Here is a 178,330-nt window from a genome sequence, read left to right as displayed (position 1 = left end):
AGTAGCACGGGGCCCGAGAAATCCCGTGTGAATCTGGCGGGACCACCCGCTAAGCCTAAATATTCCCTGGTGACCGATAGCGGATAGTACCGTGAGGGAATGGTGAAAAGTACCGCGGGAGCGGAGTGAAATAGTACCTGAAACCGTGTGCCTACAAGCCGTGGGAGCGTCGGGTGAGCACTTGTGCTTGCCTCGTGACTGCGTGCCTTTTGAAGAATGAGCCTGCGAGTTTGCGGTGTGTTGCGAGGTTAACCCGGGTGGGGTAGCCGTAGCGAAAGCGAGTCCGAACAGGGCGTTTGAGTAGCACGCTCAAGACCCGAAGCGGAGTGATCTAGCCATGGGCAGGTTGAAGCGGAGGTAAGACTTCGTGGAGGACCGAACCCACCAGGGTTGAAAACCTGGGGGATGACCTGTGGTTAGGGGTGAAAGGCCAATCAAACTCCGTGATAGCTGGTTCTCCCCGAAATGCATTTAGGTGCAGCGTCGTGTGTTTCTTGCCGGAGGTAGAGCACTGGATAGGCGATGGGCCCTACCGGGTTACTGACCTTAGCCAAACTCCGAATGCCGGTAAGTGAGAGCGCGGCAGTGAGACTGTGGGGGATAAGCTCCATGGTCGAGAGGGAAACAGCCCAGAGCATCGACTAAGGCCCCTAAGCGTACGCTAAGTGGGAAAGGATGTGGAGTCGCAGAGACAACCAGGAGGTTGGCTTAGAAGCAGCCACCCTTGAAAGAGTGCGTAATAGCTCACTGGTCTAGTGATTCCGCGCCGACAATGTAGCGGGGCTCAAGCGTACCGCCGAAGTCGTGTCATTGCAGCTATAGGGCCAACGCCTGCTGTGATGGGTAGGGGAGCGTCGTCTGCCGGGTGAAGCAGCCGTGTAAGCGAGTTGTGGACGGTTGACGAGTGAGAATGCAGGCATGAGTAGCGATACACACGTGGGAAACGTGTGCGCCGATTGACTAAGGGTTCCTGGGTCAAGCTGATCTGCCCAGGGTAAGTCGGGACCTAAGGCGAGGCCGACAGGCGTAGTCGATGGATAACCGGTTGATATTCCGGTACCCGCTGTGAAGCGTCAAACATCGAGCATCGTGATGCTAAGGCCGTGAAGCCGTTCCGGACCCTTCGGGGAATGGAAAGTGGTGGAGCCGCCGGCCCAAGCGGTTAGTAGGTGAGTGATGGGGTGACGCAGGAAGGTAGTCCATCCCGGGCGGTGGTTGTCCCGGGGTAAGGGTGTAGGACGTCAGGTAGGTAAATCCGCCTGGCAATAGTCTGAGACCTGATGCCGAGCCGATTGTGGTGAAGTGGATGATCCTATGCTGTCGAGAAAAGCCTCTAGCGAGTTTCATGGCGGCCCGTACCCTAAACCGACTCAGGTGGTCAGGTAGAGAATACCGAGGCGTTCGGGTGAACTATGGTTAAGGAACTCGGCAAAATGCCCCCGTAACTTCGGGAGAAGGGGGGCCACGTCTGGTGATGATCTTTACGGTCTGAGCTGGGTGTGGCCGCAGAGACCAGCGAGAAGCGACTGTTTACTAAAAACACAGGTCCGTGCGAAGCCGTAAGGCGATGTATACGGACTGACGCCTGCCCGGTGCTGGAACGTTAAGGGGACCGGTTAGCTCCATTTCGGTGGGGCGAAGCTGAGAACTTAAGCGCCAGTAAACGGCGGTGGTAACTATAACCATCCTAAGGTAGCGAAATTCCTTGTCGGGTAAGTTCCGACCTGCACGAATGGCGTAACGACTTCTCGACTGTCTCAACCATAGGCCCGGTGAAATTGCACTACGAGTAAAGATGCTCGTTTCGCGCAGCAGGACGGAAAGACCCCGGGACCTTTACTACAGTTTGATATTGGTGTTCGGTTCGGCTTGTGTAGGATAGCTGGGAGACTGTGAACTCTGGACGCCAGTTCAGGGGGAGTCGTCGTTGAAATACCAGTCTGGTCGTGCTGGATGTCTAACCTGGGTCCGTGATCCGGATCAGGGACAGTGTCTGATGGGTAGTTTAACTGGGGCGGTTGCCTCCTAAAGAGTAACGGAGGCGCCCAAAGGTTCCCTCAGCCTGGTTGGTAATCAGGTGTTGAGTGTAAGTGCACAAGGGAGCTTGACTGTGAGACCGACGGGTCGAGCAGGGACGAAAGTCGGGACTAGTGATCCGGCGGTGGCTTGTGGAAGCGCCGTCGCTCAACGGATAAAAGGTACCCCGGGGATAACAGGCTGATCTTCCCCAAGAGTCCATATCGACGGGATGGTTTGGCACCTCGATGTCGGCTCGTCGCATCCTGGGGCTGGAGTCGGTCCCAAGGGTTGGGCTGTTCGCCCATTAAAGCGGTACGCGAGCTGGGTTTAGAACGTCGTGAGACAGTTCGGTCCCTATCCGCTGTGCGCGTAGGAGTCTTGAGAAGGGCTGTCCCTAGTACGAGAGGACCGGGACGGACGAACCTCTGGTGTGCCAGTTGTTCTGCCAAGGGCATGGCTGGTTGGCTACGTTCGGGAGGGATAACCGCTGAAAGCATCTAAGCGGGAAGCCTGCTTCGAGATGAGGACTCCCACCCCCTTTGAGGGGTTAAGGCTCCCAGTAGACGACTGGGTTGATAGGCCAGATCTGGAAGCACCGTGAGGTGTGGAGGTGACTGGTACTAATAGGCCGAGGGCTTGTCCTCAGTTGCTCGCGTCCACTGTGTTGGTTCTGAAACCACGAACAGCCATGTAGTGCTGGTTGTTGTTTGTTTCATAGTGTTTCGGTGGTCATAGCGTTAGGGAAACGCCCGGTTACATTCCGAACCCGGAAGCTAAGCCTTTCAGCGCCGATGGTACTGCAGGGGGGACCCTGTGGGAGAGTAGGACACCGCCGAACAGTTTTTGTCGGGGAACCCCGCACCTTATGGTGCGGGGTTTTCTGCGTTTAACAAGGTGAAGTGCGTCGTGCCGGGTACTAGCGTGAGCCGCATGACTGCATCGCCCCTTGGGGACTACGTGATCCGTCCGATTCGGGCCGACGAGTGGCCGGCCGTGCGGGAGATGGCGCTGCGGATGTTCCGGGACCCGATCGCGCACCTGGCGTTCCTCGACACCTACGAGCGGGCCGTCGAGCGGCCGGACTCCTTCTGGCAGGAGCGGGCCGCCGGTGCCGCGGAAGGCTCGGAGCGGGTGCGGCAGGTCATCGCCGAAGGGCCCGGCGGGGCGTGGTTGGGGACGGTGACCGTGCTGATCGAGGAAGCCGGGACGACGGACTGGGCCGGGTTCCCCGTGGAGCGCCGGCAGGGGCACGTAGCCGGCGTGTACGTGCGGCCCGAGTGGCGGGGGAGCGGGCTGACCAAGGCACTGTTCGCCGCCGCGCTGGAATGGGCGTGGGGGCGCCGGGTGGAACGGGTACGGCTCATCGTGCACGAGGACAACGGGCGGGCGCGGGGGCTCTACCGGAAGCTGGGCTTCGTGGAGAGCGGGCACACGGTGCCCCTGCCCGCGGCGCCGCAGCAGAAGGAACTGGAGTACGTCCTCGACGCCGGCTGAGGCTGGACCGGAGCTAGACCGGGAGTTCGGCGTGGGGCCAGCGGGCGCGGCCCTGTTCGCGGGAGCGGAGCAGGGCCAGGGTCGGCAGGCCCCGGTCCGCGCCGGCGGCGAGCAGCTCCGGGAGCTGGGGGAGCGGGGCCACGGCCGCGACATCGTCGAGGACGAGCGTGAGTGGTGGGTCGAGCCGACCGGAGGATGACCGTTCGGCCATGCGCCGGCCGTGCTCGACCACGCTGGAGACGAGGGCCGTCAGGAGGGGCATCGCGCCGGGAGCCGTCCTGGGGTCCTCGATGGGCTCACCTACCACGTAGAGCGTTCCCCCTTCGTGGATGAAGGAATCCAGGGCGAGGGCGTCATTTCGGTGGGGGGTGCAGCTCTCGCGGATGTTGAGCGTGGAGAGGGCGGCGAGGGCACGGGTCGTCACCTGGTGGGCCATGTCGCGGCGGTCGGGGTGCGCGGTGAGCGCGGCCTCGAGTTCGCCGGCCGTGCCGGGGGCCGCCTTGGGATGCGTACGGAGAATGCGTACGGCGTCCTGGACCTGCAGGCCCTGGACCCAGCGGTGGACGTGGCGGACGGTGCGGGCGTCCAGCGCGGCGGCGTGGAGATAGCTGCGGAGAAGGGTTTCCGCGGTGTCGGTGACCGCCTGGTCGAGCCGGGCGGTGGGGCGTACCGGGGTGAGGAGGGCGGTGGCCCGGGCGGTCGCCGTCTCCTTCGACTCGCAGCCGGCGGCGGGGGACCAGTGGAGGCGGGACGGGGTGTCGCAGCGGTGGGTGGGGTCGTAGAGGTGGACGGGGCCGAGTTTGGCCCGGGAGTCCTTCGTCTCCTGCCAGAGGGCGGGGTTCGACGTGACGACCAGGGCGGGGCCCTCCGCGTCCGTGAGGGCCTCGGTCGCGGTGATGTGGTGGGTGGGGCGGGAGCCGTAGAGGACCGCGCCCTCGGCGCGGTTCGTTGCCCATCCGGCCGGCCGCTTGCCGCCGGCCGTGGAGGTGACGGGCTCGGCCGGTGCTGGCTCCCGCAGCGGTGGCCTCGGAGTGGGTACCTCGTGGACCGGTGCCGGTGCCGGTGCCGGTGCGGGTGCGGGCACCGGGGCTTCGCGCCGTCGGCGCCGTAGGGCCTTCCAGCGCGCCAGGGTGCCCAGGACGAAGACCGTGAGGACGACCAGGATCATCAGCTGGCCGATGAGCAGGCCCCAGAAGAGGCCGTAGCCGGAGAGCGCGGAGGCGGGGGTGTCGGGCCAGGCACCGGGGAGGTCGTGCGGGTCGGCGACCAGGTGGCGCATGGCCAGCGGGGTGTGGGTGAAGGTGAGGTGCTCGGGCCAGGAGCCGTGGGCGAACAGGGCGGACAGGCCCGTCGCCGTCCACACCAGCACGGTCATGCCGAGGAGGAAGGCGAGGGTACCGAGCAGCAGGCCGTCGGGGATGCCGCCGGTGTGGCCGCCCGTCCGCCGGTCGTCCGGTCTCATCGGTTGGGACCCCTCTCCGCCTACGCCACCGTCGATTCCGACGAGTCGCCGAGGTGCTGTTCCACGAAGGCCGCCGCCCGCTCCTCCGCCTCCAGTTCGGCGGCGCGCAGGGCGTCGTCGGCGAAGTCGGCGGAGGACTGGGTCATCGCGCGGTCGGTGAAGACCAAGGGGCGTTCGGTCTCGGTGACCAGGTGTTTGACGACCTGGACATTGCCGTTGACGTCCCAGACGGCGATGCCGGGGGAGAGAGTCGGGATGATCTCCACGGCCCAGCGGGGGAGGCCCAGGACACGCCCGGTGGCCCGTGCCTCGTCGGCCTTCTGCGCGTAGATCGTCCGCGTCGACGCCATCTTCAGGATCGCGGCCGCTTCCTTCGCCGCCGCGCCGTCGACCACGTCGGAGAGGTGGTGGACGACCGCGACGAAGGACAGGCCGAGGCGGCGGCCGAACTTCAGCAGGCGCTGGAACAACTGGGCCACGAACGGGCTGTTGATGATGTGCCAGGCTTCCTCGACCAGGAAGATGCGCTTCTTGCGGTCCGGACGGATCCAGGTGTGCTCCAGCCACACGCCGACGATCGCCATCAGGATCGGCATGGCGATGGAGTTGCGGTCGATGTGGGACAGGTCGAAGACGATCAGCGGGGCGTCGAGGTCGATGCCGACCGTGGTCGGACCGTCGAACATGCCGCGCAGGTCGCCGTCGACCAGGCGGTCCAGGACGAGGGCGACGTCCAGGCCCCAGGCGCGTACGTCGTCTATGGCGACGTTCATCGCCTCCGCGGACTCCGGCTCGGGGTGGCGCAGCTGCTCCACGATGTCGGAGAGGACCGGCTGGCGCTCGACGATGGTCTCGTTGACGTAGGCGTGGGCGACCTTCAGGGCGAAGCCGGAGCGTTCGTCCAGGCCGTGGCCGAGGGCGACCTCGATGATCGTGCGGAGCAGGGCGAGCTGCCCGGTGGTGGTGATGGCCGGGTCGAGGGGGTTGAGGCGGATGCCGTGGTCGAGGGCGGCCATCGGGTCCAGGCGGATGGGCGTTATGCCCAGTTCCTCGGCGATGAGGTTCCACTCGCCGACGCCGTCCTCGCCCTGGGCGTCCAGGACGACGACCTGGCGGTCCTTGAAGCGGAGCTGGCGCAGGACGTAGGTCTTCTCCAGCGCCGACTTGCCGTTGCCGGACTCGCCGAGGACCAGCCAGTGGGGGGCCGGGAGCTGTTGGCCGTAGAGCTGGAAGGGGTCGTAGATGTAGCCCTTGCCGGAGTAGACCTCGCGGCCGATGATCACGCCGGAGTCGCCCAGGCCGGGGGCGGCCGTGGGGAGGTAGACGGCCTGGGCCTGGCCCGTGGAGGTGCGGACCGGCAGGCGGGTCGTCTCCACCTTCCCGAAGAGGAAGGACGTGAAGGCTTCGGTGAGGATGGTCAGCGGATCCCGCATCAGGCTCAGCCCCTACCTTCGGATGCCGGTGGCGAACGGAAGCGTGTTCACGAAGGCGCGGTGGTGCTCGCGGTCGCACCACTCCAGTTTCAGGTACGACTTCCCGGCCGACGCCCGGATCGTCCGCTTGTCGCGGGCGAGGGCCTCCGGGGTGCGGGAGGAGACCGTGATGTAGCCGACCAGGTTGACGCCGGCGGCGCCGCTGGCGAGGTCCTCGCCGCGCTGGTCGAGGCGGTCGTGGGCGGCCATGTCCCGGGGGTCCACCGTGCGGTTCATCTTGGCGGCGCGGGACTGCTCGGCCACGTCGTTGGTCTTCTCCGTCAGCATCCGCTCGATGGCGACCTCGGTGGGTTCGAGGTCCATGGTGACGGCGACGGTGCGGATGACGTCCGGGGTGTGGACGAGGAGCGGCGCGAGGAAGTTGACGCCGACCGGGGTCATCGGCCACTCCTTCACCCAGGCGGTGGCGTGGCACCAGGGGGCGCGGGTGGCGGACTCGCGGGTCTTGGCCTGGAGGTACGTGGGCTCCATGGCGTCCAGCTCGGCCGGCCAGGCGTTGCGCTTGGTCATCGCCTGGATGTGGTCGATGGGGTGGTCGGGGTCGTACATGGAGTGGATGAGGGAGGCGAGCCGGCCCTGGCCGAGGGGCTGGCGGACGCGGATGTCGGCCTCCTGGAGGCGCGAGCAGATGTCGGTCAGCTCGCGGGCCATGACGACGGCGAGGCCGGCGTCCCGGTCCAGCTTGCGGCCGCCGTGGGGGCGGGAGGCGCGGGCCATGGCGTGGGCCTCGGCGGCCAGTTCGCGGGTGTAGTGCATGCAGGCGACCAGGTAGGCGCGGTGCTGCTCACTGCTGGTCGACACCATGGACTGGAGCTGGTCGTAGGACTGCTGGAGCCAGGGCAGGGCCTTGTCGTCGCCGCGCTGGGCGACGTCCTTGGCGTGCGCGTCCGGGTCGGCGGGGAGGGTGCGGGCGAGCATCTGGATGCGGGTGACGAAGCCGTCGCCGTTGGCCACGTGCTTCAGCAGGGTGCCGAAGCGGTCGACCAGGGCCTCCTGGTCCTCGGAGTCGCGCAGGCCGACGCCGGGGCCCTCGATCTCGATGGCGGCGGTGACCGTCTTGCGGTCGGCATGCAGGAGGACGGCGATCTCGTCCGGGCCGAAGGGCGCGGCGAGCCAGGTGATGCGGCCGATGCCGGGGGGCGGGACGACCTCGACCTCGCGGCCGTCGAGGCGGGTGCCGGCTTCGACGGCGCCGGAGCGGTAGGTGGTGCCGCGGCGCAGGGTGCGCTTGTAGCTGCGGTTGATCTCGAACCACTTGTAGAACGTGCGGTGCTTGTACGGCACGTAGACGGCGGCGAGCGCGAGCATCGGGAAGCCGGCGAGGAGCACGATGCGCAGGGCCAGGACGGGGACGAGGAGGCCGCTCATCATGCCGAGGAACGCGCCGACGACGATGAGCGCGATCTCGCCGGTCTCGCGGTTGCGGCCGACGATCGCGTTCGGCCGGGCGCGGCCGATCAGATACGTACGGCGGGGCGTGACCGGATGGGACACGCGGGACTCGGTCGTCAACGCCCGTCACCTCCTGTGCTTGTGGTGCCGCTGTTGCGGGTGTTGCTGGCGTGGGGCGTGTTCACCGGGCTGCCGGAGCGCGGTGCGGGTGCGGCGGAGGGGACGGTTCCGCCGCCGTTCGAGGAGCGGGAGCTGTGCGCGGCGACGCCGCCGGAGGCGGGGTTGGCGGGGCGGGGGGAGGAGGACCCGCCGCCGGCCTGGCCGCCACCGCCGCCGGCGTCGCTGCGGGTGCTGTGGGTGCGGATGCCCTGGGCGACGAGGTTGGCCGGGGAGCTGATGACGGCGGCGGCCTTGTTCTCGGCGCCCTGCATCAGGCGGTTGTTGCGGGAGCCGGCGATCTCGTCGCCGAAGCCGGGGACGAAGCGGTAGATCATCGCGGAGGCGAAGATGGCCAGCAGGATGATCGCGAGGCCGGAGACGACGGCGGAGAAGGCGTCGGGGCCGTCGTCGGCGGAGAGGGCGCCCGCGAGGCCGAGGACGATGACGATGACCGGCTTGACCAGGATGACGGCGATCATGATGCCGGCCCAGCGGCGGACGTGGCCCCAGAGGTTCTTGTCGACGAGGCCGGCGTAGACGACCGTGCCGAGGAGGGCGCCGACGTAGAGCAGGGCGGCGCGGATGACGAGTTCCAGCCAGAGGACGCCGGCGGCGAGGATCGAGACCAGGGAGACGACGATCAGCATGATCGGGCCGCCGCCGATGTCCTCGCCCTTGTCGAGGGCGGCGGAGAAGTTGCCGAAGAAAGTGTCCGTCTGGTCGCCGGTGGCCTTGGCGAGGACGTCGGTGACGCCGTCGGTGGCGGAGACGACGGTGTAGAGGATCAGCGGGGTGAAGGCGGAGGCGAGGACGGTCAGCCAGAGGAAGCCGACGGCCTCGGAGAGGGCGGTGGCCAGGGGGACGCCGCGGACGGCGCGCTTGGCGACGGCCAGCAGCCACAGCAGGAGGGTCAGGATCGTCGAGGCGGCGAAGACGACGGCGTACTGCTGGAGGAACTTGGGGTTGGTGAAGTCGACGTTCGCGGTGTCCTTGACGGCCTCGCTGAGCTTGTCGACGGTCCAGGACGCGGCGTCGGCGCAGCCTTTGGCGAGGGAGGAGAGGGGGTCGGCGGTGGAGCTGACGTCCAGGGACGGGCCGCCGCCGCTCCCGGTGCCGTTGCCCTCCTGGCAGTACTCGGCGGCCTGACCGCTGATGTTGCTGCAGTCGAAGCCGCTCTCCGACGGTGACGGCGACGCCGACGGGGAGGCGCTGCCGGTGGGGTCGGGGGCGGGCGCGGCGACGGCGCGGGACGCCAGCAGGACGAGGGTGGTCTGGGCGGCCGTCACCACGCCGGCCAGCTTGAGTGCACGACGCGGGTTACCGGGCATACGTGAACCCTCCGTACTCCTCGATGGCCTTGCTGATCTCTTCGGACGTGGCGGCTCTCTGGTCGCCGGGGACCGGTACCGGTCCGTCTTCCTGCGTGTCCTTGACGATCTTCCAGTCGCCGTCGGTCCAGCGCAGGTCGAAGGTCCAGGTCCGGTAGGACGAGGTGACGGGGTCGGTGGTCTTCTCGCCCGCCATGCCGAGCAGGCCGAGGTACCAGACGGAGACCCGGGCGTCGGTGGCGCTGTACTTCTGGACGGTACTGCCCAGGGGGGTCGTGCGGGAGACGAACGTGCTGCCCTTGGGCGGGGCGCCGTCGGCGTCCAGGCCGAGCTTGGCGAGGAAGCCGGCCGAGTAGGCGGCGTCCATGGGGGCGCGCAGGGCGGCTGCGGCGTCCGGGGTGTAGAGGGCGTCGACGATCTCGTGCCGGGTGTCCGCGGTGAACATGCCGGTGGAGCCGAGGGACACCGCGTAGTTCGCCGCCGCGCTCTGGGCGCCCTGTTCGTCGTGGGCGTAGCCGGAGGGGACCGGCTTGGTGCCGGTGGGGGCGGTGGGGGAGGTGCGGGGCTTGTCGGCGGGGGATTCCGCGGTGGAAGCGGAATCGTCTCCTCCACGGTTTGCGAAGGCGATCGCGGCGATCAGGACGACGACCACGCCGACCACCGTGACCAGGCTCCGGGAGGAGGAGCGGCCGGTGCGGCGCGGGGTGCCGTACGGGTTGCCGTCGTCGCCTTCGGGCAGGCGGACGCGGGTGCCGCCGTAACCGCCGGAGCCCTGGTCGTCTCCGAGACTCATGCCGCGTCACGCCCCCTCGACGTCGTGCGAACGTGCGTGCCCCGTGCCGTGTAGTACGACGGTAGCCGTGCTGGTTCCCGCGCGGGCGCGGTGTGGTGACTCGACATCAGGGTGACGCAACCTCAGCCGGGGGGCACGACGGGCGGGTGGGACGGGGTGGAGCGGGTTCCTCGGGCCGGCGGCCGGTCAGACGGCCATGCCGTAGACGATGGTGAACAGCGTGCCGAGCGATCCGATGATGAAGACGCCCGTGAGGCCGGCGATGATCAGGCCCTTGCCCTGTTCGGCGCTGAAGGTGTCGCGCAGGGCGGTGGCGCCGATGCGCTGCTTGGCGGCGCCCCAGATGGCGATGCCGAGGCAGAGCAGGATGGCGACCGCCATGACGACCTGGATCATCGTCTTGGCTTCGTTCCCCAGTGCCCCGAAGGGGCCCCAGTCCGGAGCGATCCCGCCGATGATGGTGTTGATGTCTCCCTTGTCGGCCGCAAAGAGCATGTAAGTCACCGCCCCTGGTGGGTAGTTCCGCATCCTCTGCGGATGTGCAGAGGTCAGGCATCATTGTCGCCGACAATGCCGCTGTCGTATGTCGACTTGGCGTCATTGATTGGCGGGTTTCGTGCGAACAGCTTGCCACCGGTTCACGCCGGGCGCTTCGGCCGGCGTGGGGGACGGGGCGAGTGTTCACATGATCACTCTGTGTATCACGGCAGGTCACGCCGGGCAATCAGGCGGAGGCGGAACCTGTCGTGTGGTTTCGTCGTTAGGCCCTTCTACGGTCCGTCAGGTCTCCGGGACGGGCGGGCCGTCGGGCGGGCGGGTGAGCGGGTTCACTCGTTCTGTGGGCGAAGGCTACCTCTGTTGTGTGAGCGGCTCCGGGGTGGAGGAGGGGCTGTCAAGACGTCAGGTCGGCCGTGTCTGGACGAAAAAGCGCCACTCTTGTCGGAAAAGGCGCTGAACAGGGGCCGCATGGGGGAAGGTTGAGCCGTGCGAAAAGTGTGGGTGATCGGCGGTGCGGCGGTCGGTCTGGGGATGGGCTTCGTCATGCTGCTCGTCGTCGGCGTGTACCTGGTCGCGGGCAACCTCGCGGGCGGTGTCGGCGGTGGGGTGAAGAAACTGGCCAAGGGGGCCGTGCCCGCCGCGTACGAGCCCCTGGTGGCCAAGGCCGGCACCACGTGCGACGCGATCAACCCCGCCCTGCTCGCCGCGCAGCTCTACCAGGAGAGCGGCTTCAACCCCAAGGCGCAGAGCGCGGCGGCGGCGCAGGGGATAGCGCAGTTCATCCCCGGCACCTGGGCGATCCACGGGGTGGACGGCGACGGCGACGGCGACCGGGACGTGTGGGACCCGGCCGACGCGATCCCGTCGGCGGCCGCCTACGACTGCTCCCTGGCGTCGTACGTGAAGAGCGTTCCCGGGAATTTGACCGAAAACATGCTGGCCGCCTACAACGCCGGCCCTGACGCGGTGATCCGGTACCAGGGCGTGCCGCCGTACGCGGAGACACGGAACTACGTCAAGACGATCATGACGCTCGCCGAGAGCTTCGCGGCGCCCGTGTCGCGGGTCGATCCCTCCGAGCAGGCCGCCGGGGCCATCGACTACGCGCAGAAGAAGCTCGGCACGCCCTATCTCTGGGGTGGCAACGGCACCGCTGACCAGGGCGGACGCTTCGACTGCTCGGGTCTGACCAAGGCCGCCTACGCCTCGGTGGGGATCACGCTGCCGCGCGTCGCCAACGACCAGTACAACGCCGGGCCGCACCCGAGCCGGGACGAGCTGCTTCCGGGCGATCTGGTGTTCTTCTCGGACGACCTGACCAATTCGCGTGCCATCCGGCATGTCGGGATCTACGTCGGCGGCGGGCAGATGATCAACGCGCCCTTCACGGGGGCGGTCATCCGGTTCGACCCCATCGACACCCCGGACTACTTCGGGGCCACCCGGGTGACCGAGGATGGCGCGAAAGCGCTCCCCAAGAGGGCCTGAGCGGAGCGTGAATCGCTGCCCTGAGCTGCGGTGATGAGTCTCTCTTCGATAACGTCTGCGTGATCATTCGGTGGAGGGTGGAACGGAACGGCGGGGACCGTGCGTTCCTGTTGGCGTAGGTGTGCGAGCCGGTGGACGCCCAGCGGATTCACCACCACGGGGGTGGCAGGAGCGCGCGCGGGCGCGCCGGAGAAACATGACGAAGGGGCCGCAGCACCATGGCTGGACTCGCCGAATCCGGGTCGAACCCCGACGTCGACCTGCTCTACGACATCAACGGCCTGGCCAAGGCCGCGCCGCACTGGTTCGACCGGGTCATGGAGTTCACCGGTGAGTACGGGCTGCTGCTCGCCATCCTCGGGCTGGTGCTGTGGTGCTGGTGGGGGGTGCGGCGGCGGGGCGGCGAGGACGCGGCCCCGGCCGTCGCCGCGCTGGCCTGGGCGCCGCTCGCGGCGGGCATCGCGGTGCTGGTCAACGTGCCGATCCGGGGCTTCGTGGAGCGTCCCCGGCCCTTCAAGGACCACCAGGGCCTGGAAGTCCTCGTCGACGGCAAGAACGACTTCTCCTTCGTGAGCGATCACGCCACCCTCGTCATGGCGATGGCCGTCGCGCTGTTCGTGGCCCGCCGCAAGTTCGGCCTCGTGGCGATCGTGCTGGCGGTGCTCGGCGGGTTCTGCCGGGTCTACATGGGCGTGCACTACCCGACCGACGTCGTCGGCGGTTTCGCGCTCGGCACCGCGGTGGCGCTGCTGCTGTCGCCGGTGGCCATGGCCCTGCTGACGCCGCTGTGCCGGGCGGTGGAGCGCTCGCCGCGCGTGGGGTGGCTGATCAGCGCCCGGGGGCGAGCGGGGGCCGGGGGGCGGGGCGCCGTGATCCCCGGTGCGCGCACGGAGCGGGAGGCCGCGGGGGCCGGGGAGCGGGATCTCGCGGCCTGACCCCGACGGGGTCCCGGGGGCTGGGTCTTGAGGACTGGGCCCCGGCGGGCTCACAGGATCTGGGGGCCGGTGAACAGGCGGTCCGGGTCGTAGCGCCGCTTGATCCCCGCCAGCCGGGGCGCGGCGTCCCCGTAGTAGGCCGTCCGCCAGTCCGTCAGGTCCGGGTCGGCGTAGTTCTGGTAGGCGGCGCCCGACGCGTACGGGCGCATCGCGCGGTGCGTGCCGGTCAGCCAGGAGCGGGCCGCGCCGCCGCTCTCGCCGGCCGGCCAGGCGGCCAGGTACTGGGCGAGCATCCGGGAGCGCCGGTGCACGAAGGCGGTGGCGTCCGGGTCGACCCGGTTGACGGCCCCGCCGAGCGCGGTGAACGCGACGCTGCCGGTGCCGCCGCGCACCGCCTCCAGCCGCGACAGCAGGGCGCGCAGACCGGCCGCGGGGAGGGCACGGTCGTAGAAGTCGGAGCGGGCGGCGTACGTCTCCCGCTCCAGGGCGCCCTCGGGAGAGCGGCCCGGGAGGGTGCCGGGCAGCCGGCAGCGGGCGTCGTCGGTGTACGAGGCGCAGCCGGCGTACGCGTCCATCGCCTCGCGGTAGGTGTGGCGGTTCAGGGAGACGCCGCTCGCGGAGGCGCCGGCGCGGTCGGCGAGGCGGTCGACGGCGTTCTGGAGGTCGCCGTAGGTGCCGAGGGAGAAGGCGGAGACGGTGACGGTGGGGGTGGCGCCGGCCGCGCCGTCGAGGTGCAGGGAGGACCAGATCTCGTCGGGCTGGCCGGGGCCCCACTCCTGCCAGGCGGCCAGCACGTCGGCCGCCTTCGGCCAGGGCCAGGTCAGGTACGCGGTGACGCCCCGCGGCGCCGGGTGGGTGCGGAAACGCAGCTCGGTGACGACGCCGAAGGTGCCGTTGCCCGCGCCGCGCAGCGCCCAGAAGAGGTCCTGGTGCCGCCCGGCGTCCGCGGTGAGCTGTTCGCCGCCGGCCGTGATGAGGGTGGCCCCGGTGAGGCTGTCGCAGGTCAGGCCGTACGCCCGGGAGACGACGCCGTGACCGCCGCCGAGGGTCAGGCCGGTGATGCCGACGGTGGGGCAGGAGCCGGCCGGGACGGTCACGCCCCGGGTGGCGAGGGTGCGGTAGACGTCGATGAGCCGGGCGCCGGCGCCGATGACGGCCTCGTCGCCCGAGGCGCGGACGGTGTCCAGCCGGGAGACGTCGATGATCAGGCGGCCGTCGCCGGAGGACCAGCCGGCGTAGGAGTGGCCGCCGCCCCGGATCGCCGGGCGGACGCCGTGGGCGCGGGCGTAGGCCAGGGCGGTGCGTATGTCGTCGGTGTGGGCGACGTAGGCGACGGCGGCGGGGCGGAGGGTGTCGAAGCGGGTGTTGTAGAGGCGGGCGGCGGACCGCCAGTCGGAGTCGCCGGGGCGGATCAGGAGGCCGTCGAGGGAGCGGGCGAGGGCGGCCCAGGCGGCGGGGGAGGCGGAGCCGGCGGGGGAGGCGGCGGGGCCGGCCGACGGGCGGCCGGGGTTCTTGTCGCCGCCGGTGCCGGTGCCGGTGCCGGTGCCGGTGTCTGTGCGGGTGCCGGTGCCCGTGTCGCAGGCGGTGGTGCCCGCCGTGAGGGCGGCGGCCGCGGCGCCGCCGAGGAAGGTACGCCGGTCCATGTCGCCTCGGTCTCCTCGCTCCCGTACCCGTGGGGTCCGTGGAACGAGACGGGCGGGCGGGGCCGGAGGTTGCCCGCGGCGGCGTGATCCGGCCGCCTCACGTGCCGGCGTGGGCGCGGGCGTCCGTGCGGGCCAGGCTTCTCGCCCGGCGGGCCGGGCCGCGCCAGCCGCAGGAGCAGCGGGCCGAGCAGAAGGGGCCCTGCTCGACCGTGGTCGTCCGGTGGTCGGTGAGGTCGGTGCGGTCCGGGAGGTTCTGGGGGGCGTCGAGGCCGTCCTGCTGTGCCACGACGACCACGTTACCGGCGTCGCCCGCACGTCGTTAGCCCTGCGTACGGGCGGCCCGAGACGGCGCGACGGACGGGGGTAGACAGGCGATGACCTGGAGGCAGGGACCACACCGGCGGCTGGCCGCGGCGGGCGTCGCGGCCTGCGTCGCACTGGGCGCCGGCGGCTGTTCCGGACCCGCCGGGGCCCGGTCCGGAGACCGCCCCGGCGATCCGGTCCGCACCCTGCGCGGCGCGGCCGACCGGCTGGTCGCGGCGGGCAGCGCCAAGGCGCGCACGTCGATACAGATGGCCAGCGGCGGCACCCGGGTCACCATCCGGGGCAGGGGTGTCTACGACTTCGGCGAGCGGACCGGGCGGCTGAAGGTGACGCTGCCGGACGTGCCGGCGGGCGGCGAGGGCCGTCCGCCCATCACCGAGCTGCTCGTGCCGGGCGCGCTCTACATGAAGAACCGGGGCGCCGGCGTCCCCGCCGACAAATGGGTCCGGGTGGAGACGGCGGGCCTGTCCGACGGCAATCTCGTGACCGGCGGGGCCACCGATCCGCTCGCCGCGGCGGAGGTGCTGCGCGGCACCCGCGAGGCGGAGTACGTCGGGCGGACGGCGGTGGCGGGGACGCCGGTGCGCCACTACCGGGGCACCGCCGACCTGGGCCGGGCCGCCGACCGCTCCACGGGCAGCGCGCGCACGGCACTGCGGGCGGCGGCGAAAGGGTTCGCCACCGCCCGGGTGCCGTTCGACGCCTACCTCGACGACCGAGGCCGCCTGCGCAAGGTCCGGCACCGGTTCGGCTTCGTCAACGCCGAGCGGGCGGGCACCGTCGCGGTGGCCTCGACGACGCTGCTGTACGACTTCGGGGCCGCCGTCGCCGTACGCCTGCCGGACGAGGACGACATCTACACCGGTGAGATCGCCGAGGAGGCCGCTGTCAAGGAGGACTAGCCCGTCCGTGCCATGCGCCGTGCGCGGGGCGCTCCCTACTCTAGGAAGCCGGTGACGGCAGGGACGAGGTGATGCGCGTGGCTCCGGTCGGCGGTACGGCGGTTCAGGACCACGTGGCCCTCGCCGAGATCGAACTGTGCGGCGATCTGATCATCGCGGCCTCCGCGGCGCGGGAGCGGCTCAGCTTGGAGAGCATCGACGAGGTGCTGCGGGTCGCGGAGGAACGGGAGCGTGAGCGGGGCTGACGGCCCGGGACGCGCCCGGGTCAGGTGCGCAGCAGGCGGCCGATCGCCTTCGTGGCCTCCTCCACCTTCGCGTCGATCTCGGAGCCGCCCTTGAGCGCGGCGTCCGCGACGCAGTGCCGCAGGTGCTCCTCCAAAAGCTGGAGGGCGAAGGACTGGAGCGCCTTGGTGGAGGCGGAGACCTGGGTGAGTATGTCGATGCAGTAGACGTCCTCGTCGACCATCCGCTGCAGGCCGCGGATCTGGCCCTCGATCCGGCGGAGCCGCTTGAGGTGCTCGTCCTTGCGGTGGTGGTAGCCGTGCACGCCGCGGTCGTGGTCCGTGATCACCGCGGACCCGTCGGAGGGCGCTCCGGCGCCGGCCTCTGTGGTCGTCATCGCGTCCTCCTGTGAGACGGAACGGTGGGGGAACGGCCGGTGTGAGACAGATCGCCGTCATATACCCCTGGTGGGTATATGGTAACCAATTCGGCTGGGTATAGGGCCCTTGGCCGCCGCGTCACGGGGCGTCCGGAAACATACGCCGGGCCGCCCCCCTGCTCATCACTGTGCCTGATGGGCGACACTGGGGGACGGCCCGTTAGCCGTGGCCGGATGATGCGCCTAGCATCAGCCTGACCGAAACCGATGCATCCCGAGGACCCCACGTGCGCTTTCGTCTGACCCCCAGGGAGACGAGCTTCTACGACATGTTCGCCGCGTCCGCGGACAACATCGTCACGGGCTCGAAACTCCTGATGGAACTGCTCGGGGCGGACGCATCCGCCCGGGCCGAGATCGCAGAGCGTATGCGGGCCGCGGAACACGCCGGTGACGACGCCACGCACGCGATCTTCCACCAGCTGAACTCCTCGTTCATCACGCCCTTCGACCGCGAGGACATCTACACCCTCGCGTCGTCCCTCGACGACATCATGGACTTCATGGAGGAGGCCGTCGACCTCGTCGTCCTCTACAACGTCGAGGAACTGCCCAAGGGCGTCGAGCAGCAGATCGAGGTCCTGGCGCGGGCGGCCGAGCTGACGGCCGAGGCCATGCCGAACCTGCGCACGATGGACAACCTCACCGAGTACTGGATCGAGGTCAACCGGCTGGAGAACCAGGCCGACCAGATCCACCGCAAGCTGCTCGCCCACCTCTTCAACGGCAAGTACGACGCCATCGAGGTCCTCAAGCTCAAACAGATCGTGGATGTGCTGGAAGAGGCCGCCGACGCGTTCGAGCACGTGGCCAACACGGTGGAGACCATCGCGGTCAAGGAGTCCTGAGCCCACGTCATGGACACCTTCGCTCTGATCGTGACCGTCGCGGTCGCGCTCTTCTTCACGTACACCAATGGTTTCCACGACTCGGCCAACGCCATCGCGACCTCGGTGTCGACGCGGGCGCTGACGCCCCGCGCGGCGCTGGCGATGGCCGCCGTGATGAACCTCGCCGGCGCGTTCCTCGGGTCCGGGGTCGCCAAGACGGTCAGCGAGGGGCTGATCGACACGCCCCACGGCTCGACGGGCATGGGCATCCTCTTCGCCGCGCTGATCGGGGCGATCGTCTGGAACCTCGTCACCTGGTACTACGGGCTGCCCTCGTCGTCGTCGCACGCGCTGTTCGGCGGGATGGTCGGCGCGGCGCTGGCCGGCGGGACGAAGGTGTACTGGGACGGGGTGGTCGACAAGATCGTGCTGCCCATGTTCATCTCGCCGGTGGTCGGTCTCGTCGTCGGCTATCTCGTCATGACGGCGATCATGTGGCTGTTCCGCAAGTCCAACCCGCACAAGGCGAAGCGCGGCTTCCGGATCGCGCAGACGGTGTCGGCGGCGGGGATGGCGCTCGGGCACGGGCTCCAGGACGCGCAGAAGACGATGGGCATCGTGGTGATGGCGCTGGTCATCGCCGACGTCGAGGACTACGGCGACGCGATCCCGATCTGGGTGAAGATCGTCTGCGCGCTGATGCTGTCGCTGGGGACGTACGCCGGTGGCTGGCGGATCATGCGGACGCTGGGGCGGAAGATCATCGAGCTGGACCCGCCGCAGGGGTTCGCGGCGGAGACGACCGGGGCGTCGATCATGTTCACCACGGCGTTCCTCTTCCACGCGCCGATCTCGACGACGCATGTGATCACTTCGGCGATCATGGGGGTCGGGGCGACTAAGCGGGTGAACGCCGTGCGGTGGGGGGTCGCGAAGAACATCATCCTGGGGTGGTTCATCACGATGCCGGCGGCGGCGCTGGTGGCCGCCGTGGCCTTCTGGGTGGTGAAGCTGGCGGTGCTGTGAGCCGCGCCGCCTGACGCCGGTGCCCTTCGGGGGTGCCGGCGTTCTGCTTTGTGCGGGGCGGTGCGGGTCGGTTCGCCGGTGGGTGCCGGTGCGTGCCGGTGGGTGCCGGTGCTTGTGCGGTGAGCGGTGAGCGGTGTGGGGGTGAGGGCGGGGCGTCGCGCGGAGCGGCGCCGGGCCGGTGCCGCCGCGCCCACCCGTGCCGCCCCGGGCGGCACGACTGCCCGCGGTTACGCGGCACGTAGGCCCGCGGTTACGCGGAATGAGAAGGGCCCGCCCCCGGGAGCCAGGGGCGGGCCTGTCCTCGTGGTGGCACCGCCATGCAGCACCACGAGGAGTCTTATCCGAAGCGGCCGGAGATGTAGTCCTCGGTGGCCTGGACCGACGGGTTGGAGAAGATCCGCTCCGTCTCGTCGATCTCGATGAGCTTGCCGGGCTGGCCGACGGCCGCCAGGTTGAAGAAGGCCGTGCGGTCCGAGACGCGCGCCGCCTGCTGCATGTTGTGCGTCACGATGACGATCGTGAAGCGTTCCTTCAGCTCGCCGATCAGGTCCTCGATGGCGAGGGTGGAGATCGGGTCCAGGGCGGAGCAGGGCTCGTCCATCAGCAGGACGTTCGGCTCGACCGCGATCGCGCGGGCGATGCACAGGCGCTGCTGCTGGCCGCCGGAGAGGCCGGAGCCCGGCTTGTTCAGGCGGTCCTTGACCTCGTTCCAGAGGTTCGCGCCCTTGAGGGACTTCTCGACCACGTCGTCCATCTCGGACTTCTTGTACCGGCCGTTGAGGCGCAGGCCGGCCGCGACGTTGTCGTAGACGGACATGGTCGGGAACGGGTTCGGGCGCTGGAAGACCATGCCGACCTCGCGCCGCACCGCCACCGGGTCGATCCCGGGGCCGTACAGGTTCTCGTCGTCGAGCATGACCTTGCCGTCGACCCGGCCGCCCGGGGTGACCTCGTGCATGCGGTTGAGCGTGCGCAGGAACGTGGACTTGCCGCAGCCGGAGGGGCCGATGAAGGCCGTCACCGAGCGGGGTTCGACGGTCATCGAGATGTCCTCGATGGCCAGGAAGGAGCCGTAGTAGGCGTTGAGGCCGCTGACATCGATGCGCTTGGCCATGGGAATCACTGCTTCTTTCGGGTCGGGTCGAGGGGCCTTAGCGACCGGTCTTGGGAGCCTTCCAGCGGGCGATGCCGCGGGCCACCAGGTTGAGGATCATGATGAACGCGATGAGCGTCAGGGCCGCCGCCCAGGCACGGTCGTACGCCGCGCCCTGGCCGCCGCTGTTGATGAACTGCAGGTAGATGTACATCGGCAGCGACGCCTGCGGGTCCTTGAACGGGTTCGCGTTGATGAGGTTCGTGACCCAGACCAGCAGCAGCACGGGCGCGGTCTCGCCGGCGATGCGGGCGATGGCCAGCATGATGCCGGTGGTGATGCCGCCGATGGAGGTCGGCAGGACCACCTTGATGATCGTGCGCCACTTCGGGACGCCGAGCGCCAGGGACGCCTCGCGCAGCTCGTTCGGGACGAGCTTGAGCATCTCCTCGGTGGAGCGGACGACGACCGGGATCATCAGGATGGCCAGCGCCATCGACCCGGCGAAGCCGGAGTAGCCCATGTCCAGGATGAGAATCCACAGGCTGAGGATGAACAGACCCGCGACGATCGACGGGATGCCCGTCATCACGTCGACGAAGAAGGTGACGGCCTTCGCGAGCTTGCCCCGGCCGTACTCGACCAGGTAGATCGCGGTCAGCACACCGATCGGCACGGCGATCACGGTGGCGATGCCGACCTGTTCCAGCGTGCCGAGGATGGCGTGGTAGATGCCGCCGCCGGGCTCGGTGTCGCGGACGTAGCCCATCGAGTGGGTGAGGAAGTAGCCGTCGAGGACCTTGACGCCGCGCTTGACGGTCGTCCAGATCAGGGAGGCCAGCGGGATGATCGCCAGCAGGAACGCGACCCAGACCAGGCTGGTCGCGGTGCGGTCCTTGGCCTGGCGGCGGCCCTCGACCTTGGCCGAGATGCCGTAGGAGCCGGCGACGAAGAGGACCGCGGCGATCAGGGCCCACTGGATGGAGCTGTCCAGGCCGGCCGCGAAGCTGATGCCGAGGCCGAGCAGGACCGCGCCGGCGGCGACCGCCCAGGCGAACCACTTCGGCAGGGTCGCGCCGCGCAGCGAACTCGGCGGACGCTGGTCGGTGAGAGACGCGTTGCTCATGCGTTGGCCCCCGAGTACTCCTTGCGGCGGGAGATGATCATGCGCGCCGCGCCGTTGACCAGCAGGGTGATGACGAACAGGACGAGACCGGAGGCGATCAGGGCGTCCCGGCCCATCGGGCTGGCCTCGTTGAACTTGCTGGCGATGTTCTGCGCGAACGTGCCGCCGCCCGCGTCGAGCAGGCTCGCGTTGATGTCGAAGGTCGGCGAGAGGACCATGGCCACGGCCATGGTCTCGCCGAGGGCGCGGCCGAGGCCGAGCATCGAGGCGGAGATGATGCCGGAGCGGCCGAAGGGCAGCACCGACATCCGGATGACCTCCCAGCGCGTGGCGCCGAGGGCGAGGGCGGCCTCCTCGTGCATCCGCGGGACCTGCCGGAAGACCTCACGGCTCACGTTGGTGATGATCGGCAGGATCATGATCGCGAGGAGGATGCCGACGGCCAGCAGCGAGCGGGCCGGGCCGCCGCTCCACTCGAAGACACCGGTCCAGCCGAGGTAGGTGTCGAGCCAGCCGTACAGGCCGTTCAGGTGCGGGACGAGGACCAGGACGCCCCAGAGGCCGTAGACGATGGACGGCACGGCGGCGAGCAGGTCGACGACGAAGGCGATGGTGCCGCCGAGCTTGCGCGGGGCGTAGTGCGTGATGAACAGCGCGATGCCGACCGCGATCGGGACCGCGATGGCCATGGCGATGATCGACGACACGACGGTGCCGAAGGCCAGGACCGCGATGCCGAACTCCGGCGGGACGCCGGCCGGGTTCCACTCGAAGCTGGTGAAGAAGTTGGCCTCGTCCTTGCTGATCGCGATCGAGGCGCGGTAGGTCAGGAACGCCGCGATGGCGCCCATCAGCACCAGGACGAAGATGCCGGAGCCGCGGGAGAGACCGACGAAAATCCGGTCTCCGGGGCGGGTGGCGCCGCGGGCCGCGCGCTTGGCTTCGGCCTCGGTCGGCTGGGGCGTTGGGGGTGAGGTGGGGTTCTGTGTCGATATGTCCATCGGGTTCTCCGGTCTGCGGAGCCGTCGTGGGTACGGCGGCCCGGGCGGAACCGGCCCGGTGGGGGACGGCTCCTGGCGGCGGTGCACCGGACGGTGCGGTCCGGCCCCGGGTGGGGGCCGGACCGCACTCGGGTCAGCTCAGGCCCGAGATGGTCTCGCGGACCTTGGTGATGATCTCGTCGGGCATCGGGGCGTAGCCGGCCTCGGCCAGCAGGCCCTGGCCGTCCTCGGAGGCGATGTAGTTCAGGAACGCCTTGGTGGCGGGCAGGGTCTCGGCCTTGTTGCCCTTGTCGCAGACGATCTCGTACGTCACCAGGGTGATCGGGTACGCGCCCGCGGCGGACGGCGTGTAGTCCAGCTCCAGGGCCAGGTCCTTGCCGGTGCCGACGACCTTGGCGGCGCCGATCGCGGCGGTCGCGTTCTCGACGGTGGCCTTGACCGGCTCGGCGGCCTCGGTCTTGATGTCGACCGTCTTGATGCCCTCGGCGTAGGACAGCTCGAAGTAGGAGATGGCGCCCGAGGTCTGGGTGACCTGCTGCGCGAGGCCGGAGGAGCCCTGCGCGGACTGGCCGCCCTTGGCCTCCCAGGACTTGCCCGGCTCGTAGCTCCAGTCGCCGGGAGCGGCGGCCTTGAGGTACTTGGTGAAGTTGTCCGTGGTGCCGGACTCGTCCGAGCGGTGGAACGCCTGGATCTTCAGGTCGGGGAGCTTGGCGTCGGGGTTGAGCTTGGCGATCGCCTCGTCGTTCCACTTGGTGATCTTGCTGTCGAAGATCTGGGCGAGGGTGGCCGCGTCCAGGGTCAGCGAGTCGACGCCGGGGACGTTGAAGCCGACCGCGATCGGGCCGCCGACCATCGGCAGGTCGATGCCCTGGCCGTTGGAGCAGATCTTCTTGGAGGCGGTGATCTCCTCGGGCTTCAGCGCGGAGTCCGAACCGGCGAAGGCGGTCTGGCCCTGGGTGAACGCGGTCACGCCGGCGCCCGAACCCGTGGGGTTGTAGTTGATCTGCACGCCCGAGCACGCCGCGGCGAACTCCTTCACCCACGCGTCGATCGCGTTCTTCTGGGCGGAGGAGCCGGACGCCTGGAGCTGGCCGGAGGCGTCACCGCAGTCGACGCTGCTGCTGGCCTTCGCGGAGGCGCTGCCGCCGGAGCCGGTGTCGCTCGTGTCGTCGGAGCCGCACGCCGTGAGGGCCAGGGCGCCGGAGACGGCGAGAGCACCGAGAGCGAGGGCCCGCCGGTTCATGCGCTGAAGCTTCACTTGAGGGAGTTCCTTCCGAGAGCCGCCGTCCTGAATTCGGCGGCGTGCGAGGACTGAGCGATACGGACGCGTTTTCGTAGTGCGACCCGTATCGGGTAAGGCCGAAAGTAGGCAGAACAGGTGAAGCCGCCGATGGCCGTACGTGAACGGGGGGTGAACCCCTGGGGACGGTGCGGTGAGGTAACGGAACGCTCACGTCGAGGACACGGGGTGATTCCGGCGGGGTGCCGCGGTACGCCGACTATGGCAGGGAGATACCGGCCGGCAGGGCGTCGATCAGGGTGCGGTCCCTCGGTCGGGTGAGGCGGGCGCGGGCGGCGGCGGGCGTCAGCCACAGGACGCGGTCGACCTCGTCGTTCGGTGCGAACGCGCCGGAGACGGCCTCGGCGGCCCAGTAGCGGACCTCCTTGGGCCGGCCGTCGGCCAGGTAGCGCGCGGTGGGCAGCTCGGGGCCGGGCGCGGCGGTGTGCCCGGTCTCCTCGGCGACCTCGCGCAGCGCGCCGGCGAGGGCGTCCTCGCCGGGCTTCAGCTTGCCCTTGGGGTGCGACCAGTCGTCGTACTTCGGGCGGTGGACCAGGCAGATCTCCAGGGCGCCGGTGGCCGGCGAACGCCGCCACAGGACGCAGCCGGCCGCCAGGACCGGGGTGGTGCCGTCCGGGTCTTCGGGGCTGCTGCTCACTGTCGCCTCGCCTGGGTGCCGGGGGTACGGGGTGCCGGGTGCTAGGGGGTGCCGGCCGCTTCCTTGTGCCAGCAGTGCTGGAACGCGTACCGCGCCGCCTCCACCTCATGCCGCTGGTCGGCGTGGAGCACGCCCAGCGCGTACGCCGTCGCGGGGGCGATCCGCGGGGTGCGGGCCGCCTGCGCGGCGGCCGCGGCGGCCTCGGCGGCGTCGCGGTGCCGGTCGAGGGCCTCGCCGGCGGCGAGCAGGCGTACGCCGACGGGGGCGTCGCCGCACGCGACGACCTCCCGGGCGTAGCGGTGCAGCCGCAGCAGCAGGCGGACCTGGTGCCAGGGGGTGTCCTGCGGGTGCGGGGACGGGTCCGGGGAGAGGCCGTGGACCAGGGCCTCCGCGTTGTACGGGCTGCCCGCGGTGACCAGGGGCAGGGCGGCCACGGCGTCGACGAGACGGTCCCGGGCGGCGGCGGCCAGCGGGCGCAGGTCGGCGCCGGCCGCGCCCGCCGCCAGGGGGACGTCGCTGGCCAGGACGGCGACCTTGTCGGCGACCGCGTGGAAGCGGCTGCTGCCGAGGGCCTGGAGCGCCGTGGAGTGGGCGCGGGTGCGGGCCAGGGTCAGCTGGCGGTCCAGCAGGGCGCCCGCCTTGGCCGCACCCACGGTGAGGGCGCCGCGCTCGGGTCCGGCCTGCTGCGCGGGGATGCCCGCCGGCGTCTCCGGGAAGGGCGCGGAGGCCGGGCCGGACAGCCGGTGCAGGGCCTGGAGCAGGCGCTCCAGGCGGGACGCGTAGGCGTGCTCCAGGGCCAGCGTGCCGGAGAGCCAGGCCAGCTCGGGGCGGATGTCCTCCGCCCAGGCGGCGTCGAGCAGCGTCTGGAAGGTGTGCAGGCTGCCGCTGATGCGGCGGGCGGCGCGGCGCAGGGCGCGCACGGCGTCGGCGGAGCCGTCCGGGGCGGTGGCGCCCGCACCGTTCTCCCGGTGCAGGCGCAGCGCGCGGAGGAACTCCGTGGCCTGGGCGCGCAGGTAACCGGCGAGGGCGTCGGCGTCCACGGGAAACTCCGGGGCGGTGCGGCCGGCCGTGCCGGGCGGGGGCTTCCGGTCGGCCGGGGCGGACGGGTCCGGGCGGAGGGCGGCGGGCGGGGTGCGGTCGGTTCGCATGGAGTGGTCTGTCGGGGCGGGCCGGCCAGGAGCGGGCCGGGCGGGCGGGGTGCGGTCCGGGGCGGAGGGCTGGGCCGGTGCGTTGGTGCGGGGTGGGGGCGCGGGGCGGACGGGGGCGGCGGGGCGGTCCGGTGGTACGGAGAGGGCCGGTGCGGTGGTGTGGTCCGGTGCCGCGGGGCGGTCCGGTGTGGTGGTGCGGACGGGGGCGGCGGGGCGGTCCGGTGCGGTGGTGGGGGCCGGTGGTGCCGGTTCGGGCGGTGGGGTGGGGTGGTCCGGTGTGGTGGTGCGGACGGGGGCGGCGGGGCGGTCCGGTGCGGTGGTGGGGGCCGGTGGTGCCGGTTCGGGCGGTGGGGTGGGGTGGTCCGCCGGACGGGCGGGGGCGCCGTCCTGGCGCGGGCCGGGACGGGCCGGGGGCGCGGTTCCTCGCGCCCCTCTGGCGGCGTAGCCGCCCGGCGGCACCGGGCCGGCCGGGACCGGGTAGGGCGTCGGGTCAAGGTGTCGCTGTGCCACGCCGGCGCCTCCGGGCGTCTATGAGCATCTCCTGGACGTTGCGCAGGGGGTGGCCGTCCGCGTCGGTCGCGTGCCGGGTCCACTCGCCGTCCGGACCGAGGTGCCAGGACGCGGTGGTGTCGGACATGCCGGTTTCCAGCAGACGGCTCAGGGCCGCCCGGTGGGCCGGGTCGGTGACCCGGACGAGCGCCTCGATACGGCGGTCGAGGTTGCGGTGCATCATGTCGGCGCTGCCGATCCAGACCTCCGGCTCACCGCCGTTGCCGAAGGCGAAGACGCGGGAGTGCTCCAGGAACCGGCCGAGGACGGAGCGGACCCGGATGTTCTCCGAGAGACCGTCCACACCGGGGCGCAGGGCGCAGATGCCGCGCACCCACACGTCGACCGGGACGCCCGCCTGCGACGCCCGGTAGCAGGCGTCGACGATCGCCTCGTCCACCATCGAGTTGACCTTGATGCGGACCGAGGCGGGGCGTCCGGCGCGGTGGTGCTGGATCTCCTTGTGGATGCGGGCGACCAGGCCGTCGCGGAGCGACTTGGGGGCGACCAGGAGCCGGCGGTACGTCTCGCGGCGGGAGTAGCCGGAGAGCCGGTTGAACAGGTCGGACAGGTCCGCGCCGACCTGCGGGTCGGCGGTGAGCAGGCCGAGGTCCTCGTAGAGGCGGGCCGTCTTCGGGTGGTAGTTGCCGGTGCCGACGTGGCTGTAGCGGCGGAGGGTCTCGCCCTCCTGCCGTACGACGAGGGAGAGCTTGCAGTGCGTCTTCAGGCCGACCAGGCCGTAGACGACGTGGCAGCCGGACTCCTCCAGCTTGCGCGCCCACTTGATGTTGGCGTGCTCGTCGAAGCGGGCCTTGATCTCGACGAGGACGAGGACCTGCTTGCCGGCCTCGGCGGCGTCGATCAGCGCGTTGACTATGGGGGAGTCCCCGGAGGTGCGGTACAGCGTCTGCTTGATCGCCAGGACGTCCGGGTCCTCCGCGGCCTGCTCCAGGAACGCCTGGACGGACGTGGAGAACGAGTCGTACGGATGGTGCAGGAGGACGTCCCTGCTGCGCAGCGCGGCGAAGATGTCGGGGGCGGAGGCGGACTCGACCTCGGCGAGGTCGCGGTGGGTGCCGGCGATGAACTTCGGGTACTTCAGCTCCGGCCGGTCCAGGCCGTGGATGCGGAAGAGGCCGGTGAGGTCCAGGGGGCCGGGGAGGGGGTAGACCTCCGCCTCGGTGATCTTCAGCTCGCGGACGAGGAGGTCCAGGACCTCGCGGTCGATGCTCTCCTCGACCTCCAGGCGGACCGGGGGGCCGAAGCGGCGCCGCATGAGTTCCTTCTCGAGGGCCTTGAGGAGGTTCTCGGCGTCGTCCTCCTCCACCTCCAGGTCCTCGTTGCGGGTGACGCGGAAGGCGTGGCTCTCCAGGACCTCCATGCCCGGGAAGAGTTCTTCCAGGTGGGCGGCGATGACATCCTCGATGGGGACGTATCGGCCCGGGGACGCCTCCAGGAAGCGGGAGAGCAGCGGGGGGACCTTGACCCGGGCGAAGTGGCGGTGGCCGGTGACCGGGTTGCGGACGACGACCGCGAGGTTGAGGGAGAGGCCCGAGATGTAGGGGAAGGGGTGGGCCGGGTCGACCGCGAGCGGGGTGAGGACCGGGAAGATCTGGTGCCGGAAGAGGGTGAACAGGCGGCCCTGCTCCTTCTCGGCCAGCTCCGACCAGCGGACCAGGTGGATGCCCTCCTCGGCGAGGGCCGGGGCGACGTCCTCGTGGAAGCAGGCGGCGTGCCGGGCCATCAGCTCGCGCGAGCGCGCCCAGATCATCTCCAGCACCTCGCGGGGCTGGAGGCCGGAGGCGGAGCGGGTGGCGACGCCGGTGGTGATGCGGCGCTTCAGGCCGGCGACGCGGACCATGAAGAACTCGTCCAGGTTGCTGGCGAAGATCGCGAGGAAGTTCGCTCGTTCGAGGAGGGGGGTGTTCGGGTCCTCGGCGAGTTCCAGGACGCGTTCGTTGAACGCGAGCCAGCTGCGTTCGCGGTCGAGGAAGCGGCCCTGGGGGAGCGGGACGCGGCCGTCGTTGCGGCTGTCCTGGGTCTCCTCGTAATCGTCGAGGTCGGAGTCGATGTCCGGCTCCAGGTCGGAGACCGTGGCGGCGACCGTGTGCGGGCGGTGCGCGGCGATGGAGCCCACGGAGGGCTGCGTGTGCTGGACCTCTGCCCGGGTGTTCGGCTGGCTCATGAACCCATTCTTCCGCGCCGGGGGCAGGACAGGCGCGTCGGAGGCGTCGGACCTCGCGGGAGGGAGCGCGGGCCTGTGCGGGGGTGGCCCAGGCGCGGGCACGGCGGGCTTCATTCGGCGAGGGTCGCAAGCTCATCTGAATCGGCGGTTACGGGGAGATGGCGTGAGGGATAGCGGGGGGCGGCTCGGGGGTGGTGGGCGGGGCCGCCGGGTTGTTCCGTGCGCCGTGGCTCCGGTGGGTGGGTCGGGGCGGCGGGGGCACGGCGAGCCCGCCGCCGTCGGACGCGCGGGACGCCGCCAGGCGGGGTTTCCCGCGACCCGGTGAGCGGCGGGCTGCGCCGCACCCCCACGACCCGCTCCCGTCGTACGGCGGCTGCGGGCGGGTGGTGGGGCCCGGAGTGTCGTGGTCGGGTGCCGGTCGTACGGCGGCTGCGGGCGGTGGGGCGGGAGTGCGTCCCGTGGCCGGGTGCCGGTGGTGCGGGGGCTGTGGGTTCCGGCGGGTGGGATCGGGGGCTGGGTGTCCGTGAACCGGTCGGGGGCGGTCGTGCGATGAGGGGATGTGAGCGAGACGAGAAGCGACGGGGAGCTGCTGCGGGCCGTCGCGTCCGACGGGGACCGGCGGGCCTTCGAGGAGCTGTACCGGCGGTACGCCCCCTGGCTGACGGCCCGGATGCGGAGCCGCTGCGCCGATCCCGGGATCGTCGACGACGTGGTGCAGGAGACCTTCCTCGCGGTGTGGCGCGGCAGCGCCCGGTACCGGGAGGACGGCGACGTCGCGGGGTGGCTGTGGCGGATCGGGTCGCGGCGGCTGATCGACGTGCTCCGGGGGGACGGGGCGCGGGGACGGCTGCGGCAGGCGCTGGCGCGGCTGCGGCACCGGGACGAGGTGTCGGCGGAGGAGCGGGTGCTCGCCGGCGTCGAGCACGGTGACCTCGCCGGGGCGCTGGTCCGGCTCTCGCCCGAGCTGCGCGCGGTGCTCCAGGCGACGGTCGTCGACGGGCTGACCACCCGCGAGGCGGCCGTCCTGCTCGGCATCCCGCCGGGCACGGTCAAGACGCGGGCGATGCGGGCCCGCAAGCAACTGCGGGAGGCCCTGGCATGACGGGACACGGCGACTGGCACGTTCCGGACGACGATCTGCGGGCGTACGCGCGGGGCACGCTGGCGCCGCCCGCGCTGTGGTCCGCCGACGCCCATCTGGCCGCCTGCGCGCGGTGCCGTGCGGGGCTGGCGGAGGCGGCCGGCCCGGTGGACGTGGACGCCGGGTGGCTGCGGCTCGACGCCGAGCTGGACGCGCCCCGGGCGGGCTGGTGCGAGGGGCTGCTGGTGCGGCTCGGGGTGCCGGACCACGTGGCGCGGCTGCTGACGGCCACGCCCGTGCTGCGCCGCTCCTGGCTGGGCGCGGTGGCGGCGGTGCTGGCGATGTCGGTGGCCGCGGTCCTGACGACCGGGGCGCCGGACGGGTCGCCGACGCTGTTCCTCGCCCTCGCGCCGCTGCTGCCGCTGGCCGGGGTGGCGCTGTCGTACGGGCCCGCGATGGACCCGACGTACGAGATCGCGGTGGTGGCGCCGCTGCACGGGTTCCGGCTGCTGATGATCCGTACGGTCGCCGTGCTGGCCGTCGGGATCGGGCTGAACGGGCTGGCGACGCTCGCCCTGCCGGCGTACGGGCTGCGGGCGCTGGCCTGGCTGCTGCCCGCGCTGGCGCTGACCGGGGCCGGGCTGGCGCTGACGCCCCGGCTGGGCCCGGTGGCGGCCCCCGCGGCGGTGGGCGGCGGGTGGATCGCGCTGCTGCTGGCCGCGGAGGCGGCACGGGAGCCCGGCGGCGGGCCGCTCGCGCCGTTCACCGCGGCCGGGCAGGGCGTGTGCGCGGGCGTCGCCGTGGCCGCCGCGGGGGTGCTGTTCCTCGTACGGGACCGGTTCGACCGGTCGCCGTCCGCTCACTGACCGCGAAGGCGTGCGCCGACCGCGGTCGGCCGCCGTCCGCTCACCGGCCTTCTCCGGCATCCGTTGCCGGCCATCCACGCGTGACAGGGGAGTTCCGTATGACCATCACCGTCTCCGCCTCCGGGCTGAGCCTGCACTACGGGCGCACCCGCGCCCTCGACGAGGTCGGGCTGCGGCTGTCGCCGGGCGTGACCGGGCTGCTCGGGCCCAACGGGGCGGGCAAGACGACGCTGCTGCGGGTGCTGGCCACGGCCGTGCCCGCGGACCGGGGCGCGTTCACCGTGCTCGGGCACGATCCGGGGACCGTCCGGGGGCGGCAGGAGGTGCGGCGGCGGCTCGGGTACCTGCCGCAGACGCCCGGGTTCCACCCGGACTTCACCGCCTTCGCGTTCGTGGACTACGTGGCGGTCCTCAAGGAGCTGACCGACCGGCGCGCCCGCCACCGCGAGGTGCGGCGGGTACTGGAGGAGGTCGGGCTCGGGGACGTGCGCGGCCGGCGGATCAAGAAGCTGTCCGGCGGGATGCGGCAGCGGGTCGCGCTGGCGGCGGCGCTGGTCGGGGACCCCGGGTTCCTGGTGCTGGACGAGCCGACCGTCGGGCTCGACCCCGAGCAGCGGATGCGGTTCCGCGAGCTGATCGCGGGGGCGGGGGAGGGGCGGACCGTGCTGCTGTCCACCCACCAGACCGAGGACGTCGCCATGCTGTGCCGGCGCGTGCTGGTGATGGCCGCGGGGAGCGTCCGGTTCGACGGGACGCCGGCCGAGCTGACCGCGCGGGCGGCGGGCCGGGTGTGGCGCAGCGACCGGCGGGACGCGGGGGCGAAGGCCGGCTGGCGGACCGGAACGGGGGAGTTCCGGCAGGTCGGTGATCCGCCGGAGGGGGCGGAGCTGGTCGAACCGACGCTGGAGGACGGGTACCTGCTCGTGCTCGACGGCGCCGTGGACGCGGAGGTGGCGGCGTGAACACGGTCGTCGTGGAGGAGAGCCCGGTGCCGTCGGCGGCGGCGAAGGGGACGGGCGGGCCGCGGGGGGTGGCCGCGCTGGCCCGGTTCGAGGCACGGCGGCTGCTGACGAGCGCGCCGGTGGTGTTCTCCTTCGCCGTGTACATCCTCTGGACCGTGTGGCGGACCCGGTCGTCGTGGGACGGGTTCCCGGCGCTCCAGGACGCGGACCGGGCCACGCAGGGCGGGCCCCTGCTGGTCGGGTTGGGGGTGCTGCTGGCCGCCGACTTCGCCGCGCTGCGGGACCGCCGGCGCGGGACGCAGGAGTGGTTCGGGACGCTGGTGCTGCCGGCCGGGCGGCGGACGGCGGCACACCTGCTGGCGCTGCTGCCGGTGGTGCTGCTCACCGCGGTGTGCGTGGCCGCTCAGTTCACCTGGGAGGCGCTCAAGCCGGGCGCGGTCGGGCACGGCTCGCCCGCCGAGTTGCTGGTGGGGCCGCTGACCGTGCTGCTGCTCGGGGCGGCCGGCGTGCTGCTGGCCCGGCTGGCGGCCTCGGTGTGGGCGGCGCCGCTGCTGGGCGTCCTCTACCTGTTCTTCCTGGTGCTCGGCACCGGGCCGTCGGGCGACACCGGCGGGACGGCCTGGCTGTACCCGGTCGTCTCCACGTCCGGCAACTCCCCCTTCCCCTCCGACCTGCTGGGCCGGCCGGCCGCCTGGCACGCGCTGTACCTGGCGGGCGTGGCGCTGTGCCTCGCCTTCCTCGCGGTGCTGGTCGCCGCGCGGGGCCGGGGCGTGTCCGCCAGGGCGGGGCTCGCCGTGGCGCTGGCGATGGCGCTGACCGGGGGCGTCGCCCAGTCCCGGGGCGACTCCGCGGAGCTGCTCGCGGCGCGGGAACGGGCCTCGGCCGCGCCCGAGAAGGAACAGCGGTGCGTGACGCGGGACGGGTCGACGTACTGCGCGTTCGACGAGTGGGTGCCGCGGGCCGACGACTGGGCCGGGGTGGTGGGCCGGGTCCGGTCGCTCGCCGGGGACCCGGCGCGGGACCGTCCCCTGCTCGTACGGCAGCGGATCGAGGCCCGCTACGGCCTGGACAGCGACTCCGCGATCCCCGCGTCGACCCGCCGGAACCAGGTGACCGTCGGCACCGCGTGGGGCGGCAATCGGGTGCCGGAGTTCTCCGCCGCCGTCGCCGGGGTGCTGGTCGCCGGCAGCGAGGCCGCGGCGGCGGAGCTGTGCGACGGGCGGATGGTGACCGTCATGTGGCTCGCGGTGGGCTGGGAGGACAACCCGATGGGCACGCTGCGCCGGGTCCGCCTCGACGACAGCGTCGAGGGCGCGGCGGTCGTCCTCGCCCCGACCGACCCGCTCTCCATGACGGCCGGTCAGACCGACGTCGTACGGCGGCTGCTGGAGAAGGACCGGGACGGTGTCGCGGCGAAGGCGCGCGCGCACTGGGGCGAGCTGACCTCCCCCGGTGTGACGACGGCCCGCGCCGCCGAGCTGCTGGGCGTGCCCGGACCGGAGAAGGCGGACTCGTGCGAGGAGTGACGCGGGACCTGGTACGGCCGGTGGCGCGCACGGTGCCCTGGTGGGCGCTGGGCGCGGCCGGGGGTGCGGGGCTGCTGCTGGCCGCGGCGGTGCGGTGGGCGGACGGGCCGCCGCCCTCGACGGCCCTGCTCGCGCTGCGCTGCGCGGCCCTGACCGGCGGGCTGGGGCTGGCGTCCCTCCTGGACGACCCGGCCCGGCACACCACGGCCGCGGTGCCGGTGCCCCGGCCCGTACGGCAGGCGCTGCGGGCGGCCCTGGTGGCGCCGCCGGTCGCGCTGTGGTGGGCGGCGGTACTGCTGCTCGTCCCGGCGGACCTGCGCCCGCCGGCCGCCGACGTCACCCTGGAGGCGGCGGCCGTCTCCCTGCTGGCCTGCGCGGGCGCGGCGGTCGCGCTGCGCCTGACCGAGGGGACCCGGCCGGGCCGGGCGGTGGCCGGCGCCCTGCTGGCCGCCGCGCTGACGGGTCCCCTGCTGCTGCCCGACCGCTGGACCCTCCTGGTCCAGCCCGCGGACCCCCGCTGGGCGGCCTCCCACGACCGCTGGGCCGGCCTCGCGGTGGCGACGGCGGTGGTGTGGGCGCTGTCCGCGCGTGAGCCGTTGCGGCGGGGGCGGCCCTAGCGTCTCCTGGGGCGCGTGAACAGCGGCAGGGCGGGACAGGTGCCGGGGCACTCACCGCGACCACGGTGCCGGGCCGGGCAAGGGTGCGCCTGTACCGGCCGGTTCGGGCCGGGCAAGGGTGCGTCTGTACCGGCCGGGTCGGGCAGGGAGGGGTGCGCCTGTGCGCCGGCCGGGTCGGGCAGGGAGGGGTGCGCCTGTGCGCCGGCCGGGTCGGGCAGGGAGGGGCGCGCCTGTACCGGCCGGGTCGGGCAGGGAGGGGTGCGTCTGTAGCGGCCGGCCCGTTCACCCTGACCACGGCACCGGGCCGGCCCCCGGTGCCCGTACGAGGCAGTCGGGGCCGAGTTCCCCGGGGCTGGTGAAGCCCGACAGGGCGAGGGTCAGTTCGAACTCCGCGAGCAGGGTCCGGACGACGTGCTCCACACCGGGCTCGCCGTCGAGGGCCAGCCCGTACACGTACGGCCGGCCGAGGAGGACCGCGCGGGCGCCGAGCGCCAGGGCCTTGAGGACGTCGTCCCCCGTGCGGACGCCGCTGTCGAACAGCACGTCGAGCCGGTCCCCGGCGGCCCCGACGACCGCGGGCAGGACGTCGAGGGAGCCGACGGCGCCGTTGACCTGGCGCCCGCCGTGGTTGGACACCACGACACCGTCCACGCCGGCGTCCACGGCCCGTCGCGCGTCGTCCGGGTGCTGGATGCCCTTCAGGACGAGGGGGCCCTGCCAGTGCTCCCGCAGGAACGCCAGATCCTCCCAGGTCTTGCCCGGGTCCCCCGACAGGCGGAAGAAGTGCGTGACGGCGGCCTGCGGGTCCTCCTCGACCGGTCTGGCGAGGCCCGCGAGGAACGCCGGGTCCGTGAAGTGGTTCGCCGTCCCCACTCCGTGGAGGAAGGGCATGTACGCCTGGTCCAGGTCGGCCGGCCGCCACCCCAGCAGCCAGGTGTCCAGGGTGACCAGCAGCGCCGTGCAGCCGCACGCCCGGGCGCGCGCCAGGAAGCTCTTCGTGACCTCCCGGTCCTTCGCCCAGTAGAGCTGGAACCAGCGCTCGCCGTCCCCCATCGCCTCCGCGACCTCCTCCATCGGTGTGCTCGACGAGGAGGACAGGACGAAGGGGACCCCCTGGGCCGCGGCGGCCCGGGCGGCGGCCCGCTCCGCCCCGGGGTGCGCCACCGCCAGCGCGCCGACGGGTGCCAGCGCGACCGGGACCGGCAGCCGCCTGCCGAGCACCTCGACCGCCAGGTCCCGGACCCGGACGTCCCGGAGCATCCTGGGCACGATGCGCCACTGGTCGAACGCCTCGCGGTTGGCGCGCGCCGTACGCCCGTCACCCGCGGCGCCCACCACCGTGCCCACCGGCCCGGCGCCGAGCCGCTCCGCGACCAGCTCCTCCAGACGGGTCAGGTCCGTGGGCAGCCGCGGGGGCGCCCCGGCCACGCCCTTGCGGAAGATCTCCCGCTGGTACGCCGTCCAGTCGATGCCGCGTCCCGCTCCACCGCCGCTCATGAGGGAGACCTTCCGCGCGGGCCTCCCACGCGCCGGTTCCGGTGCCGGGTTTAACCCATATGCCCGCACCGGGGCCCGTTCCGGTGCGGGTGCCGGTACACATGCGCGTAACTCCTTCCGTACTCACGGGGTCCTGGACGAGACAGGCGGCGACCTTGGCAAGGAAACGCACAGCGGCCCTCGCGGCCCTCGCGGGCACGGCCCTCCTCATGGTGGCCGCCCCCGCCCCGAGCGCCCCCCGCGCGCAGGCGTCCTCCGGTACGGCCGTCACCGTACGCACCGACAGCGGCCTCGTCCGGGGCCTGCGGACGGACACCCACGCCCTCTTCCGGGGCATCCCGTACGCGGGACCCCCCAAGGGCGTCCACCGCTGGGCCGCGCCGCGCCCCGTCCGGCCCTGGAAGGGCGTACGGGACGCGGTGAAGCCCGGCCCGCTCTGCCCGCAGGTCGCCTCCCCCTACGCGCGGGTGTCGAGCCTGGAGGAGGACTGCCTGGTCGTCGACGTCACCGTGCGGGCCGCGGCGGAACGGCCCGCTCCCGTCCTGGTGTGGGTGCACGGTGACGGCGCGGTGGGCGGGGGCGGCCTCTTCGACGCCCGCCGCCTCGCCGACCGGGGCCTGGTCGTCGTCACCGTCAACTACCGGCTCGGCGTGTTCGGCGGCTTCGGCTATCCGGGACTCGCCGGGTCGGGGACGTTCGCCCTCCAGGACCAGCAGGCGGCGCTGCGCTGGGTCCGGCGCAACGCCGCCGCGTTCGGCGGCGACCCCGGCAACGTCACCGTGGCCGGGTCCTCCTTCGGCGCGGCCGCCATCAGCGGGCACCTCACCTCGCCGGGGGCCCGGGGGCTGTTCCACCGGGCCGTCCTGGCCAGCGGCGAGGGCATGATGGACATGCCCGCCGGCGCGATGGGTGAAGGGGTGCCGGCCTACCCCCACTACACGTGGCGCACGGAGCGGGAGGTACGCGCCACCGGCGTCGAGATGACCTCCTCCCTGGGCTGCGCGCGGCGCGACCCCGAGCGCGCGCTGCGCTGCCTGCGCGCCCTGCCGGTGAAGAAGCTGCTGGCGGTCCCGCACATCATGAACGCCTTCCAGACCTTCGCCCACGGCACCGAGGTGTTGCCGGAACTGCCGGAGAAGGCGCTGAGGGAAGGGCGCTTCCCGCGTATCCCGTTGCTGACGGGGGCCACCAGGGACGAGCACCGGCTGTTCGTCGGGATGGCTCACGACGCGGTCGGCGCCCCCTTCACCGCCGGCCAGTACGAGCGGGCGCTGGCCACGGCGTTCGGTGACCGGGCGGACGAGGTGGCCGCGTACTACCCGGTGGGGGACTTCCCCTCGCCCGCCCTGGCCTGGGCCACCGTGGTGACCGACCGGATGTGGGCCCGGGGCGCCTGGGCCCAGGCCCGCGCCTTCGGGCGGCACGCGCCCACATACGCCTACGAGTTCGCCGACCGGGACGCCCCGATGTACCTGCCCTTCCCCGGGGACTTCGACTTCGGCGCCTATCACGCGGGCGACACCCCGTACGTCTTCGAGGACGCGGACGCCCAGCGGCGCTTCACCCCGGCCCAGTTACGGCTGGCCGGCACGATGACCGACCAGTGGGCCCGCTTCGCCCGCACCGGCACGCCGGACGGGCCGGGACTTCCGCCGTGGCCCCGGTTCGACCCGTCCCGGCCCGTGCCGCACACCCTGTCCCTGGCGCCGGACCGGATCGGACCGGTCGACTACGCCCGCGACCACCGCCTCGCCTTCTGGCACCGGCTCGACCGGCGCACCACCGCACCGCAGGCGGAACCGGGCGAGGGCAAGTAGCCGGACGGCGCTCCGTGCGCCGAAGGATGCAGTCCGATCTCCTCCCCGGCGACGAGGTGGGGGCCGCTCCTGGCTGCCAAGGTGGAGATATCAGGCATTACGGCCTTTTCGAAAGGAGGCCCACCATGACGAACGATCCGTACGGTCTCGACGTCCGTGTGGTCGCCCCGGCGGACGCCACCGGCCGGGACGAGAAGTCCGGCGACCGGGCGGGGCGGGGTCCCGCACCGGCGGTGCGACAGGCGAGCTGGCCGATGACCAGCACCACGTTGCACCCGATGGCCGCGGAGCAGCCAGCGGTCCGGCAGGCGACGTGGCCGATGACCAGCGGAACGATGCACCCGATGGCCTGACGCCACGACGGCGCCCGTCGCCCCGCCGGTCCGGAGGGCGAGCCGGTCCCGCCGGCTCACCCGCGACGGGACCGGGCGGAACCGGGGCCAGGCGGAACCGGGCCGAGCGGAACCCGACCGGACCCGGCGAGAACGGACCGGGCGGGGTGGGGGACAAGACGCGACGGGACGCCCCCGGAGGACACCATGACGACCACCCCCGCCACCGACGACCCGCTGTTCGCGCCCGCGGACTTCGCACTCCTGCGGGCCCCGGTCCTCCCGGTCGACGCCCCGGTGCTCCCGGCCGGTCCTGCGGACGACGCTCTCGGTTCCGCCCTCGGTCCCGCCGCCGACGAGCCGAGCGCTCCCGGCGAACCCGGCCCGCTGCGGCGGGCGGTCCTCGGCCTGACCGCCGATCCCCTGGTCGCCGAGGCCCTCGCCCTGTCCAGCCCTTCGCTGGCCGATCGCCTGGACGGCCTGTCGAGCGGTCGGCCCGCCACCCTGTCCGAGCTGCGCCGTCGCCTGCGGGCAGTGGCGCGCTACCGGGTCCGGATGGCGGGCCGCGCGACCCCGTTCGGCCTGATGGCCGGGGTGGCGCCCGTCCGGTTCGCCGACACCCCCCGCGTACGGTTCGCCGCCGCGCACCGCAAGGCCGTACAGCCCGACGCGGCCTGGGTGGCGGCGCTCGCCGCGCAGTGGGAGCGCAGGCCCGCGATCCTGGCGGGTCTGCGGCTGTCGGCCAACGGCCTCTGCGTGCGGCGCGGTGACCGCTTGGTCCTGCCGTACGTCACCACCGCAGCCCCGGACACGGTGGACGAGCGGCCCGCCGACGAGGTGTCCGTGCGCCGCACCGACGCGGTGCGGGCCGCCCTGGACTGCGCCCGCACGCCCGTCACTCATGCGGAGCTGACGGCCCGGATGCGCGCCCGTCTGCCGGAGCCGCCTCCCGGGGCGGTCGAGGGCGTCATCGCCGAGCTGGTCGCCCGTTCCTTCCTCCTCACCGATCTGCCGCCGGCCCCGGACGCCCCCGACCCGCTGCGCCACCTGACCGACCGGCTCGCCGCCGTACCGGCCGCCGCCGAGGAGACCGCGCGGCTGCGCGAGGTGACCGAGGACCTGGCCGCCTACCGCGCCCGCCCGCCGGGCGGGGGACTGCCCCAGCTCCGGGCGGCGGTACGCCGGATGCGGGCCCTGCGGCCGTGCGAGTGCCCGGTGACGGCGGACCTGGCGCTGGACGCGGACCTCGTGCTGCCCCATGCGGTGGCTCGGGAGGCCGCACGCGCCACCGGCCTGCTGTGGCGGACCGGCCCGCCCGCCGGGGCGCGGCGCCCGCTGGCCGCCTATCACGCGGCCTTCCTGCACCGGTACGGGACGGAACGCGCGGTCCCCCTCCCCGAACTCCTGGACCCGGTCGACGGTCTGGGCCCGCCCGCGTCGCCCGCGCCGCCCGCCGGCGGGGACGGGCGGCGCGACCGGGTCCTCCTCGCGCTCGCCGAGGAGGCCGTCCTCTCGGGCCTCGGCGAGATCGATCTCACCGACGGGGACGTCACCGCGCTGAGGGACGACACCGGGACGCCGCCCCCGTCGGCCGAGGCGGTCTTCCACCTCCTGGCGACCTCACCGGACGCCCTGGCCCGGGGTGACTTCACCCTGGTCATGTCACCCCTGACCGGTGCCTGGCCGGCCGGGGCGCTGTGGGGCCGGTTCGCGTCCCTGCTGCCCGGAGCGGACCAGCGGCTGAGGGACCTGGCGGCCCCCGCCCTCACCGGCGGCCCCGCCGGCGCCGAGGACGCCCCGCTCCCCGTCCAGCTGGTCTTCCGCCCCCGGGACGCCCGGTGCGGCAACGTCATCCGGACCCCCCGGTGGGTCGGCCACGTCCACGCCCCCGGCACCTTCGGCGAGCGGTCGGCCGCCGGCGCGCTGGGCGCGGAGGACCTCGCCGTCGTCGCCGCGCCGGACCGGCTGCGCCTGGTCTCGCCGACCCACGGTGGGCGCGAGGTGGCGGCCAGCGCCTTCCACATGCTGAACACCGGTCCGCACGCGCCCGCGCAGGTACGGCTGCTCCAGCTCCTGACCGCGGACGGGACCCGCCCGGCGTACGGCTGGGACTGGGGCGCGGCGGACGACTGGCCGTACCTGCCGGGCGTACGCCACGGGCGGACCGTACTGAGCCGGGCCCGCTGGCTCGTGCGGGACCCGGGCGTCCTCGACGGCGCGGTGGACACCCGGCACTGGCTGCCCGCCCTGCGTGCCTGGCAGCGGCGGTGGCGGGTGCCCGACCGGGTCGAGGTGGGCACCTTCGACCAGCGCCTCCCCCTCGACCTGGCCCGACCCGCCGACCTCGCGCTGCTCCGCCACGAACTGCGGCGGCACCCCGGCGCGGCGGTCCACGCGGCCGTCGACCCGGACGGTTCGGGTGCCGGCTGGCTGACCGGCCCGACCGGCGGGCACCACACCGCCGAGATCTCCGTACCGCTGCTGCGCCGCAGGGCCCCGGCGTCGTCCGGCCCGCGCGCCACGCCGTCCACCCTGCGTCCGCCGCGGCACCTCCCGGGCGGCGAATGGCTCTTCGCCAAGCTCTACTGTCCCGGCCGGACCCAGGACACCGTCCTCGCCCACCACCTGCCCGGTCTGCTGGAGGGCCTGCCCGCCGACGTCGACCGCTGGTTCTTCGTCCGGTACGCCGATCCCGACCCGCACCTGCGGCTGCGCCTGCACGGAGACCCCCGGACGCTGACCCTCCGGGTGCTCCCCGCGCTGCGCGACCTGGCCGCGGGGCTGGGACGGCTCGGGCTGGCCGGGCGGCTCGTCCTGGACACGTACGAACCCGAGACGGCACGGTACGGCGGCGATCCCGGCGCCCTGGCCGCCGCCGAGCGGGTCTTCCACGCGGACAGCGCCGCCGCCCTCGTCCACCTGCGTCTGCTCGACGCGTCCCCGCCACCGGTCGACCCGCTGCTGCTCGCCGCCGCCGGCCGGGCCCACCTGGCCTTCCACTTCACACTGCCGGACGACCCGGCCGACGGGCCGGCCCGCGCACGCCGGCTGCCGGCGCTCGCACCGCGCGGGGAGCACCACGGCGCGTTCCGCGCGCGCCGCCGGGAGGCCCTGCGGATCATCGACCCGCTCGGCGACTTCGCCGCCCTGCGGGCCGTGCCCGGTACGGCGCCCCTGCTGGCGGCGTGGGCCGGCACCGCCGAGTCCCTCTCCGCCTACGGACGCCACCTGGGTCCCGACGCGGGCCCGGTCCTGGCGTCGTTGCTCCACATGCACCACAACCGTGTCACCGCCGACCCCTCCCGGTCCACCGAGAGCACCGTGCACGCCCTGGCCCGCGGTGCCGTCGAGGCCCACCTCACCCGCCTCCGAGCGACGACCGGACCCTAGAACCCTCCCGCACACGCCCTCGGAAACACCGGCCCTCGTGCCACGCCGCCCCGTCGGCCCCCTCAGGGGCGCGGGGAACCGCGCGGCCGGCCGCCCCCGACCCGCAGCCGCGAACACCACCGCACCCCGACGAACCCCGGCTCCCCGGCCGCCCCCCGGCGGGTCACGTCTCCGTGCGGTACATCAGATCCGTCTCGTACGTCTCGAACCCCAGCCGCTCGTACACCGACACCGCCGCCCCGTTGTCCGCGTCGACATACAGCATCGCCACCGGCACCCCCCGCCCCGCCAGGTGCCGCAGGCCCACCGTGGTGAGGGACCTGCCGAGGCCGCCGCCCTGCGCGTCCGGCCGGACGCCGACGACGTACACCTCGCCGAGCCCCTCCTCCGCGTGCACCTTCGTCCAGTGGAAGCCGACCAGTTCGCCGTCCCGTTCGGCCAGGAAGAACCCGGCCGGGTCGAACCACGGCTCGGCCTTGCGGTCGTCCAGGTCCCGCTGGGTCAGCGAGCCCTGCTCGGGGTGGTGGGCGAAGGCCGCCGCGTTCACCGCGAGCCAGGCCGCGTCGTCCTGGCCGGGGACGAAGGCGCGCACGGTCACCCCGGCCGGCAGCACCGGCTCGGGCAGGTCGAGGCCGGCCAGCGGGCGCCGCATCTGCCGCAGCTCGCGGAAGAGCGTCATGCCGAGGACCTGGGCCAGGTGCCGCGCGGCGGCGTGACCGCCGTGCGCCCACGCCCGCAGCCGCTTGCCGGACGCGGCGAGCAGCGCCGAGCCCAGCGCCCGCCCGTGCCCCTGGCCGCGCCGCGAGGGGTGCACGACCAGCTCGGCGGCCGGCGGCTCCACCGGGTCGGTGCCCTCCAGCTGGGCGTAGCCGACGAGTTCGCCGTCGACCGTGAGCAGCAGGTGGGAGACGCCTTCACGGGCCTGGCCGCGGAGCTGGAGCCGCCCTTGTTCGGACACCGCCTGCTGCCCGTCGGTGCGGGCCGCGTCGGCGAGCAGGGCGAGGACGGCGTCGATCTGCTCGGCGGAGAGGGTCTCGTACGTCTCGATCGAGCGGGGGCGGCCGGGCCGCGCGATGTTGTCGCTGGTCATGTGTACGAGGGTAGAGGGCCGGGGCCGGCCGGCGGCGGCGCGACGGCGACCGGGTGTAAACCAGGATGTAACCCGCAACCCCCTGTCGCGCTACGCGCGTTGACTTTAGGCTGCGCCCACCTGCTCCCGGCGTGTCCGCCGGGGCTCGGAAACCGTCAGCACACCCATCAGGGGGGGCGCATGCCAGCCAACTCGCACGCGACGCACGATCCGCGCCGCAGACGCCGCACCACCCGTCTGCTCGCGGTGACCGTCACAGCGGTCACCGCGGGCGCGCTCGCCGCCGCCGCGCTGCCGGCGAGCGCGGGCGAGAAGGGCCACGGCCATCAGCAGGGCCGCTACCAGGACGTCCAGCTCCTCTCCTTCAACGACCTGCACGGCAATCTGGAGCCGCCGGCCGGCTCCAGCGGCCGGGTCACCGAGACGCACGAGGACGGCACGACGTCGACCGTCGACGCGGGCGGTGTCGAGTACCTCGCCACCCATCTGCGCCAGGCCCGTAAGGGCAACCCGTACTCCATCACCGCCGCCGGCGGGGACATGGTCGGGGCGTCGCCGCTGGTCTCCGGGCTGTTCCACGACGAGCCGACGATCGAGGCGCTGAACAAGCTCGACCTGGACGTCACCTCCGTCGGCAACCACGAGTTCGACGAGGGCGCGGCCGAGCTGGCCCGCCTGCAGAACGGCGGCTGCCACCCCACCGCGGGCTGCTACACCGACAAGGAGTTCAAGGGCGCCGACTTCCCCTACCTGGCCGCCAACGTCCTCGACGAGAAGACCGGCAAGCCGGTCCTCGCCCCCTACTGGGTGTGGAAGAAGAACGGCGTCAAGGTCGGCTTCATCGGCGTGACCCTGGAGGGCACCCCCGGCATCGTCTCCGCCGAGGGAGTCAAGGGCCTCGCCTTCAAGGACGAGGTCGAGACGATCGACAAGTACGCCAAGGTGCTCCAGGAGCAGGGCGTGAAGTCGATCGTCGCGCTGGTCCACGAGGGCGGCTACCCGGCCTCCTCGTCGTACAACTACGACTGCGACTCGCCCGGCGCCGGGGACGGCGTCTCCGGACCGATCGTCGAGATCGCCGAGAACGTCACGCCGCAGGTGGACGCGCTGGTCACCGGCCACACCCACAACGCGTACGTCTGCACCATCGACGACCCGGCGGGCAACCCGCGCATGGTCACCTCGGCGTCCTCCTTCGGCCGCCTCTACACCGACACCACGCTGACCTACGACCGCCGCACCGGTGACATCGCCCGTACGGCGGTGGAGTCGGCCAACCACGTCGTCACCCGGGACGTCGCCAAGGCGCCCGACATGACCGCGCTGATCGGCAAGTGGAACGCGCTGGCCGCGCCCATCGGCAACCGGGCCGTCGGGTACATCTCCGGGGACATCGGCAACACCGGCACCGAGTCCCCGCTCGGCGACCTGATCGCCGACGCGCAGCTCGCCCACGGCAGGGAGCTGGACCCGGAGACCGACGTCGCGCTGATGAACCCGGGCGGCATCCGGGCGCCCCTGGCCTACGCGGCGAGCGGCGCGGAGGGCGACGGGGTGGTGACGTACGCGGAGGGCTTCGCGGTGCAGCCGTTCGCCAACACCGTCAACCTCCAGGACCTGACCGGAGCCCAGCTGATCCAGGTGCTCAAGGAGCAGGTGAGCGGCGCGAACGAGGCGGCGCCGAAGATCCTCCAGGTGTCGGACGGGCTGACGTACACCCTCGACCTGACCAAGACCGGCGCGGACCGGGTGGTGACCGGCTCGATCCGGCTGAACGGCGCGGCGATCGACCCGGCGGCCACCTACCGGGTCGCCTCCAACAGCTTCCTCGCGGGCGGCGGGGACGGCTTCACCACGCTGGGCCAGGGCACGAACGACGTCGTCGGCTCCGACGACCTCACGGCGCTGGAGCGGTACCTGACGGCCACCACCTCCGCGTCGGCGCCGCTCGCGCCTCCGGCGGCGGACCGGATCACGATCGTCCGGTAGCAGGCCCCCGGCCCCACAGCCCGGTACGGACACGCGGTGTCCGTGCCGGGCTTTTCGCTGTGCCGTGCCGCCTAAATTCTGTGTCAGTACCTTCCCGGTTCCCTTTTCCGTCTGAAATCTGATCTCAGCTCCAATTAACCGAGGTCTCAGCGGAAATGGCTTTTTCTGGCTCCGGTGTCCCGTAATGTTTTCCATGTCGACAGCGAACGACACCAAAGCAAACGAAAAAGGAGATCACGATGAGCTTCCACAAGATCGCCCCGGTTCGGCAGTCCCGCAAGGCGGAGCCCAAGAAGGCCGCTCAGAAGACCGCGCCGAAGAAGGCCACCCCGAAGCGCCGTCCGGTCTCCCGCCAGCGCTGAGCCGACCTGGCTGATTCACAGCAGTAAAGCACTCCACATATTCCGCTGAAAGGAAATCCCATGAGCTTTCACAAGGTCGCCCCGGTGAAGAAGACCCACCGCAAGCCCGCCGCCCAGCCCGCCGAGAAGGCCGCCGCGAAGAAGGCCGCGCCGAAGCGCCGTCCGGTCTCGCACAAGGGCTGAGACCGCTCACGAGGCGGGGCCGCCGGAACCCCCGGGTTCCGGGGCCCCGCCTCGGGCATGTCCGCAGAAGGGAACGGATCATGAGGGAAGTCCGCGCGGCGTTCCGCCGCTTCTGGCCGCTGACCCGCGGCGACCGCCGCCGGCTCGCGGTCATCGTGGCCTGCGTGGTGGTCGCCGCGCTCGCCGAGACCGCGTCGATCCTGCTCTTCGCGGAGCTGACGGACCACGCCCTGCGGGCCGGTTCGCTCGCCGCGTTCTGGGGTCCGGCCGGCGCCTGGCTGGGCGTCGCCGTGCTCGGCGCGCTCGTCGGCTACCTCGGCAACTCCCTCGCCACCTGGACCGCCGAGCGCTTCGTGCTGCGCCTGCGCGCGGGCGTCTTCCGGCACGTCCAGACCCTGCCCCCGCACTTCTTCCAGCGGCACCGGCGCGGTGACCTGGTGGAACGCCTCACGGGAGATGTCGAGGCCATCGAGCAGATGGTGGTCTCGGGGGTGGTGGGCACGGTCTCGGCCGCCTTCTCCGCCGTCTTCTACGCCGCCGCGGCGCTGTACCTCCGCTGGGACCTGGCGCTCGTCACCTTCGTCCTGGCGCCCCTCTTCCTCCTCGCCGCCCGCCGCTTCTCCGGGCGGATCAAGGAGGCGTCGACGGACGAGCGGGCCGCGGACGGCGCGATCACCTCCGTGGTGGAGGAGGCCCTCGGCAACGTCGTCCTCACCCAGGCGTACAACCGGCGCGGCGCGGAGGAGGCCCGCCTCGACCGGGAGGCCCGCGCCTGGATGAGGGCGTCCGTACGGGGCGCGCGCCTGAGCGAGCTGTACGAGCAGTTCGTGGAGGTCGTCGAGACGCTGTGCGTGCTGGCCGTCATCGGCCTCGGCGTGTGGGAGATCTCCGCCGGCCGCATGACCCTCGGGCAGCTCCTCGCCTTCGCCGCGTTCATCGGCTACCTCTATCCGCCGGTCCGCAGCCTCGGACAGCTCGGCCTCACCCTGACGGCGGCCACCGCGGGCGCCCGCCGCCTCGGCGAACTCCTCGACGCCCGCCCGGCGGTCACCGACCCGGCCGTCCCCGTCACCCCCGGCCCGGTCCGCGGCTGGGTCGCCTTCCACGACGTCACCTTCCGCTACCCGGAGACGGACCGGCCCGCCCTGGACGGCCTCGCCTTCGCGGCCCGCCCCGGCGAACTGGTCGTCGTCACCGGCCCCAGCGGCGCCGGCAAGTCCACCCTGGCCAAGCTCCTCACCCGCTTCTACGACCCGGCGGCGGGCGCGATCCGCCTCGACGGCGTGCCCCTGCCCGCCCTCGGCCTGGACTTCCTCCGCGACCAGGTCACCCTGCTCCCGCAGGAGACCCTGATCCTGCACGGCACGATCCGCGAGAACATCGCCGCCGGGCGGCCGGGGGCGAGCGGGGCGGAGATCGAGCGGGCCGCCCGCGCGGCGGCGGCCCACGCCTTCGTCACCGCCCTCCCCGACGGCTACGACACCGTGATCGTGCCCGGCACGGCGGCCCTCTCCGGCGGCCAGCTCAAGCGCCTGACCATCGCCCGCGCGATGCTGCGCGCGTCCCCCGTGCTCGTCCTGGACGAACCGACCGCCGGCCTCGACGGCATCGCCGCCCGCCAGGTCGTCCAGCCCCTGCGCCGCCTGATGTCCGGCCGGACGACGCTGATGATCACCCACGACCTGACCCTCGCGCCGGACGCGGACCGCATCCTGGTGCTGGACGGCGGCCGGCTGGTCGAGCAGGGCACCCACCCGGAACTGATCGCCCGCGGCGGCACGTATGCCCGGCTGGCGCTCACCGGCCGTCCCGCACCCGCGCTCCCCGGCTGACGGCGACCCGCAGGACGTCCTCCAGCGACTCCACGGTCCGCGTCAGCGCGAACCGCACGGCGCGCTCGCCGGCCCGCCGGTCCTCCAGCACCGCCCTGGCCCCGCCCAGCACCTGAGCCCCTGACGCGAGTTGAGCCTCCTCGATGTCGTCCGCGATCCGGGAGAGCCGGCTGTACGGGTTGTCGGTGCTCAGGTAGCAGGGGCGGCCCTCGGGGGTGGTCCAGGGGAGGAGACGGTGGGTCATGGGGGCTCCTTGTGCGGGGTACGGCGGTGATTACGTTGCGCCTCTCCACTGTCACTGTGTGTCCGTACGCTGGGGAAGGGGGTCGGGATTGCCTGGCCGGCAGACAACGGGAGGGTGGATGGCCGAGTACCCGGTGGTGGAGGGCGAGTCGAAGAGGGCGGCTCTCGGACGGACGCTGCGGTTCCTCAGGGAGAAGGCGGGCAAGTCCCTCGGGTAGCTCGCCGAGGAGACGTCGTACGACAAGAGCTACCTGTACCGCCTGGAGACCGGGGAGCGGCTCTCCAAACGGGCGGTGATGGAGGACCTCGACCGCTACCACGGCTCCGGCGATCTGCTGGTCGGCCTGTGGAGCGACGCGCGGCGGGAGGTGATCAAGGACAGGTACCGGGGGTTCATGGGGCTGGAGGAGACGGCGCGGGTGATGTGGCTGTTTCAGCTGAGGGTTCCGGGCCTGTTGCAGACCGAGGACTATGCCCGAGCGGTGTTGTCCGGGTTGTCCGGTACCCGGGCAACGTCTGGCAACGGCGCGGAAGTGGAAGAGCAGGTCGCCGCGCGCATGGGGCGGCAGGAACTCCTGTACCGGCAGCCCGCGCCGAGTGTGCGCGTGATCCTTGACGAGGGTGCGGTACGGCGACCGGTTCCCGACGCCAAGGTCTGGGCCGACCAGTTGTCGCACCTGGTGGCGGCTTCGGAGATGCCGTCGGTGGCCCTTCAAGTGCTGCCCTACGCAGCCGGTGTGCACGACCTCATGGACAGCCACCTCTGGATCTTCTGGCAGCGCACCGGTGATCCTGTTGCGTACGTGGAGGGCAACGGCTTCGGCGAGGTGATCGACGATCCGGACAAGGTTCTGGCCTTCCGCTTGTCCTACGATCTCGTCAGAGATGCGGCCCTGACCCCGGCGGAGTCGACGGCGTTCATCAAACGCCTGTTGGAGGAGTGCAGACCATGAACCCCAATGCCGACCTGGTCGATGTCGTCTGGCGCAAGTCGTCCTACAGCGACGGAGGCGGGACGAACTGCGTCGAGGTTGCTGACGGCGTTCCCGGGCTCGTCCCCATCCGGGACAGCAAGGTCGTGGACGGGCCGTCGATCGTGTTCGGGCGGGACGCGTGGGCGGTGTTCGTGGCGAGGTGCGGCTCATGACCGGCGCCCCGGACCTCGGCAACCTGATCTGGCGCAAGTCCAGTTACAGCGACGGCGGTGACAATAACTGCGTAGAGGTGGCCACCGGCGTCTTCGGTGTGGTCCCCGTCCGGGACAGCAAGGTCGGGGACGGGGACGTCGTGCTGGTCGGGCGGGATGCCTGGGGCGCGTTCGTGCGGGGGGTCAGGACGCCGTAGGGGTCCAGCCCGCGAGCCAGTCCGCGACCTCCTGGCCGGCCGCCTGGGCGTCCGTCAGGAAGGGCCGGTCGGCGCTCGCGGAGCCCGCGCCCGCGCCGGTGTTCTTGTACTCGGCGAAGCGGTCGGCCTTCCAGGAGAAGCCGCTCATGTCCGTCCAGGGCGTGGACCTGACCGCCGCGCTGAGGCTGGTGTTGCGGACCGTCGTCTGGGGGTCCAGGCTCGCGTCGCCGCCCGCGTGCCAGGGCCGGCCCAGGTAGAAGCTGCCGTTGGACACGTCCCCGCTGACCGTGGAGTTGGCGATCAGGATGCCCTTGCGGTCGGCGGCCGTGCTGGGGGCCGTGACGTACCCGGCGGAGCTGCCGTCCCAGCGCTTGCGCAGGGTGATGACGGACCGGTCGATCACGGCCGTGGCACGGCCGAAGATGAAGTCGACGTTGCCGAGGACGTAGGAGTCGGACACGTAGACCCGGCCCAGCCTGTCCTTCGCGGCCGTGTCGAGCAGCAGCGTGTCCTGGTCGCCGGTGACGATGACGCCGTCGAGGAAGACCCGGTCCGCGGCGGTGCGCAGGGCGACCGCCTGGTGGCCGGAGAGGGACTGGTGGGCGCCCTCGTCGAAGTCGTTGGTGATCGACAGGTTCCGGGCCTGGAAGTCGTCGGCCTCGACGGCGACCGTGGCGCTGCCGCCGGTGCCGTAGGTGCCGGAGCCGTCGGGCTTCTGCGTACCGGCCGCGTTGTTGTAGACGATCACCGTGTCCTTGCGGCTCGCGCCCGTGCCCTGGATCGTGACGTGCGGCTTGTTCGACGGGACCTTGACCAGCTCGCGGTACGTGCCCGGCTTGACGGCGATGACGACACGGGAGGCGTTGTTCGCGGGGACGGCGTTCACCGCCGCCTGCACGGTCGTGTACTGGCCGCTGCCGTCCTTGGCGACGGTGAGCGTGGTCGCGGCGGTGGACGCGGTGGACGCCGTACCGAGGGAGGAGCGGGGGCCGGCGCCCGCCTTCACGAGCGACGGCACCTTCGCGGCGGCGTCCGGGGAGTAGGCGTAGTACGCCTTCGGGTCGAAGGCGGTGCCGCCGGACTCGTTCCGCCCGGAGGTGCCGGAGAAGACGTTGCCCCGCTGCACGAGCGAGGCCGTGGCGTCCTTGATCACGGGGTTGGCGAAGCCCTGGAAGTAGCTGTTCTCCAGGACCATCGCCGTGCCGCCGCGCGCGTAGGTGCCGTAGGAGGAGGCGATGGAGGTGCCGGGCGCGTCCTCCAGGTAGTTGTTGTAGAGGTGCGCGTGGGCGCAGTTGTCGGCGGACGGGTTGCGCTGCTCGGTCTCGCGTATCCAGTTGTGGTGGAGCGTGATGTCGGTGGTGACGTTCTCGGTCCAGCCGATGCCGAACGCCTTGTTGTTGCTGCTCAGTTCGTTCCAGGACACGGTGACGTCCGTCGAGTCCTTGCGGACGTCGATCAGGCCGTCGGCCATGTTCCGCAGGTCGTTGTGGTCGATCCAGACGTGGTGCGCGCCGTCCATCTGGATCGCGTCGTAGTCGTGGTCCTTGTCGTTCCAGACGCCCTGGTACGTGTCCCGGATCGTGAGGTTCCGGATGATCACGTTGTGGACGCCGGTGCCGAGGAAGAAGCCGCCGCCGACGATCTGCCCGGCCGTCCCGGAGCCGACGATCGTCTTGTCGGAGGCGACCTTGATCTCCTTGCCGACGGGGGACACCGGGATCGCCCCGGCGACGACGATGACGTACGGCTCGGCGGCGGTCGCGTACTTCTCCAGCTCGGCCTGGGTGCGCACGGTGACGGTGGTGCCGCCCCGGCCGCCGTACGTGCCGTTCTGCCCGAGGGAGTTCACGGAGGCGAACCCGTCGGCGGTGTCGGCCGCCCAGGCGGCGGGGGCGGCGGGGGCGGCGGGGGCGGCGGCCCGCGAGGTCTCCGCGGCGGCCGGCCCCGCCCCGCAGGTCAGCGCGGCGGCGGACAGGGCGAGGGGGACGAGACCCGTCAGGACCCTTCGGTACGTGCTGTGGGGCTCACGCATCGGCTGCTTCCGATCAGGTGCGGGTGTGTACATGACACCTGCTGGTCGCAGCCGAGCGGCGGGAGGTTGCCGCCCCCGGCCCCCCTCTCCCCCGGCTCCCCGTACCCCGGGTTCCCGTCCCCTCAGTCCCGGCCCCCGTCGGGAGACTCCGGCGGCGGCACCGGCGCCCCCGGCAGCCGGATCGTCGCGACCGTGCCCGTGCCCGTGCCCTCGGGCGCCGGGGCGAGGGTGACCTCGCCGCCCGCCTGCTGGACCGTGCGGGCCACGATGGACAGGCCGAGGCCCGAGCCGGGGAGCGAACGGGCCGACTCCGAGCGCCAGAACCGGTCGAAGACGTGCGGGAGTTCGGCGGCGGTGATGCCGGGGCCGTGGTCGCGGACGGTCAGGGTGCCGTCGGCCAGCCGGACCTCGACCGTGCCGCCCTCGGGGCTGAACTTCACTGCGTTGTCCAGGATGTTGACCACCGCCCGTTCCAGCGCGGCCGGTTCGGCGCGGACGTACCAGGGCTGGACGTCGGCCGTGATGGTCAGCTCGGGGCCGCGCAGGCGGGCGCGGCGCAGGGCCGACTCGACGGCCTCCTGCCAGGCCACGATCTGGGTGCGGCCGGTGTGGTGGCCGGTGTCGGGGCGGGAGAGTTCCTGGAGGTCGCCGATGAGGGCGGCCAGCTCGGTCATCTGCGCCTTCACCGACGCCAGCAGCGCCTTGCGGTCGGCCTCGGGGAGCGGGCGGCCGGTCTCCTCGCTGCGGGTGAGCAGCTCGATGTTGGTCCGCAGCGAGGTGAGCGGCGTCCGCAGCTCGTGGCCGGCGTCGGCGATGAGCTGCTGCTGCAGCTCGCGGGAGCTGGCCAGGGACGAGGTCATCGAGTTGAAGGAGTGCGAGAGCCGGGCGATCTCGTCCTCGCTGTCGTCGTCCACCGGGATGCGGATGCCCAGGTCCTCGGTGCGGGCGACGTGCTCGACCGCCTCGGTCAGCTTGTCGACCGGGCGCAGGCCCGCGCGGGCCACGGCGAGCCCCGCGGCCCCGGCGCCGATCACGCCGATGCCGGAGACGAGCAGCAGCAGCAGCGCCAGGTCGTTCAGGGTGGACCGGGTGTTCTCCAGCGGTACGGCGGCGATGAGGGCCGCGTCGGCGGGGGTCTGGGTGATCCGGTCGGTCAGCGGCAGGTACACGGTCAGGACGCGCAGCGCCTTGCCGTCCTCGTCGGTGCCGTCGCGCAGGATGCCCTTGCCGGACTGGGCCTGCTCCACCACCTTCTGGTCGGCGTCGGTCACCTTGATCTCGCCGGCCGAGTTGGTGAACAGGCAGACCGTGCCGTCGGCGGTGACGACCTGGGAGTAGGTGGTGGTGCCGAAACCGTTCTGGCGGGGCGTCTGCGTGCAGGTGGACAGCGCCTCCTGGATCTGGCCGCGCTGCTTGGGGTCGGTGAGCACGGTGGCCTTCTTCAGCTCGCTGTCGAGCTGGTCGTACAGCTTCCCCTGCACGATGAACCAGCACGTCACCGAGACGGCCGCCACCGCGAAGGCGACCGCCGCCGCGACCAGCAGGGCGAGCCGCGAGCGCAGCGGCAGGGAGCGGAACCGCTTGATCACTCCGCGCCGCCCTGCCGCAGCACATAGCCGACGCCGCGGACGGTGTGGACCAGGCGGGGCTCGCCGCCCGCCTCGGTCTTGCGGCGCAGGTACATCACGTACACGTCGAGGGAGTTGGACGACGGCTCGAAGTCGAAGCCCCAGACCGCCTTGAGGATCTGCTCCCGGGTGAGGACCTGGCGCGGGTGCGCCATGAACATCTCCAGCAGGGTGAACTCCGTCCGGGTCAGCTCCACGGACCGGCCGGCCCGGGTCACCTCGCGGGTGGAGAGGTCCATGGTGAGGTCGGCGAAGGCGAGGAGGTCGTCGTTCTCCGCGGTGGCCGCCGCCGCGGCCGCGTAGGAGCTGCGGCGCAGCAGGGCCCGCACCCGGGCGAACAGCTCGTCCAGTTCGAAGGGCTTGACCAGGTAGTCGTCGGCGCCCGCGTCGAGCCCGGTGACCCGGTCGCCGACGGTGTCGCGGGCGGTCAGCATCAGGATCGGGGTGGTGTCGCCGGTGGCCCGGATGCGGCGGGCGGCGGTCAGGCCGTCCATCCGGGGCATCTGGATGTCGAGGACCAGCAGGTCGGGCCGGTACGCCGTCGCCTTCTGCAGGGCTTCGGCGCCGTCCACGGCCGTCTCGGTGTCGTACCCCTCGAAGGCGAGGCTGCGCTGGAGTGCTTCGCGGACCGCCGGTTCGTCGTCGACGATCAGGATGCGCTGGGTGTCACGGTCGCCGTCTGCGGGGCTCATGGCTCGGGTTCCTCGGGTGCGGTGGGAGACGGGGGCGGTACGCCTTCAGCCTAAGCCGCGCGGCTCGGGGGCTTCGGTGCGTCAGCCGCGTACGCCGGTGCGGCGGCGGGCCGGCGCGGCCCGGTGCGCGCGGACGGGGTGCGGCGCCACCTCGGGCGCCCGGGGCGCCGGCGGGTGCAGCGCGTACGCCACCTCCAGGGCGAGGGCGATGCCCGCCGGGTCGGCGCCGGGCGTCCGGTGCGGGACCTGCTCGATCATGACGTGGACGCTCCGTCGCCGCTGTCCGCGCCGCCCGCCCGGAGGGTGTCCAGGTCGGCCTTGACGGTGTTGATGGGGATGGCGAAGCCGAGGCCCACGCTGCCCGCGTCGGACGACGAGGAGGAGGAGCCGGAGGCCGAGTACATCGCGGAGTTGATACCGATGATGTTGCCGTTCATGTCGATCAGCGCGCCGCCGGAGTTGCCCGGGTTGAGGGAGGCGTCGGTCTGGATCGCCTTGTACGTCGTGGTGGACGAGCCGGTGTCGCCGTTGAACTCCTGGCCGCCGAACTCGAACGGCCACTGCCCGGTGCCGCCGCCCTGCTGCTGCTGTTGCTGCTGCTGGCCCTCGTCGGTGGAGACGGTCACGTCCCGGTCCAGGGCGGAGACGATGCCGCTGGTCACGGTGCCGGTCAGACCCTCGGGGGAGCCGATCGCCACGACCTCGTCGCCGACCTGCACGCCGTCGGAGTTCCCGAGGGTCGCGGCGGTCAGGCCGGAGGCGTTCCGCAGCTTGATCAGGGCGAGGTCCTTGGAGGCGTCGGTGCCGACGACCTCGGCGGTGTAGGACGTGCCGTCGCTGGTGGAGACCTTGATCGAGGAGGCGCCGGAGACCACGTGGTTGTTGGTGACGATCTCGCCGTCACCGGTGATGATCACGCCGGAGCCGGTGGAGGAGCCGGCGTTGGAGGTGGCGCTGATCTCGACGATGCTCGGGCTGACCGCCTTGGCGACCCCGGAGACCGTGCCCTTCTGGCTGGAGGGCACCACGCTCGCGCTGGTCGAGCTGGAGACGACGGTGTCGCTGCCGGTCAGCTCCTGGATGCCGTAGGCGGTGCCGCCGCCGACCGCCGCCGCGACGATCGCGACCGCCGCGAGCAGCGCGAACGGGCGCCGGGCGCGCTTCCTCGGGGCCGGCGCCGGGTCCATCGGGGCGGTGGGCGGCTGGGCCGGCGGGGGCGGCCACTCGGGGTTCACGGGGGAGGCCGTCCCGTACGCGTCCCCGCCCTGGGGCTCGGCGGTCTGCTGAGCGTAGGCGTGCTGCTGGGCGCCCTCGTAAGGGGTGGCGTACGGGTTCTCGGGGGTCTCGTACTCGCCGCTGCGGCGGATGCTCTCGGTCATGTCCACGAGCATCACCGCCCACCATGAGAGCTTCCTGAGCGCTGACTGAGAAGCCCGGCAGAACCTCGTATGCCCGATATAAAGCCGCGTGGCGGGTGGTTCCGAAGGGCCTTACGCGCAGCCGCAGGACCGGCGGACCACCAGCCGGGACGGGAAGACCTTCAGCCGCTCGCGGCGCGACCCGGCGATCCGGAGCCCGTCGTCGAGGACGAGGTCCACCGCGGCCCGCGCCATCGCCGAGCGGTCCGAGGCGACCGTCGTCAGACCCGGGTCGGCCAGCCCGGCCTCCTTGATGTCGTCGAACCCGGCCACCGCCAGCTCGCCCGGCACGTCCAGGCGCAGCTCGCGGGCGGCGCGCAGCACGCCGATCGCCTGGTCGTCGGTGGAGCAGAAGATCGCGGGCGGGCGGCGCGGCCCGGCGAGGATCTCCAGCGCCACGTCGTACGCGTCGTAGCGGTTGTACGGCGCCTCGAAGAGCCGGCCCTCGGTGGGCAGCCCGGCCTCCGCCATCGCGCGCCGCCAGCCCTCGACGTGGTCGGAGACGGGGTCGCCGACGGACGGGGTCTCGGCGGTGCCGCCCATGCAGGCGACGTAGTCGTAGCCGTGCTCCAGCAGGTGGCGGACGGCGAGCTGGGCACCGCCGAGGTCGTCGGTGACGACGGCCACCTCGTCGATCGCCTCGGGCCGCTCGTGCAGCAGGACCACCCGGGCGTCCCAGGCGTCGATCTCGGCGGCGGCCAGGTCGTTCAGCGCGTGGCTGGCGAGGATCAGGCCCGAGACCCGCATGCCGAGGAACGCCCGCAGATAGTGCACCTCGCGCTCGGCGACGTAGTCCGTGTTCCCGACCAGCACCATCTTCCCGCGCTCGGCGGCGGCCCACTCGACCGCGTGCGCCATCTCCGCGAAGAAGGGCTGGCGGGCGTCCGGGACGATCAGGCCTATGAGGTCGGTGCGGCGCGACGCCATGGCCTGGGCGACCCGGTCGGGCCGGTACCCCAGCTCCTTGATCGCGGCGAGGACGCGCTCGCGCGTGGCCGGGGCGACCGGCCGGGGTCCGTTGTTGATGACATAGCTGACCACGGCAGTGGAGGTCCCTGCCAGCCGCGCCACGTCGTCCCGAGTCACCTTGGCCACGCGCGGAGTCTACGCGGATGGACCAGTCCGGGGGCAGGCCGTGTCAGACCTTGGTCACACCCCCGCCGACCTCGGCGGCGGCCTCCGCCCCGGCCGCGCCGTCCGCCCCGGCCCGCCCGGCCCCGGCGTCCTCCGCCGTGCGGGCCGGCTTCTCCGGCTTCTCGGGCGTCACGAACCGGTAGCCGACGTTGCGCACGGTGCCGATCAGCGACTCGTGCTCGGGGCCGAGCTTGGCCCGCAGCCGCCGTACGTGCACGTCGACCGTGCGGGTGCCGCCGAAGTAGTCGTAGCCCCAGACCTCCTGGAGGAGCTGGGCCCGGGTGAAGACCCGGCCCGGGTGCTGGGCCAGGTACTTCAGCAGCTCGAACTCCTTGAAGGTCAGGTCCAGGACCCGGCCCTTGAGCTTGGCGGAGTACGTCGCCTCGTCGACCGACAGGTCGCCGTTGCGGATCTCCATCGGGGAGTCGTCGGCGACGATCTGCTGGCGGCCCATGGCGAGCCGCAGCCGCGCCTCGACCTCGGCCGGACCGGCGGTGTCGAGGAGGACGTCGTCGATGCCCCAGTCGGCGGTGACGGCGGCGAGGCCGCCCTCGGTGACGACGAGGACCAGCGGACAGCCGGGGCCGGTGGAGCGCAGGAGCTGGCACAGGCTGCGCACCTGCGGCAGGTCACGGCGCCCGTCGATCAGGATCACGTCGGCCCCGGGGGTGTCCACCAGGGCGGGGCCCTCGGCGGGGGCCACGCGCACGTTGTGCAGCAGCAGGCCGAGGGCGGGGAGCACCTCCGTCGACGGCTGGAGGGCGTTGGTCAGGAGCAGCAGAGAACTCATACGTCGGGTTCCTCCTCGGTCCCTGCGAGGACGTTTGCGTTTTTGCTCTGCGATCCCGGGGCTCCGTACACCTGCGGTTTCCCGCCTCGTATACAACGCTTCCGAAAGCACAAAAGGACCCGGGGGCTTCGCTGCCCGAGTCCTCTGCCCAGCACAATAGCCGACATGAACGACGGTCCGGCAGGTCATGTGGCACGTTCCACCTTTCGTCCGTATTCCGAGACGACTCCGGAACGGCCGCTGCGGACGTATCTGCGCACGTCCGACGGGGTGCGCATCGATTCCGTATACGACCCCGCGCGACTTGTATACGAAAGCCGCCGGCCACCTTCCGGTGATCTCGCGTTCGTCGTCGCCCACGGCTTCACGGGCGACGCGGACCGCCCCCACCTGCGCCGGATCGCCGCCGGACTCACCCGGTACGGGGCCGTCGTCACGTTCTCCTTCCGCGGGCACGGGGCGTCCGGCGGCCGGTCCACGGTCGGCGACCGCGAGGTCCTCGACCTGGCGGCGGCGGCCGGCTGGGCCCGGCGGCTCGGGCACACCCGCGTGGTGACCGTCGGCTTCTCCATGGGCGGCTCGGTGGTGCTGCGGCACGCGGCGCTGCACGGCGGCGTCGACGCGGTCGTCTCGGTCAGCTCCCCGGCGCGCTGGTACTACCGGGGGACGGCGCCGATGCGGCGGCTGCACTGGCTGGTGCTGCGGCCCGAGGGCCGGCTGGTCGGCCGCTACGGCTTCCGGACCCGCATCCACCACCGGGACTGGGACCCGGTGCCGCTCGCGCCGGTCGACGCGGTGCCCCGGATCGCCCCGGCGCCGCTGCTCGTCGTGCACGGCGACCGCGACGGCTACTTCCCCCTCGACCACCCCCGGATGCTCGCCGAGGCCGCCGGTGACCACGGCGAACTCTGGCTGGAGCCGGGCATGGGCCACGCCGAGCACGCCACCACCGCCGGCCTCCTGGACCGGATCGGGGACTGGGCCCTCGCGCGGGCGGGCTAGCCTGACGGGGTCCACAGACCGTCGACAGACTGCAGTAAGGACTCGGGACTTCAGATGGCAAAGGTCACGGTGCGCTACTGGGCCGCCGCGAAGGCCGCCGCCGGGACGGCCGAGGAGCCGTACGAGGCGGCCACGCTCGCCGAGGCGCTCGACGCCGTGCGCGCGCGGCACTCCGGCTCCGGCGAACTGGCGCGCGTCCTGCTGCGCTGCTCCTTCCTCGTCGACGGCGACCCGGTGGGCACCCGCGGGCACGAGACGGTACGGCTGGCCGACGGCGGCACGGTCGAGGTGCTCCCGCCGTTCGCAGGAGGGTGACCGATGACGAACCAGCCGTACGACGGACACGAGCCGCGGCAGCAGTGGCGGGGGTACGACGACCCGCAGGAGGCCGAGCAGTACACGCAGCAGTGGCAGGGGCAGACCTGGGAGACGTCCCTGCAGCCGCCGATCACGGCGACGACGGCGCCTCCGGCGGGCTCGGGGGCCTCGGGGGCTCCGGGAACCCCCGCGGCTCCGGTCTCTCCGGCCGAGGAGACGGCGTATCTGCCGCCGCAGCAGTATCAGCAGCAGTACCCGCAGCAGCAGTACCAGCAGCCCCAGCAGCAGTACCAGCAGTCGCAGCGGGCTGAGCAGTACCAGCAACAGGCGCAGCCGTACCAGCAGCAGCCGCAGCCGTACCAGCAGTACCCGTCGGAGCAGTCGGAGCAGCAGCACACGTACCAGGGACAGCGGCCGTACCAGGCCCACCAGCCGTACCAGCAGCAGGCGTACGCGGAGCAGCAGCCGCGGCAGACGTACGCGCAGCCCCAGCAGCCCCGGCAGACCTATGCGCAGCCCCGGCCCGCGGATCGCCCCGAGCCCGAGCCGGAGGCGTCCGCCGCCGGCTACGGCCCCGCGACCGTCGCCGGCAACGCCCGGGTCACCGACGCCCAGCGGGCCCGCGCCGAGGGCCGGTCGCCGATCATCGAGCCCGGCGTGCAGCCGGCCGCGCTGACCGCGCTGCTGGGCCTGCTGCTGGCCGGGGCCGCGACGGTCGGCGGTTACGCGCCGCTCGTGCCGCTGGTGGTGCTCCAGGCGGTCACCGCGGCGGGCTGGTTCCGGCTGAACGGCATGTGGCCGGCCCGGCAGGGCATCGCGCTGGGCTTCCTCGGCGCGCTGGTCGCGGACGCGGCGCTGCTGGTCTCCGACCGTTCCCCGGCGGCGATCCTCGGCACCATCGGCGTCTGGGTCCTGCTCTCCCTCGTGCTGCACCTGCGCTCGCACGCCGATCCGGACGAGCGGATGTACGGCCTGACGGCGACCGTCGTCGCCTCGGCGCTGGCGATCGTCGCGGGTGGCTGGCTCGCGGCCGGCGCGGACGCGGCCACGGTCGGCGCGGTCGCGGTGGCCGTCGCCGCGGTGGTGCGGGCCCTGCCGCTGCCGACGCCGGTGTCGGTGGCCGTCGCGCTGCTCGCCGCGGCCGGGGCGGGCTTCGCGGCCGGCGGGGCGACGGACCTCGGGGCGGCGCCGGGGGCGCTGCTCGGGGCGGGCGCGGCGGTCTGCGCGCTGGTCGGGCACCGGGTGGCGAGCTACGACTACCCGTCCCGCTTCGTGCACTTCACCGCGGGCGTGGCCCTGCCGCTGAGCGCGGCGGCGCCGGTGGTGTGGGCGCTGGGCCGGGCCCTGGGCTGACGGTCCGTTCGACGGACCTGTCACAGCTGACCGGCAGATTCACCGGGGCCCGCCACGGACCGTTACCGTGGCCTCCGTCCGTAATACCGCTGGGGTGGGAAAGAGCATGCGCGCACTGCGAATACTGTTGATCGTCGTCGTGGTCCTGGGCGGGCTGTTCGTGGCCGCGGACCGGCTCGCGGTGAACTTCGCCGAGGGCGAGGTGGCCGACCGGCTGAAGGCCCAGGAGAACCTGGACACCGCTCCGGACGTGTCGATCAACGGCTTCCCCTTCCTCACCCAGGTGGTGGGCGGTGAGCTGGACGACGTCGAGGTCACCATGGACGGCTACGAGGCGACCGCGGGCGGCGACGGCACGGAGACGGTCCGGATCGACGACCTCAGGGCCCACATGAGGGGCGTCGAGTTCTCCGGCGACTACAGCTCCGCCACCGCGGCCACCGCCTCCGGCACCGCGACCGTCTCCTACGCCGAACTGCTGAAGGCGGCCGGCTCGGAGCCCGCGCAGATCGCCCCCGGCGTCACCGCCGGCATCGTCGGCCTCTCCGACGGCGGCAACGGCAAGATCGACGTCGCCCTGGAGGCCACCGTGCTCGGCACCAAGCTGCCCGAGCCGGTGCACGTGCTCAGCTCGGTCACGGTGGAGGACAACAAGGTCGGGGTCTCGGCCGACTCCCTCCCCGTCTTCGGCTCGGTGAAGGTGACCGACGCCCAGATCCGGCAGATCACCGACTTCCAGCAGGCCATCGACGAACTGCCGGGCGGCATCCAGCTGGACAAGGTCGAGGCGGCGAAGGACGGCGTGGAGATCACGGTGACGGGTTCGGACGTCCGGCTGGCCGGGTAGGGCAGAGCCGGGAGCGCACGGCCCCCCGGCGTACCTGTCCGCCAGGCGAGACGCGGCCGTCCGTGAAGTGAGGTTCTCCAGGGCGGACACCCGCCCGCGCAAGGGCTCCGGACACTCCGGAGCCCTTCTTCGTCTCTCATCGTGGACGATCGCGTCTCATCATCCGACACGCCGGTGACACGCCCGCCGAGTGCTCCCTACGATCGGACACCATGAAGCGCCAGGCGGACCTCACGAAGCGGCGGGCAGTGGACCTGTGCCGCGTAGCCGCCATGCTCTGTCGCACCTTCTGAGCGGTCCGGCGTCACCGCCGTCCGCATCCCTCGCCGCCCTGCTCAGGGCATCCGCGCGCCGTCCCGGCACGAGCGCGCCCACCCTCTCACCGCACGCCCCGCCGTAACTGCCCCGGAGGAGAAACCATGAGCCGCAGCGACGTCCTGGTCGACGCCGACTGGCTTCAGGAGCACCTGGACGACCCGACCATCGCGATCGTCGAGGTGGACGAGGACACGTCCGCGTACGACAAGAACCACATCAAGAACGCGATCAAGATCGACTGGACGCAGGACCTCCAGGACCCGGTCCGCCGCGACTTCATCGACCAGGAGGGCTTCGAGAAGCTCCTGTCGGCCAAGGGCATCGGCAACGACACGCTGGTGATCCTCTACGGCGGCAACAACAACTGGTTCGCGTCCTACGCCTACTGGTACTTCAAGCTCTACGGCCACGAGAACGTCAAGCTCCTCGACGGCGGCCGCAAGAAGTGGGAGCTGGACGCCCGCGAGCTGGTCGAGGAGGTCCCGGAGCGGACCGCCACGACGTACAAGGCCAAGCCGCAGAACACCGCGATCCGCGCCTTCCGCGACGACGTCGTCAAGGCGATCGGCGCGCAGAACCTGGTCGACGTCCGCTCCCCCGACGAGTTCTCCGGCAAGCTGCTCGCCCCGGCCCACCTGCCGCAGGAGCAGTCCCAGCGCCCCGGCCACGTGCCGAGCGCCCGCAACATCCCGTGGTCGAAGAACGCCAACGACGACGGCACCTTCAAGTCCGACGACGAGCTGAAGAAGCTCTACGAGGACGAGAACGTCGACCTCGCCAAGGACACCATCGCCTACTGCCGCATCGGTGAGCGCTCCGCCCTCACCTGGTTCGTCCTGCACGAGCTGCTGGGCGTGGAGAACGTCAAGAACTACGACGGCTCCTGGACCGAGTACGGCTCCCTGGTCGGCGTCCCGATCGAGCTCGGCGCGGCCAAGTAAGACTGCCCTCAACCCCCAGGAGTACGACATGTGCGGTGCGAAGGCCGGCGGGCCGGACGCCTCGACGATCAAGCCCGGTGAGACCACCATCCAGGGTCAGGTGACCCGCGACGGCGAGCCGGTGACGGGCTACGTCCGGCTGCTGGACGCCACCGGCGAGTTCACCGCGGAGGTCCCGACCTCCGCGACGGGCCAGTTCCGCTTCTACGCGGCCGAGGGCACCTGGACCGTCCGCGCCCTCGTCCCGGGCGCCACGGCCGACCGTACGGTCGTGGCCCAGCGGGGCGGCCTCGCCGAGGTCGCGATCGCCGTCTGACGGCACCCGGTGACGGCCGGGTGACGGCCGAGGGCCGCGCCCCACGGGTTGGACGCCCGGGGCGCGGCCCTTCGGCGTGTCCGGACCTATCCTGGAGGCATGTACGCACGGCGCCGGCACGTGTACTTCGCCCTGATGGGCCTCTGCGTCGGGCTGTTCGTCCTGGCCTGGGGCGTCGTCCGGCTCTGGTCCGTCCCGGCCGCCGTCGGCATGTGCGTGGCCGCCATGGTCATCCCGCCCGTCGCCGCGATCGTCGCCAACCGGAGGGGCCCGGAGGACCGCTGGTGGGACGACCCCTCGGGGGACCCGAAGTCCGACGAGTGGTGGGACGAGCTGGACGGCAAGCGGCGCCGCTGACCCGGGCTCCCGGCCGGCCCGGGATCTCAGTAGACGAGCGCCTGGGTGTCGTCGGCCAGCGCCTCCTGCACGAAGACCTGCGCGCCCGCGATCCGGACGCCCTCGATGACGTCCTTCTCGGTGATGTCGCGCCGGGCCGCGCACTGGGTGCACAGGGTCAGCCGGCCGCCGCCGAGCAGGGAGTCGATCAGGTCGGGCAGCGGCGCGGCGTGCGGCAGCTCGAACTCGGCGGCCCGGCCCGGCAGGGCGAACCAGGCGGACTCGCCGGTCAGCCACACGGAGACGTCCACCCCGCTGGCCACGGCCACCGCCGCCACCGTGAACGCCTGCGAGCAGCGTTCGGGGGCATCGGCCCCCGCGGTCACCTTGATCACGAGCTTCTTCGCCATGGCCGAATCGTAATCAACGGCCCCGCACCCCAGGGGCTCGGCCATGGGTCTCCCGTGCGCGCATGGGGAACGCGCGCTTCACGCCTCCTGGGGGACATCCCGGAAGCACCGGATGAGATATCCGAAACGGAGTCCGGCGGGCCGGCGGCCCCGCCTACCCGGTACGCGGCACCGAGGAGTCCGTCCGGGACGACGACTTCCCCGCGCGGGCCACGGCGGTGTACGTCACCCGCATGACGTACACCGAGGCCGGGCCCTACGGCGCCGAACAGGTGCGGCACGGCTGCCTCATCGCCGGCGACGTCATCGCCCTCGTCGTGCGGTCCCGCGAGGGGGCCGCGCTCGCCGTGCCCTTCCAGCAGACCCTCGCCCCCCAGAGCGCGCTGCTGACCTGACCCGGCAGGGCGTACCTCACCCGACAGGGCCGGGCCCCGGCCGCGTAAGCTGGGGCCCGGCCCTGTGCACACCACCGCACCCCGCTCAAGGAGCACCCGTGGAGACGTTCTTCGAAGCCCTGCTGGTCCTGGTCTGCGTCGGCGTTCTCGCCTTCGCCGGACTGACCGTGAAGAAGCTGTTCCAGGGCCAGCGCTGACCCCTCACGTCAGGAAGTAAGTTCCGCTCATGATCGAGATCCCGTCCGACCTGCACAAGGACCTCGTCCCGCTCGCCTTCCTGCTCGGCAATTGGGCCGGCGCGGGCGTGCACGACTTCCCCGGCGCGGAGAAGTGCAACTTCGGCCAGGAAGTCAGCTTCACGCACGACGGCCGGGACTTCCTGGAGTACGCCTCCCACACCTGGGTCCTCGACAACGACGGCAACAAGGTCCGCCCGCTGGAGTCCGAGCACGGCTTCTGGCGGATCGACGCGGACCGCAAGGTCGAGGTGACGATGACCCGCGACGACGGCGTCATCGAGATCTGGTACGGCGAGATGGCCGCCCAGAAGCCGCAGATCGACCTGGTCACGGACGCGGTCGCCCGCACGGCCGCCTCCCGCCCGTACACCGGCGGCAAGCGGCTGTACGGCTACGTCAAGAGCGACCTGATGTGGGTCGGCGAGAAGCAGACCCCCGAGGTCGAGCTTCGCCCCTACATGTCCGCGCACCTCAAGAAGGTCGTCACCCCCGAGGACGTCGAGCGCTGGGCCAAGGCCCTCCCCGACGACATGCCGGACGACGGGATCGCCTTCTTCAAGTAGTCCTAGACTCAAGGGTGTGGTGAGCACCGACTGGAAAAGCGACCTGAGGCAGCGCGGCTACCGGCTGACCCCGCAGCGGCAACTGGTCCTGGAGGCCGTCGACACCCTGGAGCACGCGACCCCCGACGACATCCTCGGCGAGGTGCGGAAGACCGCGTCGGGGGTCAACATCTCCACCGTCTACCGGACGCTGGAGCTGCTGGAGGAGCTGGGCCTGGTCAGTCACGCCCACCTCGGGCACGGCGCGCCGACCTACCACCTCGCCGACCGGCACCACCACATCCACCTGGTCTGCCGGGACTGCACCAACGTCATCGAGGCCGATCTGTCGGTGGCCGCCGACTTCACCGCCAAGCTGCGCGAGCAGTTCGGCTTCGACACCGACATGAAGCACTTCGCGATCTTCGGCCGGTGCCGGGACTGCGCCGCGAAGGGCTCAACCGCCGAGTCGTAGGGCTGGTCGTAGGCTTGAACCCATGAAGAGCCCTCTGCTGTCCCTGCCCGGCGCCGTCCCCGCCGAGGGCGTGGACGAAGGCGTCGCCGCCCACTACGGCGACCTGTTCCGCGAGCAGCGTGCCCTCGCCGACGGCACCGGTTTCGTCGACCTCTCCCACCGCGGGGTCGTCACCGTCACCGGTGAGGACCGGCTGAGCTGGCTGCACCTCCTGCTCACCCAGCACGTCAGCGAACTGCCGGCCGGACAGGCCACCGAGGCGCTGATCCTTTCCGCCAACGGACACATCGAGCACGCGCTGTACCTGGTGGACGACGGGGAGACCGTCTGGGCGCACGTCGAGCCCGGCACCCGGGAGGCGCTGGTCGCCTACCTGGAGTCGATGAAGTTCTTCTACCGGGTCGAGGTCACCGACCGCACCGCGGACACCGCGGTGCTGCACCTGCCCGCCGGCTCCATCACCCCGGTCCCCGAGGGCGTCGCCGTACGGGAGACCCCCTACGGGCGTGACCTCTTCCTGCCCCGCGAGGAGCTGGAGGCGTACGCCGCGCAGGCCGGGCCGCCGGCCGGGCTGCTGGCGTACGAGGCGCTCCGGGTCGAGCAGCACCGGCCCCGGCTCGGTTTCGAGACCGACCACCGCACCATCCCGCACGAGCTGGGCTGGATCGGCTCGGCCGTCCACCTCCAGAAGGGCTGCTACCGCGGCCAGGAGACCGTCGCCCGCGTGCAGAACCTGGGCAAGCCCCCGCGCCGGCTGGTCTTCCTGCACCTCGACGGCAGCGAGGTCCACCTGCCCCCGCAGGGGACCGAGCTGCGGGTCGCGGACGAGGGCGCCGAGGGGCGCCGGGTCGGCTTCATCACCACCTCCGTACGCCACCACGAGCTGGGCCCGGTCGCCCTCGCCCTGGTGAAGCGGAACGTGCCCGTGGACGCCCGGCTGCTGGCCGGGGACACGGCCGCCGCCCAGGAGACCGTCGTAGAGCCCTAGGGGGTGTCGTTCGGATCAGGTCGCGGGGAATCGGCTGCGTCTTCCCCGCGTCTGCGGCGTGATCCGAACGACAGGTCCTAGGAGGGGCAGGGGTCAGGAGCCGTCGGAGGTTCAGAGGTCGAGCAGGACCGTGAACGGGCCGTCGTTCGTCAGGGACACCCGCATGTGCGCCCCGAACCGGCCCGTCGTCACGGTCGCGCCCAGCTCGCGCAGCCGGGCGACCACCGCGTCGACCAGCGGTTCGGCGACCTCGCCGGGGGCGGCGGCGTTCCAGGTGGGGCGGCGGCCCTTGCGGGCGTCGCCGTACAGGGTGAACTGGCTGACCACCAGCAGCGGCGCGTCGACGTCGCTGCACGACTTCTCGCCGTGCAGCACCCGCAGCGACCAGAGCTTGCGGGCGAGCTGCGCGGCCTTCTCCTCGGTGTCCTCGTGGGTCACGCCGACCAGGACGCACAGTCCCTCGCCGGTGAAGCCGCCCACCGGCTCGCCGTCCACCACGACACTCGCGCCGTCCGCCCGCTGTACCACCGCTCGCATGCCGCCATGATGCCGTGCGCCCCCCGGGCGCCGGCGGGCGGCCCCGTACGGGTTGCTTTTCGGCCCCGAACCCCCCATCTGGGGCCGATCGGGGGCACTCGGTCACATAGCGGCCGACCGGGGTGGCACGATGCTTCCATTAGCCGGTCGAGGGGACGGTTGAGGCACATGAGCACACCGAGCACCGGGCAGCCGTCGAGGACTGTCTCGTTGACGTACATGGCCGGCAGGGACAGGCTCCGGCCGCCCGTGCAGCGCACGGACAGCCCGGAGCTGCCCGTCGGCCCGCCATCCGGGGGGAGCCCGCAGGGGAGCACACAGGCAAGCACACCGAGCGCCGATCTGGCCGGGCTGAGCCTGCCCGAGCTGCGCGCCCTGCGCCGGGACGCCCAGCGCGAGGAGACCGACCTGAGTTACGTACGACGGCTGCTCCAGGGGCGGATCGACATCCTCCGGGCCGAGCTGGACCGGCGCTCTCCCGCCCCGGCGGCGACCGCCGGGGGGTCCATGGTCGAGCGGCTCCCGGCGATCCTCACGGACGCCCCGGCCCGGCACCGCTCCTCCGCCCGGCATGTGACGCTGGGCACGCCGCGGAGCGAGGAGTACCGGCAGCTGGCCGCCGAGATGCTGGACGAGGTCGAGCTGTCGGACCTCGGGGCCCGTACCGATCCCGAGCTGACCGCGGCGATGGCCCGGCTGGTCCGTTACGAGCAGCAGGTCTCCCGGCGGCGGCAGCGCCTGCAGCGCACGGCGGACGGCTGCGGCGCCGAGATCGCCCGCCGGTACCGTGAAGGGGAAGCACAAGTAGACGACCTGCTGGCGTGACCCGCCGGCCCGGTGATCCCGGGCCGTGCCGGGCCGGCCGTCCGGCGGGTCCCCGTCGGAAGGCCACCGCCGATGACCGCGCCCCAGCCGCCCATGACCCAGCAGTCCGCGTCCGCCGGACCGGTACCGCCCGTCCTCGCCGAGGTCGTGCGGTCCGGGTTCGTCGAGGGGCGGCACCGCGGCAGCCTGGTGGTGCTGGCCGCCGACGGCGGTGTGGAGCTGGCGCTCGGTGACCCGGCCGCGCCCGTCTTCCCGCGCTCGGCCAACAAGCCCATGCAGGCCGCCGGGGTGTTGCGGGCCGGGCTTGACCTGGCGGGGGAGCGGTTGGCGCTGGCCGCCGCGAGCCACTCTGGAGAATCGTTTCACCGTGATCTGGTGCGGACCCTGCTCGCCGAGCGCGGACTGGACGCGGGGCAGCTCCAGTGCCCGCTCGACCTGCCGCTCGACCCCGAGGAGCGGGACGCCTACCTGGCCGCCGGGGCCGTCCCGGACCGCGTGACCATGAACTGCTCCGGGAAGCACACCGCGATGCTGGCCGTCTGCGCCGAGCGCGGCTGGCCCCTGGAGAGCTACCTGGACCCCGGCCACCCGCTCCAGCGGCTCATCCACGAGGTGGTCGAGGAGGCCGCGGGCGAACCGGTCGCCGCCGTCGGCACCGACGGGTGCGGGGCGCCGCTGCTGGCCCTCTCCCTGACCGGGCTGGCCCGCGCCTTCCGCTCCTTCGTGCTCGCCGCGCCGGGCTCGGCCGAGCGCCGGGTCGCCGACGCGATGCGGGCGCACCCCGAGTACGTCGCCGGCACCCGCCGCGCCGACACCTGGCTGATGCGGGAGGTGCCCGGCGCGCTGTCCAAGATGGGCGCCGAGGCCGTGCAGGCGGTGGCCCTGCCCGACGGCCGCGCGCTGGCCTTCAAGATCGAGGACGGGGCGACGCGGGCGCTCGGCCCGGTGCTGGCCCGCGCGCTGCCGCTGCTCGGCGTGACGGGACCCGTGGTGGCGCGGATCGGGCGGTCGCCGCTGCTGGGCGGGGGCCGCGAGGTGGGGGAGATCCGCGCCGCGTTCTGAGCGCACCGGCACAAGGCCGCGCCCGGGGCGGGGCGCGCGGCCTACCGTGAGCGCCATGAGCAGCCGCACCGACATCGACGTACGCCCCGTCACCGAGGACGAACTGCCGGACTGGGAGCGGGCCGTGAACACCGGGTTCCTCCGGTCGCCCGCCGTGGGCGAGGAGTACCTGGCGGCCAGGCGGCACCGGTTCGTCCCCGGGCGGGTGCAGGGCGCCTTCGACGGCGGGCGGTGCGTGGCGACCTTCCGGTCCTTCGCGCAGGAACTCACGGCGGTCGGCGGCGCCTTCGTGGCGGCGGCCGCGATCTCCCACGTCACCGTCACCCCGACCCACCGCCGCCGCGGTCTGCTGACCCGGATGATGGCCCGGGAGCTGACCGCCGCGAGGGAGCGCGGGGACGTGGTGGCCACGCTGATCGCCGCCGAGTACCCGATCTACGGACGGTACGGGTTCGGCCCGGCGACCACGACGGCCGAGTGGACCGTCGACGTGCCGCGGGCCGGTCTCGACCCCCGCCGGGCCGCGCCGGCGGACGGCGGCCGGATCGACCTGGTGGACGGCGCGGACGTCCGCCGGCTCGGCCCCGCCCTGCACGAACGGCTGCGCCGCGACCGGGCGGGCGCGGTCGGCCGGGACGCGTTGTGGTGGCGGACGCACACCGGTGAGCTGCGGTTCGAGGCGTCCTGGACGGAGCCGTTCCACGCCGTGTACCGCTCGGCGGACGGCGAGGTCGAGGGCATGGCCGCCTACCGGGCGGACGACACCTGGGGCGACGCCAAGCAGCCGCTGAACACGGTGAGCGTGGACCGGCTCATCGGCGTGACCCCGGCCGCCGAACGCGCCCTGTGGCACTTCCTGTGCTCGATCGACTGGGCCGTGACGGTCCGGAGCGGCCCGCGCGCCCCCGACGACCTGCTCCCGCACTTCCTGCCCGACCCGCGCGCCGCCAGGATCACCACCCAGGCCGACTGGCTGTGGGTGCGGGTCCTCGACGTCGTGCGGGCGCTGGAGGCGCGGACGTACGGCGGTCGGGGAAGGCTGGTGCTGGAGGTCGTCGACGCGGCGGGGCCGGCCGGCGGGCGGTGGCGGCTGGAGGCGTCGGCCGAGGGGGCGTCCTGCCGGGCGACGGCCGAGGGCGCGGACCTGGTGCTCGGCGCGGGCGAGCTGTCCCGGCTCTGGCTGGGCGACGAGTCGGCGGTGCGGCTGGCGGCGCTGGGCCTGGTCCGGGAAGAACGAGCGGGCGCCGCCCGGCTGGCCGACGCCCTGCTGCGTACGTCCAGGCGCCCTTGGTGCCCGGACATGTTCTGACGGGGTACCGCTCGTGGTCCCCGGCTCCGGTGGGTCCTCCTCGTCTCGTGGGAACGGGTGGGCGTATCCGTGGCGTGCTCCCCGGGTACTGCTTGTGCGGTTGTGTGTGCGGTTGTTGTTCGGTTGTGGTGGTGCCGCCCGTTCTCCGTCCGGACTCCCGGCTCCCCTTCGGAAGGGGGCCCGGACGCGGGCCCGTCGGACGGGTTCAGCCCGACTGGGCGAGCAGCATCACGAGGATCACCGCTCCGATGCCGCTGATCGCGGTGTTCCGCGCCTTGATGCCGATGGACAGCGCCACGAAGGCGATGATGCCCATCGGCCCGTACTTCCACTGGACCAACTGCTCGAACCCGATGGCGAGCGCGGCGATCACTAGGGCGACGAGCGGCATGGTGGTTCCCCCCTTCGGGACGTCCCCCCGCGGGACATGGTCCCAACTGACATCCTGTCGGCCAACCTCTTTGACCTTGAACCAGCTTCAGGAAGTTGGCTGCCAACTCTACTGAAGTAGATGCCACTTGGATGCGTCTCATAACCACCTTCTTCCGAACTGTCTGAACTTGGCGAGAAGTTGTAGTGTTCGGGCGTGGAGCCGGAACACGTCACCGTCAATGGACGGAAGAGGTCCCAGCGGCCGCAGCGGTCCCATCGGGAGGTGGCCGACGAGCTGCGCGCCCGGATCAGGTCCGGCGTCCTGCGGCCGGGCCAGCGGATGCCCACCCAGGCGCAGCTGGCGGACGAGTTCGGGGTGGAGCGCGGTACCGTCCGCCAGGCCCTGCGGGTCCTCCAGTCCGAGCGGCTGCTCACCAACGTCTCCAAGGGCAGCCCCGCGACCGTCGCCCCCGCCCCCGGCACGCCGGGGGCCGGCCCGCCGGCCGGGCCACTGCCCACCACGGCCGCCCTCGCGCCCCGGATCGCCGCCGCCTTCGACAGCGAGCACGTGCGGATCGACGCGCTCTGCCTGACCTCGGTCTCGCTCACCCTCGCCATCGGGGAGCCGCTGCGGGAGATCCACACCGGGCGGCTGAAACCGGCCAAGGTCGACGTCCGGCTCCTGCTGCCCTCCCGGGACATCCGGCTGGCCTTCCCGGTGCCGGTCCAGGGGGCGGCCGCCGACCCGCGCGAGGACCCCGTCCACCAGGACTGGCTGGCCATGCGCAACGCCCAGGGGCAGGTCCTGCGGCACAACCTGCTCTCGCTGCGCTCCGCCTACGGCATCGACGTCAGCGTGAGCTTCCGGGCGCTGCCCTTCACCCCGCCGGTCAAGCTCTACCTGCTCAACGGCGAGGAGGCGCTCTTCGCCTACTACACGGTCGCCCGCCGGCGGCACGAGACCGACGACGGGAGCGTGGAGATGTACGACACCGAGGGCACCCGGTCGGTGCTGTTCGCCTTCGAGCGGGGCGCCGGGCCCCGGGAGACCGGGTTCGTGGACGAGTCCCGGAGGTGGTTCGACGCGCTGTGGGAGACGATCAGCACGGAGCTGGTGCTGACCGGCTGACCGGCCGCCTCACAGGGCGGGCCGGGCGACCAGCAGGGCGAGCACCACCGCCCCGGCCGAACTGACCGAGGGACGGCGGGTCGTGACGCCGAGGGCGAGCAGGAGCAGGCCGACGACGCCGGAGACGCCGTACGTCCAGCCGAGGAGCTGCTCGGCGGTGAGGGCGACGACGGTGCCGACGAGAGTGAGGGCGGGCATGGATTCCTCCTTGGCGGAGCGGAGGCAAAAAGTCCGCCAACTTAGCCAAGTTGGCAGCCAACTGTCCCTAAGTGGTCCCACTTGGCTGCTAGGTATAAACAAGTCCGCAGCAACTCCCCGACAACTCCCTGTAGATGGATCGTAGTTGTATTTTTCGGACGTGACTCAGGAGAACGCGGCAGTGGACGGCAGCAGAAGGCTCTCCCCCCAGGAGATCGCGGACATCCTGCGGGAGCGCATCCGCGCCGGTGACCTCAAGGCGGGCGACCGGCTGCCCACGCAGGCGGAGCTGTCCGAGGAGTTCGGCGTGGAGCGCGGCGCCGTCCGGCAGGCCCTGCGGTCGCTCCAGGAGGACGGCCTGCTCAGCAACGTCTCCAAGGGCAGCCCGCCCCGGATCGCCGCCCCGAGCCCGGCGAGCGGCGTGCCCCAGCCCACGATGGTGGCGCTGGCGCCGCGGCTGACGCTGGCGTTCGACGAGCCCGAGGTGCGGATCGACGTGGTCTGCCACACCTCCGAGACGCTGATGCTCGCCCTCAGCGAGCCGCTCCGCCTGATCCACGAGGGCCGGCTGAGCCCCCGGTCCATCTCCTTCCGCGTCCTGATGCCGTCCCGGGACATCACCCTCGCCTTCCCGGTCCTCGTCGACACCCCCGACGACGGGGGCGCCGACCCCGTGCACGAGCGGTGGGTCCAGATGCGGGACGCCCAGGCCCGCGTCCTCCAGCACAACCTGAACGCCGTGCGGTCCACGCGCCGCGTCGACGTGCGCATAGCCTTCCGGGCGCTGCCCTTCACCCCGCCGATGAAGCTGTACCTGCTCAACGGCGAGGAGGCGCTGATCGGGTACTACCTGCTCACCCGGCGCGAGGAGGAGTGGCAGAGCCGGACGCTGGAGATGTACGACGCCCTCGGCTCCCAGTCCCTGCTGTTCGCGTTCCGGAAGCGGGCGGGGCACCGGGACGCGGCGTTCGTGGCGGAATCCCAGAAGTGGTTCGACGCCCTCTGGGAAACCATCACCACGGACCTGACACTCTCCTAGTGACTTCTGATACGCAGCAGACTGTTCCGGTGACCGCATCGACGGAGTCCTTGCAGAGACTGATCGCCCCGGTCCGGTACGTCCTGTGGGACCTGGACGGGCCGCTCTGCCGGCTGTTCGCCGGGCACCCGGCGGGCGAGATCGCCCGCGGCCTGGTGCGGCAGATCGACGCGCTGGGCCTGGGCGGCTCCCTCACCCCGGCCGAGCGCGAGCGCCGCGACCCGCACGCCCTGCTGCTCCGGGTCGCCGCGCTCCACCCGGACGGCGACCTGGCCGGGGAACTGGAGGAGTGGCTCACCGGGCAGGAACTCGCCGCCGTCCCCGGCGCCCGCCCCACCCCGTACGCCGACCCGCTGATCCGGACGTGGGCCGCCGTCGGCGCGGTCTCCGCCGTGACCACCAACAACGCGGCCCGGGTGGCGGCGGCGTACCTGGATACCCGGGGCCTGGCCGGCTGCTTCTCCGCCGTGTACGGGCGGACCCGGGACCTCGCCCTGATGAAACCCCACCCGCACGCGCTGCTCCGCGCCCTGACCGCGCTGGACGCGGACCCGTCCCGGGCGCTGATGATCGGCGACTCCCCCTCCGACTGCGCGGCGGCCCGCAGCGCCGGCGTCCCCTTCCTGGGCTACGCCCGCAACGCGGAGAAGGCGGCGGCCCTGCTGGCGGCGGGCGCGTCCCCGGCCGCCGTCGTCGACGACCTGTCGCTGGTGCGCACGGCCCTGCTCGCGTCCGGGGCGGGACGGGCCTCCTGATGCGGTAGGGTCCCCGCACGCCTCGCGGCGCGGCCGGACGGGCGGCACCCCGCCCCGCGCCGTCCCGGGCATCGCGCCCGCCTTCGTTCCACCCGTCCCTTCCGCACGGAGCGGCCAGTGGTCGTACCTGTTCCTCCCCCCGACCCGCTGCGTGATCTCGTACGGCTGGCCGTCGCCCGGGGGACCCCCTTCCAGGGACACCACCACCGGAACTACGTCGTCCCCCTGCCGGACGGGCCGGCGAGACTGCTCGGGCGGGTCGCCGGGGAGCCCGTCGTCGTGCGGGTCCGCCGGGCCGGGGCGCTGCCCGCGGTGATCCGGACCTGGCGGGACGAGGCGGCCGTGCTCGACGCCCTCCGGGGGCTGCTGCCCGTCCCCGTGTGTCTGGCCGCCGGGGCGGACTTCGCCGTCCACAGCCACGTCGGGGGCAGCAGCCTCGCCGCCCGCTGCCCGGACGGCAAGCCCGTCGACCGCCCCCTCGTCGAGGCGCTGGCCGGGCTGCTGGCGGCGACGACCCGGGTCCGCCGTGCCGCGCTCCCGCCCCTGCCGCCGGCCTGGCCGCGCAACGGCACGGACGGGCAGGGCTTCCTGCGGACGCTGGCATCCTGCGCCGACGTACAGGTCGGACAGGCCAACGCGGCCGAGTTCGGCGGGCTGTTCGCCGCGCTCGGGGTGCCCGAGGACGCGCTGCGGGGGCTGGCCGAGCGGACGCCCGCGCTGACCCGGCGTCCGTTCGGCCTGCTCCACACCGATCTGCACCGGGCCAATGTCATCGTCTCCGACGGCCCCGACGGGCCCCGGCTGACCTGCGTGGGCTGGGAGCTGGCGACCTGGGGGGACCCGCTGCACGACCTGGCGACGCATCTGGTGCGGATGCGGTACCCGGCCGACCAGTGGCCGGAGGTGACCGAGGCGTGGGGCGCGGCCATGGAGCGGCTGCGGCCCGCCGCGGCGCACGGGCTCGGGCGGGACCTGCGGCACTACCTCGCCTTCGAGCGCGCCCAGTCGGTGTACCCGGACGTCATGCGGGCCGCGCGGTCGCTCCAGGAGTCGTTCACCGAGGAGCGGCTGGCGGCGGCGGAGCGGGCGGTGCGCGGCGCGCTGGAGGCGGGGGCGGGCCCGCTCCGGCTCGGCCGGGTGCCGCGCGGCCCCGAGGTCGAGCGGGCGCTGTACCGGTGGTGGGCGTCCCGGCCGGACACCGCCGTACGGCGCTCCGCGGGCCGCGTCCACCCCTGGCTCCGGGACCGCCGCGTCCCCGAGCGGGACGACTTCCCCGACGCCGCCGTGCGGCAGGCGCTGCTCCTGGAGGGGGCCGCCCCGGCGCACCGGGTGTTCAAGGGGACCGCGCACCTGAACACGGTCGTCCGGGTGCCGGGGGCCGCGGCCCCCGTGGTGGTCCGGCGGAAGCTGCCCGTGGACCGCCGCCGCGAGCGCGGCATCCTCAGTGAGCACCAGGTGCTGCGGGCGATCGAGCGGGCCCGCGCCGGGGTGGCCGCGCCCCGCGTGCTGGCCCTCGGCGAGAGCGGTGCGGGGGACCCCTTCGCCATCCACACCTACGCCGGCCCCCGGGACGCCGACCGGCCCCCCGGCCATCCGGTGGACGGCCTGCTGCCGCACGAGGCGGACGGGCTCGTCGACCAGCTCCGCGCCCTGACCCGCGTCGACTACCGGCAGCTCGACCCGGTGGCCGGACGGAGCGGCTTCCACGCCCGGCTGGTGGAGCAGCTGGGGACGCTCGTCGCCGAACTGCCCGCCGAGTCCCTGAGCCTCGCCCGGCGGCTCGGGCTGCCCGACGCCGACCGGCTGCGGCGCGTCCTGTCCCGGCAGACGGTGGGCGAGCGGCGGCCGGCCCTGCTGCACGGCGACCTGAACCCGTGGAACCTGGTCCGCCGGGACGACGACCTGGCGCTGACCCTCATCGACTGGGAGCTGGCGGTGGTCGGCGACCCGCTGTACGACCTGGTCCGGCACCTGCACCTCACCCCGACCCGCCCGGAGATCCGGACCCGGATGTTCCGCCGCTGGGAGCGGGTCCTGCCGCCGGAGCACACCCGGGGCTGGCGGGAGGACTGGCGGACGTACCGCAGGCTGGAGGCCGTCCGGTCGGCCTACATCGACCTCGACCGGCTGGTGACCGGCGCGAGCCTGGACGCGCCCAACGTCCGCCGCGCGGCCGACTCCTACGCGGTCACCCTGGCCATGGCCGCAGGCGCCCTGGGGCTGCCGGTGCGCCGCCTGGGCACGGGGCTGCGGGGGCGGCTGCGTACGCTCGCCCCATGACCGAGACCGGCCTGCGGGAGCGCAAGAAGCAGCGGATGTACCAGGTGCTGTCGGACACCGCCGTCCGGCTGTTCATGGAGCGGGGCTTCGACGCCGTGTCGGTCGCCGAGGTGGCGGCCGCGGCGGAGGTGTCCAAGCCGACGCTGTTCCGGTACTTCCCGGCCAAGGAGGACCTCGTCCTGCACCGGATCGCGGACCACGAGGACGAGGCGGCGCGGGTGGCGGCCGAGGGCCCGGACCCGCTGACGGCGCTGCGCCGGCACTTCCTGGCCGGGCTGGAGCGGCACGACCCGGTGACCGGCCTCAACGACCACCCCGAGGTGCTCGCCTTCCACCGGCTGCTCTACGGCACCCCCGCCCTCGCCGCCCGGGTGTACGCCTACCAGGAACGCTCCGAGGCCGCGCTCGCCGACGCCCTCGGCGGCGACCTGGACGCCCGGCTGGCGGCCGGCCAGATCATCGCCGTGCAGCGGGTGCTCGCGCTGGAGAACTGGCGGCGGATCGCGGGCGGGGAGCGGGCCGAGGACGTACAGGAGGACGCGGTGGCGGCGGCCGGGCGGGCGTTCGAACAGCTGGCGAGGGGGCTGCCGCGCCTGGCCGGGACCGGGTGGGGCACGGGACCGCGCCCCGGAGCCGAGTGAGGCCGGGGAACGGGCCCGGTGAACGGGGGCGGTGAAGGAAGAGCGGCGAATGAGGCTCGGTTAAAAACGTTACCGAGTTAAGAAATCGGCTACGCTCGGGGGAATGACGTCACCCGAGCCCGCCCTCCTGGCCGCCCTCGACCGGGAGCGCGCCCACCACGAGCACTGCCGTACCGCCCTCGCCGCCATGGTCGACGGCGCCCAGGACCACGTCGTCACCGGCGAGGACGTCTCCGCCTCCGGTGCCGACGCCGAGGTCCTGGGGCACCGGTTGCGCAGCCGCGCCAAGGAACTGCGCGACCTGCCCGAGGGCCCGCTGTTCTTCGGCCGGCTGGACCTCGCCGAGGGACCGCTGCACATCGGCCGGCTGCGGATCTCCGAGCACCCGGCCGCCCCGCCGCTGGTCGTGGACTGGCGGGCCCCCGTCTCCCGCGCCTTCTACCAGGCCACCGCCCGCGATCCACAGGGTGTGGAGATCCGCCGCCGGTTCGGCTGGGCACCCGGCAGCCGGGGCGATTCCGCCGACCTGACCGGCCTGGAGGACGAGCACCTCGCGCGGGGCGAGTCCCGGGTGAGCGAGATCGTCGCCCGGGAGATCGAACGCCCCCGCGTCGGGCCCATGCGGGACATCGCCGCGACCATCCAGCCCGAACAGGACGATCTGGTCCGCGCCGGGCTCGCCGGCTCGGTCTGCGTGCAGGGCGCCCCCGGCACCGGCAAGACCGCCGTCGGCCTGCACCGCGCCGCCTACCTCCTCTACACCCACCCCCGCCGGATGCGCCGCGGCGGCCTGCTGGTCCTCGGCCCCAGCCGCACCTTCCTCGGGTACATCGCGGAGGTGCTGCCCGCCCTCGGCGAGAGCGGCGTACGGCAGTCCACGCTGACCGAGGAGATCGCCCGGCACCCGGTCACCGGCACCGACGACGAGCGGGCCGCCGCCGTCAAGCACGACGTCCGGATGGCCGGGGTGCTCCGCCGGGCGCTGTACGGGCGGATCACCGGCGGGGCGGTCCCGGAGCTGGAGGTGCCGGACGGCGCGTACCGGCGGCGGGTGCCGGCCGGGGAAGTGGCGCGGATCGTCGCGGACGTCCGGGCGGAGGAACCGCCGTACGCCGTCGGGCGGGAGCGGATACGGGCCCGGCTGGTGAGCCTGCTGCGGGAGCAGGCCGAGCGGCGCGGCGAGACCTGCGGCGCGGGGTGGGTGCGGCGGACCGGGCGGAGCCGGCCGGTCACCGCCCTGCTGGACGCCGTGTGGCCGCGGGTGCGGCCCGAGGAGGTGGTCGCGGGGCTGCTGGGCGACGCGGCGGCGCTGGCGGTCGCGGCGGACGGGGTGCTGGACGGCGCGGAGCGGGCCGCGGTGCTGTGGCGGAAGCCGCCCCGGTCGTGGCGGTCGGCCCGCTGGTCCGCCGCCGACCTGGTGCTGCTCGACGAGGTCGCCGGGCTGCTCGACCGGCCCGAGGGGTACGGGCACATCGTCGTCGACGAGGCGCAGGACCTCTCCCCGATGGAGTGCCGGGCGATCGCCCGGCGGGCCGCGTTCGGGTCGCTGACCGTCCTCGGGGACCTGGCCCAGGGCACGACCCCGTGGGCGGCCCGCTCCTGGCGGACGGTCCTCGGGCATCTGGGGCGGCCGGACGCGGCGGTGGCAGAACTGACCCGGGGGCACCGGGTGCCGGGCGCGGTCCTCACCCTGGCCAACCGGCTGCTCGCCCGGCTGGACGCCGACGTCCCGCCGGCCCGTTCGGTGCGCGGCGACGGCGAGGTGACGATGCGTCAGGTGGGCCCGGAGGAGGTGCCGGAGGCGGTGGTGGCCGCCGTACGGGCCGCGCTCGGCCGGGAGGGGTCGGTCGGGGTGATCGCGGCCGGCGCGGACGTGGACCGGGTGCGGGCGGCCCTCGCCGCCGCCGGGATCGCGGCGGCCGGCCCCGGGGAGCCGGCCGCCCGCCCGGCCCTGGTCCCGGCCGACGCGGTCAAGGGACTGGAGTACGACCACGTCGTCACCGTGGAGCCGGCGGCGATCGCCGAGGCCGAGGCGCGGGGCCTCAACCGGCTGTACGTGGTGCTGACCCGGGCGGTGTCCCGGCTGGACGTGGTGCACGCCCGGCCGCTGCCGTTCTGACCGCGGTACCGCGCGGGCTCCGGGCGGCGCGGGCGGCGCGGACGGCTCGGGTGGCCGAGGGGCTCAGGCGGTCCGGGCGAGGAGGCCGCCGGGGGCGAGGGCCAGCTCGGCGAAGCGGTCGCCGATGCGCAGGTGGGTGGCGGCGTCCGGGTGCAGGCCGTCCGGCAGGGGCAGCTCGGCGTGGTCGGCCGGGCCGTACAGTTCCAGGCCGTCCAGGTGGCGCAGGTGCGGGTCGTCGGCCGCGCGCTCACCGACGATGCGGGACAGCTCCGCGCGGATGACCTTCAGCGTCAGCTTCCCGGCGGGGACCTCGGCGGGGTCGCCGGTGGCGCGGAAGCCGAGCCGGCCCTCGGCGAGCGCGGAGAGGTCGAAGGCGGCGGGGCCCGGGGTGTCCTCGTGGAGCGGGCAGTACAGCGGGGAGATCACCAGCAGGGGCGTCTCCGGGTGACCCTCGCGGATCGTGTCGAGGAAGCCGTGCACCGCCGGGCCGAAGGCGCGCAGCCGCATCAGATCGGCGTTGACCAGATTGATGCCGATCTTGACGCTGATCAGGTCGGCGGGGGTGTCGCGCATCGCACGGGCGGTGAACGGGTCGAGCAGGGCGCTGCCGCCCAGGCCCAGGTTGACCAGCTCCACCCCGGCGCGCAGGGCGGCGCGGGCGGGCCAGGTGGCGGTCGGGCTCGCGGCGTCGGAGCCGTGGCTGATCGAACTGCCGTGGTGCAGCCAGACCTCGCGGCCCCGGTCCGGTACGGCCGCCACCGGGGCGTCGGCGCGCAGCGCGACCAGCTCGGTGGTCTCGTTGTGCGGCAGCCAGATCTCGACGTCCTTCTCCCGGCCGGGCAGGCCGGTGAAGCGCAGGGTGACCGGGGTGCCGGGGCGGTGCTCGGTGGTCCCGGTGCCCAGGTCGACGGTGAGGGTGTGGCCGCCGTCGGCGGTGGCCCGGCCGTGCGGCACGCCGTCGACCAGCAGGTCGTAGACGCCGTCCGGGCGGGGCGGGGCGCCGGTGTAGAGGCGCTTGGTGGGCAGGGTGTCCAGTTCGACGGCGGTGGCCCGGGTGCGGAAGGCCAGGCGGACGCCGGACGGCTGGCTCTCGGCCTGGGCGAGCTGCGGGTCGGCGCACTGGGCACGGGCACGGGCGGGCAGCCGGTGCGGCAGCAGGCCGTGCTCGGTGCGCTCGACGTCCAGGGCGCCGCGCAGCAGGTCCGGGGTGGTGAGGGGAACGGTGTGCATGGGCAGGGGCCTGTCGGTGAGGGGGCGGTGTGCGGGGTCAGGGGCCGGTCGGCGTGGGGGCGGAGGGTGTGGGCCAGGTGCGCAGGAGGGTGTCGAGGGCGTCGAGGATGCGGGTCCAGGACTCCTCGGGGCCGGGGGAGCTGTGGCTGAAGCTGCCGCCCAGTTCCATGCTCACGTAGCCGTAGAAGACGCTGCCGAGCAGCCGGACGGCGTGCGTCTGCTCCGGTTCGGGCAGGTCGTAGCCGCGCAGCAGGGCCCGGGTGAGCTGCGCCTGCCGTACGCCCCCGCTGGCGGCGGCGGTCTCCGGGTCGAGCCGGAGCTGGGCGGCGGCGTACCGGCCGGGGTGCTCGTGGGCGTAGTCGCGGTAGACGTCGGCCAGCGCGGTCAGGGCGTCGCGGCCGGCCCGTCCGGCGAGCGCGTCGGCGGCCCGGTCGGCCAGCTCGGCCAGGGCGAGCAGGGCGATGCCGGTCCTCAGCTCCTGGGAGTTGCGCAGGTGCGAGTAGAGGCTCGCGACCTTGACGTCGAACCGCCGGGCCAGCGCCGAGACGGTCACCTGCTCGAAGCCCTCCTCGTCGGCCAGCTCGGCGCCCGCCGCGATCAGCCGCTCCCGGCTCAGTCCCGCTCGTGCCACGTCCTGCACCATCCTTCCTTCTGCCTAACGCAGTATGCATTTGCCTAAAGCCTTTAGGCAACTTACCGTCGACTATATGAAACCAGTGACCGAACCCGAGATCCGCGCCGCGTTCGTCAACCGCACCAAGGGTGAGGCCAAGCGGCTCCACGTCCCGCGCGATCTGGCCGACCGCCCCTGGCCGGACCTGGACTACCTGGGCTGGCGCGACCCCCAGGCCCCCGACCGCGCCTACCTCGTCACCGAGCTGGACGGCCGCCTCGCGGGCGTCGCCCTGCGCAGCCCCGCCGCGCCCTCCGGGCAGGCCCGGCGCAGCATGTGCTCGATGTGCCTGACCACCCACACCGGCGGCGTCTCCCTGATGGTCGCCCCGCTGGCGGGCCGGGCGGGGCAGCAGGGCAACTCGGTCGGCGTCTACCTCTGCAGCGACCTCGCCTGCTCGCTCTACGTACGGGGGCTGCGCAGCGCGGGGCCGGGGGCGCGGCTGCACGAGTCGCTGACGCTGGAGGAGAAGATCGCGCGGACCGTGGGGAACGTGACGGGGTTCGTGGCCAACGTCGCGCGGGACGGCCGGAGGTGACGGCGACGGCGGGTGGCGGCCGGGGGTGGCGGGTGGCGGCCGGCGGGACGGAGGATGCCGCATGACCCTTCAGCTGTCCCTGTGCGCGATCACGCTCGACTGCCCCGACCCGTCGGCGCTGGCCGCCTTCTACCGGCAGGCCACCGGCCTCGAACCCCACCCCGCGTCGAACGCCGACTTCGCGGGCCTGAAGGGGGAGGGCGGTCTGCTCATCGGCTTCCAGCGCGTCGCGCACTACCGCGCCCCGCGCTGGCCCGGACAGGACGTCCCGCAGCAGCTCCACCTCTGCTTCCGCGTCGACGACCTCGCGGCGGCCGAGGCCCGGCTGCGGGACCTGGGCGCCGGCCTCCCGGAACACCAGCCGCACGGCGACCGGGCGCGGGTCCTCACCGACCCGGCCGGACACCCCTTCTGTCTCATCGCGGCACCGGCCGGGGGCGCGGGGGCGGACGCGGGCCCGGACCCGGGCCTGGACATGGCTGGCTAATGGCATTAGCCTTCGGGTTATGGGCATTAGCGGAGCTGTGGAAGAGACCTCGTTCCTGACGACCGAGGGCGGCGGACGGCTGGCGTACGAGGTGGCCGGGGCCGGGCCGCTGGTCGTGCTCGCGCACGGCATGGGTGACAACCGGACGGCGTACCGGGAGACGGCCGCGCGGCTCGTCGCCGCCGGGTACCGGGTCGCCGCGCTCGATCTGCGGGGGCACGGGGAGTCCGACGCCGGCTGGGCGTCGTACACCCGGGCCGACACGGCGGACGACCTCCTCGCCCTGATCCGGCACCTCGGCGGACCGGCCGTGCTCGTCGGGCACTCCTTCGCCGGGGGCGCCGCCACCATCGCCGCGGCCCGGGAGCCCGGCCTGGTCGACGCGGTGGTGGAGATCGCCCCGTTCACCCGCACGCAGAAGCCCGACCCGGGCGCGTTCCTCACCGACGCCCGCTACCGCAAGGGCATGAGCCTGCTGGCGGGCGCCGCCCTGCTGCGCAGCCCGGCGCTGTGGCGGCGGTACCTCGTCCACGCCCATCCCGGTACCCGGCCCGCCGGGTTCGCCGCGCGCCTCGCCGCGCGCCTCGCCGCGCTCGACGCGGATCTGCGCCGGCCCGGCCGGATGGCCGTGTTCAGCCGATTCGGTTCGGCCTCGCCCGGCGAGGCGGACGCCCGGCTCGCCGACGTGCGGTGCCCGGTCCTGGTCATCATGGGCACGCTCGACCCCGACTGGCCCGACCCGCGCGCGGAGGGCGAGGGCATCGTGGCGGCCCTGCCGGCCGGGCTGGGCCGCCTGGAACTGGTCGAGGGCGCGGGCCACTACCCGCACGCCCAGTTCCCCGGCGCGGTCGCCGCGCTCGTCCTGGACTTCCTCGCCGGAGGCCGGCGTGGCTAGGGCGGCGCTCTCGCCGGGCGCGGTCGTCGACCTCGCCCTCGGGATCATCGACGAGGACGGTCCCGAGGGGCTCACCCTCGCCGCGGTGGCCGCGCGGGCGGGCGTGGCCACCCCGTCCCTGTACAAGCACGTGCGCAATCTCGCCGAGCTGCGCGTGTCGGTCTCCGCCCGCGTCCTCGGTGACCTCGCCGACCAGGTCGGGGAGGCGGTCCTCGGCCGCTCCGCCGACGAGGCGGTCCGCGCGCTGATGACGGCCTGGCGGCGCTATGTGCAGCGGTGGCCGCACCGCTACCAGGCCGTCGTGCAGAGCCCGGAGCCGCGGACCGCCGAGGCCGGCGAGCGGCTGGTCGCCGTCGTCACCGCCGCGCTCCGCGCCTACGGCCTGGCCGACTCCGCCGCGGTCCACGCCGTGCGGTGCCTGCGCGCGGCCGTCCACGGCTTCTCCGTCCTGGAGGCCCAGGGCGGCTTCGGCCTCCCCGAGAACGTGGACGAGAGCTACGACCTGCTGATCCGCACGCTGATCGCGGGGCTGCGGGAGCCTCGTGCGTGAGGCCCGCCCGGCGGGTCCCCGGTGAGCGGGAGCCGGGGCGACGGGGGCGGGCGGCCCCGGCCCCGGCTCAGTCGAGTACCGCCGTCGCCTCGATCTCGACCAGGTGCTCCGGGACGTCCAGCGCGGCCACGCCCAGCATCGAGGCCGGCGGCGGCTGGGTGATGCCGAGCCGCGCGGACGCCCGGGCGATGCCCTCCAGCAGCGTGGGCATCATGTCGGGGGTCCAGTCGACGACGTAGCAGGTCAGCCGGGCCACGTCCGCGAAGGAGCCGCCGGCCGCGGCCAGGGCGGTGGCGATGTTGACGTAACACTGCTCGACCTGCGCGGCGAGATCGCCGGCGCCGACCGTGACGCCGTCGGCGTCCCAGCCGACCTGCCCGGCGACGAAGACCAGCTTCGAACCGGACGCGACCGACACCTGCCGGTAGACGTCGACGACGGGCAGTCCGGCGGGGTTCAACAGGGTGACGGCCATGACGAGGCCCTCCTCAATGATTTCCAGTGGTTACTCGGGAACCGTAGGAGAGTGATGGCTGACGTGGAAGAACGCACTTTTCGGTGACCGGGGAACCTGAAGGTGACCACGGGGGGCGAGGGGTGGTGGGGCGAGCGCCGGCACACCTCGTCAGGTGGGGCCAGGCGGACCCGGCGCACCCCGGGCTCTGCGGTCACGAGGCACGCGGGGCGACGCCGTCCGGCTGGCGCCGCATTCCTCGGCGTGCCCGTCACGTGACCGGTCTCCTCCGCGCAGCCGCGGGACACCCGGCTCCTCCTCGCCCTCGTCCTCTTCGGCACCGAGAGCGCGTACGGGCACGGGCCTTCTCCCTCACCGCCGCCAGGAGTGCCTCGTCCCACGCCGCTTCCCCCTGGCCTCGTACCCCTTCTCGGCCTGCTGCGCTGCGGTGTGCCGCGCCCGTCTCCGGCCCGGCCCTGGCGCGCCGCGCCGCCCGGTGGGCCACACCTTCGGCTTCGGACGGCGTGCTGGTCCGGTCCGCTAACGGGCGGGAGGAGGCGTACGACCTCGTCGTCGGCGAGGACGGCGCCTGGTCCCGGGTCCGTCCGGCCGTCTCGCCGGTGACCCCGCATCACACCGGCGTCACCTCGGTCGAGACCCCCCTGGACGACGTCGGACACCCGCCCCCCGGTCTGGCCCGGCTGGTCGGCGACGGCTCCCTGGCGGTGTACGGCGTGAACCGGGCCCTCGTCGCCCAGTGCGACGGCGGGGGCCACGTCACGGTGTACGCCCGGTTCCGCGCGCCCCTGGACGGGTGGTCCGGGGCGGACGGGGACACCGGGGCCGTGCGGGCGGGCCGGCCGGTGACGTTCGACGGCTGGGCCGCCCCCGTCCCCGGCCTCCCGCGCCATGGCACCGCGTTCGCCCGCCGCCCCCTGTACGTCCTGCCCGAGTCCCACACCTGGGACCGCCGCCGGGGTGACGCTGCTGGGCGACGCCGCCCATCTGACGCGCCCCTCGGCGCGGGCGCGAACCTCGCGATGCTGGAGGGCGCCGAACTCGCCGAGACCCTCGCCGCCGGCCCCAGGACGTGGACGGGGCCGTCCGCGCCTTCGAGGAGCGGACGTGGGCGCGGGCCGCGCGGCGGGCGAGGATCACGGCGGCCGGCCTGCACCGCCTGGTGAGCCCCGGCCCCGCCGCGGCCCGCGCCCTCTTCGACGAGGTCCAGCCGTCCTGAGGGGGCGTGCGGGAGCGGGTGCCGTCACTCTTGCAAGCGGTATGCTTGCAATAGTTAGCAGAGTCGTGCATCGTGGAGGCATGGCATCGCTCAACGTCGGCAACCTCGGTGACTACCTGCGCGAGCAGCGGCGCTCCGCGCAGCTGTCGCTGCGGCAGCTCGCCGACGCCGCGGGGGTGTCCAATCCGTATCTGAGCCAGATCGAGCGCGGGCTGCGCAAGCCGAGCGCGGAGGTGCTCCAGCAGGTCGCCAAGGCCCTGCGGATCTCCGCCGAGACGCTGTACGTGCGGGCCGGCATCCTCGACGCCGAGCGCGACCGGGACGCGGTGGAGACGACCGCCGTCCTCCTCGCCGACCCCACGCTCACCGAGCGGCAGAAGCAGGTCCTGCTCCAGATCTACGAGTCCTTCCGCAAGGAGAACGGATTCGGGACGGAGCCGGACGGCGTCCCGGCCACCGCCCGGGAAGGAGCCGGGAGCGACGGGGCCCCCGGCGAGGACACCTCCATACGCGCGGCCGCGGCCGGCGACGGCGACGCCGGTCCGCGCACGACGTAGCCCCCAGCATCCCCCAGCACCCCCCACACCCTCAGCCGAACGTGATCCGGGAGGACCGTCACCATGGCCATCACCGACGACCTGCGCAAGACCCTCAGCGACCCCACGCCGCTCTACTTCGCCGCCGGCACCGCCGACCTCGCCTGGCAGCAGGCCAAGAAGGTCCCCGTCCTGGTGGAGCAGCTCCGCGCCGAGGCCCCGGCCCGTATCGAGGCGGTGCGCAACACCGACCCCAAGGCCGTCCAGGAGAAGGCGACCGCCCGCGTCAAGGAGACGCAGGGGACGCTCCAGACCAAGGTCAACGAGTTCATCGGCTCCTTCGACACCGACCTGAAGAAGCTCGGCGAGACCGCCCAGGACTTCGCGCTGCGCGGGGTCGGCGTCGCCGCCGAGTACGCCGTGAAGGCCAAGGAGGCCTACGAGAAGGTCGCCGAGCACGGCGAGCAGACCGTGCGGACCTGGCGCGGTCAGGCCGCCGACAGCATCGAGGACGTCGCCGAAGGCGTCGAGGAGCTGGCCGTGGCCGTCGAGCCGAAGGCCCAGCCGGTCGAGGTCGAGGACGACAAGCCCGCCGCGGCCGCCCCGAAGAAGGCCCCGGCCGCCCGCAAGGCCCCGGCGAAGAAGTCCACGCCGTCCGCCAAGTGACGAGACGGCGGGGCACGGACACCGGCGGACCGGGCACCCTCGGGGTGCCCGGTCCGTTGTACGGGTACGGTGACGGCGTAGGGACGACCCGAGTCTGGTGGTGGACGTTGTGCTGATGCAGGGGTTCGCGGGCTTCATGTGGCTGCTGAGCATCGCCCTGATCGTGTTCAGTGGCTTCGCGTTGATCGACGCCGCCACGCGCCGCGAGGACGCCTACCGCGCGGCCGACAAGAAGACCAAGCCCTTCTGGCTGATCATCCTGGGGCTCGCCTTCGTGGTGAACCTGATCTTCAACGTCCTGTCGTTCCTGCCGATCATCGGCCTGGTCGCGACCATCGTCTACATGGTCGACGTACGCCCGGCCCTGCGCGGGCTGCCCGGCGGCGGGCGCAACACCCGGCGGGGCTCCAGCAGCGACGGCCCCTACGGGCCGTACAACGGCGGCCGCTGAGCAGACGCCGGGGCGGCGCGGGGCCGCGGGCCCCGCTCAGGCCTCCCGGTCCAGCAGTACCACCGCCACGTCGTCGGCCAGCTCACCCCCGTTGAGCCGGCGGACCTCGTTGACCGTCGCCCGCAGCAGCGCCTCCCCGCTCAGCCCCTCGGCGAACTTGCCGCGCACCAGCTCGACCATCCCGTCCTGCCCCAGCCGTTCCCGGCCCTCGCCGACGTGGCCCTCGATCAGCCCGTCGGTGTAGAGCATCAGGCTCCACGCGGCGCCCAGCTCGACCTGCGTACGCGGCCAGCGGGCGCCCGGCAGCAGCCCGAGCGCCGGGCCGTTGTTGTCGTACGGCAGCAGCCGCGCCGGGGCGCCGGGGCCGGCGATCAGCGGGGCCGGATGACCGGCCAGGCACAGGCCGGCCCGGCGGCCGTCCGGCGCGATGTCCACCGTGCACAGCGTCGCGAAGATCTCGTCGTGCGGGCGCTCGTGCTCCAGCACCTCCTGGAGGGTGCCCAGCAACTCGTCGCCGCAGAGCCCCGCCAGGGTCAGCGCGCGCCAGGCGATCCGCAGCTCCACGCCGAGCGCCGCCTCGTCCGGGCCGTGCCCGCAGACGTCGCCGATCATGGCGTGCACGGTGCCGTCCGGGGTGCGGACCACGTCGTAGAAGTCACCGCCGAGCAGGGCGCGGGAGCGGCCGGGGCGGTAGCGGGCGGCGAACCGCAGCGAGGAGCCCTCCAGCAGCGGCGTCGGCAGCAGGCCGCGCTCCAGCCGGCGGTTCTCCTGGGCGCGCAGCCGGCCCTCGGCCAGGCGCCGCTCGGCCGAGTCGGAGCGCTTGCGCTCGACGGCGTAGCGGATCGCCCGGCTGAGCAGCCGGCCGTCGAGTTCGTCGCGGCAGAGGTAGTCCTGGGCGCCGACCGCCACCGCCTCGGCGCCGCGCTCGGCGTCGTCGGAGGCGGTGAGGGCGAGCACGGCGTGCCGGGGCGCCAGCTCCAGCACGTGCTTGAGGACCGCCAGCTCGTCGCCGTCGCCGTCCGCCTCCCCCGGGCGGCCGGGGGCGGGCAGCGCGAGGTCCAGCAGAATGCAGTGGACGTCGTCGGTCAGCAGCCGCTCGGCCTCGGTCAGGTTGCGGGCGGTGCGGACGCGGATCGGCTTGCCGGAGCGGTCCAGCAGGTCGGGCACGATCGGCGAACCGGCCGGGTCGTCCTCGATCAGCAGCAGCGTCAGGCCGGTCTGCGCGGCGGGGTCGGCCTGGGGCTGCCCGGCGCCGGGTCCCTGGGCGGCGGTGCCGTCGGTGTCCGTGCGCGGTGCGGCCCGTTCGACGGAGGGACCGCCGCCGGGCACGCCGGGCGCGGCCTGCGCCTGACCACTCTCCGCGGCCGGGATCGCTCTCTGCCGCGGTACGGGTACGGACATCGTCTTGGGTTCCTTCCCTCCCCCCGAGGGCACGGCGGGGCGAGGGACCTCGACCCACCGACGGGGACCATAGCGGGTGCCGGGCGGACAGCGGAACGGCGCGCGGCACGCCCGTGGGCCAACGGCCACTGTCATATGCCGCGTTACGTACCGCAGTTGGACAGGGTTCCGGGTCCGGCGGGATGACGAACGTCACGTCGCCGTACGGGCCCGAACGGGGGTGCGCGTGGGGTCGGTCACGTGCCGCGGCCGGCCGGCGCGGGGCCTGACGTCGGCCGCCGGGGGGCGCCGCGGCGGGTCCGGGGGCCGGTACGCGCCACGGCCGGTGGACGCCGGATGCCGGATGCCGGTACGCCCCGCGCGTCCGCCCCTGACGCGAGCACCTCCGAGCCGGTACCACCGGTACCGCGCCGGTACCGCCGGTCGTACCGGTGCCGCCGGCGTCCCGTGAGCCCCCGGCGTCCGGCGTCCGCCCCGGTGGCGGGACCGTCACGCTTCCGGTCGCACCACGCCGAGGATCGGCATCGTCCCTGCGCCCGTGATCGTCACCGAGCGGCCCGGCCGGGGCGCGTGCACGACCTTGCCGTCACCGACGTACATCCCGACGTGGCTGGCGTCCTCGAAGTAGACGACCAGGTCCCCGGGGCGGATGTCCTCGGTGGCGACGTGCCGCAGCCGGCGCCACTGCTCCTGCGAGGTGCGCGGGATGCCGTGCCCGGCCGCCGCCCACGCCCGGGAGGTCAGCCCGGAGCAGTCGAAGGACTTCGGTCCCTCGGCGCCCCACACGTACGGCTTGCCGATCTGGGCCGTGGCGTACTCCACCGCCTGCTCGGCCCGCTCGGTGGGCGCGCCGTCGGCGTCGGCCAGGACGCCGGAGTCGAGCCAGGCGTTCTGCGCCCGCTCGGCGGCCTCGCGCTCCAGCCGGGCGAGCCGCTCCTTCTCCTCCCGGGCCAGCTCGGACTCCAGCTTCTCGGCCGCCGCGACGCGCTTCTCGATCCGCCGCTGGGCGGCGGCCCTCGCCCTGCGGTTGGCCTCCAGCTCCTTCCAGCGGGCGGACGCGTCCGCGGCGTAGCCCTCCAGGCTCTCCTGGGCGCGCCGCAGGTCACCGATCAGGCCCTTGGCGGCGCGCTGCCCCTGGAGCACCCGGCCCGCGCCGTCCAGGAACCCCGCCGGGTCGTCGCTGAGCAGCAGCTTGGCCTCGTCGGGCAGCCCGCCGGTGCGGTACTGGGAGCGGGCCGCGGCGGCGGCGCGCCGCTCCAGGGCGTCCAGCTTCTCCCGGCCCTCGACGATCTTCTTGGCCAACTCCACGACCTGCGCGGACTGTTCCTCGGCCCGCTCCTCGGCCGCGTTGTACCGGTCGGTGGCCGCGGCGGCCTCCCGGTAGAGCCGGTCGAGCGTCTCGCGTACGGCTTGAAGGTCCTTGTCCGGGGTGACGGCGGCCGTGGGGGCCGGCGTCGGGCCGGGGTCCGCGAAGGCCGGGCCCGGCACCGCCAGTACGGTGACCGCGCAGGCCACGGCCACGGTCGCGGTGATCAGGCCACGCTTTCCCGGTCCCATACCTCTGCTCCCCACCTTGGTTAACCGCCAGTAACTTCCGTCTCCGGGATCGTGCCATGCCGATCCGCGAAGCGACAGAGGCCGTCGGGAGCGAAGAGGAGGGAACGGAGGGAACGGAGGGAAAGGAGGGAACGGAGGGAAAGGAACGGGGAAGGAGCGGACAGGAGTCGTTCCCTCTCCCGTTGTCCCGCGGAGGGACGCACCCAGCGGTGGGGGAGGCTCACCCCCGTGGCGCCAACGCTCCCCACCGCACCGTCACTTCGCCCTGCCGCCACCGCGCCGGGCCGTCCGTCACCGGCCAGTCGGCGGTGAGGTCCCGCACCGTGCGTGTCCAGCGCTGGCGGGCGCCGTAGGAGGCGTAGGGCGCGGCGGCGGCCCAGGCGCGGTCGAAGTCGCGCAGGAAGGCGTGCACCGGCTCGCCCGGCACATTGCGGTGGATCAACGCCTTCGGCAGCCGTTCGGCCAGGTCGGAGGGGCGGTCCAGGGAGCCGAGACGGGCCGCGAAGGTGACCGTGCGCGGTCCCTCGGGCCCGAGCGCGACCCACACGTGCCGCCGGCCGATCTCGTCGCAGGTGCCCTCGACCAGCAGCCCGCCCCGGGAGTGCGCCGACGCCGGGGCCAGCCGCGCGCACAGCCGCCGCCAGACGCCGGGCACCTCGGCCTCGTCGTACTGGCGCAGCACGTTCGCCGCGCGGATCAGCAGGGGCCGCCCGGGGAGCGGGACCTCGAAGCCGCCGCGCCGGAAGTCCAGGCCCGCACGGGCGTACGGCCCGGCCGCGGCGACCCGCACCGGGTCGATCTCGACGCCGCTCACGCGCGCGCGGGGCGCCACGGCCCGCAGCCGGTGCAGCAGCTCGACGGCGGTCCACGGCGCCGCCCCGTAGCCGAGGTCGACGGCGAGCGGATCGTCGGCCCGGCGCAGCTCGGCGCCGTGCGTGGCCACGATCCAGCGGTCCATGCGGCGCAGCCGGTTGGGGTTGGTCGTACCGCGCGTGATCGTGCCCAGCGGGCGGGAGGCGGCGGCGCGGGTCGGCATGCCTACGAGGGTATGCGCCCACGCCGGCGGACCCGGACGGCCTCAGGGGCGCGGGCGGTCCCGCCAGTGGCCCGGCCGCCAGGAGTGAGGGGTGGTGGGTGCGTCGGGGCCCTCGGTGCCGACGTCCGGGCGCAGGAGAACGGCCGGAGGCTGGACGCGGCGCGCGAGGACCCGTGCGGTACGGCAGGCTCACGCCGCCGTCGGCCCCCACATCGGACCAGGGGCGCCGAAGCTGCCACGGTGGCGGCTGGTTCCCGCGCCCCGCCCGCGGACACCGGGCCTTCGGCGGCCCGCCGGGTACGCGTCCTCCCCGCTCGGGCTTCCGCCCGGGACTCACCCGCCCGTCGAACGGTTGAGCGACCAGTGGTAATGATTCGGCAAAGGCGAGGAAACCGGAAATGCGGCACGCCGGGCCGGCGTTCCACTCCGGTGGAGGGTGCGCCATGCCCTCGCGACCGGCTGCCCGCAGCGAGGAGGAACGCCACGTGAGCCAGTACGCCGGCGGGCTCGGGCGTCGGTCCGCGGCGGCCCCCGCGCGACTGCGGCTGCACCGCAGGCCCCGCCGTGTCGCCATGCTCTCCGTGCACACCTCGCCCCTGCACCAGCCCGGCACGGGCGACGCCGGCGGCATGAACGTCTACATCGTGGAGCTGGCCCAGCGCCTGGCCGCGATCAACATCGAGGTCGAGGTCTTCACCCGGGCCACCTCCGCCGCCCTCCCGCCCACCGTCGAACTCTGTCCGGGCGTCCTCGTCCGGCACGTCGACGCCGGCCCCTACGAGGGCCTGGCCAAGGAGGAGCTGCCCGCCCAGCTGTGCGCCTTCACCCACGGCGTGATGCAGGCGTGGGCCGGCCACCGCCCCGGCTACTACGACCTCGTCCACTCGCACTACTGGCTCTCCGGCCACGTCGGCTGGCTCGCCGCCCAGCGCTGGGGCGCCCCCCTGGTGCACGCCATGCACACCATGGCCAAGGTCAAGAACGCCAACCTGGCCGCCGGCGACACCCCCGAACCCGCCGCCCGGGTCATCGGCGAGACCCAGATCGTCACCGCCTCCGACCGGTTGATCGCCAACACCGAGGAGGAGGCCGGCGAACTCGTCCGGCACTACGCCGCCGACCCCGCCCGCGTGGCCGTCGTCCACCCCGGCGTCAACCTCGACCGGTTCCGCCCCGCCGACGGCCGGGCCGCCGCCCGCGCCCGCCTCGGCCTGCCCCAGGACGCCCTGATCCCGCTCTTCGCGGGCCGTATACAGCCCCTCAAGGCCCCCGACATCCTGCTGCGGGCCGTCGCCGTCCTCCTCGCCGAACGCCCGGAGCTGCGCTCCCGCGTCGTCGTCCCCGTCGTCGGCGGCCCCAGCGGCAGCGGCCTCGCCAAGCCCGAGGGCCTGCAGAAGCTGGCCGCCCGGCTCGGCATCGCGGACGTCGTACGGTTCCGTCCGCCGGTCGGGCAGGACCAGCTCGCCGACTGGTTCCGGGCCGCGTCCGTGCTGGTCATGCCCTCCTACAGCGAGTCCTTCGGGCTGGTCGCCATCGAGGCGCAGGCCACCGGCACGCCGGTGCTCGCCGCGGCGGTCGGCGGCCTCCCGGTCGCGGTCCGCGACGGCGAGACCGGCTTCCTGGTCCAGGGCCACGACCCGGCCGCGTACGCCCGGGTCCTGCGCGACTTCGCCGACCACCCGGAGCTGGTCACCCGGCTGGGCACCGCCGCCGCCCGGCACGCCCGGTCCTTCGGCTGGGACACGGCCGCCGCGGCCACCGCCGACGTCTACACGGCCGCGATGCAGGCCCACCGCCGTCGCGTACCCTCCCACCATGGCTGACGCACAGCGGACGGCGGCGCACACCGTCGAGGAGACCCTGCGGGACGCCGACCTGGAATGGGAGAGCCCGGAACCAGGCACCTACGTGGTGAAACTCCCCGGCACCCGCAAGCTCTCCACCACCGTCTCCCTGATCGCCGGCCGCCACTCCCTCTCCCTCAACGCCTTCGTCATCCGCCACCCCGACGAGAACGAGGCGGGCGTCCACCGCTGGCTCCTGGAGCGCAACCTCAAGCTCTACGGCGTGAGTTACGCCGTCGACCGGCTCGGCGACGTCTACGTCACCGCCCGCCTCCCCCTCTCCGCCGTCACCCCCGACGCGCTCGACCGCCTGCTCGGCCAGGTCCTGGAGGCATCGGACGGCGCCTTCAACACCCTGCTGGAGCTGGGTTTCGCCGGCGCCATCCGCAAGGAGTACGCGTGGCGCACGGCCCGCGGCGAGTCGACCCGGAACCTGGCGGCGTTCCAGCAGCTCATCGAGCGTCCGGCCGACTGAGCGCCGTACGCGCCCGGTAGCGCCCGGGGGTCACTCCCACCAGCCTCTTGAAGTGCCGGGTCAGATGGGCCTGGTCGTAGAAGCCGGTGGCGGTGGCCACGTCGGCCGGGGCGCGCCCCGCGAGCAGCAGCCGCCGGGCCCGGTCGACGCGCCGCGCCATCAGGTACTGGTGCGGCGCGATGCCGTACGCCCCGCTGAACGCCCGTACCAGATGGGCCGGGTGGGCCGGGAGCAGGGCCGTGGCCTGGTCCAGGGTGAGGCCGTCGACGAGCCGCTCGTCGAGCAGTTCCCGCAGCCGCCGCGCGAGCACCGGGTCCCGGCGCGCGGGCCGCGTGGCGGCCGGCCGGAGGTGGGCGCGGAGCCGCTCCCCGATCAGCGTCAGCCGGCTCTCCGCCTCCAGCTCCTCCCCGGGCCGGACCAGCGCGGCGTGCAGCTGCCCCACCCGCCGCCGCAGCACCGGGTCCCGTACGTCGGGCCGGTCCACCGCGGGCCCGATCAGCTCCGCGCCCAGCCGGGAGCCGTCGAGGTACAGCACCCGCTTGCGGAAGCCGCCCGGCCCGGCCGGCGAGCCGTTGTGCGGGACGTGCGGCGGCAGCAGGGTCACCGTGTCGTGCGGGGTGCCGTGCTCGTGGCGGTCGAGGTCGTACCGCACGGCCCCGTCGTCCACGATCAGCAGCGTCCACGCCTCGTGGACGTGCATCGGATAGGCGTACTCCGTGAACCGGGCGTGGAAGACCTCCACGACCCCCGGGACCGCCGGGCGCCAGGCGGAGACGGCCGTCCCGTCCCCGGGTCCCGGCCCGGCCGCGGTGGCTGCGGTGGCTGCGGTCATGCAAAAAACGTACAAGACCGGGCGGCGGCCCGGTCGCCATGCTCCTGTCCATGACTGACGCAGAGCCCGTCCGCTTCGACACCAAGATCGCCGTACTGCTCCGGGACGACCTGGCGACCTGGCAGCGCCTGAACGTGACCGCCTTCCTGGTCAGCGGCCTGGGGCCGCAGGTCCCCGAGGTCATCGGCGCACCGTACGAGGACGCGGACGGTGTGCCCTACCTGCCCATGTTCCGCCAGCCGGTCCTGGTCTTCGAGGGTGCGAAGGAGACCCTCAAGGCCGCCCACACCCGCGCTCTGTCCCGCGCCCTGCCCCGCTCCGTCTTCACCGCCGACCTCTTCACCACCGGCAACGACCGCGACAACCGCGCGGCGGTCCGCGCCGTCCCCACGGCCGACCTCGACCTGGCCGGTCTCGCCGTGTACGGCCCGAAGAACGCGGTGGACAAGGTGCTGAAGGGGGCACGGATGCATCCGTGACGGGTGCGCCGACCCGTGGTTCAGACCGCGTCGACCGCACGCTCGGCCGCCATCGGGGAGCCGGCGACGGTCTGCTCCCGCGCCCCCTGGGCCGGCAGCCGCCGCATCAGCACCAGGTACCCGAGACCGGCCACCGTGCCGACCGCCGCGCACATGCCCCAGAGCCACGCGGCGCCGAACCGGTCGATCACGAACCCGCTCATCAGCGGCGCGACGAGCGCGGCGACCGCCCAGGACATGCTGTACATGCCCTGGTACCGGCCGCGCCCCCGCACCGGGGAGAGCCGTACGACCAGTCCCGTCTGGGTCGGCGCGTTGACCACCTCGGCCAGCGTCCACACGCACACCGTCAGGGCGAAGACGCCGACCGACCCGGCGAAGGCGGTCAGCCCGAACCCGTACCCGGCGAGCAGCGACGACACGATCAGCAGCCGCCGGGGATCGCGGTGCTCGATGAACCGGGTCACCGGGATCTGGAGCACCACGATCAGGACGCCGTTGACGGCGACGGCCATGCCGTAGTCGGCCGGTGTGAACCCCGCCTGCCCCATCGCCACCGGCAGCCCCACGAACCCCTGCTGGAAGATCAGCGCGACGAGGAAGGAGAGCCCGACGACGCTCATGAACCGCCCGTCGCGCAGCACGGTGCCGAGCGAGACGGGCGCCTCGTCCACCACGCTCTCCTTGGGCGCCGGCCGGGACTCGGGCAGCTTCACGAACACCACGACCGCGCAGGCCAGCGTCATCGCGGCCTCGATCAGGAACCCGGCGAGGTAACTGAACTCCGCGATGAACCCGGCCCCCGCCGACGACACCGCGAACCCGAGGTTGATCGCCCAGTAGTTGAGGGAGAAGGCCCGCACCCGGTCCTCGGGCCGCACGATGTCCGCGATCATCGCCTGCACGGCCGGCCGCGAGGCGTTGGAGGCCGCGCCGACCAGGAAGGCGACGGCCGCGATGGCCACCGGGTGGGACATGAACCCCAGCAGCGCGACGGAGGCCGCCGTCGCCGTCTGCGCCACCAGCAGCGTGGGCCGCCGCCCCAGCCGGTCGGCCAGCACCCCGCCGGCCAGCGAGGAGACCACCCCGCCGAGCCCGTGCAGCGAGGCGACGAGACCGGCGTACGAGGCGGAGTACCCGCGGTCCAGGGTCAGGTACAGCGCCATGAACGTGGCGACGAAGGCGCCGAGCCGGTTGACGAGGGTGCTGGTCCACAGCCACCAGAAGTCGCGGGGGAGCCCGGAGACGGACTCCCGGACAGCACGTATCGGACCGGCGGCTGGCATGGCTCCCCCGAGGAGTTCGTCACAGATGTAAGCACCCGTGTAAGCGCTCAATGTAAGCACCCAACGGGCAAGCACACCTTACTCACCCGTCGTCCCGCCGACCACCTGATTAACGGGCGCGGGCGGCGGCCGCCGCGGGGCGTCGATTACGCTCGGACCCATGGCCGACGCACCGTACAAGCTGATCCTCCTCCGCCACGGCGAGAGCGAGTGGAACGAGAAGAACCTGTTCACCGGCTGGGTGGACGTCAACCTCACCCCGAAGGGCGAGAAGGAGGCGACGCGCGGCGGCGAGCTGCTGAAGGACGCCGGCCTGCTCCCCGACGTCGTGCACACCTCCCTCCAGAAGCGCGCGATCCGCACCGCGCAGCTCGCCCTGGAGTCCGCCGACCGCCTCTGGATCCCGGTCAACCGCTCCTGGCGCCTCAACGAGCGCCACTACGGCGCCCTCCAGGGCAAGGACAAGGCCCAGACCCTCGCCGAGTTCGGCGAGGAGCAGTTCATGCTGTGGCGCCGCTCCTACGACACCCCGCCGCCGCCGCTGGACCGTGACGCCGAGTACTCCCAGTTCTCCGACCCGCGCTACGCGACCCTCCCCCCGGAGCTGCGCCCGCAGACGGAGTGCCTGAAGGACGTCGTCGTCCGGATGCTCCCCTACTGGTTCGACGCGATCGTCCCCGACCTCCTCACCGGCCGCACGGTCCTGGTCGCCGCCCACGGCAACTCGCTCCGCGCCCTGGTCAAGCACCTCGACGGCATCTCCGACGCCGACATCGCGGGCCTGAACATCCCCACCGGCATCCCCCTCTCCTACGAACTGGACGCCGACTTCACGCCGCTCAACCCCGGCGGCACCTACCTCGACCCGGACGCCGCGAAGGCGGCGATCGAGGCGGTCAAGAACCAGGGCAAGAAGAAGTAACCCCTGCTCGATCCAAGCGATCTGCCCCTTGCCTGCGGGTTTCCCGTGGGCAAGGGGCTTTTCGTTCGCCGCCTCGGTCGCCCGGTGTACGGCAGAGACCGGGCCCGGTGACGGAGGCAGGACCGGCCGCTCTCGCTTAGGGCCTGTCGTTCGGATCACGCCGCGGACGCGGGGCCTGGCACGCGCACCTGCCGCGTTGTCGTCGCTCGCCGACGCTCCGCGTCGGCTCCCTCCTCCGCCTTGCATCCGCACGCACCAGGCCCCGCTCACCGGCGCGAGGAAGGCACAGCCGATTCCCCGCGACCTGATCCGAACGACAGGCCATAGCACGGGGTGACGGTTCCCCTCAGCGGTTCCGTCTTTTCGCCCCGGCCGGCGGATTCCGGCACCACTGTGCGACATGTGCAACTGGAACAGGCCGTAGCTGCTACGGGCGCCCTGACGGCCCTCGTCACGGTGCCGGTCACCTTGCTCGCCGCCCACTGGACCCGGCGTGCTGCGGACAGAGCCGCTGACGCCACCGAGGCGGCGGGTCACGAGCAGTCCCGGGCCACGGTGGCGGCGGCCCGGCTACAGGAGCGCGCGGGGCGCGAGCAGTCGCTGGAGAGCGTCCGCCGCTCGGCTTGTGCCGAGTTCCTGAGCGCGGTGGATGTGTTCGTGCGAATCGTCACCGTGCTGCCGGAGGTGCCGCACGCTTCCCGGCGGGAACTGCTCGACCACAAGGCGACCGCGGTGGTGCGGGCACGGGCGGGCGTCGCGCTTCTGGGGCCGCCCGAGGTGCTCGGTGAAGCGGAGAAGGTGGCCGAGCAGTGCGCGAAGTTGGAGAAACTGGCGCTCCGCAGGGCGGTACTGCGGTCGGCGATCAGGGCACTGGAGGACGCCTGGTGTCCTCGCAACGCCGAGTGGTGTGAGGACCCGCACCACAACTCCGCCCACGTGGCCTGGGAACTGTTGGCGCAGTGGGGGCGCCTGGAGCAGGAGGAGCGGTGGGAGAAGCTCGATCTGCTGGAGTTCACCTTGCGGGAGAGCCGCGCCATGGGCGCGGAAGAGATCGGGCACGTACTCGAAGTGGCCAACAGCGTCGCGTACTGGGACGAGCTGATCGGCGGAATCGTACGGGATCCCCTGCTGGAGCGCTTCCGAGCGGTCCGGGACGCGTTCGTCGGCGTCGCGTACGGCTCTCTCGGACCGGTGGCGTGACGCGACCGCTCCCGGAGTCAGGGAGCCGGCGCGTGCATCTCGACATCCGTCGTGGTGCTCGGCCGGCTTTCACTGCGGCTCGCGGATACCGTCACTTCGGCTTCCCCGCATGTGCCGTCGTCCTCGATGGTGCCTTTCACCGGCCCGATCTCACCCTTGCTGTCGGCCCGGAGTGTGCGCTGTCCGTCGGCGAAGGTGCAGGGGCAGGAGACCGACCCGGAACGCGCGGTGATACGGATGTCCTCGCCGGGCGTGAAACGCCGCCCGGAAAGGAAGAACGTATCTCCGGGGCGGATCACGGCGGGCTCCGTCCACACCATGGGGGGCAGGCTGTCCCTGGAACTCCGGGAAGGGGCGGAATCCCGGTCCGGCCCCAGCGTGTCGGAGGGGTTCCCGGTGGCCGTGGTGGACCGATCCGGAGGGCTCGTCGTGCCGTCCGTGTCCGTCGCCAGTTTCACGCCGTTCGTCACCGCGCCCACGAGGAGCGTCGCCGCGACGCCGGCCAGGGCCAGTTTCTCGGTCGTCTTCCAGTTCTCCTTCGCGTCGGCGGTCAGGAGCACGTGGGCGGCGAGGCGCCGTTCGACGTAGAGGAGGAGCAGGGCACTGAGCGCCGCGGTGGCGCCCCGGTTCCAGGTGAGTTCGCGGGTGACCAGGACGACGGCGACCGCCGCCAGGCAGGCGATCGACAGCAGGCATCGGAGGGCCATGTGGACCCGGTGCGTCAGCAGTTTGTCCGCCAGGGTCGGCTGCGGCACGAGGATGCTCTTGATCTCGCGGACGAAGCCCGGGGCGAAGTAGTCGTCGTCCCCCTGGGCCACCAGGTTGATCGAGCTGCGCTTCACGCTCATCTGGAAAAAATTTTGACCAGAAGCTGCCGCAATCGAAAAAACACGAACGATAGTAGGCGATCCAGCCCTTTGTATGACGGACTCAAGGGACTGTTTCTTATGCTCGTAGCGGCCGCTCGTTATGGAGAATTCGATGCGATCGAGAGGGGAGAATTTCTGCTCCACCGCCGCCGTGATGTGGTCGAGTTGAGCCTTGCTGATGGTACGCCCGGCGAGCTTGCGCCCGAACTTGCACGCCATTGGACTTTGTGCCTCTCTTTGTGTCAGCCCCGTGCGGCCTGAAGATGCAAAAAATGCAGTCGCCTGGTGAGCGCAGTAAGCGACTGCTCATTCGCAATGGCTCAGACTGGGCACTGACACGGCTTACTCTGAGTCCGCCTTCACTTTACTGCATCCGATAACAAGCCGTACCTGGCGCCCGCGCGGCCTCGTGCGCCCCAAAGGTGAATGGACGTCACTTTCCACTTGTTCGATACGGCAAAACGTTTTTTCGGGTGGCTGATCGAGCACATTCCAACGCGTCCCCACATTCTCGCGCGCGTGCCCGGAACCCAGTGCGTCAAGTGACATGCGTCCGTCCGCTTCGCCGCGAACAAGTGACTGACACCTTCTACGCAGAACGGTGTCGCTCCTGCCGATCATGTACGTACTCATGGCGTACGAGGAGGGTCCCGAAATGGCCACTGAGGACGACCGCCGGACCGAGTGCCGCCCCCTGCGCCGCCGCGGCGTCCAGCGGCTGGGCCGGGGGCGGTGGGGGAGCGGGCGGTCCGTGTCGGCCGTCACCCGGGAGGACACCGGGCCGGGCGGCGCGTACGCCAGGCTCGCCGAACTCGGCCACGAGCCGGTGCCCGAGGAGATCCGCTCCCGCATGCCGTCGAGGGACGAGGCCGACCGGCTGAGACTGGCCGCCGGCACCCCGGTCGTCCTCGTGTGCCGTACGGCCTTCATGGCGGAGGGCCGGGCCGTCGAGGTCAACGAGATGACCCTGGACGCCTCTTCGTACGTCCTGGAGTACGACTTCGACGCCGCCCCGAGCTGAATTCGACCCGCCCCGCGGCGCCCATCGAGCCGACCGCGACGGAGGCGGCGCCGCGCTGCCGGAGCCGCCGGTGCTGTCGTCCGGGTGGTGATGCCGAAGGGGTACCGACTCACGCTCCTTGAGGACTGCGGGGCCGGACGCCCGGCCGTCGGGCCCGGCACGTCGTTCCGTCCGTCTCCCCTCTCCCGTCTCCCCGCCCGAACACGCCTGTCGCGCGCCCCGGAGTCGTAGGGTGCCCCGGTGACGACGACGGAACAGCCGCCCGCCGTGCGGGCGTTCGGAACCGAGGTCGGTGCCCTGGTGTGCGTGGGCCTCGCCCTTCTCGTGAGCTGGGGCGGGTTCCTGGTGCTCGTGGCGGGGCGGGTGGTGCCCGGGTGGGGGATGGGGGCCGGGTTCGTCCTGGGCGGGCTGCTGCTCCTGCGGCTCGGCGCGGTCGCGTCCCGGGCGGGGTCCCGGGAGGGAGTCCGGAGGGTGCCCCGCTGGGCGCTCGTCACCGCGGCCGGCGTCGGCGGGGCCGGGGTGCTGTTCGCCGCCGCCGGGGACCTGCTGAACGAGGCCGAGTACTACGTCCTGGAGCCGGCCGGGCCCGGCGGTTGCCGGGTCGTCGTGCGGGAGACGTCCTTCCTCGTCATCGGGAACGGTGAGGCGTACCGCACGGGGTTCGGCGGGCTGGGATGGCGGGTCGGGGGGTGGACCGTCGATGACGGATACCGGCCGATTCGGGCCGGTACGTACGAGCTGACCTGGGGGTACGGCGGAGGCGTCCTCAGTGTGGGCGGCACCGGCACCGACCCCGTGGTGCGGTCCGACCTGCCCTTGATCAACTGCGATTGAGGCGTTCCCGTGTTCCGCCGGAGACCCGCCGGCCGCGGGGGCGGGTCATACTGAGGACAATGACGAAGCCACTGAAGCGCCATCTGCCCACCAGTCCCTTCAAGGCCCCGGTCGCCCCGCCGCCCAAGGAGTTCGCCGTGGGCGACCAGGTCACACACGACATGTACGGCCTCGGCCGGGTCATCGGCATCGAGGACGGCATCGCCGCCCTCGTCGACTTCGGCTCGGCCCGCCAGCGCATCCTGAGCCCCTACTCCAAGATGAGCAAGCTCTAGGACCGCTCGCCCCACCGGTAATGAACGGGAGACCTCTCATCGACTCGACCTCGCTGTTCTCCGCTCCCGAGGGAGCGCACAGCCACGCCACCGCGGCCTCGCCGCCGCCGGTGACCAACCCCTTCCTGACTCCGGACCTCGGCCCGGAGGAGGACGGGTACTTCCCGGCGGACGAGGAGCCGGCCTCCTTCCCGGAGCCGGGGAGGAGCAGGACACGCTAGCGCCGGCTGTATCGGCGCCCAGGACCGCCGGCCGGGCCAGGGCGGAGACGGCCAGGGCGACGACGTGGAGCACCGGGGGCCTCCGTGACCCGAACGACGGACGACGGACGGCGGACGACGGACGGCGGACGGCGGACGCGGACGACGGCTCACGGCCCCCTTGCCCCCGCCCCGGACCGTGGACGGACGCCGTCGCCCGTCCACCAGACGCTCAGCCGGGCGGAACGTGGGACAACCGTCCCTGACTGTCCACCCGTATTCCCGCACAGCTTGTCACCGACTCCAAGCCCGCTCAGCACGACGGTGCAGGTCACACCGTGAGCGGGACCTCGTGGATCTCGTCGGCGCGGTGACCCGCCCGGGTGTGGACCCGCTGCACCGCGTCCGCGGACGGCGCCTCGGAGAGGCAGTAGACCGTGCCGGAGGCCGGGTCCGCCCAGGCCCGTTCGAAGTGCACCCGCTCGTCCCCCTCGACGGCCAGGTCCGCCTGGTGGGCCTCGTGGAGCTGGTCGGCGGTGATGCCGTGCATCCCGTGATGGACGTCCATGAAGTGAGCCATGACCTCGCACCTCCCGCGTGCGTGTGCGTACGCCCCCTCCCCTCCATGGTGCGTCCGGTACGCGGAGCGGGGCGACCCCGGACGCGGCGGAGGGCCCCGGCGTCCACCGGGGCCCTCCGCCGTACGCTCGCGCGTCGGCCCGTCAGCCGCACTGGCAGGGATTGCCCGACTGACAGCCGCAACCGCAGCCCGAGCCGCAGCCGCAGGAAGCGATCAGCGGCAGGCTCCGGAGATCGGCGGGCTGCTCGGTCCGGCGCTCCTGCGCGGGGTCGGGCGTCGTGCTGGGGGATTCGGCCATGGTCCCTCCTGAGAGTGGTGCCTGGGCCCATTGGACGCCCGGGGCGGTGGTCGCATCAACGGCGCACTGAGGCGCCGCCGCGCGCCCCGGCGCAGCGACCGCACGCCCTCACGGCGGCGCGAACCGCCCGCTCAGGCGCCCTCCACTCCCGTCGTCGGCTGGATGTCGGCCTGGAGCTCGTCCGCGTGCTCGCCGGTGACCAGGTACACCACCCGCTTGGCCACGGCCACCGCGTGGTCCGCGTACCGCTCGTAGTAGCGGCCCAGCAGCGTCACGTCGACGGCCGTCTCGATGCCGTGCTTCCACTTCTCCTCCATCAGGTGCTGGAAGAGGGTGCGGTGCAGCAGGTCCATCTCGTCGTCGTCCTGCTCCAGCTGGAGCGCCAGGTCGACGTCCTTGGTGATGATCACCTCGGCCGCCTTCGCCATCAGGCGCTGCGCGAGCTGCCCCATCTCCAGGATGGTGGCGTGCAGGTCCTGCGGGACCGCGCGCTGCGGGTACCGCAGCCGGGCCAGCTTGGCCACGTGCTGGGCCAGGTCGCCCGAGCGCTCCAGGTCGGCCGACATGCGCAGCGACGTGACGACGATCCGCAGGTCCGTCGCCACCGGCTGCTGCCGGGCCAGCAGGGCTATCGCCTTCGCCTCCAGGTCGTGCTGGAGCTCGTCGACCTTCTGGTCGGCCTCGATCACGCTCTCGGCCAGCTTCAGGTCGGAGTCGAGGATGGCGGTCGTGGCGCGCCCGATCGCCGACCCGACCAGCCGGGCCATCTCCACCAGACCGTCGCCGATCGAGTCCAGTTCCTCGTGGTACGCGTCCCGCATCTTCGGTTCCCTCTCGTACGTCCTGCCAGGGGGTTCCCTGCCAGGGGGCTCCTGTCAGGGGCTCCTGTCAGGGTGTCGTGACTCCCACGCTTCCACGTTCCGGCTCGTACGCGTCCGTTTCCGGCATCTCAAATGAACCGGTACTGGCTCCAAGGTGAACTCTGGGCGACGAGTGTTCGAGGTCGCACCCCGAGGGCTTCGGCGGGGCGGTACGCCATGCCTAACCTGGTCGCATGGACGTGAACGCGGCGGTCGCCGCAGTGGCAGCGATCGCCGGAGCACTCACCGGCGTCATCGCCATGCTCGCGTTCCGCTGGAGCGAGCGCGACCAGAAGCGCCCCACCCGCACCTCGCTGCACACCGACCCGGTGCTGCCGCCGGGGGTGGACACCGTCCTGTCGGTCCTCAGGTCCTCCGCCGTCGTGCTCGACGAGGAGGACGCCGTGGTCAAGGCCAGCTCGGCGGCGTACGCCCTCGGGCTGGTCCGCGGCGGCAAGCTCGCCGTCGACCCGATGCTGCAGATGGCCCGGGACACCCGGCGGGACGGCGAGATACGCCAGGTCGAGCTGGACCTGCCGCGGCGCGGCACCGGACGCGGCGAGGCGCTCGCCGTCTCCGCGCGGGTCGCGCCGCTCGGCTCCCGGCTGGTGCTCCTCCTCGTCGAGGACCTCACCGAGGCCCGGCGCATAGAAGCGGTACGGCGCGACTTCGTCGCCAATGTGAGCCACGAGCTGAAGACGCCGGTCGGCGCGCTCTCCCTGCTGTCCGAGGCCGTCATGGACGCCTACGACGACCCGGAGGCCGTCACCCGGTTCGCCGGGCGCATGCAGATCGAGGCCACCCGGCTCACCAACCTCGTACAGGAACTGATCGACCTCTCCCGGGTCCAGAACGACGACCCGCTGGAGGACGCCGAACCGGTGACGGTCGACGAACTGGTCGCCGAGGCCATCGACCGCTGCCGGCACGCGGCCGGGACCAAGCAGATCACCATGGCCGCCGGCGGCACCGCCGACCTGTGGGTGCACGGCAACCGCGGCCAGCTCGCCGCCGCCCTCGGCAACCTGGTCGAGAACGCCGTCAACTACTCGCCGGCCCGCACCCGCGTCGGCATCGCCGCCCGGCGGGTCGCCGGCGCCGGCGGTGACATGATCGAGGTCGCCGTGACCGACCAGGGCATCGGCATCTCCGACAAGGACAAGGAGCGCATCTTCGAGCGCTTCTACCGCGTCGACCCCGCCCGCTCCCGGGCGACCGGCGGCACCGGCCTGGGGCTCGCGATCGTCAAGCACGTGGCCGCCTCGCACGGCGGGGAGGTCACGGTGTGGAGCGCCGAGAACCAGGGCTCCACCTTCACCCTGCGGCTGCCGGAGGCGGGCTCGTCCCGCGACCGCGCGCGGCACCGCCCCGACCACGACCGCTCCGACCACGACCGCTCCGCCCTCGCCGACGACGCCGAGGACTCCGAGGACGGCCGGTCCGCCGCGTCCCCGGTCACACCCCCCGCCGCACCCCCTGCCACATCCGCGTACGCATCGCTTCCCGCTCCGGAGGTCCTTCCGTGACCCGTGTGCTCGTCGTCGAGGACGAGGAGTCCTTCTCCGACGCCCTGTCGTACATGCTCCGCAAAGAGGGCTTCGAGGTCGCCGTCGCGACCACGGGGCCCGACGGGCTCGACGAGTTCGAGCGCAACGGCGCCGACCTCGTCCTCCTCGACCTGATGCTGCCCGGCCTGCCGGGCACCGAGGTCTGCCGCCAGCTCCGCGGCAGGTCCAACGTCCCGGTGATCATGGTGACCGCCAAGGACAGCGAGATCGACAAGGTCGTCGGCCTGGAGATAGGGGCCGACGACTACGTCACCAAGCCCTTCTCCTCCCGCGAACTGGTCGCCCGCATCCGCGCCGTCCTGCGCCGCCGCGGCGAGCCGGAGGAGGTCACCCCGGCCGCGCTGGAGGCCGGCCCGGTCCGGATGGACGTCGACCGGCACGTGGTGACCGTGGCCGGCGCCAAGATCGACCTGCCGCTCAAGGAGTTCGACCTGCTGGAGATGCTGCTGCGCAACGCCGGCCGGGTGCTGACCCGGATGCAGCTCATCGACCGGGTCTGGGGCGCCGACTACGTCGGTGACACCAAGACCCTCGACGTCCACGTCAAGCGGCTGCGCGCCAAGATCGAGCCGGACCCGGGCGCGCCGCGCTACCTGGTCACGGTCCGCGGCCTCGGCTACAAGTTCGAGCCGTAGACCGGCGGCGCGGCGCGCGCCCCGCACGCCGAAGGGCGGGACCCCCGGTGAGTCCGGGGGTCCCGCCCTTCGGCGTGGTGCGGCCGTACGCGGCTCAGTGGCCGGCGTCCTCCGCGTCGGCGGAGACGCTGGCGGAGGCCGCGTCGGTCGGGGTGCCCGACTCCGGGCCGTCCGACTCGCCGGCCTCGTCGCCGGGCCGGCCCGACGCGGGGCCGGACGGCTCGCTCTCGGTCTCCTCGTCGGCGGTGGCGGTCGACGTGGCCGGGTCCCGGGTCTCGTCCGGTGCCGTCGGGACGTCGCTCGGGCCCCAGCCGGTGAAGTAGCTCTCGGCCGGGACGACGAACGCCTTCAGGCTGACGTCGCCGGTCTTGCTGAAGGTGAAGGTGATCTTCTGCGCGTTGCCGTCCTGGACGGCCTCGCGGCTGCTGGGCAGCGTGGCGGCGGCGTTGCCCTCGCCGCCGACGATCAGGGAACCGCCGGCCGGGATGGTGAGGTCCTTGCCCTCGGCGGGCTTCAGCTCGGCGGTCTTGCCGGTGCCGTCGACGCGGATCGACTCCAGCTTCTGATCGGTGGAGCCGCTGTTGAAGAAGGTGGCGGAGACGGCGGCCGGGCCGGTCGACTCCAGGTCGGGCTGGGTGATGACGATCGCGTTCTGGATCTTGATGTCGCCGACGGACGTCGCCGCGTTGTCCGGCTTGATCTCCAGCGTCTGGGCGCCATTGCCGGCACCGCACGCGGCGAGCGAGGCGATCGAGAACGCGATGGCGGCGGCGGCGAGGGCGCCGCGTCGAAGGCTGCTGCTCACGGCGGCGGCAACTCCTTGACTCGTCGAGGCGGCGGCAACGGATAAAGCCGCCCTAAGTGATGGTCAGCGGCTTCAGGTTACCGACCAGGTCGGCCGCCGCCGCACCCGACCCTCCCCCTGGGCTCCCCCTTCGCCCGGAGGGCGGCCCGCGGGACGGCGCCCGGGGTGGCGCGTCACACCCGTCACATTGGGGCGGGCGAGCGGCCGTCATTCCGCCGAGAAGTCGTCCGCGGCCCGCCCCCGACACCACCGGCCGAACGGACCGCACTTTTTCCGTGAAGGAATACGCGGGCGGCGGCGGAATTGATCACCCGCGGGTACTGCGAACGTGTCGTGATCAATTCCGGAAACGGCCGGAAGGCCGCCGACGGAGCCGAACGGAGTAGCGGAAGTCGCACACACGGAACCGGACATATGGGGATGTTAGGTCGTCAGGCGGAGCCTCCGGGCACGTGTGACGGGGGTGTTTCCGGCGCCCCGGAGAGCCGCTCCGACCTGCGAATACCTTCTTCCGATCGGCCCGCGCAGCACGTTCCGGTTGCTGTTGTCAAGCCCCGAGATATGCCCTGACCTGCGAAAACGCCATTCAGAACCCGCCGTTTCCGTGTTACCCTGGATAGCCACGGAAGGGGTACCTGTCACATGACGTTCAAGGTTGGCGACACCGTGGTCTATCCCCATCACGGGGCCGCGCTGATCGAGGCTATCGAAACTCGCCAGATCAAAGGCGTGGACAAGACCTACTTGGTGCTGAAGGTCGCCCAGGGCGACCTGACGGTACGTGTGCCAGCGGACAATGCGGAGTTCGTCGGCGTGCGTGATGTGGTCGGTCAGGACGGGCTGGACCGGGTCTTCGAGGTGCTGCGCGCGCCGTACGCCGAGGAGCCCACGAACTGGTCGCGCCGCTACAAGGCAAACCTGGAGAAGCTCGCCTCCGGCGATGTCATCAAGGTCGCGGAGGTGGTACGCGACCTGTGGCGCCGGGAGCGTGAGCGCGGTCTCTCCGCCGGTGAGAAGCGCATGCTCGCCAAGGCCCGCCAGATCCTGGTCAGCGAGCTCGCGCTCGCGGAGAACACCAACGAGGACAAGGCCGAAGCCCTGCTCGACGAGGTGCTCGCCTCCTGAGACGGACCGCCTGAGGCAACCAGGCGGAACCGCTCGGCCCAGCACATGAAATGCCGCGGTGCCCGATGACGTCCCAGCCGTCGCGGGCGCTGCGGCATGTTCATAACCGGTACACGCCCGGGATGCTGTTCGTACGCTCTTCCCGGGGATCTTCCCCGAGTCCTGAGGTGCCGGGCTCTGGACAGCCGCCCCGACCAGGGTCACGGAAGGGTCCGGTCAAGGCGTCGCGCCCGGCACTCCCAGGGCCATACCCACGCCAGGCCAGCACACAAACCTGACAGGAACCGATGTCTGACGAATCGCGTCCCGCCCCCGCGGACGGCCCGTCCGGCGGCCCCGCGGAGGCCCGTACCGCCGCCGTCATCCCCGCCGCTGGCCGGGGCGTACGCCTCGGTCCCGGCGCCCCGAAAGCCCTGCGCACGCTGGGCGGCACCCCCATGCTGATCCACGCGGTCCGCGCGCTGGCCGCCTCCCGCGCGGTCTCCCTGGTCGTCGTCGTGGCACCGCCCGACGGGGCCGTCGAGGTCAAGAGCCTGCTCGCCGCGCACGCGCTGCCCGAGCGGACCGACTTCGTGGTCGTCCCCGGCGGGGCCTCCCGCCAGGAGTCCGTACGGCTCGGACTGGACGCGCTGCCGCCGGAGTACGACGTCGTCCTCGTGCACGACGCCGCCCGGCCGCTGGTCCCCGTGGACACGGTGGACGCCGTCATCGAGGCGGTCCGCGACGGCGCCCCCGCGGTGGTGCCCGCGCTGCCGCCGTCCGACACCGTCAAGGAGGTCACCCCGGCCGCCGCGCCCGGCGCGCCGGAACCCGTGGTGGCCACGCCCGACCGGTCCCGGCTGCGGGCCGTGCAGACCCCCCAGGGCTTCGACCGGCAGGTCCTCGCGCGGGCCCACGCGGAGGTCACGGAGAACGTCACCGACGACGCGAGCATGGTCGAGCAGCTCGGACTGACCGTCGTCGTGGTGCCGGGCCACGAGGAGGCGTTCAAGGTGACCCGCCCGCTGGACCTGGTGCTGGCCGAGGCGGTCCTGGCCCGCAGGAGGCTCAACGATGGCTTCTGAGACATACCCCCAGGCGCCCCTGCCCCGGGTGGGCATCGGCACCGACATCCACGCCTTCGAGGACGGGCGCGAGCTGTGGTGCGCCGGACTGAAGTGGGAGGGCGAGGGGCCGGGACTGGCCGGGCACTCCGACGCCGACGTCGTCGCGCACGCCGCGTGCAACGCGCTCTTCTCGGCCGCCGGCCTCGGCGACCTGGGACAGCACTTCGGCACCGGACGCCCCGAGTGGTCCGGCGCGTCGGGCGTCACCCTGCTGACGGAGGCGGCGCGGATCGTGCGCGCGGCCGGCTTCCGCATCGGGAACGTCGCCGTGCAGGTCGTCGGCGCCCGCCCCAAGGTCGGCAAGCGCCGCGCCGAGGCGGAGAAGATCCTCTCCGAGGCGGCCGGCGCCCCCGTCTCCGTCTCCGGCGCGACGACGGACGGGCTCGGCTTCCCGGGCCGCGGGGAAGGGCTGATGGCGGTGGCGACGGCGCTGGTCGTCACCGCGTAGGCCGGACCGCCCGCCGGGCGCCCGTGTCACGAATGCGCGGCCCTCGGGGTGACGGTCGTGGGGCACTGCCCGCGGCCCACTACCCTGGACCCGTGACTATTCGGCTGTACGACACCAGCGCCCGGCAGATCCGTGACTTCGCCCCCCTCGTACCGGGCTGTGTCTCGATCTACCTGTGCGGTGCCACCGTGCAGGCCGCCCCGCACATCGGGCACATCCGGTCCGGGCTGAACTTCGACATCATGCGCCGCTGGTTCGCCCACCGCGGCTACGACGTCACCTTCATCCGCAACGTCACCGACATCGACGACAAGATCATCCGGAAGGCGGCCGAGCAGAACCGCCCCTGGTGGTCCATCGGCTACGAGAACGAGCGGGCGTTCAACGACGCCTACGCCGCCCTCGGCTGCCTGCCGCCGACCTACGAACCCCGCGCCACCGGCCACATCACCGAGATGGTCGAGATGATGCGCGGCCTCATCGAGCGCGGTCACGCCTACGAGGCCGAGGGCAACGTCTACTTCGACGTCCGCTCCCTGCCGGGCTACCTCTCCCTGTCCAACCAGGACATCGACGACCTGCGCCAGCCCTCCGGCGAGGGCGAGACCGGCAAGCGAGACCCCCGGGACTTCGCCATGTGGAAGGCGGCCAAGCCCGGCGAGCCGAGCTGGGAGACGCCCTGGGGCCGCGGCCGTCCCGGCTGGCACCTGGAGTGCTCCGCCATGGCGCACAAGTACCTGGGCGAGGAGTTCGACATCCACGGCGGCGGGATCGACCTGATCTTCCCCCACCACGAGAACGAGATCGCCCAGGCCAGAGGCTTCGGTGACGCGTTCGCCCGGTACTGGGTGCACAACGCCTGGGTCACCATGAGCGGCGAGAAGATGTCCAAGTCGCTCGGGAACTCGGTCCTCGTCGGCGAGATGGTCAAGCGGTGGCGGCCCGTCGTGCTCCGGTACTACCTGGGCACCCCGCACTACCGCTCGACCATCGAGTACAGCGAGGAGTCGCTGCGCGAGGCCGAGGCCGCCTTCGCCCGGATCGAGGGCTTCGTACAGCGCGCCGGGGAACTGGCCGGCACCACCGTCGAACCCGCCCCCGAGGTGCCGCCCGCCTTCGCCGACGCGATGGACGACGACCTCGGCGTCCCGCAGGCCCTCGCCGTCGTGCACACCACCGTCCGGCAGGGCAACAGCGCGCTGGCCGCCGACGACAAGGAGGCCGCCGTCGCGCGGCTCGCCGAGGTCCGGGCCATGCTCGGCGTGCTCGGCCTGGACCCGCTCGACGCCCACTGGGCCGGCGGGACCGACGCCGGTGACGACCTGAGCGGCGTGGTCGACAGCCTCGTACGGCTCGTGCTGGACCAGCGGGAAGCCGCCCGGTCCCGCAAGGACTGGGCCACCGCGGACGCCATCCGGGACCGGCTCGGCGAGTCCGGACTGGTCATCGAGGACAGCCCGCAGGGACCGCGCTGGGGCCTCGGCCCCCGCTGACCCCCGGGTCACCGAAGATCGACTGTGCCGCCCGGCCCCCCGGGCGGCACACTGCATAAGACGTACCGACAGCCTTAAGAGAGCGAGACACCCACTCATGGCCGCTAACAACCGCCGCATGTCCGGCAAGAAGGGCGCGCAGGTCGGCAGCGGCGGCAAGCGGCGCCGGGGCCTGGAGGGCAAGGGACCCACGCCCCCCGCCGAGATGCGCAAGGGACACGCCAAGCAGCGCGCCGCGCAGGCCAAGACGCGCCGCACCCAGACCCGCACGCAGGGACGCCGGGGCGGCAAGTCCGCCTCCGAGCTGGTCGTCGGCCGCAACCCGGTCTACGAGGCCCTGCGCGAGGGCGTGCCCGCCTCCACCCTCTACGTCCAGCAGTTCATCGACAGCGACGAGCGGGTCCGCGAGGCGCTCCAGCTCGCCGCCGACCGCGGCGGCATCAACCTCATGGAGGCGCCCCGCCCCGAACTGGACCGCATGACCAACGGCCTCAACCACCAGGGGCTCGTCCTCCAGGTCCCGCCGTACGAGTACGCCCACCCCGAGGACCTCCTCGACGCCGCCGCCGACGCCGGCGAGGACGCGCTGATCGTCGCCCTCGACGGCGTCACCGACCCGCGCAACCTCGGCGCCGTCGTCCGTTCCGTCGCCGCCTTCGGAGGGCACGGCGTCGTCGTGCCCGAGCGGCGCGCCGCCGGGATGACCGCGGGCGCCTGGAAGACCTCCGCCGGCACGGCCGCCCGGACGCCCGTCGCCCGCGCCACCAACCTGACCCGCACGCTGGAGCAGTACCAGAAGGCGGGCGCCGTGGTGGTCGGCCTGGCCGCCGACGGCGAGGTCGAGATCGGCGAGCTGGAGGCACTGGACGGGCCGGTCGTCATCGTCGTCGGCAGCGAGGGCAAGGGCCTGTCCCGGCTGGTCGGGGAGACCTGCGACGTCCGCGCGCGCATCCCGATGCCGGGCGGCGCCGAGTCGCTCAACGCCGGTGTCGCGGCGGGCGTGGTGCTCTACGAGGCGGCGCGCAGGCGGTCCTGACGGCGGCCGGGCGGGTGCGGTTGATCTTGACGGGGTCCGGACAGATCCGGCGGGTCAAGGCAGTGTCCTAACGTCACGTCACTCGGTTAGATGAGTGTGGACACCAGAACACCCCGCACACCCACGGGGGACCGCTCGTCGGGAATCGACGACGCTCCCGCGCTGAGCATGGTGAAGGTGCCGAGCGATCCGGCCCAGGTCATCGTCAACCACGCGAGCTTCCGCGTGCAGTTGGGAACCTCGGCGCGGCGGACCACGTCCGCGCGGATCACGCGGCACCTGAGCGCCACCCAGGACACCGCCCGCATGCCCGCCGCGCCCGCCCGGCGCCGGCCCGTCGTCTGGAGCGGCCGGTCCGACCCGGACGACACCGGTGCCCACCGGCTGCTCCAAGCCGTACGGGCGGGCGCCGGCCGGCCCGCCGCGGCCGACGCCGGCGCCACCCAGGTCATCCCCCGCCTCGACGGCGACAACGGGTACGGGGACGGGTACGACGACGCCCTCGGCGCCACCCGGACGATCCCCACCCCGGTCGTCGGCGCCCAGCGCACCCACGGCAGCCCCGACGGCACCCGGCTGCTCCCCGCCATGCGCACCGTCGGCAGTGCCTACGACGAACCCGGCTTCCAGCAGCCCGGCTACCCCGACGACGGCTACGACGGCTACGACGACGACCCGGACGACGGCCTCGACCCGGCCGGCCCGCGCACCGGCCGCCACGCCGACGACCCCTCCCGGCACGCCTACTTCCCCGGCCGCCGGATGAACCTCGGCGTCGTCCTGCTCCCGCTGCGCGTCTTCCTCGGCTTCATCTCCGCCTACGCCGGCATGGGCAAGCTCTGCGACCCCGTCTACTTCGACGGCGGCGAGCGCGGCTCCATGGTCAAGTGGCTCAACACCCTGCACCCGTGGGAGGTCGCCGAGCCGCTGCGGCAGTTCGCCCTCGCCCACCCGGTCGGCTCCGGCCTGGTCATCGCCTTCCTCCAGGTCATCGTCGGCGTCCTGACCGTCCTCGGCTGCTGGCAGCGGGTGGCCGCCGCGGTCGGCGCGTTCCTCTCCGCGGCCCTGCTGGTCACCGTCAGCTGGAAGAGCGTCCCCGCCTACGACGCGCCCGACATCATCTACCTCGCCGCCTGGTCCCCGCTGATCATCGCGGGCGCCCCCGTGTACTCCGTCGACGGACGGCTCGCCGGCGGCGCCTGGCGTCGGCTCGGCCCCCGCGCCGACATCTGGGACCTGCGCCGTCATGTGCTGCGCCGCGGCGCGCTGATCACCTTCCTCGTCACCGGCGTCACCCTGCTGGTCGGCTCCCTGCTCGGCGGCGCCGTACGGGACTCCGACCGGGTGGTCGTCCCCGGCCCCGGCGAGGGCCCGCGCAACAACCTGCCGGGCTCCGCACTGCCCCGGGACCCCGGCGAGCGGCGGGGCGGCAGCCCCGAGGCGTCCACCGCGCCGACCGGGGGCGCCACCGCCGGGACGACGACCGGACCGAGCGGCACCGCGACCGCGCCGGGCGCCACCCGGGGCACGGAGTCCGCCGCGACCGGCGGCGCGCCCAGCCGGACCCAGGGCCAGGGCACCACCGGCGGCCAGGCCCCGCCGCAGCGGTCCGCCCCGGCCGGACAGGCCCCCAGCACCAGCGCCGGACCGACCGGCGGCGGTACGGCCACCAGCGGCGGCGGCAGCGGTGACACGACGGGCGGCGCGGGCACCGGCACGGGGAGCGACACCGGCGGCGCCGAAGAGGGCGGCGCGACCGCCCCCGGGCGGCCCGGACTCGTCGGCGGCCTGCTGGGCTGACCCGGCCCGCGCGGACGACACGGAAGGGGCCCCGCACCACTCGGTGCGGGGCCCCTTCCGTCTGCCGTGGACGCCGGTGTCAGCGGCTGAGGGCGGCCAGTTCCCTCGCCGCCTCCGTCAGGTCCTTCGCGGTGTCGATCGCCCGCCAGTAGGAGCCCTGCGGGATCGGGAAACCCGACAGCCGGCGTTCGCGGGCCAGCCGGGGGAACGTGGTCCGCTCGTGGTCGCCGCGCTCCGGGAGCAGCGCGGCGAAGGCCGGGGAGAAGACGTAGACGCCCGCGTTGATCTCGAAGGTCGACGGGGGTGCCTCGATGAAGTCGGTGATGCGGCCGAAGCCGTCCGTCTGCACGGCGCCCCACGGCAGCCGCGGCCGGGCCAGGGCGAGGGTCGCGACGGCGTCCCGCTCGGTGTGGAAGTCGGCCATGTCGCGCAGCGAGAAACGGGTCCAGATGTCGCCGTTGGTGGCGTACCAGGGGCGGTCCGGGTGCGGGAGGCGGGCGGCGGCGTAGCGGAGGCCGCCGCCGCGGCCGAGGGGCTCCGGCTCCACGACGGTCGTGACGGAGACGGGCAGGTCGGTGGTCTCCAGCCACTTCTGGAGGACCTCGGCGAGGTGGCCGCAGGAGACCACCACGTCCGTGACGCCCTCCTCGGCGAGCCAGGCGAGCTGGTGACCGATGATCGGCGTCCCCGTGCCGGGGATCTCGACCATCGGCTTGGGCCGGTCGTCGGTGTACGGGCGCAGCCGGGAACCCTGGCCGCCGGCCAGGACTACGGCTTGGGTGGGGCGGCGGGACGCGGTCGGGTCGGTCATGGCCGAACCCTACGCGGGTGTGATCGCGTGTACTGCGGTGCGTCGCGGTTCGGGCCGGGGTGCTGCGGTGGTTCGGCGGGCGCGGGGGGTACGCGGCTCGTCGCGCGGTTCCCCGCGCCCCTGGGCGGGCTGCCGGGCCGCCGGCGGCAAGGTCAGCCGTGCGCGGCCAGGACGCCGGAGGCGAAGGCCGTGTCGCAGACCGGGCGGGCGTAGGACTGGGCGCGGGTCGGGCCGTAGACGCGGACCGCGGCGCGGCCGAGGGCGCGGGCGATGGACGCGCAGTGCCTGGCGAGGGACGGGCGCTCGTTCACGGCCTCCTGCAGGTGCGTCAGGGCCACGCCCGGGTCGTCCTCCAGGAGCTCGGTCAGCAGCCGGTCGCGCAGCAGCTCGTGCGGGGCCCTGGCGGCGGCCGGTGAGGAGGCCGCGGGGGCGGCGGCGTCCGACGCGGTGAGCACCGAGTCGGCCGGGGCGCCCGACCAGTTGACCCGGGTGACGGCGAGGGTCCCGGAGAGCACCAGGACGACGGGCAGGACGAAGGCGAGGGAGCGGCCGATCCGGCGGGCGGGGCCCCGGCCGCGTCGCGTCTGCGGGATGGTGGAGTGCTTCACGGAGTGCTTCACGCGAGTGAGGGTAGCGTCCGGTAATGATTTGGCGACATTTAGTCACCGGTTCGGGGGATGAGGAAGCGGGACAGCGGGGGTAAGGGGTTGACGAACACGGTCGAAATGGGCGGTGTGCCGGGGTATTTGTCGACAAACGGGAAGGCCCCGCGCAGGCCGCGGGCATCACTACGCTAGATATCTCTCTCAAAGAATATCTGAGCGTAGTGATGCCCGCGGCCTTGCCGCGGGGCCCTTCCCGTTGTCGACAAATACCCCGGCACACCGCCCATTTCGACCCGTGTTCGTCAACCCCTTACCCCCGCTGTCCCGCTTCCTCATCCCCCGAACCGGTGACTAAATGTCGCCAAATCATTACCGGACGCTACCCTCACTCGCGTGAAGCACTCCGTGAAGCACTCCACCATCCCGCAGACGCGACGCGGCGGGGCCCCGCCCGCCGGATCGGCCGCTCCCTCGCCTTCGTCCTGCCCGTCGTCCTGGTGCTCTCCGGGACCCTCGCCGTCACCCGGGTCAACTGGTCGGGCGCCCGGCCGACTCGGTGCTCACCGCGTCGGACGCCGCCGCCCCCGCGGCCTCCTCACCGGCCGCCGCCAGGGCCCCGCACGAGCTGCTGCGCGACCGGCTGCTGACCGAGCTCCTGGAGGACGACCCGGGCGTGGCCCTGACGCACCTGCAGGAGGCCGTGAACGAGCGCCCGTCCCTCGCCAGGCACTGCGCGTCCATCGCCCGCGCCCTCGGCCGCGCCGCGGTCCGCGTCTACGGCCCGACCCGCGCCCAGTCCTACGCCCGCCCGGTCTGCGACACGGCCTTCGCCTCCGGCGTCCTGGCCGCGCACGGCTGACCTTGCCGCCGGCGGCCCGGCAGCCCGCCCAGGGGCGCGGGGAACCGCGCGACGAGCCGCGTACCCCCCGCGCCCGCCGAACCACCGCAGCACCCCGGCCCGAACCGCGACGCACCGCAGTACACGCGATCACACCCGCGTAGGGTTCGGCCATGACCGACCCGACCGCGTCCCGCCGCCCCACCCAAGCCGTAGTCCTGGCCGGCGGCCAGGGTTCCCGGCTGCGCCCGTACACCGACGACCGGCCCAAGCCGATGGTCGAGATCCCCGGCACGGGGACGCCGATCATCGGTCACCAGCTCGCCTGGCTCGCCGAGGAGGGCGTCACGGACGTGGTGGGTCTCCTGCGGCCACCTCGCCGAGGTCCTCCAGAAGTGGCTGGAGACCACCGACCTGCCCGTCTCCGTCACGACCGTCGTGGAGCCGGAGCCCCTCGGCCGCGGCGGCGGCCTCCGCTACGCCGCGCCCGCCTCCCGCACCCGGACCGCCCCTGGTACGCCACCAACGGCGACATCTGGACCCGTTTCTCGCTGCGCGACATGGCCGACTTCCACACCGAGCGGGACGCCGTCGCGACCCTCGCCCTGGCCCGGCCGCGGCTGCCGTGGGGCGCCGTGCAGACGGACGGCTTCGGCCGCATCACCGACTTCATCGAGGCACCCCCGTCGACCTTCGAGATCAACGCGGGCGTCTACGTCTTCTCCCCGGCCTTCGCCGCGCTGCTCCCGGAGCGCGGCGACCCACGAGCGGACCACGTTCCCCCGGCTGGCCCGCGAACGCCGGCTGTCGGGTTTCCCGATCCCGCAGGGCTCCTACTGGCGGGCGATCGACACCGCGAAGGACCTGACGGAGGCGGCGAGGGAACTGGCCGCCCTCAGCCGCTGACACCGGCGTCCACGGCAGACGGAAGGGGCCCCGCACCGAGTGGTGCGGGGCCCCTTCCGTGTCGTCCGCGCGGGCCGGGTCAGCCCAGCAGGCCGCCGACGAGTCCGGGCCGCCCGGGGGCGGTCGCGCCGCCCTCTTCGGCGCCGCCGGTGTCGCTCCCCGTGCCGGTGCCCGCGCCGCCCGTCGTGTCACCGCTGCCGGCCGCCGCTGGTGGCCGTACCGCCGCCGGTCGGTCCGGCGCTGGTGCTGGGGGCCTGTCCGGCCGGGGCGGACCGCTGCGGCGGGGCCTGGCCGCCGGTGGTGCCCTGGCCCTGGGTCCGGCTGGGCGCGCCGCCGGTCGCGGCGGACTCCGTGCCCCGGGTGGCGCCCGGCGCGGTCGCGGTGCCGCTCGGTCCGGTCGTCGTCCCGGCGGTGGCGCCCCCGGTCGGCGCGGTGGACGCCTCGGGGCTGCCGCCCCGCCGCTCGCCGGGGTCCCGGGGCAGTGCGGAGCCCGGCAGGTTGTTGCGCGGGCCCTCGCCGGGGCCGGGGACGACCACCCGGTCGGAGTCCCGTACGGCGCCGCCGAGCAGGGAGCCGACCAGCAGGGTGACGCCGGTGACGAGGAAGGTGATCAGCGCGCCGCGGCGCAGCACATGACGGCGCAGGTCCCAGATGTCGGCGCGGGGGCCGAGCCGACGCCAGGCGCCGCCGGCGAGCCGTCCGTCGACGGAGTACACGGGGGCGCCGCGATGATCAGCGGGGACCAGGCGGCGAGGTAGATGATGTCGGGCGCGTCGTAGGCGGGGACGCTCTTCCAGCTGACGGTGACCAGCAGGGCCGCGGAGAGGAACGCGCCGACCGCGGCGGCCACCCGCTGCCAGCAGCCGAGGACGGTCAGGACGCCGACGATGACCTGGAGGAAGGCGATGACCAGGCCGGAGCCGACCGGGTGGGCGAGGGCGAACTGCCGCAGCGGCTCGGCGACCTCCCACGGGTGCAGGGTGTTGAGCCACTTGACCATGGAGCCGCGCTCGCCGCCGTCGAAGTAGACGGGGTCGCAGAGCTTGCCCATGCCGGCGTAGGCGGAGATGAAGCCGAGGAAGACGCGCAGCGGGAGCAGGACGACGCCGAGGTTCATCCGGCGGCCGGGGAAGTAGGCGTGCCGGGAGGGGTCGTCGGCGTGGCGGCCGGTGCGCGGGCCGGCCGGGTCGAGGCCGTCGTCCGGGTCGTCGTCGTAGCCGTCGTAGCCGTCGTCGGGGTAGCCGGGCTGCTGGAAGCCGGGTTCGTCGTAGGCACTGCCGACGGTGCGCATGGCGGGGAGCAGCCGGGTGCCGTCGGGGCTGCCGTGGGTGCGCTGGGCGCCGACGACCGGGGTGGGGATCGTCCGGGTGGCGCCGAGGGCGTCGTCGTACCCGTCCCCGTACCCGTTGTCGCCGTCGAGGCGGGGGATGACCTGGGTGGCGCCGGCGTCGGCCGCGGCGGGCCGGCCGGCGCCCGCCCGTACGGCTTGGAGCAGCCGGTGGGCACCGGTGTCGTCCGGGTCGGACCGGCCGCTCCAGACGACGGGCCGGCGCCGGGCGGGCGCGGCGGGCATGCGGGCGGTGTCCTGGGTGGCGCTCAGGTGCCGCGTGATCCGCGCGGACGTGGTCCGCCGCGCCGAGGTTCCCAACTGCACGCGGAAGCTCGCGTGGTTGACGATGACCTGGGCCGGATCGCTCGGCACCTTCACCATGCTCAGCGCGGGAGCGTCGTCGATTCCCGACGAGCGGTCCCCCGTGGGTGTGCGGGGTGTTCTGGTGTCCACACTCATCTAACCGAGTGACGTGACGTTAGGACACTGCCTTGACCCGCCGGATCTGTCCGGACCCCGTCAAGATCAACCGCACCCGCCCGGCCGCCGTCAGGACCGCCTGCGCGCCGCCTCGTAGAGCACCACGCCCGCCGCGACACCGGCGTTGAGCGACTCGGCGCCGCCCGGCATCGGGATGCGCGCGCGGACGTCGCAGGTCTCCCCGACCAGCCGGGACAGGCCCTTGCCCTCGCTGCCGACGACGATGACGACCGGCCCGTCCAGTGCCTCCAGCTCGCCGATCTCGACCTCGCCGTCGGCGGCCAGGCCGACCACCACGGCGCCCGCCTTCTGGTACTGCTCCAGCGTGCGGGTCAGGTTGGTGGCGCGGGCGACGGGCGTCCGGGCGGCCGTGCCGGCGGAGGTCTTCCAGGCGCCCGCGGTCATCCCGGCGGCGCGCCGCTCGGGCACGACGACGCCGTGCCCTCCGAAGGCGGCGACGGAACGGACGACGGCGCCGAGGTTGCGCGGGTCGGTGACGCCGTCGAGGGCGACGATCAGCGCGTCCTCGCCGGCGTCGGCGGCGGCGTCGAGGAGGTCCTCGGGGTGGGCGTACTCGTACGGCGGGACCTGGAGGACGAGCCCCTGGTGGTTGAGGCCGTTGGTCATGCGGTCCAGTTCGGGGCGGGGCGCCTCCATGAGGTTGATGCCGCCGCGGTCGGCGGCGAGCTGGAGCGCCTCGCGGACCCGCTCGTCGCTGTCGATGAACTGCTGGACGTAGAGGGTGGAGGCGGGCACGCCCTCGCGCAGGGCCTCGTAGACCGGGTTGCGGCCGACGACCAGCTCGGAGGCGGACTTGCCGCCCCGGCGTCCCTGCGTGCGGGTCTGGGTGCGGCGCGTCTTGGCCTGCGCGGCGCGCTGCTTGGCGTGTCCCTTGCGCATCTCGGCGGGGGGCGTGGGTCCCTTGCCCTCCAGGCCCCGGCGCCGCTTGCCGCCGCTGCCGACCTGCGCGCCCTTCTTGCCGGACATGCGGCGGTTGTTAGCGGCCATGAGTGGGTGTCTCGCTCTCTTAAGGCTGTCGGTACGTCTTATGCAGTGTGCCGCCCGGGGGGCCGGGCGGCACAGTCGATCTTCGGTGACCCGGGGGTCAGCGGGGGCCGAGGCCCCAGCGCGGTCCCTGCGGGCTGTCCTCGATGACCAGTCCGGACTCGCCGAGCCGGTCCCGGATGGCGTCCGCGGTGGCCCAGTCCTTGCGGGACCGGGCGGCTTCCCGCTGGTCCAGCACGAGCCGTACGAGGCTGTCGACCACGCCGCTCAGGTCGTCACCGGCGTCGGTCCCGCCGGCCCAGTGGGCGTCGAGCGGGTCCAGGCCGAGCACGCCGAGCATGGCCCGGACCTCGGCGAGCCGCGCGACGGCGGCCTCCTTGTCGTCGGCGGCCAGCGCGCTGTTGCCCTGCCGGACGGTGGTGTGCACGACGGCGAGGGCCTGCGGGACGCCGAGGTCGTCGTCCATCGCGTCGGCGAAGGCGGGCGGCACCTCGGGGGCGGGTTCGACGGTGGTGCCGGCCAGTTCCCCGGCGCGCTGTACGAAGCCCTCGATCCGGGCGAAGGCGGCCTCGGCCTCGCGCAGCGACTCCTCGCTGTACTCGATGGTCGAGCGGTAGTGCGGGGTGCCCAGGTAGTACCGGAGCACGACGGGCCGCCACCGCTTGACCATCTCGCCGACGAGGACCGAGTTCCCGAGCGACTTGGACATCTTCTCGCCGCTCATGGTGACCCAGGCGTTGTGCACCCAGTACCGGGCGAACGCGTCACCGAAGCCTCTGGCCTGGGCGATCTCGTTCTCGTGGTGGGGGAAGATCAGGTCGATCCCGCCGCCGTGGATGTCGAACTCCTCGCCCAGGTACTTGTGCGCCATGGCGGAGCACTCCAGGTGCCAGCCGGGACGGCCGCGGCCCCAGGGCGTCTCCCAGCTCGGCTCGCCGGGCTTGGCCGCCTTCCACATGGCGAAGTCCCGGGGGTCTCGCTTGCCGGTCTCGCCCTCGCCGGAGGGCTGGCGCAGGTCGTCGATGTCCTGGTTGGACAGGGAGAGGTAGCCCGGCAGGGAGCGGACGTCGAAGTAGACGTTGCCCTCGGCCTCGTAGGCGTGACCGCGCTCGATGAGGCCGCGCATCATCTCGACCATCTCGGTGATGTGGCCGGTGGCGCGGGGTTCGTAGGTCGGCGGCAGGCAGCCGAGGGCGGCGTAGGCGTCGTTGAACGCCCGCTCGTTCTCGTAGCCGATGGACCACCAGGGGCGGTTCTGCTCGGCCGCCTTCCGGATGATCTTGTCGTCGATGTCGGTGACGTTGCGGATGAAGGTGACGTCGTAGCCGCGGTGGGCGAACCAGCGGCGCATGATGTCGAAGTTCAGCCCGGACCGGATGTGCCCGATGTGCGGGGCGGCCTGCACGGTGGCACCGCACAGGTAGATCGAGACACAGCCCGGTACGAGGGGGGCGAAGTCACGGATCTGCCGGGCGCTGGTGTCGTACAGCCGAATAGTCACGGGTCCAGGGTAGTGGGCCGCGGGCAGTGCCCCACGACCGTCACCCCGAGGGCCGCGCATTCGTGACACGGGCGCCCGGCGGGCGGTCCGGCCTACGCGGTGACGACCAGCGCCGTCGCCACCGCCATCAGCCCTTCCCCGCGGCCCGGGAAGCCGAGCCCGTCCGTCGTCGCGCCGGAGACGGAGACGGGGGCGCCGGCCGCCTCGGAGAGGATCTTCTCCGCCTCGGCGCGGCGCTTGCCGACCTTGGGGCGGGCGCCGACGACCTGCACGGCGACGTTCCCGATGCGGAAGCCGGCCGCGCGCACGATCCGCGCCGCCTCCGTCAGCAGGGTGACGCCCGACGCGCCGGACCACTCGGGGCGTCCGGTGCCGAAGTGCTGTCCCAGGTCGCCGAGGCCGGCGGCCGAGAAGAGCGCGTTGCACGCGGCGTGCGCGACGACGTCGGCGTCGGAGTGCCCGGCCAGTCCCGGCCCCTCGCCCTCCCACTTCAGTCCGGCGCACCACAGCTCGCGCCCGTCCTCGAAGGCGTGGATGTCGGTGCCGATGCCCACCCGGGGCAGGGGCGCCTGGGGGTATGTCTCAGAAGCCATCGTTGAGCCTCCTGCGGGCCAGGACCGCCTCGGCCAGCACCAGGTCCAGCGGGCGGGTCACCTTGAACGCCTCCTCGTGGCCCGGCACCACGACGACGGTCAGTCCGAGCTGCTCGACCATGCTCGCGTCGTCGGTGACGTTCTCCGTGACCTCCGCGTGGGCCCGCGCGAGGACCTGCCGGTCGAAGCCCTGGGGGGTCTGCACGGCCCGCAGCCGGGACCGGTCGGGCGTGGCCACCACGGGTTCCGGCGCGCCGGGCGCGGCGGCCGGGGTGACCTCCTTGACGGTGTCGGACGGCGGCAGCGCGGGCACCACCGCGGGGGCGCCGTCGCGGACCGCCTCGATGACGGCGTCCACCGTGTCCACGGGGACCAGCGGCCGGGCGGCGTCGTGCACGAGGACGACGTCGTACTCCGGCGGCAGCGCGTCCAGTCCGAGCCGTACGGACTCCTGGCGGGAGGCCCCGCCGGGGACGACCACGAAGTCGGTCCGCTCGGGCAGCGCGTGCGCGGCGAGCAGGCTCTTGACCTCGACGGCCCGTCGGGCGGTGCCACGACGACGACCAGGGAGACCGCGCGGGAGGCGGCCAGCGCGCGGACCGCGTGGATCAGCATGGGGGTGCCGCCCAGCGTGCGCAGGGCTTTCGGGGCGCCGGGACCGAGGCGTACGCCCCGGCCAGCGGCGGGGATGACGGCGGCGGTACGGGCCTCCGCGGGGCCGCCGGACGGGCCGTCCGCGGGGGCGGGACGCGATTCGTCAGACATCGGTTCCTGTCAGGTTTGTGTGCTGGCCTGGCGTGGGTATGGCCCTGGGAGTGCCGGGCGCGACGCCTTGACCGGACCCTTCCGTGACCCTGGTCGGGGCGGCTGTCCAGAGCCCGGCACCTCAGGACTCGGGGAAGATCCCCGGGAAGAGCGTACGAACAGCATCCCGGGCGTGTACCGGTTATGAACATGCCGCAGCGCCCGCGACGGCTGGGACGTCATCGGGCACCGCGGCATTTCATGTGCTGGGCCGAGCGGTTCCGCCTGGTTGCCTCAGGCGGTCCGTCTCAGGAGGCGAGCACCTCGTCGAGCAGGCTTCGGCCTTGTCCTCGTTGGTGTTCTCCGCGGAGCGCGAGCTCGCTGACCAGGATCTGGCGGGCCTTGGCGAGCATGCGCTTCTCACCGGCGGAGAGACCGCGCTCACGCTCCCGGCGCCACAGGTCGCGTACCACCTCCGCGACCTTGATGACATCGCCGGAGGCGAGCTTCTCCAGGTTTGCCTTGTAGCGGCGCGACCAGTTCGTGGGCTCCTCGGCGTACGGCGCGCGCAGCACCTCGAAGACCCGGTCCAGCCCGTCCTGACCGACCACATCACGCACGCCGACGAACTCCGCATTGTCCGCTGGCCACACGTACCGTCAGGTCGCCCTGGGCGACCTTCAGCACCAAGTAGGTCTTGTCCACGCCTTTGATCTGGCGAGTTTCGATAGCCTCGATCAGCGCGGCCCCCGTGATGGGGATAGACCACTGGTGTCGCCAACCTTGAACGTCATGTGACAGGTACCCCTTCCGTGGCTATCCAGGGGTAACACGGAAACGGCGGGTTCTGAATGGCGTTTTCGCAGGTCAGGGCATATCTCGGGGCTTGACAACAAGCAACCGGAACGTGCTGCGCGGGCCGATCGGAGAAGGTATTCGCAGGTCGGAGCGGCTCTCCGGGGCGCCGGAAACACCCCCGTCACACGTGCCCGGAGGCTCCGCCTGACGACCTAACATCCCCATATGTCCGGTTCCGTGTGTGCGACTTCCGCTACTCCGTTCGGCTCCGTCGGCGGCCTTCCGGCCGTTTCCGGAATTGATCACGACACGTTTCGCAGTACCCGCGGGTGATTCAATTTCCGCCGCCGCCCGCGTATTCCTTCACGGAAAAAAGTGCGGTCCCGTTCGGCCGGTGGTGTCGGGGGCGGGCCGCGGACGACTTCTCGGCTGAATGACGGCCGCTCGCCCGCCCCAATGTGACTGGGTGTGACGCGCCCACCCCGGGCGCCGTCCCGCGGGCCGCCCTCCGGGCGAAGGGGGAGCCCAGGGGGAGGGTCGGGTGCGGCGGCCCGGCCGACCTGGTCGGTAACCTGAAGCCGCTGACCATCACTTAGGGCGGCTTTATCCGTTGCCGCCGCCTCGACGAGGTCAAGGAGTTGCCGCCGCCGTGAGCAGCAGCCTTCGACGCGGCGCCCTCGCCGCCGCCGCCATCGCGTTCTCGATCGCCTCGCTCGCCGCGTGCGGTGCCGGCAATGGCGCCCAGGACGCTGGAGATCAAGCCGGACAACGCGGCGACGTCCGTCGGCGACATCAAGATCCAGAACGCGATCGTCATCACCCAGCCCGACCTGGAGTCGACCGGCCCGGCCGCCGTCTCCGCCACCTTCTTCAACAGCGGCTCCACCGATCAGAAGCTGGAGTCGATCCGCGTCGACGGCACCGGCAAGACCGCCGAGCTGAAGCCCGCCGAGGGCAAGGACCTCACCATCCCGGCCGGCGGTTCCCTGATCGTCGGCGGCGAGGGCAACGCCGCCGCCACGCTGCCCAGCAGCCGCGAGGCCGTCCAGACGGCAACGCGCAGAAGATCACCTTCACCTTCAGCAAGACCGGCGACGTCAGCCTGAAGGCGTTCGTCGTCCCGGCCGAGAGCTACTTCACCGGCTGGGGCCCGAGCGACGTCCCGACGGCACCGGACGAGACCCGGACCCGGCCACGTCGACCGCCACCGCCGACGAGGAGACCGAGAGCGAGCCGTCCGGCCCCGCGTCGGGCCGGCCCGGCGACGAGGCCGGCGAGTCGGACGGCCCGGAGTCGGGCACCCCGACCGACGCGGCCTCCGCCAGCGTCTCCGCCGACGCGGAGGACGCGGCCACTGAGCCGCGTACGGCCGCACACGCCGAAGGGCGGGACCCCCGGTGAGTCCGGGGGTCCCGCCCTTCGGCGTGGTGCGGCCGTACGCGGCTCAGTGGCCGGCGTCCTCCGCGTCGGCGGAGACGCTGGCGGAGGCCGCGTCGGTCGGGGTGCCCGACTCCGGGCCGTCCGACTCGCCGGCCTCGTCGCCGGGCCGGCCCGACGCGGGGCCGGACGGCTCGCTCTCGGTCTCCTCGTCGGCGGTGGCGGTCGACGTGGCCGGGTCCCGGGTCTCGTCCGGTGCCGTCGGGACGTCGCTCGGGCCCCAGCCGGTGAAGTAGCTCTCGGCCGGGACGACGAACGCCTTCAGGCTGACGTCGCCGGTCTTGCTGAAGGTGAAGGTGATCTTCTGCGCGTTGCCGTCCTGGACGGCCTCGCGGCTGCTGGGCAGCGTGGCGGCGGCGTTGCCCTCGCCGCCGACGATCAGGGAACCGCCGGCCGGGATGGTGAGGTCCTTGCCCTCGGCGGGCTTCAGCTCGGCGGTCTTGCCGGTGCCGTCGACGCGGATCGACTCCAGCTTCTGATCGGTGGAGCCGCTGTTGAAGAAGGTGGCGGAGACGGCGGCCGGGCCGGTCGACTCCAGGTCGGGCTGGGTGATGACGATCGCGTTCTGGATCTTGATGTCGCCGACGGACGTCGCCGCGTTGTCCGGCTTGATCTCCAGCGTCTGGGCGCCATTGCCGGCACCGCACGCGGCGAGCGAGGCGATCGAGAACGCGATGGCGGCGGCGGCGAGGGCGCCGCGTCGAAGGCTGCTGCTCACGGCGGCGGCAACTCCTTGACTCGTCGAGGCGGCGGCAACGGATAAAGCCGCCCTAAGTGATGGTCAGCGGCTTCAGGTTACCGACCAGGTCGGCCGCCGCCGCACCCGACCCTCCCCCTGGGCTCCCCCTTCGCCCGGAGGGCGGCCCGCGGGACGGCGCCCGGGGTGGCGCGTCACACCCGTCACATTGGGGCGGGCGAGCGGCCGTCATTCCGCCGAGAAGTCGTCCGCGGCCCGCCCCCGACACCACCGGCCGAACGGACCGCACTTTTTCCGTGAAGGAATACGCGGGCGGCGGCGGAATTGATCACCCGCGGGTACTGCGAACGTGTCGTGATCAATTCCGGAAACGGCCGGAAGGCCGCCGACGGAGCCGAACGGAGTAGCGGAAGTCGCACACACGGAACCGGACATATGGGGATGTTAGGTCGTCAGGCGGAGCCTCCGGGCACGTGTGACGGGGGTGTTTCCGGCGCCCCGGAGAGCCGCTCCGACCTGCGAATACCTTCTTCCGATCGGCCCGCGCAGCACGTTCCGGTTGCTGTTGTCAAGCCCCGAGATATGCCCTGACCTGCGAAAACGCCATTCAGAACCCGCCGTTTCCGTGTTACCCTGGATAGCCACGGAAGGGGTACCTGTCACATGACGTTCAAGGTTGGCGACACCGTGGTCTATCCCCATCACGGGGCCGCGCTGATCGAGGCTATCGAAACTCGCCAGATCAAAGGCGTGGACAAGACCTACTTGGTGCTGAAGGTCGCCCAGGGCGACCTGACGGTACGTGTGCCAGCGGACAATGCGGAGTTCGTCGGCGTGCGTGATGTGGTCGGTCAGGACGGGCTGGACCGGGTCTTCGAGGTGCTGCGCGCGCCGTACGCCGAGGAGCCCACGAACTGGTCGCGCCGCTACAAGGCAAACCTGGAGAAGCTCGCCTCCGGCGATGTCATCAAGGTCGCGGAGGTGGTACGCGACCTGTGGCGCCGGGAGCGTGAGCGCGGTCTCTCCGCCGGTGAGAAGCGCATGCTCGCCAAGGCCCGCCAGATCCTGGTCAGCGAGCTCGCGCTCGCGGAGAACACCAACGAGGACAAGGCCGAAGCCCTGCTCGACGAGGTGCTCGCCTCCTGAGACGGACCGCCTGAGGCAACCAGGCGGAACCGCTCGGCCCAGCACATGAAATGCCGCGGTGCCCGATGACGTCCCAGCCGTCGCGGGCGCTGCGGCATGTTCATAACCGGTACACGCCCGGGATGCTGTTCGTACGCTCTTCCCGGGGATCTTCCCCGAGTCCTGAGGTGCCGGGCTCTGGACAGCCGCCCCGACCAGGGTCACGGAAGGGTCCGGTCAAGGCGTCGCGCCCGGCACTCCCAGGGCCATACCCACGCCAGGCCAGCACACAAACCTGACAGGAACCGATGTCTGACGAATCGCGTCCCGCCCCCGCGGACGGCCCGTCCGGCGGCCCCGCGGAGGCCCGTACCGCCGCCGTCATCCCCGCCGCTGGCCGGGGCGTACGCCTCGGTCCCGGCGCCCCGAAAGCCCTGCGCACGCTGGGCGGCACCCCCATGCTGATCCACGCGGTCCGCGCGCTGGCCGCCTCCCGCGCGGTCTCCCTGGTCGTCGTCGTGGCACCGCCCGACGGGGCCGTCGAGGTCAAGAGCCTGCTCGCCGCGCACGCGCTGCCCGAGCGGACCGACTTCGTGGTCGTCCCCGGCGGGGCCTCCCGCCAGGAGTCCGTACGGCTCGGACTGGACGCGCTGCCGCCGGAGTACGACGTCGTCCTCGTGCACGACGCCGCCCGGCCGCTGGTCCCCGTGGACACGGTGGACGCCGTCATCGAGGCGGTCCGCGACGGCGCCCCCGCGGTGGTGCCCGCGCTGCCGCCGTCCGACACCGTCAAGGAGGTCACCCCGGCCGCCGCGCCCGGCGCGCCGGAACCCGTGGTGGCCACGCCCGACCGGTCCCGGCTGCGGGCCGTGCAGACCCCCCAGGGCTTCGACCGGCAGGTCCTCGCGCGGGCCCACGCGGAGGTCACGGAGAACGTCACCGACGACGCGAGCATGGTCGAGCAGCTCGGACTGACCGTCGTCGTGGTGCCGGGCCACGAGGAGGCGTTCAAGGTGACCCGCCCGCTGGACCTGGTGCTGGCCGAGGCGGTCCTGGCCCGCAGGAGGCTCAACGATGGCTTCTGAGACATACCCCCAGGCGCCCCTGCCCCGGGTGGGCATCGGCACCGACATCCACGCCTTCGAGGACGGGCGCGAGCTGTGGTGCGCCGGACTGAAGTGGGAGGGCGAGGGGCCGGGACTGGCCGGGCACTCCGACGCCGACGTCGTCGCGCACGCCGCGTGCAACGCGCTCTTCTCGGCCGCCGGCCTCGGCGACCTGGGACAGCACTTCGGCACCGGACGCCCCGAGTGGTCCGGCGCGTCGGGCGTCACCCTGCTGACGGAGGCGGCGCGGATCGTGCGCGCGGCCGGCTTCCGCATCGGGAACGTCGCCGTGCAGGTCGTCGGCGCCCGCCCCAAGGTCGGCAAGCGCCGCGCCGAGGCGGAGAAGATCCTCTCCGAGGCGGCCGGCGCCCCCGTCTCCGTCTCCGGCGCGACGACGGACGGGCTCGGCTTCCCGGGCCGCGGGGAAGGGCTGATGGCGGTGGCGACGGCGCTGGTCGTCACCGCGTAGGCCGGACCGCCCGCCGGGCGCCCGTGTCACGAATGCGCGGCCCTCGGGGTGACGGTCGTGGGGCACTGCCCGCGGCCCACTACCCTGGACCCGTGACTATTCGGCTGTACGACACCAGCGCCCGGCAGATCCGTGACTTCGCCCCCCTCGTACCGGGCTGTGTCTCGATCTACCTGTGCGGTGCCACCGTGCAGGCCGCCCCGCACATCGGGCACATCCGGTCCGGGCTGAACTTCGACATCATGCGCCGCTGGTTCGCCCACCGCGGCTACGACGTCACCTTCATCCGCAACGTCACCGACATCGACGACAAGATCATCCGGAAGGCGGCCGAGCAGAACCGCCCCTGGTGGTCCATCGGCTACGAGAACGAGCGGGCGTTCAACGACGCCTACGCCGCCCTCGGCTGCCTGCCGCCGACCTACGAACCCCGCGCCACCGGCCACATCACCGAGATGGTCGAGATGATGCGCGGCCTCATCGAGCGCGGTCACGCCTACGAGGCCGAGGGCAACGTCTACTTCGACGTCCGCTCCCTGCCGGGCTACCTCTCCCTGTCCAACCAGGACATCGACGACCTGCGCCAGCCCTCCGGCGAGGGCGAGACCGGCAAGCGAGACCCCCGGGACTTCGCCATGTGGAAGGCGGCCAAGCCCGGCGAGCCGAGCTGGGAGACGCCCTGGGGCCGCGGCCGTCCCGGCTGGCACCTGGAGTGCTCCGCCATGGCGCACAAGTACCTGGGCGAGGAGTTCGACATCCACGGCGGCGGGATCGACCTGATCTTCCCCCACCACGAGAACGAGATCGCCCAGGCCAGAGGCTTCGGTGACGCGTTCGCCCGGTACTGGGTGCACAACGCCTGGGTCACCATGAGCGGCGAGAAGATGTCCAAGTCGCTCGGGAACTCGGTCCTCGTCGGCGAGATGGTCAAGCGGTGGCGGCCCGTCGTGCTCCGGTACTACCTGGGCACCCCGCACTACCGCTCGACCATCGAGTACAGCGAGGAGTCGCTGCGCGAGGCCGAGGCCGCCTTCGCCCGGATCGAGGGCTTCGTACAGCGCGCCGGGGAACTGGCCGGCACCACCGTCGAACCCGCCCCCGAGGTGCCGCCCGCCTTCGCCGACGCGATGGACGACGACCTCGGCGTCCCGCAGGCCCTCGCCGTCGTGCACACCACCGTCCGGCAGGGCAACAGCGCGCTGGCCGCCGACGACAAGGAGGCCGCCGTCGCGCGGCTCGCCGAGGTCCGGGCCATGCTCGGCGTGCTCGGCCTGGACCCGCTCGACGCCCACTGGGCCGGCGGGACCGACGCCGGTGACGACCTGAGCGGCGTGGTCGACAGCCTCGTACGGCTCGTGCTGGACCAGCGGGAAGCCGCCCGGTCCCGCAAGGACTGGGCCACCGCGGACGCCATCCGGGACCGGCTCGGCGAGTCCGGACTGGTCATCGAGGACAGCCCGCAGGGACCGCGCTGGGGCCTCGGCCCCCGCTGACCCCCGGGTCACCGAAGATCGACTGTGCCGCCCGGCCCCCCGGGCGGCACACTGCATAAGACGTACCGACAGCCTTAAGAGAGCGAGACACCCACTCATGGCCGCTAACAACCGCCGCATGTCCGGCAAGAAGGGCGCGCAGGTCGGCAGCGGCGGCAAGCGGCGCCGGGGCCTGGAGGGCAAGGGACCCACGCCCCCCGCCGAGATGCGCAAGGGACACGCCAAGCAGCGCGCCGCGCAGGCCAAGACGCGCCGCACCCAGACCCGCACGCAGGGACGCCGGGGCGGCAAGTCCGCCTCCGAGCTGGTCGTCGGCCGCAACCCGGTCTACGAGGCCCTGCGCGAGGGCGTGCCCGCCTCCACCCTCTACGTCCAGCAGTTCATCGACAGCGACGAGCGGGTCCGCGAGGCGCTCCAGCTCGCCGCCGACCGCGGCGGCATCAACCTCATGGAGGCGCCCCGCCCCGAACTGGACCGCATGACCAACGGCCTCAACCACCAGGGGCTCGTCCTCCAGGTCCCGCCGTACGAGTACGCCCACCCCGAGGACCTCCTCGACGCCGCCGCCGACGCCGGCGAGGACGCGCTGATCGTCGCCCTCGACGGCGTCACCGACCCGCGCAACCTCGGCGCCGTCGTCCGTTCCGTCGCCGCCTTCGGAGGGCACGGCGTCGTCGTGCCCGAGCGGCGCGCCGCCGGGATGACCGCGGGCGCCTGGAAGACCTCCGCCGGCACGGCCGCCCGGACGCCCGTCGCCCGCGCCACCAACCTGACCCGCACGCTGGAGCAGTACCAGAAGGCGGGCGCCGTGGTGGTCGGCCTGGCCGCCGACGGCGAGGTCGAGATCGGCGAGCTGGAGGCACTGGACGGGCCGGTCGTCATCGTCGTCGGCAGCGAGGGCAAGGGCCTGTCCCGGCTGGTCGGGGAGACCTGCGACGTCCGCGCGCGCATCCCGATGCCGGGCGGCGCCGAGTCGCTCAACGCCGGTGTCGCGGCGGGCGTGGTGCTCTACGAGGCGGCGCGCAGGCGGTCCTGACGGCGGCCGGGCGGGTGCGGTTGATCTTGACGGGGTCCGGACAGATCCGGCGGGTCAAGGCAGTGTCCTAACGTCACGTCACTCGGTTAGATGAGTGTGGACACCAGAACACCCCGCACACCCACGGGGGACCGCTCGTCGGGAATCGACGACGCTCCCGCGCTGAGCATGGTGAAGGTGCCGAGCGATCCGGCCCAGGTCATCGTCAACCACGCGAGCTTCCGCGTGCAGTTGGGAACCTCGGCGCGGCGGACCACGTCCGCGCGGATCACGCGGCACCTGAGCGCCACCCAGGACACCGCCCGCATGCCCGCCGCGCCCGCCCGGCGCCGGCCCGTCGTCTGGAGCGGCCGGTCCGACCCGGACGACACCGGTGCCCACCGGCTGCTCCAAGCCGTACGGGCGGGCGCCGGCCGGCCCGCCGCGGCCGACGCCGGCGCCACCCAGGTCATCCCCCGCCTCGACGGCGACAACGGGTACGGGGACGGGTACGACGACGCCCTCGGCGCCACCCGGACGATCCCCACCCCGGTCGTCGGCGCCCAGCGCACCCACGGCAGCCCCGACGGCACCCGGCTGCTCCCCGCCATGCGCACCGTCGGCAGTGCCTACGACGAACCCGGCTTCCAGCAGCCCGGCTACCCCGACGACGGCTACGACGGCTACGACGACGACCCGGACGACGGCCTCGACCCGGCCGGCCCGCGCACCGGCCGCCACGCCGACGACCCCTCCCGGCACGCCTACTTCCCCGGCCGCCGGATGAACCTCGGCGTCGTCCTGCTCCCGCTGCGCGTCTTCCTCGGCTTCATCTCCGCCTACGCCGGCATGGGCAAGCTCTGCGACCCCGTCTACTTCGACGGCGGCGAGCGCGGCTCCATGGTCAAGTGGCTCAACACCCTGCACCCGTGGGAGGTCGCCGAGCCGCTGCGGCAGTTCGCCCTCGCCCACCCGGTCGGCTCCGGCCTGGTCATCGCCTTCCTCCAGGTCATCGTCGGCGTCCTGACCGTCCTCGGCTGCTGGCAGCGGGTGGCCGCCGCGGTCGGCGCGTTCCTCTCCGCGGCCCTGCTGGTCACCGTCAGCTGGAAGAGCGTCCCCGCCTACGACGCGCCCGACATCATCTACCTCGCCGCCTGGTCCCCGCTGATCATCGCGGGCGCCCCCGTGTACTCCGTCGACGGACGGCTCGCCGGCGGCGCCTGGCGTCGGCTCGGCCCCCGCGCCGACATCTGGGACCTGCGCCGTCATGTGCTGCGCCGCGGCGCGCTGATCACCTTCCTCGTCACCGGCGTCACCCTGCTGGTCGGCTCCCTGCTCGGCGGCGCCGTACGGGACTCCGACCGGGTGGTCGTCCCCGGCCCCGGCGAGGGCCCGCGCAACAACCTGCCGGGCTCCGCACTGCCCCGGGACCCCGGCGAGCGGCGGGGCGGCAGCCCCGAGGCGTCCACCGCGCCGACCGGGGGCGCCACCGCCGGGACGACGACCGGACCGAGCGGCACCGCGACCGCGCCGGGCGCCACCCGGGGCACGGAGTCCGCCGCGACCGGCGGCGCGCCCAGCCGGACCCAGGGCCAGGGCACCACCGGCGGCCAGGCCCCGCCGCAGCGGTCCGCCCCGGCCGGACAGGCCCCCAGCACCAGCGCCGGACCGACCGGCGGCGGTACGGCCACCAGCGGCGGCGGCAGCGGTGACACGACGGGCGGCGCGGGCACCGGCACGGGGAGCGACACCGGCGGCGCCGAAGAGGGCGGCGCGACCGCCCCCGGGCGGCCCGGACTCGTCGGCGGCCTGCTGGGCTGACCCGGCCCGCGCGGACGACACGGAAGGGGCCCCGCACCACTCGGTGCGGGGCCCCTTCCGTCTGCCGTGGACGCCGGTGTCAGCGGCTGAGGGCGGCCAGTTCCCTCGCCGCCTCCGTCAGGTCCTTCGCGGTGTCGATCGCCCGCCAGTAGGAGCCCTGCGGGATCGGGAAACCCGACAGCCGGCGTTCGCGGGCCAGCCGGGGGAACGTGGTCCGCTCGTGGTCGCCGCGCTCCGGGAGCAGCGCGGCGAAGGCCGGGGAGAAGACGTAGACGCCCGCGTTGATCTCGAAGGTCGACGGGGGTGCCTCGATGAAGTCGGTGATGCGGCCGAAGCCGTCCGTCTGCACGGCGCCCCACGGCAGCCGCGGCCGGGCCAGGGCGAGGGTCGCGACGGCGTCCCGCTCGGTGTGGAAGTCGGCCATGTCGCGCAGCGAGAAACGGGTCCAGATGTCGCCGTTGGTGGCGTACCAGGGGCGGTCCGGGTGCGGGAGGCGGGCGGCGGCGTAGCGGAGGCCGCCGCCGCGGCCGAGGGGCTCCGGCTCCACGACGGTCGTGACGGAGACGGGCAGGTCGGTGGTCTCCAGCCACTTCTGGAGGACCTCGGCGAGGTGGCCGCAGGAGACCACCACGTCCGTGACGCCCTCCTCGGCGAGCCAGGCGAGCTGGTGACCGATGATCGGCGTCCCCGTGCCGGGGATCTCGACCATCGGCTTGGGCCGGTCGTCGGTGTACGGGCGCAGCCGGGAACCCTGGCCGCCGGCCAGGACTACGGCTTGGGTGGGGCGGCGGGACGCGGTCGGGTCGGTCATGGCCGAACCCTACGCGGGTGTGATCGCGTGTACTGCGGTGCGTCGCGGTTCGGGCCGGGGTGCTGCGGTGGTTCGGCGGGCGCGGGGGGTACGCGGCTCGTCGCGCGGTTCCCCGCGCCCCTGGGCGGGCTGCCGGGCCGCCGGCGGCAAGGTCAGCCGTGCGCGGCCAGGACGCCGGAGGCGAAGGCCGTGTCGCAGACCGGGCGGGCGTAGGACTGGGCGCGGGTCGGGCCGTAGACGCGGACCGCGGCGCGGCCGAGGGCGCGGGCGATGGACGCGCAGTGCCTGGCGAGGGACGGGCGCTCGTTCACGGCCTCCTGCAGGTGCGTCAGGGCCACGCCCGGGTCGTCCTCCAGGAGCTCGGTCAGCAGCCGGTCGCGCAGCAGCTCGTGCGGGGCCCTGGCGGCGGCCGGTGAGGAGGCCGCGGGGGCGGCGGCGTCCGACGCGGTGAGCACCGAGTCGGCCGGGGCGCCCGACCAGTTGACCCGGGTGACGGCGAGGGTCCCGGAGAGCACCAGGACGACGGGCAGGACGAAGGCGAGGGAGCGGCCGATCCGGCGGGCGGGGCCCCGGCCGCGTCGCGTCTGCGGGATGGTGGAGTGCTTCACGGAGTGCTTCACGCGAGTGAGGGTAGCGTCCGGTAATGATTTGGCGACATTTAGTCACCGGTTCGGGGGATGAGGAAGCGGGACAGCGGGGGTAAGGGGTTGACGAACACGGGTCGAAATGGGCGGTGTGCCGGGGTATTTGTCGACAACGGGAAGGGCCCCGCGGCAAGGCCGCGGGGCCCTTTTCGTCAACGCGGGTGAATGTCAGTCGTGGAGACGCTCGCCCGTGGAGGTCGAGAACACGTGGGTCTCGCCGGGCCGCGGCACGACGTGCACCGTGGCGCCCTTCTCGGGCACCGCGCGGCTGTTGACGCGGACCACGAGGTCCTTGGTCTCGCCGCCGACCTGGACGGTGCCGTAGACGTAGCCGTCGGCGCCGGTCTCCTCGACGACGTTGACCGAGACGGCGAGACCGGCCGGGGCACTCGCGGTGTCCTTGGCGAGGCCCGCGGTGGCGGCGCCGCCGTGCTCGACCACGTCGAAGTGCTCGGGGCGGACGCCGACGGTGACCGTGCGGTCGCCGCGGTCGGCGGCGGCCTTGAGCGCGTCCCGGCTGACCGGCACCACGCTGTTGCCGAACTTCACGCCGCCGTCGGTGATCGGCACCTCGACGAGGTTCATCGCGGGGGAGCCGATGAAGCCGGCGACGAAGAGGTTGGCGGGCTTGTCGTACATGTTGCGCGGGGTGTCGACCTGCTGGAGCAGACCGTCCTTGAGGACCGCCACCCGGTCGCCCATCGTCATGGCCTCGACCTGGTCGTGGGTGACGTAGACGGTGGTGATGCCCAGGCGGCGCTGGAGGGAGGCGATCTGCGTACGGGTGGAGACGCGGAGCTTGGCGTCCAGGTTGGACAGCGGCTCGTCCATGAGGAAGACCTGCGGCTCACGGACGATCGCGCGGCCCATCGCGACGCGCTGGCGCTGACCGCCGGAGAGCGCCTTCGGCTTGCGGTCCAGGTACTCGGAGAGGTCGAGGATCTTCGCGGCCTCCTCGACCTTCTGCCGGATCTCCGCCTTGTTCACGCCGGCGATCTTCAGGGCGAAGCCCATGTTGTCGGCGACGGTCATGTGCGGGTACAGGGCGTAGTTCTGGAACACCATGGCGATGTCCCGGTCCTTGGGCGGCAGGTGCGTGACGTCGCGGTCGCCGATGCGGATGGCGCCGCCGTTGACGTCCTCCAGGCCCGCGAGCATGCGCAGGGAGGTGGACTTGCCGCAGCCGGACGGGCCGACGAGGACGAGGAACTCGCCGTCCGCGATCTCGATGTCGAGGCCGTCGACGGCGGGCTTGGTGGAACCCGGGTAGATCCGGGTCGCCTTGTCGAACGTGACAGTGGCCATGGTGAGGGGCCCCCTTCTACCGGCAGGAACGTGCCGGACGATCCGTTGTAGGAAGGCGGTGCCGCGGCGGACGGGGCCGACGCGGTGTCCGTGGATGTTCGGTTGTGGAGGTTCGCGCCCGGTGTGGGCCACACGAGTGAACCGGGTCAGGACGCTACCCCGCGTTCACCTGGTCTGTCAGTACCTGGGGGGCTGTGAACTTCGCCGGACGTCCCGTAACGCCGGGCGAGGGCGACGACGGCGCCGGCGACGGCCCGGCGCAGCGCGGCGGGGGCCAGTACCTCCGCCTCCGCGCCGAGGCGCAGCAGATCGCCCACCGCGACGGCCTCCGTCTCGACGGACAGCTCCACCTCCGTCCAGCCGTCCGGACCCGGCGGTCCGGCGTCCGCCAGGGCCCGTGTCCCCGCCGCCCCGAACAGCATCGGCAGCAGCCCGCGGCCCCGGGGCGAGATCCGCAGCCGGGCCGTGTCCTGGTGCAGCCGGTCCGCCAGGCGCCGGGCGGACTCCTCCCAGTGGGCGGCGAGCGCGAAGCCGGCCGGCCGGTCGAAGACCTCGTCGGTGACCTCCGCGTCGAGGAAGCGGGAGACGCGGTAGGTGCGGGGTGCGGGGTCCGCGCCGGCCGTCGCCACCAGGTACCAGATGCCGCCCTTGAGGACGAGGCCCAGCGGGCGCACCTCCCGGTGCGCATCGGTCCCGGACCAGCGCCGGTAGCGGGCGCGGACGGTCCGCTGCTCCCAGACCCCCCGCGCGATCGCCGCCAGGTGCGGGACCGGGTCGGCGTCCCGGAACCACGCCGGGGTGTCCAGGTGGAACCGCTCCTGGACGCGGGCCGCCCGGCCGGCGGCCCCGGCGGGCAGCGCGGCCCGCAGCTTGAGCTGGGCGGTCGTCAGGAAGGCGCCGAGGCCCAGGTCGCGGGCCGGGCCCGGCGCCCCGGCGAGGAACAGGGAGGTCGCCTCGTCGCCGGTGAGGCCGGTCAGCCGGGTGCGGTAGCCGTCCATCAGGCGGTAGCCGCCGGCCGGGCCGCGGTCGGCGGTCACCGGGACGCCGGCCGCGCCGAGCGCCTCGACGTCCCGGTAGACCGTGCGGACGGAGACCTCCAGGGCGGCGGCGAGTTCCGGCGCGGTCATCCGGCCGCGGTTCTGCAGCAGCAGGAGCAGGGAGAGGAGCCGGTCGGCGCGCATGGCGGCCATTGTGGCCGGTGCGGTGCCGTACCTGACAGGAGATGTCAGGTACGGCGTCCACCGTGGTGCCGGGGCATCGCCCGACGTACCGACGAGAGGACCCGTTCATGACCGGCACCACCCGCGCCACCGGACACTTCACCGCCGCCGACTGGAAGGAGCACCCGATCACCCCGGCCGACGCGAGCCCGCGCCTGGCCCGCGCGACCGTGACCAACACCTTCACCGGCGGCATCGAGGCCGCCGGCACGGACTGCGCGTACGCCATCGTCTACGTCCCCGGCGGCACCGGCACCTTCGCCGGCATCGAGTTGTTCAGCGGCCGGCTCGACGGCCGGGTGGGGGCCTTCGCGGTCGAGGAGCGGGGCTCCTTCGGCGCCGACGGGACCGTGCGCTGCGTCTTCGAGGTCGTCGCCGGATCGGGCACCGGGGAGCTGGCCGGGCTGCGCGGCACGGGGGAGTTCACCGCCCGGCACGGGGAGGAGCGGGTGGCGTACACCTTCGCCTACACACTGGGGTGACGGGCGGGCCCCCGCGGTCCGGGGAACTTCCTGGCTAGCGGAAAGCGAGGCTGTGTACAGTGGAGCCGCCTTCGCGCGGCTTCGCGCGCGGCGCCTCCTTAGCTCAGCTGGCCAGAGCAACGCACTTGTAATGCGTAGGTCGTCGGTTCGAATCCGACAGGGGGCTCACGGTGAGAACGGCTCCCCGCCTTCGAAAGGAAGGCGGGGAGCCGTTTCGTGTGAGCGGGGGCGGTCAGGAGCCGTCGCCGGTGGAGCGGCTGAAGAACTCGATCTCGGCGAGGGCCACCTGCTTCTTGTCGGAGATGGCGTACGACGTGTCGATGGTGAAGCGGACCGCGGTGACCTCGCCGACGCGGAAGGAGCGCTTCTGGGCGCCGGCGGCCTGGTCCAGGGTGAGGCTGCGGGTCTTGGTGGTGCCGTCCTTCATGGTGATCTTCGCGGTGACGCGGTGCGGCAGCGCCGACTCCTGGAGGTGCTCCGGGCGGCTGGAGGTGCCGGAGGTGATGAGGACGTCCAGCAGGCGGACCGGCTCGCTGAAGCGGGCCTCGACCCACTGGCCCTCGCCGGACTGGGTGACGCCCGGTCCCCACCAGGTGTTGCTGAGCTTGTCGAAGAGGAGTTCCGGCTTGTGGCCGGGGTACGAGCGGGACGCCTTGACCGAGTCCGGGGTGACCGGGGCGCGCTTGGCGAAGTGGTCGCGGGTGGCCTGGATGCCGTCCGGGATGTAGATGATGCCGAGGATCACCGCGGTCACGGCGATGGCGGCCCAGATCCAGGTGCCGATCCGGTCGAAGGTGCGGCGCAGCCGGGGGCGGTCGCCGGCCCAGGGGGTCTCCTGGGTGCCCCGGAAGAGGCGGCGCCACCAGGGGAGCGGCCGGGCGTCCGTGCGTTCGTCGCCGGCCAGCGGCATGGCGCAGCGGTTGCAGTAGTGGCGGTCGACGCGGTTGGGCGTGGCGCACCAGGGGCAGGGCGGGCCGTTCTCGCCGTCCTGGGGTCCCAGGGAGCGGACCTGGGGGCGGTCGGCCACGGGGCGGCCGGGCAGGACGGGGGCGACGGCGGGGTCCGCGGGGACGGTCCGGGCCTCGGGGTCGGCTACGGGGACGAGGAGGGAGCGGGCCCGGTGGGCCATGGTGTCGCTCATGTCGGGGGCCGGGGCCGGGGCGGGGGCCGGGTTCCGCGGCTGGGGTGCGGTGGGGGTCGGGGCGGTGGGGGTGGTGTCGTCGGGGCCGGCGGGGGGCTCCGGGGCGGGGGCAGGGCGGTCGCCGGGGGTGTCGCGGGTGGGGGCGGGCGCGGGTGCCGGGTCGGCGTCCGCGAAGGTGCCGTAGGAGTTCTGGGGGTCCTGTGCGGGGGTCTGCGCGGTCGCGGAGTCCCTGGCCCACTGGGGGGCGGGGGACTCGTCCTGGGCGCGGGCGGGGGCCGGGGCGGCCGTCGCCGCGGCGGGGGCGGCGGGGGTGCGGCCGGCGGGGGCGGCGGTGGTGGTGCGGCCGGCGGTGGACTCGGCGTTCGACGAGGCGGAGCGTGAGCGCGAGGAGTCCCAGCTCAGGACGGAGCCGCAGGCGTCGCAGAACGACTGGCCCGGTTCCGCGCGGGTGCCGCATTCCGCGCAGTTCTGCGTGGTCATCTCTCCGGAGTCCTTTCGGCGGCGGTCACCTGGACCGTGTAGGGCATGTGGGCGGGGCGGGCCGCCGCGACGAGGGCGTCCAGGCGGTGGGTGTCCGCCGGTGCCGGGTCGGGCAGGCGGACGGCGACGTGCAGGTGCGGGCGGCGGTCGCCGGGGACCGGGCCGAGCGGGCGGGCGCTCCAGTCGGCGCCGCCGCTCTCGGTGATCTCCGGTACGACGCCGAAGGCCAGCCGTACCGCTTCGGACAGGCCGCGCCGGGTGCCCCGGACCCGGTGCAGCGCGGCGGCGGCGGCGACGGTGGCGCGCAGCCGGTCCTCGGGTTCGGTGCCGTCGGTCTCGGCGCCGATCCAGTCGCCGAGCCAGCGGGTGAAGTCGGTGGGGGCGAGGGACGGCACGAAGTAGGCGTGCAGGCAGTCCAGGACGTTGAGGATCGGCGCGAGGGTGTCGTCGAGGCCCCCGACGAACCGCTGGGCGAGGTCGTCGTCGGCGAAGACGGCCGGGAGCATCAGGCCGATGGGGGCGGAGGAGCCGAGGCCGTCGATGGAGCCCCTCACCGGTCGTCCCCGATCACGCGGACCCGGTGGTCGAAGGAGAAGACCAGGGAGGGCGGGTCGAGGTCGATGCGGTCGGTGGCGTCGCCGCGCTTGCCGGTGAGCGGGTCGGCGGGGTGCAGGATGACCTCGTCGACGAGTTCGACGCCGGGGACGCGCTGGAGGACGGCGAAGATCTCGCCGGCCTGGACGGGGCGGCCGAAGGGCCAGCCCTTGCCGTCGGCGCCGCCGGTGAGCGGGTCGAGGTGGCGGTAGAGGGCGTCGTGGGCCTGGCGGCGGACCCGGTCGGTGTCGGCGGCGCGGAAGGCGTGCAGGGTGGCGACGACGGTGACGCCCTGGTAGTAGGGCGGGCCGACGGCGAGGCGGGTGCCGATGAGGCGGCGCTGGTCGAGGTAGCGGGTGATGCGTTCGAGCAGGGCGTCGCCGGGGACGAGTTGTTCGAAGCGGAGCCGGCCGCCGGGGTCGGGGACGGCCTGGGGGACGACCAGGACGCGGACGGCGTAGGCGCCGTGTTCGCTCTCCTCGCCCTCCAGGCAGGTGATGCGGGCGGTCTCGGGGGCGGCGCGGCGGGCGAGTTCCTCGTAGTCGCGCAGGGTCACGGCGCGTTCCTGGGCGCGCAGCGTGATAGGGGCGCGGACCTTGGCCTCCTCGACGGTCTCGCCGTCGACGCCGCCGCGGGCCGCCTCGCGGTTGGTGACCTCGCTGACGAAGGGGATGGAGGTGCGCAGGACGCGGACGGCGCCGCGGGCGACGTTGCCGGCCCGGCCGCCGCCGGTGCGGTAGCGGCGGGCGCGGAGCACGGCGCCCTTGGGGGCGACCATGCCGTACTGGCGCAGGCCGCCGTCGGGTTCGCGGACGGCGGGGCCGAAGGCTATCTCGCCGGTGGTGGGGTCGAGGGTGATGTGCCGGTCGTCGGGGCGGGAGCCCGCGAAGTGCGGTACGACCTCCCAATCCTGCCAGCCGTCGTGTTCGGCGCTCTGGAGGAGGACGGGCGGGGTGTCGCCGACGACGGGGGCGTGTTCGAGGCGCAGGCGCTGGCCGGGCAGGCCGGTGGACTCGCCGAGCGGTTCGTCGTAGACGGTCTCGGCGTGGATGGCGTGGGTGGTGCCGCCGATGGTGCAGGCCTCGGCGGACCGGACGGTCGGGGAGGTGGTGTAGAAGGGCTGGTCGGGGAGGGGCTCGGTGACGCGGCAGCGCAGCCAGCCGGCCTCGTGGCCGCCGGTGCGGGAGAGCACGTGGGTGCCGGGGACGTGCAGGATGACCTCGCCGGGGCGGTTGAGGCCGCCGGTGCCGTCGCGGTCGACCTCGCAGGGCTGCCAGCCGTCCTCGGTCCAGGCCTCCCAGACCAGGGGCGGCTGGCGGGGGTCGACGCCGACACCGTCGACGCGGCTGTCGAGTTCGAGGACGACGGCGCAGTGCGGGACGGCGGCGGTGAGGCCGAGGAGCATGCAGTCGCCGGGGCGTGGCGACTCGGCGAAGCAGAGGATGTCGGTGCCCTCGGCCAGGTCGTGGGTGCGGTCGGTGACGGCCTGGCCGCGCTGCTGGACGACGAGGTGGCGCAGGGCGCTGGGGACGATGCGCAGGTCGCGTTCGACGGCGAAGACGACGGCGTCCTCGTTCTCGGTGCGCAGGGTGGCGACCTCGGTGCCGACCGGCACGGAGACGGCCTCGTCCTGGGGTGCGGAGAGCCAGAAGGTGACGTCGGTGCGGGCGGCGGTCGGCGGGAAGAGGGTGATGCCGACCAGGTCGAGGAAGGCGAGGTGGTTCTTCTCCGGTACCCGGTTGAGCCGGTAGACGATCTGGTCGGCCATGTGCGCGACCGTCTCGACGAGGGTGACGCCGGGGTCGGAGACGTTGTGGTCGGTCCACTCCGGGGCGCGCTGCTGGATGTAGCGCTTGGCGTCGTCGACGAACTGCTGGAAGCGGCGGTCGTCGAGGTTGGGGGAGGGCAGGGGCATCAGAGGTCGCTTTCGGGGAGGGTGCCGGGCCCGTCGGACGGGGTGGACGTGCCCGGCTCCTCGTGGGACGGGATGACGTAGAACGGGAAGACGAGGCTGCGCGGGTTGTTGGTGCCGCGGATCGAGTAGCGCACGTCGATGAGGAGGGTGCTCTCCTCGGCGCCGACCGAGACCTCGACGTCCTGGACCTCGATGCGCGGCTCCCAGCGGTCGAGGCTGAGGTAGACCTCGTGCTGGATGCGGCCGGCGGTCTCCTCGTTGACGGGGGCGAAGACGAGGTCGTGGATGGCGCAGCCGAAGTCGGGTCGCATGGGCCGTTCGCCGGGCGCGGTCGACAGGACCAGCCGGATGGCCTCCTCGATCTCCTTCTCGCCGCTGACCAGGGCGATGCCGCCGGTCGGCCCGATGCGCAACGGGAACGACCAGCCCGATCCGACGAACTGCTCGGCCATCAGGGTGCCTCCTGCCTTCCTCGGGGACGGTTCATGACGCACCCGGCACGGGGATCGTGATGACCTTGAACGAGGGTGCCAGGACGGAGAAGCTCGCTCCGACGACCCTGGTGGAGGCGGAGTTGAGCTGGAGGGTGCCGCCGCCGGTGATGCTGGTGGCGCCGCCGCCGGTCAGGGTCGCGGCGCCGCCCGCCACCATGTTCAGGGCGCCTCCGGCGTTCACGCCGATCTGGCCGGCGCTGCGCATGTTGATCATGCTGCCGCCCTGGATGCTGATCGGGCCGCCGCTCTTGATGGTCAGGGAGCGTCCGGCGCTGAGCGACAGGCTGGTGCCGGCCTGGACGGAGACCGAGCGGCTGCCGGTGATCTTGACGGTGCCCTTGCTGTCGATGCTGATCTCGGTCTGGGCGCGGTCGAGGTTGATGGTCAGCTTGTCGTCGCCGGACTTGATGCGCACGCCCTGTTTGCGGGCGAGTTTGGCGCTGAGCAGGTCGACGCGGTTGCCGGTGCGGTCGGAGATGGTGTGCCGGCTGGCCTGGTTGCGGGCGCCGCTGTACAGCTGGACGTCGTTCTTGGTCTCCTTGTCGCGGCCGTTGTAGAGGCCGCCGATGACGAAGGGGTGGTCGAGGGCGCCGCGGTCGAAGGCGACGAGGACCTCGTCGCCGACGTCCATCGGGAAGAAGCCGCCGCCGCCCTTGCCGCCGAGCTGCACCGAGCGGGTCCAGTCGCTGACGTAGGTGTCGTCCAGCCACGGGAACTTGAGCTTGACCCGGCCCCGCTTGAGCGGGTCGGTGACGTCGGTGACGACGGCGTTGGCGACGCTGGGCAGTCTGGGCGCGGTCCCGGTGCCGCCGGAGGCCAGCCCGTACAGGGAGCGCCACTGGCGGCCGCTGACGGTGAGCGCGGACTCGTAGTGCTGGCCGTCGCCGAAGCTGTGGCGGACGGAGGTGACGGTGTACTTGCCCTCGAAGGGCGGGCCGGTCTCGGCGAGGGCCACCGGGACGCCGGGGCGGAGCTTGGGGTTGCCGCGGACGGCGACCTCCAGTTCGGCGAAGGCGGAGGTGACGTCGTCGGCGAGGGCGTTCGCGGCGTACTTGACCTCGGCCTGCTTGTCGTAGGGCGTGGCGGTCTCCACGAGTTTGGCCGGTTTGAAGAAGCGGGCCGCGCCGCCGGGGGTGGTGCCGATGTCGAAGCCGGGGTTGGTGATGGCGGGGGCGGTGGCGACGATCTCCTTGGCGAGGTTGACGTCCCAGCCGCGGGACTCGACCTTGGCGACCTGGTCGGAGGCGGTGACGGCGGTGCGCAGCCGGAGGATGTCGTGCCGGGCCTGGAGCACGAACGGGGTCTTGTCGGGGTCGGTCTGCGGGGAGGGCGCGCCGGAGGACGGTGTGGGCGAGACGAAGTTGAACTTGCCCTTGGCGTCCAGGGACATCACCATCTCGTTCTCGTCGGCGAGCCGGGCGATGAAGTCCCAGTCGGTGACGTTGCCCTGGCTGATGAACTCGTAGGGCGTCTTCGTGGACTCGATGCGGCCGACCGGTACGCCGTTGAGGCCGACCAGTTTGCGGACGATCGAGGAGGCGGTCTGGTTGGTGTACGCGGCCACCCGGCGCTGGCGCAGCAGGCGGTGGCCGAGGTCGTAGCCGCGGATCACGGTGAAGGAGCCGGTGCCGTCGTAGTCGGCCTCCAGGGCGGTGACCTCGCCGGTCAGCAGCGGGTCGGAGATGCCCTTGCCGTTGGCGACGGGCGTCAGGACCACCTTGGTGCCGAAGGTGACGCCGAGCCGCTTCAGGAGGGTCCGGTTGGGGTCGCGGAAGGTCAGGCGGAAGGCGGCGGGGACGCCGACGCCCTGGTCGACCCAGCCCTCGACGAGCAGCGGGGCGATCGTCTTGCGCAGCTCCATGCCGTTGATCTTGACCTGGATGATGTTGGAGTACGACAGCGGCGGCATCAGCGACGCACCTCCTCGGTGGCGGGCAGGAGGAGGTCGGTGCCGGTGGGCAGGTGCGCCGGGTTGTCGATCTCGTTGGCCTCGGCGATCGCGCGCCAGGCGGAGGCGTCGCCGTACTCCTGCCAGGCCAGCGACTGGAGGGAGTCGCCGGCGACGACGCGGTGCACGCGCTGCGCGGTGAGCGCGCCGGAGGTGGGGTTCTGGCCCTCGGTGGCGTGCGGCAGCTCGTGCAGCTGGAGCTGGCAGGTGGCGCGGATCGGGACGCCGGACGTGCCGAACAGGGTGTAGGAGGCCTGGACGGAGCTGACGTAGGCGGCGAACCGGGCCGTGGAGAAGGAACCCCACTGGAAGATCACCCAGGGCGGTGAGGGCTTCTTGGTGGCCAGGCTCTTGGTCGTCGTCACACAGCAGTCCAGCAGGGAGTCGACCTGCTTGAGGACCTTGTTGCTGCTGGGCTCGTCCGAGGAGTCCAGGAAGATCTCCACGGCCATCTCGCGGGGCACCTGGCCCATGAACTCGGGCACGGGTCCGTTCCGCGTCATCGCCGAGTCCGAGTCCTTCCAGTGGGCGCGGCGGGACAGAGTCAGCTGCGCCGGGTTGAACTGGAAGGAGAAGTTCTTGATGAGGGCGCCCGGCGAGGTGCTGTCACCGGTGGGCGGCTCGTGGATGGCGAGGGTGGCGTGGACCAGGCTCTTGCCTGCGCCGCTGCTCTTGGCCATGGGGTGTGCCGCTCCTTTCGTTCCGCTGGCTCTGATGGTCCGGTGGTTCCGGTGGATTCGGGGGTTCCGGCGGACCCAGTGGGCCCGGGGTTCCGGTGGGCCTGCTGGTCCGGTGGTTCCGGTGGTCGCGCTCAGTCGGTGAAGCCGTGGTGGGCGATCTCCAGCACCTCGGTGGCGACGGCCGAGCCCCCGGGGTCGAAGGACGGTCCCTGCCAGCTCACCGGCAGGACCTCCAGCAGCCCCCAGCGGGCGACCTCCGAACCGTCCGCGCGCCGGGCCACGATGGTGCCGGTGGGGCGCTTGATGCCGGTCTGCACGGAGGAGATCCACTTGGCGACCTTCGTGGTGTCCGGGGTGAGCGGACGGGTCAGCCGGACGTTGGAGAAGGTGATGCGGGTGGGCAGCTGCCACACGAAGCCGTTGTTGCCGCCTTCCTGGCGCTGCTCGACCTCCACCTGCGACGACAGGCCCTCGCACCCGTTCCAGTAACCGAGGCTCTGGCCGTCGATCGAGAGGGAGAACCAGATGGTGGAACCCGGGTCCTGGCGGGAGGGCATCGAAGGCCGCCTTTCTGTCGGAGCGGTCGGAGGTGCGGGGGCTGCGGGTGCGGTCGGGACGGTCGGACCGGCCGGGCGGGCCGGAGGTCAGCGGCGGTCGTCGCGGAGTCTGCCGATCCGTTCGCGGTCCATCCGTAGCTCGGTGCGGACCAGGCGGGTGATGCGGCCGATGAGCCGGTGCACCAGTTCGTCGAGCTGGGCGTCGGTCAGCTCCTTCGGGTTCCAGGCGCCGGCCGCCGTCGGGGCGGGCGCGGGCGGCGGTTCCCGCCGGGCCGGAGCGGAGACCGCCGCCGAGGTGTGCCCGAGCGGGGGCGTCTCGCTGTACGGCGGTGGCGCGTCCTGCGCCGCGGCGCTCCGGTGCGGCTGGAGCGGGCTCAGCGTGGCGGAGACGGTGGCCGCCGCCGCGGCGGCGAGCGCACCGACCGCCGACCGCCGCGGGGTGCGCTGTACGGCGGTCCCCGCCGAGCCCTGCGGGAGCGACGGGGGCGTCGCCGGGCGGGGCGGGGCGAGGGCGGCCACCGGGAGGGCCGTGAGGGGGGCGGCCGGGGAGCCGGCCGGGGCCGCCGGCGCGGGCGTGCGCAGGGGTACGGCGGTGGGGGCGCCCTCGGCGGTGCGGCGCTGGACGGCCGGGGGGCTGCCCGGCCCGGCGGCGGAGAAGGCCGGCGGGAAGGGCGCCGGGGACGCGGTGGAGGGCGGGGGCGTGAGGCCGCCCAGGACGGGGAGGGCGGGGACCGCCGCCCCGGTGCCGGCGGGGGCGTCCGGTGCGGTGGCGCGCTGGACGGGGACCACGAGGGGGGCCGGGGCGGCCGGGCGCGCGGTGTCCCGGCGGGGGGTGACGACGGGGGGCACGGAAGCCGGGGCCGAGGCGCGCTGGACGGGGGTGCCGGGGCGGGCCGGCGCGGGCGCGGCGGCTTCGGCGCGCTGCACGGGGGCCACGACGGGGAGCGGGGCGGTGTGCCGGGCCGGGGGGCCGTCGGGGGCCGACGCCCGCTGGGTCCGGGCGGGGCCCTGGGCCGGTGGCGCCGGGGCGGAGGCGGGCTGGGTCCGGGGGCCGATCGCGGTGGCGGGGGTGGCGCGCTGGACGCGGGGGGCGTCGGGGACCGTGGCGCGCTGGACGCGGGGGCCGGCCGGCGCGGGGGGCGGCACGTCCTGGGTCGGGGGCGCGCCGGGGGTGGACGCCGTGGCGTGCGGGGCCGCCTCCGGGGAGGAGGGGGTCCGGGGTACGGCGGGCGCCGGCGGGTCACCGGGGGAGGTGCGGCTCGGCCCCGGTGTCCCGCCGGGGGAAGTACGGCTCGGCTCGGAGGCGGCCGGGGCGGAGGCGAGGGGAAGCCGCTGGACGGCCGGCGAGGCCGTGTCCGCCGGGGCCGGGACGGCCGGGACGGCCGGGACCGCCGGGAGCGGGGCGCCGAGACCCGGGCGGCGGGCCGGACGCGGCACGTCGGTGGCCCGCTGCACCGGCGGACGCCCGGCGCCCGCCTCGGCGGCGGACCGCCGTACCGGGGCCGGGTCCGGCGAGGAGGCGGACGCGGACGGGGCGCCGGTACGCGGGAGGGCGCGCTGCACGGCCGGTGCGGGGGTGGTGTCCGAGGTGGTGGCGGGCCGGCCGCCCGGGTGCCGCGCCGGGCCGGGGGCGGGCGCCGTACGGGGGCGTTCGACCGGGAGGGCGGCGGGCGACGCGCCGGGGCCCGGGGCGTCCGGGGCGAGGCGCTGGACGGGCGGGGCGGAGGGGCCGGACGTGCCGGACGGACCGGGCGGACTGGGCGGGGTGGAGGGGCCGGACGTGCCGGACGGACCGGACGGGGTGGAGGGGCCGGACGGCGGCGACGCCGGCCGGGTCGTCGGGGCCGGAGTGGACGTGGGGCCGCTCGGGGTGGCCGGGCTGTGGCGTTGGACGGCAGGGGTGGCTTCCGGGGTGGCGGAAGCGGGTGCGGCGGGGGCCGGCCGCGCCGCGTCGGAGGCGGGACCGGGACGTGGGGGTTGCGTGGACCGGCGCCGGACCGGGACAGGCGTGGGGGGCGCGGTGGACGGGCCCGGTTGCCCGGGGGCGGTCGTGCGGGGCTGGACGGCGGGCGGCGCGGGCGTGCCCGGCTGTGCGGGGCTGGCCGCCGTGCGCTGGACCGGGGGCGGCGTGGCGGGCGCGGCGGGCGCGTCCGGTCGGGCCGGGTCGGTCGTGCGGGGCGGGACCGCCGGCGGGGTGGCGCCGGGGGCGTCCGGGGCGCTCGGGGTCGGCTGCGCGGGGCCGGTGGTCCGGTGCTGGACCGGGGGCGGGGTGGTGCCGAGGGGCTTCGTGTCGCGGGCGCCGGTGGCCCGGCGCTGGACCGGCGGGGGCGCGGCGGGCGTGGCGGGCGCGTCCGGTCGGGCCGGGTCGGTCGTGCGGGGCCGGACCGCCGGCGGGGTGGCGCCGGGGGCGGCCGGGTCCTGCGGGGCCCGCTGCACGGGTGCGGTCGCCGTGCGCTGGACCGGGGGAGGCGTGGCGGACGTGCCCGGCCGCGCGGGGTCGGCCGTGCCGGGCCGCACCGGCGGCGTGCCGCCGGAGGGGGCCGGGTCGTGCGGGGCCGTCCCGCGCCGGACCGTGGACGGGGTGCTGCCGGAGGTGGCGGCCGGGTCCTGCGGGGCCGGCCGGGCGGTGGCCCGGCGCTGGACCGGCGGGGGCGTGCCGGGCGCGGCGGGCGCGTCCGGTCGGGCCGGGTCGGTCGTGCGGGGCCGGACCACCGGCGGTGTGCCGCCGGGGGCGGCCGACCCGGGCGCGGCGGAGTCACGTACGGCGGAGTCACCCGCTGCCGAGTCGCGCCCGGCCGGGGGACCGGCGTCCGCGGTCCGGGCGTCCGTGGCCCGTCGCTGCACCGCGGGCGGCGTGGCACCGCCGGCGGCGCTCGGCGGCGTGGCGCCGCTCGTGACCCCCGACGGCGTGGCGCCACCCGGTGCCGTGCTGCCACTCGGAGCCGTGCTGCCATCCGGTGCCGTGCTGCGGCCCGGCGCCGCGCCGCCCGGCGGCGTCGCCCCGTTCGTCGTGTCCGGCGCGGGGGACGGCGGGGCCGTCCGGCGCCGGACCGCGGGCGCGGCGGCGGCCCGCTGGACGGGGGCCGTACCGGCGGCCGGGGACGTCGCGGGGGCCGTCCGGGCACCGGGGCGCGCGGCCGGCGGGGCGGCGGGCGCCTCCGTACGGCGTGGTGCCGGGGCGGTGTCGCCGGCGCGGGAGACCGCCCGCTGGAGGGGCAGGGGGCCGGTGGGCGCGGTGGGCGCGGGGGAGGCGGGTGAACCGCCGCCCCTGCTGTCCCCGCCGTCGCCGCCGTCCCCGCCGTCCCGGTTCGCCGGCCGGGCCGCCGCGGTGGCCGGCGCCACGCCCTGGGGCGCGGACTCCCGTCGCGCCGCGGGCAGGGACCTGCGCTGGACGGCCGGGGCGGCGACCGGCGCGGTGAGCAGGGGCCGGGTCCGGGCCGCCGGCGCCGCCGGCGCGGGGGTCACCCGGACGCCGCGCTGCGGTGCCGGAGCCGGTGCCGGCGGCAGGACGGGAGACGCCGGGACGGCGGGCACGGCCGCCCGCTGCACGGCGGGGCGCGACCGCGGGGCCCGGTCCGCCGGGGACGGCGACGACGCCCCCGGTACCCCCTGCTCGGTGGCGTCCGGCGGGTCCGCCGGGAGGGCCCGCAGAGGCACCACCGGCGTGCGCTGCACCCCCGTACCGGGAGCCGCGGTGGCCCGGGGCAGGGCCCGCGCGGGCCGCTCCAGGCCGGTCACCGGGCCGGCGGTGGGAGCGGCCGGCGCCGAGGGCAGCAGCCGCTGCGGTGAGGGGTCCAGGACACCGAGGGACGGCGTCCGGGCGAACGACGGGTTCTGCCAGGTGGGCAGCCGCCCGCCGAAGCCGCGGTCGGCGACCCCGGAGGGTCCGGCCGCGGTCCGCTGGATCGGCGGCAGCCCCGGCCACCCGGCCGCCCGGGGCGCCGGCGCCGCCTCGGCCGCCGGAGCCGACGCGGGCCCGGGAGCCGACGCGGGCCCGGGGGCCGACGCGGGCCCGGGTGCGGCGGGCACCGGTGCGGGCGCCGCCGCCGGACCCGTCGCCGGTGTCACGGCCGGGTCGGCGGGGCGCTCGCCCCGGCCGCGCAGACGGTCCAGGAACCCCACAGATCAGTCCTCCGCCTCGGACCGCGTCACGAAGGACGCGATCTGTTCCGTGTACCGGCGGCGGTCGTGGTGCTCCAGGTCCAGGATCGCCTCCAGGCTCCAGTGGAAGTGGTAGGCGACGTACGCGATCTCCTCGTGCAGCCGGTCGGTCGCGTACGTCACGATTCCCCCAGGCGGCTCCCGCCGAGTTCCACCTCGAAGGGCTCGGAGCAGTGCGGGCATTCCACCGCCGCCCGGGTGTGGCCCTCGGCGTTGATCTGGCGGTAGAAGTCCTGGAGGAACGCCAGATCCGAGGCGAACATGTTCTCCACGATGCCGTCGTGCACCATCGGCAGCGTGCCCAGCTGGGTGATGACCCGGCCGAGCAGGACGACCGACAGGTACGCCGGGTTCTCCTGGACGCGGACGTCGCGCAGCGGCACGAGTTCGTCCCGCGCCGTCGACAGCCGCATCACACCCTCGCGGTGCACCGTGCCGCTGTCGTCCACGTACCCGCGGGGCAGTTCGAAGGGGAACTCGGTGCGCAGTGTCTGCCGCGGGGCCACGTCCGCCGGCGGGGCGGCGGCGGGAGCCGGAGAGGTGAACTCCGCTCCCGCCGCCGCGGACCGGTCGGCCGCGGGCGCCTCGGCAACCCTGCTCGCACTGGGCGCACCGACAGCCGAACGACGCATTACTCGACGACCAGTTCTTCGAACACGATGGTCACGGTCTCGGTGAGCGGAGAGGTGTCACCCGCCTTCAGGGTGCCCATCACGATCTTGCTGCACCAGGCGTTGCGCAGGTTCCAGCGCTTGACCGGGTTGTCCTCGTAGTCCATCACGATGATCGTGGCGTTCTTGCGGGCGGTCGCCATCCGGCCGTTGAGCGAGTCGTTGATCCACTGGGTGAACGCCGCCGACTGGCTCGCGCCGCGCTCGACGTTGACCTGGCCGTCCTTGGCCACGCCCGGCATCAGGGTGACGTTGTTGCGGCCGGTGGCGCCCTGGTTCTGCTGGTACTTGATGACGTCCTGCTCGACCTGGAGGCCGCTGACCGAGTTGAGGTACTCGACCATCACACCGTCGATCTGGAGACCGAAATTCGGTGCGACGAGTACGTCTTCTGCTTTGGGGAGAGCCATGAGTTCGCTGTCCTTCTAGGAGGTGGGGGAGGGAGCAGGGGGACCGGGTCCGCCTACTCCTCCAGCTCGCCGCTGCCGCTGGAGAACTGCGCCAGCCGGAAGATCACGAATTCGGCGGGCTTGACCGGCGCGATGCCGATCTCGCAGATGACCCGGCCGAGGTCGACGGACTCCGGCGGGTTGGTCTCCTCGTTGCACTTGACGTAGAAGGCCTGCTCGGGGCTCTGGCCGAACAGGGCGCCGTTGCGCCACTCGTTGACGAGGAACGCCGAGACGTTGCGCCGGATGCGCGCCCAGAGGTTGTGGTCGTTCGGCTCGAAGACCACCCACTGGGTGCCGATCAGGATCGACTCCTCCAGGTAGTTGAAGTACCGGCGGATGTTCAGGTAGCGCCACGCCGGGTCGGAGGAGAGGGTGCGGGCGCCCCAGACGCGGATGCCGCGGCCCGGGAAGGAACGGATGCAGTTGACGCCGATCGGGTTGAGCAGGTCCTGCTCGCCGCGGGTGATCTGCAGCTCCAGGTCGATGGCGCCGCGGACGACCTCGTTGGCGGGGGCCTTGTGGACGCCGCGCTCGAAGTCGTTGCGGGCCCAGATGCCGGCCATGTGACCGCTCGGCGGGACCAGGCGGGCCTGTCCGGTGGCCGGGTCGAAGGACTTGATCCAGGGGTAGTACAGGGCGGCGTACTTGGAGTCGTAGCCGGCCGTCTCCTGCCGCCACACGCGGATCTGACGGGCGTTCAGGCCCGGCGGCGGGTCGATGATGGCGACGCGGTCGCCCATCAGCTCGCAGTGGGCGATCAGGCCGAGCTGGACGGCCTTCATGGCCTCGTGGTCGATGGCGCCGTTCTGGTAGGCGGCCATCAGGTCGGGCACGGCCACCATGGAGATCTCGTCGATCGCCTCCAGACCGCCGAAGCCGGTGCGGTCGGAGCTGTCGCCGAGGTACTGGGCGGGGCCGGGCTGGGCGACCTCGTCGGGCGCCTGCTCGACGGGGGCGGCCGGGGCGGGCGGCGCGGCCAGGGTCACCGTCTGGTTCTCCGGGCGGGCGAGCTGCGCGGCCGGCGCGGCCTCGGTGACGGTGATGAGCTTGGAGCGCTCCTTCACCTGGGTGACGACGTAGGAGCGGTTGCCCTTCTTGGCGCTCACGTCGAACGTCTCGACCGGCTTCTCGCCGTCCTTGACGATCAGCTTGAAGCGCTCGGCGGGGCCCTCGCCCTCGGGGTCGGCGACCTCGACGGTGAGCGGGCCGTGCTGGCCGGCCGTGGTCGCCGTCACGGCGAACGTGCCGAGCTGCTTGGGCTCGGCGGCGGGCAGCGCGGCCGGGGCCGAACCGCCGGTCACGGCGGCCTGGTTCGCACCGCCGCCGGTGCCGTTGATGCCGTCGGGGGAGCCGCCGACGCGGACGACGTACGCGGCCGAGCCGCCGTTGTTGAAGAAGCCGTAGACGGAGTGCGCGAGGTAGTACCCGTCGGTGAAGTCACCGAAGGCCGCGACGTACTGCGTCCAGTTGGTCACCAGCGTCGGCTCGTTGAGGGGCCCGGTCGGCGCGAGCCCGACGAAGGCCGCCACCGAGGTGCCCACCCCCTCGATGGGGCGCGAGCCGCTGGCCACCTCCTCGACGTAGACGCCGGGCGACAGGTAGGACGGCATGCTCTGCTCTCCTCGGGGTACGAGACAGGACGCCCCTCAGCGTCACGCGCGCGTTGCCCCCGTCGAAACGGCCGCCGGTGCCGGACCGGGGGCATGCCTGTTGCCCCGGGCTGTGCCCGATGGGGCAGAATCCCTGTCTTTGCCTCCTGGCAGGCAACCGTTTCCCCTCCGGCATCGTGTACCGGACAGCGGTTCGCCAAACACGCGGACGGCAACTGTTCGACGACGGGTCGGGGTTCGCCGCCGGCGCCCTGCCCCGGGGACTGCCCCCGAGGCCGTTGTGCCGGGGGGCCCGGACGGGTAGACCTGCGGGGGAGAGTCGTCACGTGCCGGACCCAGCAGCTGCCGAGGAGCGTTGTGCGCGCACACGGAACACAGGCCGCCCACCAGGCCGGTGAGCAGAGCACGGCCGGTCGCCCCGGCGCCCCGGGCGGCCCCGCGGGCCGGATGCTGGCCCTGCAGCGGCTGGCCGGGAACTCGGCGGTGTCCCGGGCCGTCCAGCGGGCCCGGCACGAGCACGGCCCCGGCTGCGGGCACGGCGAGCCCGAGGCGGCCGGCGTGCAGCGCCGCATGGCCCCGTCGGCGCCGGCCCTCGAGGAGCCCCGGGTGTCGGTGGACGACGCGATCAACACGTCCGGCAAGCCGCTGCCCCCGCACATCCAGGAGCGGGCGGAGCAGGCGTACGGCATGAGCTTCGGACACGTCCGGCTGCACGACAACGCGGTGGCGCAGCGGTCGGCGGAGAACCTCCAGGCGATCGCCTACACCACCGGCTCGCACATCGTCGCCCAGCGCTCGGCCCTGGACGACGCGACGCTGTTCCACGAGGCGCACCACGTCTGGCAGCAGTCCCAGGGCAAGGTGGCCGGCCACGACAACGGGCACGGCGAGTCCGTCTCCGACCCGAACCATCACGAGGAGGTCGAGGCGGCGGAGGTCGGCGCGCGCATGGCGCGGGGCGAGATCTGACGTCCCGTCCGATCCGCCCCGAACGCTGCCCTTTCGGGCAGCCGACTCTGCCCCGGCTCCTTCGACAGGCCGTGAGCCCCTCTCTACTGTCGTCGCGTGAGCCTCTGGACCTCCCTCGAGCCCGCGTCCGCCACCGTGGACCCCGGCAGCAGTACGCGCGTACGGCTGCGGGTCCGCAACACGGGTGACGTCGTCGATGAGTACCGTTTCGAGCCGGTCGGTGATCTGGCGCCGTGGACGGTGGTGGAGCCGGCGACGATCCGGTTGTATCCGGGTACGACGGGGACGGTGGAGCTGACGTTCTCTCCGCCGCGTACGCCGGATGCGACGGCGGGGCCGAATCCGTATGCGGTGCGGATCACGCCGACGGAGCATCCGGACGCGGTGACGGTTCCGGAGGGGAACCTGACGATCACGCCGTTCTCCGAGGTGCGGGCCGAGTTGGTGCCGGTGACGGTGAAGGGTGTGTTCCGGGGGAAGCCGCGGCTGGCGGTGGACAATCTGGGCAATACGAAGGTGACGGCGTCGGTCAGCGGCAGTGATCAGGGTGATCATCTGTCGTACGACCTGCATCCGGCGAGTGTGCAGATCGAGCCGGGGCGCGCGGTGTTCGTGAAGGGGACGTTGCGTCCGCAGCGGGTCACCTGGTTCGGGTCGAAGGAGGACCGGCCGTACAGTCTGGTCCTTCAGCGGACCGGGGTCGAACCCCTGGAGGTGCCGGGGACGTTCGTGCAGCGCGGGTTCCTGCCGCGCTGGCTGGCGACCTTCCTGAGCGTGTTCCTCGCGCTGGCGATCGCCTTCGTCATGATCTGGATCGCGTACAAGCCGCAGGTCCGCACCTCCGCCACCGAGAAGGTCGACGAAGCCGGGGTCGCCCTGGCCCCGAGTCCCAGCGAGACGCAGGACCTGGCGGCGCCGAGCGTGCCGGCCGAGACCCCGGAGGCGCAGGCCCAGCCGTCGGCCGAGGAGTCCGCGGACTCCGGCGGCGGCGGCGGAGGCGGCGGCGGAGGCGCGTCACCGAGTCCGACGAAGAAGAAGGCCGAGAGCGTGGTGCCCGCGCAGAACATCATGCTGCGCAACACCACCAGCGACATGTGCGCCGAACTCCCCGGGCGCGACAAGGGCGAGGCCGACGGCCCGGTGCAGCAGGCCGTGTGCGCCCCGGGCGACCAGGACAACCAGATGTGGAACCTGGAGGTGAAGTACGCCAAGGGCGGCCCCGGCGGTACGGCCCTCTTCCAGATCCGCAACACCAAGGACCAGTTCTGCATGGACCTGCCGGACCACGGGGCCGCCGCGGTCGGCACGCCGGTCACCGAGTTCACCTGCGACAGCACCACCACCACCGACAATCAGCTCTGGTGGGCCGACAAGCAGGAGAGCGGCGACTACTGGATCCGCAACTTCGCCAGCAACCACAAGTGCCTCGCCGTGGAGGGCGACGGCGGCGGCGCCCTCTTCTCCAAGCTGAACCTCTCCGACTGCAGCAACGTCGGTGACGAGGAGTGGAAGATCATCAAGCCCACCCAGGAGTGACCCGCGTGATCCGCCGCCGCGCGCGCGGCCTCCCCGGCGGACTGATCGGGCAGCCGGGTCTGCCCGGCTGCACCTGATGTACGGCGGGACGCTCCCGTACCGTCGTCACGTGAGTCTGTGGACCTCCCTAGAGCCCGCGTCCGCCACCGTCGATCCCGGCAGCAGCACACGGGTGCGGCTGCGGGTCCGCAACACCGGCGATGTCGTCGATGAGTACCGTTTCGAGCCGGTCGGTGATCTGGCGCCGTGGACGGTGGTGGAGCCGGCGACGATCCGGTTGTATCCGGGTACGACGGGGACGGTGGAGCTGACGTTCTCTCCGCCGCGTACGCCGGATGCGACGGCGGGGCCGAATCCGTATGCGGTGCGGATCACGCCGACGGAGCATCCGGACGCGGTGACGGTTCCGGAGGGGAACCTGACGATCACGCCGTTCTCCGAGGTGCGGGCCGAGTTGGTGCCGGTGACGGTGAAGGGTGTGTTCCGGGGGAAGCCGCGGCTGGCGGTGGACAATCTGGGCAATACGAAGGTGACGGCGTCGGTCAGCGGCAGTGATCAGGGTGATCATCTGTCGTACGACCTGCATCCGGCGAGTGTGCAGATCGAGCCGGGGCGCGCGGTGTTCGTGAAGGGGACGTTGCGTCCGCAGCGGGTCACCTGGTTCGGGTCGAAGGAGGACCGGCCGTACAGTCTGGTCCTTCAGCGGACCGGGGTCGAACCCCTGGAGGTGCCGGGGACGTTCGTGCAGCGCGGGTTCCTGCCGCGCTGGCTGGCGACCTTCCTGAGCGTGTTCCTCGCGCTGGCGATCGCCTTCGTCATGATCTGGATCGCGTACAAGCCGCAGGTCCGCACCTCCGCCACCGAGAAGGTCGAGGAGGCGGGCACCGTGCTGGCCCCGAGCCCGAGCGCCCCCGGGGAACCGGCCGCCCCCAGCGTGCCGGCCGCGACCCCGGAGGCGGAGCAGCCGGTGGCCGGGGAGTCGGCGGACCCGGGCGGCGGCGGCGGTGGTGGCGGGGGCGCGTCACCGAGCCCGGCGAAGAAGAAGCCCCAGGACGTCGTGCCCGCGCAGGACGTCATGCTGTTCAACCCGGCCACCGGCATGTGCGCCGACATCCCCGGACGGGAGAAGGGGCAGCTCGACGGCCCGGTGCAGCAGGACAACTGCCATGAGACCGGCGACAACCAGCGCTGGAACCTGGAGGTCAAGGACGCCAGGCTGGGGCCCGGCGGCGCGAAGCTCTTCCAGATCCGCAACGTCACCGACCAGTTCTGCATGGACCTGCCGTACAACGGGGCCGCCGGGGTCGGCACGCCGGTCACCGAGTTCACCTGCGACGGCACCACCGGCGACAACCAGCTGTGGTGGGCCGACAAGCAGGAGAGCGGCGACTACTGGATCCGCAACTACGCCAGCAACCACCTGTGCCTCCAGGTGCACGACCTGATCAAGAAGGTCTCCGGCCAGAAGCTGACGATCCACAACTGCAGCAACGTGGACGATCAGGAGTGGAAGATCGTCCACCCGACGGCGCGGTAGGTCACCACGACCCCTCGCCCGGCACCAGCCGCCCCGCCTTGCGGTACTCCCGGCGGGCGCCCTCCAGCAGGTCGGCGCCCGTCACCGGCGACCCCCGCCCGGCGGCCAGGTAGGCGGCGGTGACCACGGCGCTGCGGATCGAACCGCCCGCCAGCTCGAACTCCTTGGCCAGCGGCGCCGGATCGATGCCGTCCTCGGCCGGTACGTGCTTCAGACCGTGCCGCCACAGCGCGAGCCGCTGCTCGGGGTCGGGGAACGGGAAGTCCACCACCAGGTCGAGCCGGCGGGTGAACGCCTCGTCGATGTTGGCCCGCAGGTTGGTGGTGAGCAGCGCGATCCCGTCGAACGCCTCCAGACGCTGGAGCAGGTAGGCGCTCTCCATGTTGGCGTACTTGTCGTGCGCGTCCTTGACCTCGCCGCGCTTGCCGAACACGGCGTCCGCCTCGTCGAACAGCAGCACCGCGTCGGTCCGGTCGGCCTCGGAGAAGATCCGCTCCAGGTTCTTCTCGGTCTCGCCGACGTACTTGTCCACGATCGAGGAGAGCTGGACGACGTAGAGGTCCAGGCCCAGGTCGGCGGCGACCACCTCCGCCGACAGCGTCTTGCCGGTGCCGGACTCGCCGGCGAACAGGCCGAGGACGCCCCGGCCGCGGCCCCCGCCGGCGCTGAGCCGCCAGTCGCCGAGGACCTGGTCGCGGTGGCGGGCGCGCAGCGCCAGCTCGCGCAGCTGCGTCAAGGGACCTTCGGGCAGCACCAGGTCCCCCCAGTCCACGTCCGGGCGGATGCGCCGGGCGTGCCGCTCCAGCCCCGAGGCGGACTGCTGGCGGGCGGCGAGCCGCAGATGGGCGGCGCCGACCGGGGTGCCGTCGAAGGCCGCGAGCGCGTGCGCGGCGCGGGCGGCGCGCAGCATCCGCTCCCCGCCCAGGTGGTAGGGGGCGACCGTCGCCGTCAGGTCGAGGTCGTCGGCCAGGCCCGTGCCGAGCGCCGCCGACCAGGCGTCCACCGCCCCGGTGCGCCGCGCGGGCGCCTCCAGGACCAGCGGGTCGTCCTCGCACCACTGCGGGTCGTACGGCCCCGGCGAGGTCACCAGCACCGGTACGTCACCGGCGGCGGTCAGCGCCCCCATCAACGCCTCCGGCTTCTCCGGCAGTCCCGTGACGACGATCGCCCGGCCGGTCAGCCGGGCCTCGCGCAGCACGTCCGGGACGCGCTCCTCGGCGCCGGTGAAGTGCAGCGCGGCGACGTCCGCGGCGTGCAGGGCGGCCGTCACACAGGCCAGGCCGTCGCCCTCGCGGCGCTCGCGGACGTACGCGGTCAGCGGCCCGGCGGCGAGCAGCGCGGCCAGCCGGCGCGCGAACCGGACGTCGGCCGCCGCCTCGGCGCCGTCCCCGCCCTCGCCCCCGCCCTCGTACGACGTGACGGGCGCCGCCAGCGGGCGGACGTGCCCGGCGAGGGCCGCGTCCGGGGTGTCGTCGCCCAGCAGATGCGCGGCGACCCGGTCGGGGACGCGCAGCGAACGGCTGAGGAAGGGGCGTTCGGGTTCTTCCACGGCCAGCAGTCCGAGCGCGGTCAGCGGCGCCGACGGGTGGAAGCGGGCACGGGCCGCCGTGTCGTGCTCCGGCGTCCCGCACAGGTCCAGGGCGAGGGCCACGGTGGCGCGGCGGCGGCTGACGTCGTCGTTGAGGTAGCCGTAGAGCGGCTCGAAGGAGCGGTCCAGGTCGGGCGCGAGGGCGACCAGCAGCACGGCCGCGTCGAGGTCGGTGAGCCGGAGCCGGGCGGCGAGCGCGGCCAGCGGGTCACCGGGGGCGGCAGCCGGAGCGGCGGTCGGCGGGGCCGGCTCGAAGCCGGGGCCGGGCTCGGAACCGGACGCCGGGCCGGGACCGGGCGGGCGGTGCAGGAGGTGGCGGACGGCGTCCTCGGACAGGTACAGGCCGCGCAGCGGGTCGTCCGCGGTGGGATCGGCCGCCGCGCGGTGCTCGACCAGGACGGCGACCCGCTCCCGCAGCCGGGCCAGGCGGTCCAGGAGGGCGGCGGGGGCGGCGGGGTCGTTCATCGCTGTTCGTCGTCCTGTTCCGTGGTCCTGCCCGGGCGCCGCGCGCGTTTGGCCATGGCCACCTGCCGGGGCCGGTGGGCCCGTTCGTCGCGGACCCGTTCGGTGCGGTCCGGCCATTCCACGTCCTGGCCGGCCGGCACCCCGTCGTACGCCCGGACCCGCACGGCGGCGCCCTCGGTGACCGGCGGGCCGGCGTCGTACTCGCGGAACGCCGGGAAGGGCGCGGTGACCACGACGTCCAGGGACGGCTTCAGCTCGCCGCCGAGCGCGGACCAGATCTCCGCCAGGGAGCGGGCCTCCGTGTGGTGCCCGGCCATCACCACGTGCACGGACAGGCCGAGTTCACCCAGCGAGCCGGGCAAGGTGTGCGGGGGCAGCCACTCGTTCGTCAGCAGCGTGCCCATCACCGCGGACAGCAGCCGGTGTTCGTCGCGCGGCTGCTTGGTCCAGGCGGTCACCAGGTAGGCGAGCCGGAACCAGCGCACCGGCTGGCGGCGCTTCACGACGATGCCCTGCTCGTCCTGGACGGCGATCTGGCCGCGGGCCCGGCGGGAGAGTTCCTCGCGGATGTCGTACAAGTAGGCGTTGATCCCCGGCCCGTTGCGCCGGGCGGCCCAGTCGCGGGTCGGGGCGTCGAAGGAGACGTCGATGCCGGAACCGGCCAGCGATCCACTGTTGAGCAGGTCCTTGAGGACCTCGTCCACCTCGTGGATCACCGTCGTGCTCCCGCCTCACCCGCTCGTCGTACCGCTCGCCTCACCGCTGTGGCCGCCGCAGACGATGGTGCCCGCCGGCCCCCCGGCCCCGCACGCACCACGGGGACGGGTACCGGGCAGCGATGCTGCCCGGGAGTCCGCTTTCGATTGCCCGTTCGGTCAGATGTAGCCTTCCCTGAGGGCATAGGCCACGGCGTGCGCCCGGTTGCGCAGGTGCAGACGCGTCGTCAGGCCGTGCATCACGTTCTTGACCGTGCGTTCGGAGTAGGACAACTTGCTGGCGATCTCCCCGGTGTCGAGTCCCTCGGCCACCAGCCGCAGGACGTCGACCTCACGTGCCGCGAGCCCGAGGGACGGGGAGCCGGGCCGGCCCGCCGCCCCCCGGTGCAGCGTGCCCACCTGGTTGATGAGCCGGCCGAGCAGATCCGAGGGCAGATCGCCGTCACCCCTGGAGGCGGCCAGCACTGCCTGGACGAGCCGGTGGTCGGTGGCCTCCCGGCGCCAGACGATGGCGCCGACACCGCACTCGATGACGTCGAGGAGTTCGTTCTCGCGGATCGTGCCGACGACGAGCACCGCGCGGGCGCCCTCGCTGCGCACGAGACGGCGCAGCCGGGTCAGCCCGGCGTCGTCGAGGGCGTCCTCGATCAGCAGGGCGACCGTGCCGGGGCCGGTCTCCTCGCGCAGCTCGATCTCCGGATGCCGGCGCAGCTGGCTGATCGCGCCCTCGCGGCTGATCGGGTCCGGGGCGGTGACCGACACGGGTGTCCTGCGTCCGGGTCCGGCCGCGCGGCCGGTGTCTGTGGTCCGGGGTGAGTTGAGCAACCGTTTCCCCCCTGTTCACGAGTCCGCCGTCCGGTGAGGGGCGGAGGCGGATGGACGTGTTCCACACTTCTGGGACTCCCGTGACAGACGCAATCGTGGAGCACCACGAAGTGGACCACGAGACCAGCCCCTGTACCCCCGCAGTCACCGCGGTAAACAGTCATCGTCGCAGGTCAGAAGGTGTACGTGAAGGAACGGGCAGTCGTCCTGCGGGCGGGCGGGCGCCGTGGTGAGCCTCGCCACAGCGGCGCCGTCGCCGGGCAACCCGCACCGCTCCGCCCCGTCCTACAGGCCGAGGCGCACCGTCCACCAGGGGAGGCAGGCATGATCCGACCGCTGAGCGAACGCGACGACGCGCACGCGCTGATCGCGCGGGAGACCGAACGCGTCCGCGCCGGGTCCGGCCGCCTCGTCCTGCTGCGCGGCGCCACCGGCACCGGCCGCACCGCCGTGCTGGAGGCCGCCGCCGAACACGCCGAGGCCCGCGGCCTGAGGGTGCTGCGCGTGCACTGCTCCCCGCACGACAGCGCCGTCCCCTTCTCCGCGGTCCGGGCCTGTCTGAGCCGGGCACCGGAGTTCGCCGACCCGGCACCCGCCGCCGACGGCACCGACGAGCGCGACACCGCGGCCCGGCTGTGGCGGCTGCTGCGCTCGTACGCCGCCGAGTCGCCGGTGATGGTCACCGTGGACGACGTCCACCTGGCGGACTCCGCGTCCCGGCGCTGGCTGGTCGAGGCGGCCCGCCGGGTCGGCCGCTTACCGGTGCTGCTGGTCGTCACCGAACGCAGCCAGTACGACGTCGAACCGGGGCCCCCGGGGCTCACCCACGCCCTGCCGCCCTCCCTGGTCCGTACCCACACCCTCGCCCCCCTCGGCGACGACGCGGCGGCGGCGCTGCTGCGCGACGCCCTGCCCGCGGCCGGCGCCGCGTGGACGGAGGCGTGCGTACGGGCGGGCGCGGGCAGCCCGCTGCTGCTGCGCGCCCTCCTGGACGACCTGGGCGGCACCCCGCCCCGGCACCAGCCGCAGCCCGTGCCGGACACCTGCGCCGCGCTGTACCCGGGCGCCTACCCGGCCGCCGTCTCCTGGTGGCTGGAGAACGCCGGCCCGGCCACCGCCGAGGTAGCCCGCGCCCTGGCCACGCTGGAACAGGCCTGGCCGACGGGGGCCTCCGGCGGGACCGGCGGCCCTCGCGCGCCCGGCGCGGCGGGGTGGGGCGCCACCACCACCCCGTCCGGCGCCGGCACCCCGTCCGGCACCGGCACCGGCACCGGCATCCTGACCGGCACCGGCACCGGCACCCTGAACGGCGCCGGCACCCCGTCCGGTGCCGGAATCGGCACCACCGCCCTGACCGGCACCGACGCCGGCACTGGCATCGGAGCCGGAGCCGGAGCCGGAGCCGGAGTCGGCACCGGCACGGGGCTCGGCACGGGGCTCGGCACGGGCCTCGGTACCGACGGCATCGACCCCGCCGCCGTCATCGCCGAGGCCACCGGCACCGACCCGGCCCGGGTCACCGGCTGGCTCACCGCGATGACCCGGCTCGGCCTGCTCCGCCCCGACGCGGCCGGACAGCCCCGCTACGCCCACCCGTTGCTGCGCGACGCGGTCCTCACCGGCTGGCCCACCGAGCGGCGGGAACGCGCCCACCGGCGGGCGGCCGAGGCGATGCTGCACCGCGGCGGCCGGGTCGAGGCGGTCGCCCGGCACCTGGTGCGCACCCCGGCCGTCGGCCTGCCCTGGGCGCTGCGCGTGCTGCGCGACGCGGTGACCGTCGCCGTCGACGAGTCCCGGCCCGGGGACGCCGTCGCCTACCTGCGCCGGGCCCTGGACGAGCCGCTGCCGGACGACCTCCGGCAGCGGATGCTGACCGAACTGGGCTCCCTGGAGTACGTCGCCGACGACGCCCCCTCCGCCATCGCCCGCCTCGGTGAGGCCCTGCACCTGCCGGCCACCCCCCGCGACCGGGTCCGCACCGCCCTGGCGCTGAGCACCGCCCTGGCCGGCCGCGGCGAGGTCGGCACCGCCGTGGGCGTACTGCGGCGCACCGAGGCCCACCTGACCGGCGACCCGGGCCTGACCCGTACCGTACGGACCGCCGCCGTGCTGCTCGCCGACCACGACCAGGCGCAACGCCAGGAGGCGTACCGCCGGCTGGGCGAGACCGCCGCCCGCACCCCGGAACTGGTCGGCACCGCAGGGCAGGCCCTGCTGGTCCGCTTCGAGGCGACGGCCGGGCTGATCCCGGCCGAGCAGGCGATGACCCGCGTACGGGCGCTGCTGGCCGAGCCCGGTGATCCGCTCTCCGAGCCGTTCCTGCTGGGCACGGCCGCCGCGGTCGCCCAGTGGGCCGACCGGCTCGACGAGGCCGAACGGCTGGTGGAGCGGGGCCTGGCCGGGCAGCACCTGACCTCGCTGCACCCGATGCGGCACGCGCTGCTCAACACCCGGGCCGACATCGCCGCCGCCCGCGGCGACCACAGGGTGCTCCTCGCCCACCTCACCGACGCGGGCGTCCGGCGCACCCCGTGGGCGCGCAGCGCGCCCTTCAACACCGACGCCCACGCCCTGCTGGCGCTGGTGCACACCGGCCGGCTGGAGGAGGCGCGGCGCTTCGCCGCCGGCTTCGACCTGCGGCAGGCCCCCGACTCCTGGGAACTGAACCGGTTCCTGTACGCGCGGGGCGCGCTGCGGGCCGCCACCGGTGACCCGGCGGGCGCGCTCCACGACTTCCTGGAGTGCGGGCGCCGGCAGTCGGCCCGCGAGGTGCTCAGCCCGGTCGTCACGCCCTGGCGCACGGCGGTCGCCGAGTGCCGGCTGGCGCTGGGCGCCACCGAGGAGGCGCTCGTGCTGGCCGAGGAGGAACTGCGGCTGGCCCGGGTGTGGAACACGCCCCGCGTGGTGGGGCGGGCGCTGCGCGTGCTGGGCACGGCGACCGGCGGCCGGCGCGGCCTGGACCTCACCGAGGAGGCGGTGCGGGTGCTGCGCGAGGCGCCGGCCGGCACCGACCTGGAACTGATCGAGGCCCTCATCGCCCGGGGCCGCCAGCTCATCGACGCCGGGGAACGCGCCCGCGCCCGGGACTGTCTGCGGGAGGCCGCCGAACGCGCCGAGCACCGGGGCGCGGTACGGCTGCGCTGCCTGGCCCGGCAGGCCCTGCACGAGGGCGGTGCCCGCCGCGTCGGCACGGCCCGCACCGGCAGCGACGCGCTGACCGGCAGCGAACGCCGCATCGCCGAACTGGCGGCGGACGGCCGGACCAACGCGGAGATAGCCGACCTCCTCCACCTGGCCCGCCGCACCGTGGAGACCCACCTGACCAGCGCCTACCGCAAACTGCACATCCGCCGCCGAGGAGAACTCCCCACAGCCCTCCACCCCAGCCCCCGCGACTGACCCCGCCTCACCAGGGGGAACCCCACGTTCTGAAAGACCGGGGAACCGCGCACCCGGCCACACCCGACCCGCACTCACGCCCCCACCAGGGGCGCGGGGAACCGCGCACCCAGCCCCAACCCCACCCGCACCGGCCCCCAGCCCACCCCTCACGGTGCCCCCCGCCACCCAGCCACCCACCCTCACCCCACCACCTCGGAAGCAACCCCCCGCTTCGGCGCCCGAGCCGTCACCATCACCCCCGCGACCACCCCCGCCAGCAGCATCACCCCCGCCGCCACCCAGATCGCCACCACGTACCCGTGCACGACCCCCTCCCGCACCACCGCCCCCCGCCCCGCGCCGTCCGCCAGATGGGCCTTCACATACGCCGCACTGCTCGTCGTCGCGATCGTGTTCAACAGCGCCGTCCCGATCGAACCCCCCACCTGCTGCGAGGTGTTGACGGTCGCCGACGTCACCCCGGAGTCCCGCGGCGCGACCCCCGCCGTCGCGGTGGCGAACACCGGCATGAAGGTCAGCCCCATCCCGAGCCCCATCAGCAGCAGCGCCGGCAGCACCTCGCTCAGGTACGCCGAATCCACCGTGATCCGCGTCAGGACCACCATCCCGCCCGCCGCCAGCACCATCCCCGGCACCATCAGCAGCCGCGGCGGCGCGTGCTGGAGCAGCCTCGCGGAGATCTGCGTCGACCCGATGACGATCGCCACCGTCAGCGGCAGGAAGGCCAGCCCGGTCCGCACCGGCGAGTAGCCGAGGATGACCTGGAGGTAGTACGTCATGAACAGGAACAGCCCGAACATGCCGATGACCGCGAGCATCATCGTCAGGAAGCAGCCCGCCCGGTCCCGGTCCCGGACGATGTGCAGCGGCAGCAGCGGACTCGGTGTCCGCGTCTGCCACCCCACGAACGCCGCCAGCAGGACGGCCGCCGCGGCGAACAGCGCGAGCACCAGCGGGTCCGTCCACCCCCGCGGCTCCGCCTCGCTGAAGCCGTAGACCAGCGCCACCAGGCCCCCGCAGCCCAGCACCACCCCGGGCACGTCCAGCCGGGCGCCCGCCGTGCCGGGCCGGTCGTGCAGCAGGGCGAGGGCGCCGAGTACGGCGACGGCGGCGATCGGGACGTTGACGTACAGGCACCACCGCCAGTTCAGGTACTCGGTGAGCACCCCGCCGACGATGAACCCGATCGCGGAGCCGCTGCCGGCCAGCGCCCCGTAGATGCCGAACGCCTTGCCGCGCTCCCGGGGGTCGGTGAACGTCGTCGTCAGCAGCGACAGCGCGGACGGCGCGAGCACGGCGGCGAAGACGCCCTGGAGCGCGCGGGCCGCGAAGAGCATCCCGGGACCGCTCGCCGCGCCGCCGATCGCCGACGCCACGGCGAAACCGACCAGCCCGATCAGGAAGCTCCGCTTGCGGCCGATCAGGTCGGAGATCCGCCCGCCGAGCAGCAGCAGCCCGCCGAAGGCGAGGGTGTACGCGGTGATCACCCACTGCCGGTTGCCGTCGGACATGCCCAGGTCCCGCTGGGCGGAGGGCAGCGCGATGTTCACGATGGTCGCGTCGAGGACGACCATCAGCTGGGCCAGCGCGATCACCACCAGCGCCCACCAGCGGCGGGGATCGACGTGCGAGGCGGCGGCCCCGTCTCCAGTGCGGGCGTGACTCACCCGGACAGAACACCACGAGCCCGTGCGTTCCGCATCCGCGAGGCCGACGGCCCCTCACGGCACCGGCACCGGCGGGCGCATCGCCCGGCGGAGGCGCCGGCACCGGCACCGGCGGGCGCACCGGCACCGGCGGGCGCACCGGCACCGGCGGGCGCACCGGCCCGCCGAGGCGGCACCACCCACCAGGGTGACGGACCGTCACGGTTCCAGCACCACCTTCCCGACCGTCCCCCGCGTCTCCAGCGCTCGGTGCGCGGTGGCCGCCTCGGCCAGGGGGAAGCGCTGGACGGCCGGGCGGAGCCGGCCCGCCGCGGCCTCGTCCAGGGCCCGCAGTTCCAGTGTGCGCAGGGGGTCCGGGCCACCGGCGCGGCCCAGCATCACCGGCCCGAGGATCTGCTCCGAGACGCCCTCGACCAGGTACGGCGCTCCGCCGCGCAGCCCCGCCCCGGACCAGCCGAAGACCAGGTGCCGCCCGCCCGGACCGAGCAGGGCGACGGCCTCCCGGGCGGCCTCGCCGCCGACGCCGTCGAACACCACCGTCGCCGGCCGCCCGCCGAGACGGGCCCGCACCTTCTCCGGCCAGCCGGGCAGCGTGTAGTCGACGGCGAGCGACGCGCCGTTCGCCGCGACCCGGGCCGCCTTCTCCGGGCCGCCCGCCAGCCCGACCACCGTGGCGCCGGTGTGCGCGGCGTACTGCGTGAGCAGCGTGCCGATGCCGCCCGCCGCGGCCGGGACCACCGCCACCGCGTCCGGGCCCAGCTCGGCGAACTGGAGTATCCCCATCGCCGTACGCCCCGTGCCGATCATGGCGACGGCCTCGGCGAAGTCCAGGTTCCCGGGGATCTCGTGCAGCCGGCCGGCGTCGGCGACGGCCAGCTCGGCGTACCCGCCGGGCGCGAACCCGAGGTGCGTGACGACCCGCCTGCCCCGCCACTCTTCCGCCACCCCCTCCCCGAGCGCGTCGACCACGCCCGCGACCTCACGGCCGGGGACCGTGGGCAGCACCGGCAGCGCGGGCGCCGGACCCTGGTGTCCCTCGCGCAGCGCGGTGTCCATCAGGTGGACGCCGGCGGCCCGGACGCTGATCCGGACCTGCCCGGGCCCCGGCACCGGGTCCGCCGTCTCCTCGTACCGCAGGTTCTCGGCCGGGCCGAAGGCGTGCAGACGGATGGCGCGCATGAAGCTCCCTCAGGACGATGCGGAACGAGCGGACCGGACCGGACCGCACCGGACCGCACCGGACCGTACGCGTCCGGTGCCTCCAGCCAACGACCTCAACCACGCTTCAGGTCAAGCTCCCGCCGGCCCAGCGCCAGCGACACCGCCGTGAGCGCGCTGGTGAAGGACACCTCTGACAGCACCCCCGGCGCCGCCACCTGGTCGCCGGCCAGGTACACCCCGTCGCCCCGGTCGACCGCGGGCCGGTCCCGCCAGGTGGTGCCGGGCGGGTCGACGGCGCCGGTGCGTCCCCGCGCCTCCGCCTCCCGCCGCCAGGTCACCCGCTCCCGCCACCCCGGGAACCCGAGGTCGAGCAGTTCCCCGGCCCGCGCCAGCCCGGCCGAACGCGGTTCGTCCGGGCCGACCGGGAACTGCCCCTGGAGGAGCTGCTCACCGCGCGGCGCGAGGCTCCGGTCCTGCGCGGTGAACCGTTCGATCCAGCCCGGCGCGTCCAGGTCGGACACCGCGAACGCGTCCCCGCGCCGCGTCCGCAGGGCCACGTCGAGCAGGACCGTGCGCCCGCCGGGCCAGGTCAGCGAGGCGTCCCCGAGCAGTCGGCGGGCGGCGTCGAGGGAGGTGGCGACGACGACCGGGGCGCCGGTGGGCAGGGTGTCGACGCGGGCGCGGGTCTCCGTGCGCACCCCCAGTTCCCGGGCGCGGGCGGCCATCCGGTCGATCAGCGCGCCCCAGCCGCCGAGCGGGTAGTGCGCCTCGGGCGGCACCTTGGCCGCCCGCCACAGCCGCTCGGCGACGAACGCGGCGGAGAGCGCCCCGGGGTCGGCGTGGAAGAGCGCGACCGCGCTGTAGTGCGCGGCGGCCCGCGCGCCCTCCGCGCCGACGATCCGGCCGGCCCAGGTCCGGAAGTCCTCGTCCACGGGCGCCCGCCGGGCGGTTCCCGCGCGGGCCAGCCGCAGCAGCGCGAGCGGCGGCGTACGGCGCGGCGCGCCCCGGTAGCGGAACCTGAGCCGGGTCCCCTCCAGCGGCGGCAGCGGCGCGAGCGGCCCGAGCAGCCCGCGCTCGCGCAGCCAGGTCCAGTGCGGTCCGCCGTTGTAGAGCGCGTGCGGTCCCTCGTGCGTCCGGTACGGCCCCTCGGCGGTCCGCGCCCGTCCGCCGAGGGTGCCGTGCGCCTCGTACAGGGTGACCTCGGCCCCCGCCTCGGCGGCGGCGACGGCCGCGGTCAGTCCGGCGAAACCGCCGCCGACGACGGTGATGCGGTGCATACGGCTGCTCCCTCGCCTCGGTTCTTTCACATCCGTTCCCGTTCCCGCACCTGTACGACGTCCCCGCGCCCCGGAATGTGACACCGGAGGCCACGGCCGCCCGCCCGCGCCCCCGTTGTCAGTGGCGGGGTGCAGCATGGGGGCATGGCGGGCACGGCGAGGCGAGCGGTGGTCAGGGCGGCGCGGCGCCCGGAGGTACGGCTGCCGCGCCTGGAGGAGTACGACGGGCGGGGGCTGGAGCGCGACGGGGACTACGACGGGCTGGACTTCCGGGACACCGGGCTCGCCGGGCAGGACGGCGCCGGTGCCCGCTTCATGGACTGCGCCCTGACCGGCTGCGGGCTGGACGGGACGTCCCTGCGCCGGGCCCGGCTGCTGGACTCGGTGCTGACCGGCGTGCGCGGCGTCGGCACCGACCTCGCCGAGGCGACCCTGCGCGACGTCGAGGTGCGGGACGCCCGGCTGGGCGGCACCCAGTTGCACGGGGCGGTGCTGGAGCGGGTGCTGATCCGCGGCGGCAAGATCGACTTCCTGAATCTGCGCCGGGCACGGCTCAAGGACGTGGTCTTCGAGGGCTGCGTCCTGGTCGAGCCCGACTTCGGCGGTGCCCGGCTGGAGCGCGTGGAGTTCGTGGACTGCGCGGTGCGGCAGGCCGACCTGAGCGCCGCCGTCCTCGTCGACGTCGACCTGCGCGGCGCCGCCCCGCTGGAGCTGGCCCGGGGCGTGGACCGGCTCTCCGGCGCGGTGATCAGCCCGGCCCAGCTCCTCGACCTGGCCCCGGTGCTGGCGGCGGAGCTGGGGCTGCGGGTGCTGGCGTAGGGGGGCGGACGCCGCCGGGGGTCAGGGCAGGCGGGGGAAGCGGGCCTGGAGGGTCCAGATCGCCGGGTTGTCCGCGAGGTCCTCGTGCAGGTCGGTGAGGTCCGCGAGCAGGTCGTGCAGGAAGTCCCGGGCCTCACGGCGCAGCGCGGCGTGCGAGAAGGACAGCGGCGGTTCGGACGGCGGCAGCCACTCCGCCTCGATGTCGACCCAGCCGAACCGGCGCTCGAACAGCAGCCGGTCGGTGGACTCGGTGAAGTCCAGCTCCGCCCGCTGCGGCCGGGCCGCCCGGGAGCCCGCCGGGTCCCGGTCGACGTGCTCCACGATGTCGCACAGCGCCCAGGCGAAGTCCAGCACCGGCACCCATCCCCAGGCTGTGGAGATCTCCCGGTCCGCCTCGGTGTCGGCGAGGTACACATCCCCGCAGAACAGGTCGTGCCGCAGCGCCCGTACGTCCGCCCGCCGGTAGTCGGTCTGCGGCGGGTCGGGGAAGCGGTTGGAGAGGGCGTAGCCGATGTCGAGCACGCCCCGATGGTGTCATGGCGCGCGGGACCGCCGGTCAGGGGCGGTCCGGTCGGCCGTCCCCGCGCAGCCAGTCCTCCCACACGTCCGTGAGGTCCTCGTCCGGCAGCCGTTTCTCCACGTAGGCGGTGAAGTCTCCGGTGTCCGCGGTGCCGTGCCGGTGCTCCGCCGCCCAGCCGCGCAGCAGGGCGCGGAAGGCGGCGTCCCCGGCCCGCTGCCGGATCTTGTGCAGGACCATCGCGCCGCGCTGGTAGACGGGGGCGGCGGTCAGGTGCGCGGCGTCGGGGGGATCGGCGGGCGGGAACGCCCAGACGGCCTCGTTCGCCGCCGTACCGGCGAAGTAGCGGCCTGCGTACAGCGCGTCGAAGGTCTCCTGCGCGGTGTCCCCGCCGTGGTCCTCCTGCCACAGCCACTCCGCGTACGTCGCGAAGCCCTCGTTGAGCCACATGTCGCGCCAGGTCCTCGGGGTGACGGAGTCGCCGTACCACTGGTGGGCGAGTTCGTGGACGAGCAGGACGGTGTCGGGGGCGCCGGGGAAGACGGGCCGGGTCTGCGTCTCCAGGGCGTAGCCGACATCGGTGGGGCGGTCGACGATCGCGCCCACGGAGGAGAACGGGTACGGCCCGAACAGGTCCTCCGCCCACGCGACGACCTCGGGAATCCGCTTCAGCACGGCTTCGCTCGCCGCCGCCTGGGCCGGGTCGACGGCCGTGTACACCGGCAGTCCGTCCCGGGCGCGGGAGCGCGTGACGCGCCAGTCGCCGACGGCGACCGTGGCGAGGTAGCTCGCCATCGGCTCGGTGGTCCGCCAGGTGACCGTGGTCCGTCCGCGGGCGGTCCGCTCACCGGTGGGTTCGCCGTTGGAGACGGCCCGCAGCCCCTCGGGGACGGTCACCGTGAGGGTGTAGGTGGCCTTGTCGGAGGGGTGGTGGTTGCCCGGGAACCACGCCATCGACCCGACCGGCTGGCCGAGCGCGAGCGCGCCGTCGTCGGTGCGCAGCCAGCCCTCGTCGGAGCCGTCGGGGTCGGTGATCGTCTCCGGCGCCCCGGAGTAGCGCACGGCCACCCGGAAGGTGTCGCCGTCGTCCAGGTCGTCCGGCGGCCGGACGGTCAGTTCCTGTCCGGCCCGGTTGAAGCGGGCGGCCCGTCCGTCGACCGTCACCGCGCCGACGTCCAGCCCCTTCAGGTCCAGGTCGAACGCCGACAGGTCCTCGGTCGCCCGCGCGGTGACCGTCGCGGTGCCGGCGAGGCGGTGGCGGGCGGGGTCGTAGGCGAGGTCGAGGTCGTAGTGGGTGACGTCGTAGCCGCCGTTGCCCGCCTTGGGGAAGTACGGGTCGCGCACCCCGGAGCCGCCGGGCGTGCCGTGCACCCCGCCGCACGCGGTGAGGGCGGTGAGGACGGCGGCGGTGACGACGGCGGGCGGACGGGGGGTGCGCACGCCGTGATCCTACGGGCGGCGCACGGGGGGACGGCCTGCGGGAATGGGCCGGTCAGGGGGTGCCCGGGGCCTCTTCGGCACTCCCGGCGGCGCTCCTGGTGTGCAGGACGTCGCGGCCCTGTTCGGCGGCGCGGGTGATGCTCTCGCCGACGAAGTCGAGGAAGCGGGCGATGTTCTCCATCCGGACGGCGGCCGGGGTGCCGGGGCCGAGGACGCCGGCGCCCTGCCGGGAGATCTCGATGACCTGCACCAGGGACCGGACGCTGGCGATCATCGCCTGGTACCAGATGTCGTCGTCGACGATGTACCGGTCCCGGCGGCGTTCGTCGCGCTCCCGCCGGATCAGTCCCTGGTCCTCCAGGAACGCGACCGCCTTGGAGACGGACGCCGGGCTGACCTGGAGGCGTTCCACCAGTTCGGACGCGGTCAGGCTGCCCGTGTCGGTCATGTACAGGGCGGCCTGCACCCGGGCCATCATCCTGGGCGTGCCCGCCTGCATGAGGACGTCGGTGAACCGCTCCTCGTACTCGCGCACCGCCTCGGGGTCGCGTCCGTGGGGCTGCGGGGACGCCCCCGGTCCCCGGGGCGCGGCGGCCGGGCGGCGGCGCTGGGTGCGGCGCTCGGTGGCGCGGTGGGCGAGGTCGGCGCGGTAGCCGGTGGGGCCGCCGTTGCGCATGACCTCGCGGGTGATCGTGGAGGTGGGGCGGTCGAGACGCCGGGCGATCTCCGCGTAGGCGAGGCCGTCGGCCAGCCCCAGCGCGATCTGCTGCCGTTCCTGCTGGGTGAGCCTGCCTCCGGGCATCGGAGTCTCCTTCATGGTCCGTGGTACGGCCGACCATAGCGTTCACTCCACTTCATTGCAACGACCGTTGTCATACCGTTGCGTTACTTCGGAACCCGTTGCAACGAACTGTGTGCTCTGACCTGCGTAAGTTCTATTCGAGTGCAACAAGGTAGTTGCCTACTCAGTGAACGCAACGTAGCTTTTCCCTCATCGGAAACGACGACCTCCCGAAGAAGGAGCACACCGTGCAGCAGAAGTTCCAGACCCCGGCCCCGATCTCCACCGTCCTCGACATCCCCGCCGGACGCGTCCGCCTCATCGCCGCCGACCGCACCGACACCACCGTCGAGATCCTCCCCGCCGACCCCGCCAAGGGCCGCGACGCCAAGGCCGCCGAGCAGATCACGGTCGAGTACGGCGACGGCGTCCTGCGCATCGCCGCCCCCCGGGCGAAGAACCGTCTCCTCGGCGCCTCCGGGGCGGTCGAGGTGACCGTCCAGCTGCCCACCGGCTCCCGCGTCGAGGGCAAGGCCGCCACCGCCGAGCTGCGCGGCGTCGGCCGGCTCGGCGACGTCACCTTCGAGGCCGCGCAGGGCCCGGTCAAGCTGGACGAGACCGCCGGCGTCCGGCTCACCGTCCTCGACGGCGACGTCACCGTCGGCCGCCTCGGCGGCCCCGCCGAGATCAGCACCCAGCGGGGTGACATCCGCGTCACCGAGGCCGTGCGCGGCACCGTCACCCTGCGCACCGGGGCCGGCGGGATCGAGGTCGGCGCCGCCCGCGGCGTCTCCGCCTCCCTCGACGCCGGCACCGGACACGGCCGCGTCCACAACGCCCTGCGCAACGCCGACGGGGCCGGGGCCGGCCTGGCCATCCACGCCACCACCGGCCACGGCGACATCACCGCCCGCAGCGTCTGACCCACCCGCCCGTCACCGACGACCGGTTTCGACCGACGACCGGCTCCGCCGTCGACCGGCTCGACGGACGACCGGTGTCACCGCCGACCAGCTCACCGCCGACCAGCTCACCGCCGACCAGCTCACCGCCGACCAGCTCACCGACGACCGGCTCCACCGTCGACCGGCTCGACAGACGGCCGGCGTCACCGCCGACCGGTGTCACCGATAACCATCTCACCGACGGCCAGCTCACCGACGGCCAGTTCCACCGTTCGACCGGCTCCACCGACGACCAGCTCACCGACGACCAGGGGGGACCCCTCATGACCACCGGCTCGGCCATCGCGGCACGCGGGCTGCGCAAGTCCTACGGCGACAAGACCGTCCTCGACGGCATCGACCTCACCGTCCCCGACGGCACGGTCTTCTCCCTGCTCGGCCCGAACGGGGCCGGCAAGACCACCGCCGTCAAGATCCTCTCCACGCTCATCAGCGCCGACGCCGGTGACCTGCGGATCGGCGGCCAGGACCCGGCCACCGACGCCCGGGCGGTGCGCGCGGCGATCGGCGTCACCGGCCAGTTCTCCGCCGTGGACGGGCTGATCACGGGTGAGGAGAACATGCTCCTCATGGCCGACCTGCACCACCTCTCCAAGAAGGAGGGCCGGCGGGTCGCCGCCGGACTGCTGGAGCGGTTCGACCTCACCGAGGCCGCGAAGAAGCCCGCCGCCACCTACTCCGGCGGCATGAAGCGCCGCCTGGACATCGCCATGACCCTGGTCGGCAGCCCGCGGATCATCTTCCTGGACGAGCCCACCACCGGCCTCGACCCACGGGCCCGGCACGACATGTGGCAGATCATCCGCGAACTGGTCACGGGCGGCGTGACCGTCTTCCTCACCACCCAGTACCTGGAGGAGGCCGACCAGCTCGCCGACCGCATCGCCGTCCTGAACGGCGGGAAGATCGTCGCCGAGGGCACCGCCGGGGAGCTGAAGCGGATCGTCCCCGGCGGCCACGTCCGGCTCCGCTTCTCCGACCCGGCCGCCTACCGGTCGGCGACGGCCGCCCTCTCCGACGCGGTCCGCGACGACGCCGCCCTCGCCCTCCAGATCCCCGGCGACGGCAGCCAGCGCGACCTGCGCGTCCTCCTCGACCGGCTGGACGCCGCCGGGATCGAGGCGGACGAACTGACCGTGCGCACCCCCGACCTCGACGACGTCTTCTTCGCCCTGACCGGCCCCGCCGCCACCGTCCCCCACCAGCCCAAGGAGGCGCTCCGATGAGCACCCTCTCCCTCGCCGTCCGCGACTCCTCCACGATGCTGCGCCGCAACCTCCTGCACGCGCGGCGCTACCCCTCGCTCACCCTCAACCTCCTGCTCACGCCGATCATGCTGCTGCTGCTCTTCGTGTACGTCTTCGGGGACGTGATGAGCGCCGGCCTCGGCGGCCGGGCCGACCGCTCCGCCTACATCGCCTACCTCGTCCCCGGCCTGCTGCTCATGACCATCGGCTCCGCCACCGTCGGCACCGCGGTCTCGGTCTCCACCGACATGAGCGAGGGCATCATCGCCCGCTTCCGCACCATGGCCATCCACCGCGGGTCGGTCCTCGTCGGCCACGTCGTCGGCAGTGTCGTCCAGTCGGTCGCCGGCGTGGTCCTGGTCGGCGCGGTCGCCGTCGCCATCGGCTTCCGGTCGACGGACGCCACCGCCCTGGAGTGGCTGGCCGCCTTCGGCCTCCTCGTCCTCTTCGCCCTGGCCCTCACCTGGATCGCCGTCGGCATGGGTTTGGTCAGCCCGAACGCCGAGGCGGCCAGCAACAACGCCATGCCGATGATCCTGCTCCCCCTCCTGTCCAGCGCCTTCGTCCCGGTCGACGCGATGCCGGGCTGGTTCCGGCCGGTCGCCGAGTACCAGCCCTTCACCCCGGCCATCGAGACCCTGCGCGGCCTGCTGCTCGGCACGGAGATCGGCCACAACGGCTGGCTGGCCCTGGCCTGGTGTGCCGGCCTGGCGGTCCTCGGCCACCTGTGGTCGGCCAGGACCTTCGACCGCGACCCCAGGTGACCCGCCGGGCCCCGGCCCCACCCGCACGACCCGCACGACCCGCACGACCCGTACGACCCAGGACCCCCGAGGCGCGCTCGCTCGGGGGTCCTGGGTCGTACGGGTGGGGACAGGCCGGGGCCTCCGGTCAGCGGCCCAGCGCCGCCGCGCCCGCGCGGGCGAACTTCTCGTCCAGGTCGCCCGAGGGGGCACCCGCGACCCCGATGCCCGCGACCGGCGCGTTCCTCGCGGTGACCGGGACCCCGCCGGCCAGGAACAGAGTGCCCGGGATGTCCTTCAGGTTCGGCGCGGACTCCAGGCGCCCGGCCAGGTCGGAGGTGGGCGCGTTCCAGGAGACGGCGGTGTACGCCTTGCGCTCGGCCGACTCGTACGACTGCGGTCCGGCGCCGTCCCCGCGCAGGGTGACGACGGTGTTGCCGTTGCGGTCGACGACGGCGACGGTGACCTTCTGGTTCTCCCGCTCCGCGGCGTCCAGCGCGGCCTGCGCCGCCTTGGCCGCGGCGTCCACGGTGAGGTGCGTGGAGGTGGTCGTCGTACCGGACGAGAGGGCCGAGACGGCGGAGGCGGGCGCGGCGGCCGGGGCGGAGGCGTTGGCGGAGACCGCGCCGAAGGCGGTGGCGGCGACGGCGGCGAGCACGGTGGCGCCGGCGGCGACGCGGGCACGGCGGGAGAAGGTCTTCTTCGCGTGGGACATGGAGGCTCCTAGGACCGGCCGGGCGGCCTGCTGCGACCCGGCGCCTGCTGACCTCCACCCTCCGCCCGCGACCGGGCCCGCACGGTCACCGTTCCGGCTGCTCCGGACCGGCGCGACGGACGACCCGGGGGTCGTCCGATCGGTCGACCCCCGCCTCCCGGGCGGACGGCGACAATGAACGGGTCCGTCCGGTACGACCAGGTGGGAGGAGGTCCCGCGCATGACACAGCCGTACGCTCCGGAGCCCGACGATTCGGAGCCGCACCCTCCGGGTCACCCCGACCCGCACCCGGACCCCCGTGACCCCGACGCCCGGCGGCTGGGTGCCGTCCTGCACACGGCGTTCTTCCTCCTCCTCGGCGGCGCCCTGGCCCGCTTCCTCCTGCGCCACCCGGGCGAACCCCGCACCCCCTGGGTCATCGCCCTGTCGCTCACCCTGGCCGCGCTGCACGTGCTGGGCCCGGTGCTCGGCGACGGCCGCCCCCGCCACCCCCGGCCCTCACGGCGTCGGCTCGGTCTGCTCGGCCGGCTCGCCGCGGTCCTCGCCGTCTGGATGGTCCTCGTCGTCCTCGCGCCCAGTTTCGCCTGGTGCGCGGTGCCCCTCTTCTACACCGGCCTGCGCACCCTCCCGGCCCGCGCCGCCCTGGTCCTGGTCGCCGTCCTGACCGTCTTCGTGGTCGCGGCCCAGCTCCGCCTCGCCGCCGGCTTCGACCCGAACCTGCTGCTCGCCCCGCCCGCCGTGGCGGCCCTCGCCACCGCCGTCTTCCTGCACTCCGAACGGCAGGCGGCCCGGCAGCGCGCTCTCATAGACGACCTGGTCCGCACCCGCCGCGAACTCGCCGCCTCCGAACGCCGCGCCGGCACCCTCGCCGAACGCCAGCGGCTCTCCATGGAGATCCACGACACCCTCGCCCAGGGCCTGTCCAGCCAGCGCATGCTGCTGCAGGCCGCCGACCGGGTCTGGCGGAGCGACCCGGGCAAGGCCCGTGCCCACGTCCGTTCCGCCGCGTCCGTCGCCGAGCACAACCTCACCGAGGCCCGCCGCTTCGTCCACGACCTGGCCCCGGCCGACCTGGCCGGGGGCGGTTCCCTCCCGGCGGCCCTGCGGGCGCTGGCCGAGCGGGAGTCCGACGAGGCCCTCACCGTCCGCGTCCACGTCGACGGCCCGACCGACGCCCTCCCCGACCGGGTGCGGTCGGCGCTGCTGCGCATCGCCCAGGGCGCCCTGGCCAACGTACGCGAACACGCGGACGCCACCGGTGCGGCGCTGACCCTCACCGTCCTCGACGACGAGGCCCGCCTGGACGTCGGCGACGACGGCCGCGGCTTCCCCCCGGCCGCCCCTCCTCCCGGCGGCACCCGCGGCCACGGCCTGCCCGCGATGCGCGCCCGCCTCCGCCGGCTCGGCGGCACCCTGACGGTGGAGTCGGCGCCCGGCGAGGGCACGGTCGTCACCGCCGCCGTCCCCCTGGCACCCCCGGCGCCCCTGGACACCCCGGAGAACCCCTGATGAACGACCCCGTCCGCGTCCTCGTCTGCGACGACCACGCCGTCGTGCGCGCCGGTCTGCTCGCCCTGCTCGACAGCGCCCCCGGCATCGAGGTCGCCGGCGAGGCGGGCACCGGTGAGGAGGCCCTCGCCCTCGCCGCGCGGCTCGCCCCGGACGTCGTCCTGATGGACCTCTCCCTCGGCGCGGGCATCGACGGCGTCGAGACCACCCGCCGCCTCACCACGGCCCCCGGCCCCGGCCCCCGCGTCCTCGTCCTGACCACGTACGACACGGACGCCGACGTCACCCGCGCCATCGAGGCGGGCGCCACCGGCTACCTCCTCAAGGCCGAGCGCCCCGAGGAGCTGTTCGCCGCCGTGCACGCCGCCGCGCGGGGCCGTACGACCCTCTCCGAACCGGTCGCCGACCGGGTCATGGCCCGCCTGCGCAGCCCCCGCCCCGCCCTCACCGGCCGCGAACGCGACATCCTCGCCCAGCTCTCCCGCGGCCTCGGCAACCGCGAGATCGCCCGCGCCCTGTTCATCAGCGAGGCCACGGTGAAGACCCATCTGCGCCGCGTCTACGACAAGCTCGGCGTCGACACCCGCGCGGGCGCGGTCGCGGTGGCGAAGGAGCAGCGCCTGCTGCCGTGACGCGGCATCCGCGTGCTGTTCCCCCGCCGCTCTCCTTGCGCTCCTCTGGCGTTGGCCGGGCCTGGCTACTGTCCCCACGCCCGGTCCGGCACAGGAGAGGTACGTCCATGAGCACCCCGGCCCCTCGCACCTCCGTCCGGAAGCCCGCAGCCCCCTCCGTACCGCTGCGGCGGCCGGACCGGGACCGCGGCGGCGGCCCCTCTTCGCACCCGGCGCGGCGGGCCCTCCTGGACATGCAGTCGGCGGCCGGCAACCGGGCGGTGACCGCGGCGGTGCAGCGTGCCAGAGCCACGGCGGAGGGCACGGCCCAGGAGCAGGGGGCGCCCCCGGACACCACGACGGCCCCCGGGAACACCACCGCCACCGCCGAGACCGCCGCCGCGGAGAACACCACCGCCGCCCCGCAGGACGACACGGCGACCGCGCGGAAGAAGACGAGCGCCCGCGACCGCGTCACCGCCGTCTTCGACCGGACGAAGAAGAACGCCGAGACCATCGACACCTGGATCAAGGCGGTCCACGTCCCCGTCAACGCGGGCGTCTCCCAGGAGGCCGCCGCCACGGCCAACGAGGGACTGAAACACTCCGCCGCCGCCTCCGGCACCGGCGCCGCCTCGGGCAACCTCTTCACCGAGCTGGCCAACACCGGGCTCAGCGCCCTGGACGCGAGCGCGGCCAAGGCGGACGCCAGGAAGCACGGGAAGGGCGCGGCCTTCCACCGGGCCGACAAGAAGGCCGACACCAAGACGGCGGACGCCGCCGTCGGCGCCGTCAGCTCCACGAGCTACGGCTTCGCCCTCGTCAAGGAGCTGTTCAAGGCGGAGAAGTTCACGCAGGCCGCGACCATGGCCGAGGCGAGCGGTATCACCTCCGGCGTCTCCGGCGCCGTCAAGAGCGGCCGGGCCCTGTCCCGTATCGCCCTGACGACCCGCAAGTACCGCGACCTGAGACAACTCGACCTGCCCGCCCGGTCCGACGACCAGGAACTGAGCCGGCTGAAGCAGGCACGGGACACGGCCGTGCGGACCGCGGCCGAGGCGAGCCTCGCGGTGGAACTGCACTGGCGGCACGAGGGCGACGGCCAGGTGGAGCGCGTACTGGCGGCCATGGAGGCGGCCGAGAAGGCGAACCACGCCGTCGGAGAGGCGATCAGGGCCGTCCGGGCCGCGTACGACGCGAACACGCTGCACACGGTGCACGACTACGCGCTGGGCAAGCAGCACAACAAACTGGGCAAGCAGGCGCTCACCGCCCTGGGCGAGGGCACCAAGGTGGCGGGCGGTGTCGTGACGGCGGTCGCCGCCACCGCGGGCGGCGCGGCCCTGGCGAGCAACCCGGTCGGCTGGGGCCTGGCCGGCGGCGCGGCCCTCGTGGTCGGCAGCGTCACCGGCTGGCGGGCGGGCCGCGCGGGCGTGAAGCGCTACAACGCGGTCCGCCACCCGCACGACTACGTCGACCCGGGCGAGGTCCCGGCGAAGCCGGTCTCCCGCAAGGAGGCGTGGAAGGAGGCCGTGCACTTCACCAAGAAGGTGGTGAACGGCGAACGCGACCTCATGGCACGCCGGCTGTACCGGCTGGCGGCCGGCCCGGACATCCCGGGCAGCGGCGCCACTGAGGACCACATCCGGGAGGCGGCCCGGGAGTTCCTCGTCGCCCTCAAGGCCGGCCCGGACAACCAGAAGCTGTCCCCCGACGAGTGGAGGACGTCCCTGAACAACCCGGAGAAGACCGCCGACTGGATCAAGGAGATCGCGGAGCAGCTCTCCTCGGCGTGACCCGGACCGGCCCCGGTGAACCCGGGAATACGCCGAGGCCGGACCGGCGTTGCAGCCGTGTCCGAACGACCGGCCGGTGGGGGAGAGGGGCCACGCGGCGATGAGTCTCCGCCAGTTCGAGTACGCCCTGGCGGTGGCCGAAGCGGGCTCGGTCACCGCGGCGGCGGAGTCCCTGCACGTCGCCCAGCCGTCGGTCTCCCAGCAGATCCGCTCCCTGGAACGGGACCTCGGCGTCGTCCTGTTCGCCCGTACGCCGACCGGCCTGGTGCCCACCGCGGTCGGCCGCGCCTTCCTGCGCGACGCGGAGGTCGCCGTACGGGCGGCCCGCCGGGCGCGGGCGACGGCACGGGCCGGCGCCGAGGAACTGGACGGCGAACTCGTCGTCGCCGCGCAGATGGGCCTGGGCACCCGCCAGCTCCCGGGCGCGCTCAGCGCGTTGCGCCGCCGCTTCCCGCGCCTGGAGGTCACCGTCTTCGAGGAGGCGAACCCCGCCGAGCTGGAGCGGCTCGCCCGCCGGGGCGTGGTCGACCTCGGCCTGATGGCCGGCCCGTGCAAGGAGGACCTGTACACGGGCCACCACCTCGGTGACGAGGAGTTCGTGGTGGTGGCCGGCCCCGAGCACGCGCACCTCCTCGCCGAGGAGCGGGTCGGGCTGCGCGCGCTGGAGCGGGAGCCGTGGATCAGGTTCGACCACGACAGCGCGCTCGACGGGGTGCTCCGGGAGGTCCTGCGGGACAACGGCCTGGCCCCGGCGACCGTCGCCCGGGTGTCGCAGACGGCGACGGCGGTGCGCTGGGCGGCGCACGGGCTGGGGGTGACACTGGTGCCGACCTCCGCGGTGCTGCCCGGTTTCGAGCACCTCACCCGGCCCGTCTCGCCCGCCGTCACCCTGCCCACCGTCGCCGCCGTACGCCCCGACGCGGGGCCGGCCGAGACGGCGCTGCTGGAGTTCCTGCGGCAGGAGACCTGGCCGCACACCGGCTTCTCCGCGAGCGGGCCGGGGCGGCTGCTCACAACTGGGTGACGCCTCCGTCGACCACCAGCTCGGCGCCCGTGGTGTACGTGGCGTCGAAGGCCAGGAACGCCACCGCGCGGGCGATCTCCTCCGGCGTCCCGAAACGCCCCATGGGGTTCTCCGCGACCCGGTCCGCCTTGAACCGGGCGGCGGCCTCCGCGCCCATCGCGCCCTCCAGGATGCCCGTGTCCACGGGCCCGGGGCTGACCGCGTTGACCCGGACGCCGCGCGGCAGCAGCTCCCGGGAGAGACTGCGGGCCAGCGAGCGCAGCGCCGCCTTGCCGGCCGCGTAGACACTGGTCTCCGCCAGACCCATGACGTTCGCGACCGAGGTGGTCAGGACGACGCCGGCGCCGGGGGCCAGCAGCGGGGCGAGCTTCTGCACGGTGAAGAAGGCGCCCTTGACGTTGACCGCGAAGGACGCGTCGAACATCGCCTCGGTCGTCTCCTCGAAGGGCGACGCGCTGGTGACGCCCGCGTTGACGAACAGGGCGTCCACCGCGCCGAGTTCCGCCCGCACCCGCTCCGCCAGCACGTCCAGGTCGGCGAGCGAGGCCACATCCCCGCGGACCGCCGCCGCGCCCGCCCCCAGCCGCCGCAGGGCCGCGTCGAGCTTCTGCTCGTCCCGTCCGGTGATCACCACCCGGCTCCCGGCCCGCACCAGCAGTTCCGCCGTGGCGAAGCCGATCCCGCTGCCGCCCCCGGTGATCACGACCCGCTTGCCGTCGTACGCGCTCATGCGGGGAACTCACCGCCGTCCACCGTGAGGTTCCGCCCGGTGAGCCAGCTCGACCGGTCCGATACGAGGAACAGCACCGCGTCGGCGATGTCCTCGGGCCGGCCCTCGCGCCCCAGCGGCGGAGCGGTGACGTCCTGGCCCGGCCCTGCCTCCACCAGCTTCCCCCACTCCTCCCGCGTCGCCTCGCCACCGGGCGTGGCGGTCCGCCCGGGGGACACGGCGTTGACCCGCACCCCGAACGGGGCGAGTTCCAGGGCCAGTCCCCGGCTGTAGTTCTCCAGGGCCGCCTTGGCCGCCGTGTAGTGCAGGAACGGCGGCGCCGAGGTGGGTACGGCGGCGGAGGAGACGTGCACGACCGCGCCGGACCGCCGCTCCCGCATCCCCGGCGTCAGCAGCGCGTCCAGCCGCACGGACGCCAGGTAGTTCAGATCCAGCTGCTCCTGCCACGCCTCGTCGGTGATCTCCCACGCATGCCGGAACGGCCGCGCCCCACCCGCGTTGTCGACCAGCACATCCACCCCGCCGAGCCGCTCCAGCACGGCGTCGGCAAGGGCCTCCACCCCCTCCCGCGTCCGCAGATCCGCCGCGACGAACCCGACCCCGTCCGGCAGCCCTTCTGCCCCGCCCCGGGCACTGGCCACGACCTGCGCCCCCGCCTCCACCAGCCGCCGCACCACAGCGGCCCCGATCCCCCGGGTCCCCCCGGTCACCAGCGCCCGCTTCCCCACAAGCCCCCGCGCCCCTGTTTCCCCAGCCATTCTCAAGCCCTCCGATTTCTCTACTCACCGCCGTTCTCGACGGCCATTTCACGGTAGGCCGCCGAAATACCCCCAGGCAAAGACGAAAAGTGAGTAGGCCCTATAGGGGTTTCCTATAGAGGTTCCCTATGAAGACTGCTTACGAAGGTTTTCCTGCGGGTGTTTCCCGCGAGGCCGGGGCGAGGTCTCACACATCCAGGCGCAGCCAGGTGACGCCGGAGCCGGTACCGCTCGGTCGTCGACCAGGTCGTGCCGGTCGGGCGGGCGTGTACGACCTCGACGGACCGCTTGCGGTGAATCACGAGACACCCGAAGCGTCATCGAGGGCCGGTCGTCGTCGGCACCTGCGAAAGGGTCTTTCCTCACGCTGAATGCGCCTCCGTCCGGTGGCGACGCATTCTCACGTCGGCGTCGGAGAAGCCCGCACCAAGTAGGTGTCCTTCTCGGTGCCGAGACAGAGGGTGGGCGACTTGCCGTCCGGACTCTCCGGGTCCTGGCCGAGCTTGATCAGAGCCACCGCTGTCTCCTGGTCGTCGGGTACGTGGGCACGATCGTGTGCCGGGGCGGCGACAGGAACCAGCGACTTGCACGGACGTGCACCGGGGCTGCGGGAGAAGACCTCAGCACACGTCCTTCACCGAGCGGGAGAGGAAGTCCGCCCAGACGGAACGAGGAAAGGCGAGCCGCGCTCCACTTGAGGCCTTGGAGTCCCGGACCAGGACGGCGGTCGGGGTGGTGGCTATCTCGACGCAGTTCGAGCTGTCGCCGCTGTAGGAGGACTTGCGCCATTGGGTGCTGGTCATGGTCGCCCTTCTTACGTCGTTCGTGCGAGGTCGTGGATGAGGTCGCGTGACTCGGCGGCGTCCAGCGCGCAGGACTCCATGTGGTCCAACACAACCCGGTACTTGCTCAGTTGAGCCTCCGCGTCCAGGAAGCCGCAACCGCCGTGGTGAGTGTCCAACTGGACCGTGTCGAGTTGGGGCACGGCGCCCCGCACGTAGTCGAAGGACTGGCCGGTGCTGGGGTAGTGCTTCGCCCCGAACGGGATCACTCGCACGGTGACGTGCGGCAGTTCACCCATCTCCACCAGATGGTCGAGCTGTGCACGGGCGACAGCAGGGCCGCCGAAACCCATGCGGAGGGCGGACTCGTGAATGATCGCCGAGTACGGAGGAGGGGCGTCCCTGTACAGGATGCCCTGCCTCTTGATGCGATGGGTGAGGCGGTGCTCGATCTCGTACTGCCGCATGGCCGGGACCACGGCCCGGAACAGCGCACGCGCGTGGTCGGTCGTCTGCAGAAGCGCGGGGATGTGCATCGCGAGAGCCACGCGAAAGCCGGTGGCGTGATGCTCCAGCTCAGCGAGATCGACCAAGGCCGCAGGCAGATGCTCGCGGTACTCCTCCCACCAGCCGCGCGTCCGCCGACCGGTCATCGCGGCCAGGGCGGTGACCAGTTCCTCATCGGCGCAGTCATAGGCGGACGACATGGCCCGGACGCGATCCGCGCTGAGCGGGCTGCGTCCCGTCTCGATCATGCTCACCCGGCCCTGATTGACGCCGAGGTGCGCTGCGGCCTGGGTGACTGTGAATCCGGCTTGCTCACGGAGTTTGCGCAGCTCAGTACCGAGACGCCGCTGGCGGAGGGTGGGGTTGTTGACGGGCGGCAAGGCACCTCTCTCAGGTCGCGTTGCGGCGGATTCGTCACCCACACGAGGCAATTGCGGGTGCATCTCTCCAGCTTGGGAGATGAATCTCCCAAAGGGCCTCTAGGGTAGTACGCGTATCGCCCAACTCCCGCCCCCGCGAAGCGGATACGCACTGCCACCGCACAGCCCGGCCGTTGGGCAGGCATCTCTCTCCCCTCACCTCCCGGAGACACTCATGCGCACCGTATCCCCGCCCGGCACCTGGGCGTACGCCCTCCGGCTGCCGTACGACCCCAGAGCCGCACGTGTCGCACGGGTGACCGTGCGGGCCGCGCTCGACGGGCATGGGCGGCATGAACTGGTCGGCGGCGTGGAGCTGTGTGTCGGAGCTGGTGACCAATGCCTACCGGCACGCCGGCGGCGGCTGCTCGCTGCGGATCACGGCGCTGCGGGACGGGCGGGTCAGGGTCGGGGTGTGGGACGGCCACCCGCACGTCCCCGAGGCATTCAGGGAAGGGGCGCCCCTGCCCCCGGGGGACCCGCACGCACCCGGCGGACGCGGCCTGCACCTCGTACGGGAGTACGCGGAGGCGTGGGGCGCCTGGTCGTCGGGGGAGGCGCTGCCGGGGCGGCGCGGCGCCGGGAAGCTGCTGTGGTTCGAGGTGGGCGCCGCCCCGGGACCGGCGTGACACGGCACTCGGCCCCGCCGGGCCGGGGCTCGACGGGGCCGGAGAGAGGCGGCGGGCGCGTCAGACGTTGACGCCGAAGTCCTGGGCGATGCCGACCAGGCCCGAGGCGTAGCCCTGGCCGACCGCGCGGAACTTCCACTCCGCGCCGTTGCGGTACAGCTCGCCGAAGACCATGGCGGTCTCGGTGGCCGCGTCCTCCGACAGGTCGTAGCGGGCGATCTCCGCGCCGCCGGCCTGGTTGACGATGCGGATGTACGCGTTGCGGACCTGGCCGAAGTTCTGCGAGCGGTTCTCCGCGTCGTAGATCGAGACCGGGAAGACGATCTTGTCGATGTCGGCCGGGAGGGCCGCCAGGTTGACGTTGATCGCCTCGTCGTCGCCGGCGCCCTCGCCCGTGCGGTTGTCGCCGGTGTGGACGATGGACTGGTCCGGCGTCTCCTTGTTGTTGAAGAAGACGAAGTGGGCGTCCGAGTAGACCTTGCCCTGGGTGTTCACC

164 protein-coding genes, 1 tRNA gene, 2 rRNA genes and 8 pseudogenes (2 of these 175 cut by a window edge) are annotated in these 178,330 nt (G+C 73.5%); 93 read left to right on the top strand and 82 right to left on the bottom strand.

Annotated features, from left to right (window positions below; all coding sequences use genetic code 11):
- The 3 genes from Sdagh_RS20330 to Sdagh_RS20320 form a co-directional block, all read left to right on the top strand.
- A 23S ribosomal RNA gene (locus tag Sdagh_RS20330) occupies positions 1-2,663 on the top strand; it begins 458 nt to the left of the window's first position.
- A gap of 77 nt (positions 2,664-2,740) precedes the next feature.
- A 5S ribosomal RNA gene (rrf, locus tag Sdagh_RS20325) occupies positions 2,741-2,857 on the top strand.
- 92 nt (positions 2,858-2,949) lie between these two features.
- A complete protein-coding gene (locus Sdagh_RS20320) occupies positions 2,950-3,513 on the top strand; it encodes a GNAT family N-acetyltransferase (RefSeq protein ID WP_189421777.1) in 564 nt (187 codons plus the stop codon).
- 13 nt (positions 3,514-3,526) lie between these two features.
- On the opposite strand, the gene Sdagh_RS20315 is transcribed toward Sdagh_RS20320, so the two are convergent.
- The 6 genes from Sdagh_RS20315 to Sdagh_RS20290 form a co-directional block, all read right to left on the bottom strand.
- Positions 3,527-4,975, bottom strand: coding sequence for a type IV secretory system conjugative DNA transfer family protein (locus Sdagh_RS20315; protein WP_190078063.1), 1,449 nt, complete (start codon positions 4,973-4,975; stop codon positions 3,527-3,529).
- A gap of 20 nt (positions 4,976-4,995) precedes the next feature.
- A complete protein-coding gene (locus Sdagh_RS20310; protein ID WP_189421779.1) occupies positions 4,996-6,408 on the bottom strand; it encodes an ATP-binding protein in 1,413 nt (470 codons plus the stop codon).
- Positions 6,409-6,420: 12 nt separating this feature from the next.
- Positions 6,421-7,980 (bottom strand): SCO6880 family protein, encoded by a 1,560-nt coding sequence (locus Sdagh_RS20305; RefSeq protein WP_190078062.1) that lies wholly within the window; start codon positions 7,978-7,980, stop codon positions 6,421-6,423.
- Positions 7,977-9,347 (bottom strand): hypothetical protein, encoded by a 1,371-nt coding sequence (locus tag Sdagh_RS20300; RefSeq protein WP_190078061.1) that lies wholly within the window; start codon positions 9,345-9,347, stop codon positions 7,977-7,979. Before Sdagh_RS20300 ends, Sdagh_RS20305 begins: the two co-directional genes overlap by 4 nt.
- On the bottom strand, positions 9,337-10,140 hold the full coding sequence (locus tag Sdagh_RS20295; protein WP_189421782.1) for a DUF8175 domain-containg protein: 804 nt from the start codon (positions 10,138-10,140) through the stop codon (positions 9,337-9,339). The genes Sdagh_RS20300 and Sdagh_RS20295 overlap by 11 nt, the downstream gene beginning before the upstream one ends.
- Positions 10,141-10,326: 186 nt before the next feature.
- The gene (locus Sdagh_RS20290; protein ID WP_062723864.1) at positions 10,327-10,635 is read right to left on the bottom strand and encodes a DUF8827 family protein; all 309 of its coding nucleotides are present in this window, start codon (positions 10,633-10,635) and stop codon (positions 10,327-10,329) included.
- A 534-nt stretch (positions 10,636-11,169) separates the two neighbouring features.
- Here Sdagh_RS20290 and Sdagh_RS20285 point away from each other — a divergent pair.
- A complete protein-coding gene (locus tag Sdagh_RS20285; RefSeq protein WP_190011608.1) occupies positions 11,170-12,126 on the top strand; it encodes a bifunctional lytic transglycosylase/C40 family peptidase in 957 nt (318 codons plus the stop codon).
- Between the two features lie 218 nt (positions 12,127-12,344).
- Positions 12,345-13,061, top strand: coding sequence for a phosphatase PAP2 family protein (locus tag Sdagh_RS20280; protein ID WP_190011561.1), 717 nt, complete (start codon positions 12,345-12,347; stop codon positions 13,059-13,061).
- Between the two features lie 50 nt (positions 13,062-13,111).
- Here the strand turns inward: Sdagh_RS20280 and Sdagh_RS20275 are convergent, their stop codons facing one another.
- Complete coding sequence (locus Sdagh_RS20275; RefSeq protein ID WP_190078060.1) at positions 13,112-14,704, bottom strand: FAD-binding oxidoreductase; 1,593 nt, start codon at positions 14,702-14,704, stop codon at positions 13,112-13,114.
- Positions 14,705-14,801: 97 nt separating this feature from the next.
- The gene (locus Sdagh_RS20270; RefSeq protein WP_370594901.1) at positions 14,802-14,999 is read right to left on the bottom strand and encodes a hypothetical protein; all 198 of its coding nucleotides are present in this window, start codon (positions 14,997-14,999) and stop codon (positions 14,802-14,804) included.
- Between the two features lie 79 nt (positions 15,000-15,078).
- On the opposite strand from Sdagh_RS20270, the gene Sdagh_RS20265 reads away from it, so the two are divergent.
- Positions 15,079-15,930 (top strand): SCO4651 family lipoprotein, encoded by an 852-nt coding sequence (locus tag Sdagh_RS20265; RefSeq protein WP_189421786.1) that lies wholly within the window; start codon positions 15,079-15,081, stop codon positions 15,928-15,930.
- Positions 15,931-16,001: 71 nt separating this feature from the next.
- Positions 16,002-16,175, top strand: a complete 174-nt coding sequence (locus Sdagh_RS20260; RefSeq protein ID WP_190011563.1) for a hypothetical protein — start codon at positions 16,002-16,004, stop codon at positions 16,173-16,175.
- 20 nt (positions 16,176-16,195) lie between these two features.
- On the opposite strand, the gene Sdagh_RS20255 is transcribed toward Sdagh_RS20260, so the two are convergent.
- Positions 16,196-16,549, bottom strand: a complete 354-nt coding sequence (locus Sdagh_RS20255) for a metal-sensitive transcriptional regulator (RefSeq protein ID WP_189421788.1) — start codon at positions 16,547-16,549, stop codon at positions 16,196-16,198.
- 269 nt (positions 16,550-16,818) lie between these two features.
- Between Sdagh_RS20255 and Sdagh_RS20250 the strand changes: the two genes are divergently transcribed.
- Positions 16,819-17,439, top strand: a complete 621-nt coding sequence (locus Sdagh_RS20250; RefSeq protein ID WP_189421789.1) for a DUF47 domain-containing protein — start codon at positions 16,819-16,821, stop codon at positions 17,437-17,439.
- 9 nt (positions 17,440-17,448) lie between these two features.
- A complete protein-coding gene (locus Sdagh_RS20245; protein ID WP_190011564.1) occupies positions 17,449-18,447 on the top strand; it encodes an inorganic phosphate transporter in 999 nt (332 codons plus the stop codon).
- Between the two features lie 337 nt (positions 18,448-18,784).
- Here Sdagh_RS20245 and pstB read toward each other — a convergent pair whose 3' ends face one another.
- The 7 genes from pstB to Sdagh_RS20210 form a co-directional block, all read right to left on the bottom strand.
- Positions 18,785-19,561, bottom strand: coding sequence for a phosphate ABC transporter ATP-binding protein PstB (gene pstB / locus Sdagh_RS20240; protein ID WP_189421791.1), 777 nt, complete (start codon positions 19,559-19,561; stop codon positions 18,785-18,787).
- 37 nt (positions 19,562-19,598) lie between these two features.
- A complete protein-coding gene (pstA, locus tag Sdagh_RS20235; protein WP_189421792.1) occupies positions 19,599-20,666 on the bottom strand; it encodes a phosphate ABC transporter permease PstA in 1,068 nt (355 codons plus the stop codon).
- Entirely contained in the window at positions 20,663-21,667 is a 1,005-nt protein-coding gene (pstC, locus tag Sdagh_RS20230) for a phosphate ABC transporter permease subunit PstC (RefSeq protein ID WP_190011566.1), read from the bottom strand. Before pstC ends, pstA begins: the two co-directional genes overlap by 4 nt.
- A 133-nt stretch (positions 21,668-21,800) precedes the next feature.
- Positions 21,801-22,925 carry a phosphate ABC transporter substrate-binding protein PstS gene (pstS, locus tag Sdagh_RS20225; protein ID WP_189421794.1) on the bottom strand — a complete coding sequence of 375 codons (1,125 nt, stop codon included), beginning with the start codon at positions 22,923-22,925 and terminating at the stop codon, positions 21,801-21,803.
- 241 nt (positions 22,926-23,166) lie between these two features.
- Positions 23,167-23,604, bottom strand: coding sequence for an NUDIX hydrolase (locus tag Sdagh_RS20220; protein ID WP_226535475.1), 438 nt, complete (start codon positions 23,602-23,604; stop codon positions 23,167-23,169).
- Positions 23,605-23,645: 41 nt separating this feature from the next.
- Positions 23,646-24,752: a CHAD domain-containing protein gene (locus Sdagh_RS20215; protein ID WP_190078067.1), complete on the bottom strand. Its 1,107-nt coding sequence runs from the start codon at positions 24,750-24,752 to the stop codon at positions 23,646-23,648.
- A 490-nt stretch (positions 24,753-25,242) separates the two neighbouring features.
- Positions 25,243-27,600, bottom strand: a complete 2,358-nt coding sequence (locus tag Sdagh_RS20210; RefSeq protein WP_370594900.1) for an RNA degradosome polyphosphate kinase — start codon at positions 27,598-27,600, stop codon at positions 25,243-25,245.
- Positions 27,601-28,045: 445 nt separating this feature from the next.
- Here Sdagh_RS20210 and Sdagh_RS20205 point away from each other — a divergent pair, with 445 nt between their 5' ends.
- The 5 genes from Sdagh_RS20205 to Sdagh_RS20185 all read left to right on the top strand — a co-directional run bounded on the left by Sdagh_RS20205 (position 28,046) and on the right by Sdagh_RS20185 (position 32,538).
- Positions 28,046-28,588, top strand: a complete 543-nt coding sequence (locus tag Sdagh_RS20205) for an RNA polymerase sigma factor (protein ID WP_189421796.1) — start codon at positions 28,046-28,048, stop codon at positions 28,586-28,588.
- Positions 28,585-29,433 (top strand): cupin domain-containing protein, encoded by an 849-nt coding sequence (locus Sdagh_RS20200; protein ID WP_189421797.1) that lies wholly within the window; start codon positions 28,585-28,587, stop codon positions 29,431-29,433. The genes Sdagh_RS20205 and Sdagh_RS20200 overlap by 4 nt, the downstream gene beginning before the upstream one ends.
- A gap of 98 nt (positions 29,434-29,531) precedes the next feature.
- A complete protein-coding gene (locus Sdagh_RS20195) occupies positions 29,532-30,395 on the top strand; it encodes an ABC transporter ATP-binding protein (RefSeq protein WP_189421798.1) in 864 nt (287 codons plus the stop codon).
- Positions 30,392-31,921 carry an ABC transporter permease gene (locus tag Sdagh_RS20190; RefSeq protein WP_190078059.1) on the top strand — a complete coding sequence of 510 codons (1,530 nt, stop codon included), beginning with the start codon at positions 30,392-30,394 and terminating at the stop codon, positions 31,919-31,921. The genes Sdagh_RS20195 and Sdagh_RS20190 overlap by 4 nt, the downstream gene beginning before the upstream one ends.
- The gene (locus Sdagh_RS20185; RefSeq protein ID WP_226535473.1) at positions 31,909-32,538 is read left to right on the top strand and encodes an ABC transporter; all 630 of its coding nucleotides are present in this window, start codon (positions 31,909-31,911) and stop codon (positions 32,536-32,538) included. Before Sdagh_RS20190 ends, Sdagh_RS20185 begins: the two co-directional genes overlap by 13 nt.
- A gap of 282 nt (positions 32,539-32,820) precedes the next feature.
- Here the strand turns inward: Sdagh_RS20185 and Sdagh_RS20180 are convergent, their stop codons facing one another.
- Positions 32,821-34,035 carry an alpha-hydroxy-acid oxidizing protein gene (locus tag Sdagh_RS20180; protein ID WP_190078058.1) on the bottom strand — a complete coding sequence of 405 codons (1,215 nt, stop codon included), beginning with the start codon at positions 34,033-34,035 and terminating at the stop codon, positions 32,821-32,823.
- 155 nt (positions 34,036-34,190) lie between these two features.
- On the opposite strand from Sdagh_RS20180, the gene Sdagh_RS20175 reads away from it, so the two are divergent.
- The 3 genes from Sdagh_RS20175 (at position 34,191) to Sdagh_RS20165 (ending at position 39,574) form a co-directional block, all read left to right on the top strand.
- Positions 34,191-35,852, top strand: a complete 1,662-nt coding sequence (locus Sdagh_RS20175) for a carboxylesterase/lipase family protein (protein ID WP_226535471.1) — start codon at positions 34,191-34,193, stop codon at positions 35,850-35,852.
- A gap of 125 nt (positions 35,853-35,977) precedes the next feature.
- Positions 35,978-36,205: a hypothetical protein gene (locus tag Sdagh_RS20170; protein WP_190078057.1), complete on the top strand. Its 228-nt coding sequence runs from the start codon at positions 35,978-35,980 to the stop codon at positions 36,203-36,205.
- Between the two features lie 186 nt (positions 36,206-36,391).
- The gene (locus Sdagh_RS20165) at positions 36,392-39,574 is read left to right on the top strand and encodes a lantibiotic dehydratase (protein WP_190078056.1); all 3,183 of its coding nucleotides are present in this window, start codon (positions 36,392-36,394) and stop codon (positions 39,572-39,574) included.
- A 163-nt stretch (positions 39,575-39,737) separates the two neighbouring features.
- Here the strand turns inward: Sdagh_RS20165 and mshD are convergent, their stop codons facing one another.
- Positions 39,738-40,664 (bottom strand): mycothiol synthase, encoded by a 927-nt coding sequence (gene mshD, locus Sdagh_RS20160; RefSeq protein ID WP_189421803.1) that lies wholly within the window; start codon positions 40,662-40,664, stop codon positions 39,738-39,740.
- A 180-nt stretch (positions 40,665-40,844) separates the two neighbouring features.
- Between mshD and Sdagh_RS20155 the strand changes: the two genes are divergently transcribed.
- From Sdagh_RS20155 to Sdagh_RS20150, 4 genes are all read left to right on the top strand, one after another.
- Positions 40,845-42,653, top strand: coding sequence for a bifunctional metallophosphatase/5'-nucleotidase (locus Sdagh_RS20155; protein ID WP_189421804.1), 1,809 nt, complete (start codon positions 40,845-40,847; stop codon positions 42,651-42,653).
- A gap of 239 nt (positions 42,654-42,892) precedes the next feature.
- Positions 42,893-43,015 (top strand): hypothetical protein, encoded by a 123-nt coding sequence (locus Sdagh_RS36510; protein ID WP_264201195.1) that lies wholly within the window; start codon positions 42,893-42,895, stop codon positions 43,013-43,015.
- Positions 43,016-43,075: 60 nt separating this feature from the next.
- Complete coding sequence (locus tag Sdagh_RS36505; RefSeq protein ID WP_264201194.1) at positions 43,076-43,198, top strand: hypothetical protein; 123 nt, start codon at positions 43,076-43,078, stop codon at positions 43,196-43,198.
- 80 nt (positions 43,199-43,278) lie between these two features.
- The gene (locus Sdagh_RS20150) at positions 43,279-45,030 is read left to right on the top strand and encodes an ABC transporter ATP-binding protein (RefSeq protein ID WP_190078055.1); all 1,752 of its coding nucleotides are present in this window, start codon (positions 43,279-43,281) and stop codon (positions 45,028-45,030) included.
- On the opposite strand, the gene Sdagh_RS20145 is transcribed toward Sdagh_RS20150, so the two are convergent.
- The gene (locus Sdagh_RS20145) at positions 44,996-45,274 is read right to left on the bottom strand and encodes a hypothetical protein (protein WP_190011570.1); all 279 of its coding nucleotides are present in this window, start codon (positions 45,272-45,274) and stop codon (positions 44,996-44,998) included. The genes Sdagh_RS20150 and Sdagh_RS20145 overlap by 35 nt on opposite strands.
- A gap of 118 nt (positions 45,275-45,392) precedes the next feature.
- Here Sdagh_RS20145 and Sdagh_RS20140 point away from each other — a divergent pair.
- The 3 genes and pseudogenes from Sdagh_RS20140 to Sdagh_RS20130 all read left to right on the top strand — a co-directional run bounded on the left by Sdagh_RS20140 (position 45,393) and on the right by Sdagh_RS20130 (position 46,617).
- Positions 45,393-46,226, top strand: a pseudogene (locus tag Sdagh_RS20140) (helix-turn-helix domain-containing protein).
- On the top strand, positions 46,223-46,420 hold the full coding sequence (locus tag Sdagh_RS20135) for a DUF397 domain-containing protein (RefSeq protein ID WP_189421808.1): 198 nt from the start codon (positions 46,223-46,225) through the stop codon (positions 46,418-46,420). The pseudogene Sdagh_RS20140 and the gene Sdagh_RS20135 overlap by 4 nt, the downstream one beginning before the upstream one ends.
- A complete protein-coding gene (locus tag Sdagh_RS20130; RefSeq protein WP_189421809.1) occupies positions 46,417-46,617 on the top strand; it encodes a DUF397 domain-containing protein in 201 nt (66 codons plus the stop codon). Before Sdagh_RS20135 ends, Sdagh_RS20130 begins: the two co-directional genes overlap by 4 nt.
- Here the strand turns inward: Sdagh_RS20130 and Sdagh_RS20125 are convergent.
- The 7 genes from Sdagh_RS20125 to Sdagh_RS20095 form a co-directional block, all read right to left on the bottom strand.
- Positions 46,604-48,649 carry a pectinesterase family protein gene (locus tag Sdagh_RS20125; protein ID WP_190078054.1) on the bottom strand — a complete coding sequence of 682 codons (2,046 nt, stop codon included), beginning with the start codon at positions 48,647-48,649 and terminating at the stop codon, positions 46,604-46,606. The genes Sdagh_RS20130 and Sdagh_RS20125 overlap by 14 nt on opposite strands.
- A 122-nt stretch (positions 48,650-48,771) precedes the next feature.
- On the bottom strand, positions 48,772-50,238 hold the full coding sequence (locus Sdagh_RS20120; protein ID WP_189421811.1) for a sensor histidine kinase: 1,467 nt from the start codon (positions 50,236-50,238) through the stop codon (positions 48,772-48,774).
- On the bottom strand, positions 50,235-50,969 hold the full coding sequence (locus Sdagh_RS20115; protein ID WP_189421812.1) for a response regulator transcription factor: 735 nt from the start codon (positions 50,967-50,969) through the stop codon (positions 50,235-50,237). The genes Sdagh_RS20120 and Sdagh_RS20115 overlap by 4 nt, the downstream gene beginning before the upstream one ends.
- Before the next feature lie 81 nt (positions 50,970-51,050).
- Positions 51,051-51,227 (bottom strand): hypothetical protein, encoded by a 177-nt coding sequence (locus tag Sdagh_RS20110; protein ID WP_189421813.1) that lies wholly within the window; start codon positions 51,225-51,227, stop codon positions 51,051-51,053.
- A complete protein-coding gene (locus Sdagh_RS20105; protein WP_189421814.1) occupies positions 51,224-52,348 on the bottom strand; it encodes a S1C family serine protease in 1,125 nt (374 codons plus the stop codon). The genes Sdagh_RS20110 and Sdagh_RS20105 overlap by 4 nt, the downstream gene beginning before the upstream one ends.
- A gap of 111 nt (positions 52,349-52,459) precedes the next feature.
- Positions 52,460-53,482: a LacI family DNA-binding transcriptional regulator gene (locus Sdagh_RS20100; protein WP_189421815.1), complete on the bottom strand. Its 1,023-nt coding sequence runs from the start codon at positions 53,480-53,482 to the stop codon at positions 52,460-52,462.
- Between the two features lie 43 nt (positions 53,483-53,525).
- Positions 53,526-54,311, bottom strand: coding sequence for a response regulator transcription factor (locus Sdagh_RS20095; protein WP_189421816.1), 786 nt, complete (start codon positions 54,309-54,311; stop codon positions 53,526-53,528).
- A 165-nt stretch (positions 54,312-54,476) separates the two neighbouring features.
- Here Sdagh_RS20095 and Sdagh_RS20090 point away from each other — a divergent pair, with 165 nt between their 5' ends.
- The 7 genes from Sdagh_RS20090 (at position 54,477) to Sdagh_RS20060 (ending at position 59,763) form a co-directional block, all read left to right on the top strand.
- Complete coding sequence (locus Sdagh_RS20090; protein WP_189421817.1) at positions 54,477-55,313, top strand: alpha/beta hydrolase; 837 nt, start codon at positions 54,477-54,479, stop codon at positions 55,311-55,313.
- 54 nt (positions 55,314-55,367) lie between these two features.
- Positions 55,368-55,628 (top strand): MoaD/ThiS family protein, encoded by a 261-nt coding sequence (locus Sdagh_RS20085; protein WP_189421818.1) that lies wholly within the window; start codon positions 55,368-55,370, stop codon positions 55,626-55,628.
- Between the two features lie 3 nt (positions 55,629-55,631).
- Positions 55,632-56,984 carry a hypothetical protein gene (locus Sdagh_RS20080; protein WP_189421819.1) on the top strand — a complete coding sequence of 451 codons (1,353 nt, stop codon included), beginning with the start codon at positions 55,632-55,634 and terminating at the stop codon, positions 56,982-56,984.
- A gap of 106 nt (positions 56,985-57,090) precedes the next feature.
- Positions 57,091-57,831: an LmeA family phospholipid-binding protein gene (locus Sdagh_RS20075; protein ID WP_189421820.1), complete on the top strand. Its 741-nt coding sequence runs from the start codon at positions 57,091-57,093 to the stop codon at positions 57,829-57,831.
- Between the two features lie 419 nt (positions 57,832-58,250).
- On the top strand, positions 58,251-59,090 hold the full coding sequence (locus Sdagh_RS20070; protein WP_189421821.1) for a sulfurtransferase: 840 nt from the start codon (positions 58,251-58,253) through the stop codon (positions 59,088-59,090).
- A 28-nt stretch (positions 59,091-59,118) separates the two neighbouring features.
- Entirely contained in the window at positions 59,119-59,406 is a 288-nt protein-coding gene (locus Sdagh_RS20065; RefSeq protein WP_189421822.1) for a DUF1416 domain-containing protein, read from the top strand.
- 99 nt (positions 59,407-59,505) lie between these two features.
- Positions 59,506-59,763, top strand: coding sequence for a DUF3099 domain-containing protein (locus Sdagh_RS20060; protein WP_190011576.1), 258 nt, complete (start codon positions 59,506-59,508; stop codon positions 59,761-59,763).
- 26 nt (positions 59,764-59,789) lie between these two features.
- Here the strand turns inward: Sdagh_RS20060 and Sdagh_RS20055 are convergent, their stop codons facing one another.
- Positions 59,790-60,152 carry a DsrE family protein gene (locus Sdagh_RS20055; protein WP_189421824.1) on the bottom strand — a complete coding sequence of 121 codons (363 nt, stop codon included), beginning with the start codon at positions 60,150-60,152 and terminating at the stop codon, positions 59,790-59,792.
- Positions 60,153-60,385: 233 nt separating this feature from the next.
- Here Sdagh_RS20055 and Sdagh_RS20050 point away from each other — a divergent pair, with 233 nt between their 5' ends.
- The 4 genes from Sdagh_RS20050 to ygfZ all read left to right on the top strand — a co-directional run bounded on the left by Sdagh_RS20050 (position 60,386) and on the right by ygfZ (position 62,791).
- Entirely contained in the window at positions 60,386-60,547 is a 162-nt protein-coding gene (locus tag Sdagh_RS20050) for a hypothetical protein (protein ID WP_190078053.1), read from the top strand.
- 226 nt (positions 60,548-60,773) lie between these two features.
- A complete protein-coding gene (locus Sdagh_RS20045; protein WP_189421826.1) occupies positions 60,774-61,349 on the top strand; it encodes a heme-binding beta-barrel domain-containing protein in 576 nt (191 codons plus the stop codon).
- A 16-nt stretch (positions 61,350-61,365) separates the two neighbouring features.
- Positions 61,366-61,803, top strand: coding sequence for a Fur family transcriptional regulator (locus tag Sdagh_RS20040; RefSeq protein ID WP_189421827.1), 438 nt, complete (start codon positions 61,366-61,368; stop codon positions 61,801-61,803).
- A 22-nt stretch (positions 61,804-61,825) separates the two neighbouring features.
- Positions 61,826-62,791: a CAF17-like 4Fe-4S cluster assembly/insertion protein YgfZ gene (gene ygfZ, locus Sdagh_RS20035; RefSeq protein ID WP_190078052.1), complete on the top strand. Its 966-nt coding sequence runs from the start codon at positions 61,826-61,828 to the stop codon at positions 62,789-62,791.
- Between the two features lie 111 nt (positions 62,792-62,902).
- Here the strand turns inward: ygfZ and dtd are convergent, their stop codons facing one another.
- Positions 62,903-63,328, bottom strand: coding sequence for a D-aminoacyl-tRNA deacylase (gene dtd / locus Sdagh_RS20030; RefSeq protein ID WP_189421829.1), 426 nt, complete (start codon positions 63,326-63,328; stop codon positions 62,903-62,905).
- 168 nt (positions 63,329-63,496) lie between these two features.
- On the opposite strand from dtd, the gene Sdagh_RS20025 reads away from it, so the two are divergent.
- From Sdagh_RS20025 to Sdagh_RS20015, 3 genes are all read left to right on the top strand, one after another.
- The gene (locus Sdagh_RS20025; protein ID WP_189421830.1) at positions 63,497-64,153 is read left to right on the top strand and encodes an RsiG family protein; all 657 of its coding nucleotides are present in this window, start codon (positions 63,497-63,499) and stop codon (positions 64,151-64,153) included.
- 72 nt (positions 64,154-64,225) lie between these two features.
- Entirely contained in the window at positions 64,226-65,215 is a 990-nt protein-coding gene (locus Sdagh_RS20020) for an asparaginase (RefSeq protein ID WP_189421831.1), read from the top strand.
- Positions 65,216-65,270: 55 nt separating this feature from the next.
- The gene (locus Sdagh_RS20015) at positions 65,271-66,524 is read left to right on the top strand and encodes a GNAT family N-acetyltransferase (protein WP_189421832.1); all 1,254 of its coding nucleotides are present in this window, start codon (positions 65,271-65,273) and stop codon (positions 66,522-66,524) included.
- 205 nt (positions 66,525-66,729) lie between these two features.
- Here the strand turns inward: Sdagh_RS20015 and Sdagh_RS20010 are convergent, their stop codons facing one another.
- Positions 66,730-66,915 carry a hypothetical protein gene (locus Sdagh_RS20010; RefSeq protein WP_189421833.1) on the bottom strand — a complete coding sequence of 62 codons (186 nt, stop codon included), beginning with the start codon at positions 66,913-66,915 and terminating at the stop codon, positions 66,730-66,732.
- A 195-nt stretch (positions 66,916-67,110) separates the two neighbouring features.
- On the opposite strand from Sdagh_RS20010, the gene Sdagh_RS20005 reads away from it, so the two are divergent.
- Positions 67,111-68,025: a winged helix-turn-helix domain-containing protein gene (locus tag Sdagh_RS20005; RefSeq protein ID WP_189421834.1), complete on the top strand. Its 915-nt coding sequence runs from the start codon at positions 67,111-67,113 to the stop codon at positions 68,023-68,025.
- Positions 68,026-68,034: 9 nt separating this feature from the next.
- Here Sdagh_RS20005 and Sdagh_RS20000 read toward each other — a convergent pair whose 3' ends face one another.
- The gene (locus Sdagh_RS20000) at positions 68,035-68,223 is read right to left on the bottom strand and encodes a hypothetical protein (RefSeq protein ID WP_189421835.1); all 189 of its coding nucleotides are present in this window, start codon (positions 68,221-68,223) and stop codon (positions 68,035-68,037) included.
- Positions 68,224-68,404: 181 nt separating this feature from the next.
- Here Sdagh_RS20000 and Sdagh_RS19995 point away from each other — a divergent pair, with 181 nt between their 5' ends.
- From Sdagh_RS19995 to Sdagh_RS19975, 5 genes are all read left to right on the top strand, one after another.
- Positions 68,405-69,262 carry a winged helix-turn-helix domain-containing protein gene (locus Sdagh_RS19995; protein WP_189421897.1) on the top strand — a complete coding sequence of 286 codons (858 nt, stop codon included), beginning with the start codon at positions 68,405-68,407 and terminating at the stop codon, positions 69,260-69,262.
- A gap of 29 nt (positions 69,263-69,291) precedes the next feature.
- Positions 69,292-70,017, top strand: coding sequence for an HAD family hydrolase (locus tag Sdagh_RS19990; protein ID WP_226535468.1), 726 nt, complete (start codon positions 69,292-69,294; stop codon positions 70,015-70,017).
- Between the two features lie 117 nt (positions 70,018-70,134).
- Positions 70,135-72,297: a phosphotransferase family protein gene (locus tag Sdagh_RS19985; RefSeq protein ID WP_308288754.1), complete on the top strand. Its 2,163-nt coding sequence runs from the start codon at positions 70,135-70,137 to the stop codon at positions 72,295-72,297.
- Complete coding sequence (locus Sdagh_RS19980; RefSeq protein ID WP_190078051.1) at positions 72,294-72,938, top strand: TetR family transcriptional regulator; 645 nt, start codon at positions 72,294-72,296, stop codon at positions 72,936-72,938. The genes Sdagh_RS19985 and Sdagh_RS19980 overlap by 4 nt, the downstream gene beginning before the upstream one ends.
- Before the next feature lie 103 nt (positions 72,939-73,041).
- On the top strand, positions 73,042-75,057 hold the full coding sequence (locus Sdagh_RS19975; protein ID WP_190078050.1) for a HelD family protein: 2,016 nt from the start codon (positions 73,042-73,044) through the stop codon (positions 75,055-75,057).
- A gap of 63 nt (positions 75,058-75,120) precedes the next feature.
- On the opposite strand, the gene Sdagh_RS19970 is transcribed toward Sdagh_RS19975, so the two are convergent.
- On the bottom strand, positions 75,121-76,287 hold the full coding sequence (locus tag Sdagh_RS19970; RefSeq protein WP_190078049.1) for an SGNH/GDSL hydrolase family protein: 1,167 nt from the start codon (positions 76,285-76,287) through the stop codon (positions 75,121-75,123).
- Positions 76,288-76,324: 37 nt separating this feature from the next.
- On the bottom strand, positions 76,325-76,918 hold the full coding sequence (locus tag Sdagh_RS19965; RefSeq protein ID WP_189421840.1) for a TetR/AcrR family transcriptional regulator: 594 nt from the start codon (positions 76,916-76,918) through the stop codon (positions 76,325-76,327).
- Positions 76,919-76,994: 76 nt separating this feature from the next.
- Between Sdagh_RS19965 and Sdagh_RS19960 the strand changes: the two genes are divergently transcribed.
- From Sdagh_RS19960 to Sdagh_RS19945, 4 genes are all read left to right on the top strand, one after another.
- Positions 76,995-77,498, top strand: coding sequence for an FBP domain-containing protein (locus tag Sdagh_RS19960; protein WP_190011583.1), 504 nt, complete (start codon positions 76,995-76,997; stop codon positions 77,496-77,498).
- A 61-nt stretch (positions 77,499-77,559) separates the two neighbouring features.
- Positions 77,560-77,985 carry a VOC family protein gene (locus tag Sdagh_RS19955; RefSeq protein ID WP_189421842.1) on the top strand — a complete coding sequence of 142 codons (426 nt, stop codon included), beginning with the start codon at positions 77,560-77,562 and terminating at the stop codon, positions 77,983-77,985.
- A 37-nt stretch (positions 77,986-78,022) separates the two neighbouring features.
- Positions 78,023-78,880 (top strand): alpha/beta fold hydrolase, encoded by an 858-nt coding sequence (locus Sdagh_RS19950; protein ID WP_226535466.1) that lies wholly within the window; start codon positions 78,023-78,025, stop codon positions 78,878-78,880.
- The gene (locus tag Sdagh_RS19945) at positions 78,873-79,430 is read left to right on the top strand and encodes a TetR/AcrR family transcriptional regulator (protein ID WP_189421844.1); all 558 of its coding nucleotides are present in this window, start codon (positions 78,873-78,875) and stop codon (positions 79,428-79,430) included. The genes Sdagh_RS19950 and Sdagh_RS19945 overlap by 8 nt, the downstream gene beginning before the upstream one ends.
- A gap of 67 nt (positions 79,431-79,497) precedes the next feature.
- Here Sdagh_RS19945 and Sdagh_RS19940 read toward each other — a convergent pair whose 3' ends face one another.
- Positions 79,498-79,905 carry a RidA family protein gene (locus Sdagh_RS19940; protein ID WP_189421845.1) on the bottom strand — a complete coding sequence of 136 codons (408 nt, stop codon included), beginning with the start codon at positions 79,903-79,905 and terminating at the stop codon, positions 79,498-79,500.
- Positions 79,906-80,390: 485 nt separating this feature from the next.
- Here Sdagh_RS19940 and Sdagh_RS19935 point away from each other — a divergent pair.
- The 4 genes and pseudogenes from Sdagh_RS19935 to Sdagh_RS19920 form a co-directional block, all read left to right on the top strand.
- Positions 80,391-81,121 (top strand): annotated as a pseudogene (locus Sdagh_RS19935) (FAD-dependent oxidoreductase); the annotation flags it as partial.
- Between the two features lie 80 nt (positions 81,122-81,201).
- Positions 81,202-81,678 (top strand): helix-turn-helix domain-containing protein, encoded by a 477-nt coding sequence (locus tag Sdagh_RS19930; RefSeq protein WP_226535465.1) that lies wholly within the window; start codon positions 81,202-81,204, stop codon positions 81,676-81,678.
- A 63-nt stretch (positions 81,679-81,741) separates the two neighbouring features.
- A complete protein-coding gene (locus Sdagh_RS19925) occupies positions 81,742-82,323 on the top strand; it encodes a hypothetical protein (RefSeq protein WP_189421846.1) in 582 nt (193 codons plus the stop codon).
- 115 nt (positions 82,324-82,438) lie between these two features.
- The gene (locus Sdagh_RS19920) at positions 82,439-82,774 is read left to right on the top strand and encodes a DUF2516 family protein (RefSeq protein ID WP_189421899.1); all 336 of its coding nucleotides are present in this window, start codon (positions 82,439-82,441) and stop codon (positions 82,772-82,774) included.
- Positions 82,775-82,810: 36 nt separating this feature from the next.
- Here Sdagh_RS19920 and Sdagh_RS19915 read toward each other — a convergent pair whose 3' ends face one another.
- The 3 genes from Sdagh_RS19915 to Sdagh_RS19905 all read right to left on the bottom strand — a co-directional run bounded on the left by Sdagh_RS19915 (position 82,811) and on the right by Sdagh_RS19905 (position 86,768).
- Complete coding sequence (locus tag Sdagh_RS19915) at positions 82,811-84,175, bottom strand: PP2C family protein-serine/threonine phosphatase (RefSeq protein WP_190078047.1); 1,365 nt, start codon at positions 84,173-84,175, stop codon at positions 82,811-82,813.
- Between the two features lie 489 nt (positions 84,176-84,664).
- Positions 84,665-85,732 (bottom strand): C40 family peptidase, encoded by a 1,068-nt coding sequence (locus Sdagh_RS19910; RefSeq protein WP_190078046.1) that lies wholly within the window; start codon positions 85,730-85,732, stop codon positions 84,665-84,667.
- 220 nt (positions 85,733-85,952) lie between these two features.
- A complete protein-coding gene (locus Sdagh_RS19905; protein WP_189421849.1) occupies positions 85,953-86,768 on the bottom strand; it encodes a class I SAM-dependent methyltransferase in 816 nt (271 codons plus the stop codon).
- 485 nt (positions 86,769-87,253) lie between these two features.
- On the opposite strand from Sdagh_RS19905, the gene mshA reads away from it, so the two are divergent.
- Together mshA and Sdagh_RS19895 are read left to right on the top strand one after the other, a co-directional pair.
- Entirely contained in the window at positions 87,254-88,591 is a 1,338-nt protein-coding gene (gene mshA / locus Sdagh_RS19900; protein WP_190078045.1) for a D-inositol-3-phosphate glycosyltransferase, read from the top strand.
- Positions 88,584-89,087 carry a type III secretion system chaperone family protein gene (locus tag Sdagh_RS19895; RefSeq protein ID WP_189421851.1) on the top strand — a complete coding sequence of 168 codons (504 nt, stop codon included), beginning with the start codon at positions 88,584-88,586 and terminating at the stop codon, positions 89,085-89,087. The genes mshA and Sdagh_RS19895 overlap by 8 nt, the downstream gene beginning before the upstream one ends.
- Here Sdagh_RS19895 and Sdagh_RS19890 read toward each other — a convergent pair.
- Complete coding sequence (locus Sdagh_RS19890) at positions 89,065-89,919, bottom strand: AraC family transcriptional regulator (RefSeq protein ID WP_190011586.1); 855 nt, start codon at positions 89,917-89,919, stop codon at positions 89,065-89,067. The two genes, Sdagh_RS19895 and Sdagh_RS19890, sit on opposite strands and share 23 nt — an antisense overlap.
- A gap of 50 nt (positions 89,920-89,969) precedes the next feature.
- On the opposite strand from Sdagh_RS19890, the gene Sdagh_RS19885 reads away from it, so the two are divergent.
- Positions 89,970-90,398 (top strand): DUF2000 domain-containing protein, encoded by a 429-nt coding sequence (locus tag Sdagh_RS19885; RefSeq protein WP_189421853.1) that lies wholly within the window; start codon positions 89,970-89,972, stop codon positions 90,396-90,398.
- 20 nt (positions 90,399-90,418) lie between these two features.
- Here the strand turns inward: Sdagh_RS19885 and Sdagh_RS19880 are convergent, their stop codons facing one another.
- Positions 90,419-91,684, bottom strand: coding sequence for an MDR family MFS transporter (locus Sdagh_RS19880; RefSeq protein WP_190078044.1), 1,266 nt, complete (start codon positions 91,682-91,684; stop codon positions 90,419-90,421).
- Between the two features lie 160 nt (positions 91,685-91,844).
- Between Sdagh_RS19880 and Sdagh_RS19875 the strand changes: the two genes are divergently transcribed.
- Together Sdagh_RS19875 and Sdagh_RS19870 are read left to right on the top strand one after the other, a co-directional pair.
- Positions 91,845-92,606 carry a phosphoglyceromutase gene (locus tag Sdagh_RS19875; RefSeq protein WP_189421855.1) on the top strand — a complete coding sequence of 254 codons (762 nt, stop codon included), beginning with the start codon at positions 91,845-91,847 and terminating at the stop codon, positions 92,604-92,606.
- 402 nt (positions 92,607-93,008) lie between these two features.
- Entirely contained in the window at positions 93,009-93,806 is a 798-nt protein-coding gene (locus Sdagh_RS19870) for a three-fingered domain-containing protein (protein WP_189421860.1), read from the top strand.
- A gap of 17 nt (positions 93,807-93,823) precedes the next feature.
- On the opposite strand, the gene Sdagh_RS19865 is transcribed toward Sdagh_RS19870, so the two are convergent.
- Entirely contained in the window at positions 93,824-94,894 is a 1,071-nt protein-coding gene (locus tag Sdagh_RS19865) for a hypothetical protein (RefSeq protein ID WP_189421861.1), read from the bottom strand.
- A 469-nt stretch (positions 94,895-95,363) separates the two neighbouring features.
- Here Sdagh_RS19865 and Sdagh_RS19860 point away from each other — a divergent pair.
- The 4 genes and pseudogenes from Sdagh_RS19860 to Sdagh_RS19845 form a co-directional block, all read left to right on the top strand.
- A pseudogene (locus tag Sdagh_RS19860) lies at positions 95,364-95,696 on the top strand (UTRA domain-containing protein); the annotation flags it as partial.
- Between the two features lie 240 nt (positions 95,697-95,936).
- Positions 95,937-96,530 (top strand): hypothetical protein, encoded by a 594-nt coding sequence (locus Sdagh_RS19855; RefSeq protein ID WP_189421863.1) that lies wholly within the window; start codon positions 95,937-95,939, stop codon positions 96,528-96,530.
- Positions 96,531-96,589: 59 nt separating this feature from the next.
- Positions 96,590-96,805: a hypothetical protein gene (locus tag Sdagh_RS19850; RefSeq protein WP_189421864.1), complete on the top strand. Its 216-nt coding sequence runs from the start codon at positions 96,590-96,592 to the stop codon at positions 96,803-96,805.
- A 20-nt stretch (positions 96,806-96,825) separates the two neighbouring features.
- On the top strand, positions 96,826-97,026 hold the full coding sequence (locus Sdagh_RS19845; protein ID WP_189421865.1) for a hypothetical protein: 201 nt from the start codon (positions 96,826-96,828) through the stop codon (positions 97,024-97,026).
- Between the two features lie 310 nt (positions 97,027-97,336).
- Here the strand turns inward: Sdagh_RS19845 and Sdagh_RS19840 are convergent, their stop codons facing one another.
- Both Sdagh_RS19840 and phoU read right to left on the bottom strand, forming a co-directional pair.
- Entirely contained in the window at positions 97,337-97,585 is a 249-nt protein-coding gene (locus Sdagh_RS19840; protein WP_189421866.1) for an SCO4226 family nickel-binding protein, read from the bottom strand.
- Positions 97,586-98,014: 429 nt separating this feature from the next.
- Positions 98,015-98,704 carry a phosphate signaling complex protein PhoU gene (phoU, locus tag Sdagh_RS19835; protein ID WP_189421867.1) on the bottom strand — a complete coding sequence of 230 codons (690 nt, stop codon included), beginning with the start codon at positions 98,702-98,704 and terminating at the stop codon, positions 98,015-98,017.
- A 233-nt stretch (positions 98,705-98,937) separates the two neighbouring features.
- Here phoU and phoR point away from each other — a divergent pair, with 233 nt between their 5' ends.
- Together phoR and phoP are read left to right on the top strand one after the other, a co-directional pair.
- The gene (gene phoR, locus Sdagh_RS19830) at positions 98,938-100,269 is read left to right on the top strand and encodes a two-component system sensor histidine kinase PhoR (protein WP_190078043.1); all 1,332 of its coding nucleotides are present in this window, start codon (positions 98,938-98,940) and stop codon (positions 100,267-100,269) included.
- Positions 100,266-100,946, top strand: coding sequence for a two-component system response regulator PhoP (gene phoP / locus Sdagh_RS19825; protein WP_189421869.1), 681 nt, complete (start codon positions 100,266-100,268; stop codon positions 100,944-100,946). Before phoR ends, phoP begins: the two co-directional genes overlap by 4 nt.
- A 94-nt stretch (positions 100,947-101,040) precedes the next feature.
- Here the strand turns inward: phoP and Sdagh_RS19820 are convergent, their stop codons facing one another.
- Positions 101,041-101,751, bottom strand: a complete 711-nt coding sequence (locus Sdagh_RS19820; RefSeq protein WP_189421870.1) for a copper chaperone PCu(A)C domain-containing protein — start codon at positions 101,749-101,751, stop codon at positions 101,041-101,043.
- 642 nt (positions 101,752-102,393) lie between these two features.
- On the opposite strand from Sdagh_RS19820, the gene Sdagh_RS19815 reads away from it, so the two are divergent.
- The 6 genes from Sdagh_RS19815 (at position 102,394) to Sdagh_RS19790 (ending at position 108,759) form a co-directional block, all read left to right on the top strand.
- Entirely contained in the window at positions 102,394-102,876 is a 483-nt protein-coding gene (locus Sdagh_RS19815) for a CarD family transcriptional regulator (protein ID WP_003953493.1), read from the top strand.
- A gap of 287 nt (positions 102,877-103,163) precedes the next feature.
- Positions 103,164-103,940, top strand: coding sequence for a 2-C-methyl-D-erythritol 4-phosphate cytidylyltransferase (gene ispD / locus Sdagh_RS19810; RefSeq protein ID WP_190078042.1), 777 nt, complete (start codon positions 103,164-103,166; stop codon positions 103,938-103,940).
- Positions 103,930-104,430 carry a 2-C-methyl-D-erythritol 2,4-cyclodiphosphate synthase gene (ispF, locus tag Sdagh_RS19805; RefSeq protein WP_189421872.1) on the top strand — a complete coding sequence of 167 codons (501 nt, stop codon included), beginning with the start codon at positions 103,930-103,932 and terminating at the stop codon, positions 104,428-104,430. The genes ispD (Sdagh_RS19810) and ispF (Sdagh_RS19805) overlap by 11 nt, the downstream gene beginning before the upstream one ends.
- A gap of 92 nt (positions 104,431-104,522) precedes the next feature.
- The gene (cysS, locus tag Sdagh_RS19800; RefSeq protein ID WP_189421873.1) at positions 104,523-105,923 is read left to right on the top strand and encodes a cysteine--tRNA ligase; all 1,401 of its coding nucleotides are present in this window, start codon (positions 104,523-104,525) and stop codon (positions 105,921-105,923) included.
- Between the two features lie 97 nt (positions 105,924-106,020).
- Positions 106,021-106,959, top strand: a complete 939-nt coding sequence (gene rlmB, locus Sdagh_RS19795) for a 23S rRNA (guanosine(2251)-2'-O)-methyltransferase RlmB (RefSeq protein WP_189421874.1) — start codon at positions 106,021-106,023, stop codon at positions 106,957-106,959.
- 90 nt (positions 106,960-107,049) lie between these two features.
- On the top strand, positions 107,050-108,759 hold the full coding sequence (locus Sdagh_RS19790) for a DoxX family protein (RefSeq protein ID WP_190011600.1): 1,710 nt from the start codon (positions 107,050-107,052) through the stop codon (positions 108,757-108,759).
- Positions 108,760-108,838: 79 nt separating this feature from the next.
- Here the strand turns inward: Sdagh_RS19790 and Sdagh_RS19785 are convergent, their stop codons facing one another.
- Positions 108,839-109,570: a nucleotidyltransferase family protein gene (locus Sdagh_RS19785; protein WP_189421876.1), complete on the bottom strand. Its 732-nt coding sequence runs from the start codon at positions 109,568-109,570 to the stop codon at positions 108,839-108,841.
- A 152-nt stretch (positions 109,571-109,722) separates the two neighbouring features.
- Complete coding sequence (locus Sdagh_RS19780) at positions 109,723-110,178, bottom strand: hypothetical protein (RefSeq protein ID WP_189421901.1); 456 nt, start codon at positions 110,176-110,178, stop codon at positions 109,723-109,725.
- A gap of 402 nt (positions 110,179-110,580) precedes the next feature.
- Between Sdagh_RS19780 and Sdagh_RS19775 the strand changes: the two are divergent.
- A pseudogene (locus tag Sdagh_RS19775) lies at positions 110,581-111,034 on the top strand (hypothetical protein).
- 152 nt (positions 111,035-111,186) lie between these two features.
- Positions 111,187-111,919 (top strand): annotated as a pseudogene (locus Sdagh_RS19770) (nucleotidyltransferase family protein).
- Positions 111,920-111,998: 79 nt separating this feature from the next.
- Here the strand turns inward: Sdagh_RS19770 and Sdagh_RS19765 are convergent.
- The 6 genes and pseudogenes from Sdagh_RS19765 to Sdagh_RS37180 all read right to left on the bottom strand — a co-directional run bounded on the left by Sdagh_RS19765 (position 111,999) and on the right by Sdagh_RS37180 (position 118,192).
- Positions 111,999-113,708: pseudogene (locus Sdagh_RS19765) on the bottom strand (DoxX family protein).
- A gap of 90 nt (positions 113,709-113,798) precedes the next feature.
- Positions 113,799-114,737 carry a 23S rRNA (guanosine(2251)-2'-O)-methyltransferase RlmB gene (gene rlmB / locus Sdagh_RS19760; RefSeq protein WP_189421874.1) on the bottom strand — a complete coding sequence of 313 codons (939 nt, stop codon included), beginning with the start codon at positions 114,735-114,737 and terminating at the stop codon, positions 113,799-113,801.
- A 97-nt stretch (positions 114,738-114,834) separates the two neighbouring features.
- The gene (cysS, locus tag Sdagh_RS19755) at positions 114,835-116,235 is read right to left on the bottom strand and encodes a cysteine--tRNA ligase (RefSeq protein ID WP_189421873.1); all 1,401 of its coding nucleotides are present in this window, start codon (positions 116,233-116,235) and stop codon (positions 114,835-114,837) included.
- 92 nt (positions 116,236-116,327) lie between these two features.
- Positions 116,328-116,828 (bottom strand): 2-C-methyl-D-erythritol 2,4-cyclodiphosphate synthase, encoded by a 501-nt coding sequence (gene ispF, locus Sdagh_RS19750; RefSeq protein ID WP_189421872.1) that lies wholly within the window; start codon positions 116,826-116,828, stop codon positions 116,328-116,330.
- A pseudogene (gene ispD, locus Sdagh_RS19745) lies at positions 116,818-117,593 on the bottom strand (2-C-methyl-D-erythritol 4-phosphate cytidylyltransferase). The gene ispF (Sdagh_RS19750) and the pseudogene ispD (Sdagh_RS19745) overlap by 11 nt, the downstream one beginning before the upstream one ends.
- Positions 117,594-117,880: 287 nt before the next feature.
- Positions 117,881-118,192 carry a CarD family transcriptional regulator gene (locus tag Sdagh_RS37180; RefSeq protein WP_443732404.1) on the bottom strand — a complete coding sequence of 104 codons (312 nt, stop codon included), beginning with the start codon at positions 118,190-118,192 and terminating at the stop codon, positions 117,881-117,883.
- 827 nt (positions 118,193-119,019) lie between these two features.
- Here Sdagh_RS37180 and Sdagh_RS19735 point away from each other — a divergent pair.
- Positions 119,020-119,771: pseudogene (locus tag Sdagh_RS19735) on the top strand (copper chaperone PCu(A)C domain-containing protein).
- A 43-nt stretch (positions 119,772-119,814) separates the two neighbouring features.
- Here Sdagh_RS19735 and Sdagh_RS19730 read toward each other — a convergent pair.
- The gene (locus tag Sdagh_RS19730) at positions 119,815-120,525 is read right to left on the bottom strand and encodes a copper chaperone PCu(A)C domain-containing protein (protein WP_189421870.1); all 711 of its coding nucleotides are present in this window, start codon (positions 120,523-120,525) and stop codon (positions 119,815-119,817) included.
- A 642-nt stretch (positions 120,526-121,167) separates the two neighbouring features.
- Between Sdagh_RS19730 and Sdagh_RS19725 the strand changes: the two genes are divergently transcribed.
- The 6 genes from Sdagh_RS19725 to Sdagh_RS19700 all read left to right on the top strand — a co-directional run bounded on the left by Sdagh_RS19725 (position 121,168) and on the right by Sdagh_RS19700 (position 127,533).
- A complete protein-coding gene (locus tag Sdagh_RS19725) occupies positions 121,168-121,650 on the top strand; it encodes a CarD family transcriptional regulator (RefSeq protein WP_003953493.1) in 483 nt (160 codons plus the stop codon).
- Between the two features lie 287 nt (positions 121,651-121,937).
- Positions 121,938-122,714 (top strand): 2-C-methyl-D-erythritol 4-phosphate cytidylyltransferase, encoded by a 777-nt coding sequence (gene ispD / locus Sdagh_RS19720; protein ID WP_190078042.1) that lies wholly within the window; start codon positions 121,938-121,940, stop codon positions 122,712-122,714.
- Positions 122,704-123,204, top strand: a complete 501-nt coding sequence (ispF, locus tag Sdagh_RS19715; protein ID WP_189421872.1) for a 2-C-methyl-D-erythritol 2,4-cyclodiphosphate synthase — start codon at positions 122,704-122,706, stop codon at positions 123,202-123,204. The genes ispD (Sdagh_RS19720) and ispF (Sdagh_RS19715) overlap by 11 nt, the downstream gene beginning before the upstream one ends.
- A 92-nt stretch (positions 123,205-123,296) precedes the next feature.
- On the top strand, positions 123,297-124,697 hold the full coding sequence (gene cysS / locus Sdagh_RS19710) for a cysteine--tRNA ligase (protein ID WP_189421873.1): 1,401 nt from the start codon (positions 123,297-123,299) through the stop codon (positions 124,695-124,697).
- A gap of 97 nt (positions 124,698-124,794) precedes the next feature.
- The gene (rlmB, locus tag Sdagh_RS19705; protein ID WP_189421874.1) at positions 124,795-125,733 is read left to right on the top strand and encodes a 23S rRNA (guanosine(2251)-2'-O)-methyltransferase RlmB; all 939 of its coding nucleotides are present in this window, start codon (positions 124,795-124,797) and stop codon (positions 125,731-125,733) included.
- Positions 125,734-125,823: 90 nt separating this feature from the next.
- The gene (locus tag Sdagh_RS19700) at positions 125,824-127,533 is read left to right on the top strand and encodes a DoxX family protein (RefSeq protein ID WP_190011600.1); all 1,710 of its coding nucleotides are present in this window, start codon (positions 125,824-125,826) and stop codon (positions 127,531-127,533) included.
- Between the two features lie 79 nt (positions 127,534-127,612).
- Here the strand turns inward: Sdagh_RS19700 and Sdagh_RS19695 are convergent, their stop codons facing one another.
- The 4 genes from Sdagh_RS19695 to Sdagh_RS19680 all read right to left on the bottom strand — a co-directional run bounded on the left by Sdagh_RS19695 (position 127,613) and on the right by Sdagh_RS19680 (position 131,474).
- Complete coding sequence (locus tag Sdagh_RS19695; protein ID WP_189421876.1) at positions 127,613-128,344, bottom strand: nucleotidyltransferase family protein; 732 nt, start codon at positions 128,342-128,344, stop codon at positions 127,613-127,615.
- 152 nt (positions 128,345-128,496) lie between these two features.
- Positions 128,497-128,952 carry a hypothetical protein gene (locus Sdagh_RS19690; RefSeq protein ID WP_189421901.1) on the bottom strand — a complete coding sequence of 152 codons (456 nt, stop codon included), beginning with the start codon at positions 128,950-128,952 and terminating at the stop codon, positions 128,497-128,499.
- A 204-nt stretch (positions 128,953-129,156) separates the two neighbouring features.
- Complete coding sequence (locus tag Sdagh_RS19685) at positions 129,157-130,293, bottom strand: ABC transporter ATP-binding protein (protein ID WP_189421877.1); 1,137 nt, start codon at positions 130,291-130,293, stop codon at positions 129,157-129,159.
- A 146-nt stretch (positions 130,294-130,439) separates the two neighbouring features.
- Entirely contained in the window at positions 130,440-131,474 is a 1,035-nt protein-coding gene (locus tag Sdagh_RS19680; protein ID WP_190078041.1) for a helix-turn-helix transcriptional regulator, read from the bottom strand.
- Between the two features lie 107 nt (positions 131,475-131,581).
- On the opposite strand from Sdagh_RS19680, the gene Sdagh_RS19675 reads away from it, so the two are divergent.
- Together Sdagh_RS19675 and Sdagh_RS19670 are read left to right on the top strand one after the other, a co-directional pair.
- On the top strand, positions 131,582-131,995 hold the full coding sequence (locus tag Sdagh_RS19675; protein WP_190078040.1) for a DUF3224 domain-containing protein: 414 nt from the start codon (positions 131,582-131,584) through the stop codon (positions 131,993-131,995).
- Between the two features lie 92 nt (positions 131,996-132,087).
- Positions 132,088-132,161: transfer RNA gene (locus tag Sdagh_RS19670), tRNA-Thr, on the top strand.
- 66 nt (positions 132,162-132,227) lie between these two features.
- Here Sdagh_RS19670 and Sdagh_RS19665 read toward each other — a convergent pair.
- The 12 genes from Sdagh_RS19665 to Sdagh_RS19610 all read right to left on the bottom strand — a co-directional run bounded on the left by Sdagh_RS19665 (position 132,228) and on the right by Sdagh_RS19610 (position 146,698).
- Positions 132,228-133,616, bottom strand: coding sequence for an NADase-type glycan-binding domain-containing protein (locus Sdagh_RS19665; RefSeq protein ID WP_189421880.1), 1,389 nt, complete (start codon positions 133,614-133,616; stop codon positions 132,228-132,230).
- Positions 133,613-134,170 (bottom strand): phage tail protein, encoded by a 558-nt coding sequence (locus Sdagh_RS19660; protein ID WP_189421881.1) that lies wholly within the window; start codon positions 134,168-134,170, stop codon positions 133,613-133,615. Before Sdagh_RS19660 ends, Sdagh_RS19665 begins: the two co-directional genes overlap by 4 nt.
- Positions 134,167-136,125: a putative baseplate assembly protein gene (locus Sdagh_RS19655; protein WP_189421882.1), complete on the bottom strand. Its 1,959-nt coding sequence runs from the start codon at positions 136,123-136,125 to the stop codon at positions 134,167-134,169. The genes Sdagh_RS19660 and Sdagh_RS19655 overlap by 4 nt, the downstream gene beginning before the upstream one ends.
- Positions 136,125-136,577 (bottom strand): GPW/gp25 family protein, encoded by a 453-nt coding sequence (locus Sdagh_RS19650; RefSeq protein ID WP_189421883.1) that lies wholly within the window; start codon positions 136,575-136,577, stop codon positions 136,125-136,127. Before Sdagh_RS19650 ends, Sdagh_RS19655 begins: the two co-directional genes overlap by 1 nt.
- A gap of 31 nt (positions 136,578-136,608) precedes the next feature.
- Positions 136,609-138,528, bottom strand: coding sequence for a VgrG-related protein (locus Sdagh_RS19645; RefSeq protein ID WP_189421884.1), 1,920 nt, complete (start codon positions 138,526-138,528; stop codon positions 136,609-136,611).
- On the bottom strand, positions 138,528-139,247 hold the full coding sequence (locus tag Sdagh_RS19640; protein ID WP_189421885.1) for a CIS tube protein: 720 nt from the start codon (positions 139,245-139,247) through the stop codon (positions 138,528-138,530). The genes Sdagh_RS19645 and Sdagh_RS19640 overlap by 1 nt, the downstream gene beginning before the upstream one ends.
- A 131-nt stretch (positions 139,248-139,378) precedes the next feature.
- Entirely contained in the window at positions 139,379-139,804 is a 426-nt protein-coding gene (locus tag Sdagh_RS19635; protein ID WP_189421886.1) for a phage tail protein, read from the bottom strand.
- Positions 139,805-139,891: 87 nt separating this feature from the next.
- Positions 139,892-143,926 carry a hypothetical protein gene (locus Sdagh_RS19630; protein ID WP_190078039.1) on the bottom strand — a complete coding sequence of 1,345 codons (4,035 nt, stop codon included), beginning with the start codon at positions 143,924-143,926 and terminating at the stop codon, positions 139,892-139,894.
- Between the two features lie 3 nt (positions 143,927-143,929).
- Positions 143,930-144,088, bottom strand: coding sequence for a DUF6760 family protein (locus Sdagh_RS19625; protein WP_189421888.1), 159 nt, complete (start codon positions 144,086-144,088; stop codon positions 143,930-143,932).
- Complete coding sequence (locus Sdagh_RS19620; RefSeq protein ID WP_189421889.1) at positions 144,085-144,597, bottom strand: hypothetical protein; 513 nt, start codon at positions 144,595-144,597, stop codon at positions 144,085-144,087. The genes Sdagh_RS19625 and Sdagh_RS19620 overlap by 4 nt, the downstream gene beginning before the upstream one ends.
- Entirely contained in the window at positions 144,597-145,046 is a 450-nt protein-coding gene (locus tag Sdagh_RS19615) for a phage tail protein (RefSeq protein ID WP_189421890.1), read from the bottom strand. The genes Sdagh_RS19620 and Sdagh_RS19615 overlap by 1 nt, the downstream gene beginning before the upstream one ends.
- 53 nt (positions 145,047-145,099) lie before the next feature.
- The gene (locus Sdagh_RS19610) at positions 145,100-146,698 is read right to left on the bottom strand and encodes a phage tail sheath subtilisin-like domain-containing protein (protein ID WP_190011607.1); all 1,599 of its coding nucleotides are present in this window, start codon (positions 146,696-146,698) and stop codon (positions 145,100-145,102) included.
- A gap of 357 nt (positions 146,699-147,055) precedes the next feature.
- Between Sdagh_RS19610 and Sdagh_RS19605 the strand changes: the two genes are divergently transcribed.
- The 3 genes from Sdagh_RS19605 to Sdagh_RS19595 all read left to right on the top strand — a co-directional run bounded on the left by Sdagh_RS19605 (position 147,056) and on the right by Sdagh_RS19595 (position 150,740).
- Positions 147,056-147,667, top strand: a complete 612-nt coding sequence (locus Sdagh_RS19605) for an eCIS core domain-containing protein (protein WP_226535463.1) — start codon at positions 147,056-147,058, stop codon at positions 147,665-147,667.
- 96 nt (positions 147,668-147,763) lie between these two features.
- Positions 147,764-149,203: an RICIN domain-containing protein gene (locus tag Sdagh_RS19600; protein WP_226535461.1), complete on the top strand. Its 1,440-nt coding sequence runs from the start codon at positions 147,764-147,766 to the stop codon at positions 149,201-149,203.
- 109 nt (positions 149,204-149,312) lie between these two features.
- Positions 149,313-150,740 (top strand): RICIN domain-containing protein, encoded by a 1,428-nt coding sequence (locus Sdagh_RS19595; RefSeq protein ID WP_226535459.1) that lies wholly within the window; start codon positions 149,313-149,315, stop codon positions 150,738-150,740.
- A 1-nt stretch (position 150,741) separates the two neighbouring features.
- On the opposite strand, the gene Sdagh_RS19590 is transcribed toward Sdagh_RS19595, so the two are convergent.
- The 3 genes from Sdagh_RS19590 to Sdagh_RS19580 form a co-directional block, all read right to left on the bottom strand.
- Positions 150,742-152,793 (bottom strand): ATP-binding protein, encoded by a 2,052-nt coding sequence (locus Sdagh_RS19590; protein WP_190076675.1) that lies wholly within the window; start codon positions 152,791-152,793, stop codon positions 150,742-150,744.
- Positions 152,790-153,509: a Pvc16 family protein gene (locus Sdagh_RS19585; protein WP_189414411.1), complete on the bottom strand. Its 720-nt coding sequence runs from the start codon at positions 153,507-153,509 to the stop codon at positions 152,790-152,792. Before Sdagh_RS19585 ends, Sdagh_RS19590 begins: the two co-directional genes overlap by 4 nt.
- Positions 153,510-153,668: 159 nt before the next feature.
- Entirely contained in the window at positions 153,669-154,334 is a 666-nt protein-coding gene (locus Sdagh_RS19580) for a helix-turn-helix transcriptional regulator (RefSeq protein ID WP_189414412.1), read from the bottom strand.
- 324 nt (positions 154,335-154,658) lie between these two features.
- Here Sdagh_RS19580 and Sdagh_RS19575 point away from each other — a divergent pair, with 324 nt between their 5' ends.
- Positions 154,659-157,733, top strand: a complete 3,075-nt coding sequence (locus Sdagh_RS19575) for a helix-turn-helix transcriptional regulator (RefSeq protein WP_190076660.1) — start codon at positions 154,659-154,661, stop codon at positions 157,731-157,733.
- A 182-nt stretch (positions 157,734-157,915) separates the two neighbouring features.
- On the opposite strand, the gene Sdagh_RS19570 is transcribed toward Sdagh_RS19575, so the two are convergent.
- From Sdagh_RS19570 to Sdagh_RS19560, 3 genes are all read right to left on the bottom strand, one after another.
- Complete coding sequence (locus Sdagh_RS19570) at positions 157,916-159,403, bottom strand: MFS transporter (protein ID WP_189414414.1); 1,488 nt, start codon at positions 159,401-159,403, stop codon at positions 157,916-157,918.
- A gap of 198 nt (positions 159,404-159,601) precedes the next feature.
- Positions 159,602-160,582 (bottom strand): zinc-binding dehydrogenase, encoded by a 981-nt coding sequence (locus tag Sdagh_RS19565; RefSeq protein ID WP_190076659.1) that lies wholly within the window; start codon positions 160,580-160,582, stop codon positions 159,602-159,604.
- 95 nt (positions 160,583-160,677) lie between these two features.
- Entirely contained in the window at positions 160,678-161,841 is a 1,164-nt protein-coding gene (locus Sdagh_RS19560; protein ID WP_190076658.1) for an FAD-dependent oxidoreductase, read from the bottom strand.
- A gap of 144 nt (positions 161,842-161,985) precedes the next feature.
- Between Sdagh_RS19560 and Sdagh_RS19555 the strand changes: the two genes are divergently transcribed.
- Complete coding sequence (locus Sdagh_RS19555) at positions 161,986-162,660, top strand: pentapeptide repeat-containing protein (RefSeq protein ID WP_190076657.1); 675 nt, start codon at positions 161,986-161,988, stop codon at positions 162,658-162,660.
- A gap of 21 nt (positions 162,661-162,681) precedes the next feature.
- Here the strand turns inward: Sdagh_RS19555 and Sdagh_RS19550 are convergent, their stop codons facing one another.
- From Sdagh_RS19550 to Sdagh_RS19540, 3 genes are read right to left on the bottom strand one after another with little or no spacing between them, the layout of a single operon-like run.
- On the bottom strand, positions 162,682-163,182 hold the full coding sequence (locus Sdagh_RS19550) for a hypothetical protein (protein ID WP_189414418.1): 501 nt from the start codon (positions 163,180-163,182) through the stop codon (positions 162,682-162,684).
- 34 nt (positions 163,183-163,216) lie between these two features.
- A complete protein-coding gene (locus Sdagh_RS19545) occupies positions 163,217-164,617 on the bottom strand; it encodes a M1 family metallopeptidase (RefSeq protein ID WP_190076656.1) in 1,401 nt (466 codons plus the stop codon).
- A 52-nt stretch (positions 164,618-164,669) separates the two neighbouring features.
- Positions 164,670-165,419, bottom strand: coding sequence for a GbsR/MarR family transcriptional regulator (locus Sdagh_RS19540; protein WP_189414420.1), 750 nt, complete (start codon positions 165,417-165,419; stop codon positions 164,670-164,672).
- A gap of 227 nt (positions 165,420-165,646) precedes the next feature.
- Here Sdagh_RS19540 and Sdagh_RS19535 point away from each other — a divergent pair, with 227 nt between their 5' ends.
- The 3 genes from Sdagh_RS19535 (at position 165,647) to Sdagh_RS19525 (ending at position 168,374) form a co-directional block, all read left to right on the top strand.
- Positions 165,647-166,321, top strand: a complete 675-nt coding sequence (locus Sdagh_RS19535; protein WP_190008879.1) for a DUF4097 family beta strand repeat-containing protein — start codon at positions 165,647-165,649, stop codon at positions 166,319-166,321.
- A 305-nt stretch (positions 166,322-166,626) separates the two neighbouring features.
- Entirely contained in the window at positions 166,627-167,589 is a 963-nt protein-coding gene (locus Sdagh_RS19530) for an ATP-binding cassette domain-containing protein (protein WP_189414796.1), read from the top strand.
- A complete protein-coding gene (locus Sdagh_RS19525) occupies positions 167,586-168,374 on the top strand; it encodes an ABC transporter permease (protein ID WP_190008885.1) in 789 nt (262 codons plus the stop codon). Before Sdagh_RS19530 ends, Sdagh_RS19525 begins: the two co-directional genes overlap by 4 nt.
- Positions 168,375-168,501: 127 nt before the next feature.
- Here Sdagh_RS19525 and Sdagh_RS19520 read toward each other — a convergent pair whose 3' ends face one another.
- Entirely contained in the window at positions 168,502-169,068 is a 567-nt protein-coding gene (locus tag Sdagh_RS19520; RefSeq protein ID WP_190076655.1) for a GlcG/HbpS family heme-binding protein, read from the bottom strand.
- A 220-nt stretch (positions 169,069-169,288) separates the two neighbouring features.
- On the opposite strand from Sdagh_RS19520, the gene Sdagh_RS19515 reads away from it, so the two are divergent.
- The 4 genes from Sdagh_RS19515 (at position 169,289) to Sdagh_RS19500 (ending at position 174,009) form a co-directional block, all read left to right on the top strand.
- Positions 169,289-170,578: a sensor histidine kinase gene (locus tag Sdagh_RS19515; RefSeq protein WP_190076654.1), complete on the top strand. Its 1,290-nt coding sequence runs from the start codon at positions 169,289-169,291 to the stop codon at positions 170,576-170,578.
- Complete coding sequence (locus tag Sdagh_RS19510) at positions 170,578-171,210, top strand: response regulator (RefSeq protein ID WP_189414425.1); 633 nt, start codon at positions 170,578-170,580, stop codon at positions 171,208-171,210. Before Sdagh_RS19515 ends, Sdagh_RS19510 begins: the two co-directional genes overlap by 1 nt.
- A 107-nt stretch (positions 171,211-171,317) precedes the next feature.
- Entirely contained in the window at positions 171,318-172,985 is a 1,668-nt protein-coding gene (locus Sdagh_RS19505) for a hypothetical protein (protein WP_190076653.1), read from the top strand.
- 100 nt (positions 172,986-173,085) lie between these two features.
- Complete coding sequence (locus Sdagh_RS19500; protein ID WP_189414427.1) at positions 173,086-174,009, top strand: LysR family transcriptional regulator; 924 nt, start codon at positions 173,086-173,088, stop codon at positions 174,007-174,009.
- Here the strand turns inward: Sdagh_RS19500 and Sdagh_RS19495 are convergent.
- From Sdagh_RS19495 to Sdagh_RS19480, 4 genes are all read right to left on the bottom strand, one after another.
- Entirely contained in the window at positions 173,996-174,739 is a 744-nt protein-coding gene (locus Sdagh_RS19495) for an SDR family oxidoreductase (protein WP_189414428.1), read from the bottom strand. The two genes, Sdagh_RS19500 and Sdagh_RS19495, sit on opposite strands and share 14 nt — an antisense overlap.
- On the bottom strand, positions 174,736-175,497 hold the full coding sequence (locus Sdagh_RS19490; RefSeq protein WP_189414429.1) for an oxidoreductase: 762 nt from the start codon (positions 175,495-175,497) through the stop codon (positions 174,736-174,738). The genes Sdagh_RS19495 and Sdagh_RS19490 overlap by 4 nt, the downstream gene beginning before the upstream one ends.
- Before the next feature lie 620 nt (positions 175,498-176,117).
- On the bottom strand, positions 176,118-176,300 hold the full coding sequence (locus tag Sdagh_RS19485) for a DUF397 domain-containing protein (RefSeq protein WP_189414430.1): 183 nt from the start codon (positions 176,298-176,300) through the stop codon (positions 176,118-176,120).
- A gap of 11 nt (positions 176,301-176,311) precedes the next feature.
- Complete coding sequence (locus Sdagh_RS19480; RefSeq protein WP_189414431.1) at positions 176,312-177,166, bottom strand: helix-turn-helix domain-containing protein; 855 nt, start codon at positions 177,164-177,166, stop codon at positions 176,312-176,314.
- Between the two features lie 323 nt (positions 177,167-177,489).
- Here Sdagh_RS19480 and Sdagh_RS19475 point away from each other — a divergent pair, with 323 nt between their 5' ends.
- A complete protein-coding gene (locus tag Sdagh_RS19475) occupies positions 177,490-177,834 on the top strand; it encodes an ATP-binding protein (protein ID WP_308288753.1) in 345 nt (114 codons plus the stop codon).
- Between the two features lie 60 nt (positions 177,835-177,894).
- Here Sdagh_RS19475 and Sdagh_RS19470 read toward each other — a convergent pair whose 3' ends face one another.
- Positions 177,895-178,330: the 3' portion of a TerD family protein gene (locus Sdagh_RS19470; RefSeq protein WP_189414433.1), read on the bottom strand. It continues 140 nt past the right edge of the window; the window shows 436 of its 576 coding nt (coding positions 141-576); the start codon falls outside the window, past its right edge; it ends in the stop codon at positions 177,895-177,897.

This window comes from Streptomyces daghestanicus, assembly GCF_020521275.1.
In the GTDB taxonomy this organism is placed as follows: Bacteria; Actinomycetota; Actinomycetes; order Streptomycetales; family Streptomycetaceae; genus Streptomyces; species Streptomyces griseoviridis.
Note: the sequence above shows the minus strand (reverse complement) of the source record. Positions and strands in the feature narration are given on the sequence as shown.

Bases quoted from the DNA above. Each gene is read 5' to 3' on its own strand.
- Sdagh_RS19620 (WP_189421889.1), bottom strand. From the start codon at position 144,597: ATGCGTCGTTCGGCTGTCGGTGCGCCCAGTGCGAGCAGGGTTGCCGAG.
- ispF (WP_189421872.1), top strand. From the start codon at position 122,704: ATGGCTTCTGAGACATACCCCCAGGCGCCCCTGCCCCGGGTGGGCATC.
- Sdagh_RS19895 (WP_189421851.1), top strand. From the start codon at position 88,584: ATGGCTGACGCACAGCGGACGGCGGCGCACACCGTCGAGGAGACCCTG.
- Sdagh_RS20165 (WP_190078056.1), top strand. From the start codon at position 36,392: ATGACGACCACCCCCGCCACCGACGACCCGCTGTTCGCGCCCGCGGAC.
- Sdagh_RS20135 (WP_189421808.1), top strand. From the start codon at position 46,223: ATGAACCCCAATGCCGACCTGGTCGATGTCGTCTGGCGCAAGTCGTCC.
- phoR (WP_190078043.1), top strand. From the start codon at position 98,938: ATGGACGTGAACGCGGCGGTCGCCGCAGTGGCAGCGATCGCCGGAGCA.
- Sdagh_RS20265 (WP_189421786.1), top strand. From the start codon at position 15,079: ATGACCTGGAGGCAGGGACCACACCGGCGGCTGGCCGCGGCGGGCGTC.
- Sdagh_RS19960 (WP_190011583.1), top strand. From the start codon at position 76,995: ATGAAACCAGTGACCGAACCCGAGATCCGCGCCGCGTTCGTCAACCGC.
- Sdagh_RS19875 (WP_189421855.1), top strand. From the start codon at position 91,845: ATGGCCGACGCACCGTACAAGCTGATCCTCCTCCGCCACGGCGAGAGC.
- Sdagh_RS19495 (WP_189414428.1), bottom strand. From the start codon at position 174,739: ATGAGCGCGTACGACGGCAAGCGGGTCGTGATCACCGGGGGCGGCAGC.
- Sdagh_RS19815 (WP_003953493.1), top strand. From the start codon at position 102,394: ATGACGTTCAAGGTTGGCGACACCGTGGTCTATCCCCATCACGGGGCC.
- Sdagh_RS20310 (WP_189421779.1), bottom strand. From the start codon at position 6,408: ATGCGGGATCCGCTGACCATCCTCACCGAAGCCTTCACGTCCTTCCTC.
- rlmB (WP_189421874.1), top strand. From the start codon at position 124,795: ATGGCCGCTAACAACCGCCGCATGTCCGGCAAGAAGGGCGCGCAGGTC.
- Sdagh_RS20045 (WP_189421826.1), top strand. From the start codon at position 60,774: ATGATCGAGATCCCGTCCGACCTGCACAAGGACCTCGTCCCGCTCGCC.
- Sdagh_RS20210 (WP_370594900.1), bottom strand. From the start codon at position 27,600: ATGAAGCCCGCCGTGCCCGCGCCTGGGCCACCCCCGCACAGGCCCGCG.
- Sdagh_RS19845 (WP_189421865.1), top strand. From the start codon at position 96,826: ATGAACGGGAGACCTCTCATCGACTCGACCTCGCTGTTCTCCGCTCCC.
- Sdagh_RS19610 (WP_190011607.1), bottom strand. From the start codon at position 146,698: ATGCCGTCCTACCTGTCGCCCGGCGTCTACGTCGAGGAGGTGGCCAGC.
- Sdagh_RS19475 (WP_308288753.1), top strand. From the start codon at position 177,490: ATGGGCGGCATGAACTGGTCGGCGGCGTGGAGCTGTGTGTCGGAGCTG.
- Sdagh_RS20170 (WP_190078057.1), top strand. From the start codon at position 35,978: ATGACGAACGATCCGTACGGTCTCGACGTCCGTGTGGTCGCCCCGGCG.
- Sdagh_RS19790 (WP_190011600.1), top strand. From the start codon at position 107,050: ATGAGTGTGGACACCAGAACACCCCGCACACCCACGGGGGACCGCTCG.
- Sdagh_RS19840 (WP_189421866.1), bottom strand. From the start codon at position 97,585: ATGGCTCACTTCATGGACGTCCATCACGGGATGCACGGCATCACCGCC.
- Sdagh_RS19675 (WP_190078040.1), top strand. From the start codon at position 131,582: ATGACCGGCACCACCCGCGCCACCGGACACTTCACCGCCGCCGACTGG.
- Sdagh_RS20300 (WP_190078061.1), bottom strand. From the start codon at position 9,347: ATGCCCGGTAACCCGCGTCGTGCACTCAAGCTGGCCGGCGTGGTGACG.
- Sdagh_RS19645 (WP_189421884.1), bottom strand. From the start codon at position 138,528: ATGCCGCCGCTGTCGTACTCCAACATCATCCAGGTCAAGATCAACGGC.
- Sdagh_RS20245 (WP_190011564.1), top strand. From the start codon at position 17,449: ATGGACACCTTCGCTCTGATCGTGACCGTCGCGGTCGCGCTCTTCTTC.
- Sdagh_RS20275 (WP_190078060.1), bottom strand. From the start codon at position 14,704: ATGGACCGGCGTACCTTCCTCGGCGGCGCCGCGGCCGCCGCCCTCACG.
- Sdagh_RS20105 (WP_189421814.1), bottom strand. From the start codon at position 52,348: ATGACCGAGAGCATCCGCCGCAGCGGCGAGTACGAGACCCCCGAGAAC.
- Sdagh_RS19505 (WP_190076653.1), top strand. From the start codon at position 171,318: ATGAGCACCCCGGCCCCTCGCACCTCCGTCCGGAAGCCCGCAGCCCCC.
- phoU (WP_189421867.1), bottom strand. From the start codon at position 98,704: ATGCGGGACGCGTACCACGAGGAACTGGACTCGATCGGCGACGGTCTG.
- Sdagh_RS19955 (WP_189421842.1), top strand. From the start codon at position 77,560: ATGACCCTTCAGCTGTCCCTGTGCGCGATCACGCTCGACTGCCCCGAC.
- Sdagh_RS19635 (WP_189421886.1), bottom strand. From the start codon at position 139,804: ATGCCCTCCCGCCAGGACCCGGGTTCCACCATCTGGTTCTCCCTCTCG.
- pstA (WP_189421792.1), bottom strand. From the start codon at position 20,666: ATGAGCAACGCGTCTCTCACCGACCAGCGTCCGCCGAGTTCGCTGCGC.
- Sdagh_RS20065 (WP_189421822.1), top strand. From the start codon at position 59,119: ATGTGCGGTGCGAAGGCCGGCGGGCCGGACGCCTCGACGATCAAGCCC.
- Sdagh_RS20315 (WP_190078063.1), bottom strand. From the start codon at position 4,975: ATGAGACCGGACGACCGGCGGACGGGCGGCCACACCGGCGGCATCCCC.
- Sdagh_RS19575 (WP_190076660.1), top strand. From the start codon at position 154,659: ATGATCCGACCGCTGAGCGAACGCGACGACGCGCACGCGCTGATCGCG.
- Sdagh_RS19555 (WP_190076657.1), top strand. From the start codon at position 161,986: ATGGCGGGCACGGCGAGGCGAGCGGTGGTCAGGGCGGCGCGGCGCCCG.
- Sdagh_RS19500 (WP_189414427.1), top strand. From the start codon at position 173,086: ATGAGTCTCCGCCAGTTCGAGTACGCCCTGGCGGTGGCCGAAGCGGGC.
- Sdagh_RS19925 (WP_189421846.1), top strand. From the start codon at position 81,742: ATGGCCATCACCGACGACCTGCGCAAGACCCTCAGCGACCCCACGCCG.
- Sdagh_RS20150 (WP_190078055.1), top strand. From the start codon at position 43,279: ATGAGGGAAGTCCGCGCGGCGTTCCGCCGCTTCTGGCCGCTGACCCGC.
- Sdagh_RS19700 (WP_190011600.1), top strand. From the start codon at position 125,824: ATGAGTGTGGACACCAGAACACCCCGCACACCCACGGGGGACCGCTCG.
- Sdagh_RS20125 (WP_190078054.1), bottom strand. From the start codon at position 48,649: ATGCGTGAGCCCCACAGCACGTACCGAAGGGTCCTGACGGGTCTCGTC.
- Sdagh_RS19865 (WP_189421861.1), bottom strand. From the start codon at position 94,894: ATGGCGTGCAAGTTCGGGCGCAAGCTCGCCGGGCGTACCATCAGCAAG.
- ispF (WP_189421872.1), top strand. From the start codon at position 103,930: ATGGCTTCTGAGACATACCCCCAGGCGCCCCTGCCCCGGGTGGGCATC.
- Sdagh_RS19725 (WP_003953493.1), top strand. From the start codon at position 121,168: ATGACGTTCAAGGTTGGCGACACCGTGGTCTATCCCCATCACGGGGCC.
- ispD (WP_190078042.1), top strand. From the start codon at position 121,938: ATGTCTGACGAATCGCGTCCCGCCCCCGCGGACGGCCCGTCCGGCGGC.
- Sdagh_RS19905 (WP_189421849.1), bottom strand. From the start codon at position 86,768: ATGCCGACCCGCGCCGCCGCCTCCCGCCCGCTGGGCACGATCACGCGC.
- Sdagh_RS20145 (WP_190011570.1), bottom strand. From the start codon at position 45,274: ATGACCCACCGTCTCCTCCCCTGGACCACCCCCGAGGGCCGCCCCTGC.
- Sdagh_RS19915 (WP_190078047.1), bottom strand. From the start codon at position 84,175: ATGTCCGTACCCGTACCGCGGCAGAGAGCGATCCCGGCCGCGGAGAGT.
- Sdagh_RS20195 (WP_189421798.1), top strand. From the start codon at position 29,532: ATGACCATCACCGTCTCCGCCTCCGGGCTGAGCCTGCACTACGGGCGC.
- Sdagh_RS19940 (WP_189421845.1), bottom strand. From the start codon at position 79,905: ATGGCCGTCACCCTGTTGAACCCCGCCGGACTGCCCGTCGTCGACGTC.
- Sdagh_RS19665 (WP_189421880.1), bottom strand. From the start codon at position 133,616: ATGACCACGCAGAACTGCGCGGAATGCGGCACCCGCGCGGAACCGGGC.
- Sdagh_RS19980 (WP_190078051.1), top strand. From the start codon at position 72,294: ATGACCGAGACCGGCCTGCGGGAGCGCAAGAAGCAGCGGATGTACCAG.
- ispF (WP_189421872.1), bottom strand. From the start codon at position 116,828: ATGGCTTCTGAGACATACCCCCAGGCGCCCCTGCCCCGGGTGGGCATC.
- Sdagh_RS19565 (WP_190076659.1), bottom strand. From the start codon at position 160,582: ATGCGCGCCATCCGTCTGCACGCCTTCGGCCCGGCCGAGAACCTGCGG.
- Sdagh_RS20075 (WP_189421820.1), top strand. From the start codon at position 57,091: ATGCGCGCACTGCGAATACTGTTGATCGTCGTCGTGGTCCTGGGCGGG.
- Sdagh_RS19885 (WP_189421853.1), top strand. From the start codon at position 89,970: ATGACTGACGCAGAGCCCGTCCGCTTCGACACCAAGATCGCCGTACTG.
- Sdagh_RS19560 (WP_190076658.1), bottom strand. From the start codon at position 161,841: ATGCACCGCATCACCGTCGTCGGCGGCGGTTTCGCCGGACTGACCGCG.
- Sdagh_RS20215 (WP_190078067.1), bottom strand. From the start codon at position 24,752: ATGCGAACCGACCGCACCCCGCCCGCCGCCCTCCGCCCGGACCCGTCC.
- Sdagh_RS20025 (WP_189421830.1), top strand. From the start codon at position 63,497: ATGAGCACACCGAGCACCGGGCAGCCGTCGAGGACTGTCTCGTTGACG.
- Sdagh_RS20255 (WP_189421788.1), bottom strand. From the start codon at position 16,549: ATGACGACCACAGAGGCCGGCGCCGGAGCGCCCTCCGACGGGTCCGCG.
- Sdagh_RS19785 (WP_189421876.1), bottom strand. From the start codon at position 109,570: ATGACCGACCCGACCGCGTCCCGCCGCCCCACCCAAGCCGTAGTCCTG.
- Sdagh_RS19850 (WP_189421864.1), top strand. From the start codon at position 96,590: ATGACGAAGCCACTGAAGCGCCATCTGCCCACCAGTCCCTTCAAGGCC.
- Sdagh_RS19640 (WP_189421885.1), bottom strand. From the start codon at position 139,247: ATGGCCAAGAGCAGCGGCGCAGGCAAGAGCCTGGTCCACGCCACCCTC.
- Sdagh_RS20085 (WP_189421818.1), top strand. From the start codon at position 55,368: ATGGCAAAGGTCACGGTGCGCTACTGGGCCGCCGCGAAGGCCGCCGCC.
- Sdagh_RS20295 (WP_189421782.1), bottom strand. From the start codon at position 10,140: ATGAGTCTCGGAGACGACCAGGGCTCCGGCGGTTACGGCGGCACCCGC.
- Sdagh_RS19930 (WP_226535465.1), top strand. From the start codon at position 81,202: ATGGCATCGCTCAACGTCGGCAACCTCGGTGACTACCTGCGCGAGCAG.
- Sdagh_RS19695 (WP_189421876.1), bottom strand. From the start codon at position 128,344: ATGACCGACCCGACCGCGTCCCGCCGCCCCACCCAAGCCGTAGTCCTG.
- Sdagh_RS20000 (WP_189421835.1), bottom strand. From the start codon at position 68,223: ATGCCCGCCCTCACTCTCGTCGGCACCGTCGTCGCCCTCACCGCCGAG.
- Sdagh_RS19615 (WP_189421890.1), bottom strand. From the start codon at position 145,046: ATGGCTCTCCCCAAAGCAGAAGACGTACTCGTCGCACCGAATTTCGGT.
- Sdagh_RS20115 (WP_189421812.1), bottom strand. From the start codon at position 50,969: ATGAGCCCCGCAGACGGCGACCGTGACACCCAGCGCATCCTGATCGTC.
- Sdagh_RS19890 (WP_190011586.1), bottom strand. From the start codon at position 89,919: ATGACCGCAGCCACCGCAGCCACCGCGGCCGGGCCGGGACCCGGGGAC.
- Sdagh_RS36510 (WP_264201195.1), top strand. From the start codon at position 42,893: ATGAGCTTCCACAAGATCGCCCCGGTTCGGCAGTCCCGCAAGGCGGAG.
- Sdagh_RS19515 (WP_190076654.1), top strand. From the start codon at position 169,289: ATGACACAGCCGTACGCTCCGGAGCCCGACGATTCGGAGCCGCACCCT.
- Sdagh_RS20260 (WP_190011563.1), top strand. From the start codon at position 16,002: ATGCGCGTGGCTCCGGTCGGCGGTACGGCGGTTCAGGACCACGTGGCC.
- Sdagh_RS19685 (WP_189421877.1), bottom strand. From the start codon at position 130,293: ATGGCCACTGTCACGTTCGACAAGGCGACCCGGATCTACCCGGGTTCC.
- Sdagh_RS20080 (WP_189421819.1), top strand. From the start codon at position 55,632: ATGACGAACCAGCCGTACGACGGACACGAGCCGCGGCAGCAGTGGCGG.
- Sdagh_RS20055 (WP_189421824.1), bottom strand. From the start codon at position 60,152: ATGGCGAAGAAGCTCGTGATCAAGGTGACCGCGGGGGCCGATGCCCCC.
- Sdagh_RS20095 (WP_189421816.1), bottom strand. From the start codon at position 54,311: ATGAGTTCTCTGCTGCTCCTGACCAACGCCCTCCAGCCGTCGACGGAG.
- Sdagh_RS19975 (WP_190078050.1), top strand. From the start codon at position 73,042: ATGACGTCACCCGAGCCCGCCCTCCTGGCCGCCCTCGACCGGGAGCGC.
- Sdagh_RS20070 (WP_189421821.1), top strand. From the start codon at position 58,251: ATGAGCCGCAGCGACGTCCTGGTCGACGCCGACTGGCTTCAGGAGCAC.
- Sdagh_RS19650 (WP_189421883.1), bottom strand. From the start codon at position 136,577: ATGGCCGAGCAGTTCGTCGGATCGGGCTGGTCGTTCCCGTTGCGCATC.
- Sdagh_RS19680 (WP_190078041.1), bottom strand. From the start codon at position 131,474: ATGCGCGCCGACCGGCTCCTCTCCCTGCTCCTGCTGCTGCAGAACCGC.
- Sdagh_RS20090 (WP_189421817.1), top strand. From the start codon at position 54,477: ATGAACGACGGTCCGGCAGGTCATGTGGCACGTTCCACCTTTCGTCCG.
- Sdagh_RS19485 (WP_189414430.1), bottom strand. From the start codon at position 176,300: ATGACCAGCACCCAATGGCGCAAGTCCTCCTACAGCGGCGACAGCTCG.
- pstB (WP_189421791.1), bottom strand. From the start codon at position 19,561: ATGGCCAAGCGCATCGATGTCAGCGGCCTCAACGCCTACTACGGCTCC.
- Sdagh_RS20155 (WP_189421804.1), top strand. From the start codon at position 40,845: ATGCCAGCCAACTCGCACGCGACGCACGATCCGCGCCGCAGACGCCGC.
- Sdagh_RS19510 (WP_189414425.1), top strand. From the start codon at position 170,578: ATGAACGACCCCGTCCGCGTCCTCGTCTGCGACGACCACGCCGTCGTG.
- Sdagh_RS19920 (WP_189421899.1), top strand. From the start codon at position 82,439: ATGCAGGGGTTCGCGGGCTTCATGTGGCTGCTGAGCATCGCCCTGATC.
- Sdagh_RS20060 (WP_190011576.1), top strand. From the start codon at position 59,506: ATGTACGCACGGCGCCGGCACGTGTACTTCGCCCTGATGGGCCTCTGC.
- Sdagh_RS20015 (WP_189421832.1), top strand. From the start codon at position 65,271: ATGAGCAGCCGCACCGACATCGACGTACGCCCCGTCACCGAGGACGAA.
- ispD (WP_190078042.1), top strand. From the start codon at position 103,164: ATGTCTGACGAATCGCGTCCCGCCCCCGCGGACGGCCCGTCCGGCGGC.
- Sdagh_RS19520 (WP_190076655.1), bottom strand. From the start codon at position 169,068: ATGTCCCACGCGAAGAAGACCTTCTCCCGCCGTGCCCGCGTCGCCGCC.
- Sdagh_RS19530 (WP_189414796.1), top strand. From the start codon at position 166,627: ATGACCACCGGCTCGGCCATCGCGGCACGCGGGCTGCGCAAGTCCTAC.
- Sdagh_RS19540 (WP_189414420.1), bottom strand. From the start codon at position 165,419: ATGCCCGGAGGCAGGCTCACCCAGCAGGAACGGCAGCAGATCGCGCTG.
- Sdagh_RS20110 (WP_189421813.1), bottom strand. From the start codon at position 51,227: ATGATCGAGCAGGTCCCGCACCGGACGCCCGGCGCCGACCCGGCGGGC.
- Sdagh_RS20050 (WP_190078053.1), top strand. From the start codon at position 60,386: ATGACGTACACCGAGGCCGGGCCCTACGGCGCCGAACAGGTGCGGCAC.
- ygfZ (WP_190078052.1), top strand. From the start codon at position 61,826: ATGAAGAGCCCTCTGCTGTCCCTGCCCGGCGCCGTCCCCGCCGAGGGC.
- Sdagh_RS20010 (WP_189421833.1), bottom strand. From the start codon at position 66,915: ATGCCGCTCGTCGCCCTAGTGATCGCCGCGCTCGCCATCGGGTTCGAG.
- Sdagh_RS20130 (WP_189421809.1), top strand. From the start codon at position 46,417: ATGACCGGCGCCCCGGACCTCGGCAACCTGATCTGGCGCAAGTCCAGT.
- Sdagh_RS19490 (WP_189414429.1), bottom strand. From the start codon at position 175,497: ATGGCTGGGGAAACAGGGGCGCGGGGGCTTGTGGGGAAGCGGGCGCTG.
- Sdagh_RS19910 (WP_190078046.1), bottom strand. From the start codon at position 85,732: ATGGGACCGGGAAAGCGTGGCCTGATCACCGCGACCGTGGCCGTGGCC.
- rlmB (WP_189421874.1), bottom strand. From the start codon at position 114,737: ATGGCCGCTAACAACCGCCGCATGTCCGGCAAGAAGGGCGCGCAGGTC.
- pstC (WP_190011566.1), bottom strand. From the start codon at position 21,667: ATGGACATATCGACACAGAACCCCACCTCACCCCCAACGCCCCAGCCG.
- Sdagh_RS20290 (WP_062723864.1), bottom strand. From the start codon at position 10,635: ATGCTCTTTGCGGCCGACAAGGGAGACATCAACACCATCATCGGCGGG.
- Sdagh_RS20320 (WP_189421777.1), top strand. From the start codon at position 2,950: ATGACTGCATCGCCCCTTGGGGACTACGTGATCCGTCCGATTCGGGCC.
- Sdagh_RS19880 (WP_190078044.1), bottom strand. From the start codon at position 91,684: ATGCCAGCCGCCGGTCCGATACGTGCTGTCCGGGAGTCCGTCTCCGGG.
- Sdagh_RS20180 (WP_190078058.1), bottom strand. From the start codon at position 34,035: ATGAGCGGCGGTGGAGCGGGACGCGGCATCGACTGGACGGCGTACCAG.
- dtd (WP_189421829.1), bottom strand. From the start codon at position 63,328: ATGCGAGCGGTGGTACAGCGGGCGGACGGCGCGAGTGTCGTGGTGGAC.
- Sdagh_RS20020 (WP_189421831.1), top strand. From the start codon at position 64,226: ATGACCGCGCCCCAGCCGCCCATGACCCAGCAGTCCGCGTCCGCCGGA.
- Sdagh_RS20280 (WP_190011561.1), top strand. From the start codon at position 12,345: ATGGCTGGACTCGCCGAATCCGGGTCGAACCCCGACGTCGACCTGCTC.
- Sdagh_RS19655 (WP_189421882.1), bottom strand. From the start codon at position 136,125: ATGCCCCTGCCCTCCCCCAACCTCGACGACCGCCGCTTCCAGCAGTTC.
- Sdagh_RS36505 (WP_264201194.1), top strand. From the start codon at position 43,076: ATGAGCTTTCACAAGGTCGCCCCGGTGAAGAAGACCCACCGCAAGCCC.
- Sdagh_RS19590 (WP_190076675.1), bottom strand. From the start codon at position 152,793: ATGAACGACCCCGCCGCCCCCGCCGCCCTCCTGGACCGCCTGGCCCGG.
- Sdagh_RS20285 (WP_190011608.1), top strand. From the start codon at position 11,170: ATGGGCTTCGTCATGCTGCTCGTCGTCGGCGTGTACCTGGTCGCGGGC.
- mshD (WP_189421803.1), bottom strand. From the start codon at position 40,664: ATGACCAGCGACAACATCGCGCGGCCCGGCCGCCCCCGCTCGATCGAG.
- rlmB (WP_189421874.1), top strand. From the start codon at position 106,021: ATGGCCGCTAACAACCGCCGCATGTCCGGCAAGAAGGGCGCGCAGGTC.
- Sdagh_RS19525 (WP_190008885.1), top strand. From the start codon at position 167,586: ATGAGCACCCTCTCCCTCGCCGTCCGCGACTCCTCCACGATGCTGCGC.
- Sdagh_RS19970 (WP_190078049.1), bottom strand. From the start codon at position 76,287: ATGCACACCGTTCCCCTCACCACCCCGGACCTGCTGCGCGGCGCCCTG.
- Sdagh_RS20200 (WP_189421797.1), top strand. From the start codon at position 28,585: ATGACGGGACACGGCGACTGGCACGTTCCGGACGACGATCTGCGGGCG.